We start from the raw sequence: 230,686 nt of genomic DNA, 5'->3' as shown, positions 1-230,686 counted from the left end.
AATCCCTTCCGGGAATGGATCAGCAAAGATGATTTAAAACTGTATGAGCTGCTCGGAGCAATCAACAAATTCAGTTACGCGTTAAATATCTCGGAACAAAGCTCAATAACAAAAGTGGAAGTGGTGAAAATGAACAAGTCATCTCTTACTCTGCAGGTATATTATCAAGGCGATATCTATTTTGAAGCAGAGCAGGCAAACAAATACAAAAAGCATTTGGAACGGCCGCTGAAGCGCAATATCGACCTCGTTTTTACTCAGGAGGACCCACCTGCTTCCTGACAGATCATGTGTCTGTTTCCATGCAGCTCGTAAATCTTTACAAGCACTTTACATTTATTTGATAGGCTTAATAAGAACGCGATCATGACAGGTAAAGGGTGAAGCATTGTATGGCAAAAAAACAAAAATCTTTTCATCAGCCGGAATATTACCTGAATCGGGAATTAAGCTGGCTTCGATTTAATGAACGAGTGCTTGAAGAAGCGCAGGATACGGCAAACCCGCTATTGGAGCAGCTTAAATTTCTTGCTATTTTCAGTTCCAATTTAGACGAGTTTTTCATGGTCCGGGTCGCCGGCTTGAAAGACCAGGTAACGGCCGGTTATAACCGGCCCGATAACAAAACGGCTCTGACACCAAAACAACAGCTTGAGCAAATTGCAGCGGTCAACCGACTGCTGACGGAAAGGCAGTATACTCATTTCAAAAAAACCATTCAGCCTAAGCTGTCAAAAGAGGGTATTGAAGAAAAACGAGCTCAGGATTTAAGTACCGACGAATACCGCAAACTGGAAAAGCATTTCAAAAATTATATTTTGCCTGTACTTACGCCGATGGCAATCGATGCATTTCGTCCTTTCCCGAAGCTGTCTAACAAAAGTCTTAATTTGGCGGTTGTGCTGGAATTCGGATCGGAGCGTAAACTAGCCATCGTTCAGGTGCCTGCTGTGCTGAACCGCACTGTCTTTATCAGGGACTCCTCTTACATCATGCTCGAAGATGTGATCAGTGAGTTTATCGGGATTTTGTTCAGCGGAAGCCGTGTGATCAGTGTCTCCCCTTTTCGAATTACCCGCAACGCCGATCTGACGATACATGAGGAAGGTGCCCGCGACCTGCTTAGGGAAATCGAAAAGGAACTGAAAAAGCGTAAATGGGGCGCTGCTGTCCGTTTTGAATATATGGAGAAGCGTATGGACAGCGACGTATTGTCTTTACTGATGAAAGTGCTTGAGCTTGAGGACCAGGATTTGTATCAGCTCGATGGGCCCCTTGATCTGACGTTTTTGTTTAAACTGTACAAAGAGCTGGAGCAGGAGCATGAACACCTCGTCTTCGAAACCGCTATCCCGCAACCGCCGGCGGATCTGCATAATGATAATGTGATGAATGTCCTGCAGGAACGGGACGTATTTCTGCATCATCCATACGAGTCGTTTCAGCCAGTGGTAGATCTTATGATGCAGGCCGCAGAAGACGAGAATGTGCTGGCAATCAAACAGACGCTTTACCGTGTCAGCGGAGACAGTCCCGTCATTGCAGCGCTGGCCCGTGCTGCAGAAGCCGGAAAGCAAGTTACCGTACTCGTCGAACTGAAGGCTCGTTTCGACGAAGAAAACAATATTCAGTGGGCTAAGCAGCTGGAGAAAGCAGGCTGTCATGTGATTTACGGCATCACCGGTTTAAAAACGCACAGCAAAATTACGCTGATCGTCCGGCACGAAGAGAATCGCATTCAGCGTTTTGTGCACCTTGGCACAGGCAACTATAATGATTCTACGGCAAAGCTGTATACCGATATGGGGATGCTGACAACGAAGGAATCATTTGGAATTGATGCGACAAACTTCTTTAATTACTTAAGCGGCTACAGCGCGAAACCGGAATGGATGGAAATTGCCACAGTCCCTTTTGAAATACGCGAAGCGTTTTTAAAGCAGATCGACTTAGAAATCAAATCCCATAAAGAACACGGTGATGGACAAATTATTGCTAAGATGAACTCTCTTACAGATAAGCCGCTGATTATGAAGCTGTATGAGGCGAGCTGTGCAGGTGTTCAGATTGATTTGATCATCCGCGGAATCTGCTGCTTAAAACCTGGCGTGAAAGGAGTCAGCGAAAACATTCGCGTGACAAGCATTCTCGGACGCTTTCTGGAACACAGCCGGGTATTTTACTACCGTCAGCATGGCGCAGACAAGATTTATTTGTCCTCTGCCGACTGGATGACACGCAACATGGAGAAGCGGATTGAGATTGTCTTTCCTGTCTATGACGACGACATGAAAGCCCGCATACTCGACGTGCTGCACATTTCTTTACAAGACAATCAGAAGGCGCGCCGAATGCACTCTGACGGTTCCTATCATTATGTGAAAAATGATCATCCTCCTGTTAACAGTCAGGTGCTCCTTCAGGAAATGGCTCAAGGTGAATCAGAGGACAGCTGACCACTGGCGTTCCGATTGTAAAAAAGGACCGGTCAGCCGCAGTATTGCGGCTGACCGGTGAGGTTGTTTAATCATCATGCTTGTTATTTATTCATTTCTGTACATGCTTGCTGCGCTTATCCAGCCTGCCGTGGGAACGGGAGGCGGATAAGGAGTACAATCGAACAACTAAACGTTCTACTTGCTCAACAATCCAATTGATCCTGCTGATTTACCTGGAAGCCGTACGCTCTGCTTCTTCCTGAATTTCTACTGCATACCAGCTTGCAGGATCTCCATTTTCCTCCACATAAGCTTCCATTCCACTCATTCCCCGATGGTAAGCGGTCAGTGCATAATCCCAGTCTCCGTATTTCTCATACAAATAATCGAGGTACGTGACTGAAAGCTGAATCGCATAGTGCGGATCAAACAAGAGTTCTCTCTCATACGGCAGTCCCGCTTTCTCCGCGATCCACGGCCCCGTATTTTCCATAAATTGAGCCAGGCCATAAGCATGGCCATATTTCGTTTCCGGCCCTACGAGATCAGGATCGAACGTATCACCTGTTTCCACCCGAAGCAGCTCGTACACGAGCAGTGGACTGATGTCATGCTTCTCTGCTTCAAGTGCAAGAAGCAGTCCCCAATCCTTTTGAAACTCTCCGTCGCTGTCTTCATACAAAAGCGCAGCTGTTTCTTCAGCTTCCTGCCAATTTACAGCACCTGATACTTCATACCTTTCAGGCAATTTATTGATTTCTTCCTCTAAAGAAAGAAAATGTTCGTCCAGTTCCGTTTTGCTTTCCCCTGCTTTACGGTCTGAACTCGTCAGCGTAGATACTTCCTGTTTCGATTCTATATATCCGCTTCCAAGTAAAAAAGTCGTTCCAATTAAAAATATAGTCGCAGCAAGCATTGTTAAAAAAGAGCGGTTCAATCTATGTTCCTCCTTCGTTTCGTCAACCATCATCTGGCACAATGCATCATGATAACGAAGGCAGGCACAAATTGCAAGCCATTGTGTTTATGAAGTCATTCCTGCTTCATTCCCGGTACCTGGGCGTCTAAGCAGCCGGACGAGATACCCTCTCTTTGGTGCAAAAAAGAACGCCAGGGCAAAGAAGCAGGAAGCTGCAAGCACAATTGATCCGCCGGAAGCTACGTCGTAGACGACCGAGGCGAAAAGGCCGATGACCGACGATAGAACACCGAACATAGCCGACAAGGCAATCATGACCGGGAAACGGTCAGTGAGCAAATACGCAGTAGCCCCGGGAGTGATCAGCATAGCTACAACCAGTATAATACCGACTGTTTGCAAGGAGGCAACCGTGACGAGTGATAACAGAAACATAAACATGTAGTGGATCCGCTTTACAGGAAATCCTGCTGCCCTCGCCATCGTTTCATCAAACGTGCTTAACAGCAGCGGTCTGTAAAAAATAACAATGCTGACCAGTACGACGGCTCCGATAGCAAGAGTTGTATAGAAATTAGCTGACGATACTGCGAGAACATTACCAAACAGATAGTGCATTAAATCAACAGAAGTGCCCCTCAATGATGTCATGACGACGATTCCGAGTGCGAACATGGCTGTAAATAAAATACCGATAGAGGCATCGTCTTTAATTCGGCTGTTTCTCGAAACGAAACCAATAGCGAGGGCCGTTGCTACCCCTGTAATAAATGCGCCGATAAACATGCTTGTCCCGAGCATGTATGAAAATACCACACCCGGCAGAACGGCATGGGAAATAGCATCTCCCATCAGGGCCATTCCCCTCAAAATGATAAAACATCCTGTTACACCGCAGATGATCCCTACAAGAATCGAGGTAAATAATGCATTCTGGAGGTACGGATATTGAGCAACCTGCTGAATAAACATGCTGATTTCATTGATCATGGTCCAACAACCACCATTTCTTTATCAGACTGCAGAACCGCAGCATGATCTCCATAAGCAGCTTTAATGGTCTCTGCCCGGAAGGATTCACGAACAGGTCCTGCTGCAATTAATCGTTCGTTAAGCAAAATCAGCTCATCGAAATATGTTTCTACTTTACTTAAATCGTGATGAACGACAAAGATCGTTTTTCCTTCATTTTTTAATTTTTTCAAGAGACTGACAATGATCTTTTCTGAATTCATATCGATGCCGACAAACGGTTCATCGAGGAAAAAGTAGTCTGCATTTTGAGCCAGCGCTCTCGCGATAAATACTCGCTGCTGCTGACCGCCGGACAGTTCTCCAATCTGTCTGCCGGCAAACTGCTCCATTCCGACCTGGGCAAGTGCTTCAAGCGCCTTTTTTTTATCTGACTGCGCGAGCCTCCGGTACCACGGTACATGAACGAAACGTCCCATTGTCACCACATCCTTGACAAGTACGGGAAAGTCCCAGTCAATATCTGATCGTTGAGGCACGTAGGCTATATTGCTGCGGTGTTTGTCCACCGCATCTCCGGAAAACTCTACGGTTCCACTGTATTTTTCCAGTCCCAGCATGGATTTCATTAATGTAGATTTGCCAGCTCCGTTTGGTCCGACGATTCCGATAATACGACCTGCGCCGATTTCAAACGAAATGTGATCCAGCGCCTGTTTTCCGTAATAATGAACGGAGAGGTCTTTTACTGAAATTGTGTTTTGCATTTGCAGCACCTCCTGTACGAGTCCCTAAAAGTTGCACTAAGGAAACTTTTTTATCATAACTCAATTATAAGGCAGAAGAGAGCTAGATGCAATCGATCTTTCCCGTTTGAATGCAGCAGTTAATCAGCCTTGATAAGGGTTCCGAATATGTCTGGCTGGACAGCCTTTTTCTTCTGTAACTTTAAAAAATCCGTCTGCTCGTTTGAACAGACGGAACACATTTCCAGTTAAAGCTGTTGAATCTTATCCTTCAGCGAGCTGTCAAACTGACGATTTTTAATCATATCGATTTCATGCTTATACGGAGCTTTTTTATTTTTCTTGTCTTCACCAACGTATGGCGTTTCAAGAATTTTCGGGACAGTGCTGAACACATCGTGATAGATAATCCGTTCCAGCGCATCAAACCCTATATGCCCGAATCCAATGTTTTCGTGACGGTCTTTGCCGGCTCCACGCTCATTTTTACTGTCGTTGACGTGAACGACTTTGATTCTGTCCAGTCCGACGGTGCGGTCAAACTTTTCCAGTACGCCGTCGAGATCATGAACAAGATCATATCCTGCATCATGTACATGGCACGTATCAAAGCATACGGACAGTTTTTCGTTATGCGTGACTCCATCCATAATCGCAGCTAATTCCTCAAAGGTACGGCCGCATTCAGACCCTTTGCCAGCCATCGTTTCAAGTGCAATCTGTACGTCTTGATCCGGATTAATCACTTCATTAAGTCCTTCAATAATTTTCTGAATGCCCGCCTCAGCGCCTGCGCCGACATGCGCTCCCGGGTGAAGCACAATTTGTCGAGAGCCCAGTGCCTCTGTACGGTCAATTTCACTTCGTAAAAAATCGACCCCCAGTTGAAAGGTTTCTGGCTTTACTGTATTTGCAATATTAATAATATAAGGAGCATGCACGACAATGTTGGACATGCCGTTTTCTTCCATATGAAGGCTCCCCGCCTCAATATTTAACTCTTCGATCGGCTTTCGGCGAGTATTTTGCGGTGCTCCGGTATAAATCATAAACGTTGAAGCACCGTAGGAAGCTGCTTCTTCGCTTGCTCCCTGGAGCATTTTCTTCCCATTCATTGATACATGTGATCCAATTAGCAACGTGTTGTCCTCCCTTGCGTTCATTACTTGCGGCCGCGGGATTCTTTCGCTGTACTGCGGCGTTCAATTCTGCGTTTCCGCTTGTGCTCACGCTCTGCTTTAGCACGAGCTTTTTTCTTATAGGCAGGCTTTACCTTCGTACTCTTGCGCTTCATTGGCATCGGCGCCTGCTTGGAAGGCCGGTTATCCGAACGGCGCTCCACCGTAACCCAGCTGCCCTGTTTCCACTCTTTGTACTCAAATGTAATGCCTTTTTGCCTCAGCTTCGCAATTGATGCTTCATCGCTTCTGCTGAAGAGCGTGATACTAAGCCCGTCCCACCCTGCTCTCGCAGTTCGTCCGGATCTGTGAATGTAATAATCAAGTTCTGTAGGAATTTCAGCGTTAATAATATGGCTGACTCCCGTGATATCAATGCCTCTTGCAATGAGGTCTGTTGCTACCAGGTACTGTACATCCGCCTCCTGCAGTCGTTTCAGCACCTTTTTCCGCTTCCTCGGCGCAATTCCGCCGTGCAGAAGGTCGACGTTCAGTCCCTTATCAAGCAGCACGGAGTAAATCGCATCTGCTGTCTCTTTCGTATTACAGAATACAATAGCAAGAAACGGGTTTATCCGCTCTGTAAGCTTAACGATCACCTCTTCTTTTGGACGATCCTTATCGCTGATCAGCCAATGCACAAGGTTTTCCGGGGAAAGCTCTTTCGGCTTCACTTCAATCTGCTTAGGCTGGCTCATGTACTTTTTGAGAAAAGGCATAAGGCTTTCCGGAATGGTTGCAGAAAAGACCATCAGCTGCGTATTCTCATGCAGAGAAGCAGCAATCCCGTTCACTTCTTCTAAAAAGCCAAGTTCGAGCATTTGATCCGCTTCATCGACGACAAATCCCTTCACGGTGTCTGTCTTCAACGCCTGTTCGCGGATCATGTCGAGCACTCTTCCCGGGGTGCCAACGATAATATGCTGACCTCCTGCTACTTTATCCAGCATTCGAACCCGGTCCGTTCCGCCTGTCACCAGCAGGGAAGTCACGTTTTCAGGCGCGAAATCCTGTAATACTCCGTATAACTGGGAAGCGAGTTCACGTGTTGGTGCTGTTATAATATACTGCGTCTTTTTTTCTGCGGGATCGACGTTTGTCAAAATAGGAAGCAGAAAAGCAAGCGTTTTTCCGGTTCCTGTCTGTGATTTTCCGATCACGTCCTGGCCTCGCAGAATAGACGGAATAAGCCGTTCCTGAATTTCTGTTGGCTGAGAAATATCCTTCTTTTTTAATCCATCAATCAGTTCCGCTCTCAGCTGAAACCGTTCGAAATTATGACCTGTCATGTTCTATCATCCTTTGCTTTGTATAGCCGTTTCTAACCTAACAGTTTATTTTAGCACGATTCTCAGCTCGGGACTATAGGTTTTCGTGTGCTTTTTACCATTATATGATAAACTTAAAGCACTATGGAAAGAATGGAGGAACGCTGATGTTTACAGTTGGTGATAACGTTGTCTACCCGGGCCACGGTGCGGGAAAAGTTAAAGACGTATCCAGAAAAACAATTCTCGACGAAGAACAGTTCTACTTTGTCATTTTCTTTCCTCTTCAAAAAATTACGCTCAGTCTTCCGGAGAAAACGATTCAGGAATCCGGACTGCGACCTGCGAATACTCAGACGGAATGCAGCTCCCTGCTCGCTTCTCTTTCAGAACGCGATCCCGTCAACGAATTTCCCAAACCATCAGGACGTCAGGATGAGCGCCTTCGTTCCGGCTCCATGGATGATTGTGCAGACGTCTTTTTCGAATTGACGTGTAAAAAGACAATTCACCAAAAGCTTCATATGCAGGAGAAAAAAAGCTTGGAGCTTTCAAGAAAGCTGTTGATCAGCGAACTGATGCTGGTACACGACGCATCGGAAACAGAAGCAGCTCTTATGCTCGACAGCCCAATGGACACGTTATTGAAAGAGCGGCTGTAATCTCCATCTCGGTGTTTGTCAGGGAAGCCCTCTCGTATTATAATAGGGTGCAGTACGAAGTTATACCGGAGGAGGAGTACCGCCAATGGAAGTTATGAAAATCTCACCTCGAGGTTACTGCTACGGTGTAGTAGATGCGATGGTGATGGCAAAAGAGGCAGCTGCAGACCCAAATCTGCCGCGTCCTATTTATATTTTAGGCATGATCGTGCATAATAAGCACGTGACAGATGCATTTGAAGAAGATGGTGTGATCACGCTCGACGGACCTAACCGTCTTGACATACTTAAAAAGGTCGAAAAGGGAACGGTAATCTTTACCGCTCACGGCGTATCGCCTGAGGTTCGCAAACTTGCTGCCGACAAAGGCCTTAAAACAATTGATGCTACGTGCCCGGATGTAACGGTTACCCACGATTTAATCCGCGGCAGAAAAGACCAGGGATATGAATTTATTTATATCGGCAAGCGCGGCCATCCGGAGCCTGAGGGAGCAATCGGTGTTGCACCTGATATCGTCCACCTGGTGGAAAACATGGATGATGTTGAAACGTTGCAGATTGATTCCGAAAAAATCATTATTACTAATCAGACGACAATGAGTCAGTGGGATGTCCGCCATTTGATCGAAGCCGCTCATAACCGGTATCCGCACGCTGAGATTCATAATGAAATTTGTAACGCGACTCAAGTTCGTCAGGAAGCCGTTTCCGAACAAGCAGGAGAAGCTGATCTTCTTCTTGTTGTCGGGGACCCAAAAAGCAATAACTCGAACCGGCTTGCACAAGTATCAAAAGAAGTAGCCGGTACAGAGGCTTACCGGATCAGCAACGTAAACGATATTAATCTGGAATGGCTGAAAGGCATCAATAAAGTCGCAGTCACAGCAGGGGCCAGCACCCCTACCCTGATTACAAAAGAAGTCATCAAATTTTTAGATCAGTTTGATGAAGACGACCCACATACGTGGGATACGACCAGCACCGTAAAACTTTCTAAAATCCTGCCGAAAATCCGAAAAAAACGGACTGCTGGAAAATAAGAATCCATTTAAGAAAGCCCGAAGACACTTTGTCTTCGGGCTTTTCGACTACATAAACTGGAAAGGATCCGTATTTATTTCTGACACAATGACCTCTGTCGTGCTTTTCTGATCTCTAAGCCAAGACGAAAGCTGTTCAGCAAGCGCCTGTTTCATGATCTGTTCAACATGATGGCCAGGATCAATCATTGTCAGTCCTTCCATCCAGGCATCATGAGCCACGTGGAAATAAAGATCACCTGTTACGTATACGTCTGCTCCTTGACGAAGCGCGTGCATCGTATATTTATTGCCGTCTCCGCCTAACACAGCTGCCTTTGTAATCGTTTTATCTAAATCGCCTACAACCCTGACTCCATTAACCCCAAACGCTTCTTTTACACGCTCTGTAAATTCCCGAAGCGATACCGATTGATCCAACTTTCCAATCCGGCCTAATCCGTAGGTCCTGCCTGGATTATCAAGTGAATAAATATCGTAGGCTGCTTCTTCGTACGGATGCGCATCCAGCATCGCCCGAATTACCTTCCGTTCTAATGATGCCGGGAAGATCGTTTCGATTCGTTCCTCTTCGGGCCGCTCCATCCTTCCCTTCGTACCAATATATGGATTCGCGCCGCTTCCCGGGATAAAGGCTCCTTTGCCCTCTGTTGAGAACGAACAGTGGCTGTAGTCGCCGATATGACCGGCACCAGCTTGACCAAGCGCATTTCTCACTGCATCCGCGTGATCGTGCGGAACAAAGACGACCATTTTTTTGAATTTCTCTTCGGTTACGGGAGCCAGCGCTTCCGTATCACGTATTCCGAGGGCGTCAGCCATCATGTCATTAACGCCACCCTCTGCCACATCGAGATTCGTGTGAGCAGCAAAAACGGTAATATCGTGCTTAATCAGCTTTTCCACCGCCCTGCCATAGGACGTATCCGTGTTCAGCTGCTTGAGGGGACGGAACAGAAGCGGGTGATGCGCAATAATCATATCTACACCATTTGCTACAGCCTCATCTACAACCGGTTCCAAGACATCTAATGTTATCATGATTTTCGATGCTCTTTTTTTGACAGAGCCAATTTGAAGACCAATTGGATCTCCTTCGACTGCTAATCGTTTTGGAGCATGCTGTTCCATAAACTGCAGTACTGTCTGAACATGTACATCCGTCATCCCAATACCTCCTCCAGCCAGTTTAGCTTCTGTGTCATTTCTTTCTGCCGGTCTTCGGTCCGTGCATTTTCTGCCATCTGCAGCTGTGCCTTAATTCGTTGCAGCTGATCGTATTCTTTTTTCCATTTATTCATAAAGGCTTCATTACGCTGTTTTATTAAATACGGACCCAGCCACATCTGCTTTTCCAGGTCGTCCTTACTGTATGGGTTAACGCCGGACCGGTCCGCACAGAGCACTTCGTAAACATGCCCATCCTCTTCAACAGCTGCTTCTTCGATCAGCGACCAGCCGTTTTTATACAGCCAGCGCCGTACGTGATCTGAGGCAATATTCGGCTGAAGAACAAGCCGCTTTACATCCGGGAGATAGGCTTGGCCGTTTTCCAGAATATCAGCGATTAACGGTCCGCCCATTCCTGCAACTACGACTGTATCTGCTTTGCGCCCCTCTAAAACCTCTAGTCCGTTCCCCAGTCTAGCTTCTACCTTATCCTGAAGCTGATTCTGCATAATCTTTTCTCTCGCAGAAGCAAGAGGGCCTTCGTTCACTTCTCCTGCTATTGCATATTCACAAATCCCGTTTCCTACGAGGTACACAGGCAAGTACGCATGATCTGAACCAATATCTGCAATTGTTCCTTCATGCAGGACATATTCTGCGACTTTCTCCAGCCGCTTGGATAAATGCTGTTCGTTCACCACTGTCACCTTATTTCCTTATCTTTTTTATCGCTTCTATCAAAAGATGATATCATACAATCTTCATGCACGCAGCCGCAGCAGCGGAGAGTCGTTAGTTTGAGCGTAAAAGTGCAACGCATAAGCTGAACCCTATCGTAACAAACATCTTACCTAAAACAAACACCTGACGAAGCGCCTTTTAAACAGCTGGGGCCGGTAGTTGAAAAAAGCCTCAGACTCCATTGCAGTCTGAGGCTTTTGCCACGTTAAGGTAATCATACAGCAGGGCTGCTACCATTGAGGGAGGCAGCCCAAGCCGTTCATGCTTATTCCTGGGACAGAATATACTCTGCCACAGCTTCTGCTTCTTCTCCGTCCTCAACAAGGCCTGCAGGCATTGATCCTGGTCCTTCATTGATCGCAGCTACAATCTCTTCCTCGGAGTAAGCTCCTCCGTCCAGTGCTGGACCTGTGCCGCCCTCCAGATCACCGCCGTGACAGGAAGCGCAGTTTCCTTCATACAGATGCTCTCCGAGTTCAATCGGGTCATCAAATTCTTCTTCCTGGGCATTTTCTTCGTTTTCGTTTCCATTTTCAGCAGCCTCTTCCCCGCCGATGTTAAGTCCGACAAGAGAAAGGAAGAAAACGAGCAGAAGACCCAGCGCAGCAGTTGCTGCGAATGGAAATAATGGTCCACCTCTCATAGCTATGTACCTCCCTTACGTTCCAGTACGATAAATTAAGGCTTTATATAAGTGCCCGAGCTCAGCTCTCTTTTATTGTATATGAAATATGAAAAGATGAAAAGAGATTTCAAAAGAAGCTTTCCAGCTTTTGAAAGCGGTTGTTCACAAAATGCTCATAGTTTTAACAGACTGGTCATAAGGGCAGGGTCATCTGTAATGACCCCTGTCAGGCCGCTCCGCCTGCACCTGGAAAAATCCGCTTTGGTTTTGCAGTTATACGCTCTCACAGTAAGCCCCTGCTTCATCCAGGGCCGGTAATACATGGACGACTGCACGCCGTGACGGATGTGGATGCCATCTGCCTGAACCTTTTCGGCATATTTTCCGCCTCGGCGGAATGGTGTCTTTGTCAGCAGCGCTGTGCTGATCGTCGGCTGTCTGCGCTTCACTTCCGCGATATAGGAATGATAGAACGTTGAAATGACAGTTCGCTCGACGAGTCCATGCTTTCGTAAAACAGCCAGGCATCCGTCCGCAAAAACGCCTGCCTTTACATGTACCTGCTGCTTCAGCTCTAAATGAAGCGTCAGATTTGTAGCTGCGATCCACGCACACAGCTCTTCAAGTGATGGGATTACAGCATCCGGGTAGCGGCGGTCATACTCCTTATCAGCGCGCAAATGTATCAGCTCTTTTGCCGAGAACGTATTCACGTTACCGCTTTTATAGGTCGTCCGGTCGACGGTTTGATCATGAATGATGAATGGAACGCTGTCACTGGAAAAATGAACGTCGCATTCAATTCCGTCAATCGGATACTCAGCTGCTTTTTTAAAAGACAGCATTGTATTTTCCGGATATTGACGTTTAAACCCCCGGTGTCCGATAATTTCCATCTGTCTGACACTCCCTTTCTGATTGGTTACAAACCGGCCAGGATAAAAAACAGCAGCACAGCAAGCCCGGCTCCACCGGCAGCAATCAAATACACCCGTTTAAAGAACAGACCCGCTGCCAGCCAAACAGCAGCCGCAGCCCCGGTCATCATGCCGGTTTGTCCTGGTGTAAGCATCATCCACGCACTCCATTGAATCGCTGCTGCTAAAAGGAACAGAGCCCCAGCAGTCGTAAATAGATGATGGAGCATGCCTCTTCCCGCTCTTGTGTGGTAGGCTGAGACCCCTGCTGCCAAGGTGGCTGCTGAGGCTGTTAGCGCAGCCGGAGGCACCGGCAGCAAGAAAACGGCAGCAATGAGCAGCATAAAAAATGCCGTCCAGGCAGCTGCTTTCCCCCATGGCTGTTGCTTTGCCGCAGCAGGTTCGTCTGCGTAAAGCTTCAGAAGAAACTGACAATAGTGCTCTGGAAGCATCCGATTCTTCTGCCATTTTCGTATTTCTCTTACGATAACCTCTTTATCTGACATCTCATCCTGCTCCCCTTTTCCAGAAGGATTTTCTCTCTTTCTGGTGGAACCGTCTTATAAGCAGCCCTTTCTTTATCGAGAAAACGCTCTGTAAAAAAACACCCCTGCTGCTTTAAGCGGCAGGGATGCAACAAACACCTTTATTCGAGAAAATCCTTCAGACGCTTGCTTCTGCTCGGATGCCGCAGCTTACGCAGAGCTTTGGCTTCAATCTGACGAATTCGCTCACGAGTAACACCAAATACTTTACCAACTTCTTCCAGCGTCCTCGTTCTGCCGTCGTCCAGACCGAATCGAAGTCGAAGAACATTCTCTTCCCGGTCAGTAAGTGTGTCCAGCACATCCTCCAGCTGTTCTTTTAACAGCTCATATGCTGCAGCGTCGGACGGTGCCAGCGCTTCCTGGTCCTCAATGAAATCTCCAAGGTGAGAGTCATCTTCTTCGCCGATAGGAGTCTCCAGTGAAACAGGCTCCTGTGCAATCTTCAGAATTTCCCGGACTTTATCCGGAGTGAGATCCATCTCTTTGGATACTTCTTCCGGTGTCGGCTCACGGCCAAGGTCCTGCAGCAATTGTCGCTGCACACGGATCAGTTTATTGATCGTTTCCACCATGTGCACCGGAATTCGAATTGTTCTGGCCTGGTCGGCAATAGCACGGGTAATCGCCTGTCTGATCCACCATGTCGCATAGGTACTGAACTTAAAGCCTTTGTCGTAATCAAACTTTTCCACAGCTTTGATCAGACCCATATTTCCTTCCTGAATCAAATCCAGGAAGAGCATCCCCCGGCCGACGTAGCGCTTTGCGATACTGACAACGAGTCGCAAATTCGCTTCTGCGAGCCGTCGCTTCGCTTCTTCATCTCCATCTTCAATCCGTTTCGCCAGCTCAATTTCTTCGGCGGCTGACAAAAGCGGAACGCGGCCGATTTCTTTCAGATACATTCTGACAGGGTCATTAATCTTAATGCCCGGCGGTACGCTGAGATCGTTTAAATCGATTGCTTCTTCCTTCTGAACCTGCTGAATGCTTGGCACGGATTCACTCTCGTTAATGATTTCAACACCCTGCTCTCCAAGGTATTCAAAGAAATCATCCATCTGCTCCGAGTCCTGATCAAATGCTCCCAGACGCTCGGTGATTTCAGCGTATGTCAATGAGCCTCGCTTTTTCCCGGACTCCAGTAACTGTTCCTTTACCTGATCGATGGTCAAATCGCCTTCCGTCAGCGGACGGATTGGTTTCTCAGCCATACGACCCCTCCTTCCTCATGATCACAACGGCATGATCAGCTGTGAAGCTTTGACTTCAGCTCCACAAGCTGGTTAATATACTGCTTAAGCTCTTCTACGTCAGACGTGCGCTTCATCAGATCCTGAAGCTCTTCAATCCGCCGCTTAATCGGCGCCCGATGAAGAATCTGATCAGCGTAGTCTTCAAGCACCTGCTCCGGCAGGTCCTGGTGAACCTGTTTCATTGCAAGTGCTGCTGCTTCTTTTTTCAAACCAGGATCTTCAACAGAGCTGATAAAGGCAGCCGGATCGCTCTCATGGCCGGCTGCATAGTAACTGTATAACAACGCTGCCAGCGCCTGATACGTTTCCTGCTGGAAGGACGCGCCAACTCGCTCCTCTACAAAAGCTGCCGCATCCTGAGAATGCATCATAAAGCTGATTAAATCACTTTCTGCCCGTTCATCTGCGGTCATCAGCCTGCGTCCGGCATGCTGCTGTGTTTCCATTTGTATAGCAGCTTTCTTTTGCTTTGTACGGGCTTTAACAGTATTCTTGATCTTCTCCCCTAATTCCTGCTTCAAAACGTCATACGAGAGAGAAAATTCTTCCTGGAGCTGTCGCAAGTAATGATCCTGTTCAATCGCCTTTGGAAGAGCCGCAATTTCCTTGAGCATTTCTTCGACATATTTCAGCTGATCGGCTTCCAGCTCCATGTTCTTATTTTCTTTTAAGAATACAGATTTAAATTCCATCATAGTCAGAGGTCTGCCGATGATAGTTTCAGCGAATCGTTCGGGACCATGATGTTGAATATAGTCGTCCGGATCCATTCCTTGCGGCAGCACAGCTACGGCAACTTCCAGTCCGGCAGCCTGAAGAATGTCCGCATTTTTCCACGAAGCCTGACGTCCGGCTTTGTCTCCGTCGAAGCAGAGAACGACCTTATCGGCATTTCGTCTGATCATACGGGCCTGTTCCTGTGAAAGTGCCGTCCCGAGTGAACCTGTACCATGTTCTATACCCGCGCGATAAGCGGAAATAACATCAACGTAGCCTTCAAACAGCACCGCTTCATTTTTACGTCTGATTGCAGGTCTTGCTCCGTGAAAATGGTACAGCAGACGGCCTTTATTGAACACATCGGACTCCGGACTGTTTAAATATTTCGGACTGCCCTCATCCAAAATCCGTCCGCCAAACGCAATAATTTTCCCGCGCTTATCCCAAATCGGGAACATAATTCTCCCACGAAAACGGTCGAAGGCTCTGCCTCCATCGGCTTTACGGGCAAGCAAACCTGCATCAGCCATATCATCAGGTTCAAGTCCACGCTTTTTCAAAAAGTCGGTAAGAAAATTCCAAGATTCCGGTGCAAACCCGATTTGAAAGGTTTCAATCATTTTTCGAGTAAAGCCTCGAGCTCTTAAATACTCCCGGGCCCTTTTTCCTTCAGGAGACTCTAATAACAGGTGATGATACAGCTTAGCCGCAAGCTCATGCCCTTTATACCAGGCGGAACGAGGGTTTTGCTCTTCTTCATCCTGACTGACTGCCTCTTCCGGAAGTTCAACGCTCGTTTTTCCGGCAAGCTGCTGGACGGCCTCAGGAAATGACAGTCCTTCATACTCCATGACGAACGTCACAACATTGCCGCCAACGCCGCAGCCGAAGCAGTGGTAGAGCTGTTTATCCTGAGAAACAGAAAAAGAGGGAGTTTTTTCCCCATGAAAAGGACACAATCCTGAAAAATTGCGTCCCTGCTTTTTTAAATCCACGTATTCACTGATCACGTCTACAATGTCGAGTTCTTTCCGGACTGCTTCTACAGTCTCTTCCGGGATATGACGGCTCATCCTTCGTCCCCGCCTTCTCTCAATGCTTTCAACAGTTCGACAAAATGATTTTCAAAATGTACGTCAGCAGACCGTTTGCGCTTGGAAGGACCTTTCCCATATATGCCTCGGCGTCTGGCCTCTTTCTTCGCATGCCGCCATTCAAGCACAGCATCCGCTGCTTCCTCCCTGAAGCGGATACCATTCGAATGAATAACGTAAACGCCTCTTGCCGAAAGAATAGAGGCTAAGCCAAGATCATCAGTTACAGCAATATCGCCAGCAGCTGTTTCGCTGATCATTCGAAAGTCCGCTGCATCAGCCCCCTGATCGACGATGATCGTCTTCACCCTCTCCGGCAGTGAGGAACGGGTGTGGGCATGTGAGTGAACCAGCACCAGCTGAAAGCCATACTGTTCTGATAGTGTTATAAGCTGAGGTACCACGGGAATTGAATCCCCGTCTGCGAAAACATGTAAATGCTTCATAGTAGTATATTCGATCCCCGCCTCGTTTTTCCTGCCTGTTTACATGAAATAAACGGGAAACCGTTTTGCCGGCATCTGGCAGCGAATGACTGTATGCCGACAAGGAGGGTCCGTTTTCTTTTCAACCTGTCGTTCTGCGAAATATTTCAAGTAACCACAATGTTTCATTATAATTGATTTTTATTGGTTTGGAAAGAAAAAAGATTACTATCAGGAGGATCTTGTTTGTACCATCTGGTAAATAATGTTTGCTGTTTCCTCAACTGCTTTTGTGGAAACGTCGAGTACCCGGCACCCGATCCGGTCCATGATGGTATCCGAATAGGCGAGCTCTTCCTCAATCCGCTGAATCGTTGCATAGTTCGCTTCTGCTTTCAGCCCAAGTGCTTTCAACCGTTCTGCGCGTATCCCGTTCAGCTTTTCCGGACTGATCTTCAGCCCGATTATTTTTTCGGGCTGGATCGAAAAGAGCTCTTCAGGAGGCTCCACCTCCGGTACGAGCGGAACGTTTGCTACTTTCAGCCGTTTATGAGCCAAATACTGTGACAGAGGCGTCTTGGAGGTTCTAGACACGCCAACCAGCACGACATCTGCACGCAGAATGCCTCGCGGATCACGTCCGTCATCATATTTTACAGCAAACTCGATCGCTTCTACTTTTCGAAAATAGTCCTCATCAAGCGTGTGAATTAAACCGGATTCATTTTTAGGCTTTGTCTGCAGCCTATCTTCCATCAGCGTGAGCAGCGGGCTTAATATATCATAAACCGGGAGACCTTCTTCTGCGGTGCGCTTCAGAACATACTCACGCGTTTCCGGGATCACAAACGTGAATGCAATCAGCCCATTGTTCTCTTTTGCTTCGGCGATTACCTCATCTACTGTGCCCGTATCCTCCACATAGGGGATACGCCGGATCGAGGTCATCGATTCCTCAAATTGACTGATGGCCGCCTTAACGACCAGCTCAGCTGTTTCACCAACTGAGTCAGACATCACATATACGGTGACATGATCCTGTTCCTTCATGCGCCTCCACTCCTTTTATCCATCTTCTCTGCTAAGCTCCACGAAAGCCTTGGTAATATTGGTTTTCGTCAGGCGCCCGATGACATCCAATTTTCCATCTGCATCCTGTTTCACTACCGGCAGACCGTCAATTTGCTTGCTGATCAGTTTATTGGCTGTTTCAAGCATGGTTTCATCTGGATAACATACCGTTACATTTGGCATTCTCGTCATAATAATGCTGACAGGGATACCCTCCAAGTCCTGCTTTCCCATACTGGCACGCAGCAAATCCTTGCGGGAAACGATACCGACAAGCTTATTACGGCCATCTGTTACAAAAAGCGTACCGACATCTTCTAAGAACATAGATACAATCGCGTCATATACGGAAGCTGCTTCAGGTATGACAACAGGTATAGACTGAAAATCCTTGACCTTCAGCTTCAGCAGCTTGTCTTTAAACAGCTGTCCGCCGGTTTTGCCGGTATAGTAGTACCCTACTCTCGGACGGGCGTCGAGATAGCCGGACATGGTCAACACAGTGAGGTCAGGCCTTAGAGTTGCCCGCGTTAATGCGAGCAGCTCTGCGATTTTTTCGCCGGTAATCGGCCCTTTTTCTTTCACAATTTCTACAATTTTCTGCTGCCTTTCGGATAGTTCCATGATGCCACCGCCTCTCTTATCGCTGACGCTGTTATTCAGAGTGAAATACGATCTGCTGGAAATCAGCAAACTGTCTGATCAGCGAAGCCGTCTGATGCATGTGGAACAGTCGGTTTTGTTTCAGCTGCTCATCTTCCGCCATTACCATCACATGATCAAAGTAGTCATTGATGACCGGAACGATGCTCTGCAGCTGGCGGTAGGCCTGCTCTACATTTCTCTCATTAAGAGAGGTTTGGAGCGGCTCTTCCACTTGTATGCAAGCTTCAGCAAGGCTGCTTTCCTGATCCTCCTGAAATAATGCAGGGTCAGGACGCCCCGGAGAACTTTTTTTCGAGATGTTCGTTACGCGGCTGAAGGCTTCCGTATCTTTTTTAAACGATTCCTTATCCAGCTGGTTCATGAGAAAGTCACTTTTCGCAACTGCCTGAGCAGGAACGTTCCAGCCGGAACGGATAACGGCATCTGTTACGTCATAGCGAATGCCTCTATCTTTCAGCAGCTGACGGAAGCGAAGTTCAAAGAAATCTTTGACGTCTTTAAACACCTCTTCGTGCGGTCTATTCAGCAGCTTGTTTTCATCGAGCATCCCGAGCAGCTTCTGAATAAATGCAAAAAGATCAAAGGACCAGTTTCCGTCCAGGTAAATTTGCAATACCGCTGCAGCCTGTCTTCGCAGACCATACGGATCCTGAGAGCCCGTAGGGATGCGCCCGATGCCGATGCTTGTTAAGATCGTATCAAGCTTATCCGCTGTACTGACGATTCTTCCTGCTTCTGTTTCCGGGAGTGAATCTCCTGCATGCTTTGGAAGATAGTGCTCACGGATCGCTTTCGCTGTATCCGGCTGCTCTCCGTCGTGGATCGCATAATATTCTCCCATCAAACCTTCGAGCTCTGGAAATTCATCGACCATATGCGTGACGAGATCTACTTTGGACAGTCTGGCCGCCCGCTGAACGGTCTGCTGAAGGCTTCCTTCCCCATGCAGCAGCGAGGCGAGCTGCAGGGCTCCTGCTTCAATGCGTGCTGTTTTATCTGCCATCGTACCAAGCTCTTCGTGGTAGACGATTGATGCCAGCTTCGGGAGTCGTGATTCGAGAGAGCCTTTCAGGTCTTCTTCATAAAAGAATTCGGCATCTGCAAGTCTTGCGCGCAGCACTTTCTCATTGCCTCGACGGACATTATCCAGGTGAAGGTGGTCCCCGTTGCGTACAGTAATAAAGTGAGGCGCCAGCTTCCCTTGTTTGTTTTTCACTGGAAAATATCGCTGATGCTCCCTCATCGAAGTAATGAGCACTTCGTCCGGCACGTTCAAAAAGCTTTCGTCAAAAGACCCGGAAAGAGCTGTAGGGTATTCGACCAGGTTCGTTACTTCTTCAAGCAGCGCTTCGTCGATTGGGATTTCCCAGCCTTCCTCTGCTGCAATGTCCTGAATCTGCGTGCGGATTGCTTCTTTTCGCTTGTGAGGGTCTACGATAACATGCTGGCTCAGCAGCTCTTCCTCGTATACGTCCGCGCTGGTAAGATCAGCAGCGTCGCCGAGAAAGCGGTGTCCGTGTGTGATCTTTCCTGTTGAAATACCTGTGATCTCAAACGGAATCACCTCAGACCCAAACAAGGCTGTCAGCCACTTGACCGGCCGGACATAACGAAGCTGATAAGAGCCCCACTTCATGTTTTTCGGGAACGTGATAGCAAGCAGCACGCCGCGAAGCTCCGGAAGAAGCTCCATTGTACGCTTACCTGTCGTCTTCTTTAAGGCAAATACGTAACGTTCCCCTTTTACCTCTTTCAAGTACAGATCCTCTGTTGATACTCCCTGCCCTTTTGCAAATCCGAGAGCCGCTTTCGTCCATTCTCCGTCGTTTAAGGCAATTTTTTCAGAAGGTCCGCGAGCTTCTGTTTCCATATCAGGCTGCTGATCGGGAACGTCATTCACCTTTACCGCGAGTCGTCTTGGAGTAGAAAAGCTGGTAACCGCCGAATATGTCAACCGCTTATCTTTAAGCCAGGCCTCCACTTTGCTTTGAAGTTCCTGTCTGGCACTTGTTACGAACCTGGCCGGCATTTCCTCCAGACCGATTTCAAGCAGCAGTGTCGATTTACTCATGGCTCAGTTCCTCCTTCAACATTGGAAATCCTAGTGTTTCTCTCGCAGCATAATACGTTTTCGCACATTCTCTTGCCAGGTTTCGAACGCGTGTAATGTAGCCGCCCCGCTCCGTAACAGAGATAGCTCCCTGGGCGTCGAGCAGGTTAAAGACGTGTGAACATTTCAAAACATAATCGTAAGCTGGTATTACAAGCTCTTCGCGCAAGCAGGAAGCAGCCTCTTTTTCGTACGTGCTGAACAAGTCAAACAGCATGCTTCGGTCGGCAGTTTCAAATGCGTATTTTGATTGTTCATATTCGTTTTGCCTGAATACATCCCCGTAAGTAAAACCATCCACCCACTCCAGGTCATACACGTTCTCTTTATCTTGTATATACGAAGCGAGCCGTTCAAGACCGTACGTAATTTCAACCGATACCGGACTTGCATCCAGACCGCCTACTTGTTGAAAATAGGTGAATTGCGTAATTTCCATCCCGTCCAGCCACACTTCCCATCCGAGGCCCCAGGCCGCAAGCGTCGGTGCTTCCCAGTTGTCTTCTACAAATCGGATATCGTGCTTCAACGGATCAATCCCGAGCTGACGCAGGCTTTCCAAATAAAGCTCCTGGATATTATCAGGTGAAGGTTTCATGATTACCTGAAACTGGTGGTGCTGATAGAGCCGGTTCGGATTTTGGCCGTACCTGCCATCTGCGGGTCTTCTTGACGGTTCTACATAGGCTACGTTCCACGGTTCAGGGCCGATGCTTTTTAGAAACGTCATTGGATTCATTGTGCCTGCGCCTTTCTCCACGTCATAGGGCTGAAGCAGAAGACAGTTCTGTTCTCCCCAGAATTTTTGCAGCGTCAGAATCATTTCCTGTACATTCATCATGCATTTCCCCCTTGTTAGTCTGCTCTCGTATCGGTGCAGGAACGAAAAAACTCCCGTCCCTATATCCGCACCAGTTACGGATATAGGGACGAGAGTCGTTGTCTCCCGCGGTTCCACCCTATTTGCGCCGGTTCAGCGCCTCTTTCAGCTAGCCTGCTCCGAAATGCCTTCACTAAGGAGGGTGTCATCCGGCTTCCACTGTTCCGGATTCGCTGTAGGACGTATCTCTCAGCTACTACTTTTCTTCTACGCAGTATCGTTTCTAAATCTTACGAAAGATCATCGTTTCTGTCAACATAAATATCATCCATCTTTTCCAGCTGCTCCAAAAAGCGTTTCGATTTGACATAGACGCCGACATACTCATCATAATACGCATCGAGGAGCACCTTCAGCTGTTTTTTCGTTTCAGGCTTTACGGATGTTTTCCCGATTCGCGAGGGACTGATCTGTTGAAACAGACGCATCAGTCTGACAGCTGCCGGTCCTACTGGAAGAGTGTAGCGGCGCAGATGAATACAGTCTCTGCATAGCACCCCCGCATGCTCCAGAGAAAACTGCAGCTGCTCGTCAACTGTTCCACAGTTGACGCAGGCGTGAAGGGTTGGCGCTGCGCCGGTTACGTAGAGCATCTTCGTTTCAAAGAGCCGGATCAGCACCTCCGGATCTTCTTCCCCGTTCATATGCTGCAGCACATGATACAGCAGCTCGTACAGACCGGGATACGTTTGATTGTCTTCCGTCAGTTTATCCAACAGCTCCACTGCGTACGAAGCATAAGCGGTTTTAATCAGATCGCTCCTGATATGACGGTGGGAATCAATAATGTCTGCTGACGACAGGCTTCCCATCCCTCTTCCCTTTGAATACACAAACACAGCCTGTATAAACGGCTGGGCAGCGGGAGCGAAGCGGCTTTTCGTTTTTTTAGCTCCTCTTGCCATCAGCGCAGCTTTACCTGATTGTTCGGTAAATACCGTCACAATTTTATTGGTTTCTCCGTAATCTGTTGTCCGGAGCACGATTCCTTCCAGTTTATGAAGCACGTAAACTGCCTCCCTCAGCGGTCAGTATTCATCCTGATCATAGCCGAATCCGCGCAGCTGCTTTGGCTTATTGCGCCAGTCTTCCTCTACTTTGACCCAAAGCTCAAGAAAAATTTTCGAGCCGAGCATTGTTTCAATATCCTGACGGGCGAGCTTGCCGATTTCCTTGAGCATCCGTCCCTGCTTGCCGATAATGATTCCTTTTTGGGAACTCCGTTCGACTACAACCACTGCCCCCACATAAATCGTGTCACTCGTCTCCCGTTTTTTTATTTGTTCGATTTCCACTGCTACTGAGTGGGGGATTTCTTCGTGTGTTAAATGAAGCACCTTTTCACGGATCATCTCAGACATTAGAAACCGCTCCGGGTGATCCGTGACCTGGTCTTCAGGATAAAACTGCGGTCCCGCTTCGAGACGCTCGAACACCTGAGTCACTAGAGCATCTACATTGTTTCCGTCTTTCGCGGATACCGGAATCACTTCGGTGAACGCGTGCTTTTTCATATATGATTCGATAAGCGGAAGCAGCTTGTCAGGATGAACCAGATCTATTTTATTGATAACAAGATAAACCGGAGTTTCTACACCTGCGAGGCGGTCCATGATAAATTCATCGCCTTTTCCCATGCCAGCCTCTGCGTCTACAAGAAACAGAATGATGTCCACCTCTCGAAGCGTTGTTACAGCGGTTTTTGACATAAAATCTCCGAGACGGTGCTTCGGTTTGTGAATCCCTGGCGTATCTATGAAGACAATTTGTCCCCGTTCTTCCGAATAGACACCTTGGATCCGGTTCCTTGTCGTTTGCGGTTTGTCGCTCATGATCGCGACTTTTTGGCCGAGAAGCTGATTTAACAGGGTCGATTTCCCCACGTTTGGTCTGCCAATTAAGGCGGCAAAACCAGACTTATAGTCGTTATTTTCCATGTAAATCATCCTTTGAAAAAGCTCCGGGCAGCAGGTCTGCAACGGTTGTTTCCTGCACATCTCCCTTTGTATTTGTTAAATAAACCGCTGTTTCCGGCTGCAGCAATTCTGCCATGACCTGCCTGCATGCACCGCACGGCGAAACGGGCCCTTCGGTATTCGCTGCTACTGCAATCGCCTGAAAGTCGCGCTCCCCCTCCGAAACCGCTTTAAAGATCGCTGTCCGCTCACCGCAGTTACACATGCTATATGCGGCATTTTCAATATTACATCCTGTATAAACAATTCCTTGAGCGGTCTGCAGGGCTGCCCCTACCGGAAATTTGGAGTACGGAACATAGGCCCGATCCATCGCTTCAACTGCTTGATTCATTAACATTTCTTTACTCATAGTAACCACCTCACTGCAAAACAAGTTCTGCTATTTTTGGTATGAAAATCAAACATCCGATCAGCGCAGCAGTACAGGAAAATACGAGTACTGCTCCGGCTGCTGTATCTTTTATAATTTTAGCTCGTTCGTCATATGTCTGAACAATTAAATCGGTGATGTGTTCAATCGATGTATTAAGCAGCTCAAGACAGAGCACGGCTCCAATCGCAGCGGCTAAAACCGCCTGCTCAAGCAGAGGAACGCTGAGCAGCTGGGCCGCGATGAAAACGAGCACCGCTGCCGTAGTGTGTATCCGGAAATTCTGTTCGTGACGCCACGTATAGCGGATCCCGGCTGCAGCGTACCGGAAGCTCTGCTTAAGCCTGTTGAGAGAAATAAATGGACTATTGTTTTTGGATGCCATGCTGATGGAGAATATCCTTTTGCTTGTCGATCATCTGCTGCTCTGCTTGCTCTGTATCGTGAACATAGCCATTCAGGTGCAGAAAGCCGTGAACGGCGAGGAAGCAAATTTCTCTCTCCAGGCTGTGTCCATATTCCTCTGCCTGACGAACGGCTGTGTCTACCGATATAATGATATCGCCAAGCATCAGCGGCATATCTTCCGGAAAAAATGCCTCTTCCTCTTCCATTGGAAAAGATAGAACGTCTGTGGCGGTATCTTTATCGCGGAACTCCCGATTCAGCTTTCGAATTTGGTCGTCTCCGGTAAATGTCACCGACAGCTCTGCTTCCTCTGGAACATTTTCACTGCTGCATGCTGTTTCCAATACATTTTCAAGCGTCTTTAGCAATTCGTCATTCAATTTATTCGTTTCATCATAGATATCGATGGTCCAGCTCATGCTTAATCCCCTCCTGTCTTTTTAAGCTCCTTCTCATCAGGATAGTCGATCCGCGAATGGAACGTTCCTTTTAGCGTTTCACATATCGATGCGTGAACGGCATGCAGCTCCTTAAGCGTTAAATCGCAGTCATCAAACTGTCCATCGTTGAGCCGGTCTTTAATAATCGCACGCACCAGCCCCTCCATCTTTTCGTACGTCGGCGCCTGCATCGAGCGTACCGCAGCTTCCACACTGTCAGCTATACCGACAATGGCACTTTCTTTTGAGGCTGCCTTTGGTCCCGGATACCGGTACGAGGACTCCGTCACACTGCCGTCTTTTTCTTTCGCCTTCACGTAGAAATACTTTAAAAGCGTGGTTCCGTGATGCTGTTCCGCAATATCAATAATTTCTTTTGGGAGCCTCTCTTCACGAAGCATAGCAGCTCCGTCATAAGGGTGGGCAATGATAATTTCCGCACTTTTCTCCGGTGGAAGCTTGTCATGAGGATTGGCAATTCTCATTTGATTTTCAATAAAAAACTGCGGCCGTTTCGTTTTGCCGAGGTCATGATAATAAGCGCCGACTCTCGCAAGCAGACCGTCTGCTCCAATCGATTCACAGGCACTTTCGGCTAAATTGGCAACTACTACACTGTGGTGGTAGGTTCCCGGCGTTTCAAGCAGAATTTTCCGAAGCAAAGCGTTATTCGGATTTGACAGTTCAATCAGCTTTGCAGGGGTCAAAACCCCAAATCCTGTTTCAAAAAATGGAAGCAGTCCAGCGGCCAGTACGACTGCCACATAGCCTCCAAGAGCTGCTGCAGCTGCGTAAAGCGCATATTCGCTCCATACAAAAGGCTGATTTTTAATGAGCAGTATACTGATGACCACACCAGTGTTAACAAGCGCAATCCACGATCCTGTTTTCAGCAGTTTTTTCGTTCGCGCAGTCTTATCCAGAAAAAATACGCCTGAAAGAGAGCTGAAAAAGACAAACAGTCCAACGCCGAATTCAAACGTCTGCGTCGTATTTTGATTGAACATAATAGAAGTTGCTACCGCCAGAAAAAAACTCATAAACACGGCAACGCGTGCCTGAATCAGTACCGCTGTAAGAATCGTTCCTAACGCAGCCGGCACAAGATAGGGTAATCCGGTTATTTCCAGCGGCTGAAGCAGACTGACACTTTTCATAACGGCAAGGGTGACCATTGTGAGCAGTAGAAAAAGCAGTAAGAGCGTATTGTTCTCGCGCAGTGGAGTTCTCGCCTCCCGCAGGTAAATGGCCAACATCCAAACAAGGAAGAAAATAACCAGACCAAGACCAGCTAGAGGGGGCAGGTCTGAGGTTTCTTCCGTCAGACCTGCAAGCGCCATCTGTTCATATATTTCCGCAGTGATCACTTGTCCCTCTTCTGCGAGAAGCTGGCCTTCACGAATCAGAACAGGTTCAACAAGATCTTCTGCTGAATTTCTGGCTTCAGCTGTCGCATCCTCATCGATCATATAGTTTGCAGTGATGCCGCTTCTCGATAATTCCGCGAGCGCATCAGACAGTTCAGCGCGAAGTGCGGCAGCCCTGACTCTTTGTTCTGCCCGATCCCGCGCCTCGTTCACTTCATCAAGTGCTACTTCATCCGTCATAACATCAAATACTGCACTCGTGGTAGCTTCTTCAGCAGTCTGGAGCTCTTCTGCATCTGATTCCAGCAGCGTAACCAGGGAGCCGTCGCTCATCTGTTCTTCTATTTCAGGCGAAAGGCGATCTCTCAGCTCAACTGTCTGTTCGTCCATCGTCCAGACTTCCTGCTCTTCAGTTCCACCTTCTTCATCTCCAGGACTGCTTAATTCTCCTGCCTGCCCACGTACTTCGAGCTGCACCAGCCGAACAGATTGAAAAACATCCTGAACCCGCTCCATTTGGTTATCGGCGTATCTCGGCTTCAACGAATATACCGGCTCAACGCTGTCCGCAGCTTCCTGCTGCAGCCGCTCCGTTTCTTCTTTGTTCTCAATTGTCACCGGAGACCGCACATCCTGACCGGAGACACTTCCGGGCTCAAGATCGAAATCCTCGGTTAACACATTTGGTACCAGCATGACATACAGGATCAATCCGAGCAGCACAAACAATGCAAAACGGATGTATCGGTGCCGCTTTAGTTTATTCCAGATTGGATGCTGCTCAATAGATGATCGTCCCATCATGTCTTTCCTCCTGTTTTGCCGGTCTTATCCGCGGTCCTCATCATCGTCATATGCTTCAATCATCCGCTGAACAAGGGAATGGCGGACTACGTCTGCAGGCTGTAAATAGATAAAGGAAAGTCCTTTAACGCGCGTTAAAATCCGCAGAGATTCCTTCAGCCCGGATAATTTTCCTTTCGGCAGGTCAATCTGTGTAAGATCACCGGTTACAACCATTTTCGAGCCGAAACCAAGTCTTGTTAAAAACATTTTCATCTGCTCTTTTGTTGTATTCTGAGCTTCGTCCAAAATAACAAATGCATCATCGAGCGTCCGGCCTCTCATATAAGCAAGAGGTGCTATCTCAATTGTACCGCGTTCCAAGAGGCGGGCCGTATGCTCCGTGCCAAACAGATCATGCAGCGCGTCGTAAAGCGGCCGCAGGTACGGATCCACCTTTTCCTTTAAATCGCCAGGTAAAAAACCGAGGCTTTCTCCGGCCTCCACAGCCGGCCTCGTCAGTACAATTTTTTTAACCTGCCCTTCTTTTAAGGCATGGACAGCAAGCACCACAGCTAGATAGGTCTTCCCTGTACCGGCCGGACCGATACCAAAAACAATATCGTTTTTTCTGATAGCAGACACGTAGTGGCGCTGGCCAAGTGTTTTAGCAAGAATCGGCTTTCCTTTAGCTGTCACCGTGATTTGATCATTATAAAGATCGAGCATCTCTCCCAGCAGGTCTTTTTCTGACAGCTGGGCCGCATACACGACGTCCCGTTCGGTGATTCGAATTCCACGGCGGATCAGCTGAAGCAGCGTCAACAGGATCTTTTCGATCTTGTCTGCGTTTGCTTCGCTCGTATCAACAGAAATCTCCTGCCCCCGCGTGACAAGCTCTGCTCGAAATGCATCTTCAAGTCTTTCCAGGTGTTTATCATTTGGTCCAAAAAGCGCCTGGACTTCATTTGCGTCCTGCGCTGGTATCGCAATTGTACGGTTCATATATGTCATCAGTCTCCCTGCTGCATACTGTGTTTGGCACGTGACGCTGCGCCTGATTTCACTTTACCACTACTGTAACCTGCTGCCAACATAATATGTCCGTTTTCTGGCAGTCGATGCTTGAGGGATTGAAGCTATTCCGCAGTCGGCCCCTTAGTGCGCTGGATGCGTTAAGGTTTCGTCACACGTTAAAGGAGGAAAAAGGGCTGCCCCACCCAGTGCAATTATGCCTGGAGGAACAGCCCTTTTGTGCTATTACCGGGTCATGCGTCTGTTACGATTACGTCCAGCGGCAGCTTTTGGCTTGCCGAGAACTTCCGCCCAGACGATCCCTTTCACAACATCCTGTTTCGTCATATTGTTGAAATCAATCGTAACCTTCTGCTCTGCGGTAGCAGTAATATCCTTCTTGACGATTGGAGACTTCTGCAGCTTCGAGGCCGATTTTTCTGCCTGCCTCTGTTTTTTGCGAAGCTGCTCATAATGCTTTTCCATTTCCGTTTGAGCCGGTGAATCTGTTTGTGCCTTCTCCTGCCTCTGCGGCTGCTTCTCTTCCTGTTTTTCTTCTGTTTCAAACAGGATATCCCGCCAGTCAAACTCCTTTTCAGAAGCTTCCCTGTCCGACTGCTCCTGCCTTTGTTCAGGAACACGCGGCTGCGAATTCTCCTCCTGCTTCTGTCCGGACCTGGACTGAATGAAGCTGAAGATAGCAGCGAGAATGAAGAACAGCAGGAGCGGAGATTCAAACAGCAAATTGATAAAACTGAGCATCATCATCGCTCCTCCCTGCGGCATCAGCGCTTAGGATGGGTTTCCGTAGTCTCCTCATCCTCCGGTCCATCGCCAGTCGCTTTGCCGATGGAGTCGCGCATGTCGGTATCTGCTTTCACGTTGTTAAAGTTGAGGTAGTCCATCACGCCGAGGTTGCCCTGGCGAAGTGCTTCGGACATTGCAAGCGGTACTTCCGCCTCTGCTTCTACAACCTTCGCGCGCATTTCTTCTACGCGGGCTTTCATTTCCTGCTCCTGCGCGACTGCCATAGCACGGCGCTCTTCCGCCTTGGCCTGGGCAATCTTTTTATCCGCTTCAGCCTGGTCCGTCTGAAGTCCTGCACCGATGTTTTTACCGATATCAATATCAGCAATATCAATCGAGAGGATTTCAAATGCTGTTCCGGCATCCAGACCTTTCTTAAGAACAGTCTGAGAAATCATATCCGGGTTTTCAAGCACTTCTGCATGGTTTTTTGCAGAACCAATAGTGGAAACAATCCCTTCACCGACTCGGGCGATAACCGTGTCTTCTCCGGCACCACCGACGAGACGGTCAATGTTGGCTCGGACCGTGATTCGGGCTTTTGCCTTCACTTCAATACCATCCATTGCTACACCGGCGATAAATGGTGTTTCAATAACCTTTGGATTAACGCTCATCTGAACTGCTTCGAGCACGTCACGGCCTGCAAGGTCAATCGCTGCGCATCGTTCAAACGTCAACTCAATATTGGCGCGCTGGGCAGCAATCAAAGCGTTAACAACGCGGTCTACGTTTCCCCCTGCGAGATAGTGCCCCTCCAGCTTGTTCGTGCTGATATCAAGCCCTGCTTTTACTGCTTTGATCAGCGGGTTGACGACTCGGTGCGGGATAACCCGGCGGAGTCTCATCCCTACAAGCTGGAAAATACCGACTTTGACTCCTGCTGCCCATGCTGAAATCCATAGTGCGACAGGTACGAACGTAAACAGGATTACGACACCGACGAGTATGACCCCGATGACGATATAAATTCCTATCTGGTCTGCCATGTACATCTTCCTCCTTCAATTAATCAGTCTCACTGCCGGAAATGTCCCGAACTACTACCCGGGAACCAGAAACAGCAATGACCTTTATTTTCCTTCCTTGTTCAATATAGCCTCCCTCGGATACCACGTCAAGGCGTTCCTCGCCAATCATGGCACTTCCGGAAGGCCGGAGCACTGTGAGAGTCGTGCCGGTCTGTCCTTCCAGTTCGTTTCTCGTTTCATTGGAAATATATCCAAGTTCCGTCGTTGTTGCATCCTGAAGCACAACACGTTTCATCGGGCCAGCCCGATCAATGTACTTCATAAGCACGAGCATTCCTGCGATCGTTACAATAATTGCAATTACGAAGGACACGATAATATAAAACGTTGAAAACGAACTCAGAATCAAACTGGTAAGAATTGCTCCGAGACCCAGAATCCCAAAAATTCCAAAGCTCGGAGAAAAAACCTCGAGGGCAAGAAGTCCAGCTCCTACGATAAATAAAATCATCGCTTCCCATCCTGCAAAGCCAGCCACCGTGTGGCCGAAAAAGAACAGGAACAAAGCGGAGGCTCCCATGATGCCCGGGATTCCAAATCCTGGAGAATAAAGTTCCAAAATAAGTCCGAGTGAGCCGACGGACAACAAAATCGGAATGACAATTGGATGGGTGACAATTCGGGCAATCTGCTCAGCTGCACTAAGCTCAAATTCTTCAACTTGTGCATTTTCCATGTTCAGGTATTCCAGAAGTGCTTCCCGGTCATTAACCACAGCTTCTGCATATCCTACTGACTCAGCTTCAGATGCTGTAAGCGTAAGCAGCTCTCCCTCGCCGAGATTCAGCTCCTCGATTTCAATCGACGGATCTGCCATCGCGAGTGCATAAACCGGATCGCGATCATTGAGCTCGGCTGCAGACCGCATGTTCGCAAGCCAGGCAGACTGAGCTTTATCATCAGCAGCGCTTCCTGTTCCATCTATGACCTGCGCTGAGCCCATTTCTGTACCAGGCTGCATAACGATCTCATCGGCATTCAGCGAAATATATGCTCCGGCTGACATTGCCTCTCTTACGACAAATGCTGTAGTCGGAATCTCGGTCTCCCGAATAGTCCTTGCGATCTCTCCGGCGGCATCCACCCGCCCTCCCGGAGTGTTCAGTTCAAACACTATGTGATCGACGCCCTGTTCTTCTGCAGATTCAACAGCACGTTTCATAAAAGCCTGCAGCCCCCGCTCAACGGTTTCTTCAACTGGAACAAAGTAAACAGTCTCTCCGCTGCCTTGTTCCTGAGCTGATGATACAGGGAAGATGAGCAGCAGCACACCAGCTGTCAGAAGGATTGAGTATAGGAGCATTCTCCAGTTTTTCACAGCACCGGCCTCCTTCCATGAGGTTCTACATACAGTATATCTTACGTACTGGCACCCCGGAAAGTTTCACGCCCTCACATTTTTTCATTATATCTTGCTTCTTAACATTTCCTGATCCCTCCCTCTTTCAAAAGAGCATCTTTATGCATACAGGTGATCCATCTTTGGGCGTATTAAAATCAAAAAAGCAGGACCGCACGTCTACATAACGCGGGCCCTGATTTGGGTCGAAACTGCCGTCAGTTTTGATTGTACATTTCTTCAAGTCTTTTCCTGGTTGTCTCCGATCCGTACGTGTATATTTTATGGAACAAATTATCTTCATCATCACCAAGCTCAATCTTATCTTTTTCATCCCGGGTCTCGTCAAATGGCGAAACAAAAATATGTTCCGGCATGACGTCGCCGTCCTGGACTTCAGCCAGCTTGGACTCCAAGTCCGCTTTCGACTCCCGGTCAAGCAGTACTTCATAGTGGATCAGCTGAGTGTCTGGAAGCATTGGAGATAGTTCGACATCGGTGCCGCTCCTCCAGATAACGAAATATTGTTCTTTTGACATGCTATCCCTCCTCTTTCTGATTTCCTTTACCCGTCCTATGTTTAACTTATTCCTGAAATTTGTCAGATGATCAGCCTTTCATCAGCCAATTGTGATTAAAGCCTGCTCCTGCCATCCTGCTGCTTTCAAGCACCCAGGAAAGCCTTTATGCATGAATAAATCCGTTATACATGATGTGGAAAAGCAAAAAGGCGCAGTCTCTCACAGAGACTGCGCCTTGACGGCAAAAGGTTTATTGAAGTTGTTCTTGGACAATTTGACGAACGAGAGTGCCGTCTGCGCGGCCTTTCACCTTCGGCATCACTGCACCCATGACCATGCCCATATCAGCCTTGGAAGACGCACCCGTTTCCTCAACTGTTTTGGCAACCATGTCTTTGACTTCCTGCTCGGAAAGTTGTTCCGGCAAGTAGTCCTGCAGGACCGAGATCTCACTGTTCATTTTCTCAACCAGATCACTTCTGTCTGCCTTATCGAATTCCTGGAGGGATTCCCGCCGTTGTTTCAATTCACGGTTCAATACCGTGAGTGCTTCTTCTTCAGAGAGCTCGCGCCCAAGTCCAATCGCTTCATTCTGCATCGCTCCGCGTACGGAACGGATAACAGAAAGACGAATCTTATCCTTATCGCGCATTGCCTGTTTCATATCCTGCTGAAGCTTTTCAACTACTGGAGCAGTCATGAGGCCGTCTCTCCTTAGAATTTGCGTTTTCTAGCTGCTTCTGATTTCTTTTTACGGCGAATACTTGGCTTCTCATAGTGCTTACGTTTACGCACCTCTGCCAGAGTCCCTTCTTTAGACATCGTTTTCTTGAAACGACGAAGAGCAGCATCGAGATTTTCATTCTTACGAACGCGTGTTTCTGCCATTCTATATCCCTCCCTCCGGACAACCAATAAGACATGCGCACGGGCATGTATGGTTCGATTATATAGGATTAAGGATTCACGGTCAATGCCCGATTTGTTCCGGCTGGCGTGATTTTGTACCTGCAGCGTCGGCAACTTTGACAAACGTTCCTTCATTGTATGGATATCCTGCTTTATCCAGTTTTACTTTAATTATGCTTCCAATGTAAGATTCATCCAGCTCTACTTTAACGCGAAGATAGTTATCGGTGTATCCTACGAGCAGATTTGGTTTGTCATTATCCGCTTCTTCCGGAATCATTTCAAGGACGGTTCCTTCAAAAGTTGACGCATATTCTTTTGCCTGCTGATCGGACAAATGGATCAGCTGTTTGACTCTTGTATGCTTCACATCATCCGCAACCTGGTCTGTCATACGGGCAGCTGGTGTGCCTGTACGCTTGGAGTAAGGAAAAACATGAAGCTCGGAGAAGCCGATTTCACGAACAGAATCAAACGTCTCCTGAAATTCGCTGTCGGTTTCACCAGGAAAGCCGACTATAACATCGGACGTCACTGCAAGCCCTGGAAGAGCTTCCTTTAACCGGTCCACACGCTCTTTGTAAAACGCCATCGTATATTTTCGGCGCATCCGCTTCAGTACAGTATCTGATCCTGACTGCATGGGCACATGCAGATGGCGAACGATCTTATCCGAGCGATCAATCACCTTTATAACGTCATCTGTAATCTGGCTTGCCTCAATAGAGGAAATGCGGATTCGTTTCAATCCTGCTACCTGCTCAAGCTCCCCGAGCAGGCGGGCAAGACTGTAATCCTTCATATCCTCTCCGTAGCCACCTGTATGGATGCCAGTCAGCACAATTTCTTTATAGCCTGCTTCGACCAGCTGATGCGCCTGCTTCATGACATCTTCCGGCTTACGGGAACGGAGCAGTCCTCTGGCCCACGGAATGATGCAAAACGTGCAGAAGTTATTACAGCCTTCCTGGATTTTTAGTGAAGCCCGTGTGCGGTCAGTAAAGGCCGGTACATCAAGCTCTTCGTAAACACGGGTTTTCATAATGTTCCCTACACCATTGATCGGCTCCCGCTCTTTACGAAACTGTTCAATGTAAGGGAGCATTTTGTGACGGTCCTGTGTACCGACAACAATATCGACCCCTGGGATCGCCATTATCTCGGCTGGTGACGTTTGGGCATAGCAGCCGGTCACACAAATAACCGCGTCCGGATTCCGGCGGACTGCTCTCCGGATCACCTGTCTGCTTTTTTTATCCCCTGTATTTGTTACCGTACAAGTATTAATAACGTACACATCTGCCCGATCGTGAAACTCCACTTTCTCATACTCTTCCTGCTTAAAAAGCTGCCAGATAGCTTCTGTCTCATAGTGATTTACTTTACACCCTAAGGTATGAAACGCAACCTTGCTCATGTTGTTCACCTCGATAGTTCAATATGATAGGAGAGCGCCGACAGCATATAGAGCGGCGCTGTCTCTGCCCTCAAAATTCTAGGTCCGAGTCCGCAAAGAACCGCTCCGCTGTCTTCAAGCATGTCTGCTTCCTCCGGTGAAAAGCCACCTTCAGGCCCGACGATTACTAAAACGGATTGTCCCGGCTTAAGTTCCTTTACCGCATCAAAGAACGCACGCTCTTCTCCCGTTTTCGCCCGCTCCTCGTATGCTGCTATCACGAGGTCAAACGCTTCGAAACGTTGCACCAGCTGAGCAGCGGAAGCAGAATCGTTTACCTCCGGCAGGATCCTTCTAGCTGATTGTTCGGCCGCCTCCTTGACGATTTTTTTCCATCTAAGCAGCTTTTTTGCTTCTTTCTTTTGGTCGAGCTTTACGACAGAGCGCTCTGCCTGAAAAGGCTGAAAAGCAGCAGCACCGAGCTCTGTTCCTTTTTGCAGCACAACCTCAAGCTTGTCTGCTTTAATTAGCGCTTGAGCGACTGTCACCTGAAGCGGGAGCTCCCGGTCCACCTCTTCTTTTTCGAGAATAGTTGCTCGGAGAGGTTCTCCTTCGTTCAGTTTCGCTCGATAACAGTTTCCTTCTGCACAAACGATCACTTCATCGCCGCTCTGCATCCGCATAACCGCTCGGATGTGACGGTCACTTTCCTTATCAAAAACGACTGGCTGGTCCTGAACAAGCTTTGCTTCCAAAAAATAGCGCTGCATTAATCGGCCTCCGGCTTCTTTGCCGTAAACGACACCCAGTCTTCCATTTCTGTCGTCTCCAGAATGGAAAAGCCTGCATGGTGCAAGGATTGCTTCACGAGCTCTTTTTTCGCCTGAATGATGCCGGAGGTGATAAACACACCGCCCGGCTGCAGTGCTTTCCAGGCATCCTCTGTCATCGTCGTAATGACTTCGGCAAGAATATTTGCTGCAATTAGGTCATATGTACCTGTGCTTTCAGCAAGAAGATTTGCTTGTCTCACAGATACCGCGTGCTCCACGTGATTATGACGAACATTTTCATCAGCTGCTTTGACAGCCACTTCATCAAGATCAACGGCATCTACTGAGCCAGCCCCGAGCTTTGCAGCGGTAACAGCAAGCACACCAGAACCTGTGCCGACGTCGAGTACTCGTCTGCCCTGCTTGATGTGCTTTTCCAACGCTTGAATGCAAAGAACGGTTGTCGGATGCGTACCTGTACCAAATGCCATACCCGGATCCAGCTCTACAACAATTTCGTTTTTCTGGACGGGCTTATAGTTTTCCCAGCTTGGAGCAATCGTAATAGAAGCCCCTACTTTTACCGGCTTGTAATATTTTTTCCAGGCTGTAGCCCATTCTTCTTCATCCACTTCATTCAGCGTTACAACACCGCTGCCTGTATCGATCCCAAAATCTGTCAGGCGGATGACAGACTGACGGATCTCTTCGACAGCATCTCCCAGAAAGCTGTTCACCGGTAAATAAGCTTTTAACAGGACACCCTGTTCCGGATAGTCGGCTTCAGAGAGCTCAAAAAGCTCTCCGAATACCGGTTTGCGTTCTTTGAAAAAATCGGCTTTGTCTTCGATAACGACGCCGCCCGCTCCCGCTTCGTGCAAAATATGGCTGACCGGTTCTACTGCTTCCTGTGTCGTATGGACGCTGATTTCTGCCCATTTCATAGCTCCATCTCCCTGTAGCGGCATTCCATCAGCCGAAATTTTTGAAAGCGCGCTTCACTTTCGCAAAGAAATTCTCACTTTGTTCATCTGGTGCAATTGTACCGCTTTCCTCGGCAAATTCCCGCAGAAGCTCTCTTTGGCGGTCGCTCAGTTTTTTTGGTGTAATAATTTTCACTTGAATGTGCTGATCTCCCTGTCCTGCACCCCGTACGTTTGGAACGCCTTTGCCACGCAGTCTGAAGTGTGTGCCAGTCTGTGTTCCAGCCGGAACTTTCAGCTTGACCTTCCCTTCAAGGGTCGGCACTTCAATTTCATCACCAAGAGCTGACTGTACGAACGTAATTGGCATTTCACAGAAAATATCATCACCATCACGCTGGAAAAACTCATGTTCCTTTACGTTAAAGACGACATAAAGGTCTCCTGCCGGTCCTCCGTTGATTCCGGGTTCTCCTTGGCCTGCTACGCGAATCTGCTGGCCGGTATCTACACCTGCCGGAATTTTAATGTGAATTTTCTTGCGTTTTTTCACTTTTCCAGCCCCGCCACACGTGCGGCACTTATCTTTAATCTGCTGGCCCGTTCCGCTGCAATTGTCACATACCCGGCGATTAACAACTCGTCCAAACGGCGTATTCTGCTCTACGTTCAGCTGGCCTGCGCCGCCGCACTTTGAACATGTTTCCGGACTCGTTCCCGGCTTTGCTCCCGAACCATCGCACGTCTGGCAAGGCTCTTCACGAGGAATCTCGATATCGGTTTCTTTGCCGAAGACTGCCTCGCGGAATTCCAGCGTCATCGTATACTGCAGATCAGATCCTTGGCGTGGCGCATTTGGATCTCTTCTTCTGCCACCGCCGCCGAAAAACATATCGAAAATGTCGCTGAATCCCCCGAAGTCTCCGCCTCCTGCTCCGCCAAATCCTTGGTTGGGATCAGTATGGCCAAACTGATCGTAGTGCGCACGCTTATTCGAGTCGCTAAGCGTATCGTACGCCTCTTTTACTTCTTTAAACTTTTCTTCTGCATCTGCTTCCTTGTTTACATCGGGGTGATACTGACGTGCCAGCTTTCTGTAAGCTTTTTTTATGTCTGCTTCATCAGCACCCTTGTCCACTCCTAAAACATCATAGAAATCACGCTTGCTCATAGTCTACCACTCCTGATTTTTATCCATAACGAATATGTTATCATCTGGCCTCTGGTCCGTAAAGAAGAGACGGCGTGAAAAAAGTCAAAGACAGGTTCCCCTGACTTTGACTTTTCTCCTGCTGTTACTGATCTTTCTTGTCTTCGTCTACTTCTTCGTATTCTGCATCAACGACATCATCGCTGTCCTGGCCTGCTTCCTGCTCGCCGCCCTGCTCCTGCTGCTGCTGAGCAGCCTGCTCATACAGCTTCGTTGTCAGCTGGGTTACGATTTCCTGCAGTTCGTCTTTTGCTGTACGAATCGCTTCAAGGTCTTCCCCTTCAAGCGCTTGTTTCAGCTTATCTTTTGCAGCTTCCGCTTTTTCTTTTTCAGAAGCTTCTACGTTTTCCCCTAGGTCTGTCAGTGTCTTTTCTGTAGAGAATACGAGCTGATCAGCTTCGTTGCGGAGATCTACTTCTTCACGGCGCTTCTTATCGGCTTCTGCGTTTTCCTCCGCATCCTTCACCATCTGCTCAACTTCTTCATCAGAAAGTCCGGAGCTGGATGTGATGGTGATTGACTGTTCTTTATTCGTGCCGAGATCTTTTGCGTTTACGTTTACAATACCGTTGGCGTCGATATCAAACTTCACTTCGATCTGCGGAACACCGCGTGGTGCCGGCGGGATATCTGTCAGCTGGAAGCGGCCAAGCGTTTTGTTGTCTGCGGCCATCTCCCGCTCACCCTGCAGCACGTGAATATCTACAGAAGGCTGGTTGTCTGCAGCAGTTGAGAATGTTTGAGCTTTTGACGTTGGAATCGTTGTATTGCGCTCAATCAGTTTCGTAAATACGCCGCCCATCGTTTCGATGCCGAGGGAGAGTGGTGTGACGTCAAGCAGTACAACGTCCTTTACATCTCCTGTCAGAACACCGGCCTGGATTGCAGCGCCAAGCGCAACAACTTCATCCGGATTTACGCCTTTATGCGGATCTTTTCCAGTGATCTGTTTAATCGCTTCCTGTACAGCCGGAATCCGTGTAGAGCCGCCTACAAGCACAACCTTATCGATTTCACTTGCAGAGAGGTCCGCATCTTTGAGCGCCTGGCGGGTAGGTCCCATTGTACGCTCCACAAGCTGTGAAGAAAGCTCTTCAAATTTAGCACGGGTAAGCGTCAGTTCAAGGTGCTTTGGTCCGGACTGATCTGCTGTAATAAATGGCAGGCTGATCTGCGTTTGAGACACACCGGAAAGGTCCTTCTTCGCTTTTTCCGCTGCATCTTTCAAACGCTGAAGGGCCATTTTATCCTGACTTAGGTCAATGCCGTTTTCTTTCTTAAACTCGTTTACGAGGTGATCGATGATAACCTGGTCAAAATCGTCCCCGCCAAGCTTATTGTCGCCGGAAGTTGATTTTACCTCAAAGAATCCATCTCCAAGCTCAAGGATCGATACGTCAAACGTTCCACCGCCTAAGTCGTATACAAGAATAGTCTGATCCTCTTCTTTTTCAAGACCGTATGCAAGTGCAGCTGCTGTCGGCTCGTTCACAATTCGCTCTACTTCAAGTCCAGCAATTTTACCGGCATCTTTCGTTGCCTGACGCTGGGAGTCATTAAAGTAAGCAGGGACTGTGATAACAGCTTTGGTTACTTTTTCACCCAGATAAGCTTCTGCGTCCGCTTTCAGCTTCTGAAGCGTAATCGCTGAGATTTCCTGCGGCGTGAATTCTTTCCCTTCAGCCGTTACTTTATAGTCTGTGCCCATGTGACGCTTAATGGACGTAACCGTATCAGGGTTTGTGATCATTTGACGCTTAGCTACTTCCCCGACTTGACGCTCTCCGTCTTTAAAGGAAACTACTGACGGTGTTGTACGGGAACCTTCTGCGTTTGTAATGACCGTTGCCTCGCCGCCTTCCATAACAGCAACGCAGGAGTTTGTTGTACCTAAATCTATTCCGATTACTTTACTCATGTAAATTCCTCCTAAACAGGTTATCTTCTTATGCGTTTACTTTTACCATAGCTGGTCGAATCACTTTATCGTGAAGCATGTAGCCTTTTTGGAGTTCTTCTACGATAATATTTGAATCAAATTCATCTGTTTCCACCTGCATCACGGCTTCGTGCTTATGAGGATCAAATGGTTGTCCCACCGTCTCCATCACTTGGATGTGCTCGGATTGAAGGGCTTCCTCCAGCTGGCGATACACCATCTGCATTCCTTGCAGCAGATTTTTTGCCTCATCAGATTCCGGCTCCATCATCAGTGCACGCTCAAAATTATCAAGCGCCGGAAGCAGGCTGTCTGCCAGTTTCTGAGATTTATATTTCGCCGCCGCCTCTTTTTCCTGCTTCGTACGGCGCCGGAAATTATCATAATCGGCCTGGAGACGAAGCAGCTTATCCTGCATCTCTTCCAGTTCACGACTGTGCTCATCCATTTCAACAGGGGCCTCCTCTTCAGGTGCTGCCTCTGCTTCGTTTGTTTCTGCCTGCTCTGAGGCTTCCGTTTCCTTGCTTTCATCGCGCAGTTCTTCCTTTTCTTCGTTTGACACTGCGTTCACCTCCTTTAGTAAATTGAATGCTTATTCGTTATTGCGGTCGAGCAGCTTGCTCATGTCTTTTGAAAAATGATTAAGCAGGCTGATGACCCTCGGGTATTCCATCCGTGTCGGACCTAATATCCCAAGCGTGCCGATATACTTGCCGCCAAGCGTATAGGTCGCGGTAACAAGACTGAGATCGTCAAACGGTTTAAAGTCGTTCTCTTCTCCGATCCTGATTGTTAAGCCGGTGTTATCCGTGCGAATCTGCCTGGAAATTAACGAATCTTCCTCAAACAAATTTAAAATAGCGCGCACACGCTTAACATCGTGAAACTCAGGCTGGCTCAGAATGTTTGTCTTTCCGCCGTAATAAACCTTTTCCTGCTTTTGCTCGGCAAATACATCGCGCAGGGCGGTATACATTGTTTCATAGCGGTTGACATGCTGCTTAAGCACTGAAGAAATCTCCTGAGAGAGTCTGCTTTGCAGCTGATAGATCGGAACTCCCTGCAGTTTTTCATTAAGGATATTTACGACTTTTTCAACGTCAGCTGCTTCAACAGTTTCAGGAAACTGAACAGTCTGATTTTCAACGTGTCCGGAATCTGTCACGATGATGCATACGGCCTGATCGTTGGAAATCGGGATCATTTGAATTTGCTTCAGCTTTGATTCGAAAACTTCAGGACCTAATACAATTGATGTATAAGAGGTAAGCTGAGACAAAATCTTAGCTGAATGCTGAATAATCTGCTCCGATTCATGAAACTTCACAGCCAGCTGCGAACGGATGTCCTGCATATCTCTCAATGACAGCTGTGCTGGTGAAAGCAGATGATCTACATAGTACCGGTAGCCTTTTTGTGAAGGAATTCTGCCGGCTGAACTGTGCGGTTTCTCTAAAAATCCCATTTCTTCCAAATCCGACATTTCGTTACGTATTGTAGCGGGGCTGAACGACATATCGCTCCGCTTTGAGATCGTACGGGATCCAACAGGCTCTGCATTGGTTACATAATCATCCACAATCGCCTTCAGGATTGACAGCTGGCGTTCCGTCAACATACTGCACCCCTCCTGTTAGCACTCTTATAACCCGAGTGCTAAATCTATACTATAAACTATCAGGATGCGTGCCGTTTGTCAACGAGTCTGCCAGATTTCTGTATTACGGAAGTAAAAAAGCTTCAAATACTTCATTGCCCAGCAGTAAGCCTTGTCTAGTCAGCCGAAATTGATCGTTCTCTTTTTGCAGAAGGCCTCGATCCTGAAGCTTACTGACAATTCCAGGGAATGCTTCTTCCACAGTCAGTCCGTACCGGCTCTCAAACCGTTGCCCATTAACTCCTATCCGTTTCCGAAGCCCCATAAACATTTCTTCTTCCATCTGTTCTTTTACCGGAACTTCGTGCGCCTCAAGCCAAGGCTTCTTGCCAGCTTCAACTGCTTTTAGATATTTCGGAAGCGGCCCGTGGTTGCGATGCCGCACACCGTCCACATAGCCATGCGCTCCGGCCCCGATCCCGTAATATCCGTCGTTGTTCCAATACGCTTGATTGTGCAGACTTTCATAGCCTGGTTTCGCAAAATTACTGATTTCATAAGCTTGAAAGCCTTTCTCGTGCAGATACTCATATAACCAATCGTACATTTCAGCTTCGATGTCCTGGCCCGGAAGAGTGAGCTGCCCCTTATTCCACATTTGATAGAAAACCGTTTTAGGTTCAATCTTAAGTGAATAGGCGCTGACGTGTCGGATCGGCAATGAAACCAAGCGCTTCAATGACTGCTTCCACTGCTCCATCGTCTGCCCAGGCAGACCGAACATCATATCGATCGAAATATCAGAAATGCCTGCATCACGTGCCAGCTCGATGCTCGTCTCCACATCTCCTTCTCCATGGTCTCGGTTAATCACCTTCAACAAGCCTGGATCAAACGTCTGGGCGCCAATACTCAGGCGGTTAACCCCGTACCGCCTCATCATGGCAAACGTTGCTCCCGAGGCGCTTCCCGGGTTTACTTCCACCGTAAATTCGGCATCGGGCTTCACAATAAAATAGGTGTGAATCAGTTCCAAAAGCCGTTCAAGCTGTTCGTCTTCAAGCGCGGTCGGCGTTCCTCCTCCGATATAGATGGTGTCAATCGGGGTTTGTGCCTGAGCCATTTTCATTTCATGACCGCAGGCTTCTATATAGTCGGCCACCGGCTGGTTTTTCAGAAAAAACTTATTGAAATCGCAATAGTGACAGATCTGCTCGCAAAATGGCACGTGCACGTATAAAGAAGATGGGTTTTTCATCGTCGCTCATCCTTTCAAGGCAAACAAAAAGGGCAGCGGAGCCGCCCTTTTGCACCAGTCAGTCTTCATCCATGCTGAGAACTGACATAAATGCTTCCTGCGGCACTTCAACACTGCCGACACTTTTCATTCGCTTTTTACCTTCCTTCTGTTTTTCCAGAAGCTTTCGCTTTCGCGAGATGTCCCCGCCGTAACATTTGGCAAGTACGTTTTTTCGCATCGCTTTAATTGTGGAACGGGCAATGATCTTCTGACCGATACTTGCCTGAACCGGAACTTCGAACTGCTGTCTCGGGATCAGCTTTTTAAGCTTTTCTGCTATGATTTTTCCTCGGTCATAAGCAGAATCGCGGTGAACGATAATCGAGAGTGCATCGATTTTTTCAGCATTCAACAGGATGTCCATTTTGACTAGATTTGACTCTTTATAGCCGATCAGCTCGTAATCAAAGGAAGCATATCCTTTTGTACTCGACTTGAGCGTATCAAAAAAGTCATAAACAATCTCAGAAAGCGGAAGCTGATAGATAATGTTCACCCTGTTTTCATCGAGGTATTTCATATCCACGTAGTCTCCCCGCTTCCGCTGGCACAGCTCCATCACAGCTCCAACATAATCGTTTGGCACCATGACCTCCGCTTTAACGTAAGGCTCCCGAATATGATCAATCTGCTGAGCATCCGGCATTTCCGATGGATTATCTATGAGCACCTGCTCCCCATCCGTTTTCGTCACTTCGTAAATAACAGATGGCGCTGTCGTAATCAGGTCAATGTTATACTCACGTTCAATCCGCTCCTGAATAATTTCCATATGAAGCAGACCTAAAAATCCGCAGCGGAACCCAAAACCTAAAGCTTGAGACGTCTCCGCTTCGAACTGAAGCGCTGAATCATTTAGCTCCAGCTTTTCCAGGGCGTCACGCAAATCGTTATAATCGTTTGTATCCACTGGATAGAGCCCGCAGAATACCATTGGATTCAACTTACGGTATCCGGGAAGCGGCTCAGCAGTTGGTCTCGATGCATGAGTAATCGTATCTCCGACCTGGCTGTCTCCAACATTTTTTATTGAAGCGATCATATAGCCAACGTCTCCAACGCTTAGCTCTTCTTTTGAAACCGGTTTAGGAGTAAACACACCGATTTCCTGAACTTCAAATTCCTTTTGACCCTGCATCATTCTGATTTTTTCGCCGGGCTTTACAGATCCTTCAACGATTCGGATATATACAATAACTCCCCGATATGGATCATAAATAGAATCAAATATCATCGCTTTCAGCGGCGCTTCCGGATCTCCATCCGGAGCAGGAACCTTTTCTACAACTGCTTCCAGAATTTCTTCGATCCCGATCCCTGCTTTTGCAGAGGCTGGTATACAGTCCTCTCCCGGAAGACCGATCACATCTTCTACTTCCCCGCGCACCCGTTCCGGATCTGCACTCGGAAGATCAATCTTGTTAATAACCGGAATAATTTCAAGCTCATTATCCAGCGCCAGGTAAACGTTAGCCAGCGTCTGCGCTTCAATGCCCTGGGCTGCATCGACAATCAGCAGTGCCCCCTCGCAAGCGGCCAGACTTCTGGACACCTCATAGGCAAAATCGACGTGTCCTGGTGTGTCGATTAAATGGAAGATGTACTCTTCCCCGTCTGCTGCCGTGTATGTAAGCTGGACAGCGTTTAATTTAATGGTAATTCCGCGCTCTCGTTCCAAGTCCATAGCATCAAGCATCTGATCCTGCATCTCACGCTGAGTCAGTGCACTCGTCTTTTCAAGAATTCTGTCGGCAAGCGTAGATTTGCCGTGGTCGATATGGGCGATAATCGAAAAGTTTCTGATTCTGTCGCGCCGTTTTATTCGGTCTTCGGGCTTCATGATATAATCACTCCTGTATACTGCTTCCGTTCTTAACACCGTTCTTCATTATACCAGCTTCTGGGCAGGCTGTTCAATCGTTGTCACCGTTTATTTCATGCATAGACGCTTCGATAATTCACGACTATTTGTCAGAAGGCTCAGTAAATGACGTCTGTTCGGATTAAGAAAATACGACTGCGCCTCCTTTTTCTTTCCTTGCCTTGGAGAATCCTTTCGCTTTCTCTTCCCAGCGTAGATAAGGAGCTGCACGCTTTTTTATCAGCTGACATCTGTCATGTCTTCGCTTTTCCTGATAGAAAAAGGAGGAAAACAAACATTCTCATTCAGCAGCTTTGTTAAATAAGCGGATCTCACGAAAACCGTTGGACGCCAGCAGGAAAACGGAGGCGCTTGTCCACAGTAAGCCTGCCGAGCTGCCAAGATATCTTCTTCTGTCATTCATCTTGGTACGTTCCTGAAGCTTTTAAGCAAACGATCCTTCTTCTCATGACAGGCACTTACCCTTGACACAAAATCATATTGCTTTTTAAACGCCGGTTTGATAAAATCTCTATTGTTGCAGAGACAGACCGGCGTACTGATAAACATGCCGTCTGGAACCGCCGTATCCTATAGGAGGTGAACGAATTGGCTAATATTAAATCCGCTAAAAAGCGTGTACAGGTTAACGAACTTGCCCGTCAGCGCAACTATGCTTTTAAATCCGACCTTCGTACTGCTGTAAAGGCATTCTATGCAAAAGCAGAAGAGAAGGATGTTGAGCTTGCAAAAGAATATTTTGTAAAGGCAACAAGCAAGATTGATAAAGCTGTCAACAAAGGTCTTTATCACCGCAATGCTGCAAACCGCCGTAAGGCACGTCTTCAAAAGCGTCTTGACGAAGTAACAGCATAAAAAGATTCCCGGAAGTCATCGTGACTTGCCGGGATTTTTTTATGCGTTCTCTTATGTGAGGCGCCGGTCTTCGGGCACAGAACGCCCAAGCAAATAAAGTTCTACACCTAGAACGTCCTCCACTGCTCCGGACTTTATACGGAAGTCGAGCTCAGCCAGGGCATCAATCTGGTCCAGCAGGACATCGGAACTGAAGTTGCGCACTTGCTTTCCGGCCAGCTTTACCGCAAAAGGATGCAGCTTCAATCTGGAAGCGATCATCTTCTCCCCGTACCCCTGCTGCATCAGTTGTTTAACCTGGTACAGGATCCGGAACTGCCGGACCATCAGAGAAGCGATCTTAATTGGCGCTTCTTTCTGCTTAATCAAATCTCTGTAAATCCGGATCGCTTTTGCAGTCCGTTTTTGTACAACGTGATCGACGAGCGCAAAGATATCGTGCTCCAACGATCGTGCTGTCAGCGCCTCTACCTGTGCGGCTGTGATCGAGCCATCATCTGAATGTACGGAAAGCTTATTCAATTCAGAAGTAAGCATCAGCAGGTTATCGCCGGTAAGCGAAAGCAGCTTCTCCTTTGCCGTATCATCGATAACCGCACCGAGAGTTTTCGCCCTCGTATCAAGCCAGCTCCTCAGTTCTTTGTCAGTGAGCGGCGCCGCTTCCATAACTGCGGCATGCTTTCGAAGCTGCTTCACTGCTTTTTTGCGCTCATCCAGTTTTTCGTAAGGAGCCTGTATGATGAAAATAGTTTCTTCCGGCTTCCGCTCGGCATAATCAGCCAGCTGCTGCAGATCGTGCTCTATTTTTTCTTTCGGCTTTTGACCGGTTAAAAAATAAGGGTGCTGAATAATGACAACTTTTGTGCCCCCCATAAATGGGAACGTATATGCTTCTTCAATAGCAGTCTCGACAGGAGTTTCTCTCATATCAAAGCGCATGAGCTTCATGTCACGTTCGTCCGGATCGAGCACCCGGCTGATAATTGCCTGAACAATGTCTTCAATCAAATACGTTTCTGACCCGTAGCAGAGATAAAGACTGTGTATTTCTCCTTTTTTTATTTGCTTCCACGTTTCTATGTAAGACATCGCTCTGCTCCTTTCCTTACCTGCTCCCTATCCTAACCTATGCCGGTATGAAACTCAATACAGCCTCTTTTGCCGAACGCAGCAATGCATCAACAAGCTTTTGAAGACGTTCGTATTGCATGGTAAAACGGAATACCCTTGTTGTTCGTAATCTGCTACGTTTCTACCGGCTGCTAAGCATTGACACTTGCTCAGCGGCCGGCCCTGTCTTTTTTGCATGAACCGTGCACGGAGAGTAATCCGTGATAGATTTTTTCTGTAAAATAATTTATACTTTTTATGACAGGAGGGATAGATATGAACGAGTTCGAAAAAGATGTCCAGTCGAATCGGAATGACGCGATCGACAGTGCTATTGGATTCATTGCTTCGTTTGTCTTCTTTATGGGGATATTCTCGATCGGGCATATCGTCGATCTCTTTTTCTAAACCGTTCTATCAGGAGCGGCTCTTAGAAACTGCAGGCGATCAGCTTGGGCTTCCGCATACGGAAGCCTTTTTTTATGTTGGACGGCAGGCTATCTTCGACTTTTCTTTCCATCACGTGGCGCCTGCCAGGCTCAATTTCTATTGCGTTTCCGTGAGAAAAGGGTCGGTCACATACCCTTGCTCGGTCACGATCACACGAATACTGCCGTGCTCATCCGTTCTAAATATGTCTGTATCGATCGTACGGAAGCGACCAAGTACGTCGGCATGAGGGTGGCCGTGCCTATTTCCTCGTCCAACTTGTATGATGGTTGTATCCGGCTGTACAGCATGAAGAAATGCCTCATCTGATGAAGTAGCACTGCCATGATGAGCCGCCTTTAAAATATTTACGTGCCTTAATTCCCCTCGCTCAAGCAGCTCGCGTTCTGCCTCTTCCTCTATATCCCCCGTAAACAAAAACGTCGTATCATAGATCCCGGCCTCGATTACAATCGAGCGATCGTTTTCAGTAGCAGCTTCCGGTCTCGACGGATGCAGGACCCGAAAAACATGGTTCTCCTTTTCCCATGTCATCCCCGCCGAAATTAATTGTATTTCAGCCCCGTGCTGGTGTAGACATGCAAGCTCTTCTGAAATACCTTCTTCCAATGTTGTATGAATCGGATAATAGACGAGACGGACAGGTATTTCTTCTGCTATGCGGCAGGCCTCACCGTAATGGTCGAAGTGACCGTGCGTGATAATCAACTTGTCCAGTGATTTCACCCCTTCTCCCCGCAGATAGGGGAGTATGGTACGAACAGCAGGGCCTCTCTTTTTGCGCTCAGCTCCTTCATCTGTAAACGTCAACTCTCCTCCGGTATCGATAAGGTAGCTCTCTTGTTCAGCCTGCATCCGGATCAGCACTGCGTCTCCCTGTCCTACATCCAGAAAGGTGACGATCGTTTCCTCCTGTTTGATCGTGAAGATAATGACCCCTGCTACAGCAGCTGAAACCACTGCTGCTGTTTTCCTTTTCCCTATTGTCAGCAGCGTAAGGAGTCCTGCGCTGACTAGAGTCCCGGCGGTCAGCACTGCAGGCGTCAGCGCTCCTGTCACAAGCATATGTCCCTCCAGCATGTCCAGCAGCTTCAGTGCCCTTAAGGCCGGGATCAGCAATACGTCCATAAAAGCAGTGACAGCATAATCGAATCCGACTGTGATTCCTGCCGCAGCTGCAAAGGAGAGCGGCAGCAGAAACAGCGCTGTCAGCGGTATAAAGAATGCATTAGCAGCTAAAGACAAGAGCGACAGCTCAAAAAAATGATACAAAACTGCCGAAGCTGAGATAAGCTGCGCTGTCAACGTCAGCTTCCACCAGACACCGCCGTTAGCAAGAAAAGGTCTGGATAGCAGAATGGCAAAGCTTGTCAAGAAGGAAAGCTGAAATCCGATGTGAAACAAAATGTAAGGGTTCCAAATCAGCATCGCTGTACCGACGATCGCACATAATTCAACGAGCGGCAGACGCTTCATGCAAGCCGCTAATACAATTGCAGCTGCTGCAGTTGACGAAGCCCGAAGAACCGACGGGGCTCCGCCGGCCGCAATCGCATATACCGGCAGAAAAATCAGCAGAATCAAGAGCGAGGTTCTTCTCGACAACCCCGCTCTCAGGAGCATCATCCAAACAACTCCGGAAACCAAGCCGACATGCATACCGGAAACAGCGAGCAAATGAATGACTCCCATCCGCTGAAAGAGATGGAGCTGTTCTTCAGGTATAAAAGACCTGTCACCGAAAACGAGTGCTGCCGCCAGCGGTCCTGATTCTGCACCGCTTGTTCCTAACGCTGTGATAGCAGTATCCCTTCTGTTCCAGTAGTCCGGCACACCCTCTGCACATTCCGCCTCCTTTTCGTACAGAATCGCACTGATCCGATTTTTTTTGATCATATCAGTCCGATCAGCTTGATGCCAAGAGGTAAGCTGTTCATCGTTGAACACAAAACCGGAAACCGAACACCATCCGTATCCAGTTTGTTCGCCGTAAACTCGAACCACTCCATAGGCAGGTGTTCTGAGGTGATAATAGTTTCCGTGTACTCCCGAGTCGACAATACTTCGCTGTCCTTCAAGCTCGACATCAAAACCGGCCGGAAGCTCTTCATAAGCTGGCTCCAGTGCAAGAATCAGGACAGCTGCAGCTGCGCCGCTCACCGCCGCAGCCGGCTTAATCCAGACGGCTGCAGCAAACAAGGCTGCTGCCGGAACAGCAAGCTTTGGATCTACTCCTGCTGCAACTCCGGCAGCTAATCCCAGAAAAAAACTAAAAAACGGATACAAAACAGTCTCCCTCTCTCCGGCTGACCGCTTTGTATCCGTCATGATCGTTTGCCGGCCCCTTAAATCTGAGTAAAAAGAGCGTCGGCTTTGCTTCTCATCTCTTCCAGTTCTGCTTTAGAGGCCCCGGACCTTTCTAACTTCTCCAAAAGCTCAGCAGTAAATGCCAGCTTTTCCGTGTAACGGCGATCTAAGATCATTTCTTCCAGCTCCACCTGCTGAGTGCTTACATCAGCTTCCTCAAACAGCTGAGCTGCAAACGGATGATTTTTGTAATCTGCTGCATAATAGAGCCGTTTAATGCCCGCTTGAATCAGTGCCTTACAGCAGTTCAGACATGGAAAATGGGTCACGTAAATATCTGATCCCTCTGTCGCAACACCGAACTTCGCACATTGAATAATTGCATTTACTTCAGCATGAACGGTTCTTACACAGTGGTTGTCCACGACATAGCAGCCATCCTCCGAACAATGGCTTCCACCGGATATAGAACCGTTATACCCTCCGGCAATAATCCTGTTATCCCTTACGATCGTAGCGCCGACCATCAGTCTTGTACATGTGCTTCTCAGCGCCAGCAGGTGACTTTGAGCCATAAAATACTGATGCCATGATATTCGCTCCATCTTCAGCTCCCCTTTATGTACCAATGACGTCATTGTAGCCGGACGTCAATGAAGCGTCAATAGCGGAGCAATAGACTCCAGTGTTTTTTCTCCGATTCCGGGGACTTGCGTTAATTGGTCCAGCGAGGCGAACGATCCGTGCTCTTCCCTGTATTGAATGATTGCTTCTGATTTCGCAGGGCCGATTCCAGGCAGCGTCTGAAGCATGTTTGCATCAGCCTGATTCAGACTTACAGTCCCGCCGGACGCTTCAGCCGCTGGATCGGCAGGCGCCTGTTCACTCATGCTCTCATCCAGCTGAGACGGCACGTGAATGCTCATCTCATCCATCAAAACAGCTGCAAGGTTCACTGCGAGCAGGTCTGCCTGCTCCGTATGACCGCCAGCAATCTCGACTGCATCTACGGTCCGGCTGCCGTACGGCAGCGTATAGACTCCCGGAGATACGACTTCCCCTTTAATTTCGATCACGACCGGTCCGTCTTCAGGAGCTGGCTCTGAGGCGGATTCCGTTTGCTCTTCATTATCTGCGGATTGAACACTACTCTCCGGACCCGCATCAGTCTGAAGCAGAAAAACAGCTGCCAGAAGCGCAGCACAAACTGCCGCAGCTTTGATCAGAAGCGGTCGTTCCAGTTCTTTCAGCCGATCTATCATTGACATTCCTCCTTTTTAAGCACAAAAAAGCCGACTGGTCTGCTGACAGTCGGCTGCTCATGTTAGCTGCTTATCTCCGTAAGTGGAGAATAAAAGGCGGAATCACATTGCATTCTATTGCTTATCTTATCACAGGTCGCAAAAATCGGCGACTATTTTTTGACAGCGGCAATAAAACAGCGGTCGTCCTCCGCTTCTAGCGGACGGCTGCCGAAATCCGCCGATAGCTGCACCTGATCAAATCCGGCTTCCTCCAGCCACTGTTTATACACCTCTGGAGAGTACGTACGCTGATAGAGCTCTTCATCCATTCTTTCATAAAAACCTGACTGCGTGCGCACGAAAAACGTAAGCAGATGTGTCACGCTGAGCGGTTCATCAGACGGCTCACAAAACCAGAGATACGAAATTGATTCACTGTTTTCGCCGTACAGCTGATTATCAAAAACGTGCTCCATTTTATAAGGCGTATGCACGTCAAACAAAAAGACACCGTTTTGCTTCAAAGCACGATGCACAGAAGCAAACGTCTGCTTCACATCCTCATCATGCTTCAGATAGTTCAATCCGTCACAATAAAGCGTGACAGCATCCAGCTCTGAAAATCCGTCCACAGTTCGCATGTCCTGTTTAAAGAAGCTCGTACTCTTCCCTTCATTCCTGCCTTTACGCTCTGCTGCTGCGAGCATTTCATCTGAAATGTCTGCACCGGAAACTTGATAGCCGGCTTCTTCAAGCATCAGGGTAAAGGTTCCGGTTCCGCAAGCGAGATCAAGAACCGCTCCCTCACTTTTAATACGTAGCACCGTGTAATTCATCCAATCTTCGTAGGGGGCATCTTCCATCAGTACATCATAAAGCCCCGCAAAATGAGTGTCGCTCATCAGCATCCCTCCATTATAAACGCATGCAGCTTCAGCTGATACCGTTTAAACGAGTATTCAAGGTGCTTCTCGCTATCCGAGCAGCTTTTCGATATCAACGGACGGTGCATCTCCCCAAAGCTTTTCAAGCTGATAGTAATCACGGTCCTCCTTATGGAAAACGTGGACAACAATATCGCCAAGATCGATCAGGACCCAGCGTGCTTCCTTCATACCCTCGATCCGTTTCACATCGAAGCCTGCTTCTTCAGCCTTACTTTTAATTTCGCGTGCAATCGCTTCGACCTGAGTCTCAGAATTTCCGTGGCAAATAATAAAGTAATCTGCGATAGTGGAAACTCCGCTCATGTTAAGTGATCGAATCAATTGTGCATTTTTTTCATCTGCTGCTTTGACAGCTACATCCAGCAGCTGGTTATCAGTCGTCATGCTTTATCACTCCTTCAGTCCGCTTCGCGGACGTCCTGTTTTCATTATACCTTTTTGTTGACGTGTTTACCGTATGCCCGCCTTTACCTCTCCGACAGCTGCATAGCGGCAAATTCGTTGTACGCTTCAAACGTGTGCGGAAAGATCGGCAGCCTTCGTCCTGACAAAAAACGGATCGTTTCAGCACAGGCTTCCAAACATCCTGCCTCCAGACTGTGCCGGGAGGCTTCGCGTGCTTTCTCAGCACCCGGGAAGGTACGTCCAGGTTCAATATAATCAGCCAAAAATACTATTTTCTCTTCAAGAGACATGCCTGCTCTTCCTGTCGTGTGAGAGGCAATCGCCTGGAGGATAACGGAAGAACGGATGTTTAATTCTTTTTCCACGAGCAGGGCCCCCGCAAACGCATGCAGAATTTCTGTTCCATAGCCTTCGATATCGTACGCAAACATGCCGGAACGGTTGATCTCCTGCAGCATTTCTTCCGGATCCCTGTACTTTGCATAATCGTGAAGCACAGCAGCCATCTGAACAGCATCAGCATCACCGCCGTATTTCGATGCAAGCTCCCCAGCCGTTTCGGCAACCCGCATCGTATGCTCAAATCTGCGAAGTGGCAGTGCTTCTTCCACTGCGTTCACCGCTTCAGTCAGCTTCATAAAGACCGTGCTCCTTTATTACCGAATCAACACCTTCAGGAACTAAAAACGCGTTCCAGCTGCCTTCTTTTCTTTTTCTGCGAATCGATGTAGAGGAAATCGTCATCTCCACGCCTTCGATAAAGGATAAATCAGAGAATTCATCCAGTCTTACTTCCGGAGCGGGACCTCCGGGCCGGTTCATCACGATAAATCCGAGGCGTTTCTGAAGCTTCTGGAAATCATTCCACTTATGAAATCCAGCTAATGAGTCTCCGCCCATGATAAAAGAAAATTTATCTTCCGGATGTTCAGACAGTAAACGGGAAACCGTTTCAGACGTATAAGACGGCCCTTCCCTCTCCATTTCTTTGAGACAGAGCCGGTAGGCACCGGACAGCTGCACGACTGATTTCACCATTTCGATACGGAACTGTTCCGGCGTATTTGTCATTTCTTTGTGGGGAGGAATCCGATTTGGCATCCACCAAATTTCATCGAGATGAAATTGAATCCTGGCCTCCTCAGCCATAATGACGTGGCCAATGTGCGGAGGATCAAACGTACCTCCGAGAATGCCGATGTGCTTCATCCAATGTCAGCTCCTTATTCGGGCAGCGTAATCTGCTTGGATTCTTTGGATTCTTTATATAAAATGATCGTGTTCCCAATGATTTGTACGATATCCGCTCCAGCACCTTCCGCAATCTGGCGTGCAGTATCTTCTTTATCTTCCGCATTATTTTGCAAAATGTTAAGTTTAATTAACTCTCTCGCTTCAAGCGCCTCTTCCGTCTGTTTGACCAGGTTGGCACTCACACCGCCTTTTCCAACTTGAAATACCGGCTTTAAATGGTGCGCTTCTTTACGTAAAAAGCGCTTCTGCTTCCCTGTAAGCATGGTTAGTTTCCTCCTTTCAATTTAGACATGACTGCACGGAGCATCGCTTCGCGCGGGGCTTCCATTCCGGTCCAGCGCTCAAAAGCCAGTGCTCCCTGCTCAATAAACATACCTGTGCCATTTACAACAGTAGAACCCTGCTTTGCTGCCGCCTTTAAAAAGGCCGTTTCAAGCGGCGTGTAGATCATGTCGCTTACGACGGTATTTCGGGAAAGCTTATCAAGCGGCAGAGCCATACTTGCAAGATCCGGAGTCATGCCGATCGATGTTGAATTAATGATCACGTCAAATGATGTCAGCTGAGCCTGTGCTTCCTGCATAGAGCAAACCTTCACCTTATTTCCGCACGCTTGAGCAAGAGAGGCTGCGCGTTCGACCGTGCGATTGGCAATTGTAATCTCTGCTCCTCTGTCATAAAGGGTCATTGCAGCCGCTCTGGCTGCTCCTCCTGCTCCGATGATCAGGATCCGGCACGAATCAAGTTTGCGTCGCAAATTCGGTTCGAGTGAGCGGACATATCCTTCTCCGTCCGTGTTACAGCCAATCAGTCGGTCGCCCTTACGAGCAATCGTGTTCACGGCACCGATTCGCTTTGCAGTTGGATCAAGTTCATCCAGATAGGCGATGACTGCTTCTTTATGAGGAATAGTCACATTAATCCCCGTCATTCCAAGACCTCGAACGCCGCGTATCGCATTTTCGAGCTGTTCCGGCGGCGTATGAAAAGGCAGATAGGCCGCCTCTATTCCCGCTTCCTTATAAGCAGCTTCGTGCATGACAGGCGACAGTGAATGGCTGATCGGATCGCCGATTACACCGAAAATCTTCATGGAATGATGACCTCCTAATAAATCGATTCTCTTATAGATGCTTGTACGCCTTCCGGAACATGCAGCATCACCTCTGCTCCAGGTGCGTGAACGGTAATCCAGCCTAATCCGGAGATCACAAGGTCCGTTTTTTCTGCAGGCAGCTTCCATGATGATTTCTTAAATTCGGGAAAATTGCTGCTGTCGCCAGATGGTGGTGCAAGCATATCTCCCGCATGTTTCTCATAAAGCCGATCAGCATTTTCCAGCTTCGTACGGTGTACGTGCAGGTCGTTGGACATATTAACGACAAACGATCCCGGCTCGCCCTTCAGAAAATCCATGCGCGCCAATCCGCCGAAAAAGAGCGTCTGACCAGGATTCAACTGATGGATCAGCTGCTTGATTTCTTTTTTAGGCGAAATCGTCTTTAAATCATCTTTGTTTAAAAGATGAGCAATCTGATGACGATTAATGATGCCCGGCGTATCATAAAGCGTGCTTGTTTCATCAAGTGGAATATCAATTCTGTCCAGCGTCGTGCCGGGAATATTTGACGTAGTGATGTCGACGGTATTTTCATCATTTGAGAACCTGCGGATCAGCTGGTTGATAAACGACGACTTGCCTGTGTTGGTTGCACCAACGACATACACGTCTTTTCCCTTTCGAAGCTTGTCGATCCACGCTGCCGTTTCTTCCACACCATCTCCGGTCTGAGCACTCATCAACAGCGTTTCTGCAGGTTTAAGGCCAAATTCCTTCGCCTGTCGCTTCATCCAGTTAATGACTTTCGACTTTCGTACTGATTTAGGCAGCAAGTCGGACTTATTACCGACAAGGAGTACGTCATTACTGCCGGAAAATCGTTGGATTCCGTCCAGCCAGCTCCCGCTGAAATCAAAAATGTCGACAATTTTTACAATCAGCGCCTCTCGTGACGACAGTTCATTTAAAATCTTTAAAAAGTCGTCATCTGTAAGGTGCACATCCTGCACTTCATTATAATGCTTCAAGCGAAAGCAGCGTCTGCAAATCACTGTTTCCTTTTGAAGTGCCTGCGGCGGAGCATAGCCTGCCCGGCTGCTGTCCTCGGTCTGCAGTTCAATTCCGCAGCCTGCACATGTTACTCCCGATCCCATTCTATCAATCCCTTCTTCTTCATCGCCCGGAACACGCGCCGTTCTACCTGACGATTAAACTTCGTCAAAATTCCATCTGTTTGTGCGACTGGAACGACAAGTATCGTTCTGAAGCCGGCACGGTTGCCCCCAAGGATGTCTGTCAGCAGCTGATCGCCGATAACAACTGTTTCTTCATGCTTTAACTTCATCAATTTACAGGCAGCACGGAAAGCACGGCTGAACGGTTTTTTGGCGCTGTGAATAAACGTCAGGCCGTGCGGTGCCGCGAATGTATGAACTCGTTTCTCATTATTATTAGATACAATAACGACTTCAAACCCTTCGTTGCGAAGCATTTCAAGCCAGTTCAGCAATTCGTCCGTAGCCTCTTTGCGGTCCCACTCTACGAGCGTGTTGTCAAGATCCGTTATGATTCCGCGGATCCCCAGTTTCTTTAAATTAGCTGTATCAATATCGTAAACAGACTGTACATATTCATTCGGGATGAATTTTTTTAACAAACCGTTTCCCCCTCCTGCACGATGGCTGGCGCGATTTTCAGGCTTCAACTAGGATACACTATTTTTCATATACCGTAAATGCTGCCTCTGTTAAACACCATGCTTCGGATAAGAGACAGCTTTGCCTGCTACATTTTTCCAGAAATATGAAAATACTAGTCTGCAACCGGGATGACACGTGCGGTTTCAAAAAAAAAATTTGCGTCAATTCCTACATATTACTATCACTTTCCCCACCCATAAAGGTAGACTTGAATTAATGCAACAAAATATATTTTATATTATAATCGTTAAGGATTGTGAGCTGGTATACACATTTTGGCATGAATATTATTTTTATAAGGGAGGTACCTCACTTGTCATTGTTACATTTCGTTGTACTTGCGCCATTTGTTATGGCAATCTTTCTGCCATTTCTTTATTACAAATTCCGCAGTATACACACAGGATGGTTCCTTCTGCCGCTGCCGCTGATCTTATTTATTTACGTGGCTACATACATTCCCTTTGGAGGCGGGGGGATGGAGGCAGTCGAGCATACCGTTCAGTGGGTTCCCTCTCTAGGGATTAATTTCACTGTATATTTAGACGGACTGAGCATGCTGTTTGCGCTGCTGATCACCGGGATCGGTACGCTTGTCGTGCTCTATTCTATTTTCTACATCACTAACAAGCCTGATGAGCCGTTAAACAATTTTTACGTTTATCTGCTTATGTTTATGGGTGCGATGCTCGGTGTCGTTCTATCGGACAACCTGATTGTCCTCTACGTATTCTGGGAGCTTACAAGCCTTTCTTCTTCCTTATTAATTGCCTACTGGTTTCATAAGGAGAAATCACGCTACGGTGCCCAGAAGTCGATGCTGATTACGGTTAGCGGCGGTTTCGCGATGCTTGCCGGCTTTGCCCTTCTTTATATCATTGCAGGAAACACCTTCAGCATTCAGGAAATCATCAGTCAGGCTGATGCAATCGTACAGGATCCGCTTATCCTTCCTGCGATGCTGCTTATCCTGCTGGGGGCCTTCACGAAATCGGCTCAATTTCCGTTCCACATCTGGCTTCCTGATGCGATGGAAGCACCAACACCAGTAAGTGCCTATCTTCACTCTGCAACAATGGTTAAGGCAGGGATTTACCTGGTGGCCAGGCTCACACCGGTATTCGGTCTGACGGCTGAATGGTTCTGGATATTAGTTATCTTCGGACTGACAACACTTTTATGGGGTTCTATTTCAGCGGTTCGCCAAACCGATTTGAAGGGAATACTCGCCTTTTCAACTGTCAGTCAGCTCGGCTTGATCATGTCGCTGCTCGGTATGGGAGCTGCGGCGCTGCACTACGACTTCATTGAAACGGAGACGATGTATTACACAGCGACGATGGCTGCTGTTTTTCATCTGATTAACCATGCTACCTTTAAAGGTGCCCTCTTTATGGCAGTCGGTATCATTGACCATGAGACCGGCACGAGAGATGTTAAACGACTGGGCGGACTGATGGCTATTATGCCGATTACCTTTACAGTCTCTCTGGTCGGGTTAGCAGCGATGGCTGGCCTTCCGCCTTTTAACGGCTTTCTAAGCAAGGAGATGTTCTTTACAGCCACGTTGAACGTTGCTTCACTCGATATTTTTAATCTGGAAACACTCGGAGTCTTTATACCGATCATTGCCTGGATTGCCAGCGTGTTCACCTTTGTATACAGCATGATGATGTTTACCAGAACGTTCACAGGTGAATTTAAGCCGGAAAATTATGAAAAAGAAGTACATGAAGCTCCGGCGGGACTGCTTATTTCCCCGATCATTTTAGGCTCTCTTGTTATTTTGTTCGGCCTGTTCCCTAACCTGCTCGGCTACACGCTGATTGAGCCGGCTATGCAGGCAATACTGCCAGGCATCACGCCAGTTGGCGAACAGTTCTACGTGAATATTTACCACTGGCACGGTATAAATACTGAGCTGCTGATGACCGTAGCTGTCGTTTTATTCGGTCTTGCGATTGCATTGAATTTGAAAAAGTGGCAGGAAGCTGCTTTCTTCCAGCGAGAGCGCGATCCGCTCAACCGTGCCTATGATTTCGGATTGGACCAGCTCGTGGTGCAGTCCCAGAATGTAACGAATGCGCACATGACAGGCCGTCTGCGTGATTACATGCTTTATATGGCAGTTTTTATAGTCGGTCTTGGGTTGTTTACGTTTTTCCGCTATAACTCACTCGATATCAATCTGGAAGGTCAGGGAGGTATTCCGGGCTACGCAATTCTCGTAATCGGAAGCCTGCTTGCTGCGACACTGGTGCTTCCGTTCGTTCACAAACGGATTACTAATCTCGTTCTTCTCGGGGTGATCGGGTTTTTAGTAGCACTGCTGTTTGTGATCTTCCGTGCTCCCGACCTGGCACTTACGCAGCTGCTGGTTGAGACCGTGATGGTCGTGCTGTTCCTGCTTGTGTTCCGGCATATGCCGGAAATCACAAAAGAGAAAAAAGCGCCTCTTACTACGGCTTTTAAAGCGGCTGTTTCCGGTGCTGTCGGCGTGTTTGTCATTTTGACCGGCTTGTCTGTACACGCACTCCGGGCCGAAAGTGACATTACGCCAATATCAGATTTCTTTATTGAAAACTCTGTTCCACTGGCCGGCGGATATAACATGGTAAACGTCATCCTGGTTGATTTCCGCGGTCTTGATACACTGCTTGAAGTTCTCGTGCTGGGGGTTGCTGCCCTGGGAATTGTCACGTTGATTAAGCATCGCTTGAAAGGGGATGAAGACGTATGAAAACGAACTTCTTGATGCTCCATACGATCACTCGAATCGTCTCCTTTATTGTCCTTTCTTTTTCTGTCTATTTGTTCTTCGCCGGGCATAATGCCCCCGGCGGAGGATTTATCGGCGGTTTGATGATGGCTGGTGCCTTGATCTTGCTGTATGTAACATTTGACGTTGAGCGTATCAACAAGGTGCTCCCTTTTGACTACACTGCCATCATTGCCATTGGTCTTCTTCTCGCGATCCTTACAGGACTGAACAGTTACTTGTTTGGGGATCCGTTTTTAACGCAGTACTTTGAGTATTATCAGATTCCGTTTGTCGGAGAAGTAGAGCTGACAACCGCACTTCCTTTTGACCTCGGAATTCTGCTCGTCGTTGTAGCAGTTGCCCTGTTAACGATTATTTCGATTGCAGAGGATGTTTCGTAATGGAAATACTAATGATCTTTACATCTGGAATAATCATCGCCGTCGCTACGTATCTGTTTATGACTCGCAGCCTTCTGCGAGTTGCGTTTGGGGTTGTCATGCTGTCACACGGAGTTCATTTGCTCATTCTGACTTTGTCAGGATTGGAAACCGGGGCTCCGCCGCTGCTCACTGAAAATGCCGAAGCCTACACCGATCCGCTTCCTCAGGCGGTTATCCTGACAGCGATCGTTATCAGCTTCGGAGTGACAGCATTTTTGCTCGTACTCGCCTATCGTACGTATAAAGAGCACGGCACAGAGGATTTAGAAGAATTGAGAGGTAATGCCGATGAATAATATCGTCCTGCTCCCGGTTCTTATTCCATTTATTGCCGGAGCCGTACTCATTTTGTTTCGCAACTTTCCAAAACTCCAGCGTATATCCAGTGCGGCTGTCATGCTCATTATGCTGGCAGCATCTGTGCTGCTTGTCTATTCTGTTTATCAGGACGGCATTCTTACTGTAGAGCTTGGAAACTGGCCCGCCCCGTTCGGGATTGTGCTGGTCGGTGACTTGTTTGCTTCACTGATGGTGCTGTTGAGCAGCATCACTGGGGTTACCTGCTTGTTTTTTGCCTTTCAGACAATCGCAAAAGAACGGGAAAAATACTTCTTTTATCCGTTTTACTTCTTTTTGCTGACTGGTGTTAACGGGTCCTTTTTAACAGGAGACTTGTTTAACTTGTTCGTCTTTTTTGAGGTGATGCTGATCTCCTCTTTTATCTTAATTGTTACAGGGGGAACAAAATTTCAGCTGCGCGAATCATACAAATATGTGGTTATCAATATTTTTGCCTCTATGATGTTTCTCGCCGCGCTTGCCTACATTTACGGACTGACGGGTACCCTTAACCTGGCACACATTGCCCAGCAGATCGAGGAAATCGGTCAGACCGGCGTAGTCAATACGGCTGCTATCATGCTGTTAATCGTTTTCGGGATAAAAGGGGCTTTATTTCCCCTCTACTTCTGGCTTCCGCAGTCATACTACGGGCCACCAGCCGCGATCGCAGCATTGTTTGGCGGCTTGCTGACCAAAGTCGGGGTCTATGCGATTTTCAGAACCTTTACGCTTATATTCGTGCACGATATATCGTTTACTCACACGGTTCTGCTCGTGCTTGCAGCGCTTACGATGGTGCTCGGGGTTCTTGCCGCAGTCGCCCAGTTTAATTTTAAAATGATTTTGACGTATCATATTATCAGTCAGATCGGTTATATGATCATGGGGCTTGCGATTTTCACTCCCCTCGCTGTAGCGGGTGCTATTTACCACATCGCTCACAATGTGGTCGTCAAGTCAGCGCTCTTTCTGTTTGCAGGGGCTACACAGAAAATTACAGGCACGAATAATTTGAAAGAAATGAGCGGTTTGCTGAAAACCCATCCGGCGCTCGCCTGGTTATTTTTCATTGCCGCTGTTTCTATTGCCGGCATTCCTCCGCTTAGCGGATTTTTCAGTAAGTTCGCACTCGTCTTATCAGGTCTGGAAGCTGAAATGTATGTGATTGTCGCCGTCGCTCTGATAGTTGGTGTCTTTACTCTCTTCTCCATGATGAAGATATTCATTTATGTGTTTTGGGGGTCACCGTCTCTTCAGCGGTCGGATTACAGCCACATTAAACTGGCGCCGCTGCTGATGCCAATCGTACCGTTTATCGTCCTGACGATTGCAATGGGACTTTTTGCAGAACCGGTGTTCACGTTCATACAGCTGACGGCCGACCAGATCCTCGATCCGTCAATTTACATTGACGCCGTACTGGGGGAATAGATTATGCAATTTCAAATTTTATTAAACATTGTCATTGCGCTTATCTGGATGCTGCTTCAAAACTCGTTCACGTTTGTGCATTTCGTATTCGGGTACATTGTAGGCCTTGGAATGCTCTTCTTTTTGAGACGCTTCCTCCGCTTTGATTTTTATTTCAGAAGAGTATATGCGTTTATGAAGCTGCTTCTTCTGTTTGCCTATAAATTGGTAGAAGCGAACTGGGACTTGGTAAAAATCATTCTCAGACCAAAAATGGACATCACTCCGGGAATTATAGCCGTACCGACGGTCCTTAAAACCGATTGGGAAAAAACACTTCTAGCAAACTTAATTTCTTTAACTCCCGGTACGCTTACGATGGACTTTTCCGAGGATGGCAATACGCTTTTCATACATGCCATTAACGTTCCGGATAAAGAGCAGGCCATTCGGGAAATTCACGAATCATTTGAAAAAGCGATTCTGGAGGTGACGCAGTAATGATTTTGATCACCGCACAGATTACGCTCGTTCTGCTTGCTGTTTCTATCATTCTTTGTGTCGTTCGTCTTGTTAAAGGACCTTCGATGGCAGACAGAGTAGTCGCACTTGATACGATTGGGCTGAACTTAATCGGCTTTATCGGACTGGTCATGATGGTACAGCAAACTATTCTTTATGCAGAGGCCCTCCTGATCATCGCTATTCTTGCCTTTATCAGCACAGTTTCCTTTGCTAAATTCCTGGAAGGAGGGGTTGTCGTTGATCGTGATGGAAGTTCTCGTTAGTCTCCTCCTCATTACAGGCGGTCTGCTGAGCTTTCTGGGGTCGATTGGAATCCTTCGCTTCCCGGATGTTTACGGACGGCTGCACGCTGCGACGAAAAGCGCCACCCTTGGCGTTATTGGTATTTTAACCGGCACCTTTCTTTACTTTTTGGTGATGCACGATATTTTTGTCGGGAAAGTTCTGCTGGGAATCATCTTTGTATTCCTGACAGCTCCTGTTGGGGCCTTCATGATTTCAAGAGCTGCGTACCTAACTGGAGTGCCGCTGTCGAAACTGACAGACCAGGATGATTTAAAGAAAGCCCGCAGTGAGGCAGAAAAAGTTGAATCATAGTGAAAGCAAAAAGGGGAGGCGCCTGTTCTGCGCCTCCCCATCTCTTTATTTTTCTAGTTGTTAACGCTGTCCTTCTACTGCAACTGCTTCCCCCTGTCTCACAAACGTTCCTGCTTCTTTTTTCCATTTAACATCAGGACGCTCGTACAGAAGGACAACACTTGAACCGAACCCAAAGGCTGCCATCTCATCGCCCTTCTCAAATGATTCCTGCAGACTTGAGGGAGTAATACTATTCACATTAAGTGCGCCTATTTTAGCAGTGATATATCGGCCTGCCTCTCCCTCCATTTCCGTCATAAGCCTGTAGTTATCAGCAAGCGGTGTTCGTCCCAGCAGAAACGCCATGTCATTGACTGGCTCGGAATACTCACCGGCGGCCCACCGTCTCAGCACTCGACCAGCCGAAGCAGCATGTATCCGGTGGTATTCTTTCGGAGACAGATAAAAAACTGCAAAGCTGCCGTTCTGGTAACGCTCTGCTGCGCCTGTCACGGCAAGAAGTGTTGCTGCGCTGTGCCTCACTCCCTTTACTTCAAAGGAGCCGTCGCCGCTTAGACTGCCGCATGCAGTTAATACACCATCAACAGGACTTGCGATCGTTTTTTCAAGCATGGTCACCGGCCGGCTTCCTTCCAGCGTCCTGCGCGAAAAAAATTGCTGCAGCGATCGATAGGAGCCGGGATCCTCCAGGTAGTCGGTCATATCGACTTGAAACGTTTTGATAAAGCCGGGAATCAGCAGGCTGCTCGCCCGTGAAGACACGAAAGAACGCAGCAGCTTCGCGTAAAGCGGATTATGTGTTAATTCCAGCATGGTTGTGTAAACTCGTTTATTCATCATCATCACTCCAGCGGTTTCGTATGCTATCCTTATTGTAGCAGAGAACGATCTGATGCGCCTCTGATGAAAGGAGATCGCCATGCAGTTGATCATGTCGCACAACAACCTCGATTTTGATGCGCTTGCCTCCCTGATTGCCGCTAAAAAGCTGTATCCGGAAGCTGAGCCTGTTCTGCCCTCCAGATTGACATCGGAGGTCGAGCATTTTATTACGATTTACAAAGATATATTCCCGTTCATCAAAATTCACGAAGTAGATTGGAGTCGTGTGAAAGAATTGATCCTCGTAGATGCTTCCTATCTGGATCGTCAAGCTGGAGAAGGGGCCGATGCTCTTCCTGTCACGATTATTGATCACCATACGAATGAAAAGGCAGCATTTACGAATGTCCAATCCGTCCAGAACGAGGCCGTCGGAGCCTGTGTTACACTGCTGGCAGAGCATATTCATGCGAGGTCGATTCCCATCTCTCCTTTGGAGGCAACGGTTTTTGCACTCGGTCTTTATTCCGATACAGACTCCTTTACTATCCCGGGGACGACCGCCCGGGATTTAGAAGCCGGTGCTTATTTTCTGCGTGCAGGTGCAAATCTAAAAGTTGTGGACCAGTTCAGAGAAACACCGCTCTCAACTGATCAGCAGCGGCTTTTTCAGGAACTGCTTGAGAATGGCGAACAGCATACAATTGATGGGATTGACATTATGCTTAGTGCTTCTGATCAGGATTACTATACCGGCCACCTTGCGCACATTTGCAAAAAGCTTCTCCAGGTAACCGGTCTGGACGGCGTCATCGTTGTATGCGGGATGGGAAACAAGACGTTTATTACGACGAGAGGCCAATCTGAGCAGGTCGATTTCCGTGCGCTTGTCGATCACTTCGGCGGCGGCGGTCACGCTCAAGCAGCTTCGGCTTCTGTCAAAGGGATGTCTGCGGCAGAAGCTGCCGAGAAGATCAAGTCAAAGCTTGCCGAAGCAGTGGTTCCGGCTTTAACAGCTTCTGATCTTATGTCGTCTCCGGTACGAGTTATCGCGCCGGAAACAACAGTCGAAACGGCTGTCAAGATGATCTACCGATACGGCCACAGCGGTTTTCCGATTGTGGAAGACGACCGTCTGACCGGCATTATCTCTCGGCGGGACCTTGACAAAGCACTTCATCACGGGCTCGGTCATGCCCCGGTTAAAGGGTTCATGCAGCGAAATCCCGTATGGATCGACGGCTCTGTCCGACTCGATCAAATCCGCACGACGATGATGGAAAAACAAATTGGCCGTTTGCCCGTTCTTCAAGACGGCAGACCTGTTGGCATCGTATCCCGTTCTGATATTATTCAGGCCATGCACGGGCGCCAGCCTTCCTCCAGCAGCATCCGCAGTGGAGGACCTGTAAAGCGTCAAGTCGCTAAAACGATGGAAAAGCAGTTTCCGCCTGAGCTGTTAACGATTATCAGCTCTATCCAAAAGCTGGCAGATGAACAGCGTATCCCTGTGTTTATTATCGGCGGTATTGTTCGAGACCTGTTTCTCAACATTCCAAATGAAGATCTCGATATTGTGCTTGAAGGCGATGCTCCCTCTTTCGGCGCTTCCCTCGCTGAAGCCTACGGTGGACGTTTAAAAGTTCACGAAGCTTTTCGTACAGCAACATGGACAACCGTGGAAGGCAGCAAGGTCGATCTGACAAGTGCTCGAACGGAGTACTACGATTTTCCTGCTGCGCTGCCGCGCGTGGAGCTTTCTACGATACGGGAGGATTTGTACCGCCGGGACTTCACGATTAATACGCTTGCGGTTCAGATAAACCGATCCAGGTATGGAGAGCTGACCGATTATTTTAACGGACTCGAGGATCTAACCAACCGAAAGCTTCGCATTCTTTATAACCTAAGCTTTGTCGAAGATCCGACACGTATTTTGCGGGCGGTCCGTTTTGAAACTCGTTTTATGTTCCAAATGGAGGCCCAGACGAAATACTTAGCAGAAGAAAACAAGGAACTGCTTGCCTCTGTCAGCCACTTTCGCCTGTCTGAAGAGCTTTACCGGCTTTTTACGCAAAGTGAACCTTTAAAAGGTCTGGAACGCTTGTTTTCCTTCCAGCTTCAGAAGATTCTTCTGTCCGCTCCGGAAGAGCCAGCAGTCGTCCGTCGCCGGCAGCGCCGTATGAACAGGTACAGACGGATATTTCAACAACAAGGCGTCGCATTTCCCGAAGCGGCGTGGATGGCAACGATGCTGTTCATGACGTCTTCCAGCTCCTCTTCGGTACAGAATGTCCGCTCTTATGCGATGAACCGGCAGGAGGAAAAAGCATGTGATGCATGGCTGTCTCTTTGGAGCTATACAGAAGGAAAAAGGATGCCTTACCGGGATGCTCACGCTGCCGCATCCCACATACCTGACTGGGCTGCTGTCGCCTTTGCAGCATTCTCCGAAGAACCTTCACTTGCCCGCTACGTTTGGAGACGGCTTGATGCGAGGCATGCATTAAAAGGGAAGGATTTGATTGAAGCAGGATTCCATCCTGGTCCGGTTTTTTCAGACATGCTCTTCGAAGCGGAAATGCGCAAGCTTGAGAATCCATCTCTTACGAAAGAAGAGCTGCTTGCTCCATTCATAAAAGCCGGTCATGCCAGCATGTGAGGTTTACCGCCAGTTGCTCTATCTGATAAGATAGCTTAGTAGACCATATTTTTTACGAAAGGGCTGAACACAATGAGTGTACACATAGGCGCACAAAAAGGGGAAATTGCAGAGGCGATTCTGCTGCCGGGAGATCCGCTCCGGGCTAAATATATCGCCGAAAACTTTTTAGAGGACGTCACGCAGTACAATGATGTACGCGGAATGTACGGCTATACAGGGACATACAAAGGCGAACGGGTTTCTGTTCAAGGAACGGGCATGGGTGTTCCATCTATCTCCATTTATGCACACGAGCTGATTAACAGCTACGATGTGAAAAAGCTGATCCGTGTCGGCACTTGCGGTGCTATTCAAAAGGACGTTAACGTTCGTGACGTCATTATTGCGATGAGTGCAGCGACAAACTCCGGCGTTAACCAGCACTATTTCAAAGGAGTTGATTTCGCTCCAACAGCAGATTTCGATCTGTTGAAAAAAGCATACGACGGTGCTCAGGCTCAAGGCCTGAACGTTAAAGTCGGCAGTGTCTTCACTAGCGACGTTTTCTATAATGAGGATGAAACACTGATTCCAAACTTGGCTAAGCATCAAGTGCTTGCAGTGGAAATGGAAAGCTCGGCGCTTTACACGATTGCTGCCCGCTTCCAAGTACAGGCCCTTTCTGTCCTGACGGTCAGTGACCATATTATTACGGGAGAGGAAACGTCCTCTCAGGAACGCCAGGAAACCTTTAATGAAATGGTGCATGTCGCCCTTGCCGCAGCTGTATCTGACAGCTGATCCCCTTTTTTTAACAAAGCAGCCGGTCCAGAAGCAAATCTGACCGGCTGCTTATTGATTTACGCGTTCTGCCTCTTAATAAATTAGATCGATGAATCCTTCACGCGGAACCGGCCCAAAGTAATATGTCATATCTGCATTTTCGACTGCCTGAAGAATCGCATTCCGCTCATATTTGACCCCTCGCAGCTTATCCTCCAGGTCGGAAACTTCGCCAATACCGAAAAAGTCGCCGAAAATTTTAATATCTTGAATCGTTCCCTTCGATACATTTAATCGCACGTCTACGGTGCCTGCGCCTTCAAAACGTTTGGAACGTTCCAGATCAAACTTTGGCGATTTTCCGTAGTTCCAGTCCCAATTTTTATACCGCTTCTCTGCGAGAGCCTCAATAGCTTGCCAATCCTCCCTGCTGAAACGATGTGTCGGAATTTCGGCTCCTTCAAAAATATGATCAAGAATCAGCTGCTTCAGCTTCTCCACGTCGATCTCCTTTTCGGTAAGCTCGTTGATGTTAGCCACTCTCGCTCGGACCGACTTAATTCCTTTCGATCGCATTTTTTCTTCATTGACCTGAAGAGAATCCACAATGTTTTCCATCTTTACATCTACGAGCAGCGTTCCGTGGCTGAACATTTTTCCTTTAGTTGAATACTGGGCGTTCCCCGATATTTTTTTGTCATTTACATGTATATCGTTTCGACCACTCAGCTCCGCATCTATTCCGAGGCTTTTTAAAGCCTCAATTACAGGCTCCGTAAATTTTGCATAGTTGGAAAAGCTGTTGCCATCGTCTTTTGTCAAAAAGCTGAAGCTTAAATTGCCAAGGTCTTGATAGACGGCTCCGCCTCCTGACAGGCGGCGGACGACTTTAATATTGTTCTCGTCGACAAACGCTTTATTGATCTCCTGATGCGTATTCTGGTTTTTGCCTATAATAATACAAGGTTCATTTACGTAAAAAAGCAAGTACGTTTCCTCGGAAGGCAGCGTCTGCAGTGCATATTCCTCCAGAGCGAGGTTCAAACCCGGATCATGAATATTTTCATTATCGATATAGATCATATTATCAGCCTCCTGTTCAGTCTCTATCTATCGTACCATATCTCGTTTGTACCCGTGCTTATTACACCCGCTTGGAAAACGCTTTATGCTATACTGAACTCATTCTGCTTTAGGAGGGAATTTGACCATGGAATTTGTCACATTAAATAATGGAATACGTATGCCGCAGCTCGGTTTTGGTGTCTGGCAGGTGCCCGACGACGAAGCGGAGGAAGCAGTTACGAACGCACTTGAAGCGGGCTACCGCTCCATCGATACGGCAATGATTTACCAAAATGAAGCAGGTGTTGGAAAAGCACTGGCTAACACCTCGATTCCCCGGGAAGAATTATTTATCACAACGAAAGTGTGGAACGCTGACCAGGGCTACGATCAGACCCTGCAAGCGTTCGAAGCAAGTCTGGAACGGCTCGGCCTTGACTACGTAGATTTATATTTAATTCACTGGCCGACGCCTGAATTCGACGAGTACGTCGACACGTATAAAGCACTTGAAGCGCTGTACGACAGCGGTAAAGTAAAAGCAATTGGCGTTTGCAATTTTGATATCGAACACTTAGAGCGGCTGAAGCAGGAATGCTCTGTTACACCGGTCTTAAATCAGGTAGAGTGCCATCCGTTCCTCGCTCAGGAAGAGCTGCGGAACTACTGCGATACGAATAATATTTTCATTGAAGCGTGGAGCCCTCTCATGCAAGGGGGAGAGGTGCTGAACCATCCAGTTGTGCAAAACATTGCCGATGATCATCATAAAACAGGCGCACAGGTTATTCTGCGCTGGCATTTACAGCGGGGTAATATCGTGATTCCGAAATCCGTTACACCTTCCCGTATTGAAGAAAACTTCAATGTGTTTGATTTCGAACTGACGGATGATGAGCTGGAGATTATTAATAATCTGGACAGAGGTGTTCGAAAAGGCCCAAAGCCGGCGGAAATGAACAAGCGCTGATCCGATGATAAGGAGACAGCTTGCTCCCTTCTCCCCCGTTCATGTACTCATAAAAGAAGAAGCAGGCACCTCTCAATAGGTGCCTGCTTTCGTATAGTTATGACTCTCTGCTGATGACTTCCTGAGTTTATAAGGAGCCGGCCTTCTGTCTGGCGTACTTTTCCATGCGTTCGTATGCAGCTGTTTCATCTGGAAACGCCGTATCAACGTTCAGCTGAAAGCCGCTGAAATCCCCATCCTCGACCGTGATGGAGCCTGCCCACTCATACGTGGCATTGCCAATCAACCGCATCTCGTAAGCCTCACCGTGCTTTTCTGGAATAACATGAACCATGCCGCCCGGATTGTAAACCGTGAGCTTGGAGCCGAGCTGTTGTCCACCGTCAAGGCAGCTGACGAGAGCAGATGCTGACATTGCTGTCCCGCAGGCGTTTGTCAAACCTACCCCTCTTTCGTACGTGCGCACAAAAATACTTCCATTCGCAAGCTCTTTTACAAAGCTGACGTTTGTCCCATTTGGAAGCAATTCTTTTAATTCGTTTGCACGCTTTCCACATGCTTCCACTTCTTTATCCTCAAACTGATCGACTAAGGCCACAAGGTGCGGATTCGGCACGGACAAGGCTGTAAAGCGAGCAGTAGGATGAATCTCCGGAATCGCGGCAAGCCTGAGCTCCGACTCTGCTGCGACCGGCACCTCTTCCGGCTGGAAAGAGACCGGCTTGATCGCCACTTCATAGGTAGGAATCTGTTCAAAAACCGGCTCCTGAACCCCTGTAGCAAGCGGAGCTTTCATCGTTTCCACCAGGCTTTTCTGTAAACCTGTCTGCTCCAGAATATAACGTGCTGCACAGCGCAGGCCGTTGCCGCACATTTCCGCCTCTGAACCATCACTGTTCAGCATCCGCATTCGGGCTTTCGTTTCGGAGCCGGGAAGAATAAACAGCACACCGTCCGATCCAATTTTCCCGCCTCTGTCACTTAAGGCTACAGCCAGCTGCTCCCGCATCTCGTCTGTTAATTCCGGATTTTCCGTCCATTCATCGATAATGACGAAATCATTTTTTGATCCATGGCATTTCACTGCTTTTAGCTTCATTAGTACGTTCCTCCTGCATAAAAACTGATAGTTAAAGCTGCACGTCCCAGGACGCATTGGATATCTGCTCTGCTTCATCGTCGGTTAAGCGGACACTCAGCGCTCCTGCATGCTCGATTGCATGCTTCTCAGATGACGCTCCCGGAATAGCAAACACGAGATCCCCGTGATATTGAATCATCCAGCTCAGAACCACCTGGCTGACTGTTGCCTCATATTTTGCTGCTGTTTCTTCAAGCAGCTTCATTAGCGGCCCTGTTTTTTCGAGATAGCCTCTCCGGAAGCGCCCCATCCATTTTCTCGGACCACGTTTTTTCTTAATGGCCTCCGGATCCTGATGGTATTTGCCTGTTAACAGCCCCTGCTCCAGAGGCGAATATGCAATAATGGAAATTCCAAGCTCCCGGCACGTGTCAAAAAGACCATTTATTTCGGCTTTTCGATCAAGAAGGCTGTATTTAATTTGGTTGGAAGCAAGCGGCACTCCCTCAGCATGGAGCGTTTTGTATGCCTCGAGCATTCGCTTTTCAGTAAAGTTTGAAACGCCTATTTCTCCGATTTCCCCTCGCCGCTTCAGCGCGAGCATCGCTTCCATCTCCTTGCGCACAGAAGAAAAAGAAAACGGCTGATGGATTTGGTAAAGCGCGATCGGACGCTGGTTTAAGGCGTCGCGCCTTGCCGCAATTGTTTTCTCAATAGAACGGGACGTCCGTCCCCCAGGCCACCATTTATCTGCAATATAAACCTCATCGAGTCCAGTCTCTTCCTGATCGAGCGCATCTGCAAGGGCACGTTCCGATGCCCCGTTTCCGTAAACCTCTGCTGTATCAAACCAGTTGATTCCTCCCGCCAGCGAGGAACGGACGATTGCCTGCATGTCCTCCGACTCTACATCATCCCAATAGCGGCCAACTGCGTTAGCCCCGCGGCTGAACTGCCAGCAGCCGATTCCAATTGGCGAGAGCATGGGTCCCTCTTTTCCGAGTTTTCTATTCTCATGATTCATACCGGCACCTCCTGCTTTACTAGCACTACTTTATCACGATTCCGTTTCAGATTGCACTTGTGATCCTTAAGCATCCCTGCGGGCAATTTAACATGTTTCGATCGCATTGAATACCGTTTTACGCCATTATAAACCGCCTTCTGCCTTCTTGAGAGATGAACAGCTCAAAACTTGTATGCACCGTATTAACAGCCTGTTTATAAAAATAATACGCCCCGGGTTGACCCGGGGCGTACCGTGTATTAGCAGCAGTCGCTTGCACTATTGTTCATGACCAGTCCGCCGCCGTCCTGCGTTTCTTTATACGCAAGCTCCAGCGCACGTGTGTGTTCATGAACCATTTTTTCAAATGCAACCTGAATGCCGTTTACTTCTTCGATAATATCATCTTCTGCCGGCGCATCCAGCGCCAGTCCAAGCTGAGGGCCTCCTCAGCCCATGCCTGAGGCAAAGATTTTGATGTTATCTGCCTGATGTTCATTCATCAGTTCCTGAATATACGTTTTCGCTTCGTTCGTAATTTGCACGATTATTCACCTCGTTTACAGATCGATTCTTTAAGCATTTTAACAGGTAAACGCTCATCTGACAACTACTCAGCTTCTTTCAGAAAGAACGGCAACAGCCTCATACGGCTGTAACGACATTCGGCCGGATGTCTTACGCTGATAGTTTGAAATCAGCACCGTTCCCTCTCCTGTGTCTACTGGTTCCAAGACTTGATCAGAAAAGCTGCAGCAAACAGTAAGCTGCTTATTACCAAGACGTCTTTTGTATGCAAAAATCGTCTCACTGTCTGGATAAAGCAGCTCATAGTCTCCGTAAACGATAATATCATGCTCTTTACGTAGGCGGATCAGCTTTTGATAGACATAAAACAGGGAATCGGGATCCTTCAGAGCCTGCGCCGCATTTATTCGAGGATAATTCGGGTTAACTGCCAGCCATGGGGTTCCTGCCGTAAACCCTGCATGTTCAGTATCATCCCACTGCATTGGCGTGCGGGCATTGTCGCGGCCTTTGCTATATATTTTTTCCATCAGTGCGTCGTGTGATACGCCGGCGGCGCGCTTTTCCTTGTACATATTTAACGTTTCAATATCCTCGTAGTCGTCAATCGACTTAAAGCGTACGTTCGTCATCCCAAGCTCTTCGCCCTGGTATACATAAGGCGTTCCTCTCATCATATGCAGCATGATCGCTAGCATGGAAGCAGATTGATACCAGTAGGTCTGATCATCACCAAATCTGGAAACGAGACGGGGCTGATCATGGTTATTTAAATACAAGCTGTTCCAACCCTTTTCCATTAGCGCATACTGCCATTTTGATAAGTTTTCACGGAGCTTCGGCATGCTGAAAGGAAGAACGTCCCATTTCCCTCCAGGTCCGGAATCAAGATCCACGTGTTCGAACTGAAAGACCATATTCAGCTCCTTGCGCTCTTCCTCTGTGTAGTCGATCGCCTGCAGCTCATTTACACCAGGCATCTCTCCCACCGTCATCACATCGCGGCCGGCCATAACCTCCGCGTGCATTTCCTGAAGAAATTCATGCATACGCGGACCATTCATAAAGAAATCCGCTCCGGATGCAAGCTCTCCAGGAGCAGCGTGCGGATTATCAGGAAGTCCCGGCTCTTTAGATAGAAAGTTAATGACGTCCATGCGAAATCCGTCTACGCCTTTATCGAGCCACATGTTCATCATGCTGTACACATCTTTCCGCAAAGCATCATTTTCCCAGTTTAAATCCGGCTGCTTCTTTGAGAAGAGATGGAGGTAATATTCTCCTGTCTGCCGGTCATATTCCCAGGCAGAGCCGCTGAAGTTAGACTCCCAGTTGTTAGGAGGACCGTCCTGCTTGCCCTCCCTCCAAATATAATAGTCACGGTACGGATTATCTTTGGAGGAGCGGGACTCTGCAAACCAGGCATGTTCATCGGAGGTGTGGTTGACTACAAGGTCCATTACAAGCTTGAGTCCACGCTTATGCATTTCAGCTAATAGCATTTCCCAATCCTCCATCGTGCCGAATTCATCCATGATGGTGGTGTAGCTTCGTATATCATACCCATTGTCATCGTTTGGAGAATCGTAAACAGGGCTCAGCCATACAACATCTACCCCAAGCTCTTTTAAATAATCCAGCTTCTCTGTTATACCTGGAATATCTCCGATTCCATCCTGATTCGAATCGTTAAAGCTTCGCGGGTATATTTGATAAACCACGCTTTCCTTCCACCAGCGCCGTGTATTTCCTGACATAAAGCAGCACTCCTTTTATGTATAAAACCTTATTGCAAACGGTTGCACTAAAACCTTAGCACATCTTTCCACACCTTGACAACTCCTTATTTATTTCGCAATTCGAATAAATTTTTGCTACAGTGTAGGTAATACATACGTTTAGGAGTGATAGAATGAAGCAACCCGCAGGTATTCAAGACTTATTTCGGTTATCTATCGTAGAAAACCCGCAGCTGTCTCCGGACGGGACAAGTGTGCTGTTCGTTCGGCGCCAGCTGCTGGACGACCGCTACGCTTCTCAGCTGTTTGTGCAGCGTCTGGATGAACCAGAAGCGGTGCAATGGACATTCGGACCCGGAACGGTTTCATTCCCTGCCTGGTCCCATGATGGTAAGCAGATCGCCTTTATCTATCGAAAGCCTGATGAGAAAGCAGCAAGACTTTGCATAATTGCTGCAGACGGCGGAGGAATACAGGAAATACTAACGTTTCCTGCGGGTGCCGGACCCTTGATGTGGACTGCTGAGAGCAAAGAGCTGATCGCAGCTGTAATGGAAGAAACGGCAGAGCAGGACGATACGCCCAACGCACGCTCCATCACTACGCTTGACTATAAATCTGATAAAGCCGGTATGCACGAAGGCACCTATACACAGCTGATGTCATCTGACCCTCTCACTGGAGAATGGACATCGCTGACAGCATCTGCTGCAGACAAATCACTGCTTGATGTATCAAAAGACGGGACCCGCATTTTGTATACTGCGAATGAACGTGGCGACGGAACACAGGGCTCTGATCTGTATATACTGGACCGGCAAACAGGCCAGTCTGATAAGATCGCACATGGCTCCTACAGCAGTGCCTCTTTTTCACCAGACGAGCACTATGTCGCCTTTATCGGACATGATCAGACACATCGCGGAGCAGGTCAAAGTCACGTATCCTTTTACGACCTGCACGCACGCAAGCTGGTGACAACAGTGTCTTCGCTGGACCGCTCTTTCTCCGATACGATGATCGGTGATATTCGCGGCCCCGCAGCAGATCAACGGCCGATCTGGACCCATCAGGACACTGTCTGCGTTCCGGTTTCTTCATGGGGCAGTGTTAATATGAAGACCGTTTCCATGTCGGGCGAGATTGCGGCCGTAACAACAGGCAGCCACCACGTTTTTGATGCATCTTATCACGATCATTCCGGTCTCATGGTTGTCGGCGTCAGTACGCCTATGTGTCCAGGAGAACTGTATCTCATACGCGAAGGAGAGCTGCAGCCTCTTACATCGCTTCAACAGAGCTGGAAGGATCAAGTGGAGCTCCTGTCACCTGAAGAGATCACGTTTAAACGCGATGGATATGAGCTTCAAGGCTGGGTGCTTAGTCCTGAACATGCTGATGGACGAGGTCTCTTGCACATTCACGGCGGACCGCACGCCATGTACGGCAATACATTTTTCCATGAAATGCAAATACTGGCTGCTGAAGGAACATCCGTCTTTTACATGAATCCGCGGGGAAGTCACGGCTATGGACAAGATTTCGTGAATGCCGTTCGTGGAGATTACGGCGGCGGTGATTTTGATGACCTGATGATGTTTACAGATGAGACACTTTCCAAGTATTCCTCTATTGATTCAAACAGGCTTGGGGTGACCGGGGGAAGCTACGGCGGCTTTATGACGAACTGGATCGTGGCTCACTCTGATCGCTTTAAGGCAGCTGCCACTCTGCGCTGTATTTCAAACTGGATCAGTTTTTATGGCGTCAGCGATATCGGCTACTTTTTCACAGATTGGGAGCATGGTACGGTACCGCCGGAAGGAGTGGACGAGCTCTGGAGAATCTCTCCGCTCAAATATGCCAACAACATTCAGACTCCTTTACTGATCATGCATGGAGAAGAAGATTTACGATGTCCAATGGAACAGGCAGAGCAGCTTTATATTAACTTAAAACGGCAAAACAAGCCTGTATCCTTTGTCCGTTTTCCGAACTCCAATCATGAACTGTCGAGAAGCGGCCATCCGCGTCTGCGCAGACAGCGGCTCACCTATTTGCGCGACTGGTTTCATGAGCAGCTGCTGAACACGTAAGCAGTATTTATATATCAAAAGCCATTCAGGAATGTTCCTGAATGGCTTTTAATTGAATCGGGATAAATTATTCGAAGATCCCCTGGTCTTTAAACTGTTGAATGGCCTGTTGATCAGGCTCTCCTGAAAAATCCAGTTCAATTTCATCGCCCGGCTGCAGAGATACTGCCAGAACACCGAGCAGGCTCTTAGCGTCAATGACCCAGTGGTCTTTACGAATCAGCACGGTATCCTCGTACTCTCCTAAACGGTTAACAAATGTGCTTGCGGTTTCCCCAAATACAGGCTTTTTAACAATCAGTTTCATGTGTGCACGCCTCCTTATGTATTTTTTATAGTATAGCTTACTAAAAAGGAGGTTCCAAGTTTTTCTTTCAATAAATCGTCATGGTAAACTAATAGCAGGAAAGGGTGTGAGTCCGTTGGACAGACTGCAGCAATATTTTCAACAGCGCAAAGCCGATATTTTGCACGCGGAACAATATCGCGAATATGCCGTATTTGTACCGGTCATCCGCCGCTCGGGGGAGGATCACTTTTTATTCGAAGTCCGGTCTCCGCACGTGCCGCAGCCGGGGGAGATCTGCTTTCCCGGCGGTAAAGTAGACAGCACCGATCCATCGCCTGCTCAAGCCGGGATGCGTGAGCTTGCAGAAGAAACAGGGGTCCTCCCTTCTCAGATTACCTATTATGGAGAACTCGACTATATGATTACACCAATGCGATCTATTATTTATCCTTTTTTCGGGCGCATTGATGAGGACGCTGCGATTCAGCCAAATGAGCAGGAGGTTGCAGAGGTGTTTACCGTTCCGGTAAGCCATCTCCTTGCAACTGCCCCGGAAACACATCCCGTTCATATTGCAGTGGAGCCTTCAGAAAGCTTCCCATACCATCTCATCCCTAAGGGAAGACAGTATCCTTGGGGAAAAGGGAGCGTGCAGGAGCACTTTTACCACTACCAGCAGTACACCATTTGGGGACTAACTGCCCGCATATTAACACATGCGCTCGATGAGGTTAAAAAAGCAGAATCATTGAAGAAAACGTTATAGCATCGGTTGTCAATAGAATGACGGTTCCACGAACTTTAATGACCCGGCGATGAAGGGACCGCCGGGTCATTGAAGCAGTATATCAGTCCGTCCACTACATAGTCCTTATAAAGCGTTGTTTTTACGGCGCAGGTCTTCAAGCATTAGAAGCACCATGTTGGCCGAGTTGACAGAAGCCGTTTCCAGAAACTGATCATACGAAACGCGTGCATCCTGTCCGGCAATGTCCGATAAGGCACGGATAATAACAAATCGAATCTCAAACTGATGACAAACATGTGAGATAGCCCCAGCTTCCATTTCAGATGCATACGGGTCCGCAAAGCGGCTGCGGATCAGCGTCGTCTGCTCATCGCTGCTGATAAAGGAGTCCCCGGATACGATTAATCCTTCCACCGCGGTCGCACCAGCTTCTTCAACACATTCTTTTGCCGTTTCCACAAGCATGGTATCCGGCACATAAAAAGCAGGCATACGTGGCACCTGGCCAAATTCATACCCAAAAACTGTGGCATCCACATCATTGTAGCGTACCTGTGTTGACACGACGACATCTCCGACTTTAAGCTCTTTATGGAAACCTCCGGCTGAACCGGTGTTGATAATATAATCAGGGAAAAACAGCTGAATCATGAGCGTTGTACTGATTGCCGCATTCACTTTCCCTATGCCGGATTTTCCGATAATGGTGTCGACGCCGCGCAGCTTTCCTTCAAAAAATTCACAGCCGGCTATAACCGTCTCTGTATAGTCTCCCATTTCCTTTTTCAACAGCTCAACTTCTTCCTCCATTGCACCAATTACACCTATTCGCATCCCTATCGCTCCTTCAGTCTCTCTTTGCAACTTTTACTATCTTAACGTACGACCGGCCGCAGAGCAACCAGTCTTCACCTGCAGGAATGGACGAATTCATCCCAGAGGTACCTGTGTTTCTCAGGAAAATACGTCAATTATTTAGAACAACCCTTTCGGTCTCTTTGTGGAAAGCTGTTTAAATGAGGAACGTTCCCCTGCCCAGCTTCTGAATCGGCCTTATACAAATTGTCTTGAAGCGAAAATCCGTTTAACCTTTGCGCGATTTCGATTATACTAACGGAGTACGCTTTTCGGAAAGGAGAAATTGACCATGTTTATTACCCCAGATTCCATTCACGATAAAATTGAGTTTTTTCAAGAAGCTGATTTTACGTCTCTGGAATCCGCTATACAGCAAAAAATTGATGCAAACAGCACACTCATGCTAGAGGTTCACCACGTCGCTTATGAGACTGTACATGTGCAGGATAAACGACCTTACGTAACAGCGATGGTCCATTTTAAACAAAAAAAGTAACAGCCTGCAGTCTTCTGTTGCGGCGGCTTTCAGAGTGTTGATAACGTCATTTCAAGTGAATGACTTTGCATCTGCCTGCATCTGCGGACACTCGCTTTCCGGAGGGAACGGCCTCCGCTAACCGCTTCTTCCTTTCGTCCGCCGGATCTTCGCCTCGTTCTGATCCTCTCGGGAGTCGAGTTTCCCCCGATTTAGCAGCTGGCTGTCCGGTTGAAACCCTGGTGATGATTCACACGAGCTTGTTCCATCTAGAGGGAACCTTTCGTTAGGCAGCGCTTCGGTGTCGAATCGGGATGAACGTCAACGTATCCACCAAAAAAAGCCGCAGCGTCCAGCGATTGGAACGTTTTTCTCCATTAAACAAAACCATTTCCCCTTTGTGTCCGGCGTCCCCGTGGAAGCTGCGCAGCCTGAAGATGCCGTGCCGTTCAGATCTGCGAACGGCATGAAAAGCGCGAGCGGAGCCGGAACATGTCTTGAAGGCTTCTTGTGAGAAGCCTGAGTCCGAGTGAAGCCTCATCGCCGTTCGAACTTGAACGGCATGAAAAGCGCGAGCGGAGCCGGACTATGTCTTGAAGGCTTCTCATGAGAAGCCTGTGTCCGAGTGAAGCCGCGCCATCCTTCCCTTCATACAGGGGTCACCCTGAGAAATAGCTGAAGGGCAAGCCCACGGCAGGCTCGGTAAACAGAGGGGAAAGTCAATCAATCGAATATTCATGTAGGCTATTTGACTTTCTCAAAAGCCTGAAAGCCGCCCGGCGTAAATGTGCCGGGCGGCTGTTATCGTTCGTATAGCTGTTAATTATAAGGATTGGAAGAGAGTCGATCCACACCGACCGGCATCCAGCCTTCGTTTTCAACCCATTCAAGCTCCACCTGATAAGGATTACTGTAATCAGTACCTCGTTCACTAACTGTACCGACTGCTGTTTGAGGACTTCCACCGTTCTCCAGTCTCCAAATAATCAGATCATCTTCGTCATTCGGCAGATCTGCTGCATAGACGATAGCACGAACCATTTCGTCCCAGTTCACGTGACTGCGGTCAAAAACAGGTTCGAACGGTTCTTCCTGGACCGTCCCAATCGGTCCCCAGTCCCCGTTTTGATCCGTATTATAGGCATCATCATTTTCCGTCAGATCGGCTTCGTTTCCGCCGCGGTCATTCGAATTGTTTTCGTTAGCGTCGTTATTGTCGTTATTAGCGTTATTCTCATTGCTGTCGTTCGCATTGTTCTCATTTGTGTTTGTTTCATTCGAAGCGTTGTTTTCAGCTTCGTTATTCTCATTTTCCTCATTATTCAAATCGATGTTAATCGATTCATTCTCATTCGAATTCTCGTTTTCGCCGCCGTTCAGGTTGATATCCCCGTTATCAGCCGAGTCGGCTACCTCCTGAGACGCACCATCTTGTTCAGCTGCTTCATCGCTGCCGCCTGTAAAGAGGCTGACGCTTACGACCACGATCAGCAGTGCTACGAGACCAATGGATATATTTAATATCGAGTTCATACGCTGTTTCTTTTTCACGTTTTGACGCTGCGGAATTTGTTTGCTCACGTTGAAACACTCCTCCTTCGCCCACTCTTTTCCTTTTATTATAGATGATCCGTGCAGATAATTCGATAACCTTTCTTCCTATTCGACGGTTTTTTTCTTTATTTAGGACTTTTACGGCTGTGCTCCGGTATTTTTACATAGTTTCGCTGCACATACCAAAACCGGTCGCCTCTGATGGCAGACCGGTCTGTGGTTTAGTAAATCTCAATAATTTCAACTTTCATATCGCCGCCTGGCGTTGATACGATTACCTGCTCCCCGATCTCTCGGCCAAACAGGCTTTTAGCCATTGGCGAATCGTTGGAGATCTTCCCTTCCAGCGGATCTGCTTCCGCGCGGCCGACAATCGTATATTCTTCCTCATCGCCATCTGGAAGCTCCTTGAATTTAACCGTTTTTCCAACCTGAACAGAAGATGTGTTCGTATCTTCCTCGATGATCTCTGCGTTACGGATCATCGATTCCAGCTGTTGAATACGGCCTTCAACAAACGCCTGCTCTTCCTTGGCAGAGTCATATTCAGAGTTTTCAGAGAGATCGCCAAAGCTTCTTGCTACTTTGATTCGCTCGACGACTTCTTTACGTCTTTCTGTCTTAAGAAGCTCCAGTTCTTTCTCAAGCTTCTCTTTACCTTCCTCCGTCATATAATGCTTTTCTTCTGTCATAGGTGTTCCTCTCCTTCACACAAATCTGGCAGGCAGCGTTTTCAAAAATAAGTCACCGTATATACAGGGAAGCGCCCGGCGCATTCAGCACCGGGACGCCGGAAATACGTTACAAAAATGAAAGTCTTATCCTGCGTTACAATTGTCATTATATAGAAAAAAGTCCTTTCTGCCAATAGGCTTTATAACATGGACTTTTCCTCTAGAATGGTTTTTATTTTCGTTACCATTAAGTCAATCGCCACGTGGTTATGACCGCCTTCAGGAACGATAATATCAGCATATCGCTTAGTCGGCTCAATAAACTGCAGGTGCATTGGTCTTACGACAGAGGTGTATTGATCAATGACACTGTCAATGGTTCTGCCTCGTTCATTGATGTCTCTCAGCAGTCGTCTGATGATCCGCATATCTGAATCAGTATCGACAAACAGCTTAATATCCATCAAATCACGAAGCCTGCTGTCTTCTAGGATCATGATTCCTTCAAGAATAATGACATCTCGCGGCTGCACGGGAATAACGCGCTCTGCCCGCGTGTGGTTGGCATAGTCATAAACCGGCTTATCAACAGCTTCACCTTTCATCAGCTGATGAAGATGTTCAATTAATAAATCGTTATCGAATGCCAGCGGATGGTCATAGTTCGTTTTTAAGCGCTCTTCCATTGGCAGATGTGTCTGATCTTTATAATACGCATCCTGCTCAATCATCAGAATGGAATGCTCTGAAAACTGATTGTATACTTCATTCGCTACGGTTGTTTTTCCAGAGCCGGAGCCCCCTGTGACTCCGATAATAATGGGTTTATTGTGCATAATGGCGATTCCTTTCACGTCATAGTACAAGAGTATAATTTACATGTCAACTGATCTGTTCAATTCCGTTTGCGCGCTGCAAGCAGACCGTCACCTACTGGCAGGATCATCGTCTGGAACTGTTCAGATGCCATCAGACTTGCGTTAAACGCACGCAGTCTGTCTGACATGTTGATGAATCTTTGGGACTCTGGCTCCTCAGTGCCCGGCACGTAGCCTCTAAACAGCACGTTATCAGCGGCAATCAGACCGCCGGGCTTTACCATCGGTTCATAGGTCCTGAAAAAAGCCTCATAGCTGCCTTTCGCTGCATCAATAAACAGCGCATCAAACGGCCCGTATTCAGCTGCTTTTGCAGCGGTTTCCAACGCATCACCCTTGATGAGCCGGAATCGTTCAGCAACGCCGGCCTTCTTCACATTCATTTCTGCTTCTGCAGCGCGTTCGCTGTCTCTCTCAATGGAGATCACTTCAAGGTCCGGCAGTTCTTCCAATAGCCGAATAGCAGAGTAGCCGACGGCCGTACCGATTTCCAGGATGCGGGAAGTGCCGTTCATTTGCAGCAGCGTAATCAACGCATGCAGCGCTTCCCGATCCATGACTGGAATATAACGACGAAGCGCGTCCTGTTCCAGCTCAGCTGAAAATCCGCTGGTAGACGGAATCAGCTCTGTCAGATAGGTTTTTAAGGCATCCTGCTGCATCTGTAAAAAACTCCTTCGTTAACAGCCCGGATTATTTTATCACGGGGTTTTTCGAGTGTCAAAACAACTTCCTACTGATATTGCCCCACCGTCTGCTGGTGCTGCTCATACGTTTCGTTGAAATAAATATTTCCCTCTGGGGAGTGATAAAAGTAGAGATAGCTGTGTTCCTCCGGGTTTTCGACAGCCTGAATGGAAGCTACTCCCGGATTGTTGATCGGTCCTGCAGGCAGACCGGTTTGATTGTACGTGTTATAAGGTGATTCAATTTCGGTATCTTCGTTAAACGTACGTGAGAGTCTTTCCCCGTGCGCATAGGATACAGTAGGATCCATCTGCAGCGGCATTGGCACGCGCATCCGGTTTTCAATCACTCCGGAAATCATCGGCCGCTCTTCATCATTCTGCGCCTCACCCTCAATAATGGAGGCCGCCGTAAGCAGCTCATGAATTGTATAGTCACTCTCCCCTGTCAAGGCTGCGTTCAATTCCGCTTGCATCCGGTCCAGCATTGTCTCAATAATCTCCTCTGGCTGCGGGGTTTCCTCCAGGAAATCGTAGCGCGCCGGGAAGAGGTAGCCTTCAAGAGGTTCACGCAGATCCTCATCCAGTATTTCTTCTGTCAGCATGTCATACTGCTCAATCAGTTCATTCAAATAGTCTTCATCACGGGCCGTGCCGATGAGTTCTTCTACCTCCAAGCCAGATTCATCAGCTGCACGTGCAAAAATTTCTTCCGCCCAGAACCCTTCCGGAATAGTAAAGGAAAGTGCATATTCTTCCTGAACGGAGCCTTCCTTCAGCTCTTCTATGATGTCATCTACGCTCATAGCGGTGGAGAGCTGATACGTCCCTGCCTGAAAGCCGCTCTCATTCTGGAATCGTACATAATACCGGAACATCGTTGAACTGGATATAACTCCATTCTCTTCCAGAACTCCTGCTATCGTATCTGTACCGGAGCCAATTGGAATTTCCACCTCAACTTGTTCTGGTTCTTCCTCATCCACCGGGCCGAGAGAAGCCATTACGTATTGATACGATCCGAACGCGACCGCGGCTGCAACAAGAATCATAAGTACAAGCAGTGAAAAGACAATTTTTCGGACGAGTCCTGCTTCCTTTCGTCTCTCCTGCAGCAGCTTCTGATGCTGTTCACGGCGCTGCTGCTTTTTTTCTTCTTTTGATAATTCTGTCATCCCATTCTCTCCCTCCCAGCCCGGTGAACACGAATACATGTCCACCGACAAAACTGCGCTGGACAGCTGTCACACAAAACAGAGCGGCCCCCCTGAAGCAGCCTGCTTCCGGAACCGCCCTGCTTTATCCTGCAGGCTGCTTATATTTTACTGATCCTCGTCCAGATCTTGGATCGTATTGAATACTTCCTGGACCATATCCCATTCCTCTTCCGTTTCAATTGGGAAGAGAGAGAGATCTTCGCCTCCAGTATCCTCATAACGGAAGGCGTGCACCTCTACTTCGTCTTCGTCTGATTCTCCGGTTCCCTCCGGTGCAATCAGCACATAAGAGTGACCTGTCTGCGGGTTATCGAATTCCAGCACCTTTTCAAATAGGTGCTCGTCGCCTGTTTCCTGATCCGGAATAATGATCCGGTTATCATCCTCAGCAGGCTTTCTGATTTTCAGATCGGAATCTGCCATCGTCTCAATCGCTCCTTTACGGTCTGCTGTCGAGATAATTTTGTAAAATCATCACAGCAGCCATTTTATCGATTACTTTTTTCCGTTTCTTGCGGCTGACGTCTGCACCGACCAGCATCTTTTCCGCTGCGGAAGTCGACAGACGTTCATCCCACATCTCTACGGGTAACTCTAATTCCCTTCTCACCTTCTCTGCAAACGCCATGCAGAGTTCGGCACTGGGACCGAGGGTTCCGTTCATGTTTTTCGGAAGCCCGACAACGACCGTTGAAACGTCGTGCTCGTTGAAAAGCTGTTTCAGCTCACGTAAATCGGCCTCTTCCTCTGTTCGACGGACTGTTTTCACACCCTGGGCGGTCCAGCCGAAGGCATCGCTTACAGCGACGCCGATCGTTTTCGTGCCGACATCCAGACCTGCTGTTCTCATTTGTTTTGTCCATCCTTCAAGTATGACCGGACGAGGGCTTCAATCATTTCATCCCGTTCCAGCCTGCGAATCATACTACGTGCATCGTTGTGGCGCGGAATGTATGCAGGATCGCCGGACAGAAGGTAGCCGACAATTTGATTGATCGGATTATACCCTTTCTCCTCCAATGATCCGTATACGCTCTCGAGCACTTCGCGGACCTGTCTGTCCATTGAATCGTCATTAAAGTTGAATTTCATTGTTTTGTCCATGGAACTCATTGCTTTCCCGCCTTTCTATCGTGCCGGATTGTTTTCCATGCCCGGGTCAGCCCGCAGCTTATAAGAAGCGGGCATGCCGGCTTTGATTCTATTCTAGTACGAATTGCAAGAGAAGTACATGCTTCTCCTCTATGCTGTCACAATTTCTGACACTTTATTCAGTGCTTCCGGAATTTTTGAAGCGTCTTTCGCTCCAGCCTGTGCCATGTCAGGCCGGCCTCCGCCGCCTCCGCCGCAGACAGCCGCGACTTCCTTGATGAGCTTTCCAGCATGATAGCCTTCCTGTACAAGATCAGGAGATACAGCTGCGACAAAGCTGACTTTTCCGCCATGCGATGCACCGAGTACTAAAATCCCGGAGTCCATCTTCTCTTTCAATGAATCAGCAAGGCTTCTCAGCGCATTCATATCCGGCGCTTGAACCTGCTCTGCCAGAACCGGAACGCCGTTCACATGCTCAACTCGATCTAGAATAGCTGTCGCTTCGATCCGGCTGATTCGGGACGTAAGAGATTCGTTTTCCTTTTCTGCATCACGCAGCTGCTGCTGAAGCATCGATACGCGCTGCGGAACTTCTTCGGCACTTGTTTTCAGCGAAGCTGCTGTCTGCAGAAGCACATTCTCCCGTTCTTTCATATATTCATAAGCTTTTTGGCCAGTGACTGCTTCTATTCGTCTGATGCCGGCGCCGATACCTCCTTCCGAGACGATTTTGAACAGTCCGATCTCGGCAGTGGAGGCTACGTGGCAGCCCCCGCAAAGCTCCAGGCTGTAGTTTTCCATTTGCACGACGCGTACGCTGCTGGAATATTTCTCGCCAAATAACGCCATAGCGCCCATCTCTTTCGCCTGCTCCAGACTCGTTTCAAAAATCTCAACCGAAATCCCGTTCCAGATTTTCTCGTTGACGATTGCTTCTATTTTCTCTTTTTCCTCTGTGCTGACAGGTCCAAAGTGGGAAAAGTCGAATCGCAGTCTGCCTGGCTCCACTAATGATCCAGCCTGATTGACGTGCTCCCCTAATACATCCTTTAGTGCCTGATGCATCAAGTGGGTGGCAGAATGATTTTTAATGATGTCTCGCCGACGTTTTCCTTCCACCTCAGCAGTCACTTCTGCTCCAGTTGAGACAGTACCGGAAAGGACTGTCGCTTCGTGCAGATGCTGGCCGTTTGGCGCCTTTTGAACATCCGTAATTTCCAATTCTCCGCGGCTGCTTTTAATCAGGCCGGTATCTGCAGTCTGTCCACCGCTCTCCGCATAAAAAGGTGTTTCTGAAAGCATCAGATGAATACGGTCTCCTTCTCCGGCCATATCCGTGCGTGCCCCATCTTTCACAATGGCAGTAACAGTCGTATCAGCTGATAAAGCATGATACCCCGTAAAGACGGATGGCTCTGTAATAGCACCGAGCACTTCATCCTGCTGCTGCATGGAACCAGAGTCCTGCCGAGCTGCACGGGCGCGATCCCGCTGTTTCGCCATTTCAATCTCGAACCCATCCCGATCTGCTTTTAATCCTGCCTCTTCTGCGTACTCCTCGGTTAAATCAACTGGGAACCCGTACGTATCATAAAGCTTAAACATGCCTGGTCCATCCAGCGTTTCGCTGCCGGAAACTTTAGCATCGGCGATCATCTGCTGCAGCATTGTCAGCCCTTCATGAAGCGTTTCGTGAAAACGCTCCTCTTCGTTTTTGACGACCTTTTGAATGAACTCGGACTTTTGCAGGACTTCCGGATAGAAATCTTTCATTATTTCACCAACGACCGGAACAAGGCGGTACATAAACGGTTCGTTAATACCGAGCGTTTTCGCATACCGGACTGCGCGGCGCAGTAACCTTCTCAGGACATATCCACGGCCTTCATTAGATGGGAGTGCTCCGTCTCCGACTGCAAACGTTACGGTACGGATATGGTCAGCCACTACTTTAAATGCTGTATCCATTTCGCTGTCACGGCCGTATTCTTTACCGGAAATGGAGGCCGTCTCACGAATGATCGGAACAAACAGGTCTGTGTCGAAATTCGTTTTAGCGTCCTGAATGACAGAGACCATCCGCTCCAGTCCCATGCCGGTATCAATATTTTTCTTTGGAAGCGGCGTGTAGCTTCCGTCGCTGTTATGGTTAAACTGGGAAAACACCAGGTTCCAAATCTCCAAGTGACGTTCATTTTCTCCGCCTGGGAACATTTCCGGATCAGTTGGATCATCGCCGTACGCAGGTCCTCGGTCGTAGAAAATCTCAGTATTTGGTCCGCACGGGCCTTCCCCGATGTCCCAGAAATTTTCCTCGAGTCTGATAATGCGCTCTTCTGGAAGACCGACCTCTTCGTGCCAGATCTGAAATGCCTCGTCATCCTCCGGATAAATCGTCACGGCAAGCTTTTCCGGATCAAATCCGATCCATTTTTCGTCGGTCAGAAATTCCCATGCCCAATGAATCGCTTCTTTTTTGAAATATTCGCCGATCGAGAAATTGCCGAGCATTTCGAAAAATGTGTGATGCCTTGCTGTTTTCCCGACATTTTCAATATCATTTGTACGGATTGATTTTTGTGCATTAACGATACGCGGGTTATCAGGAATCACTCGACCATCGAAGTATTTTTTTAACGTGGCGACCCCGCTGTTGATCCAGAGCAGAGACGGGTCCTCATGCGGAACGAGCGAAGCACTCGGCTCCACTGCGTGCTGTTTTTCTTTAAAGAAATCGAGATACATTTGTCTGACCTGTGCAGATGTCAATTGTTTCATCGTTCATCTCCTCCTCGCAGTTTGCATAAAAAAATCCCGTCTCCCGGCTTCTTGCCAGGGACGAGATGCTCGCGGTACCACCCTTGTTACAGACGTATGTCTGTCGCTTAAAAGTGCGTAACGGGCACGTGCCGGCAGGGTTTATCCTGCACTCGGGAGCAGCAGCTGCAGCGCTTCTCTGAAGACTTCTTCCAGCCATGGAAGTCCTTCTCTGGCAGAGGGCTGCTGCAGCATTCTCCTTCATCGTCTTAGTTTATATCCGATACATATTATAGAGATACTTTCTATCAGCTGTCAAACGAATTTTCTTTTTTGGCTTCAGCGAGCCGCTCTTGAAGCGATGTAAAGCGAAGCAGCTCCTGCTCGGCCTGCACCGCTCTGTTCAGCGCCTCCCATTCCCCGCACAGCAGCAAAAATTCTCTCGCTCTCGTAATACCTGTGTATATCAGCTTTCTGCGAAGCATTCTGCTGTAGCTGCGGACCACCGGCATCACGACGATCGGAAATTCACTGCCCTGTGATTTATGAATCGAACAGCAGTAGGCATGGGTAATCTGCGAGAGCTCTGATCTGCCGTATGTGACCTCGGTTCCATCAAATGAAATAACAAGCTGCATCTTTTTATCCGTCGTTTCTTTTTCTGTCAAAATGGCTACGATTTCGCCGCGGTCACCATTGAACACATTTTCTTCCGGATTGTTGACCAGCTGGAGCACGACATCCCCCTTCCGGTAGACGATGTCGCCATACTGTACTTCACGGACTTTGCCGGTCTTCGGATTAAACAGCTCCTGCAGCATCGTATTGAGCTTTGTAATGCCAGCGGGGCCTTTATACATCGGAGCCAGAACCTGAACATCCTTTGCAGTGTACCCCTTTGCTTTTGCTCCGCTGCAAATTTTTTTCACTGCATCCTCCACCGATTCCGTCCGGCAGGGGAAAAAGCGCAGGTCCCTGCTCGACGTATCGATCTCATCAGGCAGCACCCCTGCTTTTACCTCATGTGAAAACGTAATAATATGCGAGTCTTCAGACTGTCTGTAAATATCTGTAAGCCTCACGACCGGGATCAGCTCAGAGGCAAGCAGATCTGTCATCACCTGGCCCGGCCCTACAGAAGGAAGCTGGTCTTCATCTCCTACGATCAGCACCTGCATGCCTGAAGGAACAGCCTTAAACAGCTGGTTGGCAAGCCACGTGTCGACCATCGACATCTCGTCTAAAATTAACAGCCTGCCTTCAAGCTGATTCTCCTCATCCTTGTCAAAACCTTCCTCTTCGCTGCCTTTATATCCGAGCAGGCGATGAATCGTTGAAGCCTGCAGCCCGGTTGATTCGGTCATCCGCTTGGCAGCTCTCCCGGTCGGGGCGGCAAGCAAAAACGGGAATGCTTCTTTCTTTCCGCGATAATCATCCCGATTCAGCGAAAGCCCGTGCAGCTCAGCAAACACTTCAAGAACACCTTTAATGACAGTGGTTTTGCCTGTACCAGGACCCCCGGTTAGCATCATCAGCGATGCAGAGACAGCCGTTTCAACTGCCAGTTTTTGTGACGGGGCGTAGGTAATGCTGTAAGTATCCTCCACTTTTCCTAGCGCCTTATCAAGCTCAGCATCCGGAAATTCCTCCGGCTTCTCCTGACGCATCAACCTGTTCAGGTTCGTGGCTATTCCCTGTTCGGCATAATATAACGAGGGAATATACAAGCGGCCGTCGGCTTCCTCGAGTACGACCTTTTCTTCTTCATGCAATTCTACGGTGACATCCCCCAGACTTTCAGGAGATACAGTCTCGTTGCCTCGCGTTAGCAGCTCCAGCGCACCGTCCAGCGCCTGTTCGAGTTGAACGAATACGTGGCCTTCGTTCAGGCTCTGTTCGTACAGAATGAACAGCACGGCTGCTTTAAGACGGTCCGGATGGTCGCCGGTTACACCCTGCTTTTGTCCGAGCTGATCTGCCTTAATAAAGCCGACACCTTCTACATCCCCCACCATCTGATACGGATTTTCTTCGATAATGCGCAGGGCATCCGTCTGATAGGTTTGATAAATCTTGACAGACAGCTTCAGTCCAAATCCATATTCATACAGGCGCATCAGCACTTCTTCTATTCCCTGATCCTCCTGAAGCTGCTTGTAGATCAAATCGGCTTTTTCACTGTCGAGTTTAGGTATTTCAGTCAGTCTCGACGGCTTCTCCAGAATGATGGATATCGCCTTCGTCCCGAACGCTTCGACAATAGCAGAAGCTGTCTTCTTGCCGATCCCCGGAAACCGGTCGCTGGAAAAGTACAGCATCAGTCCATTGTGCGTATCCGGCATTTCTTTCTTATATGTATCAAAAGCAAACTGCTTCCCGAAACGGGGATGCTCTTTCATGAAACCGGAAAACGTATAGACCGTTTCCCGGTCCGGTTTTGCCATCAGTCCGACGACGACCGTTTCTTTCTCTGACAGTTCTTCGGAGGACTGGATGATTTTTAGTTTTGCGACCGTATACAGAGAATCCTCCTGGTGATAAATCACGTGAGAGATTTCTCCTTTCACAAACTCCTTTTCCTCCATCATCGGACCTCCCTATTCGTTGCCGAGTATTTTCAGCATCTGCTTCCGGCCGTTCTCTGCCAGCGCGTGCTCCGGCTGAATTTCCAGCGCCTTCTCAAACTGTTCCAGCGCTTTTTCTGCATCACCACGATAGGCCCATGTGACGCCCAGATTAAACAACGCATCGGCGTGCTCCGGTTCCAGTTCAAGCACAGCTTCGAATTCCGGAACAGCCAGCTCTACTTGTTCTGTCTGAGCCAAAGCCAGACCATATTGAAAGCGGGCCTCTGCATCTGCCGGACTCAGTTCACACGCTCTTGAGAGCGGAGCAAGCGCTCTTCGTGCTTCTCCTGCCTGAAATTGACTCATTCCGAGCATGTAATAAACGTCTGACTGCTCCAATCCCGCTTGAACAGCCTGCTGATAAACAAGAATCGCATCCTGAAACTTATCCTGGTTGTAATATAAGTTTCCAAGTCCGTAATAAGCCGTGCCTGCTTGGTTGTTCAGTTCAATCGCCTTTTCATAGAAAATCGCTGCCCGCTCTTCTTCATTCACCGCTGCGAGCAAATTACCAAAGTTAATAAACGCCGTGTCATCTTCCGGATTTTCTTCAATCGCTTCATTCAGAAGCTTTGCTGCCTCTTCAATATTTCCATCCTGCATCTCCTGAACAGCTTGTGCGTTTTTGTCCATACCAATACCTGCCTTTCTGTCCTCACTCATTCCAAATGTGCCGCAATCAGATGCTGCTGTTTTCAACTGCACCTGTTAAAGGGAGAAAGGTTCATGACTCATGCCATGAACCTGGTCCTGCGCCGTCAGGAAGACAGTGCAGCTGCTTTATACACCTGATCGATCGTACCCCCGCCAAGGCAGACGTCCCCGTTGTAGAAAACGACATACTGGCCTGGTGTCACTGCTCGTTCCGGCTCCTCAAATGTCACATCCGCTGATCCATCTGCGTTCACGGTGACGGTGACCGGCTTGTCCTCCTGCCGGTAGCGGAATTTAGCCGTACAGCTGAATTCCGCTGCCGGTGCAGCTCCGGAAATCCAGTTCACGTGTGCTGCTTGTAAACCTTCGGAATAAAGCAGAGGGTGATGATAGCCCTGACCGACAATCAGCACATTGCGGTCTAAATCTTTATCGACGACAAACCATGGTTCACCTGCACCGCCGATCCCGAGTCCCTGTCGCTGTCCGAGCGTATAATACATGAGTCCTTCATGAGTCCCTTTTTCTTCTCCATCCGGCGTTTCCATCTTTCCGCTTTTAGCCGGCAGAAACTGCATCAAAAACTCTTTGAAGTTGCGCTCTCCAATGAAACAGATGCCGGTGCTGTCTTTTTTAGCTGCAGTCGCAAGCCCTGCGCTGCTCGCGATCTCGCGGACTTCCGGCTTTGGAAGATGTCCGAGCGGGAACATCACTCTGCTCAGCTGCTCCTGGCTCAGCGCGTTGAGGAAATAGGTTTGATCTTTATTCGTGTCTACTCCTTTAAGAAGCTTCACTTCCCCGTTTTCCACTGTCTTACGCGCATAGTGGCCGGTCGCAACGTAGTCTGCTCCGAGAGCCATTGCATGATCCAGAAACGCTTTAAATTTAATTTCTTTATTGCACATCACGTCCGGATTTGGCGTTCGGCCTGCTTTATACTCGTCCAGGAAATACGTAAAAACGTTATCCCAGTATTCCTTCTCAAAGTTCACGGTATAATACGGTATTCCGAGCTGATCGGCTACCGCTGCCACGTCCTCGTAATCTTCCGTAGCGGAACAAAATCCGCTGTCATCACTGTCGTCCCAATTTTTCATGAAAATGCCAACGACATCATAGCCCTCTTCTTTCAGAAGGTGGGCCGTAACCGAGGAGTCAACGCCGCCCGACATTCCGACAACTACTCTGATCCCTGTGTTGTCTGCCAAAACAGACACCTCCTTTTTTGAATCCGCTGGCTTCATGCCAGCTCTTTATTAATGGAGCACCTTCATTCGCTGGAGAACCCGTAAAAGGGCCGCTGCTGTTTGCTCCATGTGTGCCTCTGTCGTTCCGAGTCCGAAACTGAACCGGACAGCCGAGCGCCCTCGTTCTGAGTCTCCGTGCATCGCTGTCAACACGTGCGATGCTTCAATGGATCCCGCTGTACAGGCAGACCCGCTGGAAACTGCAATGCCTTCCAAATCCAGATTCATCAGCAGCTGCTCCACGTTAGCGCCGGGAAAGCTTATATTCAGTACATTTGACAGACGTTCATGACGGTGCCCGTTTACGACAAACTCCACGCCTCCCTGCTCGAGATGCGTTAGCAGCAGATGCCGGAACCGTTCTTGTTCAAGCTGTTTCTGCTCCATATTTTCAAGCGCGAGGCGAAGCGCTTCCGCCATTCCCGCTGCTAGCGCCGTGCTCTCTGTCCCTGCCCTGCGCTTTCGTTCCTGTGATCCGCCGTAAAGCAGCGGATCGAGCTGAATACCTTTGCGCACATAAAGAAAGCCGGTGCCGTTTGGGCCGTTGAATTTATGCGCAGAGGCAGCCAGCATATCAATCCCAAGCTCGGTAACGTTCAGCCTCCGCTTTCCAAGAGCCTGAACTGCATCTGTGTGAAAGACAGTCTGATGCTCCTTTAGAAGCGCCGCCGCTTCCTGCACCGGCTGCAGCACCCCTGTTTCGTTATTCGCTGTCATGAGGCTTACGAGTATGGTTTCGTCGGTTAGTGCCTGCTTCAGCTCCTCGAGGCTGATACGGCCTTCGCTGTCGACATCAAGATACGTTACGCGGAAGCCCTCTTTTTCGAGAGCGCCGCAGGCGTGCAAGACACCGTGATGCTCAGTTACAGCAGTAATGAGGTGCCGGCCGAGATGCTGATGCCGTCTTGCATACCCCATAATCGCCAGATTGTCAGCTTCTGTGCCGCCGGCCGTGAGCACGATTTCATCTGCAGAAGCTCCAACAGCTTCCGCAAGCACCTTTCTCGACTGCTGCAGCGCTGCTTTAGATTCGCGGCCGAAATGGTGTGTGCTCGACGGGTTTCCGTAAACGCTGGTGAAATACGGCATCATCGCCTCAGCTGCTTTCGGGTGGACCGGTGTCGTAGCAGCATGATCCAGGTAGATCCGTTCCATTCTATTTCTTCCTTTCTATCCGTTACTTACACTAAATATAAAACATGTAATTATCCTGGCTTCCTTCATCTTTAAAATTCGCCAGGTCATCAAGCGTCGTTGAATCAAGCACGTCTTTTACAGCATCTCTGATTTTAATCCATAAATCCCGCTTTGCCGGCTCTTCATCATCGATGATTTCAACAGGAGTTATCGGTCCTTCCAAAACGCGGATAATATCTCCTGCCGTAATCGTTTCCGGATCTTTCGCGAGCATGTAGCCGCCGTAAGCACCGCGTACACTTTTTACGAGCATGGCATTTCGAAGCGGTGCAATCAGCTGCTCCAGATAATGCTCGGAAAGTGAATGCTCTTTGGCAATCGACTTGAGTGAAATTGGCCCTTCACCATGTTTTTTAGCGAGTGCAATCATTATAGTAAGTCCATAACGTCCTTTAGTTGATATTTTCAACAGTCATCCCTCTTTCCCTCAGTCTGTTCATCCATTTTGCGCAATAATTTAATGAGAAGCCGGTGATGTGGCCGATCGTCAGACTGAACAAGATTGTCCCGACAAACACTGGACCACCGAGCATCCAGCCGGCAATAAGAACGATTACTTCCATATAAATACGGACTCGTGCAACCGACGCCCCGGTTTTTTCAGAGAGCGCGAGCATCACGCTGTCCCTGGGCCCGGCTCCGCACTGCGGAGAAATATAGAGTCCGATTCCAAACCCCATAATCACAATTCCAGCTGCGAGCATAATCAGCTGAGCCCCGAACATAGCAGGTGTTCCGAGCAAAAACAAAAAGATATCGACAAATATCCCGACAAGCAGCATATTTGCGTAAGCTCCGGCTTTTGGCAGCTCTTTCAACATCACAGAAGCTGCAGCGAGCAGCAAGAAGCCCATGATGATGGTCCACGTTCCGACGGTCAGCCCGAACTGATTCATCAAACCGATATGAAGCACATCCCAAGGAGCGCTTCCCAGCTCTGCTCGAATCATCAGCGCGATTCCGAAGCTCATCACAATAAGGCCTGCCGTAAAAACACTCCATCGGAAAAAGGAGCTGTCAGCCAGCGGACGATTTCTCAATTGTATCTCCTTCTTCCCCTGATTCTGCAGTCTATTATAGCATGAATCAAAAAACCTTTATATGACGCCATTTGCATTTTATCTGTGTTTCGATAGAATTGCAATGAGACTGCACCTTTGTGTGCGGAAAAGAGGGATGAACATGGATCTTTTTAATCAGCAGGCCGGCCGATCGCCGAAAGGACCGCTTGCTTCCAGAATGAGGCCCGCCACACTCGACGAAATACGCGGCCAGGAGCATATCATTGGAGAAGGCAGGCTTCTTCGCCGGGCGGTGGAAGCAGACAGGCTGTCGGCTATGATTTTCCACGGCCCTCCCGGCACTGGTAAAACGACGATGGCGCGTGTCATTGCGAATACAACATCGGCTGCATTTATACAACTGAATGCCGTTACTGCCGGTGTGAAAGATATCAAAGAAGTTACCGCTGCCGCAAAAGACCGTCTAACCTTTGATGAACGGCAGACGGTACTGTTTATCGATGAGATCCACCGTTTTAATAAAAGTCAGCAGGATGCTCTCCTTCCTCATGTAGAAGACGGAACGGTCATCCTTATTGGTGCCACTACGGAAAACCCGATGTTCGAAGTCAATGATGCTCTCCTGTCGCGATCCAGACTTTTCCGTTTGGAAAGGCTGTCAGACCAAGCAGTTAAGCAAGTACTCGAAGAAGCTCTGGCAGATAAGGAACGGGGCTTTGGTTCCTATGAGATCGACGTAAAGGATGAGGCAATGGACCACCTGATTCAGACAGCGCAGGGAGATGCAAGGACTGCGTTAAACGCACTGGAACTTGCCGTATTAACGACAAACCCGGATGACACCGGCACCATTGTAATTAATTTAGAAGCTGCAGAAGAATCAATTCAAAAACGAACGGTTCAGTACGATAAAAAAGGCGATAACCACTATGACACGGTTTCCGCCTTTATCAAAAGCATTCGCGGATCGGACCCCGATGCCACCCTTTACTGGCTTGCTAAAATGATTTATGCAGGTGAAGATCCCCGATTCATCGCAAGACGACTTTACGTGCACGCGGCAGAGGATATCGGTTTGGCCGATCCCAACGCGTTGTTAATCGCAGAAGCAGCCTTTCAGGCGGTAGAGTTTATCGGAATGCCTGAAGCTCGGATTCCATTGGCAGAAGCGGCGCTTTATCTGGCCACTGCCCCTAAAAGCAATGCTGTTATTACAGGCATTGACGAGGCGCTGAAAGCTGTTGAGAAAGAGAAAACTGGCGATGTTCCGCTGCATTTACGAGATGCTCATTACAAAGGAGCCGCCCGGCTCGGACATGGAGAAGGCTATTTGTATCCGCACCACTATGAGCATCACTACGTCGTGCAGCAATACCTGCCCGACCACATGCTCAACCGCCGATTTTATACTCCTTCCATTAACGGCTATGAAAAGACCGTTCAAAAGCGGCTCGACTATTTTGATGCTCGGAAAAAGAGCTGAGCACAAGAAAAAGCTGATTTACTAAAGGCACACAAACCTTAGTAAATCAGCTTTTTTGTTAAAACATAAGAGCCCCATTATGCCGCAGCTGTAACTCGCTTTGAACCTGCCCTGGCAGGTGGGTGCCCTGTCCACAGGGCCGGACGTCCCGACGTTGCGGGCTTGCCCATTCCGGCGGAACCCTCAGGCTCCCAATGTAAAAATGTTGGCTCAAAACCGTCTTTTTACGCGTACATCTCAGGACTCTTATAGTTGCTAACGTTGAGTACGGTTTTATCATAGCGCACGTAAATGGAAAATGCAAGCTATAAGACGAAAAATTCTGTCAATTTATTTCACAAAATGCTGACGGTCCTGACAGATTCCGGCAGCATCGATAACATGCATACGGTTGTTCGGACCGGTTACATCCGAATGGCTATGCTTGATTCATCGGATACAACTTTACGAACAGGAACACTTGTCAGCGGATTAGAAAAGCCGGCAGTCGTTCGGCTGCCGGCTCGTCGCTTTCCGTTCTTCCTTGTATCAGGCCTATAGTTGGCTTACGATGATTCGCTTGACTTTTTTTCTTTAACAGAAAGATGCAGCTCATCCAGTTTGGCTTGATCCACTGATGATGGAGCATTGGTCAACAGGCAGCCTGCACTCGCTGTTTTCGGAAATGCAATTGTATCCCGGAGATTGTTCCGGTCTGCAAGAATCATGACCAGCCTGTCAAGTCCAAGTGCAATACCGCCGTGCGGAGGCGTTCCATACTCAAACGCGTCCAGCAGGAACCCAAATTGCTCATACGCTTCTTCCTTTGAGAATCCGAGCGCCGCGAACATGTCTTCCTGAAGTCCACGCTCATAAATACGCTGCGAGCCTCCTCCGAGTTCGTATCCGTTCAAGACCAGGTCATACGCTTCTGCCCGCACTTTCTCGGGCGATTCGGTCAGCAGATGCTCATCTTCTTTTACTGGCCGTGTAAACGGATGATGCTCCGCTGCGTAGCGGTCCTCCTCTTCATCGTAGGAGAGCAGCGGGAATTCCGTTACCCATAGGAAATCAAACGTGCCTGGTTCCACAAGCTCTAAGTCTTTAGCGAATTTCACACGCAGCGCGCCGAGTACATCCCACACGACCTGCAGTTTATCAGCTGCAAACAGCAGAATGTCCTGTGGTTCAGCTTGAAATGACTCTTTTAACGCCTGTGCTTTGTCTGCATCGAAGAACTTTGCGATCGGACCTTTCAGTTCCCCGGCTTCATCCACCTTCAGCCAGGCGAGCCCTTTAGCTCCGTAAATGGCTGCAAACGAACTTAGTTCGTCGAGCTCTTTCCGGGAGTAGTTAGGCGCTTCCGCTTTTACACAGATCCCTTTGACCGCTCCGCCGGAGGCAACTGCTCCTGAAAACACCTTAAAGCTTGTATCCTGGACGATGGTTGAGACATCCTGGAGCTCCATACCAAAACGGGTATCGGGTTTATCCGAGCCGAACCGGTTCATCGCTTCCTGATAGGTCAGCCGCTTAAACGGGGCTTCGACCTCTGCACCGCGCAGTTCTTTTACGAGCTTTTGCATCATGTTCTCTGTCATTGCAAGCAGCTCTTCCTTTGGCATGAAGGACGCTTCAATATCCACCTGCGTGAATTCCGGCTGGCGGTCTGCACGAAGATCTTCATCACGGAAGCAGCGTGCTATTTGGAAATACCGCTCAAATCCGGAGACCATAAGCAGCTGTTTAAACAGCTGTGGAGACTGTGGCAGCGCATAAAATTCACCATGGTGTACACGGGACGGAACCAGATAATCACGGGCTCCTTCCGGTGTGCTTTTCGTAAGCATCGGTGTCTCCATTTCCATAAAGCTTTGTTCGTCGAGAAAGTCACGAATCAGCTTTGTCGTTCTGCTTCTCAGCTTCATCGTTTCTTGCATGGCAGGACGCCGAAGATCCAAATAGCGGTATTTCAACCTCACATCCTCATTCAGTTCGGCCGTATCCTCTACGACGAAAGGAAGCCCTTTCGCTGCGTTTAATACGCGAATAGCTGTAATCATGACCTCAATCCGGCCCGTCGCTATTTTCGGGTTCACATTTGCTTCGTCCCGTTCCATGACGGTTCCTTCGACTTCGATCACATACTCGCTTCTGACATCTTCTGCCGTCTTGAGTGCCTCCGGATTCTCTTCTCCATTAAACACAATTTGAACTTGTCCGCTGCGGTCGCGTAGATCAATGAAGATCACTTGCCCGAGATCACGGCGTTTTTTCACCCATCCTTGCAGCACGACGCTGCTTCCTGTTAATGCTTCAGACAATTCTCCGCATACGTGTGTTCGTTGTCCCATTACGCTTATTCCCCTTTCAGCCATGCTGACGTTTTTGCTGGTGCCTCTTCGAGACGGACCAGCTGCTGATCTCCGGTTTCCATATCTTTCAATGTGACCTGATTGTCTTTTAGTTCCTCATCGCCGATTAGAAGCACTACCTTCGCTCCCTGCCGGTTCGCCGCCTTCATTTGAGCCTTCATTTTTTTACCTGTATAGTCGGTATCTGCCGCCACGCCAGCCGCCCGTAATCCGTGCAAGAGTTTAGGCACAACGGCTTTAGCCTCGTCGCCGATAGCCGTGATATACGCGTCAAGCGGCGCCTCATCCGTTAGTTGGATACCCTGAACTTCCAGAGCCATAAGAAGTCGCTCAAAGCTCATGGCAAATCCAATTCCCGGCGTTTCCGGTCCGCCAATGTCTTCGACTAAGCCATTGTACCGCCCGCCGCCTGCGAGCGTTGTGATCGCGCCAAATCCTTCTCCGTCCAGCATAATTTCAAACGCTGTGTTGTTGTAGTAATCCAACCCTCTCACGAGTGATGAATCCACCGTGTAATCGAGGCCCATATCGTCCAGGTATCGTTTCACGTCATCAAAATATGCGATTGATTCATCATTCAAGTAATCGAGTATGGAAGGAGCTGTCGAAATCAGCTCGTGATCCCGGTCTTTCTTGCAGTCGAGAATCCGCAGCGGGTTTTTGTGAAGCCGCGTTTGACAATCCTCACAAAACTCCTCAATACGGGTAGCAAAATGTGCAGTCAATGCTTCCCGGTGAGCATTTCTGCTTGCTGTATCCCCGAGACTGTTCACCACAAGGCGAACCTGCTTTAAGCCAAGCTCTTTGTAAATATCCATCGCGAGCGCCATCACTTCTGCATCGACAGCAGGATCGGCGCTGCCAAGCGCCTCGACTCCAAATTGCACAAACTGCCTCATACGTCCGGATTGCGGCCGCTCATAACGGAACATTGGACCGGTGTAGTAAAGCTTTACAGGCTGTTCTACCCAACCGTGCATTTTTTCAGCCACATAGGACCGTACGACCGGAGCAGTTCCCTCTGGCCGAAGCGTTAAACTTCTGCCGCCGCGGTCTTTAAATTCGTACATTTCTTTTTGGACGATATCCGTCGTATCCCCGACCCCTCTTGCAAACAGCTCCGTCTGCTCAAAAATAGGCGTCCGGATTTCCTTGTAATTATACCGGCGGCAGATATCACGGGCTTTCGCCTCGATGATCTGCCATTTCTCCGCTTCACCAGGAAGTATATCCTGCGTGCCCCGTGGTATTTGAAATGCCATGCTGAATCCTCCATTCATCTGCGTTTATCTATTATTCTGCGGGCATACAAAAAGACCCCCGTCTCTGACATAGTCAGGGACGGGAGCCTGAACAGCCCGTGGTACCACCCTAGTTGAAGCATACTGCTTCCACTCAAACCGGTTAACGCCCGGAAACGTTTCTGCCTACTGGTCATTCAGCAGAACACCTACGAAGTGTTCGTTCACGGGCACCGGCAGCTGTACTTGCAGCCCAGGGTACAACTTCTCTGAAGCACGGTGTGCTCCCGCTACTTTTCTTCATCACTGGTGTTTTCATCATGTTTTTTATCATACGAATTACACGGAGTAATGTCAAGTTCCTTTCTCCATGCTGTCGACGATGAGTGTAACCGGTCCATCGTTAGTAAACTGCACGTCCATCATTGCACCGAATACTCCGGTTTCAACGTGGAGGCCATGAACCGAGCGGAGCCGTTCATTGAACGCATGAAAAAGCTGCTCTGCTTCTGCCGGCGGCGCAGCCTGCATGAAGTTCGGCCTTCGTCCTTTTCGGACGTCTCCATAGAGCGTAAACTGTGAAACGGAAAGGATGCTGCCGCCGGTATCACCGACAGACAGATTCATTTTGCCGGCGCTGTCTTCAAAAATACGCAGCCCGGCAATCTTATCAGCCGTATAGACTACATCCTTTTCTTCGTCTGAGTGTGTTACACCGACGAGCAGCATGAGCCCGTGGTCAATTTGGCCATTGAGCTCTCCATCTGCTGTCACAGACGCATCTTTTGCGCGCTGAACGATCACTTTCATGTGCGAAATCCTCCAATCAATGCATCACGCGGCGTACCGTATAGATGTCCGGAATCTGTTTAATGCGATCCACCACTTTTTGCAGGTGAGCCGTATGCTGAATCGATACCGTCATATCTATTCTTGCCATCTTGTTTTTATCTGCTTTTCCCGTCACAGCGTGAATATTTGTCTTTGTTTCTGCTACTGCCTGAAGTACATCGTTTAAGAGGGACCGACGGTCATAGCCGGAAATTTCAATATCCACATCATAATTTTTAGACTGATTCGGCTGTTGCTCCCAATCCACTTCCAAGAGCCTCGCATCTTCTTCCTGCTGAATATTCGGGCAGTCTGCACGGTGAATGGAGACGCCGCGCCCTTTTGTTATATAGCCGACGATCTCGTCACCTGGGACGGGATTACAGCAGCGGGAAAGACGGATCATCAAATTGTCGATTCCTTTTACCTTTACCCCGGTCTTATCCTTTTTCTGAACAGCTCGCTGATTAGGCTTCAAATCGCCGACGGCTTCGGTAAGCGTTTTGCCTTCTGCCGCGGCTTCCTCCTGCCGGAGCGTATCCGTCAGGCGTGTAACGACCTGGGCCGCTGTAATGCCGTGGTAGCCGACAGCCGCATACATATCCTCTTCTGTCGTAAAGCTGAATTTATCCATCACTCTGGACAAATTGTCTGACGTAAGCACCTGCTTTGTCGTAAAGCCTTTTTTCTCAATCTCTTTTTCAATGAGGTCTCGCCCTTTTTCAACATTCTCATCGCGCTTTTCCTTTTTAAACCACTGCCTGATCTTGTTTTTCGCATGCGAGCTCTGCGTGATTTTCAGCCAGTCCTGACTCGGGCCGTATGAGTGTTTGGAGGTTAAAATTTCGACGATATCCCCCGTTTTGAGCTGGTGATCAAGGGGAACCATCTTCCCATTCACCTTGGCTCCTATACAGCGGTTGCCAACTTCGGTGTGGATCCGGTAGGCAAAGTCGAGCGGAACCGAGCCTTTCGGAAGCTCCATCACGTCGCCTTTTGGTGAGAATACGAAAACCATGTCGGAAAATAAATCAATCTTCAGTGATTCCATGAATTCCTGCGCATCACTCGTGTTGTTCTGCCATTCGAGAATTTCCCGGAACCAGGACATTTTTGTTTCCAGCGATTCAGCGTCATCCACTGTTTTGCCTTCTTTATAAGCCCAGTGAGCCGCTACACCGAATTCAGCTACTTTATGCATGTCCTCTGAACGGATTTGAACTTCCAAAGGATCACCTTTGGGTCCGATAACCGTCGTATGAAGCGACTGATACATGTTTGCTTTTGGCATCGCAATATAGTCTTTAAACCGCCCCGGCATCGGCTTCCACTGTGTATGGATAGTCCCCAGCACGGCATAGCAGTCTTTAATGCTTTTTACCACGATCCGAATGGCGAGCAGATCGTAAATTTCGTTAAACTGCTTGTTCTGCAGCACCATTTTACGGTAAATGCTGTAAATATGCTTGGCACGACCATGAATATCCGCTTCGATCTGCATGCCTGCAAGCCGGTCCTTTAACAGCTCCTGCACCTCTTCAATGTAGCTCTCACGCTCCACGCGCTTCTTTTTCATTAAGTTCACGATCCGGTAGTACTGCTGCGGATTCAGATAGCGGAGCGACGTATCCTCCAGCTCCCATTTAATCTTGGATATACCGAGGCGGTGGGCAAGCGGCGCAAAAATCTCCAGTGTTTCGTTTGAGATTCTCCGCTGTTTTTCCGGAGGCAGATGCTTGAGAGTCCGCATATTATGAAGCCGGTCAGCAAGCTTAATGAGAATCACACGGATGTCCTTAGCCATCGCAACGAACATTTTCCTGTGATTTTCCGCCTGCTGCTCTTCCTTGGACTTATATTTAATCTTCCCGAGCTTCGTCACCCCGTCGACGAGCATGGCAACCTGCTCACCAAACTTCTGCTCGATTTCTTCCAGACCGATATCCGTGTCTTCAACGACGTCATGCAGAAAAGCCGCCGCTACTGTATCCGGGTCCATCCCGAGATCGACCAGGATGCCCGCTACCTGAACGGGATGCCAGATATACGGCTCACCCGAACGTCTGTACTGTTCCCGGTGGGCATACCTTGCCAGTTCATAGGCCTCCCGCAGAAACGCTGTATCATCTGCGGATAAATATTCTGCAGCTTTTTCAAGTACTTGTTCACTGGTCATGGAATCACCCTGCATTTTCTTTAGAGATTTCCGGGAAGTTCCTGCTGGGAGCGGCGTCACTCCGGCATATACCGGTTTGTCGAATTAACCCGATTATATACTATATCGGCCCGCATTTATACGGTCCTGCATAGAGATTATGTAACAAGAAAGCGACATGGTTCTGTTAAAAAAGAACCTGCCGCTCGAATGCTCATTAATATGTCATGAGCGTAAATACGTCGTACTCTTTCAGACGGTCAGCCCCGTCAAGATAGCTCAGCTCGATCATGAAGGCGATCCCCGCCACAACGCCGCCCATTTTTTCAACCATTTTGATGGTTGCTTCGATGGTGCCTCCGGTTGCAAGCAGATCATCTGTAATCAGGACACGCTGACCCGGCTTAATGGACCCTTTATGAATATTAAGGGAATCTTTACCATATTCAAGTCCATAATCGACTTCCAGCACTTCCCGAGGCAGTTTACCTGCCTTACGAACTGGCACAAAGCCTTTGCCAAGTGCTACGGCAATCGGACATCCGACTACAAATCCGCGTGCTTCTGGACCGACGATAACATCAATGTCCCGGCCGTATGCGAACTCTGTCATCGCTTCAATTGCTTTTTTATATGCTTCTCCATTTTCCATCAGCGTCGTAATATCCTTAAAGCGGATACCTTCTTTTGGAAAATCTTCTACTACTGTTACGTACTGCTTAAAATCCATTCGTTTTTTCCTCCTAACGGCTGTGCGTCTCCACACTTGCCGTATTCGTCATCTGATCCAGCTGTTTTTTCAGGGAGCGGTACGTTGAGTAGCAAAGCTCCTGCTGAATGTTTGTTTTTTCCAGTCTGGAAGTGTAAAGCTCTGATTCCGACAAATCCCGTTTCTCAGGACGATCGTTAACAGAAATAACACCATCGTTTATTTTAACAAATCCGAGCTCAAAAAACACGTTTGACATGAAAGAAATCATTGATTCGCTCCAACCCTTGTGAACGGCGAGCTTTTTCAAGTGCTGATTCATATCAAATGATCCGCGTTTTTGAAGAAATGCGTAATACCATTTAAATTGATCACGCGAGGGAGCCGGTGAAAAAAAGTAATCATTCTCATCATGGAACACGACATCAAGCTGCTCTAGTGATGTGAGCTGCTGCATAACGGTTCGCAGCTGTTTCATGGAGTCCGGAGTATCATACAGCGTAACATGTGACGCTTTTGCGAGAACGGGAGCTGCTTCTTCCGGATTCGCACAGCAGACCGTTTCCCACGTATCCGGCGTTTCTGCAGGAGCCGATTCGCTGAAATGCACGAGGACGCGAGGCTCCGTTTGCTTGGTTAAATACTGACGGCTGCCCCGGTGATCAAACAGCTGCCACTCATCAATCTTTATATCCTCTACGATCATCTGCGGTTTCACGCGTCCATTCCATTCATTGATGGAAAGTTTGCCGACAGCAGAAAGTGCAGCCAGAGGCGAAATAGACTTCTCTGCCGCTCCCATTCGAAAGGCGATCACGTCCAGCGAGGAGCTGTGATCACTGTTCGTAAGCGTCAGCTTTAAATGATCTTTTGTAGAACCGATCACCTTCGCCTGCTCCACTAATGCACGTCGGATCAGGATTTTTGGCGCAGGATTCCCCATGCCGAAGGGAGCCATAGCAGCCAGATCCTGAATTGTTTTTACACTGATTTCATCAACAGAAACTTCGAGATCGACGTGAATTTTCTTCAGATAATCTTCTGCTGTTAACGTTTCGTCAGCAATTTGAATGAGGCCGCTGCGTAAGCTGTCGATATCCTTTCGCTCCATCGTTAATCCAGCCGCCATCGGATGTCCGCCAAAATGAGGCAGGAGATCCCGGAATTTAGAAAGAGACTGAAACATGTCAAAGCCCTCGATGCTTCTCGCAGAACCTTTTGCCGTCTTTCCGTCTTCAAGCAGGCTGAGCACGATTGTCGGACGATAAAACCGCTCGACAAGCCGGCTGGCTACAATCCCGATCACTCCTGGATTCCATCCTTCTCCTGCAACAATGATTACGGGCGGAACACCTTGCTCTTCTACTTTCTGCTCTGCTTCAGCAGCAATTTCTTTCACAAGCTCCTGCCGTTCCCGATTCAGCCCATCAATCATACTAGCTGTATCCTCTGCTTCGCTTGGATCCTGCGTCAGAAGCAGTTCTACGGCAGGGTCAGCGGAATCAAGCCTGCCTGCAGCATTCAGACGAGGTCCGATGACAAAGCCAACTGTTTCTTCATCCAGCTCATCGCGGCTCGTGCCGGCTGCCTTCAACAAGGCTTCCAGTCCGGGACGGAGGCGCCCCTGCATAGCCTTCAGTCCCTCGGCTGCCAGAATTCGGTTCTCGTCCTCTAAAGGCACTAAATCGGCGATGGTTCCGACCGCTGCAAGATCAAAAAATTCGTTTGGAAGCCGCCCGAGCAAGGCCTGTGCTACTTTAAAAGCGACGCCGACACCGGCCAGCTCCTTAAATGGATACCCGCAGTCTTCCTGCTTAGGATTGATGACAGCAAAGCCATCAGGCAGTGCCGGCGGCGGCTCGTGATGGTCTGTAATGATTAAGTCGACGCCCAGCTCTTTAGCAGCATCAGCTTCCTTCACACCAGAAATGCCGGTATCAACTGTGATAATCAAGGTGACACCTTCTTCGGCAGCTTGTTTAAACGCAGGTTCGTTCGGGCCGTAGCCTTCAGTAAACCGGTTTGGGACATACCAGGCTGCCTCGGCTCCAGCGAGCGTCAATGCTGTATATAAAAGAGACGTGCTGGTAACGCCATCAGCATCATAATCTCCAAAAACAAGAATGCGTTCCTTATCCATGATCGCTTTATGTATGCGGTTTACTGCTTTTTCCATATCTTTCATAAGAAATGGATCATGCAGTTGTTCCGTTGTACCTTTTAAAAACAGCTGAATTTGTTCATCTGTTTCAAAACCCCGCTGCACTAGAAATTTAGCGGCTATAGAGGTTAGTCCTGTTCGCTGCTGAACGTCCTGGACCGGTCCGTCTGCGGGATTCGTAATTATCCATTTGGATGATGAATGAAGCATCTGTATTCCCCCTGACTTGTACATTATACATAAGCTGCCGGTTGGAAACAAACCTGTCAAGAGTCCCGGATTGACGCCTCCTGCTTCTGAACAGGTAATACGATGGATGTTTACGAAGCTCCATTTTTCAGTCCGACTTTTTGGCAGGTTAAGCACCCCCGATCAGAGTTTGTCTGTTTTTGATTCAAGTGCAATGCGGATCCAGGGGGGATCGCTGCAACAGCATCACCTAATTAACAATGAAAAGCCGCTTCGACATCCGGTCGAAGCGGCTTTATCTGAATTTAACATAAGGTTACTCGATGTGTGCGAAGAGATGCGCCTTATTTACCTGCCTCAGGTGCTGGAGGCGGATCATTCTTTTTCCGGTCTTTTCTGCGCTTTTGATTGTCTTTATCGGACGCTTCCCGCTCCTGCTTCAGCTGCTTTATTTCCTGTTGAAGCTGGTAAATCTTATACATGCCGACTAAGCCGGCAGTCACTGCCCCCATCAGAACAGACGCTAAAATAACCAGTACGAGCGGCCAGTCCCCCTGACCAAAGAGAAAGTTAACTTCTACAGGATCGACGTTAATAACAGCGAAAATTGCAATGATCAGGATCACAATCAGTCCTGCAATTAAACCCCATTGCCCTTTCATAGCTTTTCCTCCTCTGAGCTTGGATTAATATGTACACGGACATCGTGAACATACCCCGCTTCAATCAGCTTGCGTTTGACCTGCTTGCCGATCGCGTGACCAGCTTCGACCGTGATGTAAGGATCGACAGAAACTTTAATATCAATAATCACATAGTAACCGTGCTCTCTCGCCAGCAATTCATCCACGTTGACAACGCCTTCAACAGAGGCTGCTGCTTCATACATCCAGACTGTATCTTCATCATGAAGCACATGATCCATTGACTGGTGTATCGCTTCAGAACCAAGACTCCATCCCATTTTCATGATTAGCAGCGCGACGACAATGGTAGCTGCCGGATCTGCATAAACCGCTGCTTCCATACCGGCCGCAGACCCAAATACTGCTGCCCCGGCACCGATTAACACAGCCAAAGACGACAGAACATCGCTGCGGTGATGCCAGGCGTCTGTGATTAAAGCATCGCTTTTATACTTTTTACCCAATCTTACTTTATATTGAAACATCGCCTCTTTCACAACAATGGAAAACAACGCTGCATAAACAGCAGCCTGACCCGGAACGGGCACTTCCTGAAAGAAAGCCTGACCTGCACTGAAAGCTACTTCTATTCCGACGACAAAGAGCAGGACAGAAACGATAATAGCAGTGACCGTTTCCGCCTTGCCGTGACCGTAAGGATGATCTTCATCGGGCGGCTGCTGAGCGGCCCTGACCCCGATCAGCACCGCGATCGAGCTGACGACATCAGCGGCGGAGTGGAGTGCATCTGCTGTGAGGGCCCTGCTGTCTGCTACTGTGCCGACAATTCCTTTTACAGTTGCTAACACAGCATTTCCAGCGATACCGATCCAAGCTCCAAGCTGCACTTTTTTATAGCGAACGTCTCCGTCATCCAGCATGCCAGTTCCTCCTGTTCAAGCGACGATACCCCCGGATACAGTTCCGGGGGCGGAATTTCTTTATGTTGTGCTGTTTTCCTGCAGAGCCAGTTTTCGCTCTTCCTCAGCCTGTTTGGCTAGTTTTCGCTTGATGCTGCGGTACTTCATGATGCACCACAGCTGAGCTGCAATGAAGAGGGAGGAATAGGTTCCAGCTGCAAGACCAACGACAAGCGCCAGTGAGAAGACTCTCAGACCATCTCCGCCAAAAACGAGCAGCGCTCCTGCTGCAAAAACAACCGTCAGCACGGTGTTAATCGAACGGGCCAGCGTCTGCACGAGGCTTTTATTTACGACTTGGGCGAGCTTTTCGAAAGTTTCTACTTTTTCTTCACGCTCCATGTTTTCCCTGATCCGGTCAAAGGTGACGATCGTATCATTGATCGAATAACCTATGATCGTAAGCACCGCCGCAATAAACGGAATGTTCACTTCCATTTGTAAAATCGCAAAAACGGTGATGATAAACAGCGCATCATGAAACAGAGCGACGATGGCAGCAATCCCATATAAAAGCTCAAATCGGATGGTTACGTAGATAATGATCCCGACGGTTGCGATTAACACAGAAATAATCGCGTTTTGCGCTAGCTCCTGACCTACGATAGGAGAAACTGTGCTTACATTTGGCACCGCCCCGTACTCTTCTTCAAAATGAGACTGAATCTGCATTGATTCCTGCTGATCAAGGCCGCCGATAAAAGAGGCCCGGCCGATCTCGTTATTATCTCCGGCCAGGACAACATCGTCCGGCTCAAACCCTATTGACTGAAATTCGTTTTCAATTTCTTCGGCAGTAACTGCTTCCTCTGTCAGCACATCAACCGTCGTTCCGCTTTCAAAGTCGATGCCTAAATTGAGTCCCATCGTTGCCAGCAGAATAATCCCTGTCAGTAAATAAGCGAGAGTGATGCCGAAAAACGTTTTCCGATGACGGACGAAGTCCAGCTTCGACGTTTCATGATCAAAGTTCACGAATCTCACGCTCCTTTACTCCAAAAAGCTTCTGCTTGCGGTTCAGCGCCCTGCTGTTTACCCAGAGACCCAGCAGCAGCCTTGCACCAAATACAGCTGTGACAAAGCTAGTCAGGATGCTCACGATCAGCATGACGGCAAAGCCCTGTACGGCGCTTGTACCGAAATAAAACAGCACACCTGCTGCGAGAATAGTCGTGATATTCGCATCAAGAATCGTCGACAGCGACCTTCTGCTCCCTGCTTTAAAGGCGCTCATCACCGATCGTCCGTAGCGGAGTTCATCCTTTATCCGCTCAAACGTAATAATATTCGCATCGACAGCCATCCCGACACCAAGTATTAAGGCCGCGATTCCCGGAAGCGTGAGAACAGCGTTCAGCCAGTTAAAGATGACAAGCACCAGGTAAATGTACGCGCTGAGCGTAAGCACAGCGATCATTCCCATAAACCGGTAATAGAGAAGCATATAGCCGAAAATAAGCGCAATCCCAATGAAGCCTGCATATACGGCAAGCTCCATCGACTGTTCTCCAAGCTGCGCCCCGACAGAGTTCAGCTGAAGCTCCTCCAGCTCAACCGGCAGTGCTCCTGCATTCAAAATACCTGCGAGATCAGCCGCAGATTCCTGTGTAAAATCTCCGGTTATCATGACGTCGCGGGATTGGATCCGCTCGTCGACGCTTGGTGCTGAGACGATTTTAGAGTCTTCCCGCTGCATTTCTTCTTCGTACGAATCGCCTTCCTCATAGTCCAGCCAGATAACGAGTCGATTATCCGGAAACGGGCGCTGTGAGATTTCTTCCGTAATTTCACCGAACAAATTCGCATCATCCACGGTAACAGTCACAATCGGCTCGTTCGTCTGTTCCCTGAAGTTTTGACGAGCTCCGCCTTCTACCAAGTCAGAGCCATCCATTTTCAACTCGTCGTCTGTATCGCGGAATTCAAGTCGTGCCTGTGTGGACAGAAGCTCGCGCGCCTGCTCCTGATCATCTACTCCGGCGAGCTGTACGCGGATCCGGTCGTCCCCTTCGATATTAATACTCGGTTCTGACACGCCGAGCACGTCAATTCGCGCATTCAGTGCACTGACCGTATCTGTCAGCAGTTCACGGTTAATTTCTGTTCCTTCTTCCCCATCGAGAGGCTGCACTTCATACAGCACTTCGAAACCACCCTGGAGATCCAGACCAAGACTGATATCATCGACGTGATCCATAACGTTGGAGGCAATTAAAATTCCAAGCGCTGTAATGATCACGAAAAAGAGTGCGATCAGACTGCTGCGAACTCCCTTTCTTCTCTTAGCCAATGCCATGTCCTCCTTCTATCCATTCCGCACAAGCCTTATGTACGGCGGAACATCTGCCTCATTATAGCCAGTCGTTTTCCAGCCTGTCAATGAAGCATATCTTAAAGATCTTTCAGTGAAAAACTGCCTTTCGATGTAAACCAGTCGTCAGCTTTATACGCACCCACGGTCAGCTGCGTCATATAATCGGAAGCAGAGGTTTTAAACAGCTCCGCTGTGATCCAGTGCAGCCGGATGCTGTCCGGAATATCACTTTTTCGCTTCATCTTTTCCTTAAACGTATTCCAGACCTCTTCTTCTGTCACCTGTTCATGACCATATATGCGCCATTCTTCAGCTTTACTCACAAGCACAGGTCCGAGCTTTTCTTTCCACACATCCCATTGTTCTTCCATGGACGTTCTCCTCCTGTCAGGGCTGTTTTAAACTCAGTATATATGCTGCAGAAGCACCGGCAGCAAACGTTGCCAGGCTCATAAAGTCATTTCCGGCTCCAAAGCCGGGATAAATCGTAAAGACAGATCCAGTGATTAAACCGATAATGGCGGCATAAACACCCGCCGGATAATGCTGAAACAAATACTTAATTGCTTTGCTGCTCAAAATAAATCCTGTTACAACCCCTGCTCCAACGACTGCGATCACCGCAAAGTCAGGATTCGTGACAGAAAGGGCATTGGTAGCCGTATGGTAGACACCAAACAGCAGCAGAACAAATGCGCCGCTCACCCCGGGAAGAAGCATGGCCATACTGGCTGCCCATCCGGCAATAAAGAAGAGCCAGGCGTTACCTGCTGTCACTTCTATAATACCGGTTTCAGCGGCTCGCTGTGCAGTGTCGCCAATATACATAGCCCCTGCCGCAGTAAACAGCATCATCGCAAAATGGAATGGGCGAAACGAGCGGGAGGCTTCCGATTGTTTAATAAGCAGCGGAATGACACCGATCAGGAGCCCGGTAAATAAAAAGTTCGTTTCCTGAAAATAATTGCTCAAAAAATAATTCATGACGCCGGCGAGCAGTACAATTGCTGTTCCCATTCCTGCCGCAAGCGGAACAAGAAAACCGAGATGCCTGCTCCAGTCTCTGCTGAAAAAACCGCTGATTGCGCTGATAAAATCGCGGTAAATACCCAGTATCAATGCCATTGTTCCTCCACTTACGCCGGGTATGATATCGCAAATACCCATCATTGCGCCGCGGTACAAGTTTTTCCAATGCAAGATGCATAACTCCTTTATGTGTGACTGAAATGAGCCGGCAAAAGCCGTATGTATGGATCGGAGGATGCTGTTCCCGGACGATGAAGCGATCCCCGGGAACAGCATCCGCAAGCCAGATTATAAAAAAGGGAGCCCGCTCTGATACTTCAAGCAGGCGCCCTTACTCATCAATCCTGATTTGTTACTTCACGGACCGCCTGACGGTCAAACGTCAGCTTGTTCGCTCCGTCAACGTCTACAACAATACGATCTTCATCGATCGCATCAATCGTGCCGTGCAGACCGCCGATTGTAATAATTTTATCTCCCTTTTGCAGAGAAGCGTGCATCTGCTGCACTTTCTTTTGACGCTTCTGCTGAGGTCGGATCAGCAGGAAATAAAAAATAGCGAACATTAAAATTAATGGAATTAACGCCCCAAGTACATCCAAGTTCTTCACTCCCTTCTCCCATAAACGGCAGAAACCGATGTTTCTGCTTCGAAAACGACAGGACAGTATCCCAAAGTCTATTGTGCCCGAGTAACCGGTTAAAATCAATAAATAATATGTGTCTAAAAGTTTTTTGCATCCGCCTTGTTAAAGCCGTAGCTTTCGAAAAACGCTTCCCTGAAATCAAGCAGCCGGTCTTCCCGGATCGCCTGGCGGACATTTTCCATGAGCGTAAGCAGGAAGTGCAGGTTGTGGTAAGAGCAGAGTCGCAGTCCCAGTGTTTCATTGGACTTGATTAAGTGACGAATGTACGCACGTGAATAAGAAGCGCACACTTTACAACTGCAGTTTTCATCGAGCGGTCTGAAATCCCGGGCAAATTTAGCATTTCGCACGACGAGTCTGCCGCTGCTCGTCATGAGCGTGCCATTCCGTGCGATTCGGGTGGGCAGCACACAGTCAAACATATCAATGCCGCGGATCGCACCATCAATAAGGGAATCCGCAGAACCAACGCCCATCAGATACCTTGGCTTGTCATCTGGAAGGTACGGCGTCGTTTCCTCCAATACCCGGTTCATCATGTCTTTTGGTTCCCCAACAGAAAGTCCTCCGATTGCATAACCAGGGAAATCAAGGGAGGTGAGGTCTTTGGCACTTTGCTTGCGCAGGTCTGCATATTCTCCGCCTTGAACGATGCCAAACAATCCCTGATCATCCCGGCCATGTGCCTCTAAGCAACGTTCGGCCCAGCGGCTTGTACGTTCTACTGAGGCCTTCATGTATGAATGTTCTGCCGGATAGGGGGGACACTCATCAAACGCCATCATGATATCAGGGCCAAGCGCATTCTGAATCTGCATTGATTTTTCAGGTGTCAGAAACAGCTTTTCTCCACTGAGGTGATTACGGAACTGCACGCCCTCTTCCGTAATATTACGCAAGTCGCTCAAGCTGAAGACTTGGAACCCGCCGGAATCAGTCAATATTGGACGATCCCAATTCATAAATGCATGCAGTCCCCCGGCTTCCTCAATAATATCTTCTCCAGGCCGGAGCCATAGGTGATACGTATTGCTCAAGATGATCTGCGCGTTCATCTCGATCAGTTCATCCGGGCTCATCGTTTTGACGGTCGCCAGTGTCCCGACTGGCATAAAGATCGGTGTTTCAAACGTACCGTGCGGCGTGTGTACTTTACCGAGTCGTGCTCCGGACTGCTTGCACGTTTTAATGTGTTCATATGTTACGGCTGGCATGATTATCGGTTCCTTTCTGTATCTGTCAACAGCATGGCATCCCCAAAGCTGAAAAAGCGGTATTTCTCTTGCACTGCTGTTTTATATGCGTGCAAAATATGATCTCGGCCTGCAAAAGCACTGACGAGCATAACTAACGTCGATTTAGGCAAATGGAAATTTGTTAAGAGCGCATCTACCGCTCGAAACGTGAAACCGGGATAAATAAAAATATCAGTCCATCCAGAAGCTTCACGAAATTCTCCATCTGTATCCCTTGCAACCGTTTCCAGCGTTCTCGCTGAGGTGGTACCGACCGCTATAATACGGCGCCCTTCCTGCTTCGCTCTATTCAGCTTTTCTGCTGCGGCTTTCGAGAGCTCATAATACTCTGCGTGCATGCTGTGTTCTTCCACAGACTCCACGGAAACAGGCCGGAACGTACCAAGACCAACGTGCAGCGTTAACGTCACGACGTCTACTCCTGCCTGACGAATCTTATGCAGCATAGCAGGTGTAAAGTGCAGACCTGCAGTCGGGGCAGCTGCCGAGCCTCTGTTCTCTGCATACACCGTCTGATAGCGGTCCTTTTCCTCCAGCTGCTCCTGAATATAAGGCGGGAGCGGCATTTCTCCAAGGTGATCGAGTATTTCCGGGAAAATCCCGGTAAACGACAGCTTCATCCGGCGCCGCCCCTCTGGAAGCTCTTCGAGACAGACAGCTTCAAGAAGCCCATCTCCAAACGAAAGCACGGTCCCTTTTCGAATCCTGCGGGCCGGTTTGACGAGCACTTCCCAGACGAAGTCTCCTTTCTCATGCAGCAGCAGCATCTCCACTTTTCCGCCGGTATCTTTCCGCGAGCCGAGCAGGCGGGCCGGGATCACTTTCGTGTCGTTGAGGACGAGCGTGTCACCAGCTTCCAGCCATTCCGGCAAATCATAAAAATGTCTATGTTCAATCGTGCCACTTTCTTTATCCATCACGAGCATCCGGGATTGTTCCCGATCTTTAAGCGGTGTTTGTGCGATCAGACTTTCCGGGAGCTCGTAGTCAAATTGATTTACATCCATGCCTTCCTGTCTCCTTCTTCATCAATCAGCGTCTAAAAAGCAAAAAAATCAGCGACAGCAGGACGCTGATAACAATGGACGTCATAAGCGGAAAATAAAATGTAGAATTTCCCCGCTCAATGACAATATCTCCGGGCAGACGGCCGAACGGCAGTACACGGCCGCCAAGCTGCCAGAGCACGCCGGCAATAATCAGCACCACTCCGGCTGCTATCAGCATCTTTGGGATTGTCATTCTTCCGGCACCTCCATCTCAAAATGGCGGTACACGTCATGGGTGACAATTCTCCCGCGCGGGGTCCGCTGCAGGAAACCGATTTGCAGCAAATACGGTTCATAGACGTCTTCTATCGTATGTGACTCTTCACCGATCGTCGCAGCTATCGTATCAATTCCCACCGGCCCGCCTCGATATTTTTCAATCATGCCACGCAGCAGTTTATGGTCCACTTCATCGAGTCCAAGTCTGTCAACCTGCAGAAGATTCAGCGCTTCTTCAGTAATCGCTTCGGATATCACCCCGTCTCCCCTCACTTGAGCAAAATCACGAATCCTTCTTAACAGTCGGTTCGCGATCCGGGGAGTCCCGCGTGACCGGCGGGCAACTTCACCAGATGCAGGGTGCTCCATATCTACCTTCAGCACATCAGCGGTCCGTCTGACTATTTCCCTCAGCTCCGGCTCTTTATAATATTCCAGCCGGCTGATTACTCCGAAACGGTCGCGCAGCGGGGCTGAGAGCATCCCTGCCCTCGTCGTGGCACCCACAAGTGTAAATGGCGGCAGCTCGAGCTTTACTGATCTGGCTGAAGGTCCCTTGCCAACGACAATGTCGAGAAAGAAATCCTCCATTGCCGGATACAGTACTTCTTCCACCGCGCGAGGAAGACGGTGAATCTCATCGATAAACAGGACATCGCCGGGTTCAAGCGCCGTCAAAATGGCTGCCAGATCGCCCGGCCTCTCTACGGCCGGGCCGGAAGTGGTTCGGAGCTGAACGCCCATTTCATTGGCGATAATGGCTGCAAGTGTTGTTTTTCCAAGCCCCGGCGGACCGTATAACAAGACGTGGTCGAGCGATTCTTCGCGCATACCGGCAGCTTCAATAAACACTTTCAGGTTGTTCTTCACCTGCTCTTGTCCAATATACTGCTCCAGCGTCTGCGGCCGCAGCACGGCATCCTCGGACAAATCAAACGACTGGGCATCTCCGCTCATCATTCGTTCTTCCATATGGGATTCAGCTCCTTTCTATGCATTCAGCATCAGTCTGAGTGCCTTTTTAATATATGCGTCCGTGGAATCCAGTTCTTCTTCCTTCAGCTTCGGTCGGATCCGCTTCACTTCCCTGTCCGTATATCCGAGCGCTGCTAGAGCTTCGCACGCCTCCGTCAGGGCATCAGGCTCGTCACTGGCTGCCGGAACCGGAGCGAATAGACCTTCAGCTAGTGTAGGCACAATTTCCCCGACCTTTCCTTTTAAATCAAGAATAATTTGGCCGGCTGTTTTTTTACCGACGCCTGGAAACTTTGTTAAAAAGGAGGCATCCTCCTGTTCAATAGCTTCCACAACGAGCTTGGGCTGTTCACTGCCGACAATCGCGAGTGCTCCTTTAGGTCCGATACCTGATACTTGCAGCAGTTTTTCGAAAAGCCGCCGCTCCTCGCGGTGTGCAAATCCGAACAGCTTAATGTCATCCTCCCGAACATGCTGATACGTATAGATCGTAATATTTTCAGTACCTGGCGTATATCGGTAAGGGTTGCCGCAGTGAATCAAATACCCGATTCCGCTGTTCGTAACAACGACCGTGTCTGCTTCTGTATGTACAACTGTTCCAGTAATATGCTCAATCATTTTTCTGCCCCTTTATTCTGTGATTGCGAACACACATTCCATTTTAGCATATTTTCAACTTGATTAGGGGGCAGTGAAAGCTTAAGGCATGAAATCCGCGTTATGGTAAACATGCTGCACGTCATCGCTGTCCTCAAGTGCCTCAATTAACGCAGCAGCCTGCTCCGCCTTATCATTATCAAGCTCTACCGTAACGTCCGGTATCATGGCTGCCTCTGCCTCTGCAATCGTGATTCCATCCAGCTGTTTCATCTGATCACGGACATTGTCCAAAGAGGCAGGATCTGTCTCGATATATACGGTCTGCTCCGATACCTGCATATCATCCCCGCCGGCTTCCAATACGAGCAGCAGCAGTTCTTCCTCATCTATCGGCTGTTCTGCTTCAAGAATCAATCTTCCCCGCCTGGCAAACATAAACGAAACACAGCCGTTTTCTCCAAGGCTGCCTCCGTTTTTATTAAAGGCAAGCCTGATCTCTGCAGCTGTTCTATTTCTGTTCTCTGTCAGAGCTTCCACGTATACTGCCGTACCCGCTGGACCATACCCTTCATAAACGACATGTTCATAGTCCACACCATCTAATCCGCCGGTTGCTTTTTTAATCGTACGGTCGATATTATCCTTCGGCATGTTCACTTGTTTTGCTTTATCTAACGCTGCACGAAGTGCAAGGTTTGTTTCAGGGTTTTCTCCACCGGTTCGAACAGCCTGATAAATTTCTTTCGATATTTTCGTAAATAATTTCCCTCGTTTTTCATCCTGTCTGCCTTTTCGATGCTTAATGTTGTTCCATTTAGAGTGTCCTGCCACTGTTCCTCACCCTTTCCCATCGATCATGCTAATCACCTGCATCAGCAGAATAGCCCGGAAAATAGAGCTTTTCCGGGCCTACACTGCATTCAGCGCTGTTTGACTTGCGGAACAGCACGAGTACCGTTCAATTCTTCCCACGTAAAACATGGGAAGCTGCCCAGTACGTGCACTCCGCAGCCAAGTGCTCTCAACTCTTCCACCACGGAAGGGATAAGCACATGATCCTGTTTCATCGCTGCATCAACAATGAAAAAATAATTTCCCAACCCGGTTTTGGTCGGTCTTGATTCAATCCGGACCAGATTGATTTTCCTCCAGGCAAATGCTGCAAGCACTTGATGGAGAGCTCCTGCAAAGTCAGAAGACAGGCTGATCATCATGGAGGTTTTATACAGCGTATTCTCTGTAATCGCAGGATGACCGAAGTCAACCGCTCCCTTGGTAAGCAGCACAAATCTGGTTCTGTTATGATCGTAGTCGTTTATTTTTCGTTCTGCTACCGTCAGTCCGTAAGCTTCTGCTGCAATTTCGTTAGCGATCGCAGCTGCAGGCTCATCCGGATTCTCCATAATGTACCGGGCTGCCGATGCTGTTGAATTCGTATAGGCAATTTCTGCCTCCGGAAGCCATTCTCGAATAAACTGGTGACACTGGGCGACAGCCTGCGGATGGGAGTACACTTTTTTGATCGCTGCCAGGTCCTTACGGTTTTCAGCTGAAGTCAGCAGGTGCTGCTCAATTGGTGCTTCTATTTCAGCCGCCATATTCATGCGCTGATGGTGGATAAAGTAATCCAGCGTAATATTGACAGAACCTTCAATGGCGTTTTCCATCGGTACTACTGCGTATTCCACTTTTTCGTCTGCTACCGCATCCATCGTATCCGGGATGGTCGTAAATGGAACGCGCTTGTCGTCCGGCAGCAGCGTAGCAGCAGCAGCCTCGGTGAAAGACCCGGCGGGCCCAAGATAACCAACCTGTTTCACAGTCGTCTCTCCTTCATCCTTTATTGTATCGGAAATATCCGGTTATGCACCGGAGCCGACTACTTCGACTTTATATACGGCATCAAGCCCCTGCATTTGTTCAAGCAGATTCGTCACATCCATCGTCATTGCTGCAGTTTCAATCGTTAGCGTGATCGTGGCTTTCCCTTGAAGCGGAATCGTCTGATTGATTGTCAGTACGTTTGCACCCGTCGTCGCCACCATCGCTAGCAGACGAGAAAGCGATCCCGATTGATCCTGAAGATGAATCGAAAGCGTGATAATTTTTTCCTTCACCATCGTATGAAAGGGAAAAATACCGTCTTTGTATTTATAAAATGCACTGCGGCTCAATTCAACCTGATTAACCGCATCATTTATCGTACGTACTGATTCTTCCTCCAGCAGGCGCTTCGCTTCCACTGTTTTCAGCATGGCTTCCGAAAGCATATCCTCCCGGACGAGATAAAACTGATCCGACCGTTTGTGTATCATAGTGTCCCTCCTCCTGCTGCCTTCCTGTACAGAACCTTATTGTAAACGAGGAGGGAACGGATGTCCACTCTAGAGAGACACACCATACAGCGGTTATTCAATAAATTCAAATTCATATTCGAGTATGCGCACCGTATCGCCATCTTCAGCACCCAAATTGCGAAGGGCATCGTCAATCCCCATTCGACGCATTTTTTTGGAAAAGCGCTGAACGGAATCATGGCGGTCAAAGTTAGTCATTTTAAACAGCGTTTCAATTTCATGACCAGTGATTGTAAAGGTACCATCATCCTCTTTTTCAATCACGAACGGCTCGTCTTTTTTCGTATATTTATAAACAACGCGCTGATCCTGATCTTCTTCATGAAGCGGGAATTCCGGTGTTGATTCAATTTTATCGACCGCAGCTCTAAGCAGCGGCTCCAGTCCCTGTTTCGTAACAGCGGAAATCGGGAAAATTGCCACGTCTTCACCAACCTGTTCCCGGAAGAGTTCAAGATGTTCTTCCGCATCAGGCAGATCCATCTTATTTGCAACGATCAGCTGCGGTCGTTCCATAAGCCGCAGATTGTACTGTTCAAGCTCAGCATTGATCGTCAAGTAGTCCTCATAAGGATCACGGCCTTCCATCCCGCTCATATCAATCACGTGAATCAGGACGCGAGTTCTTTCGATATGGCGGAGAAACTGGTGGCCAAGTCCGACACCGCTGTGGGCGCCCTCGATCAGGCCTGGTAAATCCGCCATGACAAAGCTGCGCCCGTCACCAGATTCAACAACTCCAAGATTAGGCACAAGCGTCGTGAAGTGGTAGTCGGCAATTTTAGGCTTCGCTGCTGACACGACAGAGAGCAACGTTGACTTACCGACACTCGGAAACCCGACCAGCCCTGCATCTGCAAGCAGCTTGAGCTCCAGAGTCAATTCTTTTTCCTGGCCGGGCTCCCCATTTTCAGCAATTTCCGGTGCTGGATTGGAAGGCGTGGCAAACCGGGCATTTCCACGGCCGCCTCGGCCTCCTCTTGCGATAATGGCACGCTGGCCATGCTCAGTCAGATCTGCCGTCACTTCACCTGTCGCTTTGTCAATTATGCTCGTCCCAGGCGGAACTTTAACAAGCATCGCATGGCGGCTTTTGCCATGCATACTCTTTGGCATACCGTTTTCACCGCGGTCTGCTTTAAAATGACGCTGATACCGGAAATCCATGAGCGTCCTAAGCCCTTCGTCTACTTCAAAAACAACGTCAGCACCACGGCCTCCGTCTCCTCCTGCAGGACCTCCGTTCGGAACATACTTTTCTCTTCGGTACGCAACGAGTCCATTTCCCCCGTCTCCTGCCTTTACGTAAATATCGACCTTATCTACAAACATCTATTCGTCCCCTCTTTCGTCCATTTGCGGTTTAATAATAAATATGGCTCCGTCATCCGTCTTTTCTACCGTCAAGCTTCCGCCAGCGGACTCTACTTTCTTCTGCAGCTCCTCTATTACCCTATGCTCCAGCTTTACACCGTCGTAGCTGAAAAGGATATGCCGGTCCTGCGGGCCCCGCAGCTCCCCGTAAAGGTCATGATCCGGTCCAAGCGGGAGCACAGCCTCTAACCCGTCCAATAAAGCCGCAGCGCTCGCAAGCATATTCGACTCGATATCTGCCCACGTCACGTCAATCGCCTCAACGCTCCACGTTACGGGAGCTTTCGGTGATTTCCAATTGTACGTCAGGGCCCACTCGACAAAGTCAGGGACAGCTAAAGCAGTCATGCGCGATTCCTGTGCTGCACGTTGTATATATTGATCAATTTTCGGCTTGATTCGATCATAGTGGCCGAGATCTGCATAGGCTTTTATGATCTGAAGTTCGTTCATATGGTCATGCCGGCTGTATTTCAATACATCTGCCGGGCGGTATTTCGGCATCGACTAACTCCCCCTGCTCGTTATAGCTCGATAAACAGTACTCCTAATCATAGCACATTTCAACCCCGTTTTCTAATTCAATCTTTTGGCAGTGCGATGTGTTCACCCTGCCTGTTACCCACCGTTACACGAGTCTTTCCGGACACTAAAAAGCAATTACACAGATTGGTGACAACGACAGAACCTATCACGAATGGGGTGCCTGCAGTTGTAAAGAATGACGTTCTATTCCGTTTACAAACCAGGCAGCAGCTGAAATGAGTATCCTTTTCAGCCTCAGAACGTTTATGATAGAAGGGTAGCAGATTTTTAAAGGAGGTATTATCATGGCGGACGATTTTATTTATGGCAATACACCATGCTTTCTTCATTCAGAAAATCTTGTCAGGAATCCGGAACGAAAAGACGCGATGGATGTCATTGTTTACGGGGTCCCGTGGGAGGGGGCTGTCACCTGGGGAGATTATACCGGCTGTGAGCTCGGGCCGAAGGTGATCCGGCTGGCTTCAGGCCGCTACAGCGGCTATCTTCCAGAGCTTGATCATTTAGATGTCTTCGAGCATCTATCAATGGGCGACATGGGTGACGTCGCTGTAACTCCGGCTGAACCGGAACAAACAATGGAGACAATCAAGCAATTCTCGACCGATGTCTGGCATAGCGGCTCCTACCCGATTGCTTTCGGAGGCGATCATGGTATTACGTACCCTATCGTAGAAGGATTAGTAGAAGCGACTGGCAAAAAAGTCGGCATCATTCATCTCGATGCCCATTACGATAACAACGAGCATTCTAATGGAGACCCATACGGCAGAGGAGCCCCCTTCGCCCGGCTGTATGAAACAGAAGGAGTAGTCAATGAATCACTCGTTCACATGGGTATTCACGGACCGCGGAATAAGCCGGAAAATGGCCGTCACGCTGCTGCGAATGGAACAACCACGATGACGATTCACGATATCCGCCGGTTAGGAGACCCACGCGAGGCTGCAAGGCAAGCTTATGACATTGCTTCTGCGAATACCGATGCCGTTTATTTAAGTATTTGCAGTGATGTGCTCGATCACGCCTTTAACCCGGGCGGTCCGGTCGATGGAAATGGCTTAAATTCGTTTGAACTGCTGGAAATCGTTCACGAAATTACTTCCCTCGGTACAATTGGCATGGATTTTGTGGAAGTTTATCCTCAGCAGGATGCGACAGATTTCAGTTCTCATTTCGCAAGCTTTATTGCTTTATACGGTCTTGCCGGCGAAATTCAGCACCGCAGCAATAAAAAATAAGAAAAAGGGGCGATTTATGTTTAAGATTCTGCTCACGTGGAATACTACAAACAACTCCCCCCACTTTCTCAAATTTTCCTCTCAACGATGTGGAAAACCGCCAGTACATACTGTACAGGCGGTCTATTTTTTTGCTTTATTTTATTGGTATAATTTGGATACTGCCTTTTCAGCCTGCGTGACGCAGTCCGGAAGGCCGATACCGCGAAAGCTTGCACCTAAAACGAGCACGCCCGGATACTTTGCAGAAAGACCCTCTTCCAAATTCGTCAATGCTTCACCGTGGCCGACGTTATATTGAGGCATTGCACGGTTCCATCTCGTTACTACGGAAAATTCCGGTTCTCCCTCAATGTTCATGATCTGCTTTAAGTCACGCATAACGGTTTTTGTAATAACGCGATCATCCTTAAAGACAATGTCTTCATCTCCAGCTCTGCCTACGTACGCGCGCAAAAGCGCTTTCCCTTCCGGTGCTGTATGCTCCCATTTTTGATGCGTCCACGTACAGGCTGTCATCGTAAATGACTGGTCTCTCGGTATTAAAAAGCCGGTTCCATCCAGCTTATCTTTAATTTGTTTCTCGTCGAATGCGAGTGCACACGTTGCAACACTCGTCGCTGACTGTTTCGACATGCGCTCCATAAATGGTTCATGTGCAAAAAGAGCTGCTGCGTCATCATGCCTGATTGTAAGCAGCACCCGGTCCGCATAATCGATCGTCCCATCAGAAAAGTACAGCGCATAGCCATCTCCGACCTTCTCCAGCTTCTCAAGCCGTTTTCCGAGATGAATCGATTCTTCCGGCAGAGCCTGCTCTAGCCTGTCTACAAAAGACGATAACCCGCTTCGAAATGTTAGAAACATATTCGCCGGGCTCCGGGATTCTCCAATGAGCACCGGATCTTCGGGCACCGTCTTCTGCATGCTCTGTTTCATACCTAGAATCAGGCTTCTTCGTTTATTTTCTATCTCAAGAAACTGCGGGAACGTCGCCTTTAAACTCAGCTCATTCAAACGTCCTGCGTAAATGCCGGACAAAAGCGGTTCAATCATATGTTCCACGACCTCAGAGCCAAGCCTCCGGCGGAAGAAGGCATCAACAGAAATATCCTCGCTGTCTTTTCTTCTTGGAATCACAAGATCCATCGCAGCACGCAGCTTTCCGGCCGGACTAAACAGACCCGTCTTCAAAAACGGCTTCCATTCTGTCGGAATTCCCATCACCGCTCCTTGAGGAATGCGGTGAAGCTTCCCATTATGGTAAATGTAAGAGCCTGACTTATTCGTCGTCAAATCGTTTTCAAGACCCAGTTCTACTGCAAGCCGGTGAAGACTGCGCTTACGCGTAAGAAAGGAATCAGGCCCCCGCTCGATTACATAACCGTTTCGGTACTCTGTCTGAATCGTGCCTCCAAGACGCTCTCCTGCTTCATACAAGGCAAAGCTTCCGGAGCCGCTTTGTTCAATTTGTTTTTGCAGAAAATAGGCGGCGGATAATCCAGTTATCCCGCCGCCTATCACTGCTGTTTTCAGCTCTGTCATTCGGTTACGCTTCTTTCCCGACTTCTGAAAGTCTGCGTTCTACAACGTCTGCCAGCGCTTCAATGAAGAATGGTTCGGCATTCGGCATTTTTGGACGGTAGTAGCCGGCTCCAACTTCATCCGTGACGACCTTACACTCATAGTCATTATCGAAAAGGACCTCGAGGTGGTCTGCCACAAATCCGACAGGACAGTAGACGTAAGCAGCGTAGCCTTTTTCCTCGTGCAGATCTCTCGTCAAGTCCTGTACATCCGGACCAATCCAAGGATCAGGCGTATTCCCCTCACTCTGCCAGCCGATCTCGTAGTTCTCAACGCCAGCCTCTTTGGCGATTAAATCAGCTGTTTCCTGAAGCTGCTTCGGGTAAGGATCTCCATTTGCCAGAATTTTTTCCGGGAGGGAGTGTGCGGAGAAGATCACGCAATGGTTTTGCTTCTCTTCTTCCGACATTTGCTCACGCACCTTTTTAATTCCGTCTGCCCAGAATGAAACAAATTTCGGATCATTATACCAGGATTCTACGCTTGTAATAGATGGTCCCTGGATCATTTCGGACTCCTCTGCTGCCCGTCCGTTGTAAGATTTTACACTGAATGTGGAATAATGCGGCGCCAGCACAATGCTGATCGCTTCTTCAATACCGTCTTTTTTCATTTGCAGGACCGCGTCTTCAATAAATGGATCAATATGCTTTAATCCCTCATACACAACAAACTCGACATCTTTAGAACGACGGTTCAGTTCATTCTTCAACTCATGCGCCTGTTCTGTTGTAATTCGGGCAAGCGGAGAGATGCCGCCGATTTGTCTATAACGGTCAATCAGATCGTCGAGCGCCTCCTTTGAAGGACGGCGTCCTTTACGGATGTGCGTGTAGTACGGCTCAATCTCCTCTTCGGAACGAGGTGTTCCGTATGCCATTACTAGAAGACCCATTTTCTTTTTCATGCCAAATCACCCTTTTGTTTTGATGAAGTTCCTATTTGGATAGCTTTTCAGCAGAATAGTCATGGACAAACGCTGTAAGGCGCTTAAGAACAGCCGGATCGACCTCTGGAAACACACCATGGCCGAGGTTGAAAATAAAACCAGGCTGCTGCATTCCCTGATCGAGAATATCACGCGCCTTTTCTTCAATCACATGCCAAGGTGCCAGCAGTACACTTGGATCAAGGTTGCCCTGCACGGCTTTTTGAATACCATCTGCGCGTGCTTCTGCAATCGGATAGCGCCAGTCCAGGCCAACAACGTCAAGCGGGAGGTCTGCCCAGTCCGCTGCGAGGTGTCTGGCACCGACACCGTGCATAATGAGCGGCACTTTCTCCTTGGAAAGCTCGGAGAAAATCCGCTGCATCACCGGCTTCACATAGCGCTGGTAATCGGCACGGCTCAGAGCACCAATCCATGAGTCGAAAATCTGAAAAGCCTGGGCTCCAGCATTAATCTGTGCCCGTCCATAAGTGATCACCATGTCTGCAAGCTTTTGCATGAGCAATTCCCATGCCTCTGGCTGGCTGTACATCATGGCTTTTGTATTATTGTAATTCTTTGAAGGTCCACCTTCAATCATATAGCTCGCGAGCGTAAACGGTGCTCCGCTGAACGTAATGAGCGGTACGTCGAGCTGCGTGCGGAGAATGCGGATTGTTTCCAGCACATAATCCACATCTTTTTCAGGCTGAAGCTCTGTTAAAGCTTCTACATCTGCCATACCTTTTACGGGGTTGGAGATGACCGGTCCAATACCGGCTTTAATCTTAACGTCAACGCCCATTGCAGGAAGCGGAGTCATAATGTCTTTGTACAGGATAGCTGCATCATTTTGATACTGATCCACCGGAAGCTTGGTTACCCAGGCACACGTTTCCGGTTGTTTTGTGATTTCCTCCAGGCTGTATTTCTGCTTTAATTCACGGTATTCCGGCTGAGACCGGCCTGCCTGGCGCATATACCAGACCGGAACGTGTTCTACCGGCTGCCGTCTTGCTGCCCGCAGCAATGTATCTTGTTGTTCCATGCTGTCTAACACCTCATCCATTCTCATAGTACTTTCTTTTCTGAGCTTCTTGTCCGCTTCACATTTTAACGCTTTTTCATACGTAAAGAAAGAAATTATGTAGGACGTTCACAAAAACACCGTATTTAGTCGGTTGTTAGAGTGAAAATAGGGGGCTTACAATCACCACAAAAAATCGCCCGCTTGTTCAAACGGACGATTGCAATCTGTTTATCACGTTTTCTCCTGCACAGACTGCCTGCTGTCTGCACGTTCGCAGGAATGCCAGCTGCAGCCCTGCTTGCAGCATGGCAGAGGCACTTCTTCTGTAATCAGGAGCCATTTCGTGAGAAAATATTCCAAGACGCTTCCACAACGTTTGAAGCTTCTCCTTCTGCACGAGTCTGCGGGTTATAGGGAATGACTTGAAAAGCGTGAGTTGAAAACAAGTTTTGACGACTCAGCGTGTAGCTGGAAGCCCCTTCAACTTCCTCAAGCAGCTCCCGCTCGCCATCCTCAATCCGGTAAATATGAAATATGACGCGTTCGTCCGCTGGCTCCTGCCACGACAGCTCAATTTCAGCCCCAAGAAAGCCTGCCCGCATTTCTGCTTCCACGGGGCCCAGCTCCGCCATCTGAATAGGTTCGTCCAGCTCTGCCACGCTCTCCGGCTTTTCAAATGCCGTTTCACCAGTATGGCCACTGATAACATCTTTAAATACAGATGCAGCTGTACTGCTTGACGAATTTCCGTCGGCTCCGCCGCCCATCCATAATGCGCCGCTGATATCCGGTGTCCACCCTGCAAACCAAATGTCCCGGGCGTTTTGTGACGTGCCGGTTTTACCTGCAAGGTCGCCAGCGAAGCTGCCAGCGGCGGCCGTGCCGTCTGTTACAGCAGCTTCCAGCATTCTTGTCATGTACCACGCCGTCTGTTCGCTGAACACACGCTTTTGTTCGACCGCTTCGCCTTCAATCACTTCTCCGTCCCTTCCAACTGCTTGCTCAATCAGGTATGGCTCTTTATAAACGCCTCCGTCTGCAAAGGCTCGGTAAATCGCTGCCGCCTGCAGCGGCGAAATCCCTTCATCCATTCCGCCAAGCGCAATGGAAAGTCCTTCGTCTTCACTCTCGATATTTAATTGAGCTAGTGTTTGACGGGCCTGATTGACACCGATCTCGTTTAAAAGCCATACAGCCGGTGCATTTAACGAGTCTTTCAACGCATCATACATCGTCACTTCTCCGCTGTAAGTACCGCTGAAATTTCTTGGTTCATAGCCATCATAGGATAACAGCTCATCAGTCAGCAGACTGTACGGCTCATAATCGCCGGACTCCATTGCCGGCGCATAAACAGCAAACGGCTTCATGAGCGACCCCGGCTGTTGGGCTGCGGCCGCATAGTTAAATCCCTTCCTCGTATATTCTTTGCCTCCCTGGATGGCCGTTACGGCTCCTGATTCACTATCAAGAAGGACTCCGGCTCCCTGCATATCGTTTTCAGGATACGTTTCACCAGCGGTCAGCGTCTCATATAAATCCTGCTGAAGCTCTGCATCAAGGGCTGTCGTAACCGTATACCCGCCCGTCAGCACTCCCTCCTCACTGATGCCGTAGCGTGTCTCCATTTCACGCAGCAGCATGTCGACAAATGTGTCGTAAGCCGGATTGGAGGTGATGCTGTGCTGTTCTTCCGGCAGCGTCCTGCTTTGCAGATTCACCGTTTCTTCGGCTGTTAAGTAGTCTTGACGGTGCATGAGCCCGAGTACGAGATTGCGCCGTTCTCTTGCCCGGTCCATATCCTGAAAAGGAGAATAAAGAGCAGGCCCCTTTGGAAGCGCCGCGAGCAGCGCCCCTTCATGCGGCTCCAGCTCGTCGATCGATTTATCAAAATAAAGCCTCGATGCTGCCTGAACTCCATGAGCACCATGCCCAAAATAAATACGGTTTAAATACAGTTCGAGAATTTCTTCTTTTTCATAGCGATGCTCCAAATTTAATGCAATGAGTGCTTCTTCCGTCTTTCGAAGCAGAGACTTTTCCGGAGACAAAAAAGCGTTTTTAGCGAGCTGCTGGGTAATCGTACTGCCCCCTTCTGCCGCAGACCTCGTTACGATGTCACGATAAAGCGCTCGGCCGATCGACCGAAAATCAAGACCGGTATGATCAAAAAAGCGCTGATCTTCAACTGCAATAAATGCATGCTGGACGTGCTCCGGAATGTCGTCGATAGAGACGGTTTCCCTGTTTTCTTCAAACAGCCTTACCAGCTCATCTCCATCCCGGTCCACCACCGTCGTCGTCTCAGCCGGAATAAGCTCTGTTTCATCCAATGTATACGTGCCAAATAAAATGATACCGAGATAACCTGTCACCGCCAAAATCGCAGTCGACAGGATAAAAATAATCGTATAGGCAATTCTTCTGCCCCACATGATGCTCACCTCATTCTGCATTGTATCACCTGAGAGACCTTGCTGATACACTTGTTTATACGCTGAATAGACTGGAAAGTTGCACATTTTGTGAAACTTGCGTGACAAGGATGTTATCACCTCTCTTTCTCGTGTATGATTGACTTGAGAAAGTGGGTGGAGACATGTACAGCCTCAGTATATTTATGATTAATGAATTAACGTTTTTGTCTATATGGATTGCACTTTTTGCCGGGATCGTCTCCTTTCTGTCCCCCTGTGTTTTCCCGCTCGTACCAGCATACTTAGCGCAGCTGACCGGCTCTGAAATCACGCAGAACCGTGTCTCTGCAGACAGACGCCTGATTTTATCACGATCACTTGGATTCATACTCGGTTTCACATCCATATTTCTGGCTTTAGGCGCCTCTACTTCCATGCTCGGAGGACTGTTTCTTCAGCATCAGAGCCTGCTGGAGCAGCTTGGCGGAATTATCATTGTATTATTCGGTCTGCACTTGGCCGGCTTTTTTCAGCTCGATTTTCTGATGAGCGAAAAACGTATGAAAAATCCGGGCCGTTCGACCAGCTTCGGGCGATCAGTCGTGTTCGGCCTTGTTTTCGCAGCCGGATGGTCTCCGTGCATCGGACTCGTGCTTGGTTCGATTTTGGCGCTGGCCTCCCAGCAGGATCCGGCCGGCGGCATGCTCCTGCTTCTCGTTTATTCAGCAGGACTCGGCATTCCTTTTCTGCTGGCGGGTCTTTTGTTCGCCCGTTCGCTTGATAAAATGCGCAGCTTAAATAAGTTTTTGCCCATTTTTCAAAAGATCAGCGGCGGAGTCATGGTTATTTTAGGAATTATGCTCTTTACCGGGCTGTTCTCCAGAATTGCTGGCTACCTTTCGCAGTACTACATTATTTAATGCATTTAAACGGTGTCTGGGATCGTCCAACGGTCTCAGACACCGTTTTTCATCTGCATAGAGAATCAAACCTGACAGACTTGGATCGTTTTACCTGCCGCATCTCGCCGATTCCAGGCCATGCAGTTTCGTCTATAAAAGTTCGCATACTGCTGCATCGTCTTTATCAGAGCGCAGAAGACGGCGGACAAAGGATCAGACAATTCTTTTCATTTATTCTTGAAAAACGTATGATGGAATCACTACATAGAAATGGAGGCTGAATGATGTACAACGATATGCAAAAACAGCTTGAAGCACATTTTGATGAAATGGTGGAAATTCGCAGGTACCTTCACCAGTATCCGGAGCTTTCCTTTCAGGAAGTGGAGACTCCTGCCTACATCGCCGACTACCACCGGAAGCTTGGTCATGATGTAAAAGAGGGTGTTGGGGAACGGGGCGTTACGGCTGTATTAAAGGGCGGAAAGCCTGGACCAGTCGTCGCGCTGCGTGCGGATTTCGATGCGCTGCCTATACACGAAGAGACCGAGCTGGACTTCCGCTCCAAGCGTGACGGCGCCATGCACGCCTGCGGTCACGATGGTCACACCGCAGAACTTCTTGTCCTGGCAAAAGTACTGAACAAATGGCAGAAGCAGCTTGCCGGCACGATCGTCTTTATTCACCAGCACGCTGAAGAGTATGCACCGGGAGGCGCTCAGGCTATGATCGCTGACGGATGTCTCGATGGAGTAGACGTCATTTATGGAACACATCTGTGGGCGACCCTGCCACTTGGTACCATTGACTATTCCAAGCACCGCCTGATGGCCGCGGCCGACAAGTTTACGATTGACGTACAAGGTAAAGGCGGACATGGAGCGCAGCCTCATTTAACGAAAGATGCCATCTTAATCGGTTCTCAAATCGTACAGTCTCTCCAGCACATCGTAAGCCGCTACGTGGATCCGATGGAAAGTGCCGTCGTCAGCGTCGGACATTTCGAGTCAAAAAATGCCTATAATGTGATTGCAGACCGGGCAAAAATCATCGGCACAGCCAGAAGCTTTGACGAAGGCGTTCGTGACATCCTGGAAGAGCGCATTAAAGGGATTGCTGAAGGAACCGGTTATCATCATGGCGCTGAAGTCAGTGCAGTATATGAGCGCGGCTATCCAGCCGTCATCAATCACGAAGAGCAGGCTGAAGTAATTGCAGAAACAGCGGAACTTGCTTCACAGACGAAGCTCGTAAACGAGTGTGTGCCCCAGATGGGCGGAGAGGATTTTGCTTATTATTTGCAGGAAGTAAAAGGAGCCTTTTTCTTCACAGGAGCAAAGAATCCTGATTGGGAAACAGCCTATCCGCATCATCACCCTAAGTTTGATATTGATGAACGTGCCATGCTTCATGCAGCTGAAGTGCTGGCAGGACTCGTACTTTATGAATTTGGACAGCTTTACGAGCTTTACGATGAAGAAGATGAGACTGCCTGACCCGTTGGAACGATGAAGAGCCGCCGGTACACCACCGGCGGCTCTTCATCATGTTTTATACGGCGACAGCCTTTTTCTTCATTCGGACTCGTGCAGAGTAGGCAGATACAGCTGCCGCAGCTGCGAAAGCAGGCAATGCAGCAGTAACATCAGGCAGCGCGGCTAAACCAAACAGAAAGGCCTGCAGCATCCCCGCCCGCATGATCCACCATCCGGCTGCATAATAGCGGTCACTGTGCTGAACAGGGTAAAGCGGCAGCATGTGATTCGTATCGAAATGATACGTCATCGTTTCCAGCTGTCTCACCGTCATATAGCTGAACAGAGCAGCGACGAGCCAGACGCCCCATGTGATGTGAACCGCCAGAACAAACACTATACCAACTGCCGTCAGCCTGATCCAAATGCCGCTGTAATCGCCAGATCGAATCAATGCTCTGCCAAACAAATAGCGGTACGTAAACTCCTTTCCGTAGGGAATGTTCTTTAAAAGCATGGAGAGCAGCTTTCTCTGCTTGACATCCTTTCGAAGCTGCGGTACATCAGTGAAGTTATCCGCCATTCTAAAAAAGGTGCGCACCATATTTTCTTCAATTCGAATAACCCGCTCCCAATTCAGCAGCCCCGTCTTCTTTCTTAGCGCCGCGTAAAAAAGCAAGAGCACTGCGAGAATCCCGATCACCGCTGCTGCATGACCGGCAAAAGCAGCGTATAAAAGGATTAACGTTCCTGCTCCACGAAAAGCGATTCCCGCACGGTACGCCCGCAGATCCTGCAGCTTTTGCTCTTCAAATGAAAACGCGAGGTTCCACGCTTTTGCAGCCGCCAGCACGGCCACTGTTCCGAGGTATGGCTCCCAGCCAAAGGCAATCCGGTCAAGAAACAGCGGCGTGAGCAGAAACAGCAGCGTCAACGTCCAAAACACTTCCATAGCGAAGCTGTACGCATAGGAGGATCGAAAGTAACCGTCCAGCCGCTTTTCCATTGGCAAAATGAACACCAGGTCCGCTGGCTTTAAAAAGGTGCGTACCCGTCCTCTCACTGTCATAAGTGTGAAGACTCCGGCAAAGAAAAGTGCTGCAGGAAACGTTTCAGGCAGCCATTCCAAAAAAGGCCCGTAATAATAAGAGCCAAACAGCATGAGGATATACAGCGTGAACACAAAGCCGCTGTTGCCAATCAAGCGCAGGTATTTGATCGCAAGCGTCCAATAATCCCGGCGCCGGACATGCCACAGTTCCATTGGGTTGTTATGCATCGGCGGTCCCCGCCTCTGCTGCATAAATATCGTCCAAAGCTGCTCCCGGCATGTTTGCCTGCTCTCGGAGCTCCTGCAGCGTTCCTTTCATAATAACCCTGCCCTGATCTAAAAAGACAAACCGGTCACAGTATCGTTCCGCGGTGGCAAGAATGTGCGTAGACATCAGAATCCCGCAGCCGTCTGCTTTCATATGCTCCATCGTATCCAGAAACGATTTGATTCCAACAGGATCAAGTCCTACGAAGGGTTCGTCGGCTATATATAAGTCAGGCCTCAGCAGAAAAGCGCTCATAATCATCACTTTCTGCCGCATCCCTTTTGAAAAATGATCTGGAAACCAGTTTCTCATTTTGTTCATCCGGAACTGCGACAGCAGCTTCTCCGCCCGCTCCTGAAAGACCGATTCGTCAATACCGTACGCCATCGCCGTAACCTCTAAATGCTCCCAAAGCGTCAGTTCCTCATATAAAATCGGTGTTTCCGGTATGTAGGCGATTCCCGAACGGTAAGCATCCGCATCTTCCGAAAGGGTTTTGCCATTAACTGTTATCGTTCCTTTATGCGGCTGCAGCAGTCCCAGTATATGTTTGATCGTCGTACTTTTTCCGGCTCCGTTCAGCCCGATCAGTCCGACGATTTCTCCTCTGTTCACCGTCATGTCCAAATCGTGCAGGACCGGCCGCGTTCTGCTGTAGCCTCCCGTGACGCTGGACACGTCAAGCAGTAAATTGCTCACCTGGCATTCCTCCTCTTTCCTCATCTTAGCTGATCATCGTACAGTTGAAAAGAATCCTCCTCCGAAACTCGCAGCCTGTCAGAAAATATGATAAGCTGTTTTTTATTATATGAATATTCCTACTACTAAAAAAGAGGTGGATCACTATGGCCGATGAGTCCTGTATTTTCTGCAGCATTATTAACGGGGACATCCCTTCTGCAAAAGTGTTTGAAAACGAACACGTTTACGCGTTTCTTGACATTAGCCAGGTAACGAAGGGACACACGCTTATTATTCCGAAAAATCATGAAAAAGATGTGTTTGAACTTCGCGAAGAAACGGCGGCTGAACTTTTCAAAGCTGTACCCGCAGTTGCTTCCGCGTTGAACGACACGTTTCAGCCGGAAGGGTTAAACGTACTCAATAATAATAAGGAGCCTGCCGGCCAATCCGTGTTTCACTACCACCTGCATCTGATACCGCGCTACGGTTCAGAAGATGGCTTTAAAGCTGTCTGGGAAGAACACAGCAGCGACTACAGTACAGAAACGCTGCAGCAGATGGCGCAGAATATCGCAGACGCTATGAATGGGTAAACCGGCCGGAGTGTTCCAGCTCCGGCTAGCTTTATTAGTTCACTATACGAGGAGGTTCGATCAATGAAACGAGCTTATAATTTTAACGCAGGGCCAGGCCCGGTGCCCGAGGCAGTTTTGACTAGGGCGCGTGATGAAATGTTCAACTTTGAGCAAAGTGGCGCTGCTGTTATGGAACTCAGCCATCGCAGCAAGCTTTACGAGTCCATCCATTTCGAGGCGATGGAGCAGATCAGACAAATTTTACAGGTTCCAGATTATATGGAAGTGCTCTTCCTGCAAGGTGGTGCCACTCTGCAGTTTTCAATGGCCCCGCGCAATTTCTTACGGGAAGGCCAGACCGGAACTTACGTGCTCAGCGGCTCCTGGTCCGAAAAAGCACAAAAGGAAGCGGCTTACTTTGGACACACGGAAATTCTCTCCAGCTCCAAGGATGTTAACTACGCGCATATTCCAGAAACGGATTATCAGCTGGCTTCCGAGAACAGTGCCTATATTCACCTTACGACAAACAATACCATTTTCGGCACCCAGTGGCAGACTATTCCAGATAATCAAACGGATATTCCAGTCTTTGCCGATATGTCGAGTGACATTCTCAGCCGCCGCATTAACTGGAGCAACATCGACCTAGCTTATGCAGGTGCTCAAAAAAACGCCGGGATTGCAGGAGTGACCATTGTGATCATCTCCAAAAAACTTCTGGCCAGTGCTCAGGATGGCCCCCCTTCTACCTCCTATCAAGTGCACGCTGATAAACAGTCGCTTTACCACACGCCGCCGACAGGTGCTGTCTACATAACAAAGCTTGTCACCGACTGGATTCTGGAGAATGGCGGAGCAATCGGCATGGAAGAGCGCGCTAAAAAGAAATCTGAGATGCTGTACGATCTCATCGACGGCTCAAACGGCTTTTTTCGAGGGCACGCTGCCAAGGATTCACGCTCCAGCATGAACGTAACCTTCCGCCTCGAAAATGAAGAGCTGGAAAAGCAGTTTTTGCGTGAAGCTGCTGCAGAAGGGTTTATGGGCTTAAACGGTCATCGCAGCGTCGGAGGCTGCCGTGCATCTATCTATAACGCTGTCCCGCCGGAGCATGTCGAAGCGCTCTGCAGCTTTATGGAAAAATTCCGCAAGCGCGCATAAGCTCTTCCTGTTTTTAAAATAGTATCCGATAAAAATGATCTCCGCGCTTTATTGGCGCCTTTATCGATTAAGCTGCGACCGTTCTCTTTTAAGGCAGAACGGTCGTAAAGGCTCGAAAATTTTCAGAAAATACAGAAATGATATTGAGCCCCACTCTTTTCCTGTGTTATTATATGAATAACATTTTCTCAGTAAAGTAATTGCGTCACATACTGAAACACGCCTGTTTCCAGTCCGGCTGCCCCGGCTGGCGGGGCTTTTTATGATTATGTACCCAGCAGAGGAGGAGTTGTTTATGGAGCAGGATCCAAACCAGTCGATGAAACAGTCGATCATGTTCAGTCATAAGATCGCCCAGCTGAGCAAAGCGCTTTGGAAATCCATTGAAAAGGACTGGCAGGCCTGGATTAAGCCATTTGATTTGAACATCAATGAACACCATATTTTATGGATTGCTTATCATTTGGAAGGTGCCTCAATTTCCGATATCGCCAAATTTGGAGTTATGCACGTTTCCACCGCGTTTAACTTTTCCAAAAAGCTGGAGGAACGCGGTCTGTTAACGTTCTCTAAGCGGGCGAATGATAAGCGTAATACGTACGTTTATTTGACAGAAAAAGGCGAGGAGCTTCTTAAAGAAACGTTCGAAAGCTATAATCCCGATACGTACAGTGTATATACCGGCTCTCTCCCGATAAAACAGCTGTATGGAAAGTTCCCCGAATTTTCCGAACTGATCAGTATCGTCAAGCACGTGTACGGCCCTGACTTCATCCAAATTTTTGAAAAATCAATGCTAAAATTTGAAGAGGACTTTAACGAGGAGGATGGACGGCTCGTTCCGGCTCCTAAAACGCGCACCCGTAATTCCACGGATCTGCTCGAAGAACTTCCCGGAAAATAAAATTCCGGGTTTTTTTCTGGAAAGGTATTGATTTTTCCTTTCTGCGGGAGTACATTAGCTAAGTATTGCCGTGAGTTATTCGTGAAAAGGAGGTGTGCACAGTGAACTGTATTAAGACTGTGTCCCTTGCTAAAGAAATCGGCCAGGCCCGGATGTGGGTGCTGTCCGTATTAGTGATGTTATTGTATTTTCTCGTGTTTTATACGATGTTTCAAACATTCGGAAGCCAGGCTGCGCTTCAGGAAGCCGGCTTTTTCTATACTATTTTGCTGCTGATGCTGATTCTGCCTCTGCATCTGGTGCTTCACTGTCTGCCTGTATGGGCTGCCGGGAAAAAAGCGAAATTTGGCTTTCGCCGTTCCCAGTGGCCGTTTTTATTTTACTCGGTCAAGGAGCCTGTACCTAGAACGCTCAGCCTCGTTTCTACGCTTTTCCCAGCTGCCGTCTTGACACTCACTGCATTCGCAGCAGCAGCGCTGCTCCCTGCCTACACGCATGTCATCGGCATTGTTTCTGCTTTTCATTTTGGGCTCTGCACCTATGACTTCTTTACCGCCCGTCAAATGTTTGCAGCTCCTAAGGAATGTCTGATTGAAGACAACCGCTCAGGCTTCCACATCGTGCAGCCGATCCGTGAAGTAGAATCAACCGGTACAGAGTGAGTAAAAGCCAGCCGCTAACTTGGATTCCCGTTAGCGGCTGGCTTCTTTTATCTGTGCTTTATCCGTACTGATTTCAGCAACTTAATCAGCAGGCGTGATGCGAAAACGAAGTTCGTCATCAGGCAGGTCAATGACTTCTGCATAAATAGCTGTATCACCGGTATCCAACTGGGCCAGGTCCATGTATAAGGCAGCTTCTTCAGGAACGGGTTCAATCCACTCTGGCAAGTCGAGCGAATCGCCTATCAGCTGAAACACTTGAGCTGCCGGCAAGTCTACCCCTCCGGCGCGAAATCCGTCTTCGTACAGCCAAATATTACCGTTGTCATCTACTTCCGGCTGGAACTGTACCTCAACTGGTATATTGATGCCGAAAAGCCGGAATTCCGACGTGAAATAGACGGCATCTTCCAGATACAAATCAAACTCTTCTGCATCCTCCTCTTCCAGTTCACGCTGCAGCCAGTCATTTGCATCCGCTCTCGTCGATGTGACTGTGAGAGACGGCGATTCGGCCACCTGTCTGTCCGGTACGGTAAACGTCTCTTCAGGCTCTGCTGACAAAAGGTGATTAAGCCATAGCCAGCCGCCTGCGGTCACGAGTATTACTCCTGTCAGCAGCACAAAAAAAGCGGTTTTCCATCGATTCATTTTTCTCCCCCTGACGTGACTGTTCATTTCAATTAAGGCGTATCTCTGGTACACTAATAGTGTCTTTATCCTATTCCCTGTACAGCAAAAACGTAACGTTGATTTACAGGCGCCGGTTTAACCGGTCAGACCAGGAGGCTTGTATATGTATATTCCCTATATCTTGTTCGCGCTTTTCTATTTATTCGTTATTAATACGATGACGAATACGCTGTGCGTGACAAAAGAAATTCCTGATGAGAAACAGCCAAAAATTTTCCGTACCGTAAACGTGCTGATCACCATCTTAATTACAACCTCTTTCGTTCGTATTTATCTGGTGTAGCTCTACTCGGAACATGCCGCCGGTCTTGTGACCAGCGGCGTTTTTATTGGTTTATCCTTTCCATTCAGGAAGCGTGTTAGTTGACAGAGTAAGCTTCCCGACTTGCCGGGTTTATGCTACGATAATGACAGAAGATGTAAAGGAGTGGCCAACATGAAAACTGTTCTCCTGATCGGAATCCTTCTGCTCGCTGCCTGCTCGGAGCCGGAGTCCGAATCGACTGAAAACAACCCGAATGCAACGGATCCGGACAATGCGAATGAGAATGATGCAGTTGACAACCTGGAGGATGAAAACAATCTCGAGGAAGAGCCTGCAGCAGTGGCTGAAGTAAACGGTGAATTGATTGACGAGCAAACGTTTCATGAGGCGCTTCGTGAACAATACGGCGAAAATGTGCTGCAAGTTCTGATCCAGGAAAAAGTGTTTGAAAAAGAAGCAGAGGAGCTCGGCATTACTGAGGAAGAAGTTCAGGCTGAAATTTCTTATTTGATGGATACGATGGGCATCGAGGAAGAAGAAGAATTTTACACGATGATGGAAATGCAGGGAGTCCAATCAGAGTCTGAGCTTCGAAAGAGAGTGCTCCAGCATTTAGTTATGCAGGAAATGACCGGCCACGACGGTGAATTCAGTGAAGAAGATCTGCGGGAAGAGTATGACCGTGGTGCTGAACTGACAGCCCGTCACATTTTGACTGGTGACAGAGAAACGGCTGAAGAAGTGCTTGATCAGCTGGAAGAAGGCGAATCATTTGCTGATTTGGCTGAATCCTATTCGCAGGATCCCGGCTCAAGCAGCGAAGGCGGAGAGCTTGGTACATTCGGCAGAGGAACGATGACACCTCCTTTTGAAGCAGCTGCCTTCCTGCTGGAAGACGGTGAATACAGCGAGCCGGTTCAAAGCCAATTTGGCTATCACGTTATCGAGGTAACCGATCGAACACCGTTTGATGAACCTTTTGAAGAGGTACAGGACCAGCTGCAGCAAAGTCTCAGCGACCGCTATCAGTATCAGGTGAACCGAATCCAGGAGTCGATGATGGATGAGGCTGATGTCACGATTTTAGATGAGGACTTCCAATCTATTTCAGATGATCAACCATAAAATGGGTTTGCCTCCATGTAAACAGGGTACATGAGTTGTACCAATACTTATTATATGGAGGTTTTTGAATGACCCCTGTCAGACTGCACGAACTCAGCTATGGCGAAATACATCAGATTCTCGTGGAAACCGTGCTGGATCAGATGGAGCAGAGCGTTGAGCAAAGTCCGCTCGTCTATTTTCCAGTTGTTCATGAGCGGGTAGAATCGTTCCTGCTAGTCAATTGGAAGGACGTCTTTGAAGACTGCCGTACTCTCACTGTGGAGGAGTGGAAGCAATCCGAATGCTTCAAGCTGTTTGAAAGGGAGGTTCTCCATGAGTGCCTGTCCAACCGTTTTGAACAGAATATGACGGACCGGCTGTTCTCAGAGGATAAAGAAGCGAACGTATAGACAACGCACATACTTACTATAAGAAAAGGCTGTACGCCGAAGCAGATTGCTTTTGCGTACAGCCTTTTATATTCATAAATTCTTGGCAGCACTACTGCTGGTTTTCACATGTTTGGATGATAAAAACTGCGCTGTTCCATTGCAAAAATCCGCTCTGAAAATTCGCCGGGAGAGGTCCGTTCCAAGGCGCGGTCCATCATCGCCATCCGGGCATCGATATTATCAATCATGTGAAGCATTTCCGCCTCTCGAATCATCGGCGGCTTAGGGCTGCCCCACTCCCCTTTCCCGTGATGGGACAAGATCATATGCTTAAGCAGAAGAATTTCTTCTCCTTCAATTTGCAGTTCTGCTGCTGCGGTCTCAATTTCTACATGCATCATCGAAATATGTCCAAGCAGCTTTCCTTCCAGCGTATATTGAGTACCAAGCGGCCCCGTCAGTTCATTCACTTTTGCAAGATCATGCAGAATAATACCGCCGTAGAGTAAATCTTTATTGAGCGATGGGTACAATTTGGCGAACGAGCGTCCCAGTTCAAGCATCGACACGACGTGATAAATCAAGCCGGAGGAATATTCATGATGATTTTTAACGGCCGCAGGCGATATTAAAAACGCTTCCTGATGCTTCTTTAACAAATGCCGGGTTAACCGCTGAATTTTAGGATTGTCCATCGCAAACAGATACTCGTTTACTTTTTCAAGCATCGCCTCGATACTCATTGGAGCGCTCGGCATATAATCCTCAGCCCGTTTGTCGTGAGCCGGCCGCACCGATTTCAAACGAAGTTGACGCATGCCCCGGTAATCCTGTACATCTCCCTGCACATAGATGACCGTTCCTGTTCGGTAAACAGATTCATCCTCCGGCTTCACTCCCCACATTTTTGCCTCAATGTCACCCGTTTTATCGGTCATCATCAATGACAAAAATGGTTTTCCATTGCTTGCTATCCCTTTTTTAGCTTGTTTAATCAGCAGAGCCAATTCAACCGTTTCTCCTATTTGATAGTAGCCAATCCCTTTTTTCAATGTCGAAACGCCCCTTTATGATTCCATTTTTTCCAGTATAGCACACACGTTCGTCACAGCGCACGGGGGTGGAAACTCCATCCGAATGAAACAGGAGCTGCCCCATTGACAGCTCCTGTTCAAGTGTTTGTTTACGTGCCGTATCCTTTTGCATCATCAGTTCCTTCACCGAGAGCAGGCTGATTCGGAAAACGGATGGTAAACGTCACTCCGTCCCCTTCATTTGTTACTTCTGCCTGACCTCCGTGCAGTTCGGCTATGCTTTTCACAATCGCAAGTCCCAGACCAAACTGCCCTTTATTGCCTTTTCGAAACGGCGTGAACAGATGTTTAAGCTCATCATTCGGAATCGCTTCCCCATTGTTATGCACGTGAATCAGGTTTTCATCAGCAGTTGCTTCAGCCCGCAGCTCAATGGCATCTACCGCATAGCGAAGCGCGTTCTCTACAAGATTTTCCAAAAGTACCCCGAGCTGATCTTTATCAGCCTCGAACATCACATGGTCTCCTGCAACGAAAATAGAAACGTCTTCACGAGTCATTCGAAATCGCTGCTCCACCTTATAGGCAATGGAGCCGAAAGGGAACTCCGTCTTTTCCATCGGCGCTTCCTTCAGCGAATCCAGCTTAGTGTAATAGAGCATATCCTTCACACGTTTTTCCATCCGGTTCGACTCTTCAATAATGATATCCATCGTCTGATCGACGTCTTCTTTCGGCGTAATCCCATCTTTAACAGATTGCGCATAGCTTTTTACGATCATAATCGGTGTTTTCAGTTCATGAGAGGCATGCTGCATAAAAGTCTTTTGAGCCGAATCGTACCGGATCAGGTTCTGCCGCATCTTCTCGAATTGGTTGGACAGCTTTTCGAAATCCTCATCGCCGTCCCAATAGAAAGGCTCCTTCCAGTTACGTTCGGCAATTTGCTCAAAATGATTTCCAAGACTCGTCAGCGGCTGTCTTAAGTAATGCTTCAGCCAGAAAGCAGGCACAAGACTCATTAACCCTGCAAACAGCATAATATAGCTGAGCTGGCCCCATAGCCGATCTACCATTTGGTCCCGATAGGTATCCCACATATAGGAAATATGATAGGCTTCCCCGTTTGTAGTGTACACTTTGTAGACAACATAAAAAAGCGTGGCACCATTATAGGTGAGCTCATATCTGCCGCGCCTCGTCATCTGCTCCTGGGCTCTCGCTCCCATTTCCTGCAGGGCCTCATCCGGTACCGGCTCTCCTTCACCTTCTAATGTAGCAAGCTGGTTCATAAGAAAAAAGTGGAACACAGAGCGAGCCGCTTCCCGTTGTTCAATAAAGTCCATTTCTGTCTGCGGCGGCACGACATGTTCTCCGCCTGGATTCGCGTACCGCATTTGTTCCTGCTCGATAATGCGGTACGTTTCTTCTGTCAGAGCACTTTTTAGTGAAATCGGATAGATTACACCGATCATCAGGGCGACAAGCAGCAGAATCGAAATAAACGAAAACCAGATCCGCTGAGTCAGGTTCAACCGAATCATGATGAGAGAACCCGGTACCCGTATCCGTAGAGTGTTTCAAGATGTATGCGCGGCAGCTTTTTGCGGACACGCCGTACAACGTCGTCCACTGCCCGCTCCGATCCGAAATAGTCGGTGCCCCACACATATTCAATAATCGTCTCTCTGGACAAGGCGTCTCCAATATGGGAGGTGAGCAGAATGACCAGATCCATTTCTTTAGTAGTCAGTTCAATATGTGATTCGCCGTCGTGCACGGTTCGCGAGGTAGGGTCAATTGTATACCCATTCAGTTCAATTTTATCTTTATCTGTTTCATTCGGAGGATAAACCCGCGAAAGCATCTTCTTCGCCCGGATAACAAGCTCTTCAGGAAGAAACGGCTTCGCTAGATAATCGTCGCTGCCTAGCTCCAGTCCAAGAACCCGGTCCAGGTCTTTATCACGGGCAGAAATGAAGATTACCGGAGTATCGGCTTCAGCCTTAATTGACTTCAGCAGCTGATAGCCGTCCATGCCAGGAAGCATGATGTCCAGAATCCAAAGGTGCGGCGGCGTGGAAATATGTTCAGACGCATCCTTCCCATCAGTAAAGTGCTGAACCTCCCATCCTTCCTTCTCCATATATGCCTTAATTACTTTTCCGAGATTTTCTTCATCTTCTACTAAATTAACAGTAAACTGACTCATACAATTTCCTCCTTCATCAACGGCTTTCGTTTGCTGCAAGCATGAAGCCGCGGTTGCTGATAGTGACAGTAGTTTCATCTATTTTAATATACTACGCGTCATTTTGAAAATCCGATGGGTATTTTACACGAAATTCAGTAAATCAGCGCTCCAGCAGATGCCTTTTCCCTCCTGCTGCCTGCAGCCACTCTTCTTCGATCTGACCGTGGCAAGTAAAAAAAATAAGCTGAGAAGGGTGTGCTGCTGCCTCCTTGAAGAAAGCAGTACGGCGATCTATATCCATGTTAACGACAGGTTCATCCATGATGAGCGGGAACCGTTCCCGTTCTGCAGTAAGCGACAATCTCAGTGCTGTATACAGCAGCTCTCTCGTTCCGCGACTCAGCTGGTCCGGGTTAAACAGCTTGCCTGTATGGGATTCTACTGCAAACGAACCCTCTCCAGGCATCGATATAGAGACATAACGTCCTTTCGTCATTCGATTAAATAAATCAGACGTGCGCTTCATCACAGCTGGAAGCTTTTCTTTTTCATACGTATCCGTCAGCTTCTGCACAGCAGCACCGGCAGCTTCCAGTACAGCCCATCTCCGGGCAGATGATGCTAGTGCCTCCTGCAATTCGTAATACTGCTGGGTTAATACTTCATAGGTGCCTTCCTCTTCAAGCTGTTTGATCAACAGTTTCGTTTCAGCGGACTTCCTTTCTGTCTGCACAGCTTTCGCTTCCAGTTCCTGCAGCGATTCTTCCAGTTCATCCAATGCCGCTGCCTCATAAGGTAATTCCAGCAGCCTTAAAAGCACTTTACGATCGGGGACAAGATCAAGCATTCGGTTGAAGCAGTTTTCTGCTTCCAGTTCTGCTTCTCGTCCCGCTTCAAAGCGTCGCAGCAGCTGATCAAATGCGGTCCGATCTTCCTCGTCTGCTTGACGTCTGAGCTCTGCCAGCTCTCGTTCCAGTGAGGAGAGACGGGTTTCGATCGCGTTCAGCTCTGTCTGCTGGCTGCGAAAGCGCCGCTGCTCTTCTTCACTGGCAAGACTGCTTCGTTCGAGCCGTTCGAGCTTAACCTGCAGTATTCCTTCCATCTCAGAAGGAGAGGATGCATTTCCAGCATAAGAAGCCGCTCCTTCCATCAGTGAATCGAGCTTGCCGGCTGCAATCCGATACTCTTTTTCATAAGAGGCTGTCTTATCAGCGGCTTTGTCATAGCGCTGTTTTAACGATAATAACGTCTCTCGTTCGGCTGTTGATAGCTCGTAATAAGCATCACCTGGCGCTTCTTGTGGCTTGTTTTTCAGATAGAGTGAAACGGCGGCTGAAATGACGCCTCCGATCAATGCCAGAACTGCCGTCACATATTCTGCTGCAAGAAAGCCTGCGGCTGCCAGCATGAGCAGAAGGCTTGTTGGAAGCCACCAAGTCAGCGATGGCAGCCTGCCTCCAAGCTCCGCGGTACGTTCAGCAAGCACGTCAGCCGCAGGCAGCTGCCGAAGGGGTATTGCAGCAGGATTTTCCTGTTCAAGCGTTTGCTGCTCCTGCTGCAGCTGTGCTAATGAAGCACCTGCTTCTTCCAGCTGATTATCCAAAACACGCCGTTCAGGAAATGCTCGCACAAGTGTCCGCAGTCTGGCAAGTTCAGCCTCTTCCTCAAATGCAGCCGGCTGCTTCATCGTATTTAGCAGAGTTCGCTTCTTCTCATAAAGATCAGCCTGCAGCTCTTCTTTTTCACGGTAAGCTGCTGCTGTTGTAACGGAGAGAAGACCGGAATCTGCAGCCTTTGCTTTCCAGTTCAGCCAGTTTACTTTGATTGGCTGCAGTTTTGCTAAGATCTCAGCTTCCCGGCGTTTTGCTTCACCTGTTTGCCGCTTGGAAGTGATCGTCTTTTGCTCTTCTTCGAGCAGCGCGTCTTCTTCTTTTAATTGTTCATATCGATCCAGCTCTTGTTCTGCCTGTTTGATCTGCTGTTGCAGCTGATCCAGCTTCGCAGCCGTTTCATTCAGTTCCGTTTTTCTGCCGCGCGGTTTAAAGAGTTTTGTACGGTCTTTGCTGCGTCGTTTATCCTCTTCGATTAACCGTTTAAGTCCGCTGAAAGATGTATCATAAAGCAGACTGCCAACCTCCTGAGAATCGCGCTTCTGCATGTCCTGAAGGTGATCAAGGTCCAATCGGTACAAAGAACGAAAAATAGGCAGACTGATGTCGGTAAGCAGTTCACCGTGATACGGCTCACCGTTGCAGTAAATGCTTCGCTCACCGCGGATCGTCCGTTTTTGTTCCCGCTCAATCAGCCAGCTTGTGCCGCTTTCCTCAAAAAGCAGCGAACCGCCGGCTCCTGTCATTTCCTGGTCCGAAAAACCGAACAAAACTCCTTCGATGAACGCCATAATTGTCGTCTTGCCGGCTTCATTTTTCCCTGTGAAAATCGTGCGGTTTTCCAGCTCCCAAAACTGGTCTTTCCATTTATAGTAGGAGCAAATATAAATACGGGTCAGCTTCACTTGGATGTCCCTCCTGCCGAGATCAGTTCACGCCATACATCCTGCCAAAACAACTCATCTTCCTTCAAACTATCCGGCAGGTGTCTCGAAATAACCGGATGCTTCGTCAACTGGTGCAGGGAGCCGTCCGCCTTCATATCGTTAACGGCCAGTTTTAATTCGTGCTGCAAGTCGCTCGCTAACGCTTCAGATTCACGCTCTGTATGGTTGAAAATCTTATCGAGAATAATGCCTGATGCCTCTGCTTCGTCTGCAAGCATCAAATGAAGGTCAACCTGGCCTGACGTCTCAAGTCCGGCAATAGATAATGTGCCTGCCAGAATAATGCTGTAAAGCGTATTCGTGTTTAACCCGGCAAAACAGGCTGAAACGAGCTCGTCTATCGTTTCAATTCCCGTGCAGTCAATCGAGACATTCTCACGTACAAACGGAGCTGTTTCCATAAAGGTGACCGCCGGAGGTCTGTCTGCTTCAAGTTCGACCATCAGCACTCCCTTCGCTCCCGTTTCTTTCCGGCTTGCTCCAATTATACTCCCGGGGTAATGAATCGGCGGTACTTTCGAAAGCTCGCTTCGCTGATGTATATGACCGAGCGCCCAATAGTCAAAGCCAGCTTCTTTCAGCTCCCGCAGCTGGAATGGAGCATAGTCGTGCGCCGCCCCAGCTGCCTCCTGGCCATGCAGCAGGCCGATATGAAAACCATGATCGGGCTGCAATTTCAGCTTGTTTATTGGTGAATCCGGATGAGAAGAGCCTGAGTAACTGAACCCATAAAGATGCACGGTTTCTTCCCTGCATGAGAGCGTTACCCGCTCGCCTTCCTCTGAAAACACGTGTACATTTTCCGGCATCGGCAACGCGGCACGTCCGCTGATTACCGGATCATGATTCCCATGAATGATGTATACCGGAATGTGGCGGCGGGCAAGTTTTTCCAATTCGCTGCGCAGATACCGCTGGGCTGATAGGGACCGCGTTTCGTAATGATATAAATCTCCGCTGATCAGCATAAAATCGACACGTTCTGCAGCTGCTGTCTCACACGCGTTCGAAAAGGAAACCTTTGCCGATCTTTGAAGTGCAGCTTTTTGTTCAGCTGGAACGGTTTCCGGGATGCTCACCGGACGATCTAAGTGAAGATCGGCACAGTGTATAAAACGAATCATAGGGCATGCCTCCTGAAAATCAGTAATGAATACTCATTCACTTTATGATAAACTATTTAAAAAGGCTCTCGCTCAGACGGCCGTGAGGAGGATCATGCATGAAGACCTATTATTTAACCGCCTACAGTAAAAAGGGCGACCATCTGCTGAACGAAACGCTTGAAGCTGAAAACGATGAGGAAGCCGGCAAAGCAGCACTCGCGAGACTCAAAGAAGAGAATCTCGAGCACGTGCCGAGCAGACTCGTCCGCTCTTCAGCCGGTCTCGTACATTTTCATCCGTAAGAGCGCTATTCTTTAATCGTATAAAACGTTCCTGACGTTCGGCTCAGAATTTCGCCTTGATCATCTTTGATCGTACATTCTGCAAATTGGACACCGCTGCCTTTCTTCAGGAAGGCAGCTTTTGCGTGCAGGGAACCGCTCCTTGATGTCCGCAGGAACTGGGTTTTCAGTTCGAGCGAAACGGAGGGCCTCTCATTGAAGGCTGCACACAGATGTCCGAGAGCTGTATCAGCAATGTAGGTGATGATCCCCCCGTGTATAAAGCCGACCGGATTAAACATCAGTTCTGTCACGGGAGCATCCAGATGAACCTCTTCGCTCTCCGCTATGTAATCAAATTCAAAATCAAACAAGGAGTACAAAAAGACATCCGGTGATCCGTCTTCATGTGCCTTCATCGCTTGGCGTACTTTTTCAATAAGCTCTTCTTCTCTCATTGACTTTCCCTCCTGTTTGCCGCTTTAAGGCAGCGGTTCCTGCTTCTAGTGTATCACGAACGTGTATTCTGCTGAAACAGAACTTAGGCAATCCAGCCGAACATGAAAAAAGCGCCGGTTCCTTTGCAGGAACCGGCGTTATCGTTACTATTATCCGTTCTGTTCTTCTGTTCCATAAAGCGCTTCTAGCGGGCTCGTGATAATCTTGTTGATCTCACCGACGAGCTGGCTCATGCGCTGTTCTTCTTCCATGAGCTTCATGATCTGTTCATGCTGCTGTACCAGTTCAAACTGCTTCTGAGCCTGCTGTACTTCTTCCTCAGAAATTTGTTCTCCCTGCATTTGCTTCTGTTGAAGGTCCATCTGAACGCTTCGGAAATTATCGAGCATTTTTTTTGCTACTTCATCGTTTTCGATATCTTCATGAAGCTGCTTAAGCGTTGTAAATTCTTCACTCGCCTGCAGCGCTTCTGCAAGCTCATTGGCCTTTTCAAAGTGGTCTGCCATTCGAAAAATCCTCCTTGGTTTTTCAGCGCCTTTGCGCTGTGCTATTCAAGCTCCGTTAGACTGTAACATAAATGGGCGCGGAATGCATCCCATCAGAAAATAAACAGAATAAAGATCCCTTGGATCAGTCCCACTAATGCCCCGATCAAGCCACCCAGTACAGCGATCATCTTCAGCTCGCGGCGTGCGATAATTAACAGCATCTCTTCAAGCCGTGAGAGAGGGAACGTGTTAACTTCTTTTGTAACAAGCTCTTTGATCCCAATCTGCTTCATAATGGATTTAATATAGCGTGAAAGAATCGTCGAGGCGGATGCCAGCACGGATGGAATGACCGTTTTGTTTAACAATTCTTCATATCGCATGCTCCATCCGGAAATAGGACCGCCCCATTCGCCGATTACCGGTGTACGGCCGACCGCTGATTCCGTTAATTTCGTGAGCCATTCCTCCAGCTTCTCATCGCTGACATAGTCATCTGCAGATGTTTCCAGAATCCCCTTCCATTCCCTGTGCATGAGTTCAATAAGAAGCTTTTTTGTCTGCTTATCCTGTAAGAACCGCACGAGCTCTCTGGAGATCAACTCCCCCATGGAGAACCGTTGAGCCACTCTGCTGAACATTGTTGAGACACTTCCTCTGGAACGAAGGTACGTTTTCAGCATACTGTCTATTTGATTTATTCCTTCCGGGGACGCGACATAGTCGGTACCCTTCGTGACAATCTGATCCGCTAAAAGCGGAAAATAAGATTCACAGCGGTCAATCCAATTATCCGGAACCCAGTTTTGGAAGGGCTCGCGGCTGTATTCCTGAATGATCACGCGAAGTCTGTCTGCTAAACCTCGTTCGACGGATTTGCGGAGCGACAACAGCTGATCCTTCATGCCGAGGTGTTCTTCCATCCACTCATCAAGCGTACGCTCCTCTTGCAGCAGGTCCTTGACTCCCTCCTGCAGACGACCCTGCACTTCTTCAAACAAAATTCCGTCTCTCAGCTTCTCCTGCATGCCTTCCGGAGTCACTAAATGATCTTCAACGAGCTTTCCCAAATTGTCGGCAATCTCGCCGCGCCGCTTTGGAATAAGCCCGGGTGTAAATGGAATTTGGAACGATCCGATAAACCATGGGCGATAAGGCCTGAACAGCATTCGGATCGCTATGATATTTGTACCTCCCCCTACAATTGACCCGATCAGGATCAAGAAGAGCAGGATAGTCCAGTCACTCATACAATCATCCCCCTGCACGGCTGCTTATGATAGTATAACGTACGCGACAGGTGAAAACCAACGAATCCTGTTAACGCGCGGGCTGGTTCATGGTACGATAAAAACAGCTTTAAAGGAGGGACACGTGATGATTCAGCATTTTCAATGGAAGGAGCAGCCGTTCGGCTGGAACTTCCACTTCTATTATAAACAGGTGAGATACCGCGGGATTTATCAAAAAGATGGAAAAATTGTATGGAAGCAGCCTGATGCTATTGACGATCAGTCTTTTTTAGAGTCGTCTGTGCATGATCTGATGCTCTATCATGTCTATGAGGATCACCGGCAATGAAGCGTTTTACAGTCACCAGAGGCTCCGAAACGCACCACATCGAGCCGGAAGAGCTCAATCAGGAGGAGCTTCAGCTTCTGCAGTCCATTCTCGATCGGCAGCAGCCTGCCCAGGATTTTCCGCTTCCGAATGATCCGCTTGCTCTAGCGCTGCACCGGCTGCTCGTACTTGAAGAAGAGGTTCCCGAGACGGCATGGAGCGAAAAGCTTTCATTCCCACTGCGAGTGATTCACTTTCGTTTTCCAAAACAAATTGACGAGCAGGAGGCATTCTCCCAGGCTGCCTCTTCTCTTTTTCCGGGAAGCAGGTTTATGCTTTGGAAATCTCATCGGGACAGCATGATTCTTCAGGAAACGGATGAGGCCTTTGAAGATGAACTGAACCTTTCCTCTGTAGTCGATACACTGGCAGCAGACTTTTTCGTTCGTCCTTCCGTCTGTGTCGGCTCCATGATTTTGTCTCCCCAAGGATTAAAAGAGCATATTGACTGGGAACACCAGCTGTTTCACGATACGGCAGCTGCCTTCCCTAAAAAACATACCTTCCTTGAACAAGAGCTGCTGCTCTATTTCATGCTGAGCCGGTTTACCCCACAGACGATTACCCAGATTCGCCGGCAGCTGAAGCCGGTCGAGGACGAAAGCGAGCTGCTCGAGTCGGTGCGATGCTTTCTGGAATGCAACCTGAACATCAGTCTTGCTGCCAAAAAAATGTTTATGCACCGGAATTCCATGCAGTACCGGGTCGATAAATTTATTGAGAAAACGACGCTCGACATCAGGCAGTTTCAAAACGCAGCTGCTGTCTACCTCATGCTTTTGACAATGCCTTCTTCCTGCAGCCGTTCTTGAAACAACAGCGTGAACAAAGCCTAATCAAGAGATCGAGCTGTTGACAAAAGCACGGTATGTGCCTGTTTATTCGTTTTTACGCGGTCCTTCTTCGTTCGCGCGCAAATGCGTTCCACGTCCAGAAGCGAATTGGTTCTTCACGCCCCAGGCGAATGTCGCAAAGCATGGGCCTCACCATTTGTAGATAAGCCGTTGCACAGGTGGAGGAACGCAGGCTCGTGCCTGACGACATCAAGAGCCTTGATTTCGGTTGTCAGCAGGGACTGTATGCACTTTTGTGAAAGCGCATGCATCTTGCACAATCAACAGCCAGTTTTTTTGTGCACGGTTACCATAGATATGAGAACCCTTACAGGATACACTGATTACAGATTAGAAAATGAGTTTGTGGGAGGAATTAAAATGGCTGATATTACGTTTAAGAATTTGTACAAAATTTACGACGGGGATGTACAGGCAGTTACTGACTTCAACCTGGACATCGCTGACAAAGAATTCATCGTCTTCGTTGGACCATCAGGCTGTGGAAAATCGACAACGCTTCGAATGGTAGCCGGTCTTGAAGATATCTCAAAAGGTGACCTTTACATTGGAGACGACCGTGTCAACGATGTGGCACCTAAAGACCGAGATATTGCAATGGTGTTCCAGAACTATGCGCTTTATCCACACATGAACGTATATGAAAACATGGCGTTTGGGCTGAAGCTGAGAAAATTTCCTAAGCAGGAAATTGACGAACGCGTCCGTAATGCTGCCAAAATTCTTGGCCTGACTGAGATGCTTGACCGTAAACCGAAAGCAATGTCCGGTGGTCAGCGTCAGCGTGTTGCCCTCGGCCGTGCCATCGTTCGAAATCCAAAGGTATTCCTGATGGATGAGCCTCTTTCCAACTTGGATGCGAAGCTTCGTGTGCAGATGCGTGCAGAGATCATCAAACTTCACCACCGGCTGCAGACAACTACCATTTACGTTACACATGACCAGACAGAAGCGATGACGATGGCTTCCAGAATCGTCGTCATGAAAGATGGTCTCGTACAGCAGGTCGGTGCTCCGAAGGACATTTATGATTATCCGGAAAATATTTTCGTCGGCGGATTCATCGGCTCTCCTGCCATGAACTTCCTCCACGGAAAACTGACTGGAAATACATTCAGTATCGGTGAGCATACCGTTACGATTCCAGCCGGCAAGATGAAAATGCTTGAAGGCTACGACGGCAGAGATCTTGTACTTGGTATTCGTCCGGAAGATTTCCATGATGAACCGGTCTTCCTGGATGCAGCTGAGAACAGCCGCTTTACTGCGACGATTGATGTAGCTGAACTTATGGGTGCGGAATCCTACCTCTACTCAAAAGTCAGTGATCAGGATTTTATTGCACGAGTCGATTCCCGTACGGATGTAACCGGCGGTACGAAAATTGATCTCGCATTTGATATGAACAAAGCTCACTTCTTTGATCCAGAGACTGAGCAGCGAATCCGCTGATTCCCTGTAACAGGGTTTCAATATTCCCCCTTTTTGAAGCTGTTCCAGCCATGCCGGCTGCGGACAGCTTCTTTTCATGTTTTTCTTTTCGCAGCAGTATGTTCATGCTAAACTAAAACAAACATACGTTTGCAGGAGGTCATTTATGAATTTTACTGCGATTGACTTTGAAACAGCATCAACTGAACAGGGAAGCGCCTGCGCTATCGGCCTTGTACGCGTTGAGAACAGCGAAATCACGCAGGAAGTCTACTCATTAATTCGTCCGTTTTCGCCGTATTTTGATCCAAAATGTGTACGGGTTCACGGGATAACGTGGGAGGATGTAAAGAGTGAGCCGACGTTTCAGGAGCTTTGGCCGGAGATCGAGCCGCTGATTCAGGATCAGCTTCTAATTGCACATAATGCAAGTTTTGACATGAAGGTTCTTCGTTCTGCTCTGCAGGTATGGGGGATCTCCGGTCTTTCTGCTGCTTATAACTGCTCGGTTCAAGTATCCCGGAAAACGTGGCCTGAATTTTATAATCATAAATTATCCACTGTAGCCCACGAGCTGTCGATTGATCTAAATCACCACCATGCACTGGATGATGCACGGGCAGCTGCATCCATCATTATAAAGGCTCAGGAAATTCATAACGCATTCTCCGAACAAGCCTTTCTGCAGCACCTGAACCTTCACAACGGCTCGCTTGCACCCGGCGCCCACTTCACTCCAGCGGCCAACCGGAAGCGAAAGCAGCTCGCTCTCTCCTCAAACGGTCTTATTCAGTCGGACAGAAGATAAAAAAGAACTGCCGCCGGATCACTCGATCCGGCGGCAGCTCTTTTCGTAGGCAGATTTCTAATTTAATGGCTTCGTGTCAGTCGATCCATGGAAAGCGGGGCGCCGGTTGCTTCCTGAATTTCTTCAGGTGTTGAACCATCAAGTATTTCATCAAGGACCAGACCGGTTTCGGTCACATCGATAACGGCTCGTTCGGTGATAATCCGATTAACAACGCCAAGTCCGGTTAACGGAAGGGAGCATGATTTTACGATTTTAGGTGTCCCGTTCCGGCTGACGTGGTCCATAATGATAATCACGCGTTTAGCACCGTGAACGAGATCCATAGCTCCTCCCATTCCTTTGATCATTTTGCCCGGTATCATCCAGTTCGCCAGATCTCCAGACTCGGAAACCTCCATTGCGCCAAGGATAGCCACGTCAATATGACCTCCGCGAATCATAGCAAACGATTCAGCGCTGCTGAAATAAGCGGCACCTTTCGCTTCTGTCACCGTTTCTTTTCCGGCATTAATCAAATCTGCATCGACTTCGTCGGCTTCCGGATAAGGCCCGATCCCGAGCAGCCCGTTTTCTGACTGCAGCATTACTTTTTTATCTGCATCCAGGTAATTTGCTACCATCGTCGGCATACCGATACCGAGGTTCACGTAATCGCCGTCTTTGATTTCTTTTTCAGCCCGTCGTGCGATTCGTTCGCGCTTTTCCTTTTTTTCCATCCGCTCTTCCTCCTTCATCAGGCTTCTTTCACGGTGCGCCGTTCAATCCGATTTTCCTGAACAGCTTCGATTATGCGGTTGACGTAGATCCCTGGTGTATGAATCGACTGCGGGTCAAGCGTTCCCGCTTCAACCAGGTTTTCTACTTCAGCGATTGTCACTGCTCCGGCAGCCGCAATCATCGGGTTGAAGTTTTGAGCTGTTTTACGATAAATTAAGTTGCCGTACGTATCACCAGTATGTGCACGTACGATGCTGATATCTCCGGTAATGGCATGCTCGAGTACGTACTCCTTGCCATCAAACGTTCTGACTTCTTTACCCTCTGCAATCGGCGTGCCGACTCCTGCAGGCGTATAAAAAGCGGGGATGCCTGCTCCGCCGGCACGGAGTCTTTCCGCTAAGGTTCCTTGAGGTACAAGCTCAACTTCCAGCTCTCCGTTGATCACCTGACGCTCAAATTCCTTATTCTCACCGACGTATGACGCATAAATCTTGTTAATCTGCTTTTTTTCAAGCAGCAGGCCGAGTCCCCAGTCGTCGACTCCGCAGTTGTTGGAAACAATCGTTAAATCTTTAACGCCGCTATCGACAAGCGCCTTAATGACATTTTCAGGAATGCCACACAGGCCAAAACCGCCGACGAGAATAGTCGAGCCGTCCTTTATATCAGCTGTGATGTCTGCCGTGTCTGTGTATAGTTGTTTCACAACGATCATCCTCTCCTGATTAATTACGCGCTATACGGGATAAATTGGACGCTTTCTCTCTGAAAAAACGACATCTTTACCGGCATACAGCTCAAACCGGGATGCCAAATTGTCACGAAGCGCGCCTGCAGGTATGACATCGTCGACAATCATTTCGGATGCAAGCCTGTAAATATCTATGTTTTCCTGATATTCTTTCCGCTTCTCCGCTATAAAAGCCGGTCGGTCTGATTCGTCCAGCGCCGCTATTTTATTTGCATACACAGCGTTCACTGCTGCTTCAGGTCCCATCACTGCTATTTGAGCAGAAGGAAGCGCTATGCAGGCATCTGGTTCAAAGGCCGGCCCTGCCATCGCATATAAGCCAGCTCCATATGCTTTTCGCACGACTACTGAAATTTTAGGGACAGAAGCAGAAGACATAGCTGCTACCATCTTTGCACCGTGACGGATGATCCCTGCTTTTTCTACTCTCGTTCCAATCATAAAGCCCGGAACGTCAACGAGGAAAAGCAGCGGAATACCAAATGCATCACACATCGTAATAAATCTCGCTGCTTTATCGGCAGAATCGTGAAATAGTACGCCGCCCTTCTGCTTTGGCTGATTTGCGATAATTCCTACTGTGCGCCCTTCTATTCTTGCGAGACCGGTAATCAGCTCCTTTGCAAACAACGCTTTCACCTCAAAAAAGCTGCTTTCATCAATCAGTCCATCGATAAACTGATGCATATCGAATGGCACGTTCTGATTGGCAGGCACAAGCTTTTCCAAATCCTTTTCAACAGCTGGTACAGCTTCTTTTACTGCGGAAGCTGTTTGATAGTTTTCCGGCATATACGAAAAATAAGAGCGGGCTGCTTCAATCGCTTCAGGTTCATCAGCCGCCAGTACATCCCCACAGCCCGAAACAGAGCAGTGCATTTTAGCGCCGCCCATTTCTTCAAGACTAACTTTTTCCCCAATGACCATTTCTGCCATTCGCGGAGAACCCAGATACATACTTGCATTGCCTTCTACCATGATGACGATGTCACAAAATGACGGAATATATGCTCCTCCGGCAGCAGAGGGACCGAACAACACACAAATTTGCGGAACCATCCCGGAAAGCTTTACTTGATTATGGAAAATCCGTCCGGCACCGCGGCGGTTTGGGAACATCTCGATCTGGTCCGTAATCCTTGCTCCAGCGCTGTCTACCAAATAGAACATCGGAGCTTTCAGCTTTAGTGCGGTCTCCTGAATACGAATGATTTTTTCGACCGTCTTTGCCCCCCATGATCCAGCCTTCACGGTTGAGTCATTGGCCATTACACACACGGTGCGGCCGTCTACTTTACCGATCGCCGTGATAACACCGTCTGCAGGTAATCCTTCTGTCTCAGCGTTGGCAAATTTTCCATCTTCCTTCCACGAGCTGTCATCAAAAAGACGTGCAAGCCTGTCCCTGACAAACAGCTTGCCTTTTGAAGCATTCGCTTCATGATATTTCTCACTCCCGCCTTTTTCAATCTGCTCCACCCGCTCCTTCCAGGTTTTATCCAGTTTCAGCGTCATTCCTATCTCTCCTTATCAGCGTCCTGTAAATTCAGGCGGCCGTTTTTCCTTAAAGGCTCTTAACCCTTCAAGTCGATCTTCTGTCCCGATTGTCTGTTCATACTGCTTGCGCTCCAGCTCGAGCCCGGTCTGCAGGTCTGTCTGTATTCCCTGATTTACAGCTGTTTTTGCGGAACGAATGGCGAGTGGTGCACGGCTGTTAACGAGCCCAGCCATCATAGAGGCTTCCTCGTACAAGTGCTTCACCGGCACATATTTAAGGATCAGACCGCTTTCTTCCGCTTCATCTGCCGCAAGCTTGCGTCCTGTCAGAATCATTTCTTTTGCTTTCTGCTCCCCTATTAATCTCGGGAGCCGCTGCGTACCTCCAGCTCCTGGAATGATCCCCAAACCGGTTTCTGCGAGAGAGAAAAAAGCTTGATCGGTGCTGATTCGAAGATCACAGGCTAAAGCCAGTTCCAGACCTCCACCGATGGCATGGCCGTTTATAGCAGCGATAACAGGCTGCGGCATCTCGTAAACGCTTTCAATAAAGCTTCGAATGGAGGCTACTGCCTGCCATACTTCAGATTCCTGCATTTTAGAACGCTCTTTCAAATCAGCTCCAGCACAAAACACTTTCTTGCCCGCACCGGTTATGATGACAGAGCGGACAGCTGTGTCATGACGCCACTCCTGCAGGACGTCAGAAGCCTGTGCAATTAAGTCGCTGCTCAATGCATTCGCAGCATCCTCGCGATCCAGCGTAAGCCAGCCGGTCCGATCTCTTACTTCCGCCTGTATCATCATGCGCCATCCTCCTCTTCCTGCTGCAGCTGCAGCTGGTAGCTTGGCAGCTTAGTGCCGACGTGCGGCTCAATGTATTCTGCAGCTTTTACGAGCCCCTTTAGCGATACACCTGTTTTCACGCCGAGCGCATCCATCAAGTACTGCACATCTTCTGTCGCAACGTTGCCGGTAGCCCCTTTTGCATACGGACATCCTCCCAGACCCCCGTTGGCGCCATCAAATACTTGAATATTCTGCTCCAGACCGGCCATAATATTTGCACAGGCGAGTCCGCGCGTATTATGGAAATGCAAAGCCAGTCTTCCTGTGGGTATGGTGGTTTTTAACTGGCGGATGACCTGCTTGACCTGAAGCGGATTTGCTACGCCGATCGTGTCTCCAAGCGACAACTCATCTACCCCCATGTCAAGCAGGGCGTGTGCCGTCTTTTCCACCTGTCCGATCGACACCCTGCCTTCATACGGGCATCCAAAAACAGTAGATACATACCCTCTCACTGTTTTCCCCGCAGCTTTTGCTTCTTCAGCTACCTCCCGAAGGAGTGTCAGCGATTCTTCAGTCGACTTATTAACGTTCCGTCTATTGTGTGTGTCGCTTGATGAGACGAACAACCCTATTTCGTCGACGTCAGCACGAAGCGCGCGCTCAAGCCCTTTTGCGTTCGGAACGAGCGCCGCATACGTCACACCTTCTTTTCGCTTTAAATACCGGAACACATCGTCGGCATCAGCTAGTGCGGGGATCCACTTAGGTGATACAAATGACGACACTTCGATATAGGTGATTCCGGCATCCGTAAGCTTTTCGATCCAGGCAACTTTTTTTTCCGTGGAGACAAGCGCCTGCTCATTTTGCAGACCGTCTCTAGGACCGACTTCCTTCAGAACAGCTTCCGCTGGAATCGTCATACGCCTGTCCCTCCTTAGCCGAGCTTCACTACGACATCTTCTTCATTCACAAAGCTTCCTTCTTCTACAAGTACTTCGGAAACGGTGCCGCTTTGTTCGGCTGCGATTGGAATCTCCATTTTCATAGATTCTAAAATCACAACTTCGTCACCCTCCTGTACCTCGTCGCCTACTTTTACGTTAATTTTCCATACGTTCCCTGCCATCGTTGTTTGAATGTCTGCCATCTTCTGCTCCTCCTTCACATTAATTCGTCTGCATTAAAAAGTGTGTATTTATTTCGGCACGCTGAAAACGCGGATCCTTCAACACCTCGATCAACATTGGGATATTTGTCTTGATCCCGGCTGTCTCCGCCTGTTCCAGTGCATCAATCAGCAGATTTACTGCCTGTTGTCTAGATTCGCCGCGGGCGATCACTTTTCCTACCATCGGATCGTAAAAAGGGCTGATCGTATCTCCTTCTACAAACCCCATATCATAGCGGATCCCTTCTACCTCAGGGAATTTCCAAGCTGTGATCGTTCCCGGAGAAGGGAAGAATGTTTTTGGATCTTCCGCATAAATTCGAGCTTCGACTGAAGCTGCTGCTGCATCAAACCGGACAGGAAGCTCGTCTAGTGCAGATCCGGAAGCAAGCAGGAGCTGCCATTCTACAAGATCGGTGCCGGTTGTTTCTTCAGTTACCGGATGTTCAACCTGTAAACGCGTGTTCATCTCCAAAAAGTATACATCCTCTTCGGCGCTTACGATAAACTCAACGGTTCCCGCATTCCGGTAGTGAATCGAAGCAGCGGCGCGGCGCGCTGATTCCTCAAGCGCTTCAATCGTTTCCGCAGCAAGAGCAGGTGCAGGTGCTTCTTCGATCACTTTCTGGTGACGGCGCTGAACAGAACAATCCCGCGTCCCAAGCACTCGGACGTTGCCGTTTCCATCTCCAAATACCTGTGCTTCTACGTGGCGAGGATTAATGATGTATTTTTCGAGAAATAAATCACCAGATCCGAAAAAGGTCTCTGCCTTCTTCCGCACAGAAGCCGCTGCTTTCACAAGCTGTGTCTCATCGTCAACACGCTGCATGCCGATACCGCCGCCGCCTGCTGCTGCTTTCAGCATAACGGGGAAGCCGATGCTGCGAGCGGCAAGCACGAGTTCTTTTTCAGATTCTCCGTCAAGCACCTTTCCTGGTACAACTGGAACAGAGGCAGCTTCCATGAGTTTTCTCGCCTGAATCTTGTCTCCCATTTTTGCAATGGACTCAGGTGCAGGACCGATAAAAAGCATCCCTTCGGCTGCTACTCGTTCAGCAAACTCGGCATTTTCAGACAGCAGACCATAGCCGGGATGAATCGCATCAGCACCAAAATCCTTTGCCGCCTGCAGGACCGCGTCCATGTTCAAGTAGCTTTCTTTTACGCGGGCTCCGCCGATTTCCACTGATTCATCCGCCATCAAAACATGCTGAGCGCGGCTGTCAGCCTCCGAATAAACGGCGATACTGGTAATATCGAGACTGCGGCACGTACGGATAATTCGGCAGGCGATTTCGCCGCGGTTTGCAATTAACAGTTTATTGATCATATTTAGTTCCCCCTTCATCAGGCTTGTGGACAGCCGATTTCACGTGCAATGACCAGACGCTGAATTTCAGATGTGCCTTCCCCGATCTCCATCAGCTTCGCATCCCGTAAAAACCGCTCGATTTTATATTCGCGCATATAGCCGTATCCGCCGTGTATCTGCAGCGCTTCATTACAAGCTCTCGTTGCAGCTTCAGATGCAAACAGCTTCGCCATTGCCGCTTCTTTTTTAAATGGCTTTTTATGGTCCTTTAACCAGGCAGCCTTCAAAATCATGTTTTTAGCAAGCTCCAGCTCCATTGCCATGTTGGAAAGCTTAAATTGGATAGCCTGAAAGCTGCCAATGTGCCGCCCAAACTGCTTACGCTCATTGCTGTAAGCTAGTGCAGCCTCATAGGCTGCACGGCCGATGCCAAGTGCCAGTGCGGCAATAGAGATCCGGCCGCCGTCAAGCGTGTATAAAAACTGATTAAACCCTTTTTCCGCGTCCCCAAGAATGTTTTCCTCCGGGACTTCTACATCTTCAAGAATGAGCTCTGTCGTATTCGATCCTCTTACGCCCATTTTTTCGTACTCTGCTCTGATCGTAAGTCCTTTGGCATCAGCAGGTACAATAAATGCAGAAATTTGCTTTCGTCCGTTTTCACGCTCCCCGGTTACCGCTGTTACGATAATCGTCCTTGCATAGCTCGCGTTTGTAATCCAGCACTTTTCCCCATTGATGATATAGCGGTCGCCTTTCTTCACGGCCTTCGTCCGAGTTCCGCCTGCATCTGAACCGGCATTTGGCTCAGTCAAACCAAAAGAACCGAGCGTTTTACCTGATGCAAGCGGCGTCAGATGCTCTTGCTTCTGGGCTTGTGTGCCAAAATGATAAAGCGGTGACGCTCCGAGAGATACGGCTGCAGCATAGCTTAACCCGGTGCTTCCGCAAACTTTTCCGATTTCTTCAACTGCGAGGATATAGGAAATAGTATCTCCGCCAGAGCCGCCGTATTCTTCCGGAAATGGAATTCCAAGCAGACCAAGCTCCCCCATTTGCTTAAAAATCTCTTCAGGAAACCGTTCCTCTTTATCGATGCTGTCTGCAATCGGGGCAATTTCTTTTTCTGCAAAATCCTGTACCATATCTTGAATCATGCGCTGTTCTTTCGTCAGTTGAAAATCCATTCTCTTCTCTCCTCTCCATTATGTAAGGGCTTACATTTTACCGCAAATAAGAAACGGCACTGACTGAGCATTCGTTCAGATTGTACCGCTGTAAATAAAAGTATAATAGAGCGCATGTAAAATGTAAAGCTGCTCGAAAAATTGATTACGATCAGGGAAATGGCCGCTGTCAAAGCGGCCAGAACGTCATAATATCGAATACGCCGATAAAAATGATTAGAACGCCCGCTGCGGTTTGCACCCACTTACCGGCCTGCTTGCCTAATTTAACTGCTCTGCCTCCCAAGTCCAAATACCAAATAACAAATACAAGAAGCAGAAAAGGCAATGTTGTACCAGCTGCGAACAATGCCGGCATGATCGCTCCAGCAGGTGATGCCACTGCAGCCGGCATCATGAGGACGAAGAACAGAATGAACATCGTCGGGCAAAATGCGAGTGAGAAAGTAAACCCGAGCAAAAATGCCCCTCCTCCCCGTCTCGATTTTTTCTCAAATCGATATGGTATGCGAAAATTCAGAGGAAGAAATCCGGCTAGAAATAACCCGATCGCGATCAAAAGCGGCCCGATCATCCAGCGGAAGGGTTCAAAGAAAAGCGGGAGCTGCCGCTGGAATTCCTGTCCGAGCAAAAACACGATAAGTCCCAGCAGTGAAAAAGCTGCTGCTTTGCCTGCTAAAAACTGAACGGTGTCCAGCCAGGAAATACCTTTACGGATGGAATTGGAACCATAAAGCGTCATCGCTGTAATGTTGCCTGACAGCTGACAAGGAGCAAGTGCTCCGACGATTCCTAAAGCAAACGCATACAGCATCGGAAATGACTGGACGCTTTCAGCTGCATTCATAAATGGATCCCGTATAATCTGGATGATGCCGTCAACCGTTTCAAACATATAATTAATCCTCTCTTAAATGAAAGTGTGGAATAAACTGCTATTGTCTTTGCAACCGATGCATATGTAAAGTATATCAGGGTAATAGAGAGGTAAACACGTTAAAGAGCTGGAGGAATGATGATGCACATCTCTATTTTTGGCGCGACCGGCAGAACCGGAAGCGAATTTACTTCAAGAGCACTTCAGGCGGGCTGGACGGTGACTTTGCTGATCCGCTCACCGGAGAAGGTTCCTGAAGCGTGGAAAAATCATCCGTCCGTTACAATGATTACAGGAAACGCTCTGTCTAAGGATGATGTATCCAAAGCCATAGACAGCCGTACAGAAGCTGTTTTTTCCGCTCTCTCCACGGATAAGGCCGATGTATTAAGCCAGGCTGTACCTGCTATAACAGCCAGAATGCAGGAGCTGGAGATTTCACGATTTGTGTCGATTGGTACTGCTGGTATTTTAAATGCGATGCACACACCGGATAAATTTCGTTACGAAACGGATGAATCTAAAAAACCGATGACTCGCAGTTCGATCGAACACGCCTTTGTGTTCCATCATTTAACTGACAGTGAGCTGAACTGGACTATTTTTTGTCCAACTTATCTTCCTGACGGCACTGAAGCACGTCCTGTTTCATGGAAAATTGACTTTATGCCGAATGCAGGCAAGCGTATCACTCCTGCTTCTACTGCAGCTTTTGTTTTTGAACATTTTTTGAACCCTCAGTTTTCTCACTGTCGTGTCGGTCTGGCAGAGGAATCGGAGTCATAAACGGCAAAACCGGACCCAGGCTCACTTGAGCGTTTAGAGACCGCAAGCCCTGTTCCTGTTATTGAGAGCCGCAGCAAGTTCGTTCCCATCTGCCCCCATTTTAACAGTGTTTAACGCTGTCTAACAGGAGCAGGCTGGGCTATTTGTCAGATAAACCCTTTGCTTCGACCAAACGCCATCCAGTCCCGGCTGCTCGCTATATGCAGCTTTTTTGCAGCGCTGCGCCGGTGATTTTCTACGGTTTTTTCCGATATACCGAGTACTGCTGCTGTTTCCCGAACGGTGTAGCCGTGAATTCGCATACGAACAGCTTCTTCTTCTCTAAGCGTCAGTTCTTCAGCTGAGCTGCTTTGCAGGACTACTGCTCCCGGCTTCAGGTCCCCTCTCATAATACGGCTCAATCTTCGCATCCATTCGTCCAGCGAAAGGGTATCATAAAGCGGAAGGTCACGGCTTTTATCCTCTTCAGTCCCGATCAAATAAACGCCTGCTCCAGCTTCCTGGTGAAAGGAAGCCGGTGAAAGCGAACCTGGCAAGGCTGTATGAACGAAAATGTGTGTGAAAGAGTACAGTCTCATGCTTTTATACAACTCTTCGCGCGTGGCAGCTGTTACCATATAGTCAATGTCTCCCAAATCATACAGCAGCTGCACGAGTCCGTGCCTCATTAATTCGTGGTTCATGCCGATCAATACACGCATGTTAAAAACCTCCATTCACAAAACCGTCGTAAGCTGTTCAATAATTGCTCACAAATTCACATAACTTAGGGGTTATCCCCTATAAACGACCGTGATATTATCTATTATTATATATTTACGAGCGACTGAGCTCTACTATTTGAGTTTAATGACTGAGGGGGAGAATATATGTTTTTTGAGAACGATCCGGTCCTCTTAAGCAGAATACTTACCTATTTGACACTCGGGTTTCATGCTATATTCGCCACGATCGGTGTCGGGATTCCGATCATGATCGCCATTGCAGAGTGGATGGGGATTAAACGAAATGACCCGCACTATACGCTTTTAGCGAGACGATGGGCACGAGGGTTTGTGATCACAGTCGCTATCGGTGTCGTTACCGGTACTGCGATGGGACTGCAGCTAAGTCTGCTTTGGCCGAATTTTATGCAGGCTGCCGGCCACACAATCGGCTTGCCGATGTTTATGGAAGTTTTCGCCTTTTTCTTTGAAGCGATATTCCTCGGCATTTATTTGTACACGTGGGACAGGTTTAAATCGAAGATGCGCCATTTCCTGCTCGTTATTCCGATTGTAATCGGAGCGACAGCAAGTGCTTTCTTCATCACAACGGTCAACGCCTTTATGAATGCGCCGCAAGGTTTTGATATTATCGACGGCGTCGTTACAAATGTAAATCCATTAGAAGCCATGTTTAACCCGGCTACGCCGACGAAGATATCTCACGTGATCATTACGTGTTATTTAACAGCTGCTTTCGTGCTCGGTGCAATTGCTGCGGTGAAAATATTGCGCGGCAATAAATCCGTGTACCACCGCAAGGCCCTTCACATGACAATGGTTGCCGGTGCCGTATTTGCGGTTGGAACAGCTGTGATCGGAGATCTTTCCGGTAAATATTTGCACGAATATCAGCCTGAAAAGCTGGCTGCTGCTGAGTGGCACTTCGAAACTGAAACCGAAGCCCCGCTTATACTTGGCGGCATCATAAACGAAGATAATGAAATAAGCTATGCTCTGGAAATCCCTTACGCACTCAGTATCCTAGCAGGAGGGACGCCGGATACAGAAGTAATTGGCTTAAATGAATTTCCGGAAGAAGACCTGCCGCCGCTTTTTGTCCACTACTTCTTTGACTTAATGGTGTTTATCGGCATGTACCTCGCTGCCGTTAGTACACTGTTCGTCGTGATGAACTGGAAGAAGACGTGGAATGCCTTTAATAAGCCGCTGTTGATCATGGTCGCTGCTGGCGGACCGCTTGCGATTGTTGCCATGGAATCAGGCTGGATCTTCGCTGAAGTTGGTCGACAGCCGTGGATTTTAAATGGCATCATGCGAACCTCGGAAGGTGCTACTACTTCCGGACAAGTCGGATTAATGCTCATCCTGTTTGCTCTCTTATATACAGTACTCGCTGTTACATGCATCGGGGTGCTCCGTAAGATGTTTAAGCGCAACCCGGTTGAGCGGGAGATGTATAAGCGCGATATTCAAAACTATGAAGTAAAGTAATGACAGAGAAAGGAGTGGTCCGGTGTCATACGAAGTAATTGGAATTACAGTTCTCTGGCTGTTTTTATACGGCTACCTCATTGTTGCATCCGTTGATTTCGGCGCCGGCTTTTTCAGCTACTATTCGAAGCGAACGAAAAAAGATCACATGATTCACCCAATCATTCAACGCTATCTTTCACCGGTATGGGAAGTAACGAACGTATTTCTCGTATTTTTCTTTATTGGAATTGTCGGCTTTTTTCCGGAGACTGCCTATTACTACGGGACGGCACTGCTCGTCCCGGGCAGTATCGCGATAATTCTTTTAGCGATACGGGGCTCCTATTATGCGTTTGCCACTTACGGAGCTAAGGAAAGTAATTTTTATAACTTTCTGTATGGAGCAACAGGCCTGTTGATTCCGGCGTCGCTTACGACAGTACTGACAATTTCTGAAGGTGGCTACATTACCGTAGAAAACGGGAACGTCGAACTTTTATATGGAGAGTTATTCGGCAGCCTCTATTCATGGGGCGTCGTTATTCTTGCGATTGTCAGTGTTCTGTTCATCTCCGCTTCGTTTCTAAGCTATTATGCAGCACGGGCAAAGGATGAAACAGCGCTGAAACTGCTCCGAACGTATGCCCTCACATGGGCGTTTCCTTCTATCGGAATGGGAATCATTGTTTTCTTCCTGCTCGGAGGCCGAAATCCGGAGCATTTTGCCGGAATGCTCGACCTCTGGTGGATGTTTGCAATTTCAGCTGCTGCATTTACAACCGCATTCGTGCTGATTTTGAAAAAGCGAAACTACGGCATTGCCTTTATCATGGTCATGATCCAGTATTTCGCCGCATTTTTTGCCTATGGGGCTTCTCACCTGCCCTATTTGCTATACCCGTATTTAACTATTTACGACGGTTTTACGAATGAAGCGATGGCTACAGCACTTATCATCGCCTTCATTGCAGGTCTGCTTCTGCTCGTCCCATCCCTGTATCTGCTCATGAGACTATTTTTGTTTGACGCCGATTATGTTGAGGGTAGAAAATAACGAGAGGAGAATGATCCATGACTGATTTTCTGATATTTTGGGCCCCGCAGCTTGTTTTAGTCGCGTGTGTCGTGCTCGTCTTTTTGTGGGCTGCTAAAGGGAGGCCGCCGGCTTTCGTTCGGAACGCTGAAGCAGTAAACTACGATTCCGAGCAGGAAGCAGAGGCTTCTGCGCCGGAGCTTCACGATAAAAAGGCATCCGGCTCGTAAATCAAAACGGTCCTATTGTTTTGTTCAGCCTATGGCCTGTTCCGTTTCTGGAACAGGCCATTCAGGCTGTTGAAAAAGTCTTTCAACTTCATTATTTATTCGTTTGGTTGACTTTCCCCTCTGTTAAGCGAGCCTGCCTTGGGCTGGCCTTCAGCTATTTCTCAGGGTGATCCCGTATGAAGGGAAGAAAGGCACGGCTTCACTCGGACACAGGCTTCTCACGAGAAGCCTCAAGACCCAGTCCGGCTCCGCTCGTGCGTGGATGCCGTTCGCAGATCTGAGCGGCTCGGAATCTTCAGGCTTCGCGGATTCCACGTCCCCGCCGGACACGAAGGGAAAATGGATTTGTTTGTTGGAGAAAAACGTTCCGATCGGTAGATACGACTGTTCCATGGTACATACGTGAAAGCACTGGTCATCCTTATTCGACATCGAAGTGTTGCCTATATAAAGGTTCCACCCATATGGAACAAGCACGTGCGAATCATCACCAGGCGTTTCAACCGGACTGGCAGCTGCCAAATTGGAGGATCTCGACTCCAGGAGGATCCGAACGAGGCGAAGATCCAGCGCTTCCGACAGCAGGAGGGAGCGGTTAGCTGAAGCCGTTCCCTCCGGAAAGCGAGTGTCCGTAGATGTAGGCAGGTGCAACGTTATTCACTTAAAATGACTTTATCCATACTCTGTATGGCCTGTTCCGTTTCTGGAACAGGCCATTCTTTATTGGAGCTGTTAATAATCGTCTTGTTTTACCTTATCGTAAGCAAAATATGTTATAACTGTATTAATACATATCATACACTTCAGGGAGGCCACCTATGTTTTATCGTATTGATACGAAAAGCCCCACTCCCCTTTATGAGCAGCTTATTTTTCAAATCAAGGATTTATATATACAAGGTATTTTAGCACCCGGGGAAAAACTGCCCTCGATTAGAGAGCTGTCGTCAATCATTCTTGTAAACCCGAATACGGTCAGTAAAGCTTATCAAGAGCTCGAACGCCAGGGAATCATTTATACCGAACGCGGCAGAGGTACATTTTTAACTGAGAACAGAGCGCTGCTGCAGCAGGCACCGGAGCGCATGGAAATTAAGAAGCAGCTGAAAGAGCTTGTGCATCGAAGCCGCAGCTGCGGAATCGCGAAATCAGAACTGCTCCACTGGGTGGAGACAGCCAGTGAGGAGGTCGAGTCATGAACGTTCAGCATGTATCCAAAATTATTCATCATCGTACTATTTTAAAGGATATTGATTTCACCATAGAGAGTGGATCAATCATCGGCATTGTCGGCCGTAACGGAGCCGGGAAAACAACCCTGCTTCGCACCATGGCCGGTATTTTGAATCCTACTTCGGGCAATGTGCTCATGAACGAACAAAGTATTTTTACCCATCCTCATCTAAAAGAGAACATTATATTTGTGCCGGATTCGACCGAGGCGATGAAAAACTATTCCACTAAAGAAATGATTTTTCTCTATAAAACCATATACCCTCACTTTGATGAAGATTATATGAAAGAGCTGATGGATCGCTTTCAACTTGAGCAAATTAATAAGATCGGCAACTATTCCAAAGGGATGAAAGCCTTGTTTCAATTAATAGCCGCATTTGCTACAGGGGCCTCTTATATATTGCTGGATGAACCTACTGACGGACTGGATGTCATTGTTAAACGCCAGGTGCTGCAGTTATTAGTGGAAGAAGTGGCCGAGAAAGACTTGTCTGTCCTTATTTCGTCTCATCGTCTGGATGAGCTGGAGTTTATGGCAGATGAAATTATTATGATTCGTGAAGGTGAAGTTGACAGCCATTATAAGCTCGGCGATCTCAGCAGTCAGTATCGAAAGGCACAGCTTGTTCCATCGTCTCCTCTTCCTGATCATATTCGGAATAACTTATATATTCTCGACGAAACAGGCCGGGTATTAACTATTTTATTTAAAGCGGACAGCAGCATTGCAAAGGAGCTGGAGAAGAGCAACCCTGTTTTATTTGAAACGCTGCCATTGTCGCTGGAGGATTATTTTGTCGCTAAGCTTGGAGGTGACCGCCTTGCTGAATAAAGCACTGTGGTTTCAAAACTACAAGCAGTCCAAACTGCTGATCTGGTCGCTGTTCGTCTTATTTATTTTACAGATGCCAATTCAGGCGATTTTATCTATCGAAACGTGGAACGAACGGGCGGAGCAGGCTGGTGAAGCTGAAGAGTACGTTTACGAAGTACAGTCGTGGGACGTTCAGCAAATATTTTCGCAGGGGACGTTTACTATATTTATTGCGCTTGCCATTATCTTCTTTGCCGTTCTGCTTGTCGGTCTTGAACGAAATACGCGCCGCAACGACTTCACTTTTTCGTTGCCATTCAGCCGCAGGCAGCTCTATTTAGCAAAGTGGCTGCTTGGAACAGCTATCATAACCGTGTTTTTTATCCTTAACTTTCTGCCCGCCTACTTTATTATTTCTGCCTCAGAATTTGACTACGGACTGCATCTGGTGACGAGCCTGGAAATATTTTGGGCTCCTCTGCTTGGATATATTTTCTTTTTTACCTTTGCGTTGTTTATCGGCACGGTAACAGGGGAAATGATTTCGCAGACAGTTCTTACACTTATTACCGGTTTTCTGCCGATGATTCTACTGACATTGACTCAGGAATTCATGCGCGTCCATAACTTTTATTTATTCTCACTTGGCTCTCAGCCGAGACCAATCGTTTATTTAACTCCGATTTACTATACGATTGGACAAATGGGGGAGTTGATCGGCATCAGCCTGGCCGTGCTGTTTACTGTTTTGTTCCTGTATGCAGGCGCAGTGCTGTACACTCGAAACAAAGTCGAACACAACGGCGAGTTTTTTATCTTCAAGCAAATTAATCCAGTCTTTTTTACGTTTCTTACCGTGATCGCCTCTCTGTTTGGCGGTAGTCTCGTCGCTTCGCTTGCACCTTGGAGTGCTGATGCCTTACGAATTATTGCTTACTGGATTGGGTTTACCACATTTTTGCTATTTGCTCTTCTTGCAGTCAGAAGGCTGATCACGATGAACGTTACTTTTCGTGGAAAACCTATGTAATTCTGCCAGCATTCGTCTATAAACTGCTGCAACATTCTCTTTTTCGCTGAAAGAAGTAAAACGGTTGCAAAGCTTGTATATACAAATTATAATGAAATCAGTTACGTTGTATATACAAGTTGCTGCTTTATGAAAACGGTTTAGGAGGGTCATACTATGGCAAAATATGAGCAGCAGGTTCGTGACATACTCGAAGCAATCGGCGGAGAAGAAAACGTCGAAAAAGTTACGCACTGTGTCACCAGACTGCGCTTTGCTTTAAGAGATGAAGACTTAGTGGATGAGGAAAAATTGGAAGCCATCGATATTGTAAAAGGCTCCTTTTCCACGAATGGTCAATTCCAGGTTATTATCGGCCAGGGAACGGTTGATCAGGTTTACCGCGATATGATGTCGATGACGGACATAGGCGAATCATCAAAATCGGAGGTAAAGGATGCTTCTGCGCAGAAGATGAACCCCTTCCAGCGTGCAATTAAAACACTCGCTGATATTTTCATTCCGATACTTCCCGCCATTGTTACGGCCGGACTTCTGCTCGGTTTGAATAATATTCTTACCGGTGAAGATATCTTTTTTGATGGTCAGTCCGTCGTAGATGTATACCCGCAGTGGGCTGATCTTGCTGAAATGATCTTTATCATTGCTCACGCCGCCTTCCAGTTCTTACCTGCTTTAATCGGCTGGTCTGCAGTTAGACGATTTGGAGGCAGTGATCTGCTTGGTATTGTTCTCGGTTTAATACTTGTCCATCCAAACTTGTTAAGTGCCTGGGAATATGCGGACGCCCAGACGGCCGGAGAGGTTCCCGTCTGGAATGTATTCGGATTGAACGTGGAGGCTACAGGCTATCAGGGCCAAGTGCTTCCTGTACTCGCTGCGTCCTTTATCCTTGCTAAACTGGAGCTGTGGCTGCGCAGTAAAACACCTGATGCCATTCAACTGCTTGTCGTCGCTCCGGTTGCACTGCTCGTAACAGGACTAGTTACCTTTATTGCTATCGGTCCCATTACGTTTGCAGCAGGTAATGCGATCACGGATGGCTTTGTATGGTTGTTTGATTTCGCACCTGCTGTCGGCGGTTTCGTGTACGGACTTCTTTATGCCCCGATGGTTGTAACAGGGATGCACCACGCTTTCCTTGCAGTGGATCTGCAGCTTGTCGGCACAGGCGATGGAACATTCCTATGGCCGATCCTGGCACTGTCCAACATCGCTCAAGGTGCCGCGGCATTCGCTATGTTCTTCGTCACGCGCAATGAGAATGTAAAAGGTCTTGCCGGTACGTCAGGTCTTTCCGCATGGCTTGGTGTAACAGAGCCTGCGATGTTCGGGGTGAACATCCGCTTTAAGTTCCCATTCATCTGTGCGATTGCCGGTGCTTCTATTGCGGCAACGTACATTTCGATTAACCGAGTACTCGCGGAATCAGTCGGGGTCGGCGGTGTGCCTGGTATCTTCTCGATCCAGGCAGGTTCATGGCTCGAGTTCAGCATCGGTATGGTCATTGCAATCATCGTTCCATTTGCGCTCACATTGCTTTACGGACGAACAATTGCAAAAAGCCAGTTTAAGTAAACCTGCTTTTGATCCTGCAAAGGCTAATGATTAATTGATTTGAGAACAAGAGAGGACCTCTCCATCTGGAGGGGTCCTCTTGTTCTCTGAGAATCGACGTTGAATAACTTCCGCTGGTTTTCGTTTTTCTCTGTAATGCTTAACCAACTATGTCTTTAATTGGACAAAGCAGCGAGTGCGACAGCGATTTTCGCGCCATTTTTCGCATTGTTTTCGACGAGCGCAATATTTGTTGTTAACGTTTTCCCGTCGCTGACCTCCTTCAGCTTATCCAGCAGGTAAGGCGTTGTTTCTTTCCCTTTAATCCCATCCTGTGCTGCTTCTGCGAGTGCTTCAGTAATTCGCTCTTCCACCCATTCTTTATGAAGAGCAGATTCAGATGGCACTGGATTTCCGATGACCGTTCCTCCAGCGAGGCCCATTACTTTTTTCTGCTTTAGAATACGAGCTGCCTCTTCTGGAGTTGAAACTGCTGCTGAAACGTCATAGCCGCTGTCCTCATAATAAAAGGCCGGGAAACGGGAGGTCTGATATCCAATAACCGGTACGCCTTTCGTTTCCAGATACTCCATTGTTAAACCAATATCAAGTATTGATTTTGCTCCAGCACAAACTACCGCCACGTTCGTCTGAGCCAGCTCTTCCAAGTCCGCAGAAATATCCATCGTAGCTTCCCCCATGCGGTGAACGCCACCAATGCCTCCAGTGACGAAAACGTCGATTCCGGCCATTTCTGCACAGATCATCGTAGCTGCAACCGTAGTGGAACCATAGGCACGCTTTGCGAGCACGACAGGCAGATCCCGCCTGCTGACCTTTTCAACATCCTCTGCGTCTGCAAGTTCACGCAGCTCTTCTTCTGATAAGCCGACTCGTATTTCCCCGTGCATGATCGCAATCGTGGCAGGAACGGCCCCTTCTTCCCTGATAATTCGCTCTACGCTCATGGCCGTATCAATGTTTTCTGGATATGGCATTCCATGTGTAATAATCGTCGATTCCAAGGCTACAACGGGCTTGCCTGCGTCTAATGCTTCCTGTACATCATGTGACAGCTTTATCCATTCATTCATGTTATATCCCTGCTTTCATTCAATTTTAGCGGTGTCTTCTATTGTTTGCGCCTGCATCAGCGTGATCGGATGCTGCTTTCCTCGGATTCGACCACCTGTTTTGCAATATGCAGGGCATGCGGAAGCACCTCTCTTATCGGCTGTTTCCTGGCAAGTGCCTGAATCAGCACAGAGGCAAAGGCATCTCCTGCGCCCGTTACATCAACGAGCCGCTCCGAAGCAGGCACCGGAAACTGTTCGACACCTTCTTCTGTTACATACTGAACGGGGCGAAGTCCGTCTGTAATCACGGCCTCTTTCACACCTAGCTCCAGGAGATTCTCTGCTCCACCCTTAGTCAGCGCCTCTGCCTCCAGTCTGTTTAATACGATTAAGTCATATCCGCTTAACGTATCAGGGACGCGATCCATTTTAGCTGCAGAAACGGGTATAAGAACCAGCTTCTGCTCTGGACGCTTCCACTGAGCCAGGCGGCAGAGCGTCTGTTTTGGTAAATTAGTATCTGCAACCAGGACAGGAGCATGTTTTAATCTGCCCTTTTCCTCCTCCAGCACTTCAGGAGTAAACGCATCATAAATGTCCATATCTGCCAGCGCGAACAGCATCTCATGCCGGCCATCCAATACTACCGTATACGTGCCTGTGCTCTCCCCTCGCAGCTGCTTCACCACATGTCCGCTGTCCGGCAGCGATGCTATCACTTTTTCAGCTGCTGCATCTGCACCGGTTACGGTCATCAACGACGCACGCTGACCCAGCTGATTAAGATTCACACATAAGTTGCGTGCTACACCGCCCGGACTTTCGCTGCTCGTGACAGGATTTGAATCATACATCTGAAACGCATCAGCCGTCAGCTTGCGATCGAGGTTCGCTCCTCCCAAGCAAAAAACACCAGCTGGTTCATTTACGATGTATGCTTTACCAGCAAGAATGCCTTCTTTGATAAGTGTTGAAATATAACCGGCGGCTGCTGAACGGGATAGACCGGTTTTTTCTGCGAGTTCTTTCTGACTAATAAAAGGATTTTGCTTGACTGCCTCCAAAATCTGCTGCTTTTTATCCATCAGGCTCCCCCTTCCTGTACCGTTATATTCCTCTTTATCCACTTTAAACTTTTGTTTATATTTAGTCAAATGTTTATTGCGATTTCCCCTACATAAAATGATCCTTCGACGGGTATAGTAGAGATAGCACATTTTGAAGAGCAGGATTATACATATCCGTCAGGAGGGCTGCAGTGAAAAACAACGCATTATACCGTATTTATGTCATCGTACTCATGTTCATTAAATTTATTCTGCAGCTTTACTGGTTTAATAAACGAAATCCATCCTGGGATACCTCAACTCAGGAAAAATGGGAGAAGCTTGTTCAAAAACAAGCGAAAGAATACCGTATAAAAGCGCTCCATCTGGAAGGGCTGATGATCAAGGTTGGTCAATTTTTAAGTACTCGAGCAGACATCATGCCGGATGTATTTCTAAAAGAATTGGCTGACTTAATTGATCAGGTCCCGCCTGTCGATCCCGAAATCTCAAAAGGAATTATTGAGAAAGAATGGAAACGGCCGATCAGTGACTACCTGCAGGAAATCAGCGATTCTTCCATCGCCTCTGCTTCTATTGGAGAGGTGTTTAAGGGAAAATTAAAGGACGGACGAGAGGTCGCTGTGAAAGTGCAGCGTGCCAATATTGACCGCATTATTAAAACAGACTTCAAAGCACTGAAGCTGGTGCTCTGGATTACGAAAAAATTCACGAAGTTTGGAAAGGAAATTGATACGTCCGCACTTTACAAAGAAGTCGTCCAAGTCATCGGGGATGAGCTTGATTACGACAAAGAAATGCGGAACGCGCAAAATTTTCAGCGCCGCTTCTCTGGGAGCGACGCGTACTACATTCCTCAGGTTTATGAAGAATACAGCACTCATCGAGTGCTCGTGATGGAATGGATGGATGGGAACAAAATAACGGACCTTGCTTTTCTAAAAGAAAACGGAATTGACCGCAAAGACACGGCTGGAAAGCTCTTTCAATTTTTTGTCGATCAGCTTTTGGATCAGGGGAGGTTTCATGCTGACCCCCATCAGGGAAACATACTCGTACAGAAGGACGGAACGATCGTCATCCTGGACTTCGGAATGGTCGGTTATATTAATAAACAGGATTCAGCAAGCATTCGCAGAATGATTCAAGGATTTGTACTCGATGATTATCAGCTCGTCATTGATGAACTGCAGCAGCTGGGCTTCCTGCTCCCTCATGCGAATAAGTCGAAGCTTGAATCAGTCCTGCGTAATTACGTTAATATGTATTTGTCATCAGATATTTCCGAGCTTGATCAGGAAATTGTAGAGGAGATCTTCGAAGACCTGCAGAAAATAGTTAGAGAGCAGCCGATCCAGCTTCCAGCTGAATTTGCTTTCCTCGGCCGTGCCGCTTCTATCGGGCTTGGCGTTATCACGATTGTCGATCCGGATATCGATTTCATAGAGCTCGGTAAACCAGTCGTCATGGAATGGCTCGACGAAGCAGATGAGCGTAAAGGAAGCATCCAGGCTCAAGTGTTAAAAGATTCGCTGAAGCCGATGCTATCTATTCCCCGTAACGTCAACGAGTATCTGGAAGCACCAAATTATGCACGCAGGTCTGCCGAACGGAGGCAGCTCAGATCGTTTGACCATCAGCGGTATTTATGGCTTTATTCCGGGTTTGGCCTGCTGCTGCTGATCAGTCTTCCAGCCGTGTACACAGCACTCTGGCTGGAACAGCTTCTGCTTCTGTACGTTTCTGGAGCTGCTGCCGGCACCGGAGCGGCCGGCGGTATTTGGACCTTGTTCCGCCATTACAGGTGGACGTCTTCTTTTCGTGAAAATAATGATTAAGTGGAGGGATTGCCATGAGCAACTTATTAAAAACAGGTTTTCTATTAGGTCTTGGTGCTGCGGTTACAAGTAAAGAAAAGGTGGACCGCTACATCGATGAGCTGCTGGCTAAAGGAAAGGTGACACCCGTTGAAGCAGATGAGCTTTACCAAAAGCTGCTTCATAAGGGAGAAGCGACCGAAGAAGAGTGGAATTCCCGCTCTAAACAAAAAGTAAAAGAAATGCTTCACGATTTCGATCTCGTTACAAAAGAGGATCACGAAGCGCTCCGGCTCCAGCTGGAAGCATTGCAAAAGCGCATTGATGCACTTGAGAGCCGAGAGAATGACCAATAAGTCCACACTATTGTTAACTAAACGAACCGGTGGTTATAAACATAACCACAGGTTTCAGAGTGTTGATAAAGTCAATTTGTTTACATGTTTATTCGATTGATTGACTTTCCCCTCTGTTTACCGGCGGAAGCTTGCCGTGGGCTTGCCTTCAGCTATTTCTCAGGATAAACCTCTGAGAAAGGATCTTCAGGCTGCGCTAATTCCACAGGCGTCCCCGCCGGACACAAAGGGGAAATGAATTTGTTTGATGGAGAAAAACGTTCCAATCGCTGGACGCTGCGGCTTTTTTTGGTGGATACGTTGACGTTCATCCCGATTCGATATCAAAGCGCTGCCTAACGAAAGGTTCCCTCTAGATGGAACAAGGTCGTGTGAATCATCACCAGGGTTTCAACCGGACAGCCAGCTGCTAAATCGGAGGAAACTCGACTCCGAGAGGATCAGAACGAGGCGAAGATCCGGCGGACGAAAGGAAGAAGCGGTTAGCTGAGCCCGTTCCCTCCGGAAAGCGAGGGTCCGCAGATGCAGGCAGATGCAAAGTCATTCACCTGAAATGACTTTATCAACAGCCTGGAACCGGTGGTTATAAACATAACCACCGGTTCGTTTTTATATGATAAGCATGTTTTAATCGAATTCGCCTTCTGCAAACGATCGAAATCCGTTTTCCTCGTTCGACTACACCGTACTTACTTTTTGTAACGGTCCTTTTGTTTTTTGGACAACGATTTCTCATCGCGTGTCTGCTTCTGCTCCTGTTTTAAAATCCAGTACCAGATCAGTCCCCAGTAAATCCCTGCCGCAAAAAAAATCAGGATCGAAGACAGGTGCCTCAGCATCGCCTCGGGAGCAAGGAAAGACTGCAGATCTCCCCGGTAAATGAGGAGGAGGCTGACCGGAATGTAAAGAAGCGAAATGAAAACAAAAAACCGAGTGACTCCCTCTTTTAACACAAATTGCTTCCAGCCATACTGGACCTGCTCACGCATGCGGGCTTTTTGACGCTTCATGGCTATCTCCCCTGTTCCCCGCTTTACTGTTGTTTAAATTCATACTCTCGTGAAATCCCTGCTTCTGTGTAACCCAGCTTTTCATACAAGGCCTTCGAAGCCTGGTGATCGGCATCCGTATTAACGCTGCAAAATTCATAGCCCTCTCTCATCAGTCTCTCGGTTAAAGCTGCTACACACGCAGCTGCATATCCCCGCCTTGCGTATTCTTCCGGCGTATAAACATAGTTTACAACGACTCCATTTGTTAAATCCCTGGCTTTTTTCGCCATTGAAACAGGCGTGTAGTCCGGATCCCGCCAGAAATAAACCTGGTTGCGGCGAATTTCCCTCATTACTGTTTCTTCTAACGTATTTACATCCTCCTGTCTTAAGGAACCGAGCGCAAATGTCTCCGTCCAATCCATCACCAGTGCAGCATCGTCCTCACTGGCATAGGTCAGCTTGCCGGGTATGTCGGGCATAGCCGCATGACCGGTAATATTGTAAATGATCTGCTGCTTCGTCAAAACAGCCTTCGTTCCCGTGATTGACTCCCATGCTCCAGCAAACGTATCTGCAGCCTCCATACACCCGACAATGCCTGGCAATACCACGCTGCGATGATGCAGCCAGGCTGCTGCTTCCTTGAGCCCGCTTGACGTTCCGCAGACGATCATTTTTCGTGGTGGCGTCTGGAGCAGTATGACTTCCGGCCGGCTGCCCGAAAATCCTGCAGCTAAAAACGCACTTGGCTTCTTGCCCTGCTCTTCTTCCCACTGCAGCTGCCGAAGCAGACCAAGAGGCAAATTATGAAGCACTTCCTGACGTTCTAAAAAAACACTTGTGTCACGCAAAATAGCAGCAGGTGACTGATATTCGTGGAACTCCATGTCTATCGCCCTCCTGATTAATCCTGCAGCTTTAAGCCGGCTTGCCGAAGTGCCTGCTGCAGGCTGCTCACAATCGTCAAGTCATCAAAACGGATGCCCAGGCTTACAATCGTCTGAGCGATATCAGGCCGCATTCCTGAAAATACAACCGTTACGCCGGTAATGCGCAGCGCCTCGTGGAGCTGATATAAATTATGTGCCACGTACGTATCTATCATATGCACTCCTGAGAGATCGATAATCATCGTAGTAAGCTGAAGCTCCCTGCTTCGCTCGAGAGACTGATTCATGAGTTCTTCCGCTCGTTTTGTATCGATCGTGCCGATTACCGGAAGAATAGCCGTATCTGCAGTCAGCGGTACAACCGGTACAGACAGCTCCATGATTTCCTTCTGAGCTTTTTCAAATACCGCCTCGTTGGTTGTTGTATATGCACGCGTAAATGAGTAGATGGCGCCATCAATCAGTGGATTTAATCGGTCTGCCAGCGTATAGTAGTCGGTAAATTGGTGCCGCTCTTCCTGAAACCGGCTGCGGATAAATCGATAGAGCTCTTTACGCATGACGGGTACAACGAGCATCGCTTTTTCCGCCGAAAGCTCGATTTCTGCTGCCCGCTTGCCAAAACGCTCCCCCCAGCTGTGAATCCGATCTAACGCCTGCTCAGCATCATGGAGCTGAAGTCCATCTGCAAAAATTTGAATGAGTACCGCAATCTCTTCTTCTACATTTGCTTCGGATATTTTTGTGAAGTGACCGTCGTAGTTGCGTTTAAATTCTCGTTGAATATCTGTTGCGATCGTGCTGCTGTTTGCTTCGATGTCCTGGCCTATCTCCTTCATCTCTTCCTGAAATGTCAATTCACTCACTCCTTCACGTTAAAAAAACAGGTAATCCCTATGTGTTCGATCTGATCACTGGTATACTGTAAAGACAATTTAATCAGACGGAGGCTTTTCATGTTAGGACACATTCCCATCTCCCCGCTTGAACCGAAGAAACCAAAGCGGAAATTCCCGAAATTAATTGCTGCCTTCTTTACCGTTACTGCACTTGCAGGCGGAGTTTATTACGTGGGCTGGTAAACGGAATCACAGCGCTGATCGTTCATTGAACGCCACGGTGCTCGGCATTGCTGCAGACCTGCAGGTTGAAAGAAAGTCATTTGTTTCGTTTGCTGCAAATAAAGCCGCCATTTCCATTTAACATGATGCGCCGCGGTAAAATAAAAAAGAAGCGCTAGAAGATACTATTCTTCAGCGCTTCTTTTTTTCCTGTCTGAATACGGGAATTTCTATAAATCAAGCAAGTCCTCCCGATCTTGGTCGGTTGTAATGATCGGAGCTTCTTTCTGGATAACCAGCGTGTGCTCGTACTGAGATGATAGAGAGCCATCTCTTGTTCGCGCCGTCCATCCATTGCTGTCCATCTTCGACTGCCATTTGCCAATATTGATCATCGGTTCAATCGTAATGACCATTCCCTCTTTCAGCCTTGTTCCTTTGCCTGCTTGTCCATAATGGGGGATATTCGGTTCTTCATGAATCGTAGGGCCAATTCCATGGCCTGCAAAATCGCGGACGATACCATATCCATAAGGTTCAATGTAGCTCTGGATCGCAGCACCGATATCTCCAATCCTGCTGCCGTGCCTTGCTTGTTCGATGCCTTTATATAGTGCCTCTTTCGTCACGCGGTTCAGCTGCTGAGCTTCCTCGCTCACTTCACCAACTTCATACGTCCAGGCAGAATCCGCTAATCCTCCATTTAAATCAACAACGAAATCCACCGTCACGATATCTCCCTGTTTCAGCTTTGTCCGTCTCGGAAATCCGTGGCAGATTTCATCATTGATCGAGGCACATGTGGCAAATTCATATCCCTGATACCCTTTTTGGGCAGGCTTTGCACCGTGAGCACGTAGTGTTGTTTCAACAAATTCATCAATTTCCAGCGTCGAGATACCTGGTTTGATCATCGTTGCTATTTTACGGTGAAGGCTCGCAACTAAAACGCCTGCTTCCTTCATCAATTCAATTTCCCGCTGGGACTTTCGTTGAATCATGACGACACATCCTTTTCTTCTTGTTAAACCTCTCTTATCATATCAGTCTGCTTAATTGCGCTCAACACTTTGGCGGCGCCTGTTCTCCATCTTCCATACACCAATTGCGCCAAGCAGACTAATCAGATAAAATTCATAACCGGCCCCGTAGAAACGAGCGGCAGGTCCTGCTGTAACGGACGCCAGACAAATGACGTACAGCAGTCCGGCCCATATCGGTCTCATACTTTTATCCCTTCTTCCTCTATAGAGGTTTCATCATGGCAAGTTCCACTCTATAATAATAACAGAATGAAAATGAAGACGCGCTGAACTGTGAGCTTCAGGTGATTCAGCCGATGAATGTTTTTCACGCTTCATTTCCGGTTATACCTACAAGAAGCAGCCTTTTACTTCTTCTCTCACCCTGCTTTTCCCCCTTTTTGTTCACTCTCTTTTTCATCTCCACCGATTTATGGGATAATCTATGAATTATAACATCCATATTTCAGACTATAACAATCCCGTTTCAGTATATTAAGAAACATGAAATCCTATTGCCTCCTTGTTTCCTGGCTGATACGATTAGCCTCGTTGAATGAAAGCTAGAACAACGAAGGAGGTTTCTTCACATATGAAGAAAATGAATGAATCGTTAACGTCCATCAAGCGTCTTGGTCTCTCGGCAGTCGCAGCAGGTGCTATTCTTTTTGCAGGCGGTAACGCCGTAAGCGCAGATGAAGGAAGCGAGTTGGGTGAAGAGCTTCTATATGAAGGTAAAACGAGCGTTCACGTTGAAGAGCTGAATGAACTGCTTTCAGAACGCGGACTTCTTGAGGAAGGCAATGACGTTTACACTGCAGACACTGCAGCGGCCGTAACTGACTTCCAAAAGGAATACGACCTGATGGTAGATGGTCTGGCAGGAGTTCAGACAGCTAAGGCCCTTTCCGAACTGTCTCATGGAGACACAGGTTATCTTGTAGAAGAACTACAGCAGGATCTGAATGATCTTGGAAAATATAACTTTGATATCGATGGTATCTTTGGTCCAATTACAGAAGAAGCTGTACAAGAGCTTCAAGCTGCATACGGTCTTGAGCAGTCTGGAGTAGCAACTCCAGAGACGATCAGCGCCCTTTACGATGCTGTCAATGCTGCACCTCAGGCACAGGAAAATGCCGCAGATGAATCAGCAGTAGCTGAAGCGGCTGAAGAAGAAGCAGCAGCTGAAGAAGCAGCAGCTGAAGAAGCAGCAGCCGAAGAAGCAGCAGCTGAAGAAGCAGCAGCTGAAGAAGCAGCAGCTGAAGAAGCAGCAGCTGAAGAAGCAGCAGCTGAAGAAGCAGCAGCTGAAGAAGCAGCAGCTGAAGAAGCAGCAGCCGAAGAAGCAGCAGCCGAAGAAGCAGCAGCTGAAGAAGCAGCAGCCGAAGAAGCAGCAGCCGAAGAAGCAGCAGCCGAAGAAGCAGCAGCTGAAGAAGCAGCAGCTGAAGAAGCAGCAGCTGAAGAAGCAGCAGCTGAAGAAGCAGCAGCTGAAGAAGCAGCAGCTGAAGAAGCAGCTACTACAAGTTCTTCCTCTGGTGAAGCTGAAGGTGAAACACTTACAGTAGAAGCTACAGCTTATACTGCAAACTGCACTGGATGCACAGGTGTTACCGCTACAGGTATCGACCTGAATGCAAACCCTGACCAGAAAGTAATTGCTGTTGACCCTAACGTGATTCCACTTGGTTCAACTGTAGAAGTAGAAGGATATGGAACAGCTATCGCTGGTGACACTGGCGGCGCCATTACAGGCAACAAAGTTGACCTGTATATGCAGAGCCACCAGGAAGCAATTAACTTTGGTCGCCAGACAATCAATGTAACAGTTGTCGATACTCCTTAATGTAAATCAATTTGAGCTCCGGCATACAGCCGGAGTTCTTTTCTGTTGTTGTTCATCTATTGCACATTTCGACATTTTCGATTCCCTCCTATATACTGAATGGTAAACAGGAGGGATATAAATGACCGATTTTTACATAAACCGATTTGACATTCGCGATACCGACAATTTAAAACAATCCTTTGATGCTCTTTTGAATGAGCACCCTGCTACTGAGGACGAGTGGAATGATTGGCTCGCGCGCAGATCGGCTCTTTTAGATGAAATTGAAGAAATCATTACCGGGCACTATATTGAATTTCAATGCTTCAGTGATGACGAGCAGAAAAAAGAACAGGTGGAATTTGACCAGCAGCACATTGAACCGCTTCGAAAAGCATTTCAGTCGGAGGCTGACAAAAAATTCCTTCGGTCTGCTGCAGCTCAACGCCCCTCCTCGTCCCTCACGTATTTAGTAAAACGCCTTCACAACCAAGATCAGCTGTATACAGAAGCAAACACACGGCTTGAGATCGAGGAAGATGCACTTGCTACGAGGTATTTTGAAATTACGGGATCGATGAATGTAGAATGGGAAGGAAAACCGCTATCGCTTAGTGAGCTCTCTCCGAAACTCGAATCAAGTGACAGGGATGTTCGCGAAAAAGCATTTCGTCTCATCAGCTCCTGCTTTGAAGCTGAGCAAAAAGAGCTGCAATCCATTATGAGCAGCCTTATCCAGCTTCGACAGAAAAAGGCAGATAACGCAGGGCTTGCAAATTATCGCGATTACATGTTTCAAAAATACGAGCGCTTCGACTACACTCCGGAACAATGCAGACAGCTCGCCGATTCGATTAAGCGTCATATCGTTCCGCTTAAAGAAAAATATGCGCGCCTGCATATGTCAGAGCTCGGCCTTTCTACCTATCGTCCTTGGGATCTGCGAGGTACTCCCACGAATCATGAGCAATTGAAACCTTTTACAACCGTACTGGAATTAACAGAAAAATCTAAAACGGTTTTAAATCGTGTCCACTCATCTTATGGAAGTCTGCTTGAATCGATGGACGAGCATAACCGGCTTGATTTAGATGCGCGCCAAGGTAAAGCTCCAGGCGGCTTTTGCTCTTATCTTCCTGTCAGCCGCGATTCGTTTATTTTTATGAACGCTGCGTCTGTTCACGACGATATGATCACGATCCTTCATGAAATGGGCCACTGTCTGCACAATAACCGCTCTTCCGGCTTTCGTATACATGAATATCGATCTGCCCCAATGGAATCAGCTGAGCTCGCCAGCATGTCCATGGAACTGCTGACGATGAATCACTGGTCTGAATTTTATGGAGAGCCTAAAGACCTGATTCGTGCGCAGCGCGACCACTTTCGTGATATTATCAATTTCCTTCCAGTCGGGGCCGTGGTCGACCAGTTTCAGCATTGGATGTATGAGAATCCGCAACACACAGAACAAGAACGTCTGGAAGCATTCAAGCGTATGCAGATCAGCTTTGACGCTTCAACGGCCGACTGGACTGGAATTGAGCACGCGCAGGAACTATCGTGGATGAGAATTCTTCACATTTATGAAGTGCCTTTTTATTTCATTGAATATGTAATCGCACAGCTGGGTGCTCTTCAATTGTACCGAAACTATCAACGAGATCCTGTTCAGGCGCTGGAGGCTTTCAACAGAGCACTTCAGCTCGGTAGCTCAAAGCCGCTCCCCGAGGTATATGAAGAAGCCGGGATTGCATTTGATTTTTCTGATGAGATGGTAAAGGAACTGGCTAATTTTATCGAGCAGCAGCTGGAAGCTTTAGAAAGGTAACATGCTCCAATAAACGCTCTTTTTCACTGCCGAGGAGCGACCTTCCTAATCTTTTCAAATAAATAGAGGAGGCGCCTTTAATGGGGCCTCCTCCCTTTTAATTCGATCGTTCTGTTCGTTTAATTTAATAAACGCCGCGGATAAGATCATGTACTTCCTGTTCATAAAACGCCTGCAGCCGCTGCATTTCCTCTTCTGTAAAGCCTTTTACACTGGCTGCCATGATATTCTCCATCGCCTGCTGTTCATTCTTAAAGCCTGGAATAACAGAAGACACTGCCTCATGCTCCAGCACCCATCGCAAGGCTGCTCTGCTCATGCTGTGTCGTCCTTCTGCAATCCACTCCAGCCGCCTGCTCAGCTCCACGCCGGTTTCAAACGGGATGCCAGCGAACGTTTCACCGACATTAAAAGCTTGACCGTCTGCGTTGAAGGAGCGATGGTCGTCTGCTTCAAACTGATGCCCTTGACTGAACTTACCTGTAAGCAGACCGCTTGCAAGCGGCACTCGCGCTAAAATTCCAACTTGTTTCTGCTGTGCCTCTGGGAACAAACGCTGCACGGGCTTCTGGCGAAATATATTAAATATTACCTGCAGCACATCTACCCCGTCGTGCTGCATGCTGGCAACTCCTTCTTCCACTGTTTCCACACTGACTCCGTAACTTTTTATCAAGCCCTCTTGTTTCAGCTTGTCAAGAACACCGAAGACACTGCCTTCTTTTATGATTTCCGGAGGCGGACAGTGAATCTGATAGAGGTCCAATGTATCTCTACCCAGTCGTCTTAGCGTCCCTTCCAGCCAGCCTCGGACGCTCTCCTCTGTATAAGAAGCCGGATCGTGGATGTCACCAGCGCGACAAAATTTACTGGCTATATAGATATCAGAACGGTCTGAGAAGGCTCTTTTCAACAGTTCTTCTGCATGACCATCTCCATAGACATCCGCTGTATCAAAGAAATTAACGCCTTCGTCTGCAGCTACTTCCAACCCTCTGAGGGCGTCTGTGTCATCTGTAGTTCCCCATGATCCGCCAGCCGCCCACGTGCCAAAACCGATCTCGCTGACTTCCATTCCAGTTTTCCCAAGCTTTCGAAAATGCATGCCATCATCCCCTACTTTAAATGGTCGTATTTTTTTGCTTCTTTTTCCAAAATTCGTTTTTCCAGCTGTTTAAATGCTTCAATAAAGTTGGTTGGATCCTGTTTTACCTGGTAGGAAAATACGCCTCTGCTAGTATGAACGTACAGCAGTGCTTCCGATTCTCCAAGCTCTCTGAACGACATATCAAAAATAATTTCAGCCGGGAATTCCCTGCGGTGTGTAACCAGCTTATCTTCGTACAAATGCATAACCCGCTCATACTCAACATTCTGCTGATCAATAGAGGTTACTTCCCGTTCCACTTTGTAGTACGGGTGGCTTGCGAGCGGCTCCATGGTCGGATCACCTCCTCATTCTTCCTTCATCGTACCGCTGTTTATGTAAAATTACCAACAGAATCATTATCATCTGATAAACTATTCAGTGTACCGAAATACATCAGGGGAGTTTTTTGATGCAGTCCAAACCTACTTTTTTTACGGCTGGTATATCGTTCTGGTCGGGGGCCTGAGTCTGTTTTTTTCCGGTCCGGGTCAGACGTACTCTAATTCCGTGTTCATCGATTCCTATATTGCTGATTTTTCATGAGAACGATCGCTCGTGTCAGGCATCTACTCCGGAGCGACGCTTGCAGCAGGATTTCTGCTTTTTATAGCCGGTACGTCTATCGACCGCTACGGCCATCGTGCTGTCTCTTTAACGGTCAGCATTCTGCTGGCAGCCGCCTGCATCTGGAACAGCTTTGTTGTATCACCATGGATGCTCTTTGTCGGTTTCTTTTTGATCCGACTGCTCGGTCAAGGTTCGATGACACTTGTTCCCAATACTCTTATACCCCAGTGGTTTGCTGCCAAACGAGGCAGAGCCTTTAGTTTAATGATGATTGGCGGCTTTGCAGGCTCTGTTGTGTTCCCTCCGCTGAATGCGTGGCTCATTACATCATTCGGCTGGCAGACAGCCTGGCAGGTGCTGGGCGTTTCCATTCTGGTTATTTTCGTACCAGCTGCCTTCTTTCTGATGAAGGACAAGCCGGCTCAGCTAGGTTTAAAGCCTGATGGTGCTGATCCTGACGAAATCGGGAGCGGCAGCCAGGCTAAAGAAGTTTCCTGGACATTGAAGGAGGCTGCCCGCACGAGACAATTTTGGCTCCTTCTCCTGTGTACCGGGATTCCATCAATGCTCAATACCGGGCTAACATTTCATCTTGTATCCATTGCCGGTGAAGCAGATCTCGGAATTGGAACAGCAGCCTTCATACTCAGTCTGATGGCTGCTGTCGGATTTCCTGTAACGCTTGCTGCAGGATTAATATTAGAGCGCGTCAGCATGCGCTATGTGTTCGCATTTGTTTTCATCGGCCAATTTATTTTCATCGCTGTACTGCTGATGACCAGTTCTTTTTACATGGCTGTTGTCTTTGGCCTGATCTGGGGATTTGTCGGCGGCCTGGAGCGAATTTGTATTTCCATGGTCTATCCAGAATATTTCGGTAAAACACATCTAGGCAGTATTAAGAGTATTGCCACCACGGTTACAGTTGCAGGCTCGGCATTCGGACCGCTCCCGTTCGGTATTGCCTTCGATCTGTTTGGTGGCTATACTGAAATACTGCTGATTATGCTGCTTTTTCCTGCCATTGGTACAGCCGCGTGCCTGCTTTCCCCGCCACCGGTTAAACCTGATACCGGAATAGCGAAGACATAAGCTAAATCTGCTATACTTTACTGTGCAGGCTACTTTAGAAAGGATGAACAGCATGGATATTTTTACAGTGCCCAGTCCTGATGACCCGGGTATGGGATATGCCTATCTCGTGATGACGCTCGTATTTATTGCTGCTTCTTTCAGCGTCTACCGTTTTAAGAAAGCAAATCGTAAAAAAGAAAAACAGGCAGAGAGTCTTCCTGTATATGATATGTACGAAACGAAGGAAGAGCACGACTCAAAAACCGCTTCAAAAGGAGACCGCAGCGAATGACAGAACCGTTTGTACAACACGGGAACCAACTGCTGCTTGACCGTTGGATGCAGCACATTCCCAATCTCACAGCAGGCTTCACCACCCGTCAGGGCGGTGTAAGCACTGGAAACTACACGTCTAACAATCTTGGACTGCATACACATGACGACAAACAACAAGTGGTTGCCAATCGGCATCAAACTGCTTCAGAAGCTCACACGTCGCTCGAACAGTGGGTCTTTGCTGATCAAACCCACGAAGACCAAATTGTGAAAGTGCCCCGGGCATTAGCCGGAAGCGGTTCTCTTGATTATAACGACACAATTAAGCGAACCGACGGCTTTTATACAGATGAAACCGGCGTCATGCTTTCACTTGGGTTCGCGGACTGTGTTCCGCTTTATTTTATTCACGAAGGCAATAAGCTTGCAGGCACGGCGCATGCTGGCTGGAAGGGAACGGTGCGCAACATAGGAGGAAAAATGGTGCGTCTCTGGACAGAGTTTGAAAACGTTCCGGCTGGAGAAATTTATGCTGCTGTCGGACCTTCCATCGGCTCCTGCTGCTATCAGGTCGACCAACGGGTCATTGACGAGCTTCACAAAGTACTGGCTGATTTTGAGCCGTATACAAAAAATGAAGACGGCACGTATCAGCTGCATTTAAAAGAAGCCAATCGGCTTTTGCTGATTCAGGAAGGCATTCCTCCTGAAAACATTCACGTTTCATCTTACTGCACCTCCTGCTCAGAAGAGCTTTTCTTTTCACACAGAAGAGATAATGGTAAAACCGGGCGCATGCATTCCTTTATTGGATTCACCCGCTGACCGCCGGTGCTTCTGCCGCTCGCGCCTAACTGAATTCAATGAAATGAATAATATACAGAATAACGTTGTCCATAAATAAAGCGGCCCTCCTGTTGGAGAGCCGCTTCTTTGAAAACGTGAGCCACCTTAAGAACGTTTCGTTTTGAATGATCGTTTTGCCTGCAGTGCTTTCTTCGACAATCCTGTCAGAGGACTTTGAAACAGCTTCTTCGTCCACCAGGCATCGGACGTTTGCTTTACGATCTCTGTTCTAGCCGGATAAGGATGGGTAATGGAAGAGAGGTCTTTCAATGGATGCCCCTTCGATTTCATCAATACCACTGTCTGCATCCAGTCAGAAGCATTGCGTCCTAATGCGTGAGCACCGAGAATTGTTCCGTCGCGCTTCGTGATCATTTTGACGAACGAATCACTGTCTCCTTCAGCGATCATTCTGTCAGCGCTACTCCCCCTGTAAACCTCATAGTCTCCGCCAGTTTGTTCTGCCGCTTCCGCCTCTGTTAATCCTAAATGAAAAATTTCCGGATCGGTATAGAAACACCACGGCATGTTATCATACTTGATTTTTCTGCCTAAACCGAACAGCGCGTTTGCAATTACGATTTTTCCTTCCTCGCCTGCACCGTGGGTAAATGGGAAACGTCCATTAACGTCACCGACGGCATAAATGTTGGCAGCTTCTGTTTGTAGCTTGTCGTTTACCTTTACTGATCCGCCTTCCGTGAGTGAAAGACCTGCTTTTTGTACCATCAGGCTTTCGCTGTTTGGTTTCCTTCCAGCTGCAACAAACAGGGCATCAGCTTCAATGCTTTCACTGTGCCGTCCCTCCGTCTCTACAAATGTTTTAGCTCCATCCCGGTAGACTCTTGATGCTTTAGTGCCTGTCAAAATACGCAGTTCTTTACGAAATTGGGCAGCTGCGCGATCCGCGATTTCACGGTCTTCCTTTATAAGCAGATGATCTGAGTTTTCAAGCACTGTCACTTCAGATCCGAGCCTGGAAAGCGCCTGCGCCATTTCCAGCCCGATCGGCCCGCCGCCTACCATCACCACCTTCTCTGGAAACTGACTCGTATAAAAAACCGATTCATTTGTGAGGACGCGGATTTGCTCAATTCCTTCTATCGGCGGAACAGCTGGAGACGAGCCGGTAGCAATCACTATTTTCTCTGCCTCGAGGGATGTTCCGTCATTTAAAACGATTCGGTTTCTTCCGGCAAATGAAGCTTCCCCGGTAAAAATATCGATCCCTTCCCGTTGAAAGCGTTCGTGGCTGTCGTGCTCCTGAATACTATCAACAGCTTGTTGAATAGAAGCAGTTACCTTTTTCCAGTCAGGCTTTCCCGAAACAGAGATGCCAAACCTCTCGGCAGCCTGTCTTGCATCATGCACCTCTCTCGAAGCTGCAATCAGAGCTTTCGATGGCACACAGCCGTAGTGAAGACAGTCGCCTCCAAGCTGTGGTTCTTTTTCTACAAGCGCCGTTTTAGCTCCGAAGCGCGCTGCGCCGGAAGCTACCGTTAATCCCCCGGAGCCGCCCCCGATCACGATAACATCATATTTCATGAATCATCCGCCTCCTTGGTTGTTTTCCCAGCAAATTTATTACGGAAGAAAAGTGGAATTGCACTGACTGCAATAAAAACGGCGACAGCCCCGGCAATCAGCTGAATGTTCCCTTCCATGACGCTTGCCCCTAAAAATGCATAAGCAAACGCACCAGGAATAATGCCAATCCATGTGCCAAAGAAGAACGCTCTCAGCTTTACTTTTGATATTCCGCATAAATAGCTGATCATATCAAAATTAAAAATAGGAATCAGCCGGATCATTAATACATAAATAAAGCCGTTTCGTTCGAGCTGGCGCTGGAGTTCTGCACCTCTTCCTTTCCATTCTTTTCCCGCAATATTTTTTCCTAATCTTCTTGCTACAACGAATGACAGCACGGCACCTGCTGTGGCTCCCGCTACAATAAGAGCCGTACCGTACAGCGCTCCAAATTTGAGTCCTCCCGCAAGAGATAATATGGAGGCAGGAAACAATATCAGCGGCCGTACTGTATATAAAATCACAAACACAAGCGGTGCCCACACTCCAGCTTCACTGACCCATCGCTCAATTTCTTCAGGGGAAATCTGTATGAACTCCCTATTTAGATAAATAAGTACGCCAGCAGCCACAGCGACTGCTGTCATTTTAAGCAGAAACGATTTTGATACCATCTGCTTCATGCGATCACCTCCCTGCTATCGTACCGGATAGAGGAGGAAAATGCTGTAACCGCGCTTACTACGCTTTTGTAAGCGCTTCAAAAATATTTACAAAACAAGTGTTTAGAGGTACTTTACCGCTACACAGCAAGCATGTAAGCGATTACTAGTAGTCGCATTGTTTAGAAATGTTAGAATTATTGACAAATAGCTGTTGACGACGCCTGTTAAGGGGCGTAAGATAAGGCTCATCATCAACTTTCGTAAATATTCAATCTATTCAGAAAGGAGTGGACGGTATGAGCAGTCAGTGGATTTATCTTAATGACCGCCTCGTGAAAAAAGAAGAGGCAGTTGTTTCGGTGTTTGACCATGGATTTCTCTATGGAGACGGTGTCTTCGAAGGAATTCGTGCATACAGCGGCAACATCTTTAAGCTTGATGAGCATCTGGACCGGCTTTACGATTCGGCCCAGTCCATCATGATGACAATCCCATACACGAAGGAGGAAATGTCCTCCATTATTGTCGATACAATCCGCCGAAATAAGCTTGATTCTGCTTATATCCGTGTTGTTGTCTCACGCGGTCCGGGAAACCTTGGACTCGATCCTGCCAGCTGCAGCCGGCCCAATGTGATCGTTATCGCTGAGGCACTCGCTCTTTTTCCGGAAGAACTTTACAAGGGGGGGCTTCGGATGGGTTCTGTGGCTACCCGCCGCAACCGTCCCGATGTTTTAAGTCCTCAGGTTAAATCATTGAACTACTTGAACAACATTCTTGTGAAGCTTGAAGCGAACCAGGCTGGCGTCGATGAAGCTCTGATGCTTAACGACGAAGGCTACGTAACAGAGGGCTCTGCCGATAACATTTTCATCGTTAAAAACGGATCTATTGTAACACCGCCTGTTTATCTCGGAGCTCTCGAAGGCATTACCCGCAACGCAATTATCGAGCTTGCTGAGGAACTCGGCTACAGTATCGCAGAAAAGCCGTTTACGCGGCATGATGTGTACACAGCCGATGAAGTTTTTCTTACTGGTACAGCTGTTGAGGTCATCGCCGTTATCGATGTGGATGGACGCAAAATCGCCGACGGACGACCTGGTCATATTACCGGCCACCTGCTGTCCGAGTTTCGCAGAGTCACCCAAACAGACGGCGTAAAATGCTATGCCGATAAGGCCGACGCAGTATCCTGACAAACCTATACACGTAACTCGCCGATAGGAAAAAAGGCTGAAGATACAGCTGTTACAGAGATCCGGGGATGGTGGAAGCCCGGAACAGCTCCTTTAGACGACATCATCCTGGAGTGCCCTGCTGAACGCGTAAAACGCTTATAGGCCGGGCCGGGTGCCCCGCACCCGTTATCAAATTGGAGCAGGAATCTGCTCCGTAAGCCGGTATCTGCGAAGATGCCGGGAATCCGGGTGGTACCGTGAAAGCAAAGCTTTTCTCCCCGCAGCACGCTTCATTTATGAAGCGGCGCGCGTGTGGAGAAAAGCTTTTTTTATTTATTCTGACTGGGAGGTTATAAACATGAAAGTCGAAACGAAAGCAGATGCACGACCGGCAGTTAAAACCGGGGCCGACGTTCTAATAGAATCACTGGTGAATCAGGATGTAGATACGATTTTCGGCTATCCAGGCGGCGCTGTTCTCCCGATCTACGATGCGCTGTACCGCTCGGAAGCCGAGTTCGAGCATATTCTTACCCGGCACGAACAAGGAGCCATCCATGCTGCAGAAGGCTATGCTCGCGTAACACGACGCCCGGGTGTCGTTCTTGCCACATCAGGTCCTGGCGCAACCAACCTGGTAACAGGCATCGCCGATGCGATGATGGATTCTCTGCCGCTTGTCGTACTGACTGGGCAAGTCGCAACGACGGTAACCGGAACGGACGCATTTCAGGAAGCGGACATCATGGGAATAACAACGCCGATAACAAAGCACAACTATCAAGTGCAGTCGGCATATGAGATCCCGCGAATCATTAAAGAAGCATTTCATATCGCTTCTACCGGCAGACCTGGTCCTGTCGTCGTCGATATTCCGAAAGACATTTCGGCAAACCCTTGTTTTGATACAGATGAATCCCCTTTTCATCTGCCCGGGTATCAGCCGACGATTCATCCGAATCCGCTGCAGATAAAAAAACTGTGCGATGCTGTACAGAAAGCGAAAAAGCCTTTAATCCTGACTGGAGCCGGCGTTCTGCATGGCGGAGGATCCGAAGTACTCCTGGATATAGCAGAATCCTTTCAGATCCCGGTAACCTCCACCCTGCTCGGCCTTGGAGCATTCCCTGGTAATCACGAGCTGTTTCTCGGAATGGCAGGCATGCACGGCACGTATACGTCTAACATGGCGATTACAGAATGTGACCTTCTCATTAATGTCGGTGCCCGCTTCGATGACCGGCTGACCGGAAACTTGGAGCACTTCGCCAAAAATGCCGTCGTCGCTCATATCGACATTGACCCTGCTGAAATTGGTAAAAATGTACACACGCATATTCCGATCGTGTCGGACGCAGGTGCTGCACTGAAAGAATGGAAGCGTCAAATGAAAGAGGGACCGGATGCTCATGAATCGTGGCTGGCTGAGCTTCATGAAAGCACGCGTGAAAATCCTCTCTGGTTCAATAATCCTCCTGAAGGAATGGTTGCTCAATGGGCCGTTAAACAGATTTATGAAGCAACCGACGGCGATGCGATCGTCACGACGGACGTAGGACAGCATCAAATGTGGGCAGCTCAGTACTTTCAATTTAAGCGTCCGGACCGCTGGGTCACTTCCGGAGGACTGGGTACGATGGGCTTTGGATTCCCGGCTGCAATCGGCTGTCAGCTCGCCAGACCGGACGAAACGGTTATCGCCCTCGTCGGCGACGGCGGATTTCAAATGACGCTTCAGGAACTGAGCGTTCTCCAGGAACGTCATCTGCCGGTCAAAATCGTTATTTTAAACAATCAGGCGCTCGGCATGGTTCGGCAGTGGCAGGAAGAGTTTTACGAAGAACGCTACTCTGAGTCTCTCGTTGCCTGTCAGCCGGATTTTGTGAAGCTGGCGGAAGCCTACAGCATCCGCGGGGTGAAAATTGAAAGCCGGGATGAATTTGAATCGAGCATTAAAGGGCTCCTGGAAAGCGATGAGCCGGTGCTGATCGACGCAAGGGTTATCCAGCAGGAGAACGTCTTCCCTATGGTGCCGCCAGGCAGAGGAATCAATGACATGGTAGGAGTGAAACCGAGATGAAACGAATCGTAACGCTAGTCGTTCAAAACCGCAGCGGCGTTCTTAACCGGGTCACCGGCCTCATGCACAAACGGCAGTTTAATATCGAGAGTATATCTGTCGGCCGGACGGAGCAGGACGGCATCTCGAAAATGACGTTCGTTGTGGATGTGGAAGATCATCGCAAGCTCGAACAGCTGACGAAACAGCTTCATAAACAAATTGATGTACTAAAAGTAACAGACCTATCTGAAAAAGCGATCGTGGCAAGAGAACTGGCAATGATTAAAATCGTGAGCAATGCGTCTGTCAGAAGTGAAGTGCAAAGCATTATCGAACCTTTCCGGGCTGATGTCATTGACATCAGCAGAGACAGCTTATCGGTACAGGTTACCGGCAAACCGGAAAAGATCGAAGCACTGATCGATCTGCTGAGACCATACGGCATTAAGGATATTGCCCGTACCGGTCTGACGGCTTTCTCCCGCGGCCAGCAGCCGCAGGCGTCAGAGCTGACGCAGTTTTCACTTTTAAAATAATTTAACTTTATGGAGAGGATGAAGAAACATGACAAAAGTACTTTACAACCACAATATTGATGAGGCTGTTCTAAAAGAAAAGAAAATCGCTGTAATCGGGTATGGCTCTCAGGGGCACGCTCATACACTTAACCTGAAGGAAAGCGGATTTGACGTTGTTGTCGGGCTTCGTCCAGGAAAGTCATGGGACAAAGCGGAAGAAGACGGCGTTGAAGTGAAATCGGTGGCAGAGGCTGTAAAAGAAGCCGATGTCGTGATGGTAGCCCTTCCGGATGAGCATCAGCCGACGATTTACAAAGAGCACATTGAACCAAATCTGGAAGCAGGAAATGCGCTCGTTTTTGCTCACGGCTTTAACATTCACTTCAGCCAGATCGTTCCTCCTTCAGACGTAGATGTGTTTCTCGTAGCACCAAAAGGACCTGGACATCTCGTCCGCCGTACGTTTGAAGAAGGAGCCGGCGTTCCTGCTCTCTTCGGCATCTACCAGGATGCTACCGGTCAGGCAGAAAATCTTGCGCTTGCTTACGCAAAAGGAGTCGGCGGCGGACGTGCCGGCATTCTCGAAACGTCCTTCCAGGAAGAAACTGAGACCGATCTCTTCGGTGAGCAGGCTGTTCTCTGCGGAGGCGTAACAAGCTTGATCAAGGCCGGTTTCGAGACGCTCACAGAAGCTGGCTATCAGCCGGAAGTTGCCTATTTCGAATGTCTTCATGAAATGAAGCTGATCGTGGATCTGCTTTATGAAGGCGGATTGGAAGGCATGCGCTATTCGATCTCTGACACTGCTCAGTGGGGCGATTTTGTTTCCGGACCACGAGTAGTTGATGAAGATACAAAAGCACGGATGAAAGACATTCTCTCCGACATTCAGAACGGCACATTCGCTCACGGCTGGATTCTCGAAAACCAGGCTAACCGTCCGCAGTTCAATGCTATCAATGCCCGCGAAAACAAGCATGAGATCGAGGAGGTAGGCCGTAAGCTGCGCGAACTCATGCCTTTTGTAAAGCAGGGGCAAAAGAAGAAGGATGTGGTGCAGAATGGCACGCGTTAATATATTTGATACAACACTCCGGGACGGCGAACAGTCGCCCGGAGTCAACCTCAACAGGCTGGAAAAGCTGGAGATTGCCAAGCAGCTTGAACGCCTTGGGGTCGATGTGATGGAAGCCGGCTTTCCCGCTTCTTCACAGGGTGACTTTGAGAGTGTCCGTGAAATCGCCAATACGATTCGCAACGTTTCCGTTACCGGGCTGGCAAGAGCTGTTAAATCAGATATTGATACAGCATGGGAAGCATTAAAAGACGGGGCCGATCCAAGGCTGCATGTCTTTATTGCCACCTCCCCTATTCACATGACATACAAGCTGAAAAAAACTCCGGAAGAAGTTATTGAGAAAGCAGTTGAGATGGTCTCCTATGCGAGAGAACGGTTTCCTAAAGTCGAATGGTCAGCAGAGGATGCTTCCCGTTCGGACTTAGCCTTCCTCGCTGAAATTATCGAAAAGGTGATTGATGCCGGAGCGACCGTCATCAACCTTCCGGATACTGTAGGGTACACGACGCCGCTTGAGTACGGCAACATGTTCCGCTACATGCATGAGAACGTGCCTAATATCGATAAGGCAATTTTATCTGCGCACTGTCATGACGATCTCGGTATGGCACTTGCAAACTCCATCGCTGCAGTCGAGAACGGCGCCGGTCAAGTTGAAGGTACAATTAACGGCATCGGAGAACGAGCAGGAAATGCCGCTCTTGAAGAGCTTGCAGTCGCGCTGAAAATCAGACAGGATTTCTACCCGGCTGAAACCGGGCTGACGCTTAAGGAAATTAAGCGCACGAGTGATCTCGTCAGCAAGCTGACCGGCATGCATGTGCCTCGTAACAAAGCAGTCGTCGGGCAGAATGCCTTTGCCCATGAATCCGGGATCCATCAGGACGGTGTTCTGAAGCACGCTCAGACGTACGAAATTATTACACCGGAAATGGTCGGCGTCACATCCAATTCTCTCGTAATGGGCAAACATTCCGGCAAGCATGCATTCAAAGATAAACTGAAGCAGCTTGGCTATGACTTATCAGATGAGAAGGTGCTCGAAGCCTTCACCGAGTTCAAAAAGCTTACCGACACAAAGAAAGAAGTGACGGATGATGATCTGTTTACCATTCTCACAGACGTTCAAACGAAAACGATCGATGTGAAGAAATATGAGCTGAATCACTTCCAAGTCTCTTATAGTGATGACGGGATCCCAACTGCAACTGTAAAGCTTGAAAAACCTGATGGTTCAGATATTGAACATCAAGCAGACGGTCAGGGTGCCGTAGAGGCGTTGTTCAACACGCTCGATCAAATGATTGAAGAAGATGTCCATATCACTGATTTCCAGCTGAGCTCGGTTGGAAGCGGACGAGATGCACTCGCTCAGTCTAATGTTAAAGTCACTGTAAACGGAACGGAATACAGCGGAAGAGGATCGTCACAGGACGTTCTGGAAGCGGCAGTGAAAGCATTTTTAAATGCGGTTAACCGCGGATTTTATCACCAGCCGGCAGCAAAGGCTCAAGGGGCCGGTGCTCACTGAGCCCCCTCTTCCCCGCTGCCTGCTACCTATAAAAAGGAGGAATTATCAATGAAAAAGCATATTGTCGTACTGCCTGGAGACGGGATCGGTACTGAAGTAAGTGAGGCAGCGAAAAAAGTACTCGAAGCAGCAGCCGAGGAATTTGATCATACGTTCACGTTTGAGCATCATGATATTGGAGGAACCGCAATTGATCGCCACGGCTCTCCGCTGCCGGAATCAACGGTTGCTGCCTGTAAGAACGCAGATGCTGTTCTCCTCGGAGCAGTCGGCGGACCTAAATGGGACCAGAATCCCTCCCATCTGCGGCCGGAGAAAGGCCTGCTGGGAATTCGAAAGGAATTGAACCTTTTTGCAAACCTTAGACCTGTTCAAGGCTTTTCCAATTTACTGCACGCTTCTCCTCTCAAACGGGAAGTCGTTGAAAACAGTGACCTGCTGATCGTCAGAGAATTGACGGGCGGCCTGTATTTCGGCACCCCTAGTGAACGACGTGACGGCGGCGACAGCGTAGTAGACACGCTGGCTTACAGCCGGCATGAGATCGAACGAATTGTTAGGCGCGCATTTGAAGCTGCATCCGTCCGCCGCAAGCATGTGACATCGGTCGATAAAGCAAACGTATTAGAATCCAGTAAGCTGTGGCGTGAAATTGTAGAAGAAATCAGCAGCGACTATCCCGAAGTTACAGTAGAACACATGCTGGTCGATGCTGCTGCGATGAAGCTGATCACGAACCCTTCTCAGTTTGACGTAATTGTAACGGAAAACATGTTTGGAGATATCCTTTCCGACGAAGCTTCTGTTTTAACTGGATCGCTTGGCATGCTGCCATCTGCAAGTCTGAACGAAAGCGGCTTCGGACTTTACGAGCCGGTACACGGTTCAGCACCGGATATTGCCGGAGAGAATAAAGCAAATCCACTTGCAGCTATTCTGTCTGCTGCCATGATGCTAAAGCACTCCTTCGGGTTGAACGAAGAAGCGCAGCGTATCGAATCTGCCGTTGCAGAAGCGCTGGAGCAAGGTTACCATACCGCTGATCTTGATCTGCCCGGCGGTCAGCAGGTGAATACAGAGCGTATGACAGAAACAGTCATTGACCTGCTGAAAGCGAACACGACGACAAGCAGCATCATGAGCTGCTATATTTAACTATATTCAGGAAGGTGAAGAGAAAATGCAGCCAAAAACGATTGTAGAGAAAATATGGGAGAAGCACGTCATTCATCAGGAGACCGATAAACCCGATCTTCTGTATATTGATCTTCATCTGGTGCATGAAGTAACTTCACCGCAGGCGTTTGAAGGACTGCGCATGAAAAACAGACGAGTGCGCAGACCGGATAAAACGTTTGCTACGATGGATCATAACGTGCCGACCATTGCCAGACACTTTATCAGCGATCCTGTTTCCAGAAAACAAATGGAAACGTTATACAACAACTGCCAGGAATTTGGCGTGGAGCTTGCTGACATCAACCATCCCGATCAAGGCATCGTTCACGTTATCGGACCTGAGCTAGGGCTGACTCAGCCGGGAAAAACAATTGTCTGCGGCGACAGTCACACGTCTACTCACGGCGCGTTTGGAGCACTGGCTTTCGGTATTGGCACAAGTGAAGTGGAACATGTGCTTGCTACACAGTCTATCTGGCAGGCAAAGCCTAAAACGATGAATGTAAAAGTAAACGGCAGGCTCTCCCCTTCCGTGACCGCGAAAGATTTGATTCTCGCCATCATCGGCAAGTTCGGTGTCCGTTTCGGAACCGGTCATGTGCTGGAGTATACCGGCGAAGCTGTTCGCGGACTTTCGATGGAAGAGCGGATGACCATCTGCAACATGTCCATCGAAGCAGGGGCCCGAGCTGGTCTGATCAGTCCTGACGATACGACTGTAGACTACCTGCGTGGTCGACGAAATGTACCAGAAGGTGAAGCTTTTGAAGAGGCGGCAGCAGAATGGAAAGCCCTGGCAACCGATGAGGGAGCTGCCTATGACGCCGTTGTCGAAATCAATGCAGATGAAGTAGAGCCCCAGGTAACATGGGGAATTAACCCAGGCATGTGCCTTCCGGTCAGCGGCTCTGTACCCCACCCGGAAGCAGCTGAGACACCAGCTGAGCGTGAAGAGATTGAACGGGCTTTAACGTACATGGGTCTTGAGGCCGGACAGCCAATTTCTTCTGTACCTATTCAACACGTTTTTATCGGCTCATGCACAAACTCCCGTCTCAGCGACCTGCGTCGTGCTTCTGAAGTGATTCAGGGACGAAAGGTTCATCCTGACGTTCGGGCTCTTGTTGTTCCTGGCTCACAAACGGTCAAACAGGCCGCCGAAGCCGAAGGTATTGATAAAGTGTTTACAGAAGCCGGATTCGAATGGCGGGAAGCAGGCTGCAGCATGTGTCTGGCCATGAATGACGATGTCGTTCCGGCAGGTGAACGATGTGCCTCTACTTCCAACCGCAACTTTGAAGGCCGTCAGGGAAATGGAGCGAGAACACATCTCGTTGCACCTGAAATGGCGGCTGCCGCTGCGATTGAGGGCAGATTCGTAGATGTCCGCAGCTATTTTACCAGCCCTGTTTAAAAGGGACGTTAAAGGAGTGTCACGATGGAACCGATAAGAAAGCATGAAGGTGTCGTTTATCCGCTTAACCGCTCTAATATTGACACCGATCAGATTATACCGAAACAATTTTTAAAGCGAATAGAACGTCAAGGCTTCGGCCAATTTCTCTTTTACAACTGGCGGTTCGATGACAATGATCAGCCGAGAGTGGATTTTTCGCTGAATCAGGACCGCTATAAAGATGCGACGATCCTCGTAGCTGGGGAGAACTTCGGCTGCGGTTCTTCCAGAGAGCATGCTCCATGGGCACTGCAGGATTATGGATTTATCGTGATTATCGCACCGAGCTTTGCCGATATTTTCTATAATAATTGCTCTAAAAACGGTATCTTGCCTATTCAGCTAACACAAGCTGAAGTTCAGGAGCTGATTGAAAAAGCAGAAACTCCTGGTTACAGCCTGACTGCTGATTTGGAACGGCAAAAAGTATCAGATGCCGAAGGTTTTGAAGCTTCTTTTTCGATTACACCATATATGCGTGAAATGCTGTTGAACGGCTGGGATGAAATTTCAGTTACTCTCACGCTTGAAGATAAAATATCGACCTATGAAGCCTCACGCGGCTGATAAAGAGTATACGAATGATGGAGGGGTGTTCCGTATTAGCGGAACACCCCTTCAGGCTGTTTATAATGCCCAACAACTTACATGCCGCAGTCCGGATATGCACGTGCGATCTGCCGTTCAAAAACAAAGCGGCAGAGAATCTTCAGGCTGCTTGTTGCGCACCCGCCGAACGTGTCAGTGACACGTATCTTTTCATTGGAGAAAGAGGTTGCAACAGGTAGACAAGTCTGCTCGTTTCCTTATATGGTGACATTGTTGAATACGGCCATTTTTATTCGGCAAAGGCAGATCTAAAAAGCTCGTGCCGCCCATCACCAGGCACTTGAAACGCACTGCCAGCTGCCGATATCGGAGGGCTCGGCTTAGAACGAGGCGAAGATCCGGCGGACGTCTTGCAGGAGTGCCAATTTAGATAATGGCACGCTTGGAAGCGGTTGGCTGAACATGGATACACGAAGGACACCCTTTCAATCAGAAAGCACCACTCTTCTATTTTAAGATGCACAACTTCTTTATCTGCGTTATAATGAAGTGTTGGATTTATGATCGTAGAAAGAAGGGAACAAACCATGACAGCTTCACGTAAAACGTTTGCTATTATCTCACACCCGGATGCCGGTAAAACGACGCTTACTGAGAAGGTACTGCTTCTTGGAGGCGGAATCCGCAGTGCGGGTACTGTAAAAGGAAAGAAAACTGGAAAATATGCGACTTCAGACTGGATGGAAATAGAGAAACAGCGTGGAATTTCCGTTACTTCCAGCGTGATGCAGCTTGATTATGAAGGCACGCAAATTAATATTCTCGATACACCTGGCCACCAGGATTTCAGTGAAGACACGTATCGGACATTGACAGCAGTTGATACGGCTGTCATGGTAATCGACAGCGTCAAAGGGATCGAAGCACAGACCCTGAAGCTGTTTAAAGTGTGCCGCATGAGAGGCATTCCAATTCTGACGTTTATCAACAAGCTCGACCGCGAAGGAAAAGAGCCGCTTGATCTGCTCGAAGAAATTGAAGAAACACTCGATATGGAAACGTATCCGATGAACTGGCCGATCGGTACAGGAAAGCGCCTCAAGGGCATTTACAGTTTATCCGGTGATAACGTGGAAGTGTTTGATGAGAACGAGCGTCGTATCCTGCCGCTTTCTGACGCCGATATGCTTGAGGATTACGAGAAAGAAACGCTGGAGGAGGAAACGATGCTGCTGCAGGAGGCTGGAAATGCTTTTTCCGCAGAAAAAGTAAAACGCGGTGAAATGACACCCGTATTCTTCGGATCGGCCCTCGCTAACTTTGGGGTGCAGTCGTTCCTTGATCACTTCGTGGAGCTGGCTGCAGATCCCCAGCCTCGAAAAGCGGATGGCGAGTATATTCAGCCGGATTCAGATCAGTTTTCCGGATTTATTTTCAAGATCCAGGCTAATATGAATCCGAACCACCGGGACCGCATTGCTTTTCTGCGTGTCTGCTCCGGCTCATTTGCACGCGGCATGGAAGTGAAGTTATCCCGCTCCAACAAAAAAATGAAGCTGAATCAGTCCCACTCCTTTTTCGCCTCGGACCGCGAGACTGTTGATAAAGCGATGCCCGGTGATATTGTCGGTTTATACGACTCTGGAAACTTTCAGGTTGGCGATACGCTTTGCACCGGACAGGCTCTTCAATATGAAGAGATGCCGCAGTTTCCGCCTGAGAAATTCGCAAAGGTAACGGCGAAAAACGCCTTGAAGCACAAGCAGTATCACAAAGGTATGGAACAGCTAGTCCAGGAGGGTACCATTCAGCTTTATAAAACGCCTTATTTTGAAGATTACATTATCGGCGCTGTTGGTGAACTTCAGTTCCAGGTGTTTGAATATCGTATGAAAAACGAGTATAACGTAGACATTGAGTTTCATCACATGACGCATGAGCTGGCCCGCTGGGTCGTCAAGGGAGATATCGGAGACGGAATGACGGACAGCCGCAAAATGCTCGTAGAAGATCAGCAGAAGCGACCTGTTCTGCTCTTTGAAAACGACTTTGCCCTGCGCTGGTTTCAAGATAAATATCCTGATGTTACGCTCGCCACTGGATGGGAAGTTATGGAATAACTCGTCACAAGCTCCGCTTTATGCGGGGCTTTTTTCTGCTTTTTGAACTGCTGTGATCTGCACAAAAAAACAACCCGCATCTACTTGGATACAGGCTGAGCACGTTGAATCGTATACTTTTTTTTCCCGGAGCCACTGCAATCCCTGCACGTCACAATTCGCGTCACCAGCCAGAGTTTCTGCTTCGTTTTCCCCTTTCCTTTACATTCCCTGCAAATGTACATGATCGCCACCTGTACCCCTCCTCTACTTATGACCCATTGTACGATATTTATCTGAATATTTCCACAAATTGAACTGTATTTCTCCGTTGATTTTCTTACAACCCTCTTTTTGCTGCGCTATTGTCGTTTCTCTTACTCTGTAGAAAGGAATACACGCAGTAATGGCTTTGATAAGAGAGCCTTTTGTGTGAAAGGAGCGAACGATGTGCAGGACGTTTATGAACAGTTTAAAGAAGTCATTCTAGCCGTTCTCCCGCTCGCTGCCGTCATCATCATTTTGCAGTATACGGTCATTGGACTTCCTCCCGAATTGTTTTTTCGGTTCATTGCCGGGGTCGTGATGGTCGGACTGGGGTTGTTTTTATTCCTTGTCGGGGTACATATTGGCCTGCTCCCGATTGGAGAAATGATCGGGTCAGCTCTTCCAAAAACAAATAAGATTTGGTTGATCCTGCTTACTGGTTTTATCCTCGGCGTCGTCGTAACCATTGCTGAACCGGATGTGCGAGTTCTGTCTTCTCAGGTAGATGATGTATCAGGAGGAGAAATTGCAAACCTCACGCTTGTCTATTCCGTTGCGTTAGGAGTTGGCTTTTTTGTTATGATGGCGATGGTAAGAACCGTATTTAACATTCCTTTGAAGTATTTGCTTGTAGGGGGCTATACGGCTGTCGGCATTCTCGCCTTCTTTACACCTCCCACTTTTCTTCCTATTTCATTTGATGCCGGAGGCGTGACAACTGGTCCGATGACCGTTCCGTTTATTCTGGCACTTGGTGTTGGAGTTGCATCCGTTTTGCGTGGAAAATCCTCTTCAAGTGAAGGATTTGGTCTCGTGGCCCTTGCATCAATTGGCCCCATATTAGCTGTAATGGTTCTGGGGGTGATTTACGGATGATCGGAATTCTGTTTGAAGATATTGGACACGTTATATACGAGGTAGCGTTCGCAGTCATTCCGCTGCTCATCTTCTTTTTTGTGTTTCAATTCTTTTTTTTAAAGCTTGATAAAAAGCGGATTCGGGATATCTTGGTTGGACTCGTCCTGACATTTGCCGGTCTTGTCTTATTTCTTCAAGGTGTGGAAGTAGGCTTTTTCCCCGCGGGAGAAGCAATCGGTGAAATTTTAGGAGGACGCGACAACACGCTGGTTTTACTGCCTGCTCTCGGCTTTTTGTTCGGGCTTGTCGCCACCTTTGCAGAACCTGCGATACGCATTTTAAATTACGAAGTGGAAAAAGTGACTGCTGGCTCCATTTCTAAAAATGTCATGCTGATCACGCTGTCTATAGGAGTTGGGGTTTCTATTGCCCTTTCCATGTTCCGGATCGTTATTGGGTTTCCACTCTGGTATTTAATCCTTCCAGGCTACCTGCTGGCTTTTGCACTCGTTTTTATATCAAGCGATCGATTTATATCCATCGCCTTTGATGCAGGAGGTGTGGCAACTGGACCAATGACCGTAACGTTCATCATGGCAATAGCTGTCGGCGTTGTAAGTGTCACCGAAGGCCGGGATCCGCTCATGGATGGATTTGGAATGATTGCGCTTGTTGCATTAACTCCAATTTTGGCTGTCCTTATACTAGGTCTGCTGTTTAAATGGAAGGAGAGTAGCAGTTCATGAATACCATGCGAAAAGACCATAAATTACTCGTTACCATCGTAAAGCGCGGTAAAGCTTCCAGAGTAACGAAAGCCGCTAAAGCAGCCGGTGCTGAAGGCGGCACCACTTTACTCGGAGAAGGTGTCGGCATTCACGAAAAAAGGCAATTTTTCGGACTGGATGCGCTGCATGAAAAAGAAATTGTGCTTACGCTGATCCCCGAGGATATTCTTGCAGATGTTGTGCATGCGATCACGTTAAAAGCGAAGCTGAATGAACCTGGCCACGGGGTCGGCTTTCTTCTTGACGTTCGTCGAACACTCGGTATCGCCCATCTTGACTATGAGGATGAAGAAAAGGAGCTGGATGATATGACAGATGATATTAAACATAAAGGATTCAATCTGATCATTACGATTGTCAATAAAGGTGACGCCGGAAAAGTAATCGATGCCTCCAACCGGGGCGGAGCCGAAGGCGGAACAGTAATGAACGGCCGCGGCAGCGGCATACATGAGAAAGCAAAGCTGTTTTCTCTTCAAATTGAACCTGAAAAGGATGTCGTGCTCACCCTAATCAAAAAAGAGATGACGAAACAGGTGCTTGATGCCATTAACGAAGATGTTCATATCAATGAGCCTGGTAAAGGTATCGCCTTTATACTTCCTGTTGAAGAAACGGTCGGGATCCACCACTTGATGCAGCAAGAATCGGATTCGGAATAACTTATATTCTCCATCACATCAGCAAAGAGGCCCCCTTCCATAACAGGAAGGCAGGCCTCTTTTTTAGTACAGCTCCTCAACTTACTGAATCGAAATATGACGATGATGAAATGAGAAGCATTCTTTCATTCGATTAACGTTCAGCAAACGATCCAGCTCCTGGCTTCGTTTTACAGCTTCTGCAGAGGAAAAGCCGTATTTCATCGCAGCTTTAATCATTTCCTCGCGCTTCAGCTCTAATTCATCTTGCCTGGAAAAGCGTTTCTGCCCCATAATCTCTTCACCTTTTTCAACAATATCGTTAGTAAACATCCAGCTGTCTGCTATTCTACCATATTTTAGCGGATGACGCTGGCTCATAAACCGCACTTAACGAATTTACAAATTTCAGGACAAAAGAAGGAATCATTGCTTTTTCTCTCCATCTATTCTCCTGATAAGCCTTTGCATGAGCGATAAAAAAGGAAAAACATCATCATGCTTTTGACCCCGCCGCTTTTTGACGGCTTTTTTCTAAACACTTCCGTTCGAAAAAACAGGACATCGGTCGGATGCCGGTGCCCTGTTTCCATCGGATTGTATTCGTTGTTAAATATCTTCAAGCCTTTTCAAAACCTGAGCCTTCAATTCACGGAGCTTCTCATCCGCTTCATCAGCTGATTCGCCTCTTACGCCGAAATAACACTTAATCTTCGGCTCCGTGCCGGATGGACGCAGACAGTACCAGGATCCATCTCTGTGAAAAATCTTCAGCACGTTGGAAGACGGCAGATCGATGACTTCATCGGTCCGGTCATCCATATACACGCGTGTTCCGCGCTGATAGTCTTCCACAAAATCAGTTTCTTCCGGAAGGTTTCCTTGGAGTACATCGTCGCGGAAAACGTTCATAATGCGCTGAATTTTTTCCGCCCCTTCTTTCCCTTTAAAGGTGAAGGATGCAAGATCCTCATAAAAGTAGCCGAATTCCTTATAGATCTCCTGCAAGCCATCATAAAGCGTCATGCCTTTTGATTTATAGTAGGCAGCCATTTCAGCAGCAGCAAGTCCAGGCTGTATAGCATCCTTATCACGTGCAAACGGCTCGATTAAATAGCCATAGCTTTCTTCATATCCGAATAAAAACGTATGCTCGCCTGTTTGGTCATAGTCCCGGATTTTCTCACCAATAAATTTAAAACCAGTTAACACGTCCAATGCTGTTACATCATAGGCATCCGCAATCACACGCCCCAGCTCTGACGTTACGATTGTTTTGATCATGACGCCATTATCCGGCAGCGTGCCCGCCTCTTTCTTTTTCATCAGCAAATAATGGAGGAGGAGCGCTCCCGTCTGATTGCCGCTTAAAACCGTAAAGTCCCCGGCTTTATTTTTAACAACGAGGCCGATGCGGTCGGCATCCGGGTCAGTTGCAATCAGAAGGTCGGCATCCACCTCTTCACCGAGCTTCATAGCAAGCTCAAAGGCGTCTGCCTCTTCCGGATTCGGAGAGCGAACTGTAGAAAACTCGGTATCAGGCACCGCCTGCTCCTTCACCGTATGCACGTTTGTAAAGCCGGCATCTTTCAATCCTTTTTCCATAGGCACAGTTGCCGTTCCGTGAAGCGGCGTGAAGACGATTTTAAGGTTCTTTTCCCAAGTTCGAATGAGCTCGCGGTCGGTTATGACTGCTTGCAGCTCTTTCGCATATGCTTCATCAAGCTCATCAAGCACCCATTCCAGCAGACCTTCCTCTTCAAGCTGAGCGGAAGGCTTCGTTTCCACCTCGAGCTCATTTTCGACTGCATTTACCATTGCAATCAGACGATCGGCGTCATCCGGAATCAGCTGGGCACCGTCGTCACCGTAAACTTTAAAGCCATTGTATTCCGGCGGGTTATGACTTGCTGTAATCATCGCACCGGAATGCGTATTCAAGTATCGGACAGCATAGGAGAGCTGCGGAGTAGGCCGCAATTCGCGGAATACATAGGTTTTGATCCCGTTTGCTCCGAGCGTGCACGCTGCTTCAAGTGCAAACTCTTTAGACATCCTCCGGTTGTCATACGCAATGACGACACCTTTGCGCTTTGCTTCTTCTCCTTCAGCAGCGATAAAATCAGCCAGTCCCTGAACGGCTTTTCGAACCGTGTAGATGTTCATGCGATTCGTTCCTGGTCCAATTTCTCCGCGCATTCCGCCGGTTCCAAATTCAAGCGTCTTATAAAAGCTGTCTTCCAGAATCGTCTGGTTGCTTTCATGCGACCGAAGTTCAGCTGCTAAAGCCGGGTCTAAATCCGTTTTTGTACTCCACTTTGAATATTGATCTCTCCAATTCATGCATCATCACCCTCCAGAGCTGGTATATACCTTTAGTTATACGCATCTTATAAGCACTAGTAAAGGGAAACCTGTTAATTTTTCTCTTTTGCAGGCACTGGATTGCGTGCATAGTAGATTTCTTCTTCTAAAACAGAAATGTGATAATCCAGCTCTTCTTCTGTCCAGTTGAATCGGACGGCCATATATTTCAGTACATTATCCTTATACCGCTGTACGAAATCAATATTGAAAAAGAGGGCTGCCGTTCGACGGTTGAAGAAATCGATTGGGGAATAAACCATTTCTTCTTCGATACCGTACACGAGTGAAGCAAATACACCGGCAGGCAGTCCGTAGATCTTCGCCTCTTCCCCCTGAAGCTCAAGAATTTCAAATACTCTCATGACGTTGGATCCGTAAAGATTAGACAATCGTTCTGCTTCGGCGACACTTAGTCCGAGCTTTACGCCTTCTTCAACCGCTTTTTGAATGAAGCTTTCCAACTGATCGGAACCTCCAACATCGCCCCCGGAAAGCTTCATTTTATCTGTTGTACACTTTTTGCGGGAGCCTTCCTGCTTAGCAACGTAATCGACAACCCGCTCCGCCATTTTGCGGTAGCCAGTCAGCTTCCCGCCGGCAATAGAAATCAGACCAGATTCCGAGATAAATGTTTCATCTTTACGAGAAATCTCAGATGCACTCTTTCCTTCTTCATGAATCAGCGGCCTAAGACCTGTCCAGCTCGATTCTACGTCTTCGCGAGTAATGCTGACATCCGGGAACGTATAATTCGCTGCTCGGATCAAGTAGTCCAAATCCGCATCCGTCATGCGAGGCGACGCAATGTCTCCGATATAATGCGTATCCGTCGTTCCGATATACGTTTTACCGGCTCTCGGGATCGCAAATACCATCCGCTTATCATCCGTATCAAAGTAAACAGCCTGCTTGAGCGGGAAGCGGGACTGGTCTACAACAATGTGAACCCCTTTTGTAAGATACAGGTATTTCCCCTGCTTTGATTTATCTTTTTCGCGCATGTCATCGACCCACGGTCCTGCAGCATTTACTACATACTTTGCACGAATGTCGTGATGCACACCGGTTCGGAGATCTGTCACTCGCGCACCGACTACTTTACCATTCTCATACAGCAGGTTTTCGGCTTTCGTATAATTCACTGCATTAGCACCGCGGTGTACCGCTTCTTTAATCGTTTCCAGTGTTAAGCGGGCATCGTCTGTTTTATATTCAACGTAATAGCCTCCGCCTTTTAAATGATCTTCACGAAGCAGCGGTTCTTTAGCCAGTGTTTTCTCCTTGTTCAGCATTTGGCGCCGCTCGTGCTTGCGGACGCCTGCAAGCGTGTCATACGTTTTCAACCCGACAGAGGTAGCAAGCTTGCCGTAGGTACCGCCCTTAACGATAGGAAGCAGCATCCATTCAGGCTTCGTCACGTGAGGAGCATTTTCATAGACAATGGCCCGCTCCTGGCCTGTTTCTTTTACAATTTTAAACTCAAGCTGCTTTAAATACCGCAGCCCGCCGTGCACAAGCTTTGTAGACCGGCTTGAGGTACCGGCAGCGAAGTCCTGCATCTCTACCAGCCCTGTTTTAAATCCTCTCGATACTGCATCCAGTGCAATACCAGCTCCGGTGATTCCCCCTCCGATCACGAGTACGTCCATTTCTTTTCTGCTCATGTTCTGCAGGTATGTCTCACGCTGCAGTGCTGAAAATGGTTTTGCCATAAAAAAACACCCTTTCCATTGAATGAAAGGAAAAGAAACAAAAAGAGACCACAACAATGGAAGCGCTTCTATTCTGCTTCTTTGCTGTGGTCTCTCCGTATCTCCAGACCTTTATATTAATTTAAGACCATTATAGCACAAATTTACAATTTGTAAAACTAATTGCGCTTAAAGGCCATCGTCGCATGAACAGCTGTTTTCCAGCCGTCGTAAAGGTCTTTGCGCTCTTCTTCAGCCATATTAGGCGTAAAGCTTCGCTCAACGGACCACTGCTCAATCACTTCCTCTTTATTCTTCCAGAACCCTACTGCGATACCGGCAAGGTAAGCTGCACCAAGCGCCGTCGTTTCCTGAATAACAGGACGCTCCACTTCCGTTCCAAGAATATCTGCCTGGAACTGCATCAGGAAGTTGTTTGCGACAGCTCCGCCGTCTACACGCAGCTTCTTCAGATCGATGCCGGAGTCAGCGTTCATCGCGTCCAGTACGTCTCTTGTCTGATACGTCAATGATTCAAGCGTCGCCCGGATAAAGTGTTCTTTCTCCGTTCCTCTCGTGATTCCGAAGACTGCACCGCGTACGTCGCTGTCCCAGTAAGGTGTACCTAGTCCTACAAAGGCAGGAACAACATAGACACCGTCTGTTGATTCAACACGTTCTGCGTAAGCTTCCGTTTCCTTGGCATCCTTGAACATTCGTAAGCCATCCCGCAGCCATTGAATCGCAGATCCTGCTACAAAAATACTTCCTTCCAAGGCATACGTAACTTTGCCGTCAAGCCCCCAGGCGAGTGTAGTCAGCAGGCCGTGTTCTGATTTAACCGGCTTCTCCCCTGTATTCATGAGCATAAAGCACCCGGTTCCGTAAGTGTTTTTAGCCATACCGGTTTCAAAACACGTTTGTCCAAACAAAGCTGCCTGCTGGTCGCCGGCTGCGCCTGCAATCGGCACCTCTTCTCCAAAGAAGTGGTAGTCAACCGTATTGGCATATACCTCGGAGGAAGGTCGAACTTCCGGCAGCATTGATTCCGGCACGCCCAGAATATCCAGCAGCTCTTTGTCCCATTCAAGGTCGTAAATGTTGTACATCAACGTTCTTGAAGCGTTGGAGTAATCAGTGACGTGTGCTTTTCCGCCGGACAACTTCCAGATCAGCCATGTGTCGATCGTTCCAAAAAGAAGGTCTCCGTTCTCTGCTTTTTCTCTTGCTCCATCCACGTTGTCGAGGAGCCACTTCACTTTTGTGCCAGAAAAGTACGCATCGATCAGAAGTCCCGTTTTATCACGGAATTTATCGGCATGTCCTGCCTCACGCAGCTCCTGGCAGATGCCGTCGGTCTGACGGGACTGCCAGACGAGCGCGTGATAAATTGGTCGACCTGTGTTTTTATCCCATACAACCGTTGTCTCACGCTGGTTCGTAATACCAATAGCTGCAATATCGCTTGCAGGCACATTTTGATTATTTAGCACTTCTGCCATAACGCTCAGGATGGAGGACCATATTTCATTTGCGTTATGCTCCACCCAGCCCGGCTTAGGAAAATACTGCTTGAATTCTTTCTGAGCGACATCGACGATTTCTCCCGCCTTATTAAAAAGAATGGCTCTGGAGCTCGTCGTGCCCTGGTCGAGTGCAAGTACGTAGTTTTTTGTCATGGATATATTTCCCCCTTATGTTTTTATATGGCTGCTATGCCTTTTTACCCTGAGGCGGGTTGTGGAAAACCTGCTTTTCTGTGTGCATTTTGATATGACGCTTTTCAAGCATGAAAGTCAGTACCGTTACAGCTGCGAACAATGCAACAAACACCCAGAGAAGCGGATGAATAACCCCTTCAAACACTGCTGCATAGAACAAGGCACCAAGACCGCCGCCGATGATTGGTCCAGCTACCGGCACCCAGGCATACCACCACTCAGATGACCCTTTCCCTTTTATCGGAAGCAGCGCGTGTGCGATACGCGGGCCAAGGTCACGGGCTGGGTTAATCGCATAGCCGGTCGTTCCGCCGAGCGATAAACCGATAGCCACAATCAGAAAGCCGACAATAAGCGGATTCAACCCTTCAGTGAAGGCGTTTGCACCAATGAACAGAATACCAAGCACGAGAATGAACGTTCCAAATGCCTCGCTGAAAAAGTTGGATGGTGTGTGTCGAACAGCCGGGCTCGTTGAAAAGACGGCCAGTTTGAGTCCCTGCTCTTCTGTTTTGTTAAAGTGCGCGACATACTGCAGATAAATAAGGGACGCACCAATAAAGGCTCCAATCAGCTGTGCAATAATGTAGCCCGGCACCTGTGCCCATGGAAACTCTCCAATAGTAGCAAGTCCGACTGTTACGGCCGGATTAATGTGTGCCCCGCTGATATCACCGACTGCATAGATGGCCAATGCAACACCAAGACCCCACCCTGCCGTGATAACGATCCACCCGCCTGCATTTGATTTCGTTTCACGGAGCACTACCCCCGCTACGACTCCGGCACCAAAAATAATCAGAATCATCGTGCCTAAAAGCTCTCCCCAAAACGGTGTCATGATTTACTCCTCCTCATTTTGTAAGATTTGGAAACAAAAAAGAGACCAACAAAAATTTGACTCAGTGTGCATACATTACTGAGCAAATATTCATTGGTCTCCTAAGTCTCCATGAATAAATTATTAACTTGCTTTCATTAAACCATGCTATGAAAGCGCTGTCAACGTATTTTTAATTTTCTGTGATTTTCCACAGCTTGCGATTTGAAGTTGTGACGGCTACTGCTCCTGCTGTCAAGGCCGCTTCCACCTCGCTGCGGCTGCGGATAAGGCCTCCTGCAATAATTGGAACTCCAGTTTCTCTGTGAACCTCTTCAATAAATTGCGGAATCAGTCCGGGCAGAATTTCCACGCAGTCCGGCTGAATCGTTCTCATCATTTGATAGCTGGACTCAAGCGCCAGGGAATCAAGGAGAAACAGTCGCTGAATTGTTATCAATCCAGCTTTTTTAGCAGTAATCAACACGTTTTTGCGGGTCGAAATTAAACCGTCCGGACGGATGTCCTGTGACAAAAACTGAGCTGCAAATTCATCATTTTTCAGTCCCTGAACGAGATCGGCGTGAAGCAGCACCTTTTTTCCTTCTTTTTTAATCATACGTACCAGGCTCTTAAGCTGGCCGATATGCGTGTTAAGCAGGACAATATAGTCACTGTCAGCGTCGAGGGCCCGGTCCACATCCTTCAAATCCCGTATAGCCGGAAGCACCTGTGCACCATTAAACATCCAATTACCCCCTTCTGTTCCGCTCATTTTATCTCTTTTCAGTCTGCAGTGCCACCTTTTTTAAAACGGAAGACTGTTTTTTCGTGAAAAACCTCTCCTGGCTGCACAAGGAGGTCTTCTGCTTTCCCCGGGACATGCTGGGTTTCGATACAGACCGCTCCATGCTTCATAAAGCGGCGTTCTTCCCCTGGTTTCCCGGTCAGTTTGTTGCCTGTATATATGACGACCGCCGGCGCTGATGTTTCAACCGTCATCTGCATGCCTGATGCGGGATCTTCCAGCAAAATAGGTCCTGTTTGGTCCAGTTCAAATGGGTGGTCAATGCCGCCTGCAGCAGAAAGCTGTTCATGTTCCATATCGAGCGCATCGCCAATTCGCTGACCTTGTTGGAAGTCAAACGGTCCTTCAGCTGTCATTTTTTTAACGGGAAGGCTCTCTGCATCGATGCTCCAATAGGTGCCCGCAGGAAGGGTCAGTCGATGATCGCGGATATCTGCGCTGCCGAAATTGAAATAGGAATGATGCGTCATGTTTACTGGAGTAGCTTTGTCCGAAGATGCTTCATACGAAATGTGAAGGGCATCTGCTTCAACGCGATAGCTCACCTTTACTTTCAGGTTCCCCGGAAAGCCGCCCTCTCCATCCGGGCTCGCAGTCGTGAAAATAAGCTCATTCTCTCCTTCTTCCACCTCGAAAAAATGAGAGGAAAAACCGTTGAAACCGCCATGAAGATTATTATTGCCGTCGTTTTTATCCAGTTCGGCGGCGGCGCCTCCTGTTGAAACGGATGCCCCCGGAATTCGGCCTGCGGTCCTTCCAATCAGCGCCCCGATGTAATCCGGGTTTGTGCTGTATGTAAATGGATCCTGGTAGCTCAATACCAGGTTGCGGCTTCCATCTGCGTAAATGCCTGTAATAACGCCTCCGTAGTTTAATGCCGTCACTTGAAGTCCGTCTGGATGTCCAATGGTATAGGCAAACACGTCTTTTCCTTCAATGGTTGCAACTGCCTGTTTCATGTCGTTCATCTCCTTTTATTTCTTCTGGACAGACGAAGAAGGCTTCTGACGGTAACATCAGAAGCCCCGTCTTTACTGGAAAAACTGCTGGGTAGGAAAGCGATTATTCATTATCTGTCAGGTCGTCTCATTCTTTAAATGCTGCTCTACCCGGTATAAATCGTGGCGCCGATCCTTCCATTGAGTCACGTTGCCGGATTTTCTGGACCGTCTTAACAGCTCTAGATCAACGTCACCGACAACGACCGTTTCAATGTTCGGATGACATTCCCCGACTATTCCATCGCGAGGAAATGCAAAGTCAGACGGCGTAAAGATTCCGGATTGTGCATATTGAATATCCATGTTCTCCACATGTGTCAGGTTTCCAACTGTCCCAGTAATCATCGTGTAAACCTGGTTTTCAACAGCTCGCGCCTGTGAACAGTAGCGGACCCTTAGATATCCCTGCCTGTCGTCGGTACAAAACGGTGTAAAAATGATATTGGCTCCTTTTTCCGTGGCAATTCTTCCGAGCTCCGGAAATTCAATATCGTAACAGATCTGAATCGCAATTTTGCCGCAGTCTGTGTCAAATACTTCTACACTGTCTCCGCCCTGAATTCCCCAGAAACGTCGTTCATTTGGGGTAATGTGAATTTTATACTGCTTTTCAATTGTTCCATCGCGCCGGAACAGGTAGGCGATATTATATATGCCGCCTTCTTCTTCGACGAAGTGGGAACCACCGATAATATTGACATTGTACTTAATAGCCAGATCTGTAAACAGATTAATGTAATCCTCTGTAAAGTCAGTCAGCCTCCGAATGGCACGGCTTGGACTCTTCTCTTCGATAAAGGATAGCAGCTGTGTCGTAAATATTTCAGGAAACACAACGAAATCGGACTGGTAGCTCGCGCCGACATCTGCATAATATTCGCATTGCTGAGCAAATTCATCAAATGAATCAATTTTCTTCATCATGTATTGAATCGCACAGATTCGCACTGGGAAAGCTGTTTTGAAGTGACGTTTCGTCGTAGGACGATAGTCAACATTGTTCCATTCCATCAGTGTCGCATATTTCATGGATGCAGCGTCATCCTCCAAATAATTACGGTTCACCCGCTTTAACGTAAACCCGTTCATCACTTGAAATGTCAAAACAGGATCAAACACGTTGTGGTTCATTACCTCTTCCACATACTGGCGCGGGGACATTTCTTCCGAGTAGCGTCTATAGTTCGGAATGCGTCCGCCGATAATAATCGACTTCAGGTTCATTTCTCTGGCCAGCTCTTTTCTGGCTTCATAGAGGCGTCGCCCAATTTTCATCCGGCGGTAGTCGGGGTGAACCGCTACTTCAATGCCGTAAAGGTTATAGCCTTCAGAATCATGGTTCGTAATGTACCCCTCATCGGTGATTTCATCCCACGTGTGCTGATCATCATATTCATCAAAATTAATGATCAGGCTTGAGCAGGAGCCAATAATTTCTCCATCAAGCTCTACGCAAAACTGACCTTCAGGGAATATTTCCAAATGGCTGATCAGCTGCTGGCGTTTCCACGGATCCATATTCGGGAAACAGAGCTTGCCGAGCTCCACAATTTCATCTATATCTTCGTACCGGATCGTACGAATAATAATTTTCTTTTCAAATTTGGACATGTCCAATGTTGACAACGCATTCACCTCTTTCACATGCATGTACGCTAATGCGCACCTACCCTATCTTAGCACAGATGAAGCCGCTCAGAAATCTTTTCCACTGCCGCATGACGTCATGCAGCTCCTCTCAAGCAGCTGCAAAACGCCGCCTCTGTCAGACAGAGACGGCGTAAGCAATACTTAACGGCTTCCTTTTGTATATGGCTGATTCAATGCTTTCGGCGGCTCTGCTTTGCCGACAAATCCAGCGAGAGCAAAAATCGTCAGTACGTACGGCAGGATCAGGAAGTAAACCTGCGGAATGTTTTGGAATCCCGGCAGCTGTTGTGCTGATGTACTAAGCGCCATCGCAAATCCAAAGAAAATGGCTGCCCCCATGGCACCAAATGGGGTCCATTTTCCAAATATAAGGGCTGCAAGTGCCATAAAGCCCTGACCGACAATCGTACCTGCCGCAAAGTTCCCTGCGATCGTAACCGCATAGACAGCACCGCCTGCACCGGCGAATGCACCACTGAGCATAACGCCGATATAGCGCATACGCAGCACTTTAATTCCCATCGTATCAGCTGCCATCGGATGTTCACCAACTGCGCGCAGCCGGAGACCAAACGGTGTTTTGAATACGACGTACCACACTAAAACGACAATCAATAGTGCAATGTACGTTGTTAAATAAACGCGTGAGAAAAGCATTGGTCCGAGAATTGGAATATCACTCAAAATAGGGATGTTCGTTCGAAAAATTCGCGCACTGATCGTATCGGTTTGACCGCGGTCGAATACTTCTCGCACGATAAAAACAGTTAGACCAAGTGCCAGAAAGTTCAGTGCAACACCGGAAACGATCTGATCCGCCCGAAACGAAATCGAGGCTACTGCATGAAATAGAGAGAAGATCGCACCAATGACGATCGCAAAGCCAATCCCCATCCAGGGAGAAAGGTTCCCAAAGCCCATGCCTTCAAAGATGAGTGTTCCCATAATCCCGCCGAAGGCCCCCATGACCATCAGACCTTCCAGGCCGATATTGACGACCCCGGAACGCTCACTGAACAAGCCGCCCATAGCTGTCAGCATCAGGGGAGTAGCTGCAATCAGCGATGCAGGCACAATAATGTATAGTATTTGCAGTATCACATCCATTTACTTATCCCCCTTCCGGCTAGCGAGGCGCCCGAGTCCCCAGCGGATGATATAGCTGGATGCTACGAAGAAAATGATCAGGGCGATAATAATTTCAACCAGCTCAGGTGCAACGCCTGCCCGCGACTGCATCATATTCGCTCCCTGCTGCAGACCGCCAAACAGGAATGCAGCGAGGAAGATCCCGACAGACGTACTTGCTCCGAGAAGGGCGACGGCAATCCCATCAAAACCGATATTCGTAAATGCCGGCAGAATGTTGGCGTACTGATACGTTCCAAGTCCTACCATGGCACCGCCTGCTCCGGCAAACGCACCGGACACAGACATGGAGAGAATAATATTCGCGTTTACGTTCATTCCTGCATAAAGCGAGGCATTTTTGTTATAGCCGACAGAACGCAGCTCGAAGCCTTTTTTCGTTTTCCATAAAATAAACCACATAAGTACACATGCTGCTGCGGCAATAAAGAAGCCCCAATGCAGCCTGGAAAACTGAGTCAGTTCGGAAAGAAATCCTGATTCAAGTGAAGCGGTACTGTTAATAAACCCGGTCCGCTGACCGCTGTCCAGCAAGTACGTACGTATCAATGAATTCGTCACATGCATCGCAATATAGTTCATCATAATCGTGACAATTACCTCGTGGACCTGAAAGCGGGCTTTTAAATAACCCGGAACAAATCCCCAAAGAGCTCCTGCTACTGCACCTGCTGCGATAGCGAGCGGAAGGTGGATAATCATCGGCGCTTCAATTGCAAGACCGACGTAGACGGAGGTAAACCAGCCTACAATCAGCTGTCCTTCTACCCCGATATTAAGTAATCCTGTGCGAAAAGCGAAGGCAACAGCCAGCCCGGAAAAAATAAGCGGCGTCATTCGCTGAAGGGTTTCCCCAAAGTCATAAGGCTCTCCAACAATTCCGGCAATCAGTGCACTGTAACCTTCAATCGGGTTATTCCCACTGAAGAGCATAATGACTGCCCCCGCCGCAAAACCAAAGAAGATGGCAATGAGCGGGATCAGAATGTTGAATCCTCTTCCCTGCATAAAGTTTTTCATGTGGCTGGCTCACCTGCTTCCTTCGAACCGCCTGCCATCAGCAGACCTAGTTCTTGTTCCGTCGTTTCATCGGAGTTCACTATTGCGACAATTTCCCCTTCATAAATAACGGCAATTTTATCACTGACGTTCATGACTTCTTCCAGTTCCAGGGAGACAAGCAGAACTGCCCGTCCTTTATCCCGTTCTTCGATCAGCTTCCGGTGGATGAACTCAATGGCTCCAACATCCAAACCTCGTGTAGGCTGTGCTGCAACGAGAAGATTCGGGGAACGGTCTACTTCCCTTGCAATAATTGCTTTCTGCTGATTCCCGCCTGACAGCGCACGTGCCTGCGTTTTTTCCGACGGCGTACGAACGTCGTATTCCTCAATCAGCGATTTTGCTTTTTCATACATCAGGTTGTAGTTCAGTACGCCTGTGTTTGTAAACGGCTTCTGATAATATGTTTGCAGCAGTACGTTTTCCCCGATTGTAAAATCAAGTACAAGCCCGTGCTTATGACGGTCCTGCGGAATATGTCCGATTCCCGTTTCGGTCACCTTACGAGGTTTCAAAGACGTTGTATCCGTTCCGGAAATGGAAATAGTTCCGCTCTTTGCCTTGCGAAGTCCGGTGATTGCTTCCACAAGTTCGGTCTGACCGTTCCCGTCAACCCCAGCAAGACCAATAATTTCCCCTTCACGTACTTGCAGGTTCAGCTTATTGACGACATCAACACCTCGTGAATCTTCAACAACGAGATCTTTCACGTCCAGTACAAGTTCTTTCGGCTCAGCCGGTCCTTTTTCCACCTGGAAGCTGACTTCTCTTCCGACCATCATCTCTGCCAGACTGCTCTCTGTTGCTCCCTCCACCTCTACGGTGCCGACGCCTACTCCGCGGCGAATAACCGTACAGCGGTCACATACCTGCAAAATCTCCTTCAGTTTATGAGTGATGAGGATAATCGATTTTCCTTCTTTGATCAGGTTGTTCATAATTTGAATCAGTTCTTTAATTTCCTGCGGGGTAAGTGCAGCTGTCGGCTCATCAAAGATGAGAATCTCAGCGCCCCGGTAAAGTGTTTTTAAGATCTCCGCACGCTGCTGCATGCCAACTGAAATATCCTCAATTTTTGCACGGGGATCTACGCGCAGGCCGTAACGGTCAGAAATTTCCTGCACGTCTTTTTCCGCTTTTTTTAAGTTAATCGTACCGCGGGAGGTCGGTTCACTGCCCAAAATAATGTTTTCTGTGACGGAAAAATTCTGCACGAGCATAAAGTGCTGATGCACCATGCCGATCCCGAGGTCGTTGGCTACGTTCGGATCCGTGATGTTCACCTTCTCACCACGAACCTTAATTTCTCCTCGTTCGGGCTGATACAAGCCGAACAAGACGTTCATAAGCGTTGATTTCCCGGCACCATTTTCTCCAAGAAGGGCATGAATTTCGCCTTGTTTGACCTGCAGCGTGATATTGTCATTCGCTACGATGCCCGGAAACTCTTTGCGGATATTATTCATTTCGATTACGTATTCCACTATTAACAACTCCCTGTGTAGTGCAGTTAAAAGATGACCGCTGGAAGCATGAACCGCTTCAGCAGAAGTCCCGGTGTTACTTGTCTAATCCTGTCGAAACTTGTCATTTAAACCGGCAAATGGGTATAAACAAAGGCTAGTACAAGACTAGCCTCTGTTTGCCGGGTGAAATTGACATTCAAACCGGATGTGCCGGGTCAGTATTTAGAGAGAGTCCATGAACTCCTCATACTCTTCATCTGTCTGTGGAACTTCAATTTCTCCGTCTGTGATCATCTGCTCGTATTCTTCAACAGCTTCGATTGCATCATCAGAAACGTTGTCCTGAGTTTCAGCAATACCTACACCATCATCCTCAAGACCGAATTCAAGCGTTTCTCCGCCTGGGAAGTTGCCGTTCATCGTATCTTCAGAGACTGTATATACTGCCTGGTCTACACGCTTAACCATAGAAGAAAGAATGACGTTTCCTTCGTCCCATCCGCCTTCTGTCAGCGCCTGATCCTGGTCAACCCCGATAGCCCAGACAGTTTCGCCGCTCTGGTTACGGTCAATTGCTTCTGTGAAGAGGCCGTTTCCTGTTCCGCCGGCAGCGTGATAGATAATGTCAGCACCATTGGAATACATTGTGTCGGCAATGTTTTGGCCTGTTGAAGCATCGTTAAAGTCTTGAGCGTACTGTACGGCAATTTCAATATCAGAGTCAACGTAGCTTACGCCAGCTTTAAATCCATTTTCGAATTTTTTGATGAGCGGGCTTTCTACGCCGCCGATAAATCCAACTTCATCTGTTTCTGTATGCATCGCTGCAATAACACCTACTAGGAAAGAGCCTTCGTGCTCTGCAAACGTGATACTAGCAAGGTTATCAAGCGGATTGCCATCATCATCTGTAACCACTTCATCAACGATTGCAAAATTCTGATCCGGGTTTTGCTCGGCCACCGTACGAACGTCGTCAGCCATCAGGAATCCGATTGCAAACGAAAGATCTGTCCCTTCACGTGCCAGCTGCTGCAAGTTTGGCAGGTAGTCCGCCGCATCTCCAGACTGGATATAATCTACATCAGCTTCCGGAAAGTCTTCGCCAAATTCAGTCAGACCTGCCCAGGCAGATTCGTTGAATGAACGATCATCAACCCCGCCGACATCTGTAACCATTTTGGAAGAGAAACCTTCGCCGCCTTCGCCTGCAGCTTCGTTTCCGCCGTCTTCCTCGCCTTCGTTGCCAGCGTTTTCGTCAGCGTCATTTTCCTCAGCAGCATTGCCAGCATTTTCGTTTCCATCATTTACCGGAGTGGTGTTTTCATTGTTGTCCCCGTCTCCGCAAGCCGCTAGCAGAACTCCTGCAGTCAGCACAGATGAAAGCAGCATCGTTGTACTCTTTTTCATGTCGAGCATCCCCCTAGAATAATGTATTATTTCAGTTTTTATCCCTTAAAAATAGAGAAAGATAAAAACTCTGAAACCATTATGCCACATTATGTCTCAAAATATAATCTTAAAAACGCTTCCAACTAAGAAAAAAATCACATGTTTGATGTCTGACCTCTTACCATGACATACGACATGCGTTGACAGCGTTTTCTTAAGTGCCTTCAATATACCACCTTTTACGCAACAAATAAATAGATTTTAAACAAAATTTCATATTTACTTGAAAAGAATTAACTATTCTGCTAATTCACTCATCTTGGTTCATTCGACATCTTCTCTACCGATTATGTCCGTGTTCAGAATGAACCTATGTACATGCATCCACTCTTGCAAGTGTGCCGCTTTTTTGCTTTTGTATGAAAGGGTCTTTCTATTTCACAGATTTATGCGATTCTTTCACCAAGCCCCCTTTTTTTCAAGCATTTACACTGATACACTATGGAAACAATCTATTGGGAGGGGAATTTCTTGCAGACTGCATTGCTGTGCAATCAGGATCGTGATGATCGGAAGCTGATTGCGGATGTACTCGTGGAAAATGATGTGCAAGTGGTGGAAACGGACTCTTCAGAGCAGGTTCTGGCTTATGTTGAGCAGCTGGAACCTGAAATGGTCATTCTCGATATTATTATGGCGTCAGGAGATGGGATCTCTCTGCTGAAGCAGCTGCAGCGTATGCCGGGCAGTCCGTGCATCGTGTTAAAGTCGTCCTGTCATACAAGAGGACACCTGCGAAAAGCGCTTCAGCTCGGTGCTGATGCTGTGCTGCCTAAACCTGTTACTGCCGAGCAGGTCCGGCAGCTTGCGAACGTTGCCGACCGCCGTGCCATGTACCGGCGCTTTCCGGTGGATAGACAGCTTCAACATTAATGATTATTCTTTCGAACCGAACACCAAAAAGGCCGTCTCAATCAAATGATTGAGACGGCCTTTTTGTTAGGCGCTGCAGCTGCATTACGATGTCGTGCTGCCTGCGTATTTCTGCCTGGAGCGAATGACAGCCGCTGTTAAAAGCACAGCCATCACTCCTGCTGATGCTTTCCCGATCAGCATCGGGATGGTCATTTCCGGCTCCAGTGCCGCCGTAAAGCCGAGGTGCCCCCCCAGCAGAAATGCCCCGCTCACACTGAAAGCGACATTCATCAGTTTCGCTTCTCTGTCCAGCGTATGAAGCTTTTTGTAAACAGGTATACTGTGAGCGAGCTGTGTGAGAAACCCGATCCAGCCATCGGCGCTGATCCCCCCTTTTCGGGCTGCCAGCTTGTCGTGAAGCGTTCGCTTTAAAAAATGCACAAGCGGAAAAGCGCCCGCCAGTGCAAGCACGATCAAGCCTACAATTTCCATCGATTCGCGGAAAGGAGTGAGGCCCGGCATAATCACGACGCCGGTAAGCTCCTGTACGATCAGGATAAAAATGACGACTGTAATAAAAGCCATGATCAGCCTTCCACCCGTGATGAAGAGCTTGACTATAGACGAGCCGGCCCAATAAAGTCCAGCAACCATGCCCATAACCAGTACCGCAGCAGGGATGAGCTGCTGCAGCACGAACATAGCCGGCATTCCTGCTGCAAGACCAGCAAGAAATGCACCGGCAGGAACAGGAATCAGCCCCAGCATAATTCCTTCTGCGAACACCGTATGATCTTCTTTATGTATCAGCCCAAGTGCAACAGGCACCGTAAACACGAAAACCGGTCCGAGCATCGTTGCCAAAATAATACCGGAAAGCAGTGCAGCCTCCCTCGTTTCCGCGAGTTCCAAGGCGAGCGGGTACCCTCCCATATCCACTGCCAGCAGCATGCCGGGAAACATACCAGGATCGGCCCCGATTAATGTAAAGACCGGAATGAGGATGGGGCGAAGAAGTTCTGCCAGCAGCGGAGCTACTGAGATCATTCCTACCATGACAAAGGCGAGAGGCCCCATCGTGCGGAACCCCTCGTCAAAAGCTTCTCCGTAGCCTTTTTTATTTCCTCTGATTTTGTCTGCCGCACCGGCTGCTGCGGCAAGCACAAGTATCCAGATAACAAATTGGTTTAACAGCATCTGTCCTGCTCCTTCTGCTTCGTTGCTGCCAGGTCCTCAGCTTTCCCTTCTGCTCCTCATAAAGGTAAGGACAGCCGGGTCTATTTTATCATCATCCTGCCAGCGTTCCTCAAAATTCTCCTGCATAAAATAGGCTTCAAGTGCTGCTTTCACTTCATCTGTATAAGCAGCCGCTTTCTGATTAAGCAAGTTTTCGCGCACTAAATGCTCCTGCACTTCCTCCAATACTTCTCCATCCAGCTCCAGCAGATCGTTTTCATCAGGTCTGGTAAAGTAAAGCTGGTGAAGCTCGTACAAACGTCTCAGCTCAGCAAGCGGCTCTTTATGATCATCAACACGCAAATCATATTTTCGATCATTATAGCCGCCGTACCCGCCTTCCCGCTGCACGATAAACAGTGCGGCAGACTGCTTGCCCCTTGAATCTCCGCCGGCTGCTTGAGCGGCATCCAGTGCAGCGAGCAGCCGCTCCGCTATCGGTCCCTCCGAAGATTCGAACGACGCTACCATCTGTTCAACGGTTTCTTTATTTTTCAGGATGTTTCCCTGAGCGGTGCAGTAGCGCCCTTCACGGTGACCGGCCCAGTCAAAGCATTCGCTCCCGGTATATGCCGCTGTCCGCCCATTTTGATCCATAATAGCAAACTGCCTTAAAGCGGCATCTTTATCATCTGCTATCAGCTTTTCCACAACTTCCGTTGCTGAAAACCCTTCCTTCAAGAGCTGCAGGCCGTCCGGTCCAAACCCGGTGTTTGCAAACGACTGCGTTGCGACGGCCCCTGTTCCAGCCTCAGCCCAGGGGACCACGGCGCCAACACCAAGAAATTTGGACTGCACGGCTATTCCTGTTTCGCCTGTCTCTGGATCAAATCCGATAATCGAATATGTAGCAACTTTCGGTATGCTCATCAATTGGGACCCTCCTCTTTTCATCCATGATAAGCTTCCTTTCTTTCCTGGTCAATCAGAGAGTGACTCAGGTTTAGCATCCGCACTGGCTGGGAAGAACCTTTGATAGGTCCCATTACAGGAACCGGAAGATTACGCGAAGGAGGCACTACCCATGCGAGTACTAGTTATTGGAGCAAACGGCCAGATTGGCCGGCACGTGGTACGGATGCTCGGTTTGAGCCCGGAGCATGAAGTAAACGCAATGATTCGAAAAGAAGAGCAGCGAAAAGATATGGAAGAGCTTGGCGCTGATCACGTAACGATCGGTGATCTTGAACAGGATTTTTCCCACGCTTATAACGGAATGGATGCTGTGATTTTCACGGCAGGCTCCGGAGGTCACACCAGCAAAGAACAAACAGACGTTATCGACCGCAAAGCTGCTCAGCAGGCAGTAGATGAAGCAAAGAAATCCGATGTAACCCGCTTTGTGATGATCAGTTCGATTATGGCTGACGAAGCGGAGAACGCTCCAGACAACATAAAACATTACATGAAGGCAAAACTGGCAGCCGATGAGCATCTGATCGAAAGCGGACTGGTTTATACCATCATCCGTCCGGGGCCTCTCACGAATGATGCTGCACGCGGTACAATCCACGCTGTGAGCAAGCTTGATAACTACGATGGTTCTATCCCGAGAGAAGATGTTGCTGCTACGGCGGTTAATTCCTTGACGCTGAAAGAAACCGAAAACGTCATTTTTGAAATGATGACTGGCGATGTACCGGTCGGAGAAGCATTAAAAAATTTAAAATAGTTTGCACGTCCCGCTCCTCCGGATTATACTGATGACAGGCAGTATGACTGGAGGGGTGTTTTTATGGCTTTCCTTGACTCGTTAAGCAATGACAAAAAGCTGGAATATGGAATCGTTGCTGCGCTGCTGCTTATTTCGGTGGCAGTCGGTATTTTCGTCGGTATGAATGAAGAGTGGTTTCTCCGCCGTAACTTCACGGCAGGATATATGGCAGGCTCTTTAATGTCCGCAGTACTTCTGTTTGGTATTTACCGGACAATTGCTTTCTTCGTAAACCTGGCCCGCGGGCAGAAGACGAAACCTGAAGACGAATAACCTGCACAAGCAAAAAAGAGCGGCCCTCTGCGGAGAGCCGCTCTTTTTTTGTTTCGTTGACTGCATCGTTATGCACTTATAAACGTCCGTTCGCTTCCTCAGAGGACGTTACGTTTCACCCATCCCCTGCCGCAGCCTTCTCCACGTAATTGGACCGGCTATCCCGTCTGTTACTATAGACTGGTCCTGCTGAAACTGTTTGACAGCCGCCTCTGTTTCTCTTCCAAACCAGCCATCTGCTCCAAATGCCGGCAGTGAATACCCGGATCTCATCAGCTTCTCTTGAAGCCTTATGACTGCTTCTCCTCTTGCACCATACCGCACGATCTCCATTCCCTTCAGCTCCCGTCTTAGCTCAGAGACGGAGAACCCAGGACATTGCGTATGCTGACGCGGAAGCTCCCGATGTCCGCGAACATCGGTTCCGGCAATACTCCACTTCTGCTGGAGGAATCGAACCAGTTTTTTCAACTGCTCCTTCTGCTGAGCGGTGAACGCCCCGTTGCCAGTCAGGCAGATTCCGATATTTCCCGTATTATGGCCAGCTACGTGATAGCTGCGGATCGTTTCATCATGGCACTGGATAATCTCTCCGGACCTTTCGATCACAAAATGATAGCCGATCCCTGGCCACCCTAATGTTTCCACATGATAGCGGGCAAATGCAGCTGCACTGCCGCCTGCAGTTCCGCTGTGATGAATGGTTATCCGCTTTGGCGCGTGCCCGCTGCTGTACGATCGTTCAGAATGCGTTGCAAGTTTCGGTTGTGTCATTCTCAAAAAATCCCCTCCTCATCTGCATGTACATATTCCTGCAGAAAAAGGAGGGGATTCTGATCAGCCTTCAGCTTCCATCAAATCATTTATTTCATTTTTGTATAAATCCGATTTCCCGCCGAAGACGGCTTGAATATTCTTATTGTACTTCATCACACCTGCTGCGCCGAGAGCTTTAAGCTCTGCTTCGTCGATTTTCTCCGGTTCCTTAACGGTAACCCGGAGTCTCGTAAAGCAGGCATCGACGTGATCGATATTCGTTTCTCCGCCAAGCGCTTCAAGAATAGAGGCAGCTGTTTTCTGATACTCTTTTTCGCCGCTCTGCTTCTTCTCATTGAAGTCTTTACGCGTATAAAGCTTCGCTTCAGAACCGCCCCGGCCAGGGGTCGCAATGTCCCATTTTTTAATGACGTAAGAGAACAGGAAGTAGTAAACGAAAAAGAAGACGATTCCCATTACGATGTTCATCCACCAGTTGTTCGTGCCAGGCAATATATTGACTAGTACATAATCAATCAGTCCGGATCCTCCAGCCCAGCCGAGATTCACATCAAGCATGTATGCCACCGCAAAACTGACGCCTGCCAGGAGCGCATGAATCACAAACAGGACGGGAGCCACGAACAAGAATGTAAATTCGATTGGCTCGGTGATGCCCGTCAGAAACGCGGTACCAGCTGCTGCGATCAGCATCCCTTTCACGACTGGCTGGTTTTTCTTGTCAGCACAACGGTACATCGCCAGTGCCGCACCGAGCAGCCCGAACATGATAACAGGGAATTTGCCTGCCATAAAACGACCTGCTGTTACATCGACACCTTCTGCTACTTGGGCCAGGAAGATATATTGATCACCTGAAACAAGCTGACCGCCGACTTCCTGGGTTCCTCCAAGTCCGAACCACAAAAATGGCGCATACCAGATGTGGTGAAGTCCTGTTGGAATAAGTACCCGTTCTAAAAAGCCGTACAGCCCAATGTACAATGGATTGGTCGCATCGGAAGCAATAACATTAGCTGTTGCATCAATCACCGATTGAATTGGCGGCCAGATCGCCATCATGATAAATGCAAGTCCGATCGAAACAAACACCATAACAATTCCTACTGATCTGTCCCCCGCAAAAAATCCGAGTACTTCCGGCGGCTGAAACCGCTTAAATTTTGAGTGCACCCAAACGGCCGTCAGCCCGACTACAATCCCGCCGAGCACCCCGGTTTCCAGCGTAGGGATCCCTACTGCCATGCCATATTCACCAGATTGTTCCGCCATCTCCGGCGTAATCCCCAGCACGAGTGAAATCGTATTATTCATGATGACATATCCAAGCAAAGCTGCCAGAGCTGCTATCCCTGATCCTCCTGAAAGACCGATTGCAACTCCGAGAGCAAAGATGATCGGCAGATTTTCAAAAATACTAAGCCCGATCGTATTCATACCCGCACCAGCTGCCTGTACAGCATCTGCCTGCAGGAAGGTCAGCGTGTCAGCAAGCGGGCCCGTGAGAGCCGCTCCGATTCCAAGCAGAATGCCTGCTGCCGGAAGCAGGGCCACCGGCACCATAAGCGATTTGCCAAATTTTTGTAATCCTGCAAAACTGAACATTCAGGATCCTCCTTTTTTTAATCCTTGCACTGGAGCTTATAAAAGTTCCGGCCAATACCCCTGATTCGCTTCGATCAAATCGTCCAGAATATTCCGCGCAGTCGGTGTATCAACAACTGTCCGGTTCAGTGTTAAGGCCTGCAGCAGTCTGTTGTAGCTCTTTTCATAATAGGCGTCGACGACGAGCTGCTCAAAAGCGAGCTGTCCTTCCATTAATCCTTTATAAAAACGCGGGATTTCTCCAACCGCCATTGGCTTCGGTCCATCGCTCGTGAGCAACGCAGGTACTTCCACCATGGCATCTGCAGGCATATTGGAAATAATGCCATTATTCTCTGTTATCACAATAAACGTGTCACGGTTGTTATAGGCGAGAGAAGCAGCGACCCGGATCATGTAACATCCGTGAATATCAACCTCGAGGTCCGCGTTCGCTGTCGTATTATCTGCAATCAGCTGGTCCGCCAGTTCATGCACGCGCTTTTCTCTGCCGTTTATGACTTGCCGGGCTCTCGTATTCGTCACATCGTCCTTTGACGCCATATCGGACGGATACAGGTAATACTGCAAGTACGTATTAGGCAGATACTCTGGAAAATCGTTCAGCATAATCTCCACCTGTTTAAATGTCTTAATCCAGGACGGATCATTTACGATTTCTGAGTCTTCCGGCAGGAAACCGTCCTCTGTAATTGCACGTTTAATATCGTCTGTAAGGCGGTTGCCTTCTTTATCATAAATGTCTGTAAACCAGCCAAAGTGATTGAGTCCAAAATACTCCGGTACGAGATCCCAAATTTCTTTTCCAAGAATTTTGGCGTAGCTGACCATAATCGCAGCCGGCATATCGCAGATATTCAGCAGCTTCTTATCATCCGGAAATTCTCTTCGAAGTGCTTCTGCCACAATCGCCGCCGGGTTCGTATAGTTCAGCACCCAGGCCTCCGGTGCATAGGAACGGATATCCCGAACGAGATCAATCATGTCTCCGATGGAACGAAGGCCATATGCCATCCCGCCTGGTCCGCATGTCTCCTGCCCGACAACGCCATGCTTAAGCGGAATCTGCTCATCCAACTCTCTCATCTTTAAGCCGCCTGTACGAATCTGGACGAAAACAAAATCTGCCTGTTCAAATGCTTCTTTTTTATCTGTAGTCCAGCTGAAGGATTCCAGCTCAGGATACTTATCTTGCAAAATCACTTGCGCAGCGCGGGCATTTTTCTCCTGACGTGCTTCGTCTGTATCGTAAAAGATAATGGACTGCAGCGGAAAATGCTCCTTTTCCTCAATCAAGCTCATAATCATTCCCAGTGTGTAAGTGCTTCCCGCACCTGCTACAACGAGACGTTGTTTTTTCATTTAAATCTACCTCCGTTTATTTGTATTTCATTTGTATTATTTTATTTAATACAAATATAATACAATATAGACGGGACGTCAACCTTTGCTATAAAATTGTCTATACATGACATATACACGTAAAACGACAACTTGTCAGAGTAAGCTGGAAACGGAGGTTTTTGCTATATGCGAGGTACATCCCCTCTCTACAAACAAATTGCTGCTCGCATGAAAGAGGAAATTACAAAAGGTGTATGGAAGCAGGGAGATGCTATTCCTACCGAAGCCAAGCTGTCGGAGCGGTTCGGCGCCAGCAGAGTGACTATCCGGCAAGCTATTAAGCAGCTCGTTCAGGAGGAGCTGCTGTATAAAGTGCAGGGAAGCGGTACGTATGTAACAGAAAATAAATTTGAACATAATATATACGCCCTTCAAGGTTTTACGGAGGAAATGGAGGCGTTAAATAAAACAACCTGGAACAAAGTTCTTCAGTTTTCTGTTACCGAGCCTGACAGCCGCATTCGTCAGATTCTCGGTTTAGAGGAAGGTGAACAGGTTTACTACATTCGCAGACAGCGCTGGGTCGATGATAAGCCGCTCGTTGTGGAGGATACCTATATGCCGCTGTCCCTCTTCCCCGAGCTATCTTATGAAACGATGAAAGGCTCAAAATATGCTTACGTTGAACAGGTTAAGAAGCTTCGCATTAAGGAGAGCTTCCAGGAAGTGATTCCGATCCTTCCCGACCAGTCAATACGTGAACTGCTGCAAATGAAGGAACATATTCCGATTATTAAAGTACATTTATTCTCACGTCTTTATGATGAAACTGTTTTTGAATATACGGAGATTCACTTTAAAAGTGATGAATACAAATTTACAATAATGGCAGGACGGTCATAAGCGAACCGTACCTGCTCTTTCTTTATCGACACGAAAAAGAAGACTGGTTAACAAAATCCGAGCGAATCAGCTTCGTATTTGCTAAGACTCTGTTTCATGCGCCTTTAGTCAATCGCGTCATTTTCACTCATGAAATCATAAAGCAGAATCATGTGCGAAAACCTGTATCGCTGTTTTTCCTTTCTTTTATCAGCTGGACATTCAGCACGAAGGTCCAGCTGATAAAAGAAACCGCCTAGTAAAGTTGAAACCATACTCTCAACCGTCCTAATGAAAAGTCACCGCTTTCACCTATAAATCATTCATAATCCAGCTTCCGCTTCTTGCAAATTTGCAGTGATTTATTGTATAGTTGGTAATTGTGCGTGAACGGTCTCTCAAGGAGGGAACGTTGTTTTTATTAAACGGATTAGGGTATATACCATTATGACTAGAGAGGAGAGGTGAGAGAGTTGAAAAAGCTCACAATCGTTTTTTGGGTTGCTTTAGCTATACTATTAGTATTCGTTGTACTCGGTGTCGCCATTCCCGAAGCATTTGAAGCCCGAAGCGGGGCACTTCGAGGTCTGATCTCCGACAACCTCGGCTGGTACTATTTGCTTGCTGTTACGGGATTCGTTTTAGTTTGTGCCTTTATCATCGTCAGTCCATACGGAAAAATTAAACTTGGTAAGCCGGATGATAAACCGGATTACAATTACTTAACCTGGTTCGCTATGCTCTTTAGTGCAGGCATGGGGATCGGCCTCGTGTTCTGGGGAGCCGCAGAACCTATTTCGCACTTTATGGTGGATGCACCAACAGCAGAAACCGGATCGGATTCTGCCATTCTTGAATCTATGCGCTACTCCTTTTTCCATTGGGGTGTTCATGCCTGGGGTATCTATACAGTGGTAGCGATGGCACTTGCCTACTTTAAGTTCAGAAAAAATGCGCCAGGTTTGATCAGTGCTACACTGGAACCGGTGATGGGGAAATATTCAAGAGGCCCTGCAGGCCATACAGTAGACATTATTGCTGTAACCGCGACAGTCGTCGGGGTGGCGGGCACACTCGGTTTTGGTGCAGTGCAGATTAACGGCGGTCTCGCCTTTTTGCTCGGTATCGATACGAATTTCACGGCGCAATTTCTAATTATTATCGCCGTTACCGTCCTATTTATGATTTCGGCTTACACAGGATTGAATCGGGGGATCAAGATTCTCTCAAACGTAAATATGATTCTTGCATTTACGCTCTTTTTCTTCCTTTTCATTTTCGGACCAACATTGTTCAACTTAAATTTGTTCACGAATACCATCGGCACGTATATTCAGCAGCTGCCGAGCATGAGCTTCCGAATTTCGCCTTTTGATGAAGATGAGAGAGCCTGGATTGACGGCTGGACAATCTTCTACTGGGCATGGTGGATATCCTGGGCACCATTTGTTGGATCCTTTATAGCCCGCGTATCGAAAGGTCGAACGCTTCGGGAATTCGTTTTAGGTGTTCTGCTTGTTCCTTCTGTAGTCGGCTTTCTATGGTTTTCAATTTTTGGCGGATCTGCCATCTTCCTTGAAACGAATGGAGTCGCTGCTATTTCTGAGCTTGCAACAGAAGAAGCCCTCTTCGGGGTTCTTGATAATTATCCACTTGGTGCAGTGATGTCTGTGATCGCAATAACGCTGATCGCAACCTTCTTCATTACTTCTGCAGACTCCGGAACGTTCATTCTCGGTATGCAGACAACGAATGGTTCCCTCACACCGCCTAAATCGGTGAAGCTGGTCTGGGGTCTGATGCTTTCAATTACTGCATCTATTCTGCTATTCACAGGTGGACTGCAGGCATTGGAGAACGCGATGATTATTGCAGCGCTTCCGTTCTCGATTATTATGATCTTAATGGCTTTCTCTCTGATTAAAGCATTGCAAATCGAGCGCAAAGCACTCGATGCAGAAGCCGCGAAAAGACGTCAATAACACACGTAAGCCCGTCCGGTTGATAGGACGGGCTTTTTTTTGCGCGTATGATCGCAATTGATGCTCTTTAAGGCCTTTGCCTTGCGTGCATGATAAAGACTGCTGAAAAAAACGTCAGCAGTCCATTCCGGTATTCTGTTTCGATTTAGATTCTGGATGTTCCTACACCCTATCGGATAAACCGAATACTCTCCGGCGGCCAGAATGCCATGTTAGCCCTTCCTACGATTTCCTCCATAGGGACATATCCGATCTGACGGCTGTCGATACTGTTCTGCCGATTGTCGCCTAGTACGAAGACATGCCCATCCGGGACAGTCTGCTCATCTGTCAGATCCTCCAGCTGAAAATCGTCGGTAAAGTAATCAGAACCGTTTTCCGTGCGCGACTCTTCCAAAAACTCTTCCTCAACCGGTTCGCCATTGACATAGAGTGTATCGGCTTCATAGTATAAATCATCTCCAGGCAACCCGATAATCCGTTTAATATAGTCCGACTCTTCGTCTGCATGAAAAATAATTAAATCAAACCGCTCCGGCTCCATAAAATCATAGCCGATTTTATTCACAATAATACGCTCTCCATCCCGGATCGTCGGCATCATCGACTGACCGTAAACAATATAGTTTGTAAACATGAATTCACGTACGATAAAGGAAAAGACAGCTACAATTAAAACTGCCTGTAAAATACTCCAGGAAAGCCGGAGCCAGAACGGCTTTTCGTACATGCCGTTTATTTGTTTTTTTCGTTTAAACATGTTCATCTACCTCCACGTATCGCCCTGTACCTCTACTTTTTAATTGCCCGTTCCGCCCGGAACTAAACTGGTATTATTTTGGTCGCTCTTGAACAGTTCTTTCCATCTTCTGCAAATCAGTGTAAACTGAATACAGCAGATATGTGCACGATATACAGGAGGACCACTATGATTCGGACGGGACTGGGCTTTACTGCTGTAGCTGCTCTCGCTGCAGCCTTTACTTTTCTCTCAGGAGAACTGCTTAAACAGATTCCTGAAACCCCAACTATTCACGAAGTACTGGATGAAGAAATTCAATTTGATGCTGCTGCGATGACATTAAACAGCCGGATCATGGACCGGCACGGCGTTCTAGTTTCAGATGTATACAGCGGAGAGAATCGTATCTTCACGCCTCTACATGAAATGCCTGAAGTAGCAGCTAACATGTTTTTAGCAGTAGAAGACCGGAATTTTTATGAACACCGCGGTTTTGACGGGAATGGCATTGCCCGAGCCTTGATGGTTAATCTTCAAGCTCAGGAAATTGATCAGGGCGGGAGTACAATCACGCAGCAGGTAGCAAGAAACCTGTATTTAACGCACGAGCAGACTTACGAGCGAAAGCTGTCTGAAATTCTGTATGCCTATCAAATGGAACGGGAAATGTCGAAGGAGGACATTTTAGAGCTGTACATGAACTCTATTTACTTTGCGAATGGTGTTTACGGATTTGAGTCCGCCAGCCAGTTTTATTTCAGCCGGCCTTCCTCAGAGCTTTCTCTTGCGGAGATTACCTTCTTGGGCGCCATTCCGAATTCCCCCTCCCGTTTTGATCCGCTTGTCAATTCGGAAGCGACAATGGAACGGCAGGAAGTTATGCTTGAACGGATGGTCTCAGCAGGCATCCTTTCGGAGAGTCAGATCTCTGAGGCACTGGATGAACAGATCGTCCTCGATTTAAGCGAGCGGACAGATGACTTTCCGGATTATGTTTCGTATGTTCATCACGAATTTGAAGAGCTGCTGATCGATCAGGAAAACCTCGACAGGGAGGCTGCTTCTGAACGAGCTCAGAAGCTGCTGCAGCAGGGTGTTATCATTGAAACGGCGCTCGATCCGACAATTCAGAATGCCGTAACGGAAGTAATAAACGACCGGTTCAGCACTTCTGATATTCAAGCAGCAGCGTCTGTCATTGATCATGAAACAAATGAAATCACAGCGATCACCGGCGGCACAGCTTATCAGAAATTTGATTTTCACAGGGGCTGGCAAGCCTCCCGTTCTCCAGGTTCGACAATCAAACCGCTGCTGTCATTTGGACCTTACATGGATGAAACCGGTGAAAACAAAGCAGGAAGCTATATTGATTCAGGGCCATTCTCCAAAAATGACTATCGTCCCCGAAATTTCGGCGGAGCAGAGTACGGAGTAGTCACATTGGAACAGGCGTTTAAACAGTCTCACAATACTGCCGCCGTTAGAATGCTGGATAAAATATCTCCGGAAACGGGATTCTCTTATTTGCGCAAGTTTGATTTCCCAACGCTTAAAGAGGAGGATATCCGGCTGCCAGCTGCACTTGGAGGCTTTTCAGAGGGCATGAGTGTGAACGATATGACGCGTGCCTATACCGTGTTTCAACAAAAAGGAGAGTATCGAACGCCAAGAGCCATCCGGCAGGTAACCACACTGGATGGAGATGTTATCGTTGAAGGAGAAAGTGCTTCGATCAGAGTATATTCAGAGGAAACGGCTGATACAATTCGGGGAATGATGAAACGAACTGTGGAAAGCGGTACGGGTACTGCTGCGCACTATGATACTGCCGGCTATCTTGGCGGTAAAACAGGCACGTCGGATGAGTATCATGACCTTTGGTTTATTGGATCTAATGACTGGTACACAACCGGGATTTGGATAGGACGCGACCAGCCGCAGTCACTGGAAAGCCAGTCAAGAGATCAGGTGCATACGAGACTGTGGAGAAGCATCATGCAAGAGTTGCCGACGGCTCCTTAATCCCGTTAAAGCGCAATAATAAAAGAGAGCTGTCCTTTTCGGGACGGCTCTCTTTTCAGTATATCAGCTGTTGGGTGTTTACAGCGCTTCTACTCAGCTTTACTGCCTGCGGGGTACCAGTTGCCGCTGACTCACCTGCAGAAGCTCTAGGAGCCTGTCACGCGATCTCCTGACTGCTGCACTATACAGGCAAGCTCGAAATTACAGCGCTGTAAAGCCGCAGCAACAAAAAGCCAATCGCTGATACAAAGACAAGCCAAAACAACAAATGGAAAAACATAAGCCCAATAAGCGGCCCTACGCGAACATGAGGGCTGACCCGGTACACAAAAAAGATAAAATAGCTGAAGCATGCTGCTGCAAAAACACCAGCAAGCAGCCGGATATCGAGAACCGCTGGCAGCGCAAGAATACCACCGATAAGAAAGATCCAAGACCCGCCTCTAAGCACACGAATATCGACGCCTTCTTCTTCCTTAGAAAAGAACAGCAAAGATAATTCATTCACCGTATCAGCTATCAATTTTAAAGCGGCAAACAGCATGAAAAAGAATATCCACAGCACACCGACTAGTACGAGAACAATGCCTTGTTCAGAAAAAAACTCTACCATTCCGGAATACAAGCCGATCTCCTGCAAGTATCCGGTGACAAGACGTTCGGTATACACGGCAAACGCGAGGCTGAAAAACAAAATAGAAATAAGGGGAAAGTGACTCGTTATGTAAAAATTCTTCATGTAACAGGCTCCATTTCAACGGCATTTATCTTTTCAAGTATAGCAGAAAAAAATGGAAAAACCTATGTTCTCCGTAAAGAACACAGGTTTTGCCTGTTCTTTTTTTATAAATGATGCGGGACATGGTACTCATATATTTTGTTGCTCTGTGTTGGACTTTTATCCAAATTCTCTCTTCTAGGCTTATGCGCTTTTTTAAAAGCATCGCTATTGATCCAGTTATTATAGTCTTCTTTCGTTTCCCATTTTGTTAGTACGACTGGATAATTTAAATCTTCATCTGGCTGTAAAAACATAAAATCCAGACAGCCTGGCACTTCCTTCATTTTTTCTGCGCTTTCTGAGAATCGTGCAGCAACGTTCTCCCGGCCTTCCGGAGGAACATGGAGCTCGTTCATTACGACGTACACAGTGCAACACCCTCTCTACTCAAGATACATTTCATTATAGCGTTTGTCTTCAAACATGAAAAGCTGTCTGCATCCTTGCTTTTTTTCCACTGCGAAACGTGGTATATTCATTAGTAGAGATCAAAAAGGGAGGCACTCATCTTATGGATTTATTTCTTATTCTCGCAATCTGTGTCGCGTTCGTGATGTCCATTTTTACTGCCGGCTACAATGCAAAATCAAACAAAAACTGATTCGTACATCTTCATCAAGCTGGTACGGCTATACAAAACGCTTCCGGAGCATCATCTCCGGAAGCGTTTTTTACATCTGCTTTGTTTACAGCGCAGCATGTTATTTAGGCGGCACCGCTGCTTCGTCCGCTGCCGGTTCAAGCAGCGAGACAAAGTCTTGTTGGCGCATTGCCTCGTAAACAAGTACAGCAGCGGTATTAGACAGGTTTAACGACCTGACGTTAGTGGTTTGCGGGATGACAAGGCAACGCCCGTTAAAATGGTCAAGCACCTCTGGAGGAAGTCCTTTCGTTTCCTTGCCAAACACAAAGAAATAATCCCGATCTGCTCTTGAGAAATCTTTCTCCGTATAACTAACTGCTCCTGTTGTCTCGATCGCATAAAACTCGCCGTCCGGATATGCCTCCATCAGTTCATCAAGATTGTCGTGATGGTGGACAGAGACTTTTGGCCAATAGTCACATCCTGCCCGCTTCAACATTCTGTCATCAGTAGAGAATCCAAGCGGATGAATTAAATGCAGATGGGCATTTGTTCCAGCACATGTTCTCGCAATATTTCCCGTATTAGCAGGTATTTCTGGTTCGTGTAATACGACGTGTACACTCATGCTTACAGCTTCCTTTCTTAACTTTGCACGCGGTCAAGCGCTTCTACAAACTCAATTACATCAGATTCAGACACATTCTGTCCGATTACCTGATAGTAGGACAAGCCCTCTGCCGGAGTTTGGAATAAATCAAACTGTCGGACAAACGTATATTGCACCCGCTCCTCCGGATTTGACAAACTCGTCCACTCTCCAACATAGTCATGAATTGCAAGCGGCATTCCATCCGCCGGGTTATTCAAGTCTCCAGCCCAATTACCATCATTTAAATAATCTCTCAGCTCTACTGGATCCAGTCCTTGGATCTGCTGGTCCTGTATAAGTTCCACCGTCCCCTTTTCCGCATGTTCGTAGATAGATACAATTAAATTGTCGTCTTCCACAACTTGTTGAAGCTCCCAGTCCTCATTGAGCTGGACTGGTTTTAAGACGCTTACATTCGTTCCAGCGTCCGCTTCGTCAAGCGCGGATTCGTCACCGGCGCAGGCGGACAAGATAAACAGCATGCATATCCCTATCCATATCTTTTTCATTCAACTCACCGTTTCCTAATTCGACTTTGCATAAACTGTTTCATGGTGCAGATTTTCAGCTGATTCAATCGATAAAAGCCGTTTTTTCCATTCAAGCCCGCCTCCGTATCCGACGAGAGCTCCATTAGCTCCAATAACCCGGTGGCACGGAATCACAATCGGAAGCGGATTCCGATTGTTCGCTCCGCCAACCGCACGAACAGCTTTTGGCGAGCCGGTCATATCGGCTACCTCTTTATAAGACCTGGTTTCTCCATAGGGAATAGCAGCGAGCTGCTTCCACACAGCTTGTTGAAACGGTGTACCGATAAGCTTAAGAGGCACTGTAAACTGTTTCCGCTGCGACTGAAAATAGTCACGAAGTTCTGTCTCAAGCTGATCCAGCAGCGGAGTACTCCCCTGCTTGAAGTCGAGTTGGGAATCACGATAAAGCTGCTTCAGCCGTAAGGGTACGTTCTCAGCTGAATCAAAGTGAATGAGTGTCACAGCCCCTTCTTCAGCAGCTGCACTTAGTGTCATTCCCTCAACAGCCAGCTCACGATAAATGATCATATGTCGTTCCCTCCTCAGCTGTTACAGTTAATTGGTACGAAACAAGATCTTTTTCATTTCATCGGCTGCTTCCTCATCCGGTTCAGCAACATAGGCAGCATGAATCCGGGTCAACGTCTGAGGGTCGCTGCATATTTCAGCAGCAGCCCAGGCTGCGGTTGCCCTAATCACAGGCCGCGGGTCCTGTTCCATACGATCAAGCACTGCTGGAAGGGAAGCTTTTTCTTTATATACCCCCAGCGCAATCAGGGCATTACGCTGAATCGGCTTCTTCCCCCTCCATGAACCGGCCATCTGGCCATACGTATGTTTAAATTCTTTGTTTGACATAGTTAAAAGCGGTTCGAGCCTCGGCTTTACCTTCTCAGGATCCGGTTCAAGCTCAGAATGACGATGCTCGTCTATTCCTTTGTTTTCTGGACATACAGTTTGACACGTATCGCATCCGTACAGGCGGTTGCCGATTTTTTTTCGAAACGGTTCGGCAACCATGCCCTTTGTTTGTGTAAGAAACGCAATGCACTTCTGCGAATCCAACTGGCCCCCTTGGACAAGGGCACCAGTCGGGCATGCATCAATGCACTTTGTGCAGCTGCCGCACTGTTCTTCAAGCGGCATATCTTCTTCAATGGATACGGTCGTGATCAATTCGCCCAGATAAACGTAGGAACCCAGGTCGGGTGTAATAACTGCACAATTTTTCCCGGTCCAACCTATACCAGCCCGCTCTGCAACAGCTCTGTCTGAAAGTTCTCCAGTATCAACCATGCTTCTGCTTCTCGAGCCAGGAGCTTCCTGCTCTAAAAACGCTTCAATCTGGGTCAGCTTACGCCGAAGCACATGATGATAATCTTCACCCCAGCTAGCCCGGCAGAACAGCCCTCGGCGATCTCCTTTTACTGACTTGGGAGCATTCTTCATCTTCGAAGGATAGGCGATCGCTATACTGATAATGGTTTTAGCCTGAGGAAGAAGCAGCTCAGGAGTTGTCCGTTCCTCTATCGATCCGTATTCAAAGCCCGATGCATATCCCAATGCCTGCTGAGTGCGCAGCCGCTCCTTCAACGTAACAAATGGGTCAGCGGGAGCAAATCCGATACGGTCAATGCCAATCTTTTTACTGAAGGCGGTTATTTTTTCTTTTAACGTCATGATGTATCCACCTTTTCCTGCAAAACCAGACCATGTTTTCTCTAAGAAGTCTACTATTCAGAGCGAACATTGTCAAATTTTATGTAAACACAAAAAAAGCAGCCTACGCTGCTGTATGAGTAATTCTGGTACCGGAGGCCGGACTTGAACCGGCACGCCCAGAGGGCATCGCATTTTGAGTGCGACGTGTCTGCCATTCCACCACTCCGGCTTACGAAATATAGTTGGTGCCGAGGGCCGGACTCGAACCGGCACGGTAATTACTTACCGCAGGATTTTAAGTCCTGTGTGTCTGCCAATTCCACCACCCCGGCACTGTAAAACAGAACTATGTAAGAAAATGGAGGCGACAACCGGATTCGAACCGGTGATGGAGGTTTTGCAGACCTCTGCCTTACCACTTGGCTATGCCGCCTCATTACTGGAGCGGGAAACGGGATTCGAACCCGCGACCCCCACCTTGGCAAGGTGGTGCTCTACCACTGAGCTATTCCCGCAAATGTGATTAAAAAAATGGCAGGGCTAGCAGGATTCGAACCTGCGAATCACGGAATCAAAATCCGATGCCTTACCGCTTGGCTATAGCCCTAAAATTTAATATGGGGCGGCTGATGGGAATCGAACCCACGAATGCCGGAATCACAATCCGGTGCGTTAACCACTTCGCCACAACCGCCGCAGTTAGAAGTGTTTCATGGTGGAGGGGGAGAGATTCGAACTCCCGAACCCGAAGGAGCGGATTTACAGTCCGCCGCGTTTGGCCAACTTCGCTACCCCTCCAAATGAAAATGGTGCTGGCCAGAGGACTTGAACCCCCAACCTACTGATTACAAGTCAGTTGCTCTACCAATTGAGCTAGGCCAGCATAAAAGTGGTGGCTCGGGACGGAATCGAACCGCCGACACACGGATTTTCAGTCCGTTGCTCTACCGACTGAGCTACCGAGCCACTATGTAAATTGGTTGCGGGGGATGGATTTGAACCATCGACCTTTGGGTTATGAGCCCAACGAGCTACCAGACTGCTCCACCCCGCGGCAATATAAAAAGTATGGTGGAGGATGACAGGCTCGAACTGCCGACCCCCTGCTTGTAAGGCAGGTGCTCTCCCAACTGAGCTAATCCTCCAAAAACAGACAATTTGTCTGATTGAGATAAATAAGTATGGTGACCCGTACGGGATTCGAACCCGTGTTACCGCCGTGAAAGGGCGGTGTCTTAACCACTTGACCAACGGGCCATCTGGCGGAGAGCGAGGGATTCGAACCCTCGGTACGGGTTAAAACCGCACACACGATTTCCAATCGTGCTCCTTCGACCTCTCGGACAGCTCTCCTTGTATGGCTCCACAGGTAGGATTCGAACCTACGACCCATCGGTTAACAGCCGATTGCTCTACCACTGAGCTACTGTGGACTATGGATAAATGAGCGTACCCGCTCAAAACCGGATAACGCGAAAACGAATCGTGTGTCTTGGTCGCTCTGCCGAGCGACGATGTTCATTGGTTAAGCCCTCGATCGATTAGTATCTCTCCGCTGCACG

The 230,686-nt window shown here is 48.2% G+C and carries 226 protein-coding genes, 14 tRNA genes, 1 other RNA gene and 1 other annotated feature (1 of these 242 cut by a window edge); of the genes, 70 read left to right on the top strand and 171 right to left on the bottom strand.

Translation table 11 applies throughout. The features are described 5' to 3' along the window. Together ACSZLD_RS10350 and ACSZLD_RS10345 are read left to right on the top strand one after the other, a co-directional pair. Positions 1-282, top strand: partial view of a Ppx/GppA phosphatase family protein gene (locus ACSZLD_RS10350; protein WP_444685117.1) — the 3' end only. Its footprint begins 1,266 nt before the window's first position; only the last 282 of its 1,548 coding nucleotides appear in the window; its start codon lies off the left edge, out of view; it ends in the stop codon at positions 280-282. 110 nt (positions 283-392) lie between these two features. Beyond that, the gene (locus tag ACSZLD_RS10345; RefSeq protein ID WP_444685116.1) at positions 393-2,456 is read left to right on the top strand and encodes an RNA degradosome polyphosphate kinase; all 2,064 of its coding nucleotides are present in this window, start codon (positions 393-395) and stop codon (positions 2,454-2,456) included. A 211-nt stretch (positions 2,457-2,667) separates the two neighbouring features. On the opposite strand, the gene ACSZLD_RS10340 is transcribed toward ACSZLD_RS10345, so the two are convergent. The 5 genes from ACSZLD_RS10340 to ACSZLD_RS10320 form a co-directional block, all read right to left on the bottom strand. Continuing rightward, positions 2,668-3,375 (bottom strand): lytic transglycosylase domain-containing protein, encoded by a 708-nt coding sequence (locus ACSZLD_RS10340; RefSeq protein WP_444685115.1) that lies wholly within the window; start codon positions 3,373-3,375, stop codon positions 2,668-2,670. 87 nt (positions 3,376-3,462) lie between these two features. Then, entirely contained in the window at positions 3,463-4,347 is an 885-nt protein-coding gene (locus tag ACSZLD_RS10335) for a metal ABC transporter permease (RefSeq protein ID WP_377910726.1), read from the bottom strand. Beyond that, the gene (locus ACSZLD_RS10330) at positions 4,344-5,096 is read right to left on the bottom strand and encodes a metal ABC transporter ATP-binding protein (RefSeq protein ID WP_377910727.1); all 753 of its coding nucleotides are present in this window, start codon (positions 5,094-5,096) and stop codon (positions 4,344-4,346) included. The genes ACSZLD_RS10335 and ACSZLD_RS10330 overlap by 4 nt, the downstream gene beginning before the upstream one ends. A gap of 227 nt (positions 5,097-5,323) precedes the next feature. Continuing rightward, positions 5,324-6,238 carry a deoxyribonuclease IV gene (locus ACSZLD_RS10325; protein WP_377910728.1) on the bottom strand — a complete coding sequence of 305 codons (915 nt, stop codon included), beginning with the start codon at positions 6,236-6,238 and terminating at the stop codon, positions 5,324-5,326. Next, complete coding sequence (locus ACSZLD_RS10320; RefSeq protein WP_377910729.1) at positions 6,238-7,542, bottom strand: DEAD/DEAH box helicase; 1,305 nt, start codon at positions 7,540-7,542, stop codon at positions 6,238-6,240. Before ACSZLD_RS10320 ends, ACSZLD_RS10325 begins: the two co-directional genes overlap by 1 nt. Before the next feature lie 146 nt (positions 7,543-7,688). Here ACSZLD_RS10320 and ACSZLD_RS10315 point away from each other — a divergent pair, with 146 nt between their 5' ends. Continuing rightward, on the top strand, positions 7,689-8,183 hold the full coding sequence (locus ACSZLD_RS10315) for a CarD family transcriptional regulator (RefSeq protein ID WP_377910730.1): 495 nt from the start codon (positions 7,689-7,691) through the stop codon (positions 8,181-8,183). A gap of 85 nt (positions 8,184-8,268) precedes the next feature. Then, positions 8,269-9,225 carry a 4-hydroxy-3-methylbut-2-enyl diphosphate reductase gene (locus ACSZLD_RS10310; RefSeq protein WP_377910731.1) on the top strand — a complete coding sequence of 319 codons (957 nt, stop codon included), beginning with the start codon at positions 8,269-8,271 and terminating at the stop codon, positions 9,223-9,225. A gap of 48 nt (positions 9,226-9,273) precedes the next feature. Here ACSZLD_RS10310 and ACSZLD_RS10305 read toward each other — a convergent pair whose 3' ends face one another. The 34 genes from ACSZLD_RS10305 to lepA form a co-directional block, all read right to left on the bottom strand. Next, positions 9,274-10,392, bottom strand: a complete 1,119-nt coding sequence (locus ACSZLD_RS10305; protein WP_444685114.1) for a Nif3-like dinuclear metal center hexameric protein — start codon at positions 10,390-10,392, stop codon at positions 9,274-9,276. After that, a complete protein-coding gene (locus ACSZLD_RS10300) occupies positions 10,389-11,102 on the bottom strand; it encodes a tRNA (adenine(22)-N(1))-methyltransferase (protein ID WP_440898555.1) in 714 nt (237 codons plus the stop codon). The genes ACSZLD_RS10305 and ACSZLD_RS10300 overlap by 4 nt, the downstream gene beginning before the upstream one ends. Positions 11,103-11,401: 299 nt before the next feature. Further along, on the bottom strand, positions 11,402-11,779 hold the full coding sequence (locus ACSZLD_RS10295) for a c-type cytochrome (protein ID WP_377910734.1): 378 nt from the start codon (positions 11,777-11,779) through the stop codon (positions 11,402-11,404). Between the two features lie 155 nt (positions 11,780-11,934). After that, complete coding sequence (locus tag ACSZLD_RS10290) at positions 11,935-12,657, bottom strand: glycerophosphodiester phosphodiesterase (RefSeq protein ID WP_444685113.1); 723 nt, start codon at positions 12,655-12,657, stop codon at positions 11,935-11,937. A 26-nt stretch (positions 12,658-12,683) separates the two neighbouring features. After that, positions 12,684-13,184 (bottom strand): hypothetical protein, encoded by a 501-nt coding sequence (locus tag ACSZLD_RS10285; protein ID WP_444685112.1) that lies wholly within the window; start codon positions 13,182-13,184, stop codon positions 12,684-12,686. A 140-nt stretch (positions 13,185-13,324) separates the two neighbouring features. Further along, positions 13,325-14,440, bottom strand: coding sequence for an RNA polymerase sigma factor RpoD (rpoD, locus tag ACSZLD_RS10280; protein WP_377910737.1), 1,116 nt, complete (start codon positions 14,438-14,440; stop codon positions 13,325-13,327). 35 nt (positions 14,441-14,475) lie between these two features. Continuing rightward, positions 14,476-16,275 carry a DNA primase gene (gene dnaG / locus ACSZLD_RS10275; RefSeq protein WP_377910738.1) on the bottom strand — a complete coding sequence of 600 codons (1,800 nt, stop codon included), beginning with the start codon at positions 16,273-16,275 and terminating at the stop codon, positions 14,476-14,478. After that, the gene (locus tag ACSZLD_RS10270; protein ID WP_444685111.1) at positions 16,272-16,742 is read right to left on the bottom strand and encodes a DUF188 domain-containing protein; all 471 of its coding nucleotides are present in this window, start codon (positions 16,740-16,742) and stop codon (positions 16,272-16,274) included. The genes dnaG and ACSZLD_RS10270 overlap by 4 nt, the downstream gene beginning before the upstream one ends. Before the next feature lie 210 nt (positions 16,743-16,952). Then, a complete protein-coding gene (locus tag ACSZLD_RS10265; protein WP_377910740.1) occupies positions 16,953-17,771 on the bottom strand; it encodes a pyruvate, water dikinase regulatory protein in 819 nt (272 codons plus the stop codon). Positions 17,772-17,786: 15 nt separating this feature from the next. Then, entirely contained in the window at positions 17,787-18,416 is a 630-nt protein-coding gene (gene ccpN, locus ACSZLD_RS10260) for a transcriptional regulator CcpN (RefSeq protein ID WP_377910741.1), read from the bottom strand. 31 nt (positions 18,417-18,447) lie between these two features. Continuing rightward, complete coding sequence (glyS, locus tag ACSZLD_RS10255) at positions 18,448-20,529, bottom strand: glycine--tRNA ligase subunit beta (protein WP_444685110.1); 2,082 nt, start codon at positions 20,527-20,529, stop codon at positions 18,448-18,450. Then, positions 20,522-21,406 carry a glycine--tRNA ligase subunit alpha gene (gene glyQ, locus ACSZLD_RS10250; protein WP_377910953.1) on the bottom strand — a complete coding sequence of 295 codons (885 nt, stop codon included), beginning with the start codon at positions 21,404-21,406 and terminating at the stop codon, positions 20,522-20,524. The genes glyS and glyQ overlap by 8 nt, the downstream gene beginning before the upstream one ends. Positions 21,407-21,678: 272 nt before the next feature. Beyond that, on the bottom strand, positions 21,679-22,455 hold the full coding sequence (gene recO / locus ACSZLD_RS10245; RefSeq protein WP_377910743.1) for a DNA repair protein RecO: 777 nt from the start codon (positions 22,453-22,455) through the stop codon (positions 21,679-21,681). A 21-nt stretch (positions 22,456-22,476) separates the two neighbouring features. Continuing rightward, on the bottom strand, positions 22,477-23,385 hold the full coding sequence (gene era / locus ACSZLD_RS10240) for a GTPase Era (protein ID WP_444685109.1): 909 nt from the start codon (positions 23,383-23,385) through the stop codon (positions 22,477-22,479). Next, positions 23,375-23,776 (bottom strand): cytidine deaminase, encoded by a 402-nt coding sequence (locus ACSZLD_RS10235; RefSeq protein ID WP_444685108.1) that lies wholly within the window; start codon positions 23,774-23,776, stop codon positions 23,375-23,377. Before ACSZLD_RS10235 ends, era begins: the two co-directional genes overlap by 11 nt. 10 nt (positions 23,777-23,786) lie before the next feature. Beyond that, positions 23,787-24,182 carry a diacylglycerol kinase family protein gene (locus tag ACSZLD_RS10230; RefSeq protein ID WP_377910746.1) on the bottom strand — a complete coding sequence of 132 codons (396 nt, stop codon included), beginning with the start codon at positions 24,180-24,182 and terminating at the stop codon, positions 23,787-23,789. Next, on the bottom strand, positions 24,163-24,624 hold the full coding sequence (gene ybeY, locus ACSZLD_RS10225; RefSeq protein WP_377910747.1) for an rRNA maturation RNase YbeY: 462 nt from the start codon (positions 24,622-24,624) through the stop codon (positions 24,163-24,165). The genes ACSZLD_RS10230 and ybeY overlap by 20 nt, the downstream gene beginning before the upstream one ends. 2 nt (positions 24,625-24,626) lie before the next feature. Beyond that, positions 24,627-26,816 (bottom strand): HD family phosphohydrolase, encoded by a 2,190-nt coding sequence (locus ACSZLD_RS10220; RefSeq protein ID WP_444685107.1) that lies wholly within the window; start codon positions 26,814-26,816, stop codon positions 24,627-24,629. A gap of 24 nt (positions 26,817-26,840) precedes the next feature. Next, positions 26,841-27,809, bottom strand: a complete 969-nt coding sequence (locus ACSZLD_RS10215) for a PhoH family protein (RefSeq protein ID WP_377910749.1) — start codon at positions 27,807-27,809, stop codon at positions 26,841-26,843. A gap of 246 nt (positions 27,810-28,055) precedes the next feature. Beyond that, positions 28,056-28,574: a YqfB family membrane protein gene (locus ACSZLD_RS10210; protein WP_377910750.1), complete on the bottom strand. Its 519-nt coding sequence runs from the start codon at positions 28,572-28,574 to the stop codon at positions 28,056-28,058. Positions 28,575-28,594: 20 nt separating this feature from the next. After that, positions 28,595-29,605 (bottom strand): flotillin-like protein FloA, encoded by a 1,011-nt coding sequence (gene floA, locus ACSZLD_RS10205; RefSeq protein ID WP_377910751.1) that lies wholly within the window; start codon positions 29,603-29,605, stop codon positions 28,595-28,597. A gap of 19 nt (positions 29,606-29,624) precedes the next feature. Further along, positions 29,625-30,965, bottom strand: a complete 1,341-nt coding sequence (locus ACSZLD_RS10200; RefSeq protein ID WP_444685106.1) for an NfeD family protein — start codon at positions 30,963-30,965, stop codon at positions 29,625-29,627. Positions 30,966-31,204: 239 nt separating this feature from the next. Next, a complete protein-coding gene (locus tag ACSZLD_RS10195) occupies positions 31,205-31,525 on the bottom strand; it encodes a hypothetical protein (RefSeq protein ID WP_377910753.1) in 321 nt (106 codons plus the stop codon). A 232-nt stretch (positions 31,526-31,757) separates the two neighbouring features. Continuing rightward, positions 31,758-32,207 carry a GatB/YqeY domain-containing protein gene (locus tag ACSZLD_RS10190; protein WP_377910754.1) on the bottom strand — a complete coding sequence of 150 codons (450 nt, stop codon included), beginning with the start codon at positions 32,205-32,207 and terminating at the stop codon, positions 31,758-31,760. Between the two features lie 14 nt (positions 32,208-32,221). After that, positions 32,222-32,395, bottom strand: a complete 174-nt coding sequence (gene rpsU / locus ACSZLD_RS10185; RefSeq protein ID WP_377910755.1) for a 30S ribosomal protein S21 — start codon at positions 32,393-32,395, stop codon at positions 32,222-32,224. A gap of 82 nt (positions 32,396-32,477) precedes the next feature. Continuing rightward, complete coding sequence (gene mtaB, locus ACSZLD_RS10180; protein WP_377910756.1) at positions 32,478-33,833, bottom strand: tRNA (N(6)-L-threonylcarbamoyladenosine(37)-C(2))-methylthiotransferase MtaB; 1,356 nt, start codon at positions 33,831-33,833, stop codon at positions 32,478-32,480. A gap of 5 nt (positions 33,834-33,838) precedes the next feature. After that, the gene (locus tag ACSZLD_RS10175) at positions 33,839-34,582 is read right to left on the bottom strand and encodes a 16S rRNA (uracil(1498)-N(3))-methyltransferase (protein ID WP_444685105.1); all 744 of its coding nucleotides are present in this window, start codon (positions 34,580-34,582) and stop codon (positions 33,839-33,841) included. Continuing rightward, a complete protein-coding gene (gene prmA, locus ACSZLD_RS10170; RefSeq protein ID WP_377910758.1) occupies positions 34,582-35,529 on the bottom strand; it encodes a 50S ribosomal protein L11 methyltransferase in 948 nt (315 codons plus the stop codon). The genes ACSZLD_RS10175 and prmA overlap by 1 nt, the downstream gene beginning before the upstream one ends. A 28-nt stretch (positions 35,530-35,557) precedes the next feature. Beyond that, positions 35,558-36,679 (bottom strand): molecular chaperone DnaJ, encoded by a 1,122-nt coding sequence (gene dnaJ, locus ACSZLD_RS10165; RefSeq protein ID WP_377910759.1) that lies wholly within the window; start codon positions 36,677-36,679, stop codon positions 35,558-35,560. Between the two features lie 124 nt (positions 36,680-36,803). Beyond that, positions 36,804-38,636, bottom strand: a complete 1,833-nt coding sequence (gene dnaK, locus ACSZLD_RS10160; protein ID WP_377910760.1) for a molecular chaperone DnaK — start codon at positions 38,634-38,636, stop codon at positions 36,804-36,806. Positions 38,637-38,664: 28 nt separating this feature from the next. Next, entirely contained in the window at positions 38,665-39,219 is a 555-nt protein-coding gene (gene grpE, locus ACSZLD_RS10155) for a nucleotide exchange factor GrpE (protein ID WP_377910761.1), read from the bottom strand. A gap of 30 nt (positions 39,220-39,249) precedes the next feature. After that, positions 39,250-40,275 (bottom strand): heat-inducible transcriptional repressor HrcA, encoded by a 1,026-nt coding sequence (gene hrcA / locus ACSZLD_RS10150; RefSeq protein WP_444685104.1) that lies wholly within the window; start codon positions 40,273-40,275, stop codon positions 39,250-39,252. A gap of 103 nt (positions 40,276-40,378) precedes the next feature. Continuing rightward, positions 40,379-41,512, bottom strand: a complete 1,134-nt coding sequence (hemW, locus tag ACSZLD_RS10145; RefSeq protein ID WP_377910764.1) for a radical SAM family heme chaperone HemW — start codon at positions 41,510-41,512, stop codon at positions 40,379-40,381. A 58-nt stretch (positions 41,513-41,570) separates the two neighbouring features. Next, positions 41,571-43,394, bottom strand: a complete 1,824-nt coding sequence (gene lepA, locus ACSZLD_RS10140; protein WP_377910765.1) for a translation elongation factor 4 — start codon at positions 43,392-43,394, stop codon at positions 41,571-41,573. 630 nt (positions 43,395-44,024) lie between these two features. On the opposite strand from lepA, the gene rpsT reads away from it, so the two are divergent. Beyond that, positions 44,025-44,291 carry a 30S ribosomal protein S20 gene (rpsT, locus tag ACSZLD_RS10135; protein ID WP_440898553.1) on the top strand — a complete coding sequence of 89 codons (267 nt, stop codon included), beginning with the start codon at positions 44,025-44,027 and terminating at the stop codon, positions 44,289-44,291. Positions 44,292-44,342: 51 nt separating this feature from the next. On the opposite strand, the gene holA is transcribed toward rpsT, so the two are convergent. After that, a complete protein-coding gene (gene holA, locus ACSZLD_RS10130) occupies positions 44,343-45,380 on the bottom strand; it encodes a DNA polymerase III subunit delta (protein WP_444685103.1) in 1,038 nt (345 codons plus the stop codon). A gap of 297 nt (positions 45,381-45,677) precedes the next feature. On the opposite strand from holA, the gene ACSZLD_RS10125 reads away from it, so the two are divergent. Beyond that, entirely contained in the window at positions 45,678-45,809 is a 132-nt protein-coding gene (locus ACSZLD_RS10125) for a YqzM family protein (RefSeq protein ID WP_377910768.1), read from the top strand. A 138-nt stretch (positions 45,810-45,947) separates the two neighbouring features. Here the strand turns inward: ACSZLD_RS10125 and ACSZLD_RS10120 are convergent, their stop codons facing one another. From ACSZLD_RS10120 to ACSZLD_RS10070, 11 genes are all read right to left on the bottom strand, one after another. Continuing rightward, complete coding sequence (locus ACSZLD_RS10120; RefSeq protein ID WP_444685102.1) at positions 45,948-48,179, bottom strand: DNA internalization-related competence protein ComEC/Rec2; 2,232 nt, start codon at positions 48,177-48,179, stop codon at positions 45,948-45,950. Between the two features lie 17 nt (positions 48,180-48,196). Further along, on the bottom strand, positions 48,197-48,763 hold the full coding sequence (locus ACSZLD_RS10115) for a ComE operon protein 2 (protein ID WP_444685101.1): 567 nt from the start codon (positions 48,761-48,763) through the stop codon (positions 48,197-48,199). Between the two features lie 45 nt (positions 48,764-48,808). Then, positions 48,809-49,420 carry a helix-hairpin-helix domain-containing protein gene (locus ACSZLD_RS10110; protein ID WP_444685100.1) on the bottom strand — a complete coding sequence of 204 codons (612 nt, stop codon included), beginning with the start codon at positions 49,418-49,420 and terminating at the stop codon, positions 48,809-48,811. Positions 49,421-49,572: 152 nt separating this feature from the next. Continuing rightward, positions 49,573-50,304 carry a class I SAM-dependent DNA methyltransferase gene (locus ACSZLD_RS10105; RefSeq protein WP_444685099.1) on the bottom strand — a complete coding sequence of 244 codons (732 nt, stop codon included), beginning with the start codon at positions 50,302-50,304 and terminating at the stop codon, positions 49,573-49,575. 72 nt (positions 50,305-50,376) lie between these two features. Then, positions 50,377-50,733, bottom strand: coding sequence for a ribosome silencing factor (gene rsfS, locus ACSZLD_RS10100; RefSeq protein WP_444685098.1), 357 nt, complete (start codon positions 50,731-50,733; stop codon positions 50,377-50,379). Positions 50,734-50,816: 83 nt separating this feature from the next. Further along, positions 50,817-51,392, bottom strand: coding sequence for a bis(5'-nucleosyl)-tetraphosphatase (symmetrical) YqeK (gene yqeK, locus ACSZLD_RS10095; RefSeq protein WP_444685097.1), 576 nt, complete (start codon positions 51,390-51,392; stop codon positions 50,817-50,819). Continuing rightward, positions 51,379-51,963 (bottom strand): nicotinate-nucleotide adenylyltransferase, encoded by a 585-nt coding sequence (gene nadD, locus ACSZLD_RS10090; protein WP_377910775.1) that lies wholly within the window; start codon positions 51,961-51,963, stop codon positions 51,379-51,381. Before nadD ends, yqeK begins: the two co-directional genes overlap by 14 nt. 14 nt (positions 51,964-51,977) lie before the next feature. Continuing rightward, complete coding sequence (yhbY, locus tag ACSZLD_RS10085) at positions 51,978-52,271, bottom strand: ribosome assembly RNA-binding protein YhbY (protein ID WP_377910776.1); 294 nt, start codon at positions 52,269-52,271, stop codon at positions 51,978-51,980. A gap of 2 nt (positions 52,272-52,273) precedes the next feature. Then, complete coding sequence (gene aroE, locus ACSZLD_RS10080; protein WP_377910777.1) at positions 52,274-53,101, bottom strand: shikimate dehydrogenase; 828 nt, start codon at positions 53,099-53,101, stop codon at positions 52,274-52,276. Positions 53,102-53,115: 14 nt separating this feature from the next. Next, entirely contained in the window at positions 53,116-54,222 is a 1,107-nt protein-coding gene (gene yqeH, locus ACSZLD_RS10075) for a ribosome biogenesis GTPase YqeH (protein ID WP_444685096.1), read from the bottom strand. Continuing rightward, complete coding sequence (locus tag ACSZLD_RS10070; protein WP_377910779.1) at positions 54,207-54,725, bottom strand: YqeG family HAD IIIA-type phosphatase; 519 nt, start codon at positions 54,723-54,725, stop codon at positions 54,207-54,209. Before ACSZLD_RS10070 ends, yqeH begins: the two co-directional genes overlap by 16 nt. Positions 54,726-55,081: 356 nt before the next feature. On the opposite strand from ACSZLD_RS10070, the gene ACSZLD_RS10065 reads away from it, so the two are divergent. From ACSZLD_RS10065 to mnhG, 7 genes are read left to right on the top strand one after another with little or no spacing between them, the layout of a single operon-like run. Then, on the top strand, positions 55,082-57,508 hold the full coding sequence (locus ACSZLD_RS10065) for a Na+/H+ antiporter subunit A (RefSeq protein ID WP_377910780.1): 2,427 nt from the start codon (positions 55,082-55,084) through the stop codon (positions 57,506-57,508). Further along, a complete protein-coding gene (locus ACSZLD_RS10060) occupies positions 57,505-57,930 on the top strand; it encodes a Na(+)/H(+) antiporter subunit B (RefSeq protein ID WP_377910782.1) in 426 nt (141 codons plus the stop codon). Before ACSZLD_RS10065 ends, ACSZLD_RS10060 begins: the two co-directional genes overlap by 4 nt. Then, the gene (locus ACSZLD_RS10055) at positions 57,930-58,268 is read left to right on the top strand and encodes a Na(+)/H(+) antiporter subunit C (RefSeq protein ID WP_168004817.1); all 339 of its coding nucleotides are present in this window, start codon (positions 57,930-57,932) and stop codon (positions 58,266-58,268) included. The genes ACSZLD_RS10060 and ACSZLD_RS10055 overlap by 1 nt, the downstream gene beginning before the upstream one ends. Then, entirely contained in the window at positions 58,261-59,745 is a 1,485-nt protein-coding gene (locus ACSZLD_RS10050; protein ID WP_377910783.1) for a Na+/H+ antiporter subunit D, read from the top strand. Before ACSZLD_RS10055 ends, ACSZLD_RS10050 begins: the two co-directional genes overlap by 8 nt. A 3-nt stretch (positions 59,746-59,748) precedes the next feature. Beyond that, positions 59,749-60,225: a Na+/H+ antiporter subunit E gene (locus ACSZLD_RS10045; protein WP_444685095.1), complete on the top strand. Its 477-nt coding sequence runs from the start codon at positions 59,749-59,751 to the stop codon at positions 60,223-60,225. Further along, positions 60,225-60,512: a Na(+)/H(+) antiporter subunit F1 gene (locus ACSZLD_RS10040; protein WP_444685094.1), complete on the top strand. Its 288-nt coding sequence runs from the start codon at positions 60,225-60,227 to the stop codon at positions 60,510-60,512. The genes ACSZLD_RS10045 and ACSZLD_RS10040 overlap by 1 nt, the downstream gene beginning before the upstream one ends. Further along, a complete protein-coding gene (mnhG, locus tag ACSZLD_RS10035) occupies positions 60,496-60,846 on the top strand; it encodes a monovalent cation/H(+) antiporter subunit G (RefSeq protein ID WP_444685134.1) in 351 nt (116 codons plus the stop codon). The genes ACSZLD_RS10040 and mnhG overlap by 17 nt, the downstream gene beginning before the upstream one ends. Positions 60,847-60,906: 60 nt before the next feature. Here mnhG and ACSZLD_RS10030 read toward each other — a convergent pair whose 3' ends face one another. Beyond that, complete coding sequence (locus ACSZLD_RS10030; protein WP_444685093.1) at positions 60,907-61,686, bottom strand: phosphatidylserine decarboxylase; 780 nt, start codon at positions 61,684-61,686, stop codon at positions 60,907-60,909. An 82-nt stretch (positions 61,687-61,768) separates the two neighbouring features. Between ACSZLD_RS10030 and ACSZLD_RS10025 the strand changes: the two genes are divergently transcribed. After that, positions 61,769-64,333, top strand: coding sequence for a CBS domain-containing protein (locus ACSZLD_RS10025; RefSeq protein WP_377910788.1), 2,565 nt, complete (start codon positions 61,769-61,771; stop codon positions 64,331-64,333). Positions 64,334-64,405: 72 nt separating this feature from the next. After that, positions 64,406-65,116: a purine-nucleoside phosphorylase gene (deoD, locus tag ACSZLD_RS10020; protein ID WP_377910789.1), complete on the top strand. Its 711-nt coding sequence runs from the start codon at positions 64,406-64,408 to the stop codon at positions 65,114-65,116. A 75-nt stretch (positions 65,117-65,191) separates the two neighbouring features. Here the strand turns inward: deoD and lplA are convergent, their stop codons facing one another. Then, positions 65,192-66,181 (bottom strand): lipoate--protein ligase, encoded by a 990-nt coding sequence (gene lplA, locus ACSZLD_RS10015; protein ID WP_377910790.1) that lies wholly within the window; start codon positions 66,179-66,181, stop codon positions 65,192-65,194. Between the two features lie 127 nt (positions 66,182-66,308). On the opposite strand from lplA, the gene ACSZLD_RS10010 reads away from it, so the two are divergent. Beyond that, positions 66,309-67,133, top strand: coding sequence for an aldo/keto reductase (locus tag ACSZLD_RS10010; RefSeq protein ID WP_377910791.1), 825 nt, complete (start codon positions 66,309-66,311; stop codon positions 67,131-67,133). Between the two features lie 127 nt (positions 67,134-67,260). Here the strand turns inward: ACSZLD_RS10010 and dapF are convergent, their stop codons facing one another. The 3 genes from dapF to ACSZLD_RS09995 form a co-directional block, all read right to left on the bottom strand. Continuing rightward, a complete protein-coding gene (gene dapF, locus ACSZLD_RS10005; protein WP_377910792.1) occupies positions 67,261-68,232 on the bottom strand; it encodes a diaminopimelate epimerase in 972 nt (323 codons plus the stop codon). 31 nt (positions 68,233-68,263) lie between these two features. Next, positions 68,264-69,238, bottom strand: a complete 975-nt coding sequence (locus ACSZLD_RS10000) for an aldo/keto reductase (protein ID WP_377910793.1) — start codon at positions 69,236-69,238, stop codon at positions 68,264-68,266. Between the two features lie 596 nt (positions 69,239-69,834). Beyond that, complete coding sequence (locus tag ACSZLD_RS09995; protein WP_444685092.1) at positions 69,835-71,505, bottom strand: glycoside hydrolase family 13 protein; 1,671 nt, start codon at positions 71,503-71,505, stop codon at positions 69,835-69,837. A 155-nt stretch (positions 71,506-71,660) separates the two neighbouring features. On the opposite strand from ACSZLD_RS09995, the gene ACSZLD_RS09990 reads away from it, so the two are divergent. After that, on the top strand, positions 71,661-73,583 hold the full coding sequence (locus ACSZLD_RS09990; RefSeq protein WP_444685091.1) for a S9 family peptidase: 1,923 nt from the start codon (positions 71,661-71,663) through the stop codon (positions 73,581-73,583). Between the two features lie 67 nt (positions 73,584-73,650). Here ACSZLD_RS09990 and ACSZLD_RS09985 read toward each other — a convergent pair whose 3' ends face one another. Further along, entirely contained in the window at positions 73,651-73,890 is a 240-nt protein-coding gene (locus tag ACSZLD_RS09985; protein ID WP_377910796.1) for an HPr family phosphocarrier protein, read from the bottom strand. A gap of 106 nt (positions 73,891-73,996) precedes the next feature. Between ACSZLD_RS09985 and ACSZLD_RS09980 the strand changes: the two genes are divergently transcribed. Then, complete coding sequence (locus ACSZLD_RS09980) at positions 73,997-74,638, top strand: NUDIX hydrolase (protein WP_377910797.1); 642 nt, start codon at positions 73,997-73,999, stop codon at positions 74,636-74,638. 105 nt (positions 74,639-74,743) lie between these two features. Here ACSZLD_RS09980 and mtnN read toward each other — a convergent pair whose 3' ends face one another. After that, positions 74,744-75,454 (bottom strand): 5'-methylthioadenosine/S-adenosylhomocysteine nucleosidase, encoded by a 711-nt coding sequence (gene mtnN / locus ACSZLD_RS09975; RefSeq protein ID WP_444685090.1) that lies wholly within the window; start codon positions 75,452-75,454, stop codon positions 74,744-74,746. 313 nt (positions 75,455-75,767) lie between these two features. Between mtnN and ACSZLD_RS09970 the strand changes: the two genes are divergently transcribed. Continuing rightward, complete coding sequence (locus ACSZLD_RS09970) at positions 75,768-75,974, top strand: DUF2536 family protein (RefSeq protein WP_377910799.1); 207 nt, start codon at positions 75,768-75,770, stop codon at positions 75,972-75,974. Between the two features lie 798 nt (positions 75,975-76,772). On the opposite strand, the gene ACSZLD_RS09965 is transcribed toward ACSZLD_RS09970, so the two are convergent. The 15 genes from ACSZLD_RS09965 to ACSZLD_RS09895 all read right to left on the bottom strand — a co-directional run bounded on the left by ACSZLD_RS09965 (position 76,773) and on the right by ACSZLD_RS09895 (position 91,579). Continuing rightward, positions 76,773-77,534: a YrrS family protein gene (locus tag ACSZLD_RS09965; protein ID WP_444685089.1), complete on the bottom strand. Its 762-nt coding sequence runs from the start codon at positions 77,532-77,534 to the stop codon at positions 76,773-76,775. 194 nt (positions 77,535-77,728) lie between these two features. Continuing rightward, positions 77,729-78,199: a transcription elongation factor GreA gene (gene greA / locus ACSZLD_RS09960; RefSeq protein WP_377910801.1), complete on the bottom strand. Its 471-nt coding sequence runs from the start codon at positions 78,197-78,199 to the stop codon at positions 77,729-77,731. Between the two features lie 182 nt (positions 78,200-78,381). After that, positions 78,382-79,017 (bottom strand): uridine kinase, encoded by a 636-nt coding sequence (gene udk / locus ACSZLD_RS09955; protein ID WP_444685088.1) that lies wholly within the window; start codon positions 79,015-79,017, stop codon positions 78,382-78,384. A gap of 59 nt (positions 79,018-79,076) precedes the next feature. Next, on the bottom strand, positions 79,077-79,721 hold the full coding sequence (locus ACSZLD_RS09950) for an O-methyltransferase (protein ID WP_444685087.1): 645 nt from the start codon (positions 79,719-79,721) through the stop codon (positions 79,077-79,079). 71 nt (positions 79,722-79,792) lie between these two features. Then, positions 79,793-80,920, bottom strand: coding sequence for an endolytic transglycosylase MltG (gene mltG / locus ACSZLD_RS09945; RefSeq protein WP_444685086.1), 1,128 nt, complete (start codon positions 80,918-80,920; stop codon positions 79,793-79,795). A 147-nt stretch (positions 80,921-81,067) separates the two neighbouring features. Further along, positions 81,068-81,385 carry a DUF1292 domain-containing protein gene (locus ACSZLD_RS09940; RefSeq protein WP_444685085.1) on the bottom strand — a complete coding sequence of 106 codons (318 nt, stop codon included), beginning with the start codon at positions 81,383-81,385 and terminating at the stop codon, positions 81,068-81,070. 16 nt (positions 81,386-81,401) lie between these two features. Next, complete coding sequence (gene ruvX / locus ACSZLD_RS09935) at positions 81,402-81,812, bottom strand: Holliday junction resolvase RuvX (RefSeq protein ID WP_377910806.1); 411 nt, start codon at positions 81,810-81,812, stop codon at positions 81,402-81,404. Further along, a complete protein-coding gene (locus ACSZLD_RS09930; protein WP_444685084.1) occupies positions 81,809-82,075 on the bottom strand; it encodes an IreB family regulatory phosphoprotein in 267 nt (88 codons plus the stop codon). The genes ruvX and ACSZLD_RS09930 overlap by 4 nt, the downstream gene beginning before the upstream one ends. Positions 82,076-82,204: 129 nt before the next feature. Next, the gene (alaS, locus tag ACSZLD_RS09925; protein ID WP_444685083.1) at positions 82,205-84,835 is read right to left on the bottom strand and encodes an alanine--tRNA ligase; all 2,631 of its coding nucleotides are present in this window, start codon (positions 84,833-84,835) and stop codon (positions 82,205-82,207) included. A gap of 287 nt (positions 84,836-85,122) precedes the next feature. Continuing rightward, positions 85,123-87,399 (bottom strand): SF1B family DNA helicase RecD2, encoded by a 2,277-nt coding sequence (gene recD2, locus ACSZLD_RS09920; RefSeq protein ID WP_377910810.1) that lies wholly within the window; start codon positions 87,397-87,399, stop codon positions 85,123-85,125. A gap of 12 nt (positions 87,400-87,411) precedes the next feature. After that, entirely contained in the window at positions 87,412-88,074 is a 663-nt protein-coding gene (locus tag ACSZLD_RS09915) for a tetratricopeptide repeat protein (RefSeq protein WP_444685082.1), read from the bottom strand. A 125-nt stretch (positions 88,075-88,199) separates the two neighbouring features. Continuing rightward, positions 88,200-89,303: a tRNA 2-thiouridine(34) synthase MnmA gene (gene mnmA, locus ACSZLD_RS09910; protein WP_444685081.1), complete on the bottom strand. Its 1,104-nt coding sequence runs from the start codon at positions 89,301-89,303 to the stop codon at positions 88,200-88,202. A gap of 48 nt (positions 89,304-89,351) precedes the next feature. Beyond that, positions 89,352-90,497 (bottom strand): cysteine desulfurase family protein, encoded by a 1,146-nt coding sequence (locus ACSZLD_RS09905; protein WP_377910813.1) that lies wholly within the window; start codon positions 90,495-90,497, stop codon positions 89,352-89,354. A gap of 31 nt (positions 90,498-90,528) precedes the next feature. Next, entirely contained in the window at positions 90,529-90,948 is a 420-nt protein-coding gene (gene cymR, locus ACSZLD_RS09900; RefSeq protein ID WP_377910814.1) for a cysteine metabolism transcriptional regulator CymR, read from the bottom strand. Continuing rightward, positions 90,932-91,579: a YczE/YyaS/YitT family protein gene (locus tag ACSZLD_RS09895; RefSeq protein ID WP_377910815.1), complete on the bottom strand. Its 648-nt coding sequence runs from the start codon at positions 91,577-91,579 to the stop codon at positions 90,932-90,934. Before ACSZLD_RS09895 ends, cymR begins: the two co-directional genes overlap by 17 nt. Positions 91,580-91,721: 142 nt before the next feature. Here ACSZLD_RS09895 and ACSZLD_RS09890 point away from each other — a divergent pair, with 142 nt between their 5' ends. Then, entirely contained in the window at positions 91,722-93,044 is a 1,323-nt protein-coding gene (locus tag ACSZLD_RS09890; protein ID WP_444685080.1) for an AAA family ATPase, read from the top strand. A 67-nt stretch (positions 93,045-93,111) separates the two neighbouring features. Here ACSZLD_RS09890 and ssrS read toward each other — a convergent pair. The 24 genes from ssrS to ACSZLD_RS09770 all read right to left on the bottom strand — a co-directional run bounded on the left by ssrS (position 93,112) and on the right by ACSZLD_RS09770 (position 116,617). Beyond that, positions 93,112-93,291: non-coding RNA, 6S RNA (gene ssrS, locus ACSZLD_RS09885), on the bottom strand. Between the two features lie 298 nt (positions 93,292-93,589). Further along, positions 93,590-95,377: an aspartate--tRNA ligase gene (gene aspS / locus ACSZLD_RS09880; protein WP_444685079.1), complete on the bottom strand. Its 1,788-nt coding sequence runs from the start codon at positions 95,375-95,377 to the stop codon at positions 93,590-93,592. Positions 95,378-95,382: 5 nt separating this feature from the next. Further along, entirely contained in the window at positions 95,383-96,660 is a 1,278-nt protein-coding gene (gene hisS, locus ACSZLD_RS09875; RefSeq protein WP_444685078.1) for a histidine--tRNA ligase, read from the bottom strand. Between the two features lie 72 nt (positions 96,661-96,732). Continuing rightward, positions 96,733-96,955 (bottom strand) — a binding site (T-box leader). Positions 96,956-96,993: 38 nt separating this feature from the next. Continuing rightward, entirely contained in the window at positions 96,994-97,449 is a 456-nt protein-coding gene (gene dtd, locus ACSZLD_RS09870; RefSeq protein WP_377910819.1) for a D-aminoacyl-tRNA deacylase, read from the bottom strand. Between the two features lie 16 nt (positions 97,450-97,465). Beyond that, on the bottom strand, positions 97,466-99,661 hold the full coding sequence (locus tag ACSZLD_RS09865) for a RelA/SpoT family protein (protein ID WP_444685077.1): 2,196 nt from the start codon (positions 99,659-99,661) through the stop codon (positions 97,466-97,468). A gap of 181 nt (positions 99,662-99,842) precedes the next feature. Continuing rightward, positions 99,843-100,355, bottom strand: a complete 513-nt coding sequence (locus tag ACSZLD_RS09860) for an adenine phosphoribosyltransferase (RefSeq protein WP_377910820.1) — start codon at positions 100,353-100,355, stop codon at positions 99,843-99,845. Between the two features lie 13 nt (positions 100,356-100,368). Next, the gene (recJ, locus tag ACSZLD_RS09855) at positions 100,369-102,705 is read right to left on the bottom strand and encodes a single-stranded-DNA-specific exonuclease RecJ (protein WP_444685076.1); all 2,337 of its coding nucleotides are present in this window, start codon (positions 102,703-102,705) and stop codon (positions 100,369-100,371) included. Between the two features lie 323 nt (positions 102,706-103,028). Further along, positions 103,029-103,346 carry a LapA family protein gene (locus ACSZLD_RS09850; RefSeq protein WP_377910822.1) on the bottom strand — a complete coding sequence of 106 codons (318 nt, stop codon included), beginning with the start codon at positions 103,344-103,346 and terminating at the stop codon, positions 103,029-103,031. Continuing rightward, the gene (locus ACSZLD_RS09845) at positions 103,343-104,251 is read right to left on the bottom strand and encodes a cation diffusion facilitator family transporter (RefSeq protein WP_444685075.1); all 909 of its coding nucleotides are present in this window, start codon (positions 104,249-104,251) and stop codon (positions 103,343-103,345) included. The genes ACSZLD_RS09850 and ACSZLD_RS09845 overlap by 4 nt, the downstream gene beginning before the upstream one ends. Before the next feature lie 60 nt (positions 104,252-104,311). Beyond that, entirely contained in the window at positions 104,312-105,274 is a 963-nt protein-coding gene (gene secF / locus ACSZLD_RS09840; protein WP_444685074.1) for a protein translocase subunit SecF, read from the bottom strand. Further along, complete coding sequence (gene secD, locus ACSZLD_RS09835; RefSeq protein ID WP_377910825.1) at positions 105,255-106,580, bottom strand: protein translocase subunit SecD; 1,326 nt, start codon at positions 106,578-106,580, stop codon at positions 105,255-105,257. The genes secF and secD overlap by 20 nt, the downstream gene beginning before the upstream one ends. Before the next feature lie 101 nt (positions 106,581-106,681). Next, positions 106,682-106,975 (bottom strand): post-transcriptional regulator, encoded by a 294-nt coding sequence (locus tag ACSZLD_RS09830; protein WP_377910826.1) that lies wholly within the window; start codon positions 106,973-106,975, stop codon positions 106,682-106,684. 16 nt (positions 106,976-106,991) lie between these two features. After that, on the bottom strand, positions 106,992-107,804 hold the full coding sequence (locus tag ACSZLD_RS09825) for a DUF368 domain-containing protein (protein WP_377910827.1): 813 nt from the start codon (positions 107,802-107,804) through the stop codon (positions 106,992-106,994). Positions 107,805-107,971: 167 nt separating this feature from the next. Then, positions 107,972-108,235: a preprotein translocase subunit YajC gene (yajC, locus tag ACSZLD_RS09820; protein ID WP_377910957.1), complete on the bottom strand. Its 264-nt coding sequence runs from the start codon at positions 108,233-108,235 to the stop codon at positions 107,972-107,974. Between the two features lie 122 nt (positions 108,236-108,357). Next, the gene (tgt, locus tag ACSZLD_RS09815) at positions 108,358-109,494 is read right to left on the bottom strand and encodes a tRNA guanosine(34) transglycosylase Tgt (RefSeq protein WP_444685073.1); all 1,137 of its coding nucleotides are present in this window, start codon (positions 109,492-109,494) and stop codon (positions 108,358-108,360) included. Positions 109,495-109,496: 2 nt separating this feature from the next. After that, positions 109,497-110,543: a tRNA preQ1(34) S-adenosylmethionine ribosyltransferase-isomerase QueA gene (gene queA, locus ACSZLD_RS09810; RefSeq protein ID WP_444685072.1), complete on the bottom strand. Its 1,047-nt coding sequence runs from the start codon at positions 110,541-110,543 to the stop codon at positions 109,497-109,499. Between the two features lie 25 nt (positions 110,544-110,568). Beyond that, a complete protein-coding gene (locus tag ACSZLD_RS09805) occupies positions 110,569-110,778 on the bottom strand; it encodes a DUF2905 domain-containing protein (protein ID WP_377910830.1) in 210 nt (69 codons plus the stop codon). Continuing rightward, on the bottom strand, positions 110,775-111,776 hold the full coding sequence (gene ruvB, locus ACSZLD_RS09800) for a Holliday junction branch migration DNA helicase RuvB (RefSeq protein WP_377910831.1): 1,002 nt from the start codon (positions 111,774-111,776) through the stop codon (positions 110,775-110,777). The genes ACSZLD_RS09805 and ruvB overlap by 4 nt, the downstream gene beginning before the upstream one ends. Positions 111,777-111,794: 18 nt before the next feature. Beyond that, positions 111,795-112,400 carry a Holliday junction branch migration protein RuvA gene (gene ruvA / locus ACSZLD_RS09795; protein ID WP_377910832.1) on the bottom strand — a complete coding sequence of 202 codons (606 nt, stop codon included), beginning with the start codon at positions 112,398-112,400 and terminating at the stop codon, positions 111,795-111,797. Between the two features lie 81 nt (positions 112,401-112,481). Then, positions 112,482-113,213, bottom strand: a complete 732-nt coding sequence (locus ACSZLD_RS09790) for a YebC/PmpR family DNA-binding transcriptional regulator (protein WP_444685071.1) — start codon at positions 113,211-113,213, stop codon at positions 112,482-112,484. Between the two features lie 89 nt (positions 113,214-113,302). Beyond that, entirely contained in the window at positions 113,303-114,202 is a 900-nt protein-coding gene (gene pheA / locus ACSZLD_RS09785) for a prephenate dehydratase (protein ID WP_377910834.1), read from the bottom strand. A gap of 42 nt (positions 114,203-114,244) precedes the next feature. Then, positions 114,245-114,697: a transcriptional regulator ThrR gene (gene thrR / locus ACSZLD_RS09780; protein ID WP_168004866.1), complete on the bottom strand. Its 453-nt coding sequence runs from the start codon at positions 114,695-114,697 to the stop codon at positions 114,245-114,247. 93 nt (positions 114,698-114,790) lie between these two features. Then, positions 114,791-116,071, bottom strand: a complete 1,281-nt coding sequence (gene obgE, locus ACSZLD_RS09775) for a GTPase ObgE (protein ID WP_377910835.1) — start codon at positions 116,069-116,071, stop codon at positions 114,791-114,793. Continuing rightward, positions 116,072-116,617, bottom strand: coding sequence for a Spo0B domain-containing protein (locus ACSZLD_RS09770; protein WP_377910836.1), 546 nt, complete (start codon positions 116,615-116,617; stop codon positions 116,072-116,074). A gap of 326 nt (positions 116,618-116,943) precedes the next feature. Here ACSZLD_RS09770 and ACSZLD_RS09765 point away from each other — a divergent pair, with 326 nt between their 5' ends. Beyond that, positions 116,944-117,900: an agmatinase family protein gene (locus ACSZLD_RS09765; protein WP_377910837.1), complete on the top strand. Its 957-nt coding sequence runs from the start codon at positions 116,944-116,946 to the stop codon at positions 117,898-117,900. A gap of 141 nt (positions 117,901-118,041) precedes the next feature. On the opposite strand, the gene hemY is transcribed toward ACSZLD_RS09765, so the two are convergent. The 4 genes from hemY to ACSZLD_RS09745 form a co-directional block, all read right to left on the bottom strand. Continuing rightward, the gene (hemY, locus tag ACSZLD_RS09760) at positions 118,042-119,445 is read right to left on the bottom strand and encodes a protoporphyrinogen oxidase (protein WP_444685070.1); all 1,404 of its coding nucleotides are present in this window, start codon (positions 119,443-119,445) and stop codon (positions 118,042-118,044) included. A 4-nt stretch (positions 119,446-119,449) separates the two neighbouring features. After that, a complete protein-coding gene (gene hemH / locus ACSZLD_RS09755; RefSeq protein ID WP_444685069.1) occupies positions 119,450-120,394 on the bottom strand; it encodes a ferrochelatase in 945 nt (314 codons plus the stop codon). A gap of 31 nt (positions 120,395-120,425) precedes the next feature. Then, on the bottom strand, positions 120,426-121,463 hold the full coding sequence (gene hemE, locus ACSZLD_RS09750; RefSeq protein ID WP_444685068.1) for a uroporphyrinogen decarboxylase: 1,038 nt from the start codon (positions 121,461-121,463) through the stop codon (positions 120,426-120,428). Between the two features lie 311 nt (positions 121,464-121,774). Further along, a complete protein-coding gene (locus ACSZLD_RS09745) occupies positions 121,775-123,880 on the bottom strand; it encodes a transglycosylase domain-containing protein (RefSeq protein WP_444685067.1) in 2,106 nt (701 codons plus the stop codon). 164 nt (positions 123,881-124,044) lie between these two features. Between ACSZLD_RS09745 and ACSZLD_RS09740 the strand changes: the two genes are divergently transcribed. Together ACSZLD_RS09740 and ACSZLD_RS09735 are read left to right on the top strand one after the other, a co-directional pair. Next, positions 124,045-124,782: a cytochrome c biogenesis CcdA family protein gene (locus ACSZLD_RS09740; RefSeq protein ID WP_377910842.1), complete on the top strand. Its 738-nt coding sequence runs from the start codon at positions 124,045-124,047 to the stop codon at positions 124,780-124,782. A 266-nt stretch (positions 124,783-125,048) separates the two neighbouring features. After that, positions 125,049-126,260, top strand: a complete 1,212-nt coding sequence (locus tag ACSZLD_RS09735) for an amidohydrolase (RefSeq protein WP_377910843.1) — start codon at positions 125,049-125,051, stop codon at positions 126,258-126,260. A gap of 55 nt (positions 126,261-126,315) precedes the next feature. Here the strand turns inward: ACSZLD_RS09735 and ACSZLD_RS09730 are convergent, their stop codons facing one another. Together ACSZLD_RS09730 and ACSZLD_RS09725 are read right to left on the bottom strand one after the other, a co-directional pair. Next, positions 126,316-127,518: an ABC transporter permease gene (locus ACSZLD_RS09730; protein ID WP_444685066.1), complete on the bottom strand. Its 1,203-nt coding sequence runs from the start codon at positions 127,516-127,518 to the stop codon at positions 126,316-126,318. Beyond that, complete coding sequence (locus ACSZLD_RS09725) at positions 127,511-128,257, bottom strand: ABC transporter ATP-binding protein (RefSeq protein ID WP_444685065.1); 747 nt, start codon at positions 128,255-128,257, stop codon at positions 127,511-127,513. The genes ACSZLD_RS09730 and ACSZLD_RS09725 overlap by 8 nt, the downstream gene beginning before the upstream one ends. 146 nt (positions 128,258-128,403) lie before the next feature. Between ACSZLD_RS09725 and ACSZLD_RS09720 the strand changes: the two genes are divergently transcribed. The 4 genes from ACSZLD_RS09720 (at position 128,404) to ACSZLD_RS09705 (ending at position 131,547) form a co-directional block, all read left to right on the top strand. Beyond that, a complete protein-coding gene (locus ACSZLD_RS09720; RefSeq protein WP_377910846.1) occupies positions 128,404-128,835 on the top strand; it encodes an HIT family protein in 432 nt (143 codons plus the stop codon). Between the two features lie 63 nt (positions 128,836-128,898). Continuing rightward, positions 128,899-129,981, top strand: coding sequence for a 3-phosphoserine/phosphohydroxythreonine transaminase (gene serC, locus ACSZLD_RS09715; RefSeq protein ID WP_377910847.1), 1,083 nt, complete (start codon positions 128,899-128,901; stop codon positions 129,979-129,981). Between the two features lie 295 nt (positions 129,982-130,276). After that, entirely contained in the window at positions 130,277-130,885 is a 609-nt protein-coding gene (locus tag ACSZLD_RS09710) for an HTH-type transcriptional regulator Hpr (RefSeq protein ID WP_377910958.1), read from the top strand. A 101-nt stretch (positions 130,886-130,986) separates the two neighbouring features. Then, the gene (locus ACSZLD_RS09705) at positions 130,987-131,547 is read left to right on the top strand and encodes a DUF3267 domain-containing protein (protein WP_444685064.1); all 561 of its coding nucleotides are present in this window, start codon (positions 130,987-130,989) and stop codon (positions 131,545-131,547) included. A gap of 81 nt (positions 131,548-131,628) precedes the next feature. On the opposite strand, the gene ACSZLD_RS09700 is transcribed toward ACSZLD_RS09705, so the two are convergent. Continuing rightward, the gene (locus ACSZLD_RS09700) at positions 131,629-132,198 is read right to left on the bottom strand and encodes a YpmS family protein (RefSeq protein WP_444685063.1); all 570 of its coding nucleotides are present in this window, start codon (positions 132,196-132,198) and stop codon (positions 131,629-131,631) included. Positions 132,199-132,343: 145 nt separating this feature from the next. Between ACSZLD_RS09700 and ACSZLD_RS09695 the strand changes: the two genes are divergently transcribed. The 3 genes from ACSZLD_RS09695 to ACSZLD_RS09685 all read left to right on the top strand — a co-directional run bounded on the left by ACSZLD_RS09695 (position 132,344) and on the right by ACSZLD_RS09685 (position 134,022). After that, positions 132,344-132,523 carry a hypothetical protein gene (locus ACSZLD_RS09695; protein WP_168004882.1) on the top strand — a complete coding sequence of 60 codons (180 nt, stop codon included), beginning with the start codon at positions 132,344-132,346 and terminating at the stop codon, positions 132,521-132,523. Positions 132,524-132,676: 153 nt separating this feature from the next. Continuing rightward, a complete protein-coding gene (locus ACSZLD_RS09690; RefSeq protein WP_444685062.1) occupies positions 132,677-133,630 on the top strand; it encodes a peptidylprolyl isomerase in 954 nt (317 codons plus the stop codon). A 68-nt stretch (positions 133,631-133,698) separates the two neighbouring features. Further along, positions 133,699-134,022 carry a hypothetical protein gene (locus tag ACSZLD_RS09685; protein ID WP_377910852.1) on the top strand — a complete coding sequence of 108 codons (324 nt, stop codon included), beginning with the start codon at positions 133,699-133,701 and terminating at the stop codon, positions 134,020-134,022. A 104-nt stretch (positions 134,023-134,126) separates the two neighbouring features. On the opposite strand, the gene yhaM is transcribed toward ACSZLD_RS09685, so the two are convergent. The 5 genes from yhaM to ACSZLD_RS09660 form a co-directional block, all read right to left on the bottom strand. Then, the gene (gene yhaM, locus ACSZLD_RS09680; RefSeq protein WP_444685061.1) at positions 134,127-135,056 is read right to left on the bottom strand and encodes a 3'-5' exoribonuclease YhaM; all 930 of its coding nucleotides are present in this window, start codon (positions 135,054-135,056) and stop codon (positions 134,127-134,129) included. Positions 135,057-135,187: 131 nt separating this feature from the next. Beyond that, a complete protein-coding gene (locus ACSZLD_RS09675) occupies positions 135,188-136,582 on the bottom strand; it encodes a sensor histidine kinase (protein WP_444685060.1) in 1,395 nt (464 codons plus the stop codon). Then, complete coding sequence (locus ACSZLD_RS09670) at positions 136,579-137,250, bottom strand: response regulator transcription factor (protein WP_377910855.1); 672 nt, start codon at positions 137,248-137,250, stop codon at positions 136,579-136,581. The genes ACSZLD_RS09675 and ACSZLD_RS09670 overlap by 4 nt, the downstream gene beginning before the upstream one ends. 142 nt (positions 137,251-137,392) lie before the next feature. Continuing rightward, positions 137,393-139,747 carry an ATP-binding protein gene (locus ACSZLD_RS09665; RefSeq protein WP_444685059.1) on the bottom strand — a complete coding sequence of 785 codons (2,355 nt, stop codon included), beginning with the start codon at positions 139,745-139,747 and terminating at the stop codon, positions 137,393-137,395. Then, positions 139,744-140,913 (bottom strand): metallophosphoesterase family protein, encoded by a 1,170-nt coding sequence (locus tag ACSZLD_RS09660; protein WP_444685058.1) that lies wholly within the window; start codon positions 140,911-140,913, stop codon positions 139,744-139,746. The genes ACSZLD_RS09665 and ACSZLD_RS09660 overlap by 4 nt, the downstream gene beginning before the upstream one ends. Before the next feature lie 98 nt (positions 140,914-141,011). Here ACSZLD_RS09660 and ACSZLD_RS09655 point away from each other — a divergent pair, with 98 nt between their 5' ends. Beyond that, the gene (locus tag ACSZLD_RS09655) at positions 141,012-141,197 is read left to right on the top strand and encodes a YhzD family protein (RefSeq protein ID WP_444685057.1); all 186 of its coding nucleotides are present in this window, start codon (positions 141,012-141,014) and stop codon (positions 141,195-141,197) included. Between the two features lie 5 nt (positions 141,198-141,202). On the opposite strand, the gene ACSZLD_RS09650 is transcribed toward ACSZLD_RS09655, so the two are convergent. From ACSZLD_RS09650 to ACSZLD_RS09640, 3 genes are all read right to left on the bottom strand, one after another. After that, positions 141,203-141,634, bottom strand: a complete 432-nt coding sequence (locus tag ACSZLD_RS09650; protein ID WP_377910859.1) for a PaaI family thioesterase — start codon at positions 141,632-141,634, stop codon at positions 141,203-141,205. Positions 141,635-141,784: 150 nt separating this feature from the next. After that, the gene (locus ACSZLD_RS09645) at positions 141,785-142,141 is read right to left on the bottom strand and encodes a YlbF/YmcA family competence regulator (protein WP_377910860.1); all 357 of its coding nucleotides are present in this window, start codon (positions 142,139-142,141) and stop codon (positions 141,785-141,787) included. 92 nt (positions 142,142-142,233) lie between these two features. Next, the gene (locus ACSZLD_RS09640) at positions 142,234-143,373 is read right to left on the bottom strand and encodes a DUF445 domain-containing protein (protein ID WP_444685056.1); all 1,140 of its coding nucleotides are present in this window, start codon (positions 143,371-143,373) and stop codon (positions 142,234-142,236) included. Positions 143,374-143,500: 127 nt separating this feature from the next. On the opposite strand from ACSZLD_RS09640, the gene ACSZLD_RS09635 reads away from it, so the two are divergent. The 4 genes from ACSZLD_RS09635 (at position 143,501) to ACSZLD_RS09620 (ending at position 146,836) form a co-directional block, all read left to right on the top strand. Further along, the gene (locus ACSZLD_RS09635; protein ID WP_377910862.1) at positions 143,501-143,704 is read left to right on the top strand and encodes a DUF5342 family protein; all 204 of its coding nucleotides are present in this window, start codon (positions 143,501-143,503) and stop codon (positions 143,702-143,704) included. Then, on the top strand, positions 143,701-144,555 hold the full coding sequence (locus ACSZLD_RS09630) for a PucR family transcriptional regulator (protein ID WP_444685055.1): 855 nt from the start codon (positions 143,701-143,703) through the stop codon (positions 144,553-144,555). The genes ACSZLD_RS09635 and ACSZLD_RS09630 overlap by 4 nt, the downstream gene beginning before the upstream one ends. A gap of 402 nt (positions 144,556-144,957) precedes the next feature. Continuing rightward, complete coding sequence (locus tag ACSZLD_RS09625; RefSeq protein WP_377910864.1) at positions 144,958-146,049, top strand: ABC transporter ATP-binding protein; 1,092 nt, start codon at positions 144,958-144,960, stop codon at positions 146,047-146,049. Positions 146,050-146,194: 145 nt separating this feature from the next. Next, the gene (locus tag ACSZLD_RS09620; protein ID WP_444685054.1) at positions 146,195-146,836 is read left to right on the top strand and encodes a 3'-5' exonuclease; all 642 of its coding nucleotides are present in this window, start codon (positions 146,195-146,197) and stop codon (positions 146,834-146,836) included. 62 nt (positions 146,837-146,898) lie between these two features. On the opposite strand, the gene ACSZLD_RS09615 is transcribed toward ACSZLD_RS09620, so the two are convergent. From ACSZLD_RS09615 to ACSZLD_RS09575, 9 genes are all read right to left on the bottom strand, one after another. Continuing rightward, complete coding sequence (locus ACSZLD_RS09615) at positions 146,899-147,555, bottom strand: CoA transferase subunit B (RefSeq protein WP_444685053.1); 657 nt, start codon at positions 147,553-147,555, stop codon at positions 146,899-146,901. A 17-nt stretch (positions 147,556-147,572) separates the two neighbouring features. Further along, positions 147,573-148,274: a CoA transferase subunit A gene (locus ACSZLD_RS09610; RefSeq protein ID WP_444685052.1), complete on the bottom strand. Its 702-nt coding sequence runs from the start codon at positions 148,272-148,274 to the stop codon at positions 147,573-147,575. Between the two features lie 21 nt (positions 148,275-148,295). After that, positions 148,296-149,819, bottom strand: a complete 1,524-nt coding sequence (locus ACSZLD_RS09605) for an acyl-CoA carboxylase subunit beta (protein ID WP_444685133.1) — start codon at positions 149,817-149,819, stop codon at positions 148,296-148,298. A gap of 21 nt (positions 149,820-149,840) precedes the next feature. Then, complete coding sequence (locus ACSZLD_RS09600) at positions 149,841-150,614, bottom strand: enoyl-CoA hydratase-related protein (protein WP_377910869.1); 774 nt, start codon at positions 150,612-150,614, stop codon at positions 149,841-149,843. Beyond that, positions 150,611-151,522: a hydroxymethylglutaryl-CoA lyase gene (locus ACSZLD_RS09595; RefSeq protein WP_444685051.1), complete on the bottom strand. Its 912-nt coding sequence runs from the start codon at positions 151,520-151,522 to the stop codon at positions 150,611-150,613. The genes ACSZLD_RS09600 and ACSZLD_RS09595 overlap by 4 nt, the downstream gene beginning before the upstream one ends. 14 nt (positions 151,523-151,536) lie before the next feature. Further along, on the bottom strand, positions 151,537-151,749 hold the full coding sequence (locus ACSZLD_RS09590; RefSeq protein WP_377910871.1) for an acetyl-CoA carboxylase biotin carboxyl carrier protein subunit: 213 nt from the start codon (positions 151,747-151,749) through the stop codon (positions 151,537-151,539). 19 nt (positions 151,750-151,768) lie between these two features. Next, on the bottom strand, positions 151,769-153,103 hold the full coding sequence (locus tag ACSZLD_RS09585; protein WP_444685050.1) for an acetyl-CoA carboxylase biotin carboxylase subunit: 1,335 nt from the start codon (positions 153,101-153,103) through the stop codon (positions 151,769-151,771). A 17-nt stretch (positions 153,104-153,120) separates the two neighbouring features. After that, on the bottom strand, positions 153,121-154,272 hold the full coding sequence (locus ACSZLD_RS09580; protein ID WP_377910873.1) for an acyl-CoA dehydrogenase family protein: 1,152 nt from the start codon (positions 154,270-154,272) through the stop codon (positions 153,121-153,123). 169 nt (positions 154,273-154,441) lie between these two features. Beyond that, positions 154,442-155,167 (bottom strand): urease accessory protein UreH domain-containing protein, encoded by a 726-nt coding sequence (locus tag ACSZLD_RS09575; protein WP_444685049.1) that lies wholly within the window; start codon positions 155,165-155,167, stop codon positions 154,442-154,444. Positions 155,168-155,284: 117 nt separating this feature from the next. Here ACSZLD_RS09575 and ACSZLD_RS09570 point away from each other — a divergent pair, with 117 nt between their 5' ends. After that, a complete protein-coding gene (locus ACSZLD_RS09570; RefSeq protein ID WP_444685048.1) occupies positions 155,285-155,935 on the top strand; it encodes an NAD(P)-dependent oxidoreductase in 651 nt (216 codons plus the stop codon). Positions 155,936-156,081: 146 nt separating this feature from the next. Here ACSZLD_RS09570 and ACSZLD_RS09565 read toward each other — a convergent pair whose 3' ends face one another. Continuing rightward, on the bottom strand, positions 156,082-156,636 hold the full coding sequence (locus tag ACSZLD_RS09565; RefSeq protein WP_444685047.1) for a response regulator transcription factor: 555 nt from the start codon (positions 156,634-156,636) through the stop codon (positions 156,082-156,084). 168 nt (positions 156,637-156,804) lie between these two features. On the opposite strand from ACSZLD_RS09565, the gene ACSZLD_RS09560 reads away from it, so the two are divergent. The 8 genes from ACSZLD_RS09560 to treP all read left to right on the top strand — a co-directional run bounded on the left by ACSZLD_RS09560 (position 156,805) and on the right by treP (position 164,057). Continuing rightward, positions 156,805-158,154 (top strand): cytochrome ubiquinol oxidase subunit I, encoded by a 1,350-nt coding sequence (locus ACSZLD_RS09560; protein ID WP_377910877.1) that lies wholly within the window; start codon positions 156,805-156,807, stop codon positions 158,152-158,154. A gap of 22 nt (positions 158,155-158,176) precedes the next feature. Continuing rightward, positions 158,177-159,190 carry a cytochrome d ubiquinol oxidase subunit II gene (locus tag ACSZLD_RS09555; protein WP_377910878.1) on the top strand — a complete coding sequence of 338 codons (1,014 nt, stop codon included), beginning with the start codon at positions 158,177-158,179 and terminating at the stop codon, positions 159,188-159,190. Positions 159,191-159,207: 17 nt separating this feature from the next. Continuing rightward, positions 159,208-159,399, top strand: a complete 192-nt coding sequence (gene cydS / locus ACSZLD_RS09550; protein WP_377910879.1) for a cytochrome bd oxidase small subunit CydS family protein — start codon at positions 159,208-159,210, stop codon at positions 159,397-159,399. A 464-nt stretch (positions 159,400-159,863) separates the two neighbouring features. Further along, positions 159,864-159,998, top strand: a complete 135-nt coding sequence (locus ACSZLD_RS09545; protein WP_444685046.1) for a hypothetical protein — start codon at positions 159,864-159,866, stop codon at positions 159,996-159,998. A gap of 219 nt (positions 159,999-160,217) precedes the next feature. Beyond that, entirely contained in the window at positions 160,218-160,598 is a 381-nt protein-coding gene (locus ACSZLD_RS09540) for a GntR family transcriptional regulator (protein ID WP_377910881.1), read from the top strand. Then, entirely contained in the window at positions 160,595-161,467 is an 873-nt protein-coding gene (locus tag ACSZLD_RS09535; RefSeq protein ID WP_377910882.1) for an ABC transporter ATP-binding protein, read from the top strand. The genes ACSZLD_RS09540 and ACSZLD_RS09535 overlap by 4 nt, the downstream gene beginning before the upstream one ends. Continuing rightward, on the top strand, positions 161,457-162,479 hold the full coding sequence (locus tag ACSZLD_RS09530) for an ABC transporter permease (protein ID WP_444685045.1): 1,023 nt from the start codon (positions 161,457-161,459) through the stop codon (positions 162,477-162,479). The genes ACSZLD_RS09535 and ACSZLD_RS09530 overlap by 11 nt, the downstream gene beginning before the upstream one ends. A gap of 156 nt (positions 162,480-162,635) precedes the next feature. Then, on the top strand, positions 162,636-164,057 hold the full coding sequence (treP, locus tag ACSZLD_RS09525; RefSeq protein WP_444685044.1) for a PTS system trehalose-specific EIIBC component: 1,422 nt from the start codon (positions 162,636-162,638) through the stop codon (positions 164,055-164,057). A gap of 155 nt (positions 164,058-164,212) precedes the next feature. Here the strand turns inward: treP and ACSZLD_RS09520 are convergent, their stop codons facing one another. Both ACSZLD_RS09520 and ACSZLD_RS09515 read right to left on the bottom strand, forming a co-directional pair. Next, positions 164,213-165,130, bottom strand: a complete 918-nt coding sequence (locus ACSZLD_RS09520) for a pseudouridine-5'-phosphate glycosidase (protein WP_444685043.1) — start codon at positions 165,128-165,130, stop codon at positions 164,213-164,215. 56 nt (positions 165,131-165,186) lie between these two features. Beyond that, entirely contained in the window at positions 165,187-166,197 is a 1,011-nt protein-coding gene (locus ACSZLD_RS09515) for a carbohydrate kinase (protein ID WP_377910886.1), read from the bottom strand. A gap of 173 nt (positions 166,198-166,370) precedes the next feature. On the opposite strand from ACSZLD_RS09515, the gene ACSZLD_RS09510 reads away from it, so the two are divergent. After that, a complete protein-coding gene (locus tag ACSZLD_RS09510; RefSeq protein ID WP_444685042.1) occupies positions 166,371-168,017 on the top strand; it encodes an ABC1 kinase family protein in 1,647 nt (548 codons plus the stop codon). Positions 168,018-168,031: 14 nt separating this feature from the next. Continuing rightward, positions 168,032-168,352 carry a phasin family protein gene (locus tag ACSZLD_RS09505; protein ID WP_377910888.1) on the top strand — a complete coding sequence of 107 codons (321 nt, stop codon included), beginning with the start codon at positions 168,032-168,034 and terminating at the stop codon, positions 168,350-168,352. Between the two features lie 689 nt (positions 168,353-169,041). Here ACSZLD_RS09505 and ACSZLD_RS09500 read toward each other — a convergent pair. Genes ACSZLD_RS09500 through ACSZLD_RS09490 form a run of 3 tightly spaced genes read right to left on the bottom strand, consistent with a single transcriptional unit; the run spans position 169,042 to position 171,094 of the window. After that, positions 169,042-169,362, bottom strand: a complete 321-nt coding sequence (locus tag ACSZLD_RS09500) for a hypothetical protein (protein WP_377910889.1) — start codon at positions 169,360-169,362, stop codon at positions 169,042-169,044. 23 nt (positions 169,363-169,385) lie between these two features. Beyond that, entirely contained in the window at positions 169,386-170,234 is an 849-nt protein-coding gene (locus ACSZLD_RS09495) for a GNAT family N-acetyltransferase (protein WP_377910890.1), read from the bottom strand. Between the two features lie 17 nt (positions 170,235-170,251). Next, on the bottom strand, positions 170,252-171,094 hold the full coding sequence (locus ACSZLD_RS09490) for an STAS domain-containing protein (RefSeq protein ID WP_377910891.1): 843 nt from the start codon (positions 171,092-171,094) through the stop codon (positions 170,252-170,254). Positions 171,095-171,193: 99 nt separating this feature from the next. On the opposite strand from ACSZLD_RS09490, the gene ACSZLD_RS09485 reads away from it, so the two are divergent. Further along, on the top strand, positions 171,194-171,319 hold the full coding sequence (locus ACSZLD_RS09485; RefSeq protein WP_377910892.1) for a hypothetical protein: 126 nt from the start codon (positions 171,194-171,196) through the stop codon (positions 171,317-171,319). Between the two features lie 209 nt (positions 171,320-171,528). Here ACSZLD_RS09485 and map read toward each other — a convergent pair whose 3' ends face one another. Together map and ACSZLD_RS09475 are read right to left on the bottom strand one after the other, a co-directional pair. After that, positions 171,529-172,299: a type I methionyl aminopeptidase gene (map, locus tag ACSZLD_RS09480; RefSeq protein ID WP_377910893.1), complete on the bottom strand. Its 771-nt coding sequence runs from the start codon at positions 172,297-172,299 to the stop codon at positions 171,529-171,531. 51 nt (positions 172,300-172,350) lie between these two features. Next, the gene (locus tag ACSZLD_RS09475) at positions 172,351-172,524 is read right to left on the bottom strand and encodes a hypothetical protein (protein ID WP_444685041.1); all 174 of its coding nucleotides are present in this window, start codon (positions 172,522-172,524) and stop codon (positions 172,351-172,353) included. A gap of 388 nt (positions 172,525-172,912) precedes the next feature. Between ACSZLD_RS09475 and ACSZLD_RS09470 the strand changes: the two genes are divergently transcribed. Beyond that, positions 172,913-174,163, top strand: coding sequence for a peptidoglycan-binding protein (locus ACSZLD_RS09470; RefSeq protein ID WP_444685040.1), 1,251 nt, complete (start codon positions 172,913-172,915; stop codon positions 174,161-174,163). 121 nt (positions 174,164-174,284) lie between these two features. Continuing rightward, the gene (locus tag ACSZLD_RS09465) at positions 174,285-175,976 is read left to right on the top strand and encodes a M3 family oligoendopeptidase (RefSeq protein WP_444685039.1); all 1,692 of its coding nucleotides are present in this window, start codon (positions 174,285-174,287) and stop codon (positions 175,974-175,976) included. A 124-nt stretch (positions 175,977-176,100) separates the two neighbouring features. Here ACSZLD_RS09465 and ACSZLD_RS09460 read toward each other — a convergent pair whose 3' ends face one another. Further along, entirely contained in the window at positions 176,101-177,081 is a 981-nt protein-coding gene (locus ACSZLD_RS09460; RefSeq protein WP_444685038.1) for an aldo/keto reductase, read from the bottom strand. Positions 177,082-177,092: 11 nt separating this feature from the next. Beyond that, entirely contained in the window at positions 177,093-177,416 is a 324-nt protein-coding gene (locus tag ACSZLD_RS09455; protein WP_444685037.1) for a hypothetical protein, read from the bottom strand. 265 nt (positions 177,417-177,681) lie between these two features. On the opposite strand from ACSZLD_RS09455, the gene ACSZLD_RS09450 reads away from it, so the two are divergent. From ACSZLD_RS09450 to pgeF, 3 genes are read left to right on the top strand one after another with little or no spacing between them, the layout of a single operon-like run. After that, positions 177,682-178,785 carry an MFS transporter gene (locus tag ACSZLD_RS09450; RefSeq protein WP_444685036.1) on the top strand — a complete coding sequence of 368 codons (1,104 nt, stop codon included), beginning with the start codon at positions 177,682-177,684 and terminating at the stop codon, positions 178,783-178,785. Positions 178,786-178,837: 52 nt separating this feature from the next. Next, positions 178,838-179,059 carry a hypothetical protein gene (locus ACSZLD_RS09445; protein ID WP_377910900.1) on the top strand — a complete coding sequence of 74 codons (222 nt, stop codon included), beginning with the start codon at positions 178,838-178,840 and terminating at the stop codon, positions 179,057-179,059. After that, positions 179,056-179,868, top strand: coding sequence for a peptidoglycan editing factor PgeF (gene pgeF, locus ACSZLD_RS09440; protein WP_444685035.1), 813 nt, complete (start codon positions 179,056-179,058; stop codon positions 179,866-179,868). Before ACSZLD_RS09445 ends, pgeF begins: the two co-directional genes overlap by 4 nt. Before the next feature lie 126 nt (positions 179,869-179,994). Here the strand turns inward: pgeF and ACSZLD_RS09435 are convergent, their stop codons facing one another. Continuing rightward, entirely contained in the window at positions 179,995-181,434 is a 1,440-nt protein-coding gene (locus ACSZLD_RS09435) for a dihydrolipoyl dehydrogenase family protein (protein WP_444685034.1), read from the bottom strand. Further along, positions 181,431-182,102 carry a TVP38/TMEM64 family protein gene (locus tag ACSZLD_RS09430; RefSeq protein ID WP_444685033.1) on the bottom strand — a complete coding sequence of 224 codons (672 nt, stop codon included), beginning with the start codon at positions 182,100-182,102 and terminating at the stop codon, positions 181,431-181,433. Before ACSZLD_RS09430 ends, ACSZLD_RS09435 begins: the two co-directional genes overlap by 4 nt. A gap of 278 nt (positions 182,103-182,380) precedes the next feature. On the opposite strand from ACSZLD_RS09430, the gene ilvE reads away from it, so the two are divergent. The 12 genes from ilvE (at position 182,381) to ACSZLD_RS09370 (ending at position 196,312) form a co-directional block, all read left to right on the top strand. After that, positions 182,381-183,283, top strand: coding sequence for a branched-chain-amino-acid transaminase (gene ilvE, locus ACSZLD_RS09425; protein WP_444685032.1), 903 nt, complete (start codon positions 182,381-182,383; stop codon positions 183,281-183,283). Positions 183,284-183,623: 340 nt separating this feature from the next. Continuing rightward, a complete protein-coding gene (gene ilvB, locus ACSZLD_RS09420) occupies positions 183,624-185,345 on the top strand; it encodes a biosynthetic-type acetolactate synthase large subunit (protein WP_444685031.1) in 1,722 nt (573 codons plus the stop codon). After that, on the top strand, positions 185,342-185,863 hold the full coding sequence (gene ilvN, locus ACSZLD_RS09415; RefSeq protein WP_168004935.1) for an acetolactate synthase small subunit: 522 nt from the start codon (positions 185,342-185,344) through the stop codon (positions 185,861-185,863). Before ilvB ends, ilvN begins: the two co-directional genes overlap by 4 nt. A 28-nt stretch (positions 185,864-185,891) precedes the next feature. Then, positions 185,892-186,920, top strand: coding sequence for a ketol-acid reductoisomerase (gene ilvC / locus ACSZLD_RS09410; RefSeq protein ID WP_377910906.1), 1,029 nt, complete (start codon positions 185,892-185,894; stop codon positions 186,918-186,920). Then, a complete protein-coding gene (locus ACSZLD_RS09405) occupies positions 186,907-188,454 on the top strand; it encodes a 2-isopropylmalate synthase (protein WP_377910907.1) in 1,548 nt (515 codons plus the stop codon). Before ilvC ends, ACSZLD_RS09405 begins: the two co-directional genes overlap by 14 nt. A 48-nt stretch (positions 188,455-188,502) precedes the next feature. Further along, positions 188,503-189,609, top strand: a complete 1,107-nt coding sequence (leuB, locus tag ACSZLD_RS09400) for a 3-isopropylmalate dehydrogenase (protein WP_377910908.1) — start codon at positions 188,503-188,505, stop codon at positions 189,607-189,609. 25 nt (positions 189,610-189,634) lie between these two features. After that, positions 189,635-191,047, top strand: a complete 1,413-nt coding sequence (gene leuC, locus ACSZLD_RS09395) for a 3-isopropylmalate dehydratase large subunit (protein WP_377910909.1) — start codon at positions 189,635-189,637, stop codon at positions 191,045-191,047. Between the two features lie 24 nt (positions 191,048-191,071). Further along, on the top strand, positions 191,072-191,656 hold the full coding sequence (gene leuD / locus ACSZLD_RS09390; protein ID WP_444685030.1) for a 3-isopropylmalate dehydratase small subunit: 585 nt from the start codon (positions 191,072-191,074) through the stop codon (positions 191,654-191,656). Between the two features lie 569 nt (positions 191,657-192,225). Further along, a complete protein-coding gene (locus tag ACSZLD_RS09385) occupies positions 192,226-193,758 on the top strand; it encodes a peptide chain release factor 3 (protein ID WP_377910911.1) in 1,533 nt (510 codons plus the stop codon). Positions 193,759-194,187: 429 nt separating this feature from the next. Then, positions 194,188-194,880 carry a DUF1538 domain-containing protein gene (locus ACSZLD_RS09380; RefSeq protein ID WP_444685029.1) on the top strand — a complete coding sequence of 231 codons (693 nt, stop codon included), beginning with the start codon at positions 194,188-194,190 and terminating at the stop codon, positions 194,878-194,880. Further along, entirely contained in the window at positions 194,877-195,608 is a 732-nt protein-coding gene (locus tag ACSZLD_RS09375; RefSeq protein WP_444685028.1) for a DUF1538 domain-containing protein, read from the top strand. The genes ACSZLD_RS09380 and ACSZLD_RS09375 overlap by 4 nt, the downstream gene beginning before the upstream one ends. After that, positions 195,605-196,312 carry a P-II family nitrogen regulator gene (locus tag ACSZLD_RS09370; protein WP_444685027.1) on the top strand — a complete coding sequence of 236 codons (708 nt, stop codon included), beginning with the start codon at positions 195,605-195,607 and terminating at the stop codon, positions 196,310-196,312. Before ACSZLD_RS09375 ends, ACSZLD_RS09370 begins: the two co-directional genes overlap by 4 nt. Positions 196,313-196,393: 81 nt before the next feature. Here the strand turns inward: ACSZLD_RS09370 and ACSZLD_RS09365 are convergent, their stop codons facing one another. The 12 genes from ACSZLD_RS09365 to ACSZLD_RS09310 form a co-directional block, all read right to left on the bottom strand. Then, positions 196,394-196,624, bottom strand: coding sequence for an aspartyl-phosphate phosphatase Spo0E family protein (locus ACSZLD_RS09365; protein ID WP_444685026.1), 231 nt, complete (start codon positions 196,622-196,624; stop codon positions 196,394-196,396). Positions 196,625-196,900: 276 nt separating this feature from the next. Beyond that, a complete protein-coding gene (locus tag ACSZLD_RS09360; protein ID WP_444685025.1) occupies positions 196,901-198,634 on the bottom strand; it encodes a phospho-sugar mutase in 1,734 nt (577 codons plus the stop codon). A gap of 74 nt (positions 198,635-198,708) precedes the next feature. After that, positions 198,709-200,370 carry a glycerol-3-phosphate dehydrogenase/oxidase gene (locus ACSZLD_RS09355; RefSeq protein ID WP_444685024.1) on the bottom strand — a complete coding sequence of 554 codons (1,662 nt, stop codon included), beginning with the start codon at positions 200,368-200,370 and terminating at the stop codon, positions 198,709-198,711. Positions 200,371-200,528: 158 nt separating this feature from the next. Next, on the bottom strand, positions 200,529-202,028 hold the full coding sequence (gene glpK, locus ACSZLD_RS09350; protein WP_377910918.1) for a glycerol kinase GlpK: 1,500 nt from the start codon (positions 202,026-202,028) through the stop codon (positions 200,529-200,531). Positions 202,029-202,062: 34 nt separating this feature from the next. Beyond that, entirely contained in the window at positions 202,063-202,911 is an 849-nt protein-coding gene (locus ACSZLD_RS09345) for an MIP/aquaporin family protein (RefSeq protein WP_377910919.1), read from the bottom strand. A gap of 172 nt (positions 202,912-203,083) precedes the next feature. Continuing rightward, entirely contained in the window at positions 203,084-203,638 is a 555-nt protein-coding gene (locus ACSZLD_RS09340; protein WP_444685023.1) for a glycerol-3-phosphate responsive antiterminator, read from the bottom strand. 38 nt (positions 203,639-203,676) lie between these two features. Further along, positions 203,677-204,657, bottom strand: a complete 981-nt coding sequence (locus ACSZLD_RS09335) for an aldose epimerase family protein (RefSeq protein WP_377910921.1) — start codon at positions 204,655-204,657, stop codon at positions 203,677-203,679. Between the two features lie 117 nt (positions 204,658-204,774). Next, entirely contained in the window at positions 204,775-206,325 is a 1,551-nt protein-coding gene (locus ACSZLD_RS09330) for a GNAT family N-acetyltransferase (RefSeq protein WP_444685022.1), read from the bottom strand. A gap of 165 nt (positions 206,326-206,490) precedes the next feature. Then, complete coding sequence (locus ACSZLD_RS09325; protein ID WP_377910922.1) at positions 206,491-207,456, bottom strand: ABC transporter permease; 966 nt, start codon at positions 207,454-207,456, stop codon at positions 206,491-206,493. Continuing rightward, positions 207,457-208,506 carry an ABC transporter permease gene (locus ACSZLD_RS09320; protein WP_377910960.1) on the bottom strand — a complete coding sequence of 350 codons (1,050 nt, stop codon included), beginning with the start codon at positions 208,504-208,506 and terminating at the stop codon, positions 207,457-207,459. Positions 208,507-208,514: 8 nt separating this feature from the next. Then, positions 208,515-210,044, bottom strand: a complete 1,530-nt coding sequence (locus ACSZLD_RS09315; protein ID WP_377910923.1) for an ABC transporter ATP-binding protein — start codon at positions 210,042-210,044, stop codon at positions 208,515-208,517. A 204-nt stretch (positions 210,045-210,248) separates the two neighbouring features. Next, the gene (locus tag ACSZLD_RS09310) at positions 210,249-211,436 is read right to left on the bottom strand and encodes a BMP family lipoprotein (protein WP_377910924.1); all 1,188 of its coding nucleotides are present in this window, start codon (positions 211,434-211,436) and stop codon (positions 210,249-210,251) included. A gap of 513 nt (positions 211,437-211,949) precedes the next feature. Between ACSZLD_RS09310 and ACSZLD_RS09305 the strand changes: the two genes are divergently transcribed. Then, complete coding sequence (locus ACSZLD_RS09305; protein ID WP_377910925.1) at positions 211,950-212,351, top strand: response regulator; 402 nt, start codon at positions 211,950-211,952, stop codon at positions 212,349-212,351. A gap of 84 nt (positions 212,352-212,435) precedes the next feature. Here ACSZLD_RS09305 and ACSZLD_RS09300 read toward each other — a convergent pair whose 3' ends face one another. Both ACSZLD_RS09300 and ACSZLD_RS09295 read right to left on the bottom strand, forming a co-directional pair. After that, complete coding sequence (locus tag ACSZLD_RS09300; RefSeq protein WP_444685021.1) at positions 212,436-213,530, bottom strand: ethanolamine utilization protein EutH; 1,095 nt, start codon at positions 213,528-213,530, stop codon at positions 212,436-212,438. Positions 213,531-213,566: 36 nt separating this feature from the next. Further along, a complete protein-coding gene (locus tag ACSZLD_RS09295) occupies positions 213,567-214,439 on the bottom strand; it encodes a DUF1028 domain-containing protein (RefSeq protein ID WP_444685020.1) in 873 nt (290 codons plus the stop codon). A gap of 154 nt (positions 214,440-214,593) precedes the next feature. Here ACSZLD_RS09295 and ACSZLD_RS09290 point away from each other — a divergent pair, with 154 nt between their 5' ends. Both ACSZLD_RS09290 and ACSZLD_RS09285 read left to right on the top strand, forming a co-directional pair. After that, positions 214,594-215,241, top strand: a complete 648-nt coding sequence (locus tag ACSZLD_RS09290; protein WP_377910928.1) for an SDR family oxidoreductase — start codon at positions 214,594-214,596, stop codon at positions 215,239-215,241. Positions 215,242-215,304: 63 nt separating this feature from the next. Further along, complete coding sequence (locus tag ACSZLD_RS09285) at positions 215,305-215,556, top strand: hypothetical protein (protein WP_377910929.1); 252 nt, start codon at positions 215,305-215,307, stop codon at positions 215,554-215,556. A 108-nt stretch (positions 215,557-215,664) separates the two neighbouring features. Here ACSZLD_RS09285 and ACSZLD_RS09280 read toward each other — a convergent pair whose 3' ends face one another. From ACSZLD_RS09280 to ACSZLD_RS09270, 3 genes are all read right to left on the bottom strand, one after another. Then, on the bottom strand, positions 215,665-216,330 hold the full coding sequence (locus tag ACSZLD_RS09280; protein WP_444685132.1) for a peptidoglycan recognition protein family protein: 666 nt from the start codon (positions 216,328-216,330) through the stop codon (positions 215,665-215,667). Positions 216,331-216,393: 63 nt separating this feature from the next. Next, positions 216,394-217,938, bottom strand: coding sequence for a PTS transporter subunit EIIC (locus tag ACSZLD_RS09275; RefSeq protein ID WP_444685019.1), 1,545 nt, complete (start codon positions 217,936-217,938; stop codon positions 216,394-216,396). Positions 217,939-217,974: 36 nt separating this feature from the next. Then, positions 217,975-219,300 (bottom strand): 6-phospho-alpha-glucosidase, encoded by a 1,326-nt coding sequence (locus ACSZLD_RS09270; protein WP_377910932.1) that lies wholly within the window; start codon positions 219,298-219,300, stop codon positions 217,975-217,977. Between the two features lie 168 nt (positions 219,301-219,468). On the opposite strand from ACSZLD_RS09270, the gene ACSZLD_RS09265 reads away from it, so the two are divergent. Together ACSZLD_RS09265 and ACSZLD_RS09260 are read left to right on the top strand one after the other, a co-directional pair. Next, complete coding sequence (locus ACSZLD_RS09265; protein WP_377910934.1) at positions 219,469-220,185, top strand: GntR family transcriptional regulator; 717 nt, start codon at positions 219,469-219,471, stop codon at positions 220,183-220,185. A gap of 452 nt (positions 220,186-220,637) precedes the next feature. Continuing rightward, complete coding sequence (locus tag ACSZLD_RS09260; protein WP_444685018.1) at positions 220,638-222,146, top strand: glycine betaine uptake BCCT transporter; 1,509 nt, start codon at positions 220,638-220,640, stop codon at positions 222,144-222,146. Between the two features lie 169 nt (positions 222,147-222,315). Here the strand turns inward: ACSZLD_RS09260 and lepB are convergent, their stop codons facing one another. Then, the gene (gene lepB / locus ACSZLD_RS09255) at positions 222,316-222,906 is read right to left on the bottom strand and encodes a signal peptidase I (protein ID WP_377910936.1); all 591 of its coding nucleotides are present in this window, start codon (positions 222,904-222,906) and stop codon (positions 222,316-222,318) included. A 168-nt stretch (positions 222,907-223,074) separates the two neighbouring features. On the opposite strand from lepB, the gene ACSZLD_RS09250 reads away from it, so the two are divergent. Continuing rightward, positions 223,075-224,913: a transglycosylase domain-containing protein gene (locus tag ACSZLD_RS09250; RefSeq protein ID WP_444685017.1), complete on the top strand. Its 1,839-nt coding sequence runs from the start codon at positions 223,075-223,077 to the stop codon at positions 224,911-224,913. 181 nt (positions 224,914-225,094) lie between these two features. Here ACSZLD_RS09250 and ACSZLD_RS09245 read toward each other — a convergent pair whose 3' ends face one another. The 20 genes from ACSZLD_RS09245 to ACSZLD_RS09150 form a co-directional block, all read right to left on the bottom strand. Then, positions 225,095-225,652 carry a DUF5366 family protein gene (locus ACSZLD_RS09245; RefSeq protein ID WP_377910939.1) on the bottom strand — a complete coding sequence of 186 codons (558 nt, stop codon included), beginning with the start codon at positions 225,650-225,652 and terminating at the stop codon, positions 225,095-225,097. 104 nt (positions 225,653-225,756) lie between these two features. Next, positions 225,757-226,062 (bottom strand): antibiotic biosynthesis monooxygenase family protein, encoded by a 306-nt coding sequence (locus ACSZLD_RS09240; protein ID WP_377910940.1) that lies wholly within the window; start codon positions 226,060-226,062, stop codon positions 225,757-225,759. Positions 226,063-226,395: 333 nt separating this feature from the next. After that, positions 226,396-226,905, bottom strand: coding sequence for a tRNA (uridine(34)/cytosine(34)/5-carboxymethylaminomethyluridine(34)-2'-O)-methyltransferase TrmL (gene trmL, locus ACSZLD_RS09235; protein WP_377910941.1), 510 nt, complete (start codon positions 226,903-226,905; stop codon positions 226,396-226,398). A 17-nt stretch (positions 226,906-226,922) separates the two neighbouring features. After that, a complete protein-coding gene (locus ACSZLD_RS09230) occupies positions 226,923-227,438 on the bottom strand; it encodes a hypothetical protein (RefSeq protein WP_444685016.1) in 516 nt (171 codons plus the stop codon). A 15-nt stretch (positions 227,439-227,453) separates the two neighbouring features. Then, on the bottom strand, positions 227,454-227,990 hold the full coding sequence (locus tag ACSZLD_RS09225) for a methylated-DNA--[protein]-cysteine S-methyltransferase (protein ID WP_444685015.1): 537 nt from the start codon (positions 227,988-227,990) through the stop codon (positions 227,454-227,456). 27 nt (positions 227,991-228,017) lie between these two features. Further along, entirely contained in the window at positions 228,018-229,142 is a 1,125-nt protein-coding gene (queG, locus tag ACSZLD_RS09220; RefSeq protein ID WP_444685014.1) for a tRNA epoxyqueuosine(34) reductase QueG, read from the bottom strand. Positions 229,143-229,268: 126 nt separating this feature from the next. Then, positions 229,269-229,353, bottom strand: a tRNA-Leu gene (locus ACSZLD_RS09215). Between the two features lie 14 nt (positions 229,354-229,367). Next, a tRNA-Leu gene (locus tag ACSZLD_RS09210) sits at positions 229,368-229,456 on the bottom strand. Between the two features lie 27 nt (positions 229,457-229,483). Next, a tRNA-Cys gene (locus tag ACSZLD_RS09205) sits at positions 229,484-229,557 on the bottom strand. A gap of 7 nt (positions 229,558-229,564) precedes the next feature. Beyond that, positions 229,565-229,639 (bottom strand) — tRNA-Gly (locus ACSZLD_RS09200). A 17-nt stretch (positions 229,640-229,656) separates the two neighbouring features. Then, positions 229,657-229,731 (bottom strand) — tRNA-Gln (locus ACSZLD_RS09195). A gap of 11 nt (positions 229,732-229,742) precedes the next feature. Beyond that, positions 229,743-229,818, bottom strand: a tRNA-His gene (locus ACSZLD_RS09190). Between the two features lie 19 nt (positions 229,819-229,837). Further along, positions 229,838-229,922: transfer RNA gene (locus ACSZLD_RS09185), tRNA-Tyr, on the bottom strand. A gap of 9 nt (positions 229,923-229,931) precedes the next feature. Then, positions 229,932-230,007, bottom strand: a tRNA-Thr gene (locus ACSZLD_RS09180). A 7-nt stretch (positions 230,008-230,014) separates the two neighbouring features. Beyond that, positions 230,015-230,090 (bottom strand) — tRNA-Phe (locus ACSZLD_RS09175). 11 nt (positions 230,091-230,101) lie between these two features. Further along, positions 230,102-230,178: transfer RNA gene (locus ACSZLD_RS09170), tRNA-Met, on the bottom strand. Positions 230,179-230,193: 15 nt separating this feature from the next. Beyond that, positions 230,194-230,269: transfer RNA gene (locus tag ACSZLD_RS09165), tRNA-Val, on the bottom strand. 37 nt (positions 230,270-230,306) lie between these two features. Continuing rightward, positions 230,307-230,381 (bottom strand) — tRNA-Glu (locus ACSZLD_RS09160). A gap of 3 nt (positions 230,382-230,384) precedes the next feature. After that, positions 230,385-230,477 (bottom strand) — tRNA-Ser (locus ACSZLD_RS09155). 5 nt (positions 230,478-230,482) lie between these two features. Beyond that, a tRNA-Asn gene (locus ACSZLD_RS09150) sits at positions 230,483-230,557 on the bottom strand. Positions 230,558-230,686 lie beyond the last annotated feature (129 nt).

It is taken from the genome of Alkalicoccus luteus (genome assembly GCF_052061695.1).
Lineage (GTDB): Bacteria > Bacillota > Bacilli > Bacillales > Salisediminibacteriaceae > Alkalicoccus > Alkalicoccus luteus.
Note: the sequence above shows the minus strand (reverse complement) of the source record. Positions and strands in the feature narration are given on the sequence as shown.

Coding starts and splice junctions, on each gene's coding strand:
- ACSZLD_RS09580 (WP_377910873.1), bottom strand. CDS start 154,272: ATGGATTTTCAACTGACGAAAGAACAGCGCATGATTCAAGATATGGTA.
- ACSZLD_RS09685 (WP_377910852.1), top strand. CDS start 133,699: ATGACCCCTGTCAGACTGCACGAACTCAGCTATGGCGAAATACATCAG.
- ACSZLD_RS09710 (WP_377910958.1), top strand. CDS start 130,277: ATGGAGCAGGATCCAAACCAGTCGATGAAACAGTCGATCATGTTCAGT.
- ACSZLD_RS09720 (WP_377910846.1), top strand. CDS start 128,404: ATGGCCGATGAGTCCTGTATTTTCTGCAGCATTATTAACGGGGACATC.
- rsfS (WP_444685098.1), bottom strand. CDS start 50,733: ATGACGACTGATAACCAGCTGCTGGATGTAGCTGTCAAAGCAGCAGAT.
- ACSZLD_RS10000 (WP_377910793.1), bottom strand. CDS start 69,238: ATGAATCATGAGAATAGAAAACTCGGAAAAGAGGGACCCATGCTCTCG.
- era (WP_444685109.1), bottom strand. CDS start 23,385: ATGGAAAATAACGACTATAAGTCTGGTTTTGCCGCCTTAATTGGCAGA.
- ACSZLD_RS10120 (WP_444685102.1), bottom strand. CDS start 48,179: ATGACGGATACAAAGCGGTCAGCCGGAGAGAGGGAGACTGTTTTGTAT.
- ACSZLD_RS09430 (WP_444685033.1), bottom strand. CDS start 182,102: ATGAAGCAGATGGTATCAAAATCGTTTCTGCTTAAAATGACAGCAGTC.
- glyQ (WP_377910953.1), bottom strand. CDS start 21,406: ATGAATGTACAGGAAATGATTCTGACGCTGCAAAAATTCTGGGGAGAA.
- rpsU (WP_377910755.1), bottom strand. CDS start 32,395: ATGGCAGAAACACGCGTTCGTAAGAATGAAAATCTCGATGCTGCTCTT.
- ACSZLD_RS10310 (WP_377910731.1), top strand. CDS start 8,269: ATGGAAGTTATGAAAATCTCACCTCGAGGTTACTGCTACGGTGTAGTA.
- ACSZLD_RS09640 (WP_444685056.1), bottom strand. CDS start 143,373: ATGAGTGACTGGACTATCCTGCTCTTCTTGATCCTGATCGGGTCAATT.
- ACSZLD_RS09520 (WP_444685043.1), bottom strand. CDS start 165,130: ATGAATGAATGGATAAAGCTGTCACATGATGTACAGGAAGCATTAGAC.
- ACSZLD_RS09845 (WP_444685075.1), bottom strand. CDS start 104,251: ATGCTGGATGACGGAGACGTTCGCTATAAAAAAGTGCAGCTTGGAGCT.
- ACSZLD_RS09230 (WP_444685016.1), bottom strand. CDS start 227,438: ATGAAAAAGATATGGATAGGGATATGCATGCTGTTTATCTTGTCCGCC.
- ACSZLD_RS10265 (WP_377910740.1), bottom strand. CDS start 17,771: ATGAAGGAACAGGATCATGTCACCGTATATGTGATGTCTGACTCAGTT.
- dnaK (WP_377910760.1), bottom strand. CDS start 38,636: ATGAGTAAAGTAATCGGAATAGATTTAGGTACAACAAACTCCTGCGTT.
- dnaJ (WP_377910759.1), bottom strand. CDS start 36,679: ATGAGCAAGCGTGATTTCTATGATGTTTTAGGAGTGGACAAGGGTGCT.
- ACSZLD_RS09735 (WP_377910843.1), top strand. CDS start 125,049: ATGTACAACGATATGCAAAAACAGCTTGAAGCACATTTTGATGAAATG.
- rpoD (WP_377910737.1), bottom strand. CDS start 14,440: ATGGCTGAGAAACCAATCCGTCCGCTGACGGAAGGCGATTTGACCATC.
- ACSZLD_RS10330 (WP_377910727.1), bottom strand. CDS start 5,096: ATGCAAAACACAATTTCAGTAAAAGACCTCTCCGTTCATTATTACGGA.
- ACSZLD_RS09460 (WP_444685038.1), bottom strand. CDS start 177,081: ATGCATTTTCGAAAGCTTGGGAAAACTGGAATGGAAGTCAGCGAGATC.
- ACSZLD_RS09505 (WP_377910888.1), top strand. CDS start 168,032: ATGAGCAACTTATTAAAAACAGGTTTTCTATTAGGTCTTGGTGCTGCG.
- nadD (WP_377910775.1), bottom strand. CDS start 51,963: ATGAAGCACATCGGCATTCTCGGAGGTACGTTTGATCCTCCGCACATT.
- ACSZLD_RS09740 (WP_377910842.1), top strand. CDS start 124,045: ATGTACAGCCTCAGTATATTTATGATTAATGAATTAACGTTTTTGTCT.
- ACSZLD_RS09270 (WP_377910932.1), bottom strand. CDS start 219,300: ATGAAAAAACAACGTCTCGTTGTAGCAGGTGCGGGAAGCACTTACACA.
- ACSZLD_RS09310 (WP_377910924.1), bottom strand. CDS start 211,436: ATGAAAAAGAGTACAACGATGCTGCTTTCATCTGTGCTGACTGCAGGA.
- ACSZLD_RS09625 (WP_377910864.1), top strand. CDS start 144,958: ATGGCTGATATTACGTTTAAGAATTTGTACAAAATTTACGACGGGGAT.
- mtaB (WP_377910756.1), bottom strand. CDS start 33,833: ATGAGCAAGGTTGCGTTTCATACCTTAGGGTGTAAAGTAAATCACTAT.
- ACSZLD_RS09805 (WP_377910830.1), bottom strand. CDS start 110,778: ATGACAATCCCAAAGATGCTGATAGCAGCCGGAGTGGTGCTGATTATT.
- ACSZLD_RS10270 (WP_444685111.1), bottom strand. CDS start 16,742: ATGAAGCATTTACATGTTTTCGCAGACGGGGATTCAATTCCCGTGGTA.
- aroE (WP_377910777.1), bottom strand. CDS start 53,101: ATGAAGATTTTCGGTGTAATCGGCGATCCGATCAGCCATTCACTGTCG.
- ACSZLD_RS09610 (WP_444685052.1), bottom strand. CDS start 148,274: ATGATCGTTGTGAAACAACTATACACAGACACGGCAGACATCACAGCT.
- lepA (WP_377910765.1), bottom strand. CDS start 43,394: ATGAAGCCCGAAGACCGAATAAAACGGCGCGACAGAATCAGAAACTTT.
- recD2 (WP_377910810.1), bottom strand. CDS start 87,399: ATGGAGGAAAAGGAGTTTGTGAAAGGAGAAATCTCTCACGTGATTTAT.
- ilvN (WP_168004935.1), top strand. CDS start 185,342: ATGAAACGAATCGTAACGCTAGTCGTTCAAAACCGCAGCGGCGTTCTT.
- greA (WP_377910801.1), bottom strand. CDS start 78,199: ATGACAGAAGAAAAGCATTATATGACGGAGGAAGGTAAAGAGAAGCTT.
- ACSZLD_RS10055 (WP_168004817.1), top strand. CDS start 57,930: ATGGAAATACTAATGATCTTTACATCTGGAATAATCATCGCCGTCGCT.
- ACSZLD_RS09300 (WP_444685021.1), bottom strand. CDS start 213,530: ATGCTGTTAAACCAATTTGTTATCTGGATACTTGTGCTTGCCGCAGCA.
- ACSZLD_RS09615 (WP_444685053.1), bottom strand. CDS start 147,555: ATGGAAAAAAAGGAAAAGCGCGAACGAATCGCACGACGGGCTGAAAAA.
- alaS (WP_444685083.1), bottom strand. CDS start 84,835: ATGAAACAATTGACATCTGCACAGGTCAGACAAATGTATCTCGATTTC.
- ACSZLD_RS10030 (WP_444685093.1), bottom strand. CDS start 61,686: ATGAATAAACGAGTTTACACAACCATGCTGGAATTAACACATAATCCG.
- ACSZLD_RS09435 (WP_444685034.1), bottom strand. CDS start 181,434: ATGAAATATGATGTTATCGTGATCGGGGGCGGCTCCGGGGGATTAACG.
- ACSZLD_RS09635 (WP_377910862.1), top strand. CDS start 143,501: ATGATTCAGCATTTTCAATGGAAGGAGCAGCCGTTCGGCTGGAACTTC.
- ACSZLD_RS09250 (WP_444685017.1), top strand. CDS start 223,075: ATGATTCGGACGGGACTGGGCTTTACTGCTGTAGCTGCTCTCGCTGCA.
- hisS (WP_444685078.1), bottom strand. CDS start 96,660: ATGGCATTTCAAATACCACGGGGCACGCAGGATATACTTCCTGGTGAA.
- ACSZLD_RS10045 (WP_444685095.1), top strand. CDS start 59,749: ATGCAATTTCAAATTTTATTAAACATTGTCATTGCGCTTATCTGGATG.
- ACSZLD_RS09700 (WP_444685063.1), bottom strand. CDS start 132,198: ATGAATCGATGGAAAACCGCTTTTTTTGTGCTGCTGACAGGAGTAATA.
- ACSZLD_RS09915 (WP_444685082.1), bottom strand. CDS start 88,074: ATGGACAAAAACGCACAAGCTGTTCAGGAGATGCAGGATGGAAATATT.
- ACSZLD_RS10305 (WP_444685114.1), bottom strand. CDS start 10,392: ATGACGGATGTACATGTTCAGACAGTACTGCAGTTTATGGAACAGCAT.
- ACSZLD_RS09280 (WP_444685132.1), bottom strand. CDS start 216,330: ATGACACAACCGAAACTTGCAACGCATTCTGAACGATCGTACAGCAGC.
- leuB (WP_377910908.1), top strand. CDS start 188,503: ATGAAAAAGCATATTGTCGTACTGCCTGGAGACGGGATCGGTACTGAA.
- ACSZLD_RS09285 (WP_377910929.1), top strand. CDS start 215,305: ATGGCTTTCCTTGACTCGTTAAGCAATGACAAAAAGCTGGAATATGGA.
- hemW (WP_377910764.1), bottom strand. CDS start 41,512: ATGAAAAACCCATCTTCTTTATACGTGCACGTGCCATTTTGCGAGCAG.
- deoD (WP_377910789.1), top strand. CDS start 64,406: ATGAGTGTACACATAGGCGCACAAAAAGGGGAAATTGCAGAGGCGATT.
- holA (WP_444685103.1), bottom strand. CDS start 45,380: ATGTCTTACATAGAAACGTGGAAGCAAATAAAAAAAGGAGAAATACAC.
- ACSZLD_RS09500 (WP_377910889.1), bottom strand. CDS start 169,362: ATGAAGCGTCAAAAAGCCCGCATGCGTGAGCAGGTCCAGTATGGCTGG.
- leuC (WP_377910909.1), top strand. CDS start 189,635: ATGCAGCCAAAAACGATTGTAGAGAAAATATGGGAGAAGCACGTCATT.
- ACSZLD_RS09290 (WP_377910928.1), top strand. CDS start 214,594: ATGCGAGTACTAGTTATTGGAGCAAACGGCCAGATTGGCCGGCACGTG.
- mnhG (WP_444685134.1), top strand. CDS start 60,496: ATGGAAGTTCTCGTTAGTCTCCTCCTCATTACAGGCGGTCTGCTGAGC.
- yqeH (WP_444685096.1), bottom strand. CDS start 54,222: ATGGGATCGGGAGTAACATGTGCAGGCTGCGGAATTGAACTGCAGACC.
- ACSZLD_RS09830 (WP_377910826.1), bottom strand. CDS start 106,975: ATGGAAGAACAATGGGATGTGTGGAAAGAAAAGCTCGGACCTGTGCTT.
- hrcA (WP_444685104.1), bottom strand. CDS start 40,275: ATGTTGACGGAACGCCAGCTGTCAATCCTGAAGGCGATTGTGGATGAT.
- ACSZLD_RS10125 (WP_377910768.1), top strand. CDS start 45,678: ATGAACGAGTTCGAAAAAGATGTCCAGTCGAATCGGAATGACGCGATC.
- ACSZLD_RS09405 (WP_377910907.1), top strand. CDS start 186,907: ATGGCACGCGTTAATATATTTGATACAACACTCCGGGACGGCGAACAG.
- ACSZLD_RS10025 (WP_377910788.1), top strand. CDS start 61,769: ATGCAGTTGATCATGTCGCACAACAACCTCGATTTTGATGCGCTTGCC.
- ACSZLD_RS09385 (WP_377910911.1), top strand. CDS start 192,226: ATGACAGCTTCACGTAAAACGTTTGCTATTATCTCACACCCGGATGCC.
- yhbY (WP_377910776.1), bottom strand. CDS start 52,271: ATGCTTACAGGGAAGCAGAAGCGCTTTTTACGTAAAGAAGCGCACCAT.
- queG (WP_444685014.1), bottom strand. CDS start 229,142: ATGACGTTAAAAGAAAAAATAACCGCCTTCAGTAAAAAGATTGGCATT.
- dnaG (WP_377910738.1), bottom strand. CDS start 16,275: ATGAGCCGTCATATCCCGGAAGAGACTGTAGAAGCAGTCCGGAAAGAA.
- ACSZLD_RS09540 (WP_377910881.1), top strand. CDS start 160,218: ATGTTTTATCGTATTGATACGAAAAGCCCCACTCCCCTTTATGAGCAG.
- glpK (WP_377910918.1), bottom strand. CDS start 202,028: ATGACAAAAAACTACGTACTTGCACTCGACCAGGGCACGACGAGCTCC.
- ruvB (WP_377910831.1), bottom strand. CDS start 111,776: ATGGAAGAACGAATGATGAGCGGAGATGCCCAGTCGTTTGATTTGTCC.
- ACSZLD_RS10115 (WP_444685101.1), bottom strand. CDS start 48,763: ATGGAGCGAATATCATGGCATCAGTATTTTATGGCTCAAAGTCACCTG.
- ACSZLD_RS10040 (WP_444685094.1), top strand. CDS start 60,225: ATGATTTTGATCACCGCACAGATTACGCTCGTTCTGCTTGCTGTTTCT.
- ACSZLD_RS09990 (WP_444685091.1), top strand. CDS start 71,661: ATGAAGCAACCCGCAGGTATTCAAGACTTATTTCGGTTATCTATCGTA.
- ACSZLD_RS09455 (WP_444685037.1), bottom strand. CDS start 177,416: ATGGAGCCGCTCGCAAGCCACCCGTACTACAAAGTGGAACGGGAAGTA.
- mltG (WP_444685086.1), bottom strand. CDS start 80,920: ATGACAGAATTATCAAAAGAAGAAAAAAAGCAGCAGCGCCGTGAACAG.
- ACSZLD_RS10230 (WP_377910746.1), bottom strand. CDS start 24,182: ATGGCATCCAAAAACAATAGTCCATTTATTTCTCTCAACAGGCTTAAG.
- ACSZLD_RS09985 (WP_377910796.1), bottom strand. CDS start 73,890: ATGAAACTGATTGTTAAAAAGCCTGTATTTGGGGAAACCGCAAGCACA.
- ACSZLD_RS10285 (WP_444685112.1), bottom strand. CDS start 13,184: ATGTCAGATAAAGAGGTTATCGTAAGAGAAATACGAAAATGGCAGAAG.
- ACSZLD_RS10210 (WP_377910750.1), bottom strand. CDS start 28,574: ATGATGCTCAGTTTTATCAATTTGCTGTTTGAATCTCCGCTCCTGCTG.
- ACSZLD_RS10220 (WP_444685107.1), bottom strand. CDS start 26,816: ATGATGGGACGATCATCTATTGAGCAGCATCCAATCTGGAATAAACTA.
- ACSZLD_RS09670 (WP_377910855.1), bottom strand. CDS start 137,250: ATGAGTCAGTTTACTGTTAATTTAGTAGAAGATGAAGAAAATCTCGGA.
- ACSZLD_RS09730 (WP_444685066.1), bottom strand. CDS start 127,518: ATGCATAACAACCCAATGGAACTGTGGCATGTCCGGCGCCGGGATTAT.
- serC (WP_377910847.1), top strand. CDS start 128,899: ATGAAACGAGCTTATAATTTTAACGCAGGGCCAGGCCCGGTGCCCGAG.
- ACSZLD_RS09690 (WP_444685062.1), top strand. CDS start 132,677: ATGAAAACTGTTCTCCTGATCGGAATCCTTCTGCTCGCTGCCTGCTCG.
- aspS (WP_444685079.1), bottom strand. CDS start 95,377: ATGGGACAACGAACACACGTATGCGGAGAATTGTCTGAAGCATTAACA.
- ACSZLD_RS09320 (WP_377910960.1), bottom strand. CDS start 208,506: ATGCAGGGAAGAGGATTCAACATTCTGATCCCGCTCATTGCCATCTTC.
- ACSZLD_RS09470 (WP_444685040.1), top strand. CDS start 172,913: ATGAAGAAAATGAATGAATCGTTAACGTCCATCAAGCGTCTTGGTCTC.
- ilvE (WP_444685032.1), top strand. CDS start 182,381: ATGAGCAGTCAGTGGATTTATCTTAATGACCGCCTCGTGAAAAAAGAA.
- ilvB (WP_444685031.1), top strand. CDS start 183,624: ATGAAAGTCGAAACGAAAGCAGATGCACGACCGGCAGTTAAAACCGGG.
- ACSZLD_RS09535 (WP_377910882.1), top strand. CDS start 160,595: ATGAACGTTCAGCATGTATCCAAAATTATTCATCATCGTACTATTTTA.
- ilvC (WP_377910906.1), top strand. CDS start 185,892: ATGACAAAAGTACTTTACAACCACAATATTGATGAGGCTGTTCTAAAA.
- ACSZLD_RS09570 (WP_444685048.1), top strand. CDS start 155,285: ATGATGATGCACATCTCTATTTTTGGCGCGACCGGCAGAACCGGAAGC.
- ACSZLD_RS10190 (WP_377910754.1), bottom strand. CDS start 32,207: ATGACTGCTCCAGTAGTTGAAAAGCTTCAGCAGGATATGAAACAGGCA.
- recJ (WP_444685076.1), bottom strand. CDS start 102,705: ATGCTTCATTCATCATCCAAATGGATAATTACGAATCCCGCAGACGGA.
- ACSZLD_RS09930 (WP_444685084.1), bottom strand. CDS start 82,075: ATGAGTTCCATGGACAAAACAATGAAATTCAACTTTAATGACGATTCA.
- ACSZLD_RS09660 (WP_444685058.1), bottom strand. CDS start 140,913: ATGATTCGTTTTATACACTGTGCCGATCTTCACTTAGATCGTCCGGTG.
- ACSZLD_RS09595 (WP_444685051.1), bottom strand. CDS start 151,522: ATGACGATTCCAGCGGAAGCTGTTCTGAAGGAAGTCGGTCCTAGAGAC.
- ACSZLD_RS09860 (WP_377910820.1), bottom strand. CDS start 100,355: ATGGATTTTAAGCAGTACGTAACAGTAGTAGAAGATTTTCCAAAAGAA.
- ACSZLD_RS10195 (WP_377910753.1), bottom strand. CDS start 31,525: ATGTCAAAAGAACAATATTTCGTTATCTGGAGGAGCGGCACCGATGTC.
- ACSZLD_RS09560 (WP_377910877.1), top strand. CDS start 156,805: ATGTTTTTTGAGAACGATCCGGTCCTCTTAAGCAGAATACTTACCTAT.
- ACSZLD_RS10325 (WP_377910728.1), bottom strand. CDS start 6,238: ATGAACGCAAGGGAGGACAACACGTTGCTAATTGGATCACATGTATCA.
- ACSZLD_RS09495 (WP_377910890.1), bottom strand. CDS start 170,234: ATGGAGTTCCACGAATATCAGTCACCTGCTGCTATTTTGCGTGACACA.
- ACSZLD_RS10110 (WP_444685100.1), bottom strand. CDS start 49,420: ATGATAGATCGGCTGAAAGAACTGGAACGACCGCTTCTGATCAAAGCT.
- ACSZLD_RS10290 (WP_444685113.1), bottom strand. CDS start 12,657: ATGGAAATTATCGGACACCGGGGGTTTAAACGTCAATATCCGGAAAAT.
- ACSZLD_RS09695 (WP_168004882.1), top strand. CDS start 132,344: ATGTATATTCCCTATATCTTGTTCGCGCTTTTCTATTTATTCGTTATT.
- ACSZLD_RS09265 (WP_377910934.1), top strand. CDS start 219,469: ATGCGAGGTACATCCCCTCTCTACAAACAAATTGCTGCTCGCATGAAA.
- ACSZLD_RS09360 (WP_444685025.1), bottom strand. CDS start 198,634: ATGAATTGGAGAGATCAATATTCAAAGTGGAGTACAAAAACGGATTTA.
- ACSZLD_RS09545 (WP_444685046.1), top strand. CDS start 159,864: ATGGAACAAGCACGTGCGAATCATCACCAGGCGTTTCAACCGGACTGG.
- ACSZLD_RS09585 (WP_444685050.1), bottom strand. CDS start 153,103: ATGATCAATAAACTGTTAATTGCAAACCGCGGCGAAATCGCCTGCCGA.
- ACSZLD_RS09340 (WP_444685023.1), bottom strand. CDS start 203,638: ATGTTTAATGGTGCACAGGTGCTTCCGGCTATACGGGATTTGAAGGAT.
- ACSZLD_RS09275 (WP_444685019.1), bottom strand. CDS start 217,938: ATGTTCAGTTTTGCAGGATTACAAAAATTTGGCAAATCGCTTATGGTG.
- ACSZLD_RS09600 (WP_377910869.1), bottom strand. CDS start 150,614: ATGATGATACAGGCGGAAGTAAGAGATCGGACCGGCTGGCTTACGCTG.
- ACSZLD_RS09475 (WP_444685041.1), bottom strand. CDS start 172,524: ATGAGACCGATATGGGCCGGACTGCTGTACGTCATTTGTCTGGCGTCC.
- ACSZLD_RS09905 (WP_377910813.1), bottom strand. CDS start 90,497: ATGGAACGGATCTACCTGGATCATGCTGCTACGACACCGGTCCACCCG.
- ACSZLD_RS09655 (WP_444685057.1), top strand. CDS start 141,012: ATGAAGACCTATTATTTAACCGCCTACAGTAAAAAGGGCGACCATCTG.
- yqeK (WP_444685097.1), bottom strand. CDS start 51,392: ATGAAGCTGACTGAAGCGGTGAACGCAGTGGAAGAAGCACTGCCACTT.
- glyS (WP_444685110.1), bottom strand. CDS start 20,529: ATGAGTAAATCGACACTGCTGCTTGAAATCGGTCTGGAGGAAATGCCG.
- ACSZLD_RS10010 (WP_377910791.1), top strand. CDS start 66,309: ATGGAATTTGTCACATTAAATAATGGAATACGTATGCCGCAGCTCGGT.
- ACSZLD_RS09970 (WP_377910799.1), top strand. CDS start 75,768: ATGTTTATTACCCCAGATTCCATTCACGATAAAATTGAGTTTTTTCAA.
- ACSZLD_RS09370 (WP_444685027.1), top strand. CDS start 195,605: ATGAATACCATGCGAAAAGACCATAAATTACTCGTTACCATCGTAAAG.
- ACSZLD_RS09675 (WP_444685060.1), bottom strand. CDS start 136,582: ATGATTCGGTTGAACCTGACTCAGCGGATCTGGTTTTCGTTTATTTCG.
- pgeF (WP_444685035.1), top strand. CDS start 179,056: ATGACAGAACCGTTTGTACAACACGGGAACCAACTGCTGCTTGACCGT.
- treP (WP_444685044.1), top strand. CDS start 162,636: ATGGCAAAATATGAGCAGCAGGTTCGTGACATACTCGAAGCAATCGGC.
- ACSZLD_RS09995 (WP_444685092.1), bottom strand. CDS start 71,505: ATGTCAGGAAATACACGGCGCTGGTGGAAGGAAAGCGTGGTTTATCAA.
- ACSZLD_RS09865 (WP_444685077.1), bottom strand. CDS start 99,661: ATGCAGGGTGATTCCATGACCAGTGAACAAGTACTTGAAAAAGCTGCA.
- ACSZLD_RS09770 (WP_377910836.1), bottom strand. CDS start 116,617: ATGCCGAAATACCGCCCGGCAGATGTATTGAAATACAGCCGGCATGAC.
- dtd (WP_377910819.1), bottom strand. CDS start 97,449: ATGAAAGTGATCGTTCAGCGCGCAAAAGATGCGTCTGTGACAGCAGAT.
- ACSZLD_RS10175 (WP_444685105.1), bottom strand. CDS start 34,582: ATGCAGCGCTATTTTTTGGAAGCAAAGCTTGTTCAGGACCAGCCAGTC.
- ACSZLD_RS10345 (WP_444685116.1), top strand. CDS start 393: ATGGCAAAAAAACAAAAATCTTTTCATCAGCCGGAATATTACCTGAAT.
- prmA (WP_377910758.1), bottom strand. CDS start 35,529: ATGAAATGGGCAGAAATCAGCGTCCATACGACACAGGAAGCAGTAGAA.
- ACSZLD_RS09325 (WP_377910922.1), bottom strand. CDS start 207,456: ATGGATGTGATACTGCAAATACTATACATTATTGTGCCTGCATCGCTG.
- ACSZLD_RS09335 (WP_377910921.1), bottom strand. CDS start 204,657: ATGAAACAGGCAGTTGCAACCATTGAAGGAAAAGACGTGTTTGCCTAT.
- ACSZLD_RS09345 (WP_377910919.1), bottom strand. CDS start 202,911: ATGACACCGTTTTGGGGAGAGCTTTTAGGCACGATGATTCTGATTATT.
- obgE (WP_377910835.1), bottom strand. CDS start 116,071: ATGTTTGTAGATAAGGTCGATATTTACGTAAAGGCAGGAGACGGGGGA.
- ACSZLD_RS09575 (WP_444685049.1), bottom strand. CDS start 155,167: ATGTTTGAAACGGTTGACGGCATCATCCAGATTATACGGGATCCATTT.
- ybeY (WP_377910747.1), bottom strand. CDS start 24,624: ATGAGCTGGACCATCGATATCTATGATGAAACGAATAAATTGAATGAC.
- ACSZLD_RS09765 (WP_377910837.1), top strand. CDS start 116,944: ATGGCGGACGATTTTATTTATGGCAATACACCATGCTTTCTTCATTCA.
- trmL (WP_377910941.1), bottom strand. CDS start 226,905: ATGAGTGTACACGTCGTATTACACGAACCAGAAATACCTGCTAATACG.
- ACSZLD_RS10215 (WP_377910749.1), bottom strand. CDS start 27,809: ATGACATATATGAACCGTACAATTGCGATACCAGCGCAGGACGCAAAT.
- ACSZLD_RS10060 (WP_377910782.1), top strand. CDS start 57,505: ATGAAAACGAACTTCTTGATGCTCCATACGATCACTCGAATCGTCTCC.
- ACSZLD_RS09375 (WP_444685028.1), top strand. CDS start 194,877: ATGATCGGAATTCTGTTTGAAGATATTGGACACGTTATATACGAGGTA.
- ACSZLD_RS09850 (WP_377910822.1), bottom strand. CDS start 103,346: ATGAAAGGGCAATGGGGTTTAATTGCAGGACTGATTGTGATCCTGATC.
- map (WP_377910893.1), bottom strand. CDS start 172,299: ATGATTCAACGAAAGTCCCAGCGGGAAATTGAATTGATGAAGGAAGCA.
- udk (WP_444685088.1), bottom strand. CDS start 79,017: ATGCACAATAAACCCATTATTATCGGAGTCACAGGGGGCTCCGGCTCT.
- ACSZLD_RS09940 (WP_444685085.1), bottom strand. CDS start 81,385: ATGGCAGATTCCGATCTGAAAATCAGAAAGCCTGCTGAGGATGATAAC.
- ACSZLD_RS09445 (WP_377910900.1), top strand. CDS start 178,838: ATGGATATTTTTACAGTGCCCAGTCCTGATGACCCGGGTATGGGATAT.
- ruvX (WP_377910806.1), bottom strand. CDS start 81,812: ATGAGAACAGCAGGTCTGGATGTCGGCACGAAAACGATCGGCGTCGCT.
- ACSZLD_RS09465 (WP_444685039.1), top strand. CDS start 174,285: ATGACCGATTTTTACATAAACCGATTTGACATTCGCGATACCGACAAT.
- ACSZLD_RS10050 (WP_377910783.1), top strand. CDS start 58,261: ATGAATAATATCGTCCTGCTCCCGGTTCTTATTCCATTTATTGCCGGA.
- ACSZLD_RS09645 (WP_377910860.1), bottom strand. CDS start 142,141: ATGGCAGACCACTTTGAAAAGGCCAATGAGCTTGCAGAAGCGCTGCAG.
- dapF (WP_377910792.1), bottom strand. CDS start 68,232: ATGAAGCTAAAAGCAGTGAAATGCCATGGATCAAAAAATGATTTCGTC.
- ACSZLD_RS10315 (WP_377910730.1), top strand. CDS start 7,689: ATGTTTACAGTTGGTGATAACGTTGTCTACCCGGGCCACGGTGCGGGA.
- tgt (WP_444685073.1), bottom strand. CDS start 109,494: ATGCCAGCCGTAACATATGAACACATTAAAACGTGCAAGCAGTCCGGA.
- queA (WP_444685072.1), bottom strand. CDS start 110,543: ATGGATGTAAATCAATTTGACTACGAGCTCCCGGAAAGTCTGATCGCA.
- hemE (WP_444685068.1), bottom strand. CDS start 121,463: ATGGAACAACAAGATACATTGCTGCGGGCAGCAAGACGGCAGCCGGTA.
- hemY (WP_444685070.1), bottom strand. CDS start 119,445: ATGACAGAGCTGAAAACAGCAGTGATAGGCGGCGGGATAACTGGATTA.
- ACSZLD_RS09630 (WP_444685055.1), top strand. CDS start 143,701: ATGAAGCGTTTTACAGTCACCAGAGGCTCCGAAACGCACCACATCGAG.
- lepB (WP_377910936.1), bottom strand. CDS start 222,906: ATGTTTAAACGAAAAAAACAAATAAACGGCATGTACGAAAAGCCGTTC.
- ACSZLD_RS09245 (WP_377910939.1), bottom strand. CDS start 225,652: ATGAAGAATTTTTACATAACGAGTCACTTTCCCCTTATTTCTATTTTG.
- leuD (WP_444685030.1), top strand. CDS start 191,072: ATGGAACCGATAAGAAAGCATGAAGGTGTCGTTTATCCGCTTAACCGC.
- mtnN (WP_444685090.1), bottom strand. CDS start 75,454: ATGCGAATAGGTGTAATTGGTGCAATGGAGGAAGAAGTTGAGCTGTTG.
- ACSZLD_RS10235 (WP_444685108.1), bottom strand. CDS start 23,776: ATGAGTAAAGAAATGTTAATGAATCAAGCAGTTGAAGCGATGGATCGG.
- floA (WP_377910751.1), bottom strand. CDS start 29,605: ATGGCAGACCAGATAGGAATTTATATCGTCATCGGGGTCATACTCGTC.
- ruvA (WP_377910832.1), bottom strand. CDS start 112,400: ATGATTGAGCATATTACTGGAACAGTTGTACATACAGAAGCAGACACG.
- ACSZLD_RS09565 (WP_444685047.1), bottom strand. CDS start 156,636: ATGCGTGTATTGATCGGCATGAACCACGAATTAATGAGGCACGGACTC.
- ACSZLD_RS09485 (WP_377910892.1), top strand. CDS start 171,194: ATGTTAGGACACATTCCCATCTCCCCGCTTGAACCGAAGAAACCAAAG.
- ACSZLD_RS09950 (WP_444685087.1), bottom strand. CDS start 79,721: ATGCAGCAGGATGCCTTAAAAACCTATCTGACAGAGCTGATTCCGTCT.
- ACSZLD_RS09890 (WP_444685080.1), top strand. CDS start 91,722: ATGGATCTTTTTAATCAGCAGGCCGGCCGATCGCCGAAAGGACCGCTT.
- ACSZLD_RS09365 (WP_444685026.1), bottom strand. CDS start 196,624: ATGTTTACTAACGATATTGTTGAAAAAGGTGAAGAGATTATGGGGCAG.
- ACSZLD_RS09295 (WP_444685020.1), bottom strand. CDS start 214,439: ATGAGCATACCGAAAGTTGCTACATATTCGATTATCGGATTTGATCCA.
- ACSZLD_RS09590 (WP_377910871.1), bottom strand. CDS start 151,749: ATGGCAGACATTCAAACAACGATGGCAGGGAACGTATGGAAAATTAAC.
- ACSZLD_RS10295 (WP_377910734.1), bottom strand. CDS start 11,779: ATGAGAGGTGGACCATTATTTCCATTCGCAGCAACTGCTGCGCTGGGT.
- cydS (WP_377910879.1), top strand. CDS start 159,208: ATGACTGATTTTCTGATATTTTGGGCCCCGCAGCTTGTTTTAGTCGCG.
- ACSZLD_RS10320 (WP_377910729.1), bottom strand. CDS start 7,542: ATGACAGGTCATAATTTCGAACGGTTTCAGCTGAGAGCGGAACTGATT.
- hemH (WP_444685069.1), bottom strand. CDS start 120,394: ATGAAAAAGAAAATGGGTCTTCTAGTAATGGCATACGGAACACCTCGT.
- ACSZLD_RS10105 (WP_444685099.1), bottom strand. CDS start 50,304: ATGAGCGACACTCATTTTGCGGGGCTTTATGATGTACTGATGGAAGAT.
- ACSZLD_RS10335 (WP_377910726.1), bottom strand. CDS start 4,347: ATGATCAATGAAATCAGCATGTTTATTCAGCAGGTTGCTCAATATCCG.
- ACSZLD_RS09515 (WP_377910886.1), bottom strand. CDS start 166,197: ATGGATAAAAAGCAGCAGATTTTGGAGGCAGTCAAGCAAAATCCTTTT.
- ACSZLD_RS09225 (WP_444685015.1), bottom strand. CDS start 227,990: ATGATCATTTATCGTGAGCTGGCTGTTGAGGGAATGACACTAAGTGCA.
- ACSZLD_RS09650 (WP_377910859.1), bottom strand. CDS start 141,634: ATGAGAGAAGAAGAGCTTATTGAAAAAGTACGCCAAGCGATGAAGGCA.
- ACSZLD_RS09355 (WP_444685024.1), bottom strand. CDS start 200,370: ATGGCAAAACCATTTTCAGCACTGCAGCGTGAGACATACCTGCAGAAC.
- ACSZLD_RS09745 (WP_444685067.1), bottom strand. CDS start 123,880: ATGTGGGGCAGAAGAATTGCCTATACGATTATTTTTATCCTGTCGACT.
- ccpN (WP_377910741.1), bottom strand. CDS start 18,416: ATGGAACTATCCGAAAGGCAGCAGAAAATTGTAGAAATTGTGAAAGAA.
- ACSZLD_RS09620 (WP_444685054.1), top strand. CDS start 146,195: ATGAATTTTACTGCGATTGACTTTGAAACAGCATCAACTGAACAGGGA.
- lplA (WP_377910790.1), bottom strand. CDS start 66,181: ATGATCTATATCGATAATGAAAATATTCATGATCCGGGTTTGAACCTC.
- thrR (WP_168004866.1), bottom strand. CDS start 114,697: ATGATACACAAACGGTCGGATCAGTTTTATCTCGTCCGGGAGGATATG.